Annotated in this window: 207 protein-coding genes, 4 tRNA genes and 15 pseudogenes (1 of these 226 cut by a window edge); 106 read left to right on the plus strand and 120 right to left on the minus strand. The window is 68.9% G+C overall.

Annotated features, from left to right (window positions below; genetic code table 11):
• The 6 genes and pseudogenes from NF20_RS27880 to NF20_RS21070 all read left to right on the plus strand — a co-directional run.
• A pseudogene (locus tag NF20_RS27880) lies at window positions 1–300 on the plus strand (hypothetical protein); the annotation flags it as partial.
• Between the two features lie 116 nt (window positions 301–416).
• Window positions 417–1970, plus strand: a complete 1554-nt coding sequence (istA, locus tag NF20_RS21050; protein ID WP_033711544.1) for an IS21 family transposase — start codon at window positions 417–419, stop codon at window positions 1968–1970.
• Entirely contained in the window at window positions 1967–2440 is a 474-nt protein-coding gene (locus NF20_RS21055; RefSeq protein WP_255343492.1) for an ATP-binding protein, read from the plus strand. The genes istA (NF20_RS21050) and NF20_RS21055 overlap by 4 nt, the downstream gene beginning before the upstream one ends.
• Before the next feature lie 130 nt (window positions 2441–2570).
• Window positions 2571–4076: pseudogene (gene istA, locus NF20_RS21060) on the plus strand (IS21 family transposase).
• The gene (gene istB, locus NF20_RS21065; protein ID WP_033711273.1) at window positions 4073–4864 is read left to right on the plus strand and encodes an IS21-like element helper ATPase IstB; all 792 of its coding nucleotides are present in this window, start codon (window positions 4073–4075) and stop codon (window positions 4862–4864) included. The pseudogene istA (NF20_RS21060) and the gene istB overlap by 4 nt, the downstream one beginning before the upstream one ends.
• 66 nt (window positions 4865–4930) lie before the next feature.
• Window positions 4931–5317, plus strand: a pseudogene (locus NF20_RS21070) (ATP-binding protein); the annotation flags it as partial.
• A 326-nt stretch (window positions 5318–5643) separates the two neighbouring features.
• Here the strand turns inward: NF20_RS21070 and NF20_RS21075 are convergent.
• The 6 genes and pseudogenes from NF20_RS21075 to NF20_RS21100 form a co-directional block, all read right to left on the minus strand.
• Window positions 5644–6870 (minus strand): hypothetical protein, encoded by a 1227-nt coding sequence (locus NF20_RS21075; RefSeq protein ID WP_019732224.1) that lies wholly within the window; start codon window positions 6868–6870, stop codon window positions 5644–5646.
• 259 nt (window positions 6871–7129) lie between these two features.
• Window positions 7130–7603, minus strand: coding sequence for a CAP domain-containing protein (locus NF20_RS21080; RefSeq protein WP_019732223.1), 474 nt, complete (start codon window positions 7601–7603; stop codon window positions 7130–7132).
• A gap of 92 nt (window positions 7604–7695) precedes the next feature.
• Window positions 7696–8685 (minus strand): glycoside hydrolase family 6 protein, encoded by a 990-nt coding sequence (locus NF20_RS21085; RefSeq protein ID WP_033712863.1) that lies wholly within the window; start codon window positions 8683–8685, stop codon window positions 7696–7698.
• Window positions 8686–8785: 100 nt separating this feature from the next.
• Window positions 8786–8875 (minus strand) — tRNA-Ser (locus tag NF20_RS21090).
• A 29-nt stretch (window positions 8876–8904) separates the two neighbouring features.
• Window positions 8905–9360, minus strand: a pseudogene (locus NF20_RS21095) (nucleoside deaminase).
• Window positions 9357–9878 carry a tRNA adenosine deaminase-associated protein gene (locus NF20_RS21100; RefSeq protein WP_003874138.1) on the minus strand — a complete coding sequence of 174 codons (522 nt, stop codon included), beginning with the start codon at window positions 9876–9878 and terminating at the stop codon, window positions 9357–9359. The pseudogene NF20_RS21095 and the gene NF20_RS21100 overlap by 4 nt, the downstream one beginning before the upstream one ends.
• 142 nt (window positions 9879–10020) lie before the next feature.
• Here NF20_RS21100 and NF20_RS21105 point away from each other — a divergent pair, with 142 nt between their 5' ends.
• Entirely contained in the window at window positions 10021–10965 is a 945-nt protein-coding gene (locus NF20_RS21105; RefSeq protein WP_003874137.1) for a prephenate dehydrogenase, read from the plus strand.
• Here NF20_RS21105 and NF20_RS21110 read toward each other — a convergent pair.
• Genes NF20_RS21110 through NF20_RS21130 form a run of 5 tightly spaced genes read right to left on the minus strand, consistent with a single transcriptional unit; the run spans window position 10928 to window position 14970 of the window.
• On the minus strand, window positions 10928–11527 hold the full coding sequence (locus NF20_RS21110) for a putative glycolipid-binding domain-containing protein (RefSeq protein WP_003876987.1): 600 nt from the start codon (window positions 11525–11527) through the stop codon (window positions 10928–10930). The two genes, NF20_RS21105 and NF20_RS21110, sit on opposite strands and share 38 nt — an antisense overlap.
• Complete coding sequence (locus NF20_RS21115) at window positions 11528–12244, minus strand: ABC transporter permease (protein WP_033712862.1); 717 nt, start codon at window positions 12242–12244, stop codon at window positions 11528–11530.
• On the minus strand, window positions 12241–12927 hold the full coding sequence (locus NF20_RS21120) for an ABC transporter permease (RefSeq protein ID WP_033712861.1): 687 nt from the start codon (window positions 12925–12927) through the stop codon (window positions 12241–12243). The genes NF20_RS21115 and NF20_RS21120 overlap by 4 nt, the downstream gene beginning before the upstream one ends.
• Complete coding sequence (locus tag NF20_RS21125) at window positions 12927–14021, minus strand: ABC transporter ATP-binding protein (protein WP_033712860.1); 1095 nt, start codon at window positions 14019–14021, stop codon at window positions 12927–12929. The genes NF20_RS21120 and NF20_RS21125 overlap by 1 nt, the downstream gene beginning before the upstream one ends.
• A 1-nt stretch (window position 14022) precedes the next feature.
• Entirely contained in the window at window positions 14023–14970 is a 948-nt protein-coding gene (locus NF20_RS21130) for an ABC transporter substrate-binding protein (protein WP_033712859.1), read from the minus strand.
• Between the two features lie 98 nt (window positions 14971–15068).
• Between NF20_RS21130 and NF20_RS21135 the strand changes: the two genes are divergently transcribed.
• Window positions 15069–15419 carry a LapA family protein gene (locus NF20_RS21135; protein ID WP_023866746.1) on the plus strand — a complete coding sequence of 117 codons (351 nt, stop codon included), beginning with the start codon at window positions 15069–15071 and terminating at the stop codon, window positions 15417–15419.
• Here the strand turns inward: NF20_RS21135 and NF20_RS21140 are convergent.
• Window positions 15416–16468 (minus strand): phosphotransferase family protein, encoded by a 1053-nt coding sequence (locus NF20_RS21140; protein WP_003876986.1) that lies wholly within the window; start codon window positions 16466–16468, stop codon window positions 15416–15418. The genes NF20_RS21135 and NF20_RS21140 overlap by 4 nt on opposite strands.
• A gap of 34 nt (window positions 16469–16502) precedes the next feature.
• Window positions 16503–17111, minus strand: coding sequence for a histidine phosphatase family protein (locus NF20_RS21145; protein WP_019732927.1), 609 nt, complete (start codon window positions 17109–17111; stop codon window positions 16503–16505).
• Window positions 17112–17187: 76 nt separating this feature from the next.
• On the opposite strand from NF20_RS21145, the gene NF20_RS21150 reads away from it, so the two are divergent.
• Genes NF20_RS21150 through NF20_RS21175 form a run of 6 tightly spaced genes read left to right on the plus strand, consistent with a single transcriptional unit; the run spans window position 17188 to window position 22627 of the window.
• Window positions 17188–17871: a class I SAM-dependent methyltransferase gene (locus NF20_RS21150; RefSeq protein ID WP_033712857.1), complete on the plus strand. Its 684-nt coding sequence runs from the start codon at window positions 17188–17190 to the stop codon at window positions 17869–17871.
• 54 nt (window positions 17872–17925) lie between these two features.
• A complete protein-coding gene (locus NF20_RS21155) occupies window positions 17926–18984 on the plus strand; it encodes a phosphotransferase family protein (protein ID WP_033712856.1) in 1059 nt (352 codons plus the stop codon).
• Between the two features lies 1 nt (window position 18985).
• On the plus strand, window positions 18986–19750 hold the full coding sequence (locus NF20_RS21160; RefSeq protein WP_033712855.1) for an SDR family NAD(P)-dependent oxidoreductase: 765 nt from the start codon (window positions 18986–18988) through the stop codon (window positions 19748–19750).
• A gap of 21 nt (window positions 19751–19771) precedes the next feature.
• The gene (locus NF20_RS21165; RefSeq protein ID WP_033712854.1) at window positions 19772–21055 is read left to right on the plus strand and encodes an acyl-CoA dehydrogenase family protein; all 1284 of its coding nucleotides are present in this window, start codon (window positions 19772–19774) and stop codon (window positions 21053–21055) included.
• Window positions 21036–21659: a TetR/AcrR family transcriptional regulator gene (locus NF20_RS21170; protein ID WP_010948797.1), complete on the plus strand. Its 624-nt coding sequence runs from the start codon at window positions 21036–21038 to the stop codon at window positions 21657–21659. Before NF20_RS21165 ends, NF20_RS21170 begins: the two co-directional genes overlap by 20 nt.
• The gene (locus tag NF20_RS21175) at window positions 21659–22627 is read left to right on the plus strand and encodes an NADPH:quinone oxidoreductase family protein (protein WP_033712853.1); all 969 of its coding nucleotides are present in this window, start codon (window positions 21659–21661) and stop codon (window positions 22625–22627) included. The genes NF20_RS21170 and NF20_RS21175 overlap by 1 nt, the downstream gene beginning before the upstream one ends.
• 9 nt (window positions 22628–22636) lie before the next feature.
• On the opposite strand, the pseudogene NF20_RS21180 reads toward NF20_RS21175, so the two are convergent.
• Window positions 22637–24510, minus strand: a pseudogene (locus NF20_RS21180) (alkyl/aryl-sulfatase).
• Window positions 24511–24651: 141 nt separating this feature from the next.
• On the opposite strand from NF20_RS21180, the gene NF20_RS21185 reads away from it, so the two are divergent.
• Entirely contained in the window at window positions 24652–25137 is a 486-nt protein-coding gene (locus NF20_RS21185) for a lipoprotein LpqH (protein ID WP_003873405.1), read from the plus strand.
• A 1-nt stretch (window position 25138) separates the two neighbouring features.
• Here NF20_RS21185 and NF20_RS21190 read toward each other — a convergent pair whose 3' ends face one another.
• The 5 genes from NF20_RS21190 to NF20_RS21205 form a co-directional block, all read right to left on the minus strand.
• The gene (locus NF20_RS21190) at window positions 25139–26629 is read right to left on the minus strand and encodes a sensor histidine kinase (protein ID WP_023900433.1); all 1491 of its coding nucleotides are present in this window, start codon (window positions 26627–26629) and stop codon (window positions 25139–25141) included.
• Window positions 26630–26783: 154 nt separating this feature from the next.
• Complete coding sequence (gene tcrX, locus NF20_RS21195; RefSeq protein WP_003876976.1) at window positions 26784–27488, minus strand: two-component system response regulator TcrX; 705 nt, start codon at window positions 27486–27488, stop codon at window positions 26784–26786.
• Window positions 27489–27598: 110 nt separating this feature from the next.
• Window positions 27599–27754 carry a DUF6131 family protein gene (locus NF20_RS27425; protein ID WP_003873402.1) on the minus strand — a complete coding sequence of 52 codons (156 nt, stop codon included), beginning with the start codon at window positions 27752–27754 and terminating at the stop codon, window positions 27599–27601.
• Between the two features lie 21 nt (window positions 27755–27775).
• A complete protein-coding gene (locus NF20_RS21200; protein WP_003876975.1) occupies window positions 27776–28015 on the minus strand; it encodes a hypothetical protein in 240 nt (79 codons plus the stop codon).
• Between the two features lie 156 nt (window positions 28016–28171).
• Window positions 28172–29116, minus strand: a complete 945-nt coding sequence (locus NF20_RS21205; protein WP_019733433.1) for a class I SAM-dependent methyltransferase — start codon at window positions 29114–29116, stop codon at window positions 28172–28174.
• A 90-nt stretch (window positions 29117–29206) separates the two neighbouring features.
• Between NF20_RS21205 and NF20_RS21210 the strand changes: the two genes are divergently transcribed.
• Both NF20_RS21210 and NF20_RS21215 read left to right on the plus strand, forming a co-directional pair.
• On the plus strand, window positions 29207–30271 hold the full coding sequence (locus NF20_RS21210) for a phosphotransferase family protein (RefSeq protein WP_019733432.1): 1065 nt from the start codon (window positions 29207–29209) through the stop codon (window positions 30269–30271).
• 19 nt (window positions 30272–30290) lie between these two features.
• A complete protein-coding gene (locus tag NF20_RS21215) occupies window positions 30291–30815 on the plus strand; it encodes a hypothetical protein (RefSeq protein WP_033712852.1) in 525 nt (174 codons plus the stop codon).
• Window positions 30816–30910: 95 nt separating this feature from the next.
• On the opposite strand, the pseudogene NF20_RS27430 reads toward NF20_RS21215, so the two are convergent.
• The 7 genes and pseudogenes from NF20_RS27430 to NF20_RS21250 form a co-directional block, all read right to left on the minus strand.
• Window positions 30911–31240: pseudogene (locus NF20_RS27430) on the minus strand (IS481 family transposase); the annotation flags it as partial.
• 113 nt (window positions 31241–31353) lie between these two features.
• The gene (locus NF20_RS21225) at window positions 31354–31905 is read right to left on the minus strand and encodes a DUF6262 family protein (protein ID WP_080711234.1); all 552 of its coding nucleotides are present in this window, start codon (window positions 31903–31905) and stop codon (window positions 31354–31356) included.
• A complete protein-coding gene (locus NF20_RS27435; RefSeq protein ID WP_141244865.1) occupies window positions 31902–34394 on the minus strand; it encodes a tyrosine-type recombinase/integrase in 2493 nt (830 codons plus the stop codon). The genes NF20_RS21225 and NF20_RS27435 overlap by 4 nt, the downstream gene beginning before the upstream one ends.
• On the minus strand, window positions 34391–35353 hold the full coding sequence (locus NF20_RS21235) for a site-specific integrase (RefSeq protein ID WP_308009810.1): 963 nt from the start codon (window positions 35351–35353) through the stop codon (window positions 34391–34393). The genes NF20_RS27435 and NF20_RS21235 overlap by 4 nt, the downstream gene beginning before the upstream one ends.
• A 331-nt stretch (window positions 35354–35684) precedes the next feature.
• Window positions 35685–36560 (minus strand): annotated as a pseudogene (locus NF20_RS21240) (IS481 family transposase); the annotation flags it as partial.
• 113 nt (window positions 36561–36673) lie between these two features.
• Window positions 36674–36746 (minus strand) — tRNA-Arg (locus NF20_RS21245).
• Between the two features lie 35 nt (window positions 36747–36781).
• Window positions 36782–36870, minus strand: a tRNA-Ser gene (locus tag NF20_RS21250).
• A gap of 83 nt (window positions 36871–36953) precedes the next feature.
• On the opposite strand from NF20_RS21250, the gene hisC reads away from it, so the two are divergent.
• Window positions 36954–38021 (plus strand): histidinol-phosphate transaminase, encoded by a 1068-nt coding sequence (gene hisC, locus NF20_RS21255; protein WP_019733429.1) that lies wholly within the window; start codon window positions 36954–36956, stop codon window positions 38019–38021.
• Window positions 38022–38031: 10 nt separating this feature from the next.
• Entirely contained in the window at window positions 38032–38493 is a 462-nt protein-coding gene (locus tag NF20_RS21260; protein ID WP_003872609.1) for a DUF4334 domain-containing protein, read from the plus strand.
• 80 nt (window positions 38494–38573) lie between these two features.
• On the opposite strand, the gene NF20_RS21265 is transcribed toward NF20_RS21260, so the two are convergent.
• The gene (locus NF20_RS21265) at window positions 38574–39170 is read right to left on the minus strand and encodes a TIGR03086 family metal-binding protein (protein ID WP_033710881.1); all 597 of its coding nucleotides are present in this window, start codon (window positions 39168–39170) and stop codon (window positions 38574–38576) included.
• A 14-nt stretch (window positions 39171–39184) separates the two neighbouring features.
• Here NF20_RS21265 and NF20_RS21270 point away from each other — a divergent pair, with 14 nt between their 5' ends.
• Genes NF20_RS21270 through NF20_RS21285 form a run of 4 tightly spaced genes read left to right on the plus strand, consistent with a single transcriptional unit; the run spans window position 39185 to window position 42652 of the window.
• Window positions 39185–40009, plus strand: coding sequence for a crotonase/enoyl-CoA hydratase family protein (locus NF20_RS21270; RefSeq protein WP_023862029.1), 825 nt, complete (start codon window positions 39185–39187; stop codon window positions 40007–40009).
• Window positions 40010–40028: 19 nt separating this feature from the next.
• Window positions 40029–41273, plus strand: a complete 1245-nt coding sequence (lipE, locus tag NF20_RS21275) for a lipase LipE (protein ID WP_033710883.1) — start codon at window positions 40029–40031, stop codon at window positions 41271–41273.
• A gap of 28 nt (window positions 41274–41301) precedes the next feature.
• Window positions 41302–41493 (plus strand): hypothetical protein, encoded by a 192-nt coding sequence (locus NF20_RS21280; RefSeq protein WP_003872605.1) that lies wholly within the window; start codon window positions 41302–41304, stop codon window positions 41491–41493.
• A 40-nt stretch (window positions 41494–41533) separates the two neighbouring features.
• On the plus strand, window positions 41534–42652 hold the full coding sequence (locus NF20_RS21285) for a hypothetical protein (protein WP_033710884.1): 1119 nt from the start codon (window positions 41534–41536) through the stop codon (window positions 42650–42652).
• An 8-nt stretch (window positions 42653–42660) separates the two neighbouring features.
• On the opposite strand, the gene NF20_RS21290 is transcribed toward NF20_RS21285, so the two are convergent.
• Window positions 42661–42747: transfer RNA gene (locus tag NF20_RS21290), tRNA-Ser, on the minus strand.
• Between the two features lie 37 nt (window positions 42748–42784).
• Here NF20_RS21290 and NF20_RS21295 point away from each other — a divergent pair.
• Window positions 42785–43756: an NAD(P)H-quinone oxidoreductase gene (locus NF20_RS21295; RefSeq protein ID WP_033710906.1), complete on the plus strand. Its 972-nt coding sequence runs from the start codon at window positions 42785–42787 to the stop codon at window positions 43754–43756.
• Window positions 43757–43760: 4 nt separating this feature from the next.
• On the opposite strand, the gene NF20_RS21300 is transcribed toward NF20_RS21295, so the two are convergent.
• A complete protein-coding gene (locus NF20_RS21300) occupies window positions 43761–44957 on the minus strand; it encodes a cysteine desulfurase-like protein (RefSeq protein ID WP_003872602.1) in 1197 nt (398 codons plus the stop codon).
• Window positions 44958–45075: 118 nt separating this feature from the next.
• On the opposite strand from NF20_RS21300, the gene NF20_RS21305 reads away from it, so the two are divergent.
• The 6 genes from NF20_RS21305 to NF20_RS21330 all read left to right on the plus strand — a co-directional run bounded on the left by NF20_RS21305 (window position 45076) and on the right by NF20_RS21330 (window position 51052).
• The gene (locus NF20_RS21305; RefSeq protein WP_033710886.1) at window positions 45076–47049 is read left to right on the plus strand and encodes a DUF6541 family protein; all 1974 of its coding nucleotides are present in this window, start codon (window positions 45076–45078) and stop codon (window positions 47047–47049) included.
• A 78-nt stretch (window positions 47050–47127) separates the two neighbouring features.
• A complete protein-coding gene (locus NF20_RS21310) occupies window positions 47128–47580 on the plus strand; it encodes a bacterial proteasome activator family protein (RefSeq protein WP_224110940.1) in 453 nt (150 codons plus the stop codon).
• A gap of 15 nt (window positions 47581–47595) precedes the next feature.
• Window positions 47596–48402 carry an ABC transporter ATP-binding protein gene (locus tag NF20_RS21315; RefSeq protein ID WP_023862039.1) on the plus strand — a complete coding sequence of 269 codons (807 nt, stop codon included), beginning with the start codon at window positions 47596–47598 and terminating at the stop codon, window positions 48400–48402.
• Window positions 48399–49313 (plus strand): glycosyltransferase, encoded by a 915-nt coding sequence (locus NF20_RS21320; protein WP_033710887.1) that lies wholly within the window; start codon window positions 48399–48401, stop codon window positions 49311–49313. Before NF20_RS21315 ends, NF20_RS21320 begins: the two co-directional genes overlap by 4 nt.
• On the plus strand, window positions 49310–50140 hold the full coding sequence (locus NF20_RS21325; protein WP_003872597.1) for an ABC transporter permease: 831 nt from the start codon (window positions 49310–49312) through the stop codon (window positions 50138–50140). The genes NF20_RS21320 and NF20_RS21325 overlap by 4 nt, the downstream gene beginning before the upstream one ends.
• Window positions 50141–50164: 24 nt before the next feature.
• Entirely contained in the window at window positions 50165–51052 is an 888-nt protein-coding gene (locus NF20_RS21330; protein ID WP_023866766.1) for a TauD/TfdA dioxygenase family protein, read from the plus strand.
• A gap of 106 nt (window positions 51053–51158) precedes the next feature.
• Here NF20_RS21330 and NF20_RS21335 read toward each other — a convergent pair whose 3' ends face one another.
• Window positions 51159–51617, minus strand: a complete 459-nt coding sequence (locus NF20_RS21335; protein WP_132160441.1) for a hypothetical protein — start codon at window positions 51615–51617, stop codon at window positions 51159–51161.
• Between the two features lie 493 nt (window positions 51618–52110).
• On the opposite strand from NF20_RS21335, the gene NF20_RS21340 reads away from it, so the two are divergent.
• From NF20_RS21340 to NF20_RS21370, 6 genes and pseudogenes are all read left to right on the plus strand, one after another.
• On the plus strand, window positions 52111–52587 hold the full coding sequence (locus tag NF20_RS21340) for a GreA/GreB family elongation factor (protein ID WP_019731984.1): 477 nt from the start codon (window positions 52111–52113) through the stop codon (window positions 52585–52587).
• A 49-nt stretch (window positions 52588–52636) separates the two neighbouring features.
• Window positions 52637–53002: a GtrA family protein gene (locus NF20_RS21345; RefSeq protein WP_024636663.1), complete on the plus strand. Its 366-nt coding sequence runs from the start codon at window positions 52637–52639 to the stop codon at window positions 53000–53002.
• 32 nt (window positions 53003–53034) lie between these two features.
• Complete coding sequence (locus tag NF20_RS21350) at window positions 53035–54435, plus strand: FAD-binding oxidoreductase (protein ID WP_019731985.1); 1401 nt, start codon at window positions 53035–53037, stop codon at window positions 54433–54435.
• Window positions 54436–55200 (plus strand): decaprenylphospho-beta-D-erythro-pentofuranosid-2-ulose 2-reductase, encoded by a 765-nt coding sequence (locus NF20_RS21355; protein WP_003876962.1) that lies wholly within the window; start codon window positions 54436–54438, stop codon window positions 55198–55200. It begins immediately after the preceding gene.
• A 2-nt stretch (window positions 55201–55202) separates the two neighbouring features.
• Window positions 55203–57349: pseudogene (locus NF20_RS26830) on the plus strand (galactan 5-O-arabinofuranosyltransferase).
• 6 nt (window positions 57350–57355) lie between these two features.
• Entirely contained in the window at window positions 57356–60631 is a 3276-nt protein-coding gene (locus NF20_RS21370; protein WP_033710891.1) for an arabinosyltransferase domain-containing protein, read from the plus strand.
• Between the two features lie 58 nt (window positions 60632–60689).
• Here NF20_RS21370 and NF20_RS21375 read toward each other — a convergent pair whose 3' ends face one another.
• Complete coding sequence (locus NF20_RS21375; protein ID WP_003872589.1) at window positions 60690–60902, minus strand: hypothetical protein; 213 nt, start codon at window positions 60900–60902, stop codon at window positions 60690–60692.
• Between the two features lie 182 nt (window positions 60903–61084).
• Here NF20_RS21375 and NF20_RS21380 point away from each other — a divergent pair, with 182 nt between their 5' ends.
• Complete coding sequence (locus NF20_RS21380) at window positions 61085–61708, plus strand: maleylpyruvate isomerase family mycothiol-dependent enzyme (protein ID WP_019733645.1); 624 nt, start codon at window positions 61085–61087, stop codon at window positions 61706–61708.
• Window positions 61709–61711: 3 nt separating this feature from the next.
• On the opposite strand, the gene NF20_RS21385 is transcribed toward NF20_RS21380, so the two are convergent.
• Window positions 61712–62863 carry a BTAD domain-containing putative transcriptional regulator gene (locus tag NF20_RS21385; RefSeq protein WP_019733646.1) on the minus strand — a complete coding sequence of 384 codons (1152 nt, stop codon included), beginning with the start codon at window positions 62861–62863 and terminating at the stop codon, window positions 61712–61714.
• A 177-nt stretch (window positions 62864–63040) separates the two neighbouring features.
• Here NF20_RS21385 and NF20_RS21390 point away from each other — a divergent pair, with 177 nt between their 5' ends.
• The 6 genes from NF20_RS21390 (at window position 63041) to NF20_RS21415 (ending at window position 73725) form a co-directional block, all read left to right on the plus strand.
• Window positions 63041–66367: an arabinosyltransferase domain-containing protein gene (locus NF20_RS21390; RefSeq protein WP_033710893.1), complete on the plus strand. Its 3327-nt coding sequence runs from the start codon at window positions 63041–63043 to the stop codon at window positions 66365–66367.
• Entirely contained in the window at window positions 66364–69561 is a 3198-nt protein-coding gene (embB, locus tag NF20_RS21395) for an arabinosyltransferase EmbB (protein WP_033717481.1), read from the plus strand. Before NF20_RS21390 ends, embB begins: the two co-directional genes overlap by 4 nt.
• Window positions 69562–69705: 144 nt before the next feature.
• Complete coding sequence (locus NF20_RS21400; protein WP_019732576.1) at window positions 69706–70221, plus strand: hypothetical protein; 516 nt, start codon at window positions 69706–69708, stop codon at window positions 70219–70221.
• Between the two features lie 10 nt (window positions 70222–70231).
• Window positions 70232–72001 carry an acyl-CoA dehydrogenase family protein gene (locus NF20_RS21405; protein WP_019732575.1) on the plus strand — a complete coding sequence of 590 codons (1770 nt, stop codon included), beginning with the start codon at window positions 70232–70234 and terminating at the stop codon, window positions 71999–72001.
• 8 nt (window positions 72002–72009) lie between these two features.
• Window positions 72010–72831, plus strand: a complete 822-nt coding sequence (locus NF20_RS21410; RefSeq protein WP_019732574.1) for a helix-turn-helix domain-containing protein — start codon at window positions 72010–72012, stop codon at window positions 72829–72831.
• Window positions 72832–73725, plus strand: coding sequence for a class I SAM-dependent methyltransferase (locus NF20_RS21415; protein ID WP_019732573.1), 894 nt, complete (start codon window positions 72832–72834; stop codon window positions 73723–73725).
• Here NF20_RS21415 and NF20_RS21420 read toward each other — a convergent pair.
• The 11 genes from NF20_RS21420 to glf form a co-directional block, all read right to left on the minus strand.
• The gene (locus NF20_RS21420) at window positions 73722–75287 is read right to left on the minus strand and encodes an acyl-CoA carboxylase subunit beta (protein WP_031344660.1); all 1566 of its coding nucleotides are present in this window, start codon (window positions 75285–75287) and stop codon (window positions 73722–73724) included. The genes NF20_RS21415 and NF20_RS21420 overlap by 4 nt on opposite strands.
• An 8-nt stretch (window positions 75288–75295) precedes the next feature.
• Window positions 75296–80671, minus strand: coding sequence for a polyketide synthase Pks13 (gene pks13, locus NF20_RS21425; protein ID WP_033710898.1), 5376 nt, complete (start codon window positions 80669–80671; stop codon window positions 75296–75298).
• 11 nt (window positions 80672–80682) lie between these two features.
• The gene (gene fadD32 / locus NF20_RS21430) at window positions 80683–82581 is read right to left on the minus strand and encodes a long-chain-fatty-acid--AMP ligase FadD32 (protein WP_009974458.1); all 1899 of its coding nucleotides are present in this window, start codon (window positions 82579–82581) and stop codon (window positions 80683–80685) included.
• A 270-nt stretch (window positions 82582–82851) separates the two neighbouring features.
• A complete protein-coding gene (locus NF20_RS21435; RefSeq protein ID WP_003872575.1) occupies window positions 82852–83862 on the minus strand; it encodes a cutinase family protein in 1011 nt (336 codons plus the stop codon).
• A 164-nt stretch (window positions 83863–84026) separates the two neighbouring features.
• Complete coding sequence (locus NF20_RS21440) at window positions 84027–84929, minus strand: esterase family protein (protein WP_033710907.1); 903 nt, start codon at window positions 84927–84929, stop codon at window positions 84027–84029.
• A 161-nt stretch (window positions 84930–85090) separates the two neighbouring features.
• On the minus strand, window positions 85091–86134 hold the full coding sequence (ag85A, locus tag NF20_RS21445; RefSeq protein WP_011723409.1) for a diacylglycerol acyltransferase/mycolyltransferase Ag85A: 1044 nt from the start codon (window positions 86132–86134) through the stop codon (window positions 85091–85093).
• Window positions 86135–86484: 350 nt separating this feature from the next.
• A complete protein-coding gene (aftB, locus tag NF20_RS21450; protein ID WP_033710901.1) occupies window positions 86485–88467 on the minus strand; it encodes a terminal beta-(1->2)-arabinofuranosyltransferase in 1983 nt (660 codons plus the stop codon).
• Window positions 88454–89371 carry a decaprenyl-phosphate phosphoribosyltransferase gene (locus NF20_RS21455; RefSeq protein WP_011723406.1) on the minus strand — a complete coding sequence of 306 codons (918 nt, stop codon included), beginning with the start codon at window positions 89369–89371 and terminating at the stop codon, window positions 88454–88456. Before NF20_RS21455 ends, aftB begins: the two co-directional genes overlap by 14 nt.
• On the minus strand, window positions 89368–89907 hold the full coding sequence (locus NF20_RS21460; protein WP_003872570.1) for a phosphatase PAP2 family protein: 540 nt from the start codon (window positions 89905–89907) through the stop codon (window positions 89368–89370). The genes NF20_RS21455 and NF20_RS21460 overlap by 4 nt, the downstream gene beginning before the upstream one ends.
• A complete protein-coding gene (locus tag NF20_RS21465) occupies window positions 89900–91786 on the minus strand; it encodes a glycosyltransferase (protein ID WP_009974449.1) in 1887 nt (628 codons plus the stop codon). The genes NF20_RS21460 and NF20_RS21465 overlap by 8 nt, the downstream gene beginning before the upstream one ends.
• Before the next feature lie 50 nt (window positions 91787–91836).
• Window positions 91837–93045, minus strand: a complete 1209-nt coding sequence (gene glf, locus NF20_RS21470) for a UDP-galactopyranose mutase (RefSeq protein WP_033710902.1) — start codon at window positions 93043–93045, stop codon at window positions 91837–91839.
• A gap of 254 nt (window positions 93046–93299) precedes the next feature.
• On the opposite strand from glf, the pseudogene NF20_RS27440 reads away from it, so the two are divergent.
• Together NF20_RS27440 and NF20_RS21480 are read left to right on the plus strand one after the other, a co-directional pair.
• Window positions 93300–94208 (plus strand): annotated as a pseudogene (locus NF20_RS27440) (PirG); the annotation flags it as partial.
• Between the two features lie 252 nt (window positions 94209–94460).
• Complete coding sequence (locus NF20_RS21480; protein ID WP_033711145.1) at window positions 94461–96089, plus strand: LGFP repeat-containing protein; 1629 nt, start codon at window positions 94461–94463, stop codon at window positions 96087–96089.
• Window positions 96090–96191: 102 nt separating this feature from the next.
• Here the strand turns inward: NF20_RS21480 and NF20_RS21485 are convergent, their stop codons facing one another.
• The 4 genes from NF20_RS21485 to NF20_RS21500 are packed head-to-tail and all read right to left on the minus strand — an operon-like array spanning window position 96192 to window position 99388.
• A complete protein-coding gene (locus NF20_RS21485; protein WP_033711144.1) occupies window positions 96192–97007 on the minus strand; it encodes a Cof-type HAD-IIB family hydrolase in 816 nt (271 codons plus the stop codon).
• 28 nt (window positions 97008–97035) lie between these two features.
• Complete coding sequence (locus tag NF20_RS21490) at window positions 97036–97821, minus strand: lysophospholipid acyltransferase family protein (protein WP_033711143.1); 786 nt, start codon at window positions 97819–97821, stop codon at window positions 97036–97038.
• Between the two features lie 13 nt (window positions 97822–97834).
• Window positions 97835–98614, minus strand: coding sequence for a lysophospholipid acyltransferase family protein (locus NF20_RS21495; protein ID WP_033711142.1), 780 nt, complete (start codon window positions 98612–98614; stop codon window positions 97835–97837).
• Window positions 98615–98620: 6 nt separating this feature from the next.
• On the minus strand, window positions 98621–99388 hold the full coding sequence (locus NF20_RS21500) for a lysophospholipid acyltransferase family protein (protein ID WP_003872315.1): 768 nt from the start codon (window positions 99386–99388) through the stop codon (window positions 98621–98623).
• Between the two features lie 230 nt (window positions 99389–99618).
• Between NF20_RS21500 and NF20_RS21505 the strand changes: the two genes are divergently transcribed.
• On the plus strand, window positions 99619–101157 hold the full coding sequence (locus tag NF20_RS21505; RefSeq protein WP_033711140.1) for an MBL fold metallo-hydrolase: 1539 nt from the start codon (window positions 99619–99621) through the stop codon (window positions 101155–101157).
• On the plus strand, window positions 101154–101489 hold the full coding sequence (locus tag NF20_RS21510) for a hypothetical protein (RefSeq protein WP_003872312.1): 336 nt from the start codon (window positions 101154–101156) through the stop codon (window positions 101487–101489). The genes NF20_RS21505 and NF20_RS21510 overlap by 4 nt, the downstream gene beginning before the upstream one ends.
• A gap of 1 nt (window position 101490) precedes the next feature.
• On the opposite strand, the gene NF20_RS21515 is transcribed toward NF20_RS21510, so the two are convergent.
• Window positions 101491–103065 carry a phytoene desaturase family protein gene (locus NF20_RS21515; RefSeq protein WP_033711139.1) on the minus strand — a complete coding sequence of 525 codons (1575 nt, stop codon included), beginning with the start codon at window positions 103063–103065 and terminating at the stop codon, window positions 101491–101493.
• A 48-nt stretch (window positions 103066–103113) separates the two neighbouring features.
• Window positions 103114–103752 (minus strand): TetR/AcrR family transcriptional regulator, encoded by a 639-nt coding sequence (locus NF20_RS21520; protein ID WP_019733415.1) that lies wholly within the window; start codon window positions 103750–103752, stop codon window positions 103114–103116.
• A 69-nt stretch (window positions 103753–103821) separates the two neighbouring features.
• On the opposite strand from NF20_RS21520, the gene NF20_RS21525 reads away from it, so the two are divergent.
• Window positions 103822–104307, plus strand: a complete 486-nt coding sequence (locus tag NF20_RS21525; protein WP_019733416.1) for a DUF2834 domain-containing protein — start codon at window positions 103822–103824, stop codon at window positions 104305–104307.
• On the opposite strand, the gene NF20_RS21530 is transcribed toward NF20_RS21525, so the two are convergent.
• The gene (locus NF20_RS21530; protein ID WP_033711149.1) at window positions 104304–104876 is read right to left on the minus strand and encodes a class I SAM-dependent methyltransferase; all 573 of its coding nucleotides are present in this window, start codon (window positions 104874–104876) and stop codon (window positions 104304–104306) included. The genes NF20_RS21525 and NF20_RS21530 overlap by 4 nt on opposite strands.
• 78 nt (window positions 104877–104954) lie before the next feature.
• Here NF20_RS21530 and NF20_RS21535 point away from each other — a divergent pair.
• Window positions 104955–105744, plus strand: a pseudogene (locus NF20_RS21535) (AraC family transcriptional regulator); the annotation flags it as partial.
• Here NF20_RS21535 and serS read toward each other — a convergent pair.
• Window positions 105701–106978, minus strand: a complete 1278-nt coding sequence (gene serS / locus NF20_RS21540) for a serine--tRNA ligase (RefSeq protein WP_033711137.1) — start codon at window positions 106976–106978, stop codon at window positions 105701–105703. The pseudogene NF20_RS21535 and the gene serS overlap by 44 nt on opposite strands.
• A gap of 109 nt (window positions 106979–107087) precedes the next feature.
• On the opposite strand from serS, the gene NF20_RS21545 reads away from it, so the two are divergent.
• Genes NF20_RS21545 through NF20_RS21555 form a run of 3 tightly spaced genes read left to right on the plus strand, consistent with a single transcriptional unit; the run spans window position 107088 to window position 109051 of the window.
• On the plus strand, window positions 107088–108449 hold the full coding sequence (locus NF20_RS21545) for a septum formation family protein (RefSeq protein ID WP_033711135.1): 1362 nt from the start codon (window positions 107088–107090) through the stop codon (window positions 108447–108449).
• 5 nt (window positions 108450–108454) lie between these two features.
• Entirely contained in the window at window positions 108455–108805 is a 351-nt protein-coding gene (locus NF20_RS21550) for a metallopeptidase family protein (protein WP_010948773.1), read from the plus strand.
• Window positions 108806–108859: 54 nt separating this feature from the next.
• Window positions 108860–109051, plus strand: a complete 192-nt coding sequence (locus NF20_RS21555) for a hypothetical protein (protein ID WP_003872302.1) — start codon at window positions 108860–108862, stop codon at window positions 109049–109051.
• A gap of 9 nt (window positions 109052–109060) precedes the next feature.
• Here NF20_RS21555 and NF20_RS21560 read toward each other — a convergent pair whose 3' ends face one another.
• Both NF20_RS21560 and pheA read right to left on the minus strand, forming a co-directional pair.
• On the minus strand, window positions 109061–109756 hold the full coding sequence (locus tag NF20_RS21560; protein ID WP_033717484.1) for a histidine phosphatase family protein: 696 nt from the start codon (window positions 109754–109756) through the stop codon (window positions 109061–109063).
• Window positions 109753–110700 (minus strand): prephenate dehydratase, encoded by a 948-nt coding sequence (pheA, locus tag NF20_RS21565; protein WP_003872300.1) that lies wholly within the window; start codon window positions 110698–110700, stop codon window positions 109753–109755. The genes NF20_RS21560 and pheA overlap by 4 nt, the downstream gene beginning before the upstream one ends.
• Before the next feature lie 90 nt (window positions 110701–110790).
• Between pheA and NF20_RS21570 the strand changes: the two genes are divergently transcribed.
• On the plus strand, window positions 110791–111585 hold the full coding sequence (locus tag NF20_RS21570) for a DUF2470 domain-containing protein (protein WP_033711133.1): 795 nt from the start codon (window positions 110791–110793) through the stop codon (window positions 111583–111585).
• Window positions 111586–111869: 284 nt separating this feature from the next.
• Window positions 111870–112823 (plus strand): LCP family protein, encoded by a 954-nt coding sequence (locus NF20_RS21575; RefSeq protein ID WP_062892458.1) that lies wholly within the window; start codon window positions 111870–111872, stop codon window positions 112821–112823.
• Here NF20_RS21575 and NF20_RS21580 read toward each other — a convergent pair.
• A complete protein-coding gene (locus NF20_RS21580) occupies window positions 112820–113638 on the minus strand; it encodes a glycerophosphodiester phosphodiesterase (RefSeq protein ID WP_003872297.1) in 819 nt (272 codons plus the stop codon). The two genes, NF20_RS21575 and NF20_RS21580, sit on opposite strands and share 4 nt — an antisense overlap.
• A 4-nt stretch (window positions 113639–113642) precedes the next feature.
• Window positions 113643–114650 (minus strand): DUF4328 domain-containing protein, encoded by a 1008-nt coding sequence (locus NF20_RS21585; RefSeq protein WP_075362175.1) that lies wholly within the window; start codon window positions 114648–114650, stop codon window positions 113643–113645.
• Between the two features lie 425 nt (window positions 114651–115075).
• Here NF20_RS21585 and NF20_RS27785 point away from each other — a divergent pair, with 425 nt between their 5' ends.
• From NF20_RS27785 to rraA, 9 genes and pseudogenes are all read left to right on the plus strand, one after another.
• Window positions 115076–115231 (plus strand): hypothetical protein, encoded by a 156-nt coding sequence (locus NF20_RS27785; RefSeq protein WP_003872295.1) that lies wholly within the window; start codon window positions 115076–115078, stop codon window positions 115229–115231.
• A 160-nt stretch (window positions 115232–115391) separates the two neighbouring features.
• Complete coding sequence (locus NF20_RS21590) at window positions 115392–116015, plus strand: superoxide dismutase (RefSeq protein WP_033711129.1); 624 nt, start codon at window positions 115392–115394, stop codon at window positions 116013–116015.
• A 157-nt stretch (window positions 116016–116172) separates the two neighbouring features.
• Complete coding sequence (locus NF20_RS21595) at window positions 116173–116706, plus strand: hypothetical protein (protein WP_003872293.1); 534 nt, start codon at window positions 116173–116175, stop codon at window positions 116704–116706.
• A gap of 423 nt (window positions 116707–117129) precedes the next feature.
• Window positions 117130–117528 (plus strand): helix-turn-helix transcriptional regulator, encoded by a 399-nt coding sequence (locus NF20_RS21600; protein WP_003872292.1) that lies wholly within the window; start codon window positions 117130–117132, stop codon window positions 117526–117528.
• Between the two features lie 146 nt (window positions 117529–117674).
• Window positions 117675–118331 carry a DUF6474 family protein gene (locus NF20_RS21605; protein ID WP_033711128.1) on the plus strand — a complete coding sequence of 219 codons (657 nt, stop codon included), beginning with the start codon at window positions 117675–117677 and terminating at the stop codon, window positions 118329–118331.
• A 5-nt stretch (window positions 118332–118336) separates the two neighbouring features.
• Window positions 118337–118968: pseudogene (locus NF20_RS21610) on the plus strand (YcnI family protein).
• Window positions 118965–119470, plus strand: a pseudogene (locus NF20_RS26845) (copper resistance CopC family protein). Before NF20_RS21610 ends, NF20_RS26845 begins: the two co-directional pseudogenes overlap by 4 nt.
• 96 nt (window positions 119471–119566) lie before the next feature.
• Complete coding sequence (locus NF20_RS21615; protein WP_033711125.1) at window positions 119567–119977, plus strand: hypothetical protein; 411 nt, start codon at window positions 119567–119569, stop codon at window positions 119975–119977.
• Between the two features lie 8 nt (window positions 119978–119985).
• On the plus strand, window positions 119986–120471 hold the full coding sequence (gene rraA / locus NF20_RS21620) for a ribonuclease E activity regulator RraA (RefSeq protein ID WP_011723386.1): 486 nt from the start codon (window positions 119986–119988) through the stop codon (window positions 120469–120471).
• Here the strand turns inward: rraA and NF20_RS21625 are convergent.
• Window positions 120468–121937 (minus strand): flavin-containing monooxygenase, encoded by a 1470-nt coding sequence (locus tag NF20_RS21625; RefSeq protein WP_033711146.1) that lies wholly within the window; start codon window positions 121935–121937, stop codon window positions 120468–120470. The two genes, rraA and NF20_RS21625, sit on opposite strands and share 4 nt — an antisense overlap.
• Before the next feature lie 77 nt (window positions 121938–122014).
• Between NF20_RS21625 and NF20_RS21630 the strand changes: the two genes are divergently transcribed.
• Together NF20_RS21630 and dinB are read left to right on the plus strand one after the other, a co-directional pair.
• The gene (locus tag NF20_RS21630) at window positions 122015–122656 is read left to right on the plus strand and encodes a TetR/AcrR family transcriptional regulator (RefSeq protein ID WP_023900469.1); all 642 of its coding nucleotides are present in this window, start codon (window positions 122015–122017) and stop codon (window positions 122654–122656) included.
• Between the two features lie 29 nt (window positions 122657–122685).
• Entirely contained in the window at window positions 122686–123888 is a 1203-nt protein-coding gene (gene dinB, locus NF20_RS21635; RefSeq protein ID WP_033711122.1) for a DNA polymerase IV, read from the plus strand.
• Between the two features lie 6 nt (window positions 123889–123894).
• Here dinB and NF20_RS21640 read toward each other — a convergent pair whose 3' ends face one another.
• A complete protein-coding gene (locus tag NF20_RS21640; protein ID WP_011723382.1) occupies window positions 123895–124899 on the minus strand; it encodes a PHP domain-containing protein in 1005 nt (334 codons plus the stop codon).
• 78 nt (window positions 124900–124977) lie between these two features.
• Window positions 124978–125418 (minus strand): hypothetical protein, encoded by a 441-nt coding sequence (locus NF20_RS21645; RefSeq protein ID WP_033711121.1) that lies wholly within the window; start codon window positions 125416–125418, stop codon window positions 124978–124980.
• Window positions 125419–125469: 51 nt separating this feature from the next.
• Here NF20_RS21645 and NF20_RS21650 point away from each other — a divergent pair, with 51 nt between their 5' ends.
• Window positions 125470–126321 (plus strand): LLM class F420-dependent oxidoreductase, encoded by an 852-nt coding sequence (locus NF20_RS21650; protein WP_033711119.1) that lies wholly within the window; start codon window positions 125470–125472, stop codon window positions 126319–126321.
• A 361-nt stretch (window positions 126322–126682) separates the two neighbouring features.
• Here the strand turns inward: NF20_RS21650 and NF20_RS21655 are convergent, their stop codons facing one another.
• Both NF20_RS21655 and gltB read right to left on the minus strand, forming a co-directional pair.
• Window positions 126683–128158, minus strand: a complete 1476-nt coding sequence (locus NF20_RS21655) for a glutamate synthase subunit beta (protein WP_033711118.1) — start codon at window positions 128156–128158, stop codon at window positions 126683–126685.
• On the minus strand, window positions 128151–132734 hold the full coding sequence (gltB, locus tag NF20_RS21660; RefSeq protein ID WP_009974399.1) for a glutamate synthase large subunit: 4584 nt from the start codon (window positions 132732–132734) through the stop codon (window positions 128151–128153). Before gltB ends, NF20_RS21655 begins: the two co-directional genes overlap by 8 nt.
• A 619-nt stretch (window positions 132735–133353) precedes the next feature.
• On the opposite strand from gltB, the gene NF20_RS21665 reads away from it, so the two are divergent.
• Window positions 133354–134493: a MinD/ParA family ATP-binding protein gene (locus NF20_RS21665; RefSeq protein ID WP_033717488.1), complete on the plus strand. Its 1140-nt coding sequence runs from the start codon at window positions 133354–133356 to the stop codon at window positions 134491–134493.
• Here the strand turns inward: NF20_RS21665 and sigI are convergent.
• A complete protein-coding gene (gene sigI / locus NF20_RS21670) occupies window positions 134490–135347 on the minus strand; it encodes an RNA polymerase sigma factor SigI (protein WP_023900475.1) in 858 nt (285 codons plus the stop codon). The genes NF20_RS21665 and sigI overlap by 4 nt on opposite strands.
• Window positions 135348–135459: 112 nt before the next feature.
• On the opposite strand from sigI, the gene NF20_RS21675 reads away from it, so the two are divergent.
• Complete coding sequence (locus tag NF20_RS21675; protein WP_023900476.1) at window positions 135460–136320, plus strand: NAD(P)H-binding protein; 861 nt, start codon at window positions 135460–135462, stop codon at window positions 136318–136320.
• A gap of 1 nt (window position 136321) precedes the next feature.
• Window positions 136322–136762, plus strand: coding sequence for a nitroreductase family deazaflavin-dependent oxidoreductase (locus NF20_RS21680; protein ID WP_011723374.1), 441 nt, complete (start codon window positions 136322–136324; stop codon window positions 136760–136762).
• Between the two features lie 13 nt (window positions 136763–136775).
• Here NF20_RS21680 and eccA2 read toward each other — a convergent pair whose 3' ends face one another.
• The 14 genes and pseudogenes from eccA2 to NF20_RS21750 all read right to left on the minus strand — a co-directional run bounded on the left by eccA2 (window position 136776) and on the right by NF20_RS21750 (window position 151240).
• Window positions 136776–138614, minus strand: a complete 1839-nt coding sequence (gene eccA2, locus NF20_RS21685) for a type VII secretion system ESX-2 AAA family ATPase EccA2 (RefSeq protein ID WP_050485424.1) — start codon at window positions 138612–138614, stop codon at window positions 136776–136778.
• A gap of 29 nt (window positions 138615–138643) precedes the next feature.
• A complete protein-coding gene (gene eccE, locus NF20_RS21690) occupies window positions 138644–140230 on the minus strand; it encodes a type VII secretion protein EccE (RefSeq protein ID WP_033717491.1) in 1587 nt (528 codons plus the stop codon).
• Window positions 140227–141880: pseudogene (gene mycP2 / locus NF20_RS21695) on the minus strand (type VII secretion system ESX-2 serine protease mycosin MycP2). Before mycP2 ends, eccE begins: the two are co-directional and overlap by 4 nt.
• Complete coding sequence (gene eccD, locus NF20_RS21700; RefSeq protein WP_080711143.1) at window positions 141865–143394, minus strand: type VII secretion integral membrane protein EccD; 1530 nt, start codon at window positions 143392–143394, stop codon at window positions 141865–141867. The pseudogene mycP2 and the gene eccD overlap by 16 nt, the downstream one beginning before the upstream one ends.
• On the minus strand, window positions 143391–144416 hold the full coding sequence (locus NF20_RS21705; RefSeq protein ID WP_003876911.1) for a MinD/ParA family ATP-binding protein: 1026 nt from the start codon (window positions 144414–144416) through the stop codon (window positions 143391–143393). The genes eccD and NF20_RS21705 overlap by 4 nt, the downstream gene beginning before the upstream one ends.
• A 127-nt stretch (window positions 144417–144543) precedes the next feature.
• Window positions 144544–145374 carry an ESX secretion-associated protein EspG gene (locus tag NF20_RS21710; RefSeq protein WP_003876588.1) on the minus strand — a complete coding sequence of 277 codons (831 nt, stop codon included), beginning with the start codon at window positions 145372–145374 and terminating at the stop codon, window positions 144544–144546.
• A 104-nt stretch (window positions 145375–145478) separates the two neighbouring features.
• Window positions 145479–145766, minus strand: a complete 288-nt coding sequence (locus tag NF20_RS21715) for a WXG100 family type VII secretion target (protein ID WP_003876587.1) — start codon at window positions 145764–145766, stop codon at window positions 145479–145481.
• Window positions 145767–145812: 46 nt separating this feature from the next.
• The gene (locus NF20_RS21720; RefSeq protein WP_011723369.1) at window positions 145813–146127 is read right to left on the minus strand and encodes a WXG100 family type VII secretion target; all 315 of its coding nucleotides are present in this window, start codon (window positions 146125–146127) and stop codon (window positions 145813–145815) included.
• Window positions 146128–146227: 100 nt separating this feature from the next.
• A complete protein-coding gene (locus NF20_RS21725) occupies window positions 146228–147418 on the minus strand; it encodes a PPE family protein (RefSeq protein WP_003876908.1) in 1191 nt (396 codons plus the stop codon).
• A 24-nt stretch (window positions 147419–147442) separates the two neighbouring features.
• Window positions 147443–147754, minus strand: a complete 312-nt coding sequence (locus NF20_RS21730) for a PE domain-containing protein (RefSeq protein ID WP_003876365.1) — start codon at window positions 147752–147754, stop codon at window positions 147443–147445.
• Between the two features lie 273 nt (window positions 147755–148027).
• Window positions 148028–148426 (minus strand): VOC family protein, encoded by a 399-nt coding sequence (locus NF20_RS21735; protein WP_023900485.1) that lies wholly within the window; start codon window positions 148424–148426, stop codon window positions 148028–148030.
• 16 nt (window positions 148427–148442) lie between these two features.
• Window positions 148443–149021, minus strand: a complete 579-nt coding sequence (locus tag NF20_RS21740; RefSeq protein ID WP_023900486.1) for a TetR/AcrR family transcriptional regulator — start codon at window positions 149019–149021, stop codon at window positions 148443–148445.
• On the minus strand, window positions 149021–149803 hold the full coding sequence (locus tag NF20_RS21745) for an enoyl-CoA hydratase/isomerase family protein (RefSeq protein ID WP_023900487.1): 783 nt from the start codon (window positions 149801–149803) through the stop codon (window positions 149021–149023). The genes NF20_RS21740 and NF20_RS21745 overlap by 1 nt, the downstream gene beginning before the upstream one ends.
• A 108-nt stretch (window positions 149804–149911) precedes the next feature.
• A complete protein-coding gene (locus tag NF20_RS21750; RefSeq protein WP_023866818.1) occupies window positions 149912–151240 on the minus strand; it encodes a sensor histidine kinase in 1329 nt (442 codons plus the stop codon).
• A 146-nt stretch (window positions 151241–151386) separates the two neighbouring features.
• Between NF20_RS21750 and NF20_RS21755 the strand changes: the two genes are divergently transcribed.
• From NF20_RS21755 to NF20_RS21770, 4 genes are read left to right on the plus strand one after another with little or no spacing between them, the layout of a single operon-like run.
• Window positions 151387–152034, plus strand: coding sequence for a TetR/AcrR family transcriptional regulator (locus NF20_RS21755; RefSeq protein ID WP_023900488.1), 648 nt, complete (start codon window positions 151387–151389; stop codon window positions 152032–152034).
• On the plus strand, window positions 152031–153242 hold the full coding sequence (locus NF20_RS21760) for an acyl-CoA dehydrogenase family protein (RefSeq protein ID WP_003876359.1): 1212 nt from the start codon (window positions 152031–152033) through the stop codon (window positions 153240–153242). Before NF20_RS21755 ends, NF20_RS21760 begins: the two co-directional genes overlap by 4 nt.
• A 56-nt stretch (window positions 153243–153298) precedes the next feature.
• Window positions 153299–154516: a GNAT family N-acetyltransferase gene (locus NF20_RS21765; RefSeq protein WP_033711833.1), complete on the plus strand. Its 1218-nt coding sequence runs from the start codon at window positions 153299–153301 to the stop codon at window positions 154514–154516.
• Window positions 154516–155469, plus strand: coding sequence for an NAD(P)/FAD-dependent oxidoreductase (locus NF20_RS21770; RefSeq protein WP_033711835.1), 954 nt, complete (start codon window positions 154516–154518; stop codon window positions 155467–155469). The genes NF20_RS21765 and NF20_RS21770 overlap by 1 nt, the downstream gene beginning before the upstream one ends.
• On the opposite strand, the gene NF20_RS21775 is transcribed toward NF20_RS21770, so the two are convergent.
• The 4 genes from NF20_RS21775 to NF20_RS21790 all read right to left on the minus strand — a co-directional run bounded on the left by NF20_RS21775 (window position 155466) and on the right by NF20_RS21790 (window position 158345).
• Window positions 155466–156167, minus strand: a complete 702-nt coding sequence (locus NF20_RS21775; protein WP_033711836.1) for an ABC transporter permease — start codon at window positions 156165–156167, stop codon at window positions 155466–155468. The genes NF20_RS21770 and NF20_RS21775 overlap by 4 nt on opposite strands.
• A gap of 62 nt (window positions 156168–156229) precedes the next feature.
• A complete protein-coding gene (locus tag NF20_RS21780; RefSeq protein WP_023866821.1) occupies window positions 156230–157195 on the minus strand; it encodes an aliphatic sulfonate ABC transporter substrate-binding protein in 966 nt (321 codons plus the stop codon).
• The gene (locus NF20_RS21785; RefSeq protein WP_080711142.1) at window positions 157192–157962 is read right to left on the minus strand and encodes an ABC transporter ATP-binding protein; all 771 of its coding nucleotides are present in this window, start codon (window positions 157960–157962) and stop codon (window positions 157192–157194) included. The genes NF20_RS21780 and NF20_RS21785 overlap by 4 nt, the downstream gene beginning before the upstream one ends.
• Window positions 157963–158063: 101 nt before the next feature.
• Window positions 158064–158345, minus strand: a complete 282-nt coding sequence (locus NF20_RS21790; RefSeq protein ID WP_003876352.1) for a hypothetical protein — start codon at window positions 158343–158345, stop codon at window positions 158064–158066.
• Between the two features lie 166 nt (window positions 158346–158511).
• Between NF20_RS21790 and NF20_RS21795 the strand changes: the two genes are divergently transcribed.
• The gene (locus tag NF20_RS21795; protein WP_033711837.1) at window positions 158512–159729 is read left to right on the plus strand and encodes an MFS transporter; all 1218 of its coding nucleotides are present in this window, start codon (window positions 158512–158514) and stop codon (window positions 159727–159729) included.
• A 33-nt stretch (window positions 159730–159762) separates the two neighbouring features.
• On the opposite strand, the gene NF20_RS21800 is transcribed toward NF20_RS21795, so the two are convergent.
• A complete protein-coding gene (locus tag NF20_RS21800; RefSeq protein ID WP_033711908.1) occupies window positions 159763–160800 on the minus strand; it encodes an LLM class F420-dependent oxidoreductase in 1038 nt (345 codons plus the stop codon).
• 11 nt (window positions 160801–160811) lie between these two features.
• Window positions 160812–161234 carry a nuclear transport factor 2 family protein gene (locus NF20_RS21805; protein ID WP_003876900.1) on the minus strand — a complete coding sequence of 141 codons (423 nt, stop codon included), beginning with the start codon at window positions 161232–161234 and terminating at the stop codon, window positions 160812–160814.
• Window positions 161235–161355: 121 nt separating this feature from the next.
• On the opposite strand from NF20_RS21805, the gene NF20_RS21810 reads away from it, so the two are divergent.
• The 3 genes from NF20_RS21810 to NF20_RS21820 are packed head-to-tail and all read left to right on the plus strand — an operon-like array spanning window position 161356 to window position 163135.
• The gene (locus NF20_RS21810) at window positions 161356–161970 is read left to right on the plus strand and encodes a PadR family transcriptional regulator (RefSeq protein WP_011723359.1); all 615 of its coding nucleotides are present in this window, start codon (window positions 161356–161358) and stop codon (window positions 161968–161970) included.
• A gap of 8 nt (window positions 161971–161978) precedes the next feature.
• On the plus strand, window positions 161979–162872 hold the full coding sequence (locus NF20_RS21815) for an SCO6745 family protein (protein ID WP_033717493.1): 894 nt from the start codon (window positions 161979–161981) through the stop codon (window positions 162870–162872).
• Window positions 162869–163135 (plus strand): YdeI/OmpD-associated family protein, encoded by a 267-nt coding sequence (locus NF20_RS21820; protein WP_003876897.1) that lies wholly within the window; start codon window positions 162869–162871, stop codon window positions 163133–163135. Before NF20_RS21815 ends, NF20_RS21820 begins: the two co-directional genes overlap by 4 nt.
• A 32-nt stretch (window positions 163136–163167) precedes the next feature.
• Here NF20_RS21820 and NF20_RS21825 read toward each other — a convergent pair whose 3' ends face one another.
• Both NF20_RS21825 and NF20_RS21830 read right to left on the minus strand, forming a co-directional pair.
• Window positions 163168–163521 (minus strand): VOC family protein, encoded by a 354-nt coding sequence (locus NF20_RS21825; RefSeq protein WP_003876345.1) that lies wholly within the window; start codon window positions 163519–163521, stop codon window positions 163168–163170.
• Window positions 163522–163723: 202 nt separating this feature from the next.
• Window positions 163724–164608: a cyclopropane mycolic acid synthase family methyltransferase gene (locus NF20_RS21830; RefSeq protein WP_009974331.1), complete on the minus strand. Its 885-nt coding sequence runs from the start codon at window positions 164606–164608 to the stop codon at window positions 163724–163726.
• A gap of 213 nt (window positions 164609–164821) precedes the next feature.
• Between NF20_RS21830 and NF20_RS21835 the strand changes: the two genes are divergently transcribed.
• The 4 genes from NF20_RS21835 (at window position 164822) to NF20_RS21850 (ending at window position 169195) form a co-directional block, all read left to right on the plus strand.
• Complete coding sequence (locus NF20_RS21835) at window positions 164822–165397, plus strand: hemerythrin domain-containing protein (protein ID WP_019733193.1); 576 nt, start codon at window positions 164822–164824, stop codon at window positions 165395–165397.
• Between the two features lie 297 nt (window positions 165398–165694).
• Window positions 165695–167026: an MFS transporter gene (locus tag NF20_RS21840; RefSeq protein WP_003876342.1), complete on the plus strand. Its 1332-nt coding sequence runs from the start codon at window positions 165695–165697 to the stop codon at window positions 167024–167026.
• Between the two features lie 57 nt (window positions 167027–167083).
• Window positions 167084–167719, plus strand: a complete 636-nt coding sequence (gene phoU, locus NF20_RS21845; protein ID WP_033711840.1) for a phosphate signaling complex protein PhoU — start codon at window positions 167084–167086, stop codon at window positions 167717–167719.
• Between the two features lie 120 nt (window positions 167720–167839).
• Window positions 167840–169195: a WS/DGAT/MGAT family O-acyltransferase gene (locus NF20_RS21850; RefSeq protein WP_033711841.1), complete on the plus strand. Its 1356-nt coding sequence runs from the start codon at window positions 167840–167842 to the stop codon at window positions 169193–169195.
• Between the two features lie 136 nt (window positions 169196–169331).
• Here NF20_RS21850 and NF20_RS21855 read toward each other — a convergent pair whose 3' ends face one another.
• Together NF20_RS21855 and NF20_RS21860 are read right to left on the minus strand one after the other, a co-directional pair.
• Window positions 169332–169757, minus strand: coding sequence for an ATP-binding protein (locus NF20_RS21855; protein WP_033711842.1), 426 nt, complete (start codon window positions 169755–169757; stop codon window positions 169332–169334).
• Window positions 169758–169854: 97 nt separating this feature from the next.
• Window positions 169855–170838, minus strand: a complete 984-nt coding sequence (locus NF20_RS21860; protein WP_033711843.1) for a 2-hydroxyacid dehydrogenase — start codon at window positions 170836–170838, stop codon at window positions 169855–169857.
• A gap of 64 nt (window positions 170839–170902) precedes the next feature.
• Here NF20_RS21860 and NF20_RS21865 point away from each other — a divergent pair, with 64 nt between their 5' ends.
• Entirely contained in the window at window positions 170903–171760 is an 858-nt protein-coding gene (locus NF20_RS21865) for an LLM class F420-dependent oxidoreductase (protein ID WP_033711845.1), read from the plus strand.
• Between the two features lie 33 nt (window positions 171761–171793).
• Here NF20_RS21865 and NF20_RS21870 read toward each other — a convergent pair whose 3' ends face one another.
• Both NF20_RS21870 and NF20_RS21875 read right to left on the minus strand, forming a co-directional pair.
• Window positions 171794–173335, minus strand: a complete 1542-nt coding sequence (locus NF20_RS21870; protein WP_050545762.1) for a SulP family inorganic anion transporter — start codon at window positions 173333–173335, stop codon at window positions 171794–171796.
• Window positions 173336–173558: 223 nt separating this feature from the next.
• Window positions 173559–173981: a nitroreductase family deazaflavin-dependent oxidoreductase gene (locus tag NF20_RS21875; protein WP_003876043.1), complete on the minus strand. Its 423-nt coding sequence runs from the start codon at window positions 173979–173981 to the stop codon at window positions 173559–173561.
• A 147-nt stretch (window positions 173982–174128) separates the two neighbouring features.
• Here NF20_RS21875 and NF20_RS21880 point away from each other — a divergent pair, with 147 nt between their 5' ends.
• Window positions 174129–174818 (plus strand): class I SAM-dependent methyltransferase, encoded by a 690-nt coding sequence (locus NF20_RS21880; protein ID WP_016706179.1) that lies wholly within the window; start codon window positions 174129–174131, stop codon window positions 174816–174818.
• Window positions 174819–174910: 92 nt separating this feature from the next.
• The gene (locus NF20_RS27790) at window positions 174911–175078 is read left to right on the plus strand and encodes a hypothetical protein (protein WP_019733190.1); all 168 of its coding nucleotides are present in this window, start codon (window positions 174911–174913) and stop codon (window positions 175076–175078) included.
• A gap of 17 nt (window positions 175079–175095) precedes the next feature.
• Here NF20_RS27790 and NF20_RS21885 read toward each other — a convergent pair whose 3' ends face one another.
• The 13 genes from NF20_RS21885 to NF20_RS21945 form a co-directional block, all read right to left on the minus strand.
• Entirely contained in the window at window positions 175096–175452 is a 357-nt protein-coding gene (locus NF20_RS21885; RefSeq protein ID WP_019733189.1) for a hypothetical protein, read from the minus strand.
• 11 nt (window positions 175453–175463) lie between these two features.
• Window positions 175464–175688, minus strand: coding sequence for a hypothetical protein (locus NF20_RS21890; protein WP_003876034.1), 225 nt, complete (start codon window positions 175686–175688; stop codon window positions 175464–175466).
• A gap of 207 nt (window positions 175689–175895) precedes the next feature.
• Window positions 175896–177128 (minus strand): TetR/AcrR family transcriptional regulator, encoded by a 1233-nt coding sequence (locus tag NF20_RS21895; protein WP_172975553.1) that lies wholly within the window; start codon window positions 177126–177128, stop codon window positions 175896–175898.
• Window positions 177129–177290: 162 nt separating this feature from the next.
• The gene (locus tag NF20_RS21900) at window positions 177291–178076 is read right to left on the minus strand and encodes a mannan-binding family protein (protein ID WP_003876032.1); all 786 of its coding nucleotides are present in this window, start codon (window positions 178074–178076) and stop codon (window positions 177291–177293) included.
• A 13-nt stretch (window positions 178077–178089) separates the two neighbouring features.
• Window positions 178090–178686 carry a hypothetical protein gene (locus NF20_RS21905; protein ID WP_033711849.1) on the minus strand — a complete coding sequence of 199 codons (597 nt, stop codon included), beginning with the start codon at window positions 178684–178686 and terminating at the stop codon, window positions 178090–178092.
• 31 nt (window positions 178687–178717) lie between these two features.
• On the minus strand, window positions 178718–179968 hold the full coding sequence (locus NF20_RS21910) for an MlaD family protein (protein ID WP_033711910.1): 1251 nt from the start codon (window positions 179966–179968) through the stop codon (window positions 178718–178720).
• Window positions 179965–181197 carry an MlaD family protein gene (locus NF20_RS21915; protein ID WP_003876029.1) on the minus strand — a complete coding sequence of 411 codons (1233 nt, stop codon included), beginning with the start codon at window positions 181195–181197 and terminating at the stop codon, window positions 179965–179967. The genes NF20_RS21910 and NF20_RS21915 overlap by 4 nt, the downstream gene beginning before the upstream one ends.
• A 2-nt stretch (window positions 181198–181199) precedes the next feature.
• On the minus strand, window positions 181200–182315 hold the full coding sequence (locus NF20_RS21920; protein ID WP_003876028.1) for an MCE family protein: 1116 nt from the start codon (window positions 182313–182315) through the stop codon (window positions 181200–181202).
• Window positions 182312–183358 (minus strand): MCE family protein, encoded by a 1047-nt coding sequence (locus NF20_RS21925; protein WP_023862064.1) that lies wholly within the window; start codon window positions 183356–183358, stop codon window positions 182312–182314. Before NF20_RS21925 ends, NF20_RS21920 begins: the two co-directional genes overlap by 4 nt.
• Window positions 183351–184430 carry an MCE family protein gene (locus NF20_RS21930; RefSeq protein ID WP_033711852.1) on the minus strand — a complete coding sequence of 360 codons (1080 nt, stop codon included), beginning with the start codon at window positions 184428–184430 and terminating at the stop codon, window positions 183351–183353. The genes NF20_RS21925 and NF20_RS21930 overlap by 8 nt, the downstream gene beginning before the upstream one ends.
• Window positions 184427–185974, minus strand: coding sequence for an MlaD family protein (locus NF20_RS21935; RefSeq protein ID WP_023862065.1), 1548 nt, complete (start codon window positions 185972–185974; stop codon window positions 184427–184429). The genes NF20_RS21930 and NF20_RS21935 overlap by 4 nt, the downstream gene beginning before the upstream one ends.
• Window positions 185975–186832: an ABC transporter permease gene (locus NF20_RS21940; RefSeq protein ID WP_009974294.1), complete on the minus strand. Its 858-nt coding sequence runs from the start codon at window positions 186830–186832 to the stop codon at window positions 185975–185977.
• A 1-nt stretch (window position 186833) separates the two neighbouring features.
• The gene (locus NF20_RS21945; protein WP_009974293.1) at window positions 186834–187703 is read right to left on the minus strand and encodes an MlaE family ABC transporter permease; all 870 of its coding nucleotides are present in this window, start codon (window positions 187701–187703) and stop codon (window positions 186834–186836) included.
• A 314-nt stretch (window positions 187704–188017) separates the two neighbouring features.
• On the opposite strand from NF20_RS21945, the gene NF20_RS21950 reads away from it, so the two are divergent.
• Together NF20_RS21950 and NF20_RS21955 are read left to right on the plus strand one after the other, a co-directional pair.
• Entirely contained in the window at window positions 188018–188641 is a 624-nt protein-coding gene (locus tag NF20_RS21950) for a hypothetical protein (RefSeq protein WP_050593708.1), read from the plus strand.
• Window positions 188632–189321, plus strand: a complete 690-nt coding sequence (locus NF20_RS21955) for an Mce associated membrane protein (protein ID WP_033711853.1) — start codon at window positions 188632–188634, stop codon at window positions 189319–189321. The genes NF20_RS21950 and NF20_RS21955 overlap by 10 nt, the downstream gene beginning before the upstream one ends.
• Window positions 189322–189346: 25 nt before the next feature.
• Here the strand turns inward: NF20_RS21955 and NF20_RS21960 are convergent, their stop codons facing one another.
• Both NF20_RS21960 and NF20_RS21965 read right to left on the minus strand, forming a co-directional pair.
• Window positions 189347–190066 (minus strand): esterase, encoded by a 720-nt coding sequence (locus tag NF20_RS21960; RefSeq protein WP_033711855.1) that lies wholly within the window; start codon window positions 190064–190066, stop codon window positions 189347–189349.
• Window positions 190067–190152: 86 nt separating this feature from the next.
• Window positions 190153–191085, minus strand: coding sequence for a DMT family transporter (locus NF20_RS21965; protein WP_023868832.1), 933 nt, complete (start codon window positions 191083–191085; stop codon window positions 190153–190155).
• Between the two features lie 118 nt (window positions 191086–191203).
• Here NF20_RS21965 and NF20_RS21970 point away from each other — a divergent pair, with 118 nt between their 5' ends.
• The 3 genes from NF20_RS21970 to NF20_RS21980 all read left to right on the plus strand — a co-directional run bounded on the left by NF20_RS21970 (window position 191204) and on the right by NF20_RS21980 (window position 193580).
• Entirely contained in the window at window positions 191204–192091 is an 888-nt protein-coding gene (locus tag NF20_RS21970) for a LysR family transcriptional regulator (RefSeq protein ID WP_019731905.1), read from the plus strand.
• A gap of 92 nt (window positions 192092–192183) precedes the next feature.
• A complete protein-coding gene (locus NF20_RS21975; protein WP_175417490.1) occupies window positions 192184–193116 on the plus strand; it encodes an alpha/beta fold hydrolase in 933 nt (310 codons plus the stop codon).
• Window positions 193117–193136: 20 nt separating this feature from the next.
• Window positions 193137–193580: a VOC family protein gene (locus tag NF20_RS21980; protein WP_003874715.1), complete on the plus strand. Its 444-nt coding sequence runs from the start codon at window positions 193137–193139 to the stop codon at window positions 193578–193580.
• Here NF20_RS21980 and NF20_RS21985 read toward each other — a convergent pair.
• Both NF20_RS21985 and NF20_RS21990 read right to left on the minus strand, forming a co-directional pair.
• The gene (locus NF20_RS21985) at window positions 193577–194254 is read right to left on the minus strand and encodes a Crp/Fnr family transcriptional regulator (protein ID WP_003874716.1); all 678 of its coding nucleotides are present in this window, start codon (window positions 194252–194254) and stop codon (window positions 193577–193579) included. The two genes, NF20_RS21980 and NF20_RS21985, sit on opposite strands and share 4 nt — an antisense overlap.
• 388 nt (window positions 194255–194642) lie before the next feature.
• Entirely contained in the window at window positions 194643–196079 is a 1437-nt protein-coding gene (locus NF20_RS21990; protein WP_033711861.1) for an FAD-dependent oxidoreductase, read from the minus strand.
• A 226-nt stretch (window positions 196080–196305) separates the two neighbouring features.
• On the opposite strand from NF20_RS21990, the gene NF20_RS21995 reads away from it, so the two are divergent.
• Entirely contained in the window at window positions 196306–196941 is a 636-nt protein-coding gene (locus NF20_RS21995; RefSeq protein ID WP_033711862.1) for a DUF5134 domain-containing protein, read from the plus strand.
• A gap of 28 nt (window positions 196942–196969) precedes the next feature.
• Here the strand turns inward: NF20_RS21995 and NF20_RS22000 are convergent, their stop codons facing one another.
• The 7 genes from NF20_RS22000 to NF20_RS22025 form a co-directional block, all read right to left on the minus strand.
• Entirely contained in the window at window positions 196970–197710 is a 741-nt protein-coding gene (locus tag NF20_RS22000) for an SDR family NAD(P)-dependent oxidoreductase (RefSeq protein WP_033711863.1), read from the minus strand.
• Between the two features lie 19 nt (window positions 197711–197729).
• Window positions 197730–198005, minus strand: coding sequence for a hypothetical protein (locus NF20_RS22005; protein WP_033711865.1), 276 nt, complete (start codon window positions 198003–198005; stop codon window positions 197730–197732).
• A gap of 82 nt (window positions 198006–198087) precedes the next feature.
• On the minus strand, window positions 198088–199152 hold the full coding sequence (locus NF20_RS22010; protein ID WP_033711867.1) for a hypothetical protein: 1065 nt from the start codon (window positions 199150–199152) through the stop codon (window positions 198088–198090).
• 258 nt (window positions 199153–199410) lie between these two features.
• Window positions 199411–202332, minus strand: coding sequence for an RND family transporter (locus tag NF20_RS22015; RefSeq protein WP_175417489.1), 2922 nt, complete (start codon window positions 202330–202332; stop codon window positions 199411–199413).
• An 8-nt stretch (window positions 202333–202340) separates the two neighbouring features.
• Window positions 202341–202763, minus strand: a complete 423-nt coding sequence (locus NF20_RS22020; RefSeq protein ID WP_016705921.1) for an MmpS family transport accessory protein — start codon at window positions 202761–202763, stop codon at window positions 202341–202343.
• Window positions 202764–203238: 475 nt separating this feature from the next.
• A complete protein-coding gene (locus NF20_RS27445) occupies window positions 203239–203472 on the minus strand; it encodes a hypothetical protein (protein WP_155947476.1) in 234 nt (77 codons plus the stop codon).
• Window positions 203473–204251: 779 nt separating this feature from the next.
• Complete coding sequence (locus tag NF20_RS22025; protein ID WP_009974253.1) at window positions 204252–204821, minus strand: TetR family transcriptional regulator; 570 nt, start codon at window positions 204819–204821, stop codon at window positions 204252–204254.
• A gap of 82 nt (window positions 204822–204903) precedes the next feature.
• On the opposite strand from NF20_RS22025, the gene NF20_RS22030 reads away from it, so the two are divergent.
• Both NF20_RS22030 and NF20_RS26855 read left to right on the plus strand, forming a co-directional pair.
• A complete protein-coding gene (locus tag NF20_RS22030) occupies window positions 204904–205713 on the plus strand; it encodes a class I SAM-dependent methyltransferase (RefSeq protein ID WP_033711870.1) in 810 nt (269 codons plus the stop codon).
• 85 nt (window positions 205714–205798) lie between these two features.
• Window positions 205799–206686 (plus strand): lysophospholipid acyltransferase family protein, encoded by an 888-nt coding sequence (locus tag NF20_RS26855; protein WP_081759556.1) that lies wholly within the window; start codon window positions 205799–205801, stop codon window positions 206684–206686.
• Window positions 206687–206826: 140 nt separating this feature from the next.
• On the opposite strand, the gene dnaB is transcribed toward NF20_RS26855, so the two are convergent.
• The 9 genes and pseudogenes from dnaB to NF20_RS22080 all read right to left on the minus strand — a co-directional run bounded on the left by dnaB (window position 206827) and on the right by NF20_RS22080 (window position 217152).
• The gene (gene dnaB, locus NF20_RS22040; RefSeq protein ID WP_033717496.1) at window positions 206827–209454 is read right to left on the minus strand and encodes a replicative DNA helicase; all 2628 of its coding nucleotides are present in this window, start codon (window positions 209452–209454) and stop codon (window positions 206827–206829) included.
• A gap of 531 nt (window positions 209455–209985) precedes the next feature.
• Window positions 209986–210444, minus strand: coding sequence for a 50S ribosomal protein L9 (gene rplI, locus NF20_RS22045; RefSeq protein ID WP_009974245.1), 459 nt, complete (start codon window positions 210442–210444; stop codon window positions 209986–209988).
• A gap of 30 nt (window positions 210445–210474) precedes the next feature.
• Window positions 210475–210729: a 30S ribosomal protein S18 gene (gene rpsR, locus NF20_RS22050; protein ID WP_003874730.1), complete on the minus strand. Its 255-nt coding sequence runs from the start codon at window positions 210727–210729 to the stop codon at window positions 210475–210477.
• Window positions 210730–210770: 41 nt separating this feature from the next.
• Window positions 210771–211277, minus strand: a complete 507-nt coding sequence (locus NF20_RS22055) for a single-stranded DNA-binding protein (protein WP_009974241.1) — start codon at window positions 211275–211277, stop codon at window positions 210771–210773.
• Between the two features lie 117 nt (window positions 211278–211394).
• Window positions 211395–211685, minus strand: coding sequence for a 30S ribosomal protein S6 (gene rpsF / locus NF20_RS22060; protein ID WP_003874732.1), 291 nt, complete (start codon window positions 211683–211685; stop codon window positions 211395–211397).
• A gap of 134 nt (window positions 211686–211819) precedes the next feature.
• Entirely contained in the window at window positions 211820–212461 is a 642-nt protein-coding gene (locus tag NF20_RS22065) for a DJ-1/PfpI family protein (RefSeq protein WP_009974240.1), read from the minus strand.
• Window positions 212458–214095: a glycosyltransferase family 87 protein gene (locus NF20_RS22070; RefSeq protein ID WP_009974238.1), complete on the minus strand. Its 1638-nt coding sequence runs from the start codon at window positions 214093–214095 to the stop codon at window positions 212458–212460. Before NF20_RS22070 ends, NF20_RS22065 begins: the two co-directional genes overlap by 4 nt.
• A pseudogene (locus tag NF20_RS22075) lies at window positions 214092–216718 on the minus strand (transglycosylase domain-containing protein). Before NF20_RS22075 ends, NF20_RS22070 begins: the two are co-directional and overlap by 4 nt.
• Window positions 216715–217152 (minus strand): DUF5318 family protein, encoded by a 438-nt coding sequence (locus NF20_RS22080; RefSeq protein ID WP_029244975.1) that lies wholly within the window; start codon window positions 217150–217152, stop codon window positions 216715–216717. Before NF20_RS22080 ends, NF20_RS22075 begins: the two are co-directional and overlap by 4 nt.
• Window positions 217153–217273: 121 nt before the next feature.
• Here NF20_RS22080 and NF20_RS22085 point away from each other — a divergent pair, with 121 nt between their 5' ends.
• The 14 genes and pseudogenes from NF20_RS22085 to NF20_RS22150 form a co-directional block, all read left to right on the plus strand.
• On the plus strand, window positions 217274–218158 hold the full coding sequence (locus NF20_RS22085) for a DUF1707 SHOCT-like domain-containing protein (RefSeq protein WP_009974233.1): 885 nt from the start codon (window positions 217274–217276) through the stop codon (window positions 218156–218158).
• 146 nt (window positions 218159–218304) lie between these two features.
• Window positions 218305–218847, plus strand: a complete 543-nt coding sequence (locus NF20_RS22090) for a PadR family transcriptional regulator (protein ID WP_003874738.1) — start codon at window positions 218305–218307, stop codon at window positions 218845–218847.
• 59 nt (window positions 218848–218906) lie between these two features.
• Window positions 218907–220013, plus strand: a complete 1107-nt coding sequence (locus NF20_RS22095; protein WP_011723324.1) for an inositol-3-phosphate synthase — start codon at window positions 218907–218909, stop codon at window positions 220011–220013.
• 131 nt (window positions 220014–220144) lie between these two features.
• Window positions 220145–221272 (plus strand): LLM class flavin-dependent oxidoreductase, encoded by a 1128-nt coding sequence (locus tag NF20_RS22100; RefSeq protein ID WP_033711873.1) that lies wholly within the window; start codon window positions 220145–220147, stop codon window positions 221270–221272.
• The gene (locus tag NF20_RS22105; protein WP_033711876.1) at window positions 221269–222438 is read left to right on the plus strand and encodes a sulfotransferase family protein; all 1170 of its coding nucleotides are present in this window, start codon (window positions 221269–221271) and stop codon (window positions 222436–222438) included. Before NF20_RS22100 ends, NF20_RS22105 begins: the two co-directional genes overlap by 4 nt.
• Window position 222439: 1 nt before the next feature.
• Window positions 222440–223243: a sugar phosphate isomerase/epimerase family protein gene (locus tag NF20_RS22110; protein WP_019732188.1), complete on the plus strand. Its 804-nt coding sequence runs from the start codon at window positions 222440–222442 to the stop codon at window positions 223241–223243.
• Window positions 223244–223245: 2 nt separating this feature from the next.
• A pseudogene (locus NF20_RS22115) lies at window positions 223246–224455 on the plus strand (DUF1214 domain-containing protein).
• A 23-nt stretch (window positions 224456–224478) separates the two neighbouring features.
• The gene (locus NF20_RS22120; RefSeq protein ID WP_019732189.1) at window positions 224479–225393 is read left to right on the plus strand and encodes an alpha/beta fold hydrolase; all 915 of its coding nucleotides are present in this window, start codon (window positions 224479–224481) and stop codon (window positions 225391–225393) included.
• Window positions 225394–225409: 16 nt separating this feature from the next.
• Window positions 225410–226189 carry an LLM class F420-dependent oxidoreductase gene (locus NF20_RS22125; protein WP_019732190.1) on the plus strand — a complete coding sequence of 260 codons (780 nt, stop codon included), beginning with the start codon at window positions 225410–225412 and terminating at the stop codon, window positions 226187–226189.
• Between the two features lie 118 nt (window positions 226190–226307).
• Window positions 226308–227048 carry a GntR family transcriptional regulator gene (locus NF20_RS22130; protein WP_019732191.1) on the plus strand — a complete coding sequence of 247 codons (741 nt, stop codon included), beginning with the start codon at window positions 226308–226310 and terminating at the stop codon, window positions 227046–227048.
• 50 nt (window positions 227049–227098) lie between these two features.
• A complete protein-coding gene (locus tag NF20_RS22135) occupies window positions 227099–228907 on the plus strand; it encodes an ABC transporter substrate-binding protein/permease (protein WP_033711878.1) in 1809 nt (602 codons plus the stop codon).
• Entirely contained in the window at window positions 228904–229650 is a 747-nt protein-coding gene (locus tag NF20_RS22140; protein ID WP_011723315.1) for an amino acid ABC transporter ATP-binding protein, read from the plus strand. Before NF20_RS22135 ends, NF20_RS22140 begins: the two co-directional genes overlap by 4 nt.
• A 66-nt stretch (window positions 229651–229716) precedes the next feature.
• Window positions 229717–230220, plus strand: coding sequence for a MarR family winged helix-turn-helix transcriptional regulator (locus tag NF20_RS22145; protein WP_009974218.1), 504 nt, complete (start codon window positions 229717–229719; stop codon window positions 230218–230220).
• A 58-nt stretch (window positions 230221–230278) separates the two neighbouring features.
• A protein-coding gene (locus NF20_RS22150) for an SDR family oxidoreductase (RefSeq protein WP_033711881.1) crosses the window boundary here: on the plus strand, window positions 230279–230686 show its 5' portion. 264 nt of this gene lie beyond the right edge of the window; 408 of the gene's 672 nt are visible here — the first part of the coding sequence; its start codon is at window positions 230279–230281; its stop codon lies beyond the right edge, outside the window.

Here is a 230686-nt window from a genome sequence, read left to right on the forward strand (position 1 = left end):
AGTTTTCCCGATCTGAGCGGATACACTCCCGCCAACGTCAAGGACTACGAAATCTCGGTGCCCAATCCTGGGCGTTCGCCTGACGCGACCGTCTATTTCCTCACACCTGATGGCATAGTCTGCAAATTCACCCTCGATCAAGCATCGTGCATTGGGAACAACTTGCCAGCGATCCCCCCTGCGGCATCAAACCCAGAAGCCGGGATGAATGGAGTCAATTGGATAGGAACCGCTAGCGGACTAAATCAGACTGTCGGCTGCCAGGTGAAAGGGACCACTTCAGAGCTGGTTTTGCCATGAGCATGGGACCACCTGTTTGCCATTGATGGGACCACCTGACTGGCTGTTTTGCCAGTTATGGGACCACCCCGGCGTGGCGTGGGTTCTTCCGGTTGTTGGGCCGCTGTATTGGCCTGATGAGCTACCGGGAGGTATCGGTGATCGAGATCGTGGAAATGCTGCGGCTGTGGCTGCAGGGGTTGGGGTTGCGGGAGGTGGCCCGGCTCTCGGGCACCGATCGTAAAACGGTGCGACGCTACGTCGACCGGGCACGGGCCTGCGGGCTCGACCGTGACGGCGGAGACAGTCAGCTCACCGATGAGCTGCTCGCGGCGGTGATCGCCGAGGTTCGCCCGCACCGGCCGACTGGCAAGAGCCTTGCCTGGGAGACGATCGCCGCTGAGCATGAGCAGATCAAGGCGTGGCTCAAAGACGGGTTGACGTTGACCAAGATCCACACGCTGCTTGGCCGCCGGGGTGTGGTGGTGTCGTATCGGACGTTGCACCGTTACGCCACAACTGAATTGGGATTCGGGCGGCGCCAAGCCACGGTGCCGGTGGCCGACTGCGAACCCGGTGCGGAGGTGCAGGTCGACTTCGGCCGCCTCGGTCTGCTCATCGATGCTGGTGATGGGCGGCGCCGGGTGGTGCACGGGTTGATCTTCACCGCGGTGTATTCGCGGCACATGTTCGTCTGGCCCACCTACCGCCAGACCCTTAACGATGTGATCGCCGGGTTCGAAGCGGCGTGGGTGTTCTTCGGCGGGGTGTTCGCGGTGGTGATCCCCGACAACATGAAAGCCATCGTCACCACCGCACACGCGACCGAACCCCGGCTCAATGACGCGTTCCGGGAGTATGCCCAGGCCCGCGGGTTCGCTGTTGACCCGACGCGGGTCCGCAGCCCCAAAGATAAGCCGCGGGTAGAACGCATGGTGCAGTACGTGCGGTCGAATTTCTATGCCGGAGAACACTTCCGGGATCTCGGGGATTGCCGGGAACGGGCGCGGCTGTGGTGTGCGCAGACCGCCGGGTTGCGGATTCATGGCACCACCCGGCTGCGCCCGGCCGAGGTGTTCGCCGCCGAGGAACTCCCTGCGCTGGGACCGGTGCCTGAGGATGTGTTCGACATCCCGGTCTGGACCCATCCCAAGGTCGCCTCAGACCGGCATGTGCAGATCGCCAAAGCGCTCTACAGCGTGCCCGGCGAGTTGGTCGGCAAGCGGATCGAGGCCCGCACGGATGCGCACGCGGTGAAGCTGTACTGGCGTGGTGAGTTGATCAAGGTCCACCCCGTCATGGCCCCGGGCCGGCGGCACACCGACCCCGCTGATCTGCCCGCGCACGTGTCGGTCTATGCGATGCGCGACATCAATGCGCTGCAGCGCAAGGCTGCTGCCCACGGCACCCACGTCGGCACCTACGCCGCCGCCGTGTTGGAACACCCGCTGCCGTGGACCAAGATGCGCCAGGTCTATCGGCTGCTGGGGCTGGTGCGCCGCCACAGCGCCGCCGCCGTGGAGGACGCCTGCCGGCGTGCCTTGGATGCCGAAGTCATCGACGTCGGACTGATCGAGCGGATCGTGACCCGCGGCGGCGGTGAACAGATGCCCCTGATACCGAAACCACCCGGGGCGGCGTCCAGGTTCGTGCGGGATGGCTCCGACTTCTCGGTCCGCAGGCCCTCATGAGCCCGGCCCGCCCCGATGCCGTGCCGGCGGTCAAACCGATCGAGGTCTCCGGCGAGCTCAAAGCGTTGATGCGCCGCCTCAAACTCGGTCAGCTGCTCGACACCCTCCCGGAGCGGCTGGCGCTGGCCCGCACCAACCGGCTGCCGCACCACGACTTTTTGGAGCTGTTGTTCGCTGATGAGGTCACCCGCCGCGACCGCGAGTCCGCGACGCGGCGGGCCAAGGCTGCCCACCTCGATCCTGCGATGCAACTCCAAGCCTGGGACGACTCCACCGCCGTGGCGTTCGATCAGCAATTGTGGGCCGAGCTGATCTCGCTGCGGTTCCTCGCCGATGCCTACAACGTGCTCGTCATGGGCCCGGTCGGCGTGGGAAAGACGTTCCTGGCCAACGCCTTAGGCCACATCGCGGTACGACGGCTTCACAGCGTTGTGAATGGCCATGAGAAAGTCCCCATCTGTGGCCAGTAGGAAGTCCCCACTGGTGGCCAAGTAGAAGTCCCCACTCCTTTGCGGGCTCGTCGTGTCTTTTCCGGGAGCTGAGGGCCTGGGCGGTGACGGTGATAGCGCCAACTGCCACCACACCGCCCAGGGAGCTCTATTGAAGTCTGCAAGGGAGCGTATGAACATCATTTCGGCGTATCACCAGGTCGGCACGTATCGTGGCGCGGCCGAGCTGTGCGGGACTACCCACAAAACGGTCAAACGGGTCATCGAACGGGCCGAGGGCGGTGGTCCGCCGCCGCGGGAGCGGCGGCCACGCAATCTCGACGCCTTCACCGATCTGGTCGCCGCGCGAGTGGACAAGTCGAACGGCAGGATCTCGGCGAAGCGGCTGTTGCTGGTGGCCCGCGCGGCCGGATATGGCGGCTCAGCACGGAACTTCCGTCGGCTGGTGGCGGAGCAGAAAGTGTTGTGGCGCAGACAGAACCGGCATCAGCGGCGTCCGGCGGTGTGGTCACCGGGTGACTATCTGGTGATGGACTGGGCTCAAGCCGCACCGGGGTTGTTGGTGTTCTGCGCGGTCCTGGCCTATTCACGGTGGCGGTTCGTGCGGTTTGCCGCCGACCAGAAGGCCTCCACCACGTTGGCGATGATCGCCGAGGCCCTCGAGGCCATCGGCGGGGTGCCGGCCAAGATCCTGGCCGATCGGATGGGCTGCCTCAAGGGTGGTGTGGTCGCCAATGTTGTTGTGCCGACTCCGGATTACGTGCGTTTCGCCTCTCACTACGGGTTCGTCCCGGATTTCTGTCACGGCGCGGATCCGCAATCGAAGGGCATCGTGGAGAACCTGTGCGGCTATGCCCAGGACGACCTGGCGGTGCCGCTGCTGACCGAAGCCGCCATCGCCGGCGAATCGGTCGATCTGCGAGCCCTCAACGCCCACGCCGCGGTGTGGTGCGCCGAGGTCAACGCTGCGGTGCATTCCGAGATCTGCGCGGTCCCTGATGAGCGGCTCGCTGAGGAGCGCACCGTGTTGAAGGCGTTGCCGTCGTTGCGGCTGGAGATCGGTGCTGGCTCGGTGCGTCGCAAGGTCGACAGCCTGTCGTGTATCCGCTATGGCTCGGCCCGCTACTCGGTGCCCCAACGGCTCGTCGGGGCCACGGTGGCGGTCGTGGTTGATCACGGTGCCTTGCTCATTCTGGAACCCGCGACCGGGGTGATCGTGGCTGAGCACGAGTTGGTTGGCCCGGGTGAGGTGTCGATCCTCGATGAGCATTACGACGGGCCCAGACCGGCACCGTCGCGCGGACCGCGACCGAAAACCCAAGCAGAGAAACAGTTCTGCGCCCTCGGCGTGGAAGCTGAGCAGTTCTTGGTTGGTGCTGCCGCCATCGGTAATACCCGGCTGAAATCTGAGATCGACATCCTGCTGGGGCTCGGAGCTGCTCACGGTGAGCAGGCGTTGGTCGACGCCCTGCGTCGGGCGGTGGCGTTTCGGCGGTTCCGCGCTGCCGACGTGCGCTCCATCCTCGATGCCGGCGCCGGCGCCCCACAACCCCGCCCGGCTGGGGACGCTCTGGTCCTCGATCTGCCCACCGCCGAGACCCGGTCCTTGGATGCTTACAAGATCGGCGGCACGTCCACTGATGGCACCGCGTCATGACCGCTGTCGAACCGGTGCCACCAGCCTCGGTGGCGCCGTTGCCTGCTGACCTCGATGCCGCGTTGCGTCGGTTGAAGTTGGCTACCGTGCGCCGCAATGCCGCCGAGGTGCTGCAGGTGGCCAAGACCCAACGCTGGACCCCGGAGGAGATTCTGCGGACGTTGGTCGAGGCCGAGATCGCCGCCCGCGATGCCTCCAACACCGCCAACCGCCTCAAGGCCGCGGCGTTCCCGGTCATCAAGTCTCTCGACGGTTTCGACGTCAAAGGCTCGTCGATCACCCAGGCGACGTTCGACTATCTGTCGAGTCTGGAATGGATTCGGGCGCAACAGAATCTGGCGGTTATCGGTCCGCCGGGTACAGGCAAAAGTCACTTGCTCATCGGCTGCGGGCACGCCGCCGTGCACGCCGGCTTCAAGGTCCGCTATTTCACCGCCGCAGACCTCATCGAGGTGCTCTACCGGGGCATAGCCGACAACACTGTCGGCAAGATCATCGACTCGCTACTGAGGGCCGACCTCCTGCTGGTCGATGAGATCGGCTTCGCCCCGCTCGACGACACCGGCACCCAGCTGCTGTTCCGTTTGGTGGCGGCGGGCTACGAACGCCGCTCCCTGGCCATCGCCTCGCACTGGCCCTTCGAACAATGGGGACGATTCCTGCCCGAGCACACCACCGCCGCCAGCATCCTCGACCGGCTGCTGCACCACGCCACCATCGTCATCACCTCCGGCGAGTCCTACCGGATGCGCCACGCCGACCACAAGAAGGGAGCCACCAAGAGTTAACCAATCACCCGCAACGGAGTGGGGACTTCACCTGGCCAAAAACGGGGACTTCCAGATGGCCATTGACACAGCGTGCACACCGAACGGGCCGACAAACTGTTCAAACGCCTGCGTGGAGCACGCCTGGACGGCAGCTACGAAGACGAGATGCGCAAACTGCACCGCGTCGAGCTATTGATCATCGACGATCTGGCACTGCACCGCCTGGAAGCCACCGAGACTACCGACTTCTACGAGATCATCGTCGAACGCCACCGCAAGGCTTCGACGATCATCACCAGCAACCGCGAACCGCCCGAGATCCTGACCATGATGGCCGATCCTCTGCTGGCTCAATCCGCGATGGACCGCCTGCAATCAGCGGCCTACGAACTCGTCGTCGAAGGCCAGTCCTACCGGCAACGCCAAAAGCCCCGACCGGAAAAGCCGGCCCCTCCGACTCCGTCGGATTGACCGGCAACCACCCCATCGGTCACCATCAACGCACGGCCTACAACCGGAACAACCCGGTCCCATGCTCATGGCAAACCAGAGGTCCCATCACCCTGGCAGGCGACAATCAGACCAGTGGAGGCGAACCGTCTCGTGTGATCAATGGGCAGACCATCAAAACACTTCCTCCGTCCCACTCGCTCACCGTGAATGGCTTCATCTGCGGCGTCGACAACTCAGGGACGACGGCATGCAAGGATCCGCAGGGCCGTGGTTTCGTGTTGTCGCCGCATGGCTCCGGATGGCTTCCGCACGTGTGATTGCCACCTAGCCAAACCGGATCGCCGTTATGCTGCCTTGATCCTTCGCACCGTCTCGGCGAGAAGCTCATCGAGAGTACTCAGCGGCAGTGCCGGCGTCTCCCCCTTGAACAACCATCCACCTTCGCTTGCGCTGCTTATCACGATCAGTCCACTTACCTGAGCAACTCTGATCGCCTCGACACCTTCGCCGCACACGCTATGGCCGCGCACGTCGACATCCCTCATCCACCGATGCGTGAGCCGCACTGTGTCCACTCCCTCTGCCACAGCCGAATCTGCTTGCAGGAGTTGGCGATTCTCCCGGTCCCCGCACATGGTCGATTTCTCGGTCAAATGCGCGGTGCAGCTCGCGATCTCACGTCGCAGATCGGTCAAAAAGTCATCACCAACGTGCGCCCGGCTGATCACGACTGTCGGGCGCGGTGGCTTTCCCTTCTGATCCCACTTCGACCGGTCAAAGTCCTGCCAGCTCGCAAGAGGATCGTAGCGCGGGACGGCCGCATGGTCGTTGGACGTGCAAAGCGCCCAGAACTGTCCGCCCGGCTCGTCGGCAGACGGCCGTTTGTCGCCGGAAGCGGTGTCGATGCCAACCTCCATCGCGATTGCAGGAAGCAGCGTCGAGATCTGCGCTTGGCTCCAGTCGGCGAGTTTGGGCGGCAGAGCAGAGCGTGGCCGTGGATGCCCAGACGCCCCGATCAACTGCGACAGCAACTGGTTCCGCGATGCGGCGGACGGGTCGTTGGTTGTATACCAGGCCTGGACGATCACCTTGTTGGGTAGCACTACCGCTGCCGTGTTCGAGACATAGGGCCACTGCGACGCGACATCGCCCGATTGGTACCGGCTCAGGTGCTCGCCGGACTCGGCGACGAGCCAGCCCTGGATCCCGCTGTCATTCATCGACTGGGCCACGGCCCACATCGGACATCGACGGGCCCACGCCGCCATCGCAGTCCCGATATCATCGCCGTCGCCGGCGACCGTGAACCGAAGTCGAACGTAATCGCCACCATTGGCCGGGAACCGGTTGCTTAAAGGCCTCCCGTTGGTGTCCCTCGCGGGCTGATACTCCACATCGAATTCGGGACCGGCCTGGGCGCCAAACCTTGGCAGGTGTTGGCACTCCTCGGGTGCAGCCTCCCGAGCGGCCGAGGGCGGCACCGAGGCGAAGCCTGGATCCGGCTGGTACGCAGCGACGCCGCCGAAGAGGTTCTCGTCGACGTCAGCCAGCCCGGGTACGCAGCGCGCCAACCGATCCGGCGCGCACGGCCCGAGTTGATCGGGCGCAGCCCTAAGGGTTGCTGGAGGCGCGGCAGGCTGCTGCTTATGCGTTGTGCACGCGCCACCGCTGAGAACAAGGGCTGCGGCAACGCAGAGTCCCGCCGGTGCACGACCGAAACCGCGCCGAGCAGTCACCAGCTGCTTCCCTCCACGTGGATCTTTCAAGTACACTATCCAACCGCCGACTCGGCAAGGGAGTGCCGCGGTAAACCGCCTGGCCCACTTGGGTTTACGAAGCCGCGAAGTCACCGACGGCGGTCATCTTGTTGCCGTCCCGGGCGGTGGCGAAGCCACCGGCATTGAATCCGCAATTCAGGATGATCGCGCGGTGCGGGGGACTCTGCATCCACATGTCGAGGGCTTCGCCGGGAGTCGCGGCGGAACCGGTTGCCCAGAAGACGATCTCACCCGAATACCTGCTGCGATAGCCCGCGGCAGCGATGCGCGCCTGCGGCGACGAGCCGTCGGAACCGATGTGTCCGCTCACCCCGTTGCGCAGCATGTCGTCGGCGTGCTGCTGCGCGGCTTCCGTCAAACGTGGGTCCTCGGCGATCGGTCCGCACGCCTGGCGAAGCTGGTTGATGCCGTTGTACAGCACCCCCGGGTCGTCCGCGCGGGCGGCGAAGCCGCCGAATGCGCCGGAAGTGGTCATGAAGGCAGTACAGATCGCGAAGACAGCGACGATCTCGGCTTTCCGTGTCATGGCGCCTCGTGCCCGCATGCTCGTTTATCTGTTTTAGATAACGAAATGTTACCCGTTCGCGACCATCAGGGGTCGAGATCGGCCGAGCCGTCCTAGTGGCCGACGTTGTGCACCAGATCGATGGCGTACTGATTCACGAAGTTGCCCGCCGGCGGATCGCCTTTGCCGCATGATCCGTCGGACTCGCCGGGACGCTTGATCCACAAGTAGGCGTCGGCGTGGGCACCGGCGGTGGCCGCGGTGGGCGGGGTGCCCAGGGCGCGACCGGTGGGGTTGCACCAGTTGAGGTCGGAGTCGGGTGCCGGTCCGGCCCCGTTGCGGGAGGTGTCGATCACGTAGTGCGAGCCATTGGTGAGTCCCGAAATCGCCTCGCCGTAACCGATTTCGTCCTCGGTGGTGTAAAAGTTCGCGGTGTTGACACTGAATCCTCGCGCGTGTGCGACGCCGGCCTGGTTGAGCCGGGCGGCCATGTCCTCGGGGCTGTGCCAACGCAGGTGCCCGGCGTCGACGTAGACGGCCGCGTTGGGGTTGCGGGTCAGTGTGTCGACGGCGTAGCGGACCAGGTCGTAGCGTTCCTGGCGCTGATCGCCCGACAGGCAGTCGGCCATCGCGAGCGCATCGGGTTCGACGACGATCGCCACCCTCGAGGCGCCCACGCCGGATGCGATGCCGTCGATCCACCCGCGGTAGTCGTCGGCCGACGCCATGCCGCCCGCGGCGAAGCTGCCGCAATCGCGGTGCGGGATTCCATAAATCGCCAAAACCGGGATGGCGCCGGCAGCGTTCGCGTCGCCGACGTACTTCCCGACCGTCGCCGCCGAGCCGCCCGGGACGATCCAGTACGCCTGCGGCGTGTTGGCGATGGTGGTCAACTCGGGACTCGGCGGATCGGCGCTCTGCGCGGCGCGCATGGCCGCCGAGTTCGGGTTGACGTAGAACGGCGCCCCGGCCAACGGATTGCCGTCGGCGGCCAACCGCACTGCCGGCGCCGGTTCGGCTACCGGGTCCATGCCGACCAGGGCCGCAACCGTGAACAGAGGGACGATCCACCGCGCGACCGCGCCGGCAGCTGAGAATGTCACCCCAGGAAAGTTAGTGGTTCGGAATGATGGAGCGCCAACCGGGGACGGCTACGGCCATCGGCTCACATCGAACCGCAACGCGCAGCTCGGCGGAAAAGTTTGGCGGTGGCGGAGGGATTTGAACCCTCGGACGGTGTTAGCCGTCACACGCTTTCGAGGCGTGCTCCTTAGGCCGCTCGGACACGCCACCGTCGAGCAGCTTACCGAACGTCATGCCGGTCACCCCAATCGCTGGCGGGCGAAGAAGCCCTCCAGCGGCGCGGCGCACTCTCGCTCCAGCACCCGCCGCGCACTTCCGGGCGGTGGTTGAGCCGCCGATCGCGCACCACATCCCACAGCGATCCGACCGCGCCGGTCTTGGACTCCCAGGCACCGAACACCAGCCGGGCGATGCGCGCGAGCACCAGCGCGCCCGCGCACATGGTGCACGGTTCGACGGTGACGGCCAGCGTGGCGCCTTCCAGCCGCCACCCGTCCCGAGCGCGGCGGCCGCAGCCCGCAGCGCCAGGATTTCGGCGTGCGCGGTCGGATCCCCAGCGCCTCGCGCGCGTTGACCGCCCGGGCCAGTTCGGTGCCGTCGGCGCCGACCACCACCGCGCCGATGGGCACGTCGCGGGGACCCGCCGTCGCGGCAACCGCCAGCGCGGAACGGATCAGGTCTTCGTCAGGAATCACCGACCGAGGCGGTCGATCACCGCCGACAGCTGATCGGCGAAGCCCATCTCGCGGGCAATGCGGCCCAGCTGCTCGTCGGCGTACAGATCGGTCTCGTCGAGGATGACGCCCAACACCGCCTCGGGCAGGCCGATGTCGGAGAGCAGCCCTAAGTCGCCCTCCTCGAAGGGATCTGAATCCTCGAGGTCCTCCGGGTCGATGTCGGCGTCCAGCTTGTCGAGCACCTCGGCGGCGATGTCGTAGTCCAGCGCGGCGGTGGCGTCCGAGAGCAGCAACCGCGTGCCCGACGGCGCCGGCCGCACGATGACGAAGAATTCGTCGTCCACGTCGAGCAGCCCGAACACCGCGCCGGAGCTGCGCAGTTCGCGCAGTTCGGTCTCGGCGGCCGACAGGCTCGTCAGCGACTTGGGGGCCATCGGGGCGCAGCGCCACTGCCCCTCCTCACGCACCACCGCGACACCGAAACCGTCCGGCGTGTCCGCGGACAGGCCCTGGGCAGAGGCCCGTTGTGCTCCCATGGCCGCTTACGGTAGTCCCTGACCAGGCCCCCTGACCAGATGGAGCACCGGCGCCCCGACATCTGTGCGCGGCGTCGCGCGCCGGATGTGCCAACCTGGGAATGTGGCACACCCTCGCTCCCACCCTCGTTCGAAGACACCGGTGTGCGTGCTCGGGCTGGGACTGGTCGGCGGCTCGATCATGCGCGCCGCCACCGCGGCCGGCCGCGAGGTGTTCGGCTACAACCGCTCGATCGAAGGGGCGCAGGCCGCCACCGCCGACGGCTTCGACGCCGACACGGACCTGACCGCCACCCTGTCTCGGGCCGCCGACTCCGACGCGTTGATCGTGCTGGCGGTGCCCATGCCGGCGCTGCCGAGCATGCTTGCCCACGTCAAGGAGACGGCCCCGCGGTGCCCGTTGACCGACGTCACCAGCGTCAAGAAGGCGGTGCTCGACGAGGTCGTCGCCGCCGGCCTGCGGGACCGCTTCGTCGGGGGCCACCCGATGGCGGGCACCGCGCACTCGGGGTGGACCGCCGGCCACGCGGGCCTGTTCACCGGGGCCCCCTGGGTGGTCAGCGTCGACGACCATGTCGACCCGGTGGTGTGGGCGATGGTGATGACGCTGGCGCTGGACTGCGGCGCGGTCGTGGTGCCGGCCCGATCCGATGAACACGACGCCGCCGCGGCCGCCATCTCGCATCTGCCCCACCTGCTCGCCGAGGCGCTGGCCGTGGTCGCCGGGGACGTTCCGTTGGCCTTCGCGTTGGCCGCGGGATCGTTCCGCGACGGCACCCGGGTGGCGGCCACCGCCCCCGACCTGGTGCGGGCGATGTGCGAGGGCAACTCCGACCAACTGGTCCCGACGGCCGACCACGTCATCGAGTTGCTCCGGCGCGCCCGCGATTCGCTGGCCCACCACAATTCGGTCGCCGACCTCATCGAGGCCGGCCACGCCGCTCGCACCCGCTACGACAGCTTCCCGCGCACCGACATCTTCCACGTGGTGATCGGCGCGGAGAACTGGCGTCAGGAACTGGCCGCCGCCGGCCGGGCGGGCGGGGTGATCAGATCCGCTCTGCCAACCCTGGATAGTCCACGATGAATCCCTGCTCGTCGACGCTGACCGTGGTGTCGGAGATCGGCGAGTGCACCTTGATCTCGTCGCGGCTGCCGGTGCTGCTGTAGCTCACGGTGTCGGCGGTGATGGACATCTCCGGCACGTTGACGTAGACGACGGGCAGGGTGACCGAGGCCGCCCGCTCCTGCAGGCCGAGCCGCCGGATCGGCAGCGCGTTGAAGAACGGGCTGAACTCGACGTCGACGTCGAGGGCGCCGTTGTAGGCCGCGCGGTGCTCGCCCTGGGGGTCGGTGACCAGCCACATGTTCTCCTCGTCACGGGCGAAGGAGAAGACACGCTCACGCTCGGCCAGGGTGACGGTCATGCCGAGCCGCTTGGTGGCGCCGGTTTCGTCGGTCTGCAGGTCGTAGTAGGCGCCGAACGCCGGATTGGCGTCGGTGGCGGCGGCGACGATGCGGCCGTTGGCCTTGATTCTGTTGCCGGACACCTGGAGTCGTACCGATTCCATTCGGGAGACGTCCTGTGCGCGCCAGGTGAGCATCGCCTGCCACACTCGGCGAGACGGGTCAGAAGGGGCTGCGTTCACTCATCTACCGTAAGACGTCCCCGCCAACCGGTGCGGAAGTGGCCGGTATGTGCGCCGCAGCCGGCCGGTACCCGGCACCGACGCCCACACCGCCATGGCCAGCAGACCGTCGAGCACCAGCGCCAACGCGGCCACCGTCAGCGCCCCGACCAGGGCCAGGTGGAACTCGCGCTCCTTGATCCCGTCGATCAGGTACCGGCCCAGCCCGCCGAGGCTGGCATAGGCGGCCACCGTGGCGGTCGCGACCACCTGCAGCGTCGCGCTGCGCAGTCCACCCAGGATCAACGGCAGCGCATTGGGCACCTCGACGCGCAGCAGCACCTGCGACTCGGTCATGCCCATCGCCCGGGCGGCATCGACCACGGTGGGTTCGACGTTGGCGATGCCGGCATAGGTTCCGGCCAGCAGCGCGGGCACGCCCAGCAGCATCAGCGCCACCAGCGAGGGTCCCAGGCCCAGCCCGAACAGCAGCGTGCCGAACAGCAGCACGCCCAGGGTGGGCAGCGCGCGCAGCCCGTTGACGGCGCCCACCACCAGCAGGGTGCCGCGGCCGGTGTGCCCGATGAGCAGGCCGACGGGCACGGCGATCAGCGCCGAGGAGCCCACCGCGATGCCGGTGTACTCGAGATGCTCGAGGATGCGGGCCGCCAGCCCGACGGGGCCGGTCCAGTTGTCGGCGGTCAGCAGATACGCGATGGCCCGCTGCGCGAAGTTCACCGGGCACCCCCCACCACCGGCGCGACGACCGAGCGGCGGCCGCCGCCGCGCACCGCGTGCGCCCACGGGGTGGCCAGCCGGCCGCCCAGCACGATGAGGCCGTCGACGGCGACCGCCAGCGCGAACAGCGCGATGATGCCGGCCAGGATCTGATCGCTCTTGCCGGTCTGGTAGCCCTGGGTGAACCAGCTGCCCAGTCCGCCGATCCCGATCACCGAGCCGACCGAGACCATGGCGATGTTGGTCACCACCACCACCCGAAGCCCGGCGATCAGGACCGGAACCGCAAGCGGCAGTTCGACTTTCATCATCCGGGTGAGCCGCGGGTAGCCGACCGCGGTGGCGGCGTCGGATATCTGGGCGGGGACCGCGTCCAGCGCCTCAAGCACCGCCCGCACCAGCAGCGCGGCGGTGTAGGCGGTCAGGGCGACCATCACGTTGGCCTCGTCGAGGATGCGGGTTCCGATGATCATCGGCAACACCACGAACAGCGCCAGCGACGGGATGGTGAACACCACGCTGGCGACCGCCGTCGTCAGGCGCCGGGCAAACTGCCTGCGCTGCACCAGCATTCCCAGCGGCAGCGCGATCGCCAACCCGATCAGCACCGGCACCAGCGACAGCCGCAGGTGCACGATGGTGAGCCGGGCCGCGTCGTCGAGATGGGTGAACAGATAGTGCATCAGCGGCTCTTTCGCTGCGATTCCACCGCGGCCAGCACGTCGGCGGCCAGCACACCGCCGATCACCCTGCCGTCGTCGTCGACGGCGACACCGATTCCCGACGGCGACGACAGCGCGGCGTCCAGCGCCTGGCTCAGGTTGCCCCGTGGCCGAAACAGCGATCCGACGCCGGTCATGCTGTCGGACAGCGCCAGGCCGTCGCGGTGTCGGCGCAGGCCCTCGGCGTCGATCCAGCCCAGCGGCGCCCCGGCCTCGTCGACCACGACGGCCCAACCATCGAAAACATCTGCACCCGACAGGTTTTCGGCGGACAGGCGGGGGACGTCGTGCACCGGCAGCCCGGCGGCGTCGATGAGTTGCAGCCATCGGTAGCCACGGCCCAGACCGATGAACCTCGACACGAAGTCGTTTGCCGGGCGGGACAGCAGCCGGGCGGGCTCGTCGCACTGCTGCAACACGCCACCCTTGAACACCGCGACCCGTTCGCCGAGCCGCAGCGCCTCGTCGATGTCGTGCGTGACGAAGACGATGGTTTTGTGCAATTCGTTTTGCAGCCGCAGTATTTCGTTTTGCAGGTCGTGACGCACCACCGGATCGACGGCGGAGAACGGCTCGTCCATCAGCAGGATCGGCGGGTCGGCGGCCAGCGCGCGGGCCACGCCGACCCGTTGTTGTTCCCCGCCGGAGAGCTGGGCGGGATAGCGCTGGGCCAACTTGACGTCCAGCCCGACGCGCTCGAGCACCTGGTAGGCCGCCTTGCGGGCGGCCCGCCGGCGCTGGCCGCGCAGCACGGGAACCGTTGCCACGTTGTCGATCACCCTCTGGTGCGGCATCAGCCCGGCATGCTGGATGACGTAGCCGATGCCCAGGCGCAGTTTGACCGGGTCGAGGGTGGACACGTCGACACCGTCGATGCTGATGGTGCCGGACGTCGGCTCGATCATCCGGTTGATCATGCGCAGCGCGGTGGTCTTGCCGCTGCCGGAGGATCCGACGAAGACGGTCAGCTTGCCGGTGGGCACGGTCAGGCTGAGCCGGTCCACGGCGGCGGTCCCGTCCGCGAACACCTTGCTGACGTTGTCGAAGACGATCACGTCAAGGTCCGATCGGGTGGTTGAATCCGTTGTCCCGCACCCAGTTTCGGGCAGCCTGGTCGGGGTCGACGCCCGAGTTCCCCGACACCGCGGCGTTGAGCCCGGCCACGCCGGGGGTGGTCAGCTTGGCCGACACCGCGTCCAGCACCAGCTTGAGCCGCTCCGAGCGCTTCTGTGAATTGACCAGCGGCACAACGTTTCCGGCCATGAAATTGTGCTCGGGATCGTCGAGTGCCACCAGGTGGTGCTGCGGTATGGCCGGCGATGTGGTGAAGATGTTGGCGGCGTTCACCCGTCCCTCCAGCAGCGCGCGCACGGTGACCGCGCCGCCGCCGTCGTCGATCGCGATGAAGTTGCCCGGTTTGATGTCCAGCCCGTATTTCTGCCGCAGCCCCGGCAGGCCGGCCGGCCGGGTGGCGAACGCCGAGGGCGCCCCGAATCGCACGTCGGCCGAGTGCGGGGCCAGATCGCCGATCGTCCTCAGGTTCCAGGAGTTCGCCGCTTGGCTGGTCACGCTGACGGTGTCGGTGTCGGTGGCCGGAGCCGGCGTCAGGATCGACAGGTCGGCGGGCAGGCGCCGGTGCAGCTCCTGCTCGACCGCATCCAGGGTGGTCGCGCTCGACGCGGGCTCGAAATACAGCAAGAGGTTGCCGATGTATTCGGGCACCAGATCGATGGAATGGTCTTTTATCGCAGGGATATACGTCTCCCGGCTGCCGATCCCCATCCGCTTTCCGACGTCGAAACCGTTGGCCTGCAAGGCTTGTGCGTAGATCTCGGCGATGATCTGCGATTCCGGGAAGTCCCCGGAGCCGACCACGATCGAGTCGGGGCTGCGCACCTGCGCTCCCAGCGGGTCGGAATTGCTGCACGCCGCAACGACGAACATCGTCGTCAGCAACACCGCCACCGGCCTGACCACGGCAGGCACGCGCAGCCGCATCGTCATACCGCCGACCTTAACTTCCCGACCCCCACCCGCCGGCCCGCGCGGACCCGTTACGGGAATCGGTTTCATTCTGCGCTGGATGGGGCAAAGATGGCAGCATGAGCAGCCACACCCCTGACTCGCCCGGCCAGCAGCCCCCGAAACCAACCCCTGCGGGCAAGGCCCCCGCACCCGCCAAGGAACCGGCGATCGGGTTCACCCGCGCCGGCGCACTGTGGTCGTCGCTGATCGCCGGCTTCGTGATCCTGATTCTGTTGCTGATCTTCATCACCCAGAACACGGCGCCGACGGCCTTCCGGTTCCTGGGCCTGCACTGGAGCCTGCCGCTGGGGGTGGCGATCCTGCTGGCCGCGGTGGTCGGCGGGCTGATCACGGTGGCGGTCGGCACTGCGCGGATCCTGCAGCTGCGCCGCGTGGCGAAAAAGCAGCACGCGGCCGGCGGGCGCTAGCCGGGCAGCTTGGCCAATTCGGCCAGGCCGCGCGAGATCAGCGGCGCCACCACCTCGGGCGTGTGCTCGGCGGCGTCGCCCAGGCCGCGGGCCTGATCCGACATCCGGCGACGGAAGTCGATGCCCGCGGCGATGATGGCGAGTTTGAAATACGCCAACGCCATGTAGAACTCCCAATGCGCCAGCGGTATCCCGGCCACCAGCGAATAGCGGTCGGCCAGTTCGTCGGCCGTCGGCAACAACGGCGACGTCCACGCGGCCTGCGCGTTGACGATCAGGTCCAGCGCGGGATCGCGGTACACACACATCAGGGCGGCATCCGAGAGCGGATCCCCCAGCGTGGACAGCTCCCAGTCGACGACGGCGCGCACCTTGGTCGGGTCGTCGGCGTCCAGGATCGTGTTGTCGATCCGGTAGTCGCCGTGCACGATCGAGGTGCGGCTCTGCTGCGGAATGGCCTGGCCCAGACCGGAATGCAGGCGCTCCACGTCGGCGTCGCGCCGGTCCTCGGGCAGCCGCACCAGCGCCCATTGCGACCCCCAGCGGCGCACCTGACGCTCGAGATAACCGCTGGGCTTGCCGAAGTCGGCCAGGCCCACGGCGTCCGGATCGACGCTGTGCAGATCGACCAGCACCCGGATCAGCGAGTCGACGCAGCCTTCGATCACGGTGTGGCTGAACGACTCGAGCTGGGCGCGGCGGCGCACCACCTGGCCGGCAACGAATTCGACGATCTGGAACGGCGCGCCCAGCACCGACTCGTCCTCGCACAACCCGATCGTGCGGGCCACCGGAACCGGTGTGTCCTGCAGCGCGGCCACCACCCGGTATTCGCGGGCCATGTCGTGCGCCGACGGCGTCAACCCGTGCAGCGGCGGGCGCCGCACCAACCAGCTGGTGGCGTCGTCGTACACCCGGAACGTCAGGTTGGAACGGCCGCCGGAGATGAACTCCGCGCGCAACTCGCCGTCGCGGCCGATGCCGAGCGAACGCAGGTAGGAATCCAGCGCCGCCAGGTCGAGCCCTTCGAGTTGGTCAGCTGAGGTCACCGAACTTGTCTACCATCGCCGGCCCGCACCCCGTTCACCACCTTTGATTTCGGGGCAGCAGGTCCCAGACGTGTTCGGTGGTGTTGACCGCGGCCACGGTCGCCTGGCCGGACCGCGAGAACAGCAGCCGGGTCACCGACGCGTAGTCGACGGGGAAGGACAACAGCCGGGCCGTGCCGAGGATCTCGTGCAGCAGCACGTTGATCACCCCGCCGTGGCTGAACACCGCGACGGTGTCCTCGGGGTCGGCCGCCGCGACGAGGTCGTCGACCGCGGCGCGCACCCGGGCGCGGAACGCGTCCTCGTCGACCGCGCTGGGCAGGTGCCCCTGCGCCAAACGCGCCCACTCCTCCGGCATTTCGTCGCGGATCTGTTCGACGGGGATGTACACCGGCAGGTCGCGGTCGTATTCGGCGAACCGGTCGTCGATCTCGACGCTTAGCCCGCGGTCGGCCGCCACCGGTGCCGCCGTCTGCACGGCGCGGCGCTGCGGACTGCTCACCACCCGCGAAATGGGAAAGCGCTCAAGCGCCTTGGGCAGCCGCTCGATTTGGGCCAACCCATCCGCGGACAGGTCCGGGTCGGAGCCTTGGCCGTGTTCGCTGCGCAGCGGCAGCGCGTGCCGGACCAGAAGCACTTGCATATTTCTTCCCGTCGTTCGATGGTGGGCAGCGCCAGTTTCTCATCGCGTCCGCTGACGCCGATTCCGAGGAGCACCCATGACGCAGCCGGACACGGATTGGGACGCCGCCTACCGCCAGGCGGCCCCACCCCCGTGGAGCATCGGGCGGCCCCAGCCGGAGCTGGAGCGGCTCATCGACGAGGGCAAGTTCCGCAGCGACGTGCTGGACTCCGGCTGCGGCCACGCCGCCCTCTCGCTGCGGCTGGCCGCGCTCGGCCACACCGTCGTCGGCCTGGACGCCAGCGCCACCGCGATCGCCGAGGCGACCGCCGCGGCCGCCGCACAGGGCCTGACCACCGCGACTTTCGCGCGCGCCGACGTCACCGACTTCGCCGACTATCCGCCCGGTTCGGAGGGCCGCTTCGCCACCATCGTGGACAGCGGGCTGTTCCACGCGCTGCCGCCGCAGCGGCGTCAGGACTATCTGCGGTCGATCTTCCGCGCGGCCGCTCCGGGGGCCGCGCTGTACATCCTGGCCTTCGCCGCCGGGGCGTTGGCGCCGGCCCACCCGGACCGGCCGGGCCCGCAGGGTTTCACCGAAACCGAGCTGCGCGAAGCGGTTTCGGTGCTCTGGCACATCGACGACCTGCGCGCGGCGCGGGTGTACGGCAACGACGACTCGGCCGGGGCGCCGGACAGCCCGCTGGCGCATCTGGAACGCGACGGCGAGGGCCACTTCATGGCGCCCGGATTTCTGGTGAGCGCGCACAAGCCGGATTGAGCCCCCTACGGCGGGAGAATGCTATTCTCCGTGAGGAGATTGGGGTGTGCAGCGATGGCCGGACAACGCGGTGGGGTCGAATCGGGGCTGGACGCGGGCGTTCTGGCCCGCTGGCTGGACGCGAACGACGCACCGGGCAGCGGCGAAGACGCCCGGCTGACCCCGTTGCAGGGCGGCTCCCAGAACACCCTCTACCTGATCGAGCGCGGCCCGGCGCGGATGGTGCTGCGCATGCCGGGTGCCCGGGCGGACGCCGCCCGCATCGACGGGCTACTGCGCGAGATCCGCTTGGTGCGCGCACTGTCCGGGACCGACGTCCCGCACGCGGCGCTCATCGCCGCCGACGACACCGGGACCGTGCTCGGAATGCCGTTCTACGTCATGGCGGCGATCGACGGGTGGAGCCCGATGGACGGCGGGTGGCCCGCGCCGTTCGACACCGACCCGCGGGCGCGGCGCGGGCTGGCGTTCCAACTGGTCGAGGGCGCCGCCAAGCTGGGCCGGGTGGATTGGCGCAAGCAAGGACTCGAGGGCTTCGGCCGCCCGGACGGATTCCACGAGCGGCAGGTCGATCGCTGGCTGGCGTTTCTCGACGCCTACCGGGTCCGCGAGCTGCCCGGCCTGGACGAGGCCTCCGACTGGCTGCGCCGCAACCGTCCGGCGCACTACCGGCCCGGCATCATGCACGGCGACTACCAGTTCGCCAATGTGATGTTCGCGCACGGCGAGCCGGCGCGCCTGGCCGCCATCGTGGACTGGGAGATGACGACCGTCGGGGATCCGCTGCTCGATTTGGCGTGGTGCCTGCTGGGCTACGACGGTGAAAACCCGCGGGAGGACGGGTTCTATCTCGACATGCGCGGGATGCCTTCGCGCAGCGAGCTGCTGGAGCACTACGAATCCGTCAGCGGCCTGTCCACCGAGAACATCGACTACTACCTGGTGCTGGCCAACTGGAAGCTGGGCATCGTGCTGGAGAAGACGTACGCGGCGGGGGTGCGCGGTGGCTCTCGACACCAAGGAGTCGACCCCAAGATCACCGAGGCGTTCGGGGCGATGATCCCGCAGCTGATCGCGACGGCGGCCGAGCTGGCCCGGCAGCTGGGAAACTGAAATGAGTTATGCCGAATGGCTTTTCGACCTCACGGATCGGGTGGTCCTGATCACCGGCGGCAGCCGCGGACTGGGACGCGAGATGGCCTTCGGCGCGGCCCGCTGCGGCGCGGACGTGGTGATCGCCAGCCGCAACCTGGACAACTGCGTCGCCACCGCGCAACAGATCGAGCACGAGACGGGCCGGCGCGCCATGGCGTATCAGGTGCACGTCGGGCGCTGGGACCAACTCGACGGGCTGGTCGAGGCCAGCTACGACCGGTTCGGCAAAATCGACACGCTGATCAACAACGCGGGCATGTCGCCGTTGTACGACAAGCTGACCGACGTCACCGAGAAGCTGTTCGACGCCGTGGTCAACCTCAACCTCAAGGGCCCGTTCCGGTTGTCGGCGTTGGTCGGTGAGCGCATGGTGGCGGCCGGCCGCGGCTCGATCATCAACGTGAGCACCGCCGGGTCGCTGCGGCCGACGCCGGACATCGTCCCCTACGCCGCGTCCAAGGCCGGGCTCAATGCCATGACCGAAGCGCTGGCCAAGGCGTTCGGACCGGCGGTGCGGGTCAACACCCTGATGGCCGGGCCGTTTCTGACCGACGTGAGCAAGGCCTGGAATCTGGAAGCGGCGCAAGAGAATCCGTTCCGCCACCTCGCGCTGCAGCGCGCCGGGGATCCGCGTGAAATCGTCGGCGCCGCACTGTTTTTGGCCTCCGATGCGTCCAGCTTCACCACCGGCTCGATCCTGCGGGCCGACGGTGGAATCCCCTGATCCCGATGAGGAGCGATTGAGATGTCCTGGGACTTTTCTACCGAGCCGGAGTTCGAGGAGAAGCTGGAGTGGATCCGCGGGTTCGTCCGCGACGAGGTGGAACCGCTCGAGGTGCTCTTTCCCGGCTGTGAATTCCTGCCGCTGAACGACGATCGGCGCCGGATCGTCGACCCGCTCAAACAGCAAGTGCGCGACAAGGGGTTGTGGGCACCGCATCTGGGTCCGGAACTGGGCGGGCAGGGCTTCGGCGCCGTCAAGCTGACGCTGATCAACGAGATCCTGGGCCGCAGCCCCTGGGCGCCGATCGTGTTCGGTACCCAGGCGCCCGACACCGGCAACGCCGAGATCATCGCCCGGTTCGGCACCCAGGCGCAAAAGGACCGCTACCTGGCGGGGCTGCTGTCCGGGGAGATCTTTTCCTGCTTCTCGATGACCGAACCGCAGGGCGGTGCCGACCCGCGGGTGTTCACCACCCGCGCCGTCCGCGACGGTGACGAGTGGGTGATCACCGGGCGAAAGTACTTCTCCTCCAACGCATCCGTCGCCTCGTTCTTCATCATCGTCGCGATCACCGATCCCGACGTGCCGGTGCACACCGGCGCCTCGACGTTTTTGATCCCGGCCGGCACCGCGGGGCTGGTGCTGGAGGCCAACCACCACCTGGTGGGCGCCGACCCGCACGAACCGGGGCATTCCCTGGTGCACTACAACGATGTGCGGGTGCCCGCCGACGCCCTGCTCGGCGAGCCCGGGCAGGGCTTCTTGATCCTGCAGACCCGGCTGGCCGGCGGGCGGCTGCATCACGCGATGCGCTCCATCGGGATGGCGCAACGCGCGGTCGAGATGATGTCACGGCGGGCGAAAAGCCGTTTCACCCAAGGCAGTTTGCTGGCCGACAAGCAAATGGTGCAGGAGTTCGTCGCGGACTCCTATACCGAGCTGATCCCGTTCCGGCTGACCGTGCTGCACGCGGCGTGGCTGATCGACAACGGCGACGAGCGCGCCGCCCGCGCCGAGATCGCCGCCTGCAAGATCCTGGCCTCGCAGGTGCTGAAATCGATTGCGCTGCGGGCCATTCAGGTGCACGGCGCGCTGGGGCTCACCGACCAACTGCCGCTGGTCAACGTGCTGCTCGGCGGGATCGCCCTGGGCCTGGTCGACGGGCCCACCGAGGCGCACAAGGTGAACCTGGCCCGGATGCTGCTCAAGGGGTATGAGGCCGACGACGGCGACTGGCCCAGCGAGATGCTCGACGTGCGGCGCGCGGCAGCCCGCGCCAAATATGGTGAGCTCGTTGATTTCTGACCGGGTGACCGCGGCGGTCGAACGCGCGCTCGACGACCGCCAGCGGGAGGCCACCGAGGAGGTGGAGCGCATCCTGGCCGCCGCGGTGCGCGTCATGGAACGCGTCGCACCCGAGCCGCCGCGGGTCAGCGACATCGTCGCCGAGGCCGGTTCGTCGAACAAGGCGTTCTACCGGTATTTCGCCGGCAAGGACGAGCTGATCCTGGCCGTGATGGAGCGCGGGGTGGCCATCGTGGTGTCCTATCTCGAGCACCAGATGGCCAAGGAGGCCACGCCGCGGGGCAAGATCGCCCGCTGGATCGAGGGCACGCTGGCGCAGGTCGCCGACCCGCACCTGATCAGCATGACCCGGGCGGCGGCCGGTCAGATGTCGGCGGGCACCAGTTGGCGCGCGGCCGACCAGGAGATGATGCGGCCCCTTCGCGAACTGCTCGTCGAACCCGTTGCGGCGCTGGGCAGTAGCGATGTCGACCGCGACGTCGAGGCGGTGTTCAGCTGCACGGCGGCGACCCTGCGCCGCTACGTGGGCTCGGCGCAGCAGCCCGCGCCGGACGACATCGCCCACGTGGTGCGGTTCTGTTTGCGTGGACTGGGGGTGCGCTGATGCGGGCGGTCGTCTGCCGTTCCTACGGCACACCGGAGGACCTGGTGCTCGACGAGGTGCCCGACCCGGTGCCCGGCCCCGGCCAGCTATTGGTTCGGGTCCGCGCGGCCGCGGTCAACTTCCCCGACGTGCTGTTCATCGCCGGCAAATATCAGGTGAAGATTCCGCCGCCGTTCATTCCCGGCAACGAGATCGCCGGCGAGGTCATCGCCGCCGGCGAAGGCGCCCGGTTCCTTCCGGGGCAGCGGGTGGCCGGAACCACGTTCGGGGCGTTCGCCGAGCAGGCGCTGCTGAATGCCGATCAGGCCGAGCCCATCCCCGACGACGCCGACTTCGCCTCCGCCGCGGCCTTCGGCGTCACCTACCGCACCGCCTATCACGCGCTGCGCTCGACCGCCGGTGTGACGGCGGGAGATTGGGTGGTGGTGCTCGGCGCCGCGGGCGGGGTCGGGCTGGCCGCCGTGGATCTGGCGGTCGCGATACAGGCCCGGGTGTTGGCCGCCGCGTCGAGCCCGGAGAAGCTCGAGCTGTGCCGGCGGCGCGGTGCGGAGGCGACGGTGGATTACGACCGCGAGGACCTCAAGACGCGGATCCGGGAGCTCACCGGCGACCGCGCCCGCGTGGTCCTGGACCCGGTCGGCGGGCCCTACTCGGAGCCGGCCCTGCGCGGCCTGGCCCGCGGCGGCACCTTCGTCACCCTGGGCTACGCGTCCGGCACCATCCCGGCCATTCCGCTCAATCTCGTTTTGCTCAAGGACATCTGCGTGCGCGGCATGGAGATCCGCACCTTCATGACCGACCGGCCCGACGACGCCGTGCGCGACCTGACGGAGTTGTCGCAGATGTTCGCCGCCGGCACCGTCCGGCCGTACATCGGAGCGCGGTTTCCGCTCGAGCGGACCGCCGCGGCGTTGCGGCACGTCGCCGACCGCAAGGTGCTGGGCAAGGTGGTGATCGACGTCGCGTGAGCGGCGGCGCTACGGCGTGACGATGTTGAAGTCCGGGTCCGGCGCGTCGAGCGCTCCCACCAACGCCTGCAGCGCACCCCGATCGCCGGTGAGCTCCAGACCCGGCGAGGCGAAGTCCCCCGCCGCCAACGCCAGCAGCCGAATCTTGTTGGCCAGTCGCACCGTAACGGTCGCGGTCGCGGGATCCGCCGGCACCTTGCGTTGCACCAGCACGCCGTTGCGCAGGGCGAGCCGATGGTTGACCGCCGTGTCGGCAAGGGTGACGTCGACGGTGATGTCGAGGCCCCAGCTGCGTGGCCCGTTGACCCGGATGGCCAGGCCGTCGAAGATCTGCTCCGGGGTCAGCTGGGCAAGCATGGTGGGCGAGGTGACCTGCCCGGCGGTGCCGAAATTGCCGTCGCGCAGCTCCGTTGCGCCGCTGAGGAAGAAGTTGCGCCAGGTCGCGTTCTCCGCGCCGTAGGCCAGCTGCTCGAGCGTGTCGGCGTAGAGCTCGCGGGCGCCGGCGTGCTCACCGTCGGTGAACATCGCGTGGTCCAAAAGGGTTGCCGCCCAACGGTAATCACCGGAGTCGAACGCCTGCTGGGCGAGGTCGACGACCCGGTCGATGCCGCCCATCGCAGCGACATAGCGGGGCCCCAGCGCCTCGGGGGGATGGGGCCACAGCCGGGCCGGGTTGCCGTCGAACCAGCCCATGTAGCGCTGGTAGATCGCCTTGACGTTGTGGCTGACCGACCCGTAGTACCCCCGCGCGTGCCAGGCCCGCTCGAGAGCCGGTGGTAGCCGGAACATTTCGGCGATCTCGACACCGGTGTGACCCTGGTTGAGCAGGCGCAGTGTCTGGTCGTGCAGATACGCGTACAGGTCGCGCTGCAGCGACAGGAATTCGACGATGCCGTCTCGCCCCCACGTCGGCCAGTGATGGGAGGCGAACACGACGTCGGCGCGGTCGGCGAAGGTGTCGATGGCCTCGGTGAGGTAGCCGGACCAGGCGCGCGGGTCGCGCACCAGCGCGCCGCGCAGGGTCAGCAGGTTGTGCAGGTTGTGGGTGGCGTTCTCGGCCATGCACAGGGCGCGGAATTGCGGGAAGTAGAAATGCATTTCGGCGGGCGCCTCGGTGCCGGGCGCCATCTGGAACTCGATCTCGACGCCGTCGATCGTGTGTGTCTCCCCCGTCTCGCGGATGTCGATGGTCGGCACGATGAGGGCCACCTCGCCCATGGAGGCGGCCTGCCCGAGCCCACAGCCCACATGGTCGCGGGGCCCGCGCGGCAGCAGCGTCCCGTACATGTAGGTGGCGCGGCGCAGCATCGCCGGGCCGGCGTAGACGTTCTCCTGCACCGCATGTTCGACGAAACCCTCCGGCGCCAGCACCGCCACCCGGCCGGCATCGACCTCGGCTTGGGTGGTGACGCCCAGGACGCCGCCGAAATGGTCGACGTGGCTGTGGGTGTAGATCACCGCGACCACGGGCCGGTCGCCGCCGCGATGCGTGCGGTACAGCGTCAGCGCCGCCGCGGCCACCTCGGTGGACACCAGCGGATCGATGACGATGATGCCGGTGTCGGTTTCCACCAACGTGACGTTGGAGATGTCAAGGCCGCGAACCTGATAGATGCCCGGAACCACTTCGTAGAGGCCATGTTTGGCGGCCAGCGTGGACTGCCGCCACAGGCTGGGATGCACCGACGTGGGCGCGGGCCCGTCCAGGAAGGCGTAGGCGTCGTTGTCGAACACCACGCGGCCGTCGGCGCCCCGCACCACGCACGGCGACAACGCGGCGATGAATCCACGATCGGCGTCGCGGAAATCCGCGTCGTCGGAAACGGCAGCACGCATGCGCGATGGGCCGCCTCGATGACCGGGCTGGGAGGTTTGTGGTCCATCACAACAACCTTGCCACCAACGCGGCCTTAACCGAATCGAAACAATTTCGCCGAACCTCTTTTGCGCAACCCGGCAAACCCGCATACTGCGCAGACGGCCCTCAATGCCGAGGACCGCAACTTTCGGGCAAAGGAGAACAGGTGAAGCGTCAACTGACGATCGCGGTCGCGGGCGCGGCAATTCTTGCCGCGGGTGTTTCCGGCTGTTCGAGTGGCAACAAGTCGGCTCCCAGCAGTTCCGCGAGCAGCTCGAGCACCAGTGCGTCGGCGAGCAGCGGCGGGGCGGCCGGGACCAAGGTCATCATCGACGGCAAGGACCAGAACGTCAGCGGTTCGGTCGTGTGCACGAATGCCGGTGGCACCGTCAATATCGCGATCGGTGGCGCGGCGACCGGCATCGCCGCCGTGCTCAGCGACGGCAACCCGCCCCAGGTGAAATCCGTTGGGCTGGGCAATGTCAACGGCGTGACGCTCGGATACACCTCGGGCACCGGCCAGGGCAACGCGTCGGCCGAGAAGAACGGCAACAGCTACAAGATCACCGGCACCGCGACCGGGGTCGACATGGCCAACCCGCTGCAGCCGGTCAACAAGCCGTTCGAGATCGATGTGACCTGCAACAGCTGACCTACGCCGACGCGTGCGGTTGCCATCCGTTGGGTGGCAACCGCACCGTGAACTCGGTGTGGGCCGGCGAGCTGTTCACCGAGATCGTCCCGTTGTGCGCCTTGACCACCGCCGAGACGATGGCCAGGCCCAGCCCGGTGCTGCCACCCTTGCGCGACCGCGAGGAGTCGCCGCGGGCGAACCGTTCGAACACCTCCGACTGCAGCTCCGCCGGAATGCCCGGCCCGTTGTCGATGACCTGCAGCACGGTGTGCGCCGGCTCGGTGCTCAGCCGGGTGGTCACCACGGTGCCCGCGCCGGTGTGCACCCGCGCGTTGGCGAGCAGGTTGGTCAGCACCTGGTGCAGCCGCGCCGCATCCCCGGTGACCACCACCGGTTCCTCGGGCAGGTCCAGTTCCCACTGATGGTCGGGACCGGCGACGTGGGCGTCGTTGACCGCGTCCACCGCCAGCCGGGACAGGTCGACCGGTTCGCGCTCCAGCGGGCGGCCGGAATCCAGCCGCGCCAGTAGCAGCAGGTCCTCGACCAGCCGGGTCATCCGCTCGGTCTCCGAGGCCACCCGGCTCATCGCCTGCGCCACCGCCTCGCGGTCGTCGCCCATGCGCTGGGTCAGCTCGGTGTAGCCGCGGATCGCGGCCAGCGGGGTGCGCAGTTCGTGGCTGGCGTCGGCGACGAACTGGCGTACCCGGGTCTCGCTGGCCTGGCGCGCCGACAGCGCGTCGGCGATGTGGTCGAGCATCCGGTTGAGCGCGGCGCCGAGCTGGCCCACCTCGGTGGACGGGTTGGCGTCCGATTCCCGTACCCGCACCGGCAATTCGACCTCGCCGCGGGCCAGCGGCAGGTCGGCCACCTCGCGCGCGGTTTGTGCCACCCGGCGCAACGGCGCCAGTGCCCGCCTGATGATCACCACCCCGGCGATGGTGGCGGCCGCCAGCGCGATCACGGTGACGATCCCGAAGATGACCAGCATCCGGATCAGGGTGGCGTCGATGTTGGCCATCGACAGGCCGGTGACGATGATGTCGCTGCCGTTGCGGCTGGGGGCGGCGACGACGCGGTAGCGGCCCAGACCGTCCAGGTTCACGGTGACCGGTGCGCGGCTGCCGGCGATCTGTTCGAGTTGGGTTTGGGCGGTCGACGTCAGCGCGTCCCGGGTGCCGCTGCTGGTCAGGTAGCCGGCGTCGACGGTCTTGCCGTGGCTGACCACCGCGGCGACCATGCCCGCCGGCTGCCCCGGGGCGTCCAGGAACCGCGGGCCGGGGCCCGGCCTCGGATACGGCGAGTGCTCGTGGCGCGGATGGTTGGGCTCGGGGTACATCAGCGCCGAACGGAACGAGGTTCCGGCGAGTTGGCCGTCGAGCTGCTTGACCAGGTGATGGTTCAGCGCCAGTTCGGTGACCGCGGTGATGCCCAGACACACCAGCGCCAGCACGACGATCTGTCCGACCAGCAGCCGCAGCCGTAGCGACCAGACCCGGCGCGTGTCAGCCAATGGTCGCGACCCGCTGCGCCCGGCTTCGCCGCGCTTGCGATCGCTCCTAGCCAATGGTCGCGACCCGCTGCGCCCGGCTTCGCCGCGCTTGCGATCGCTCCTAGCCAATGGTCGCGACCCGCTGCGCCCGGCTTCGCCGCGCTTGCGATCGCTCCTAGCGGGCGGGCTTGAGGACATAACCCGCGCCGCGCAGGGTGTGGATCATCGGCTCCCGACCGTTGTCGATCTTCTTACGCAGATAGGAAATGTAGAGCTCGACGATGTTGGATCGGCCGCCGAAGTCGTAGCTCCACACCCGGTCCAGGATCTGAGCCTTACTCAGCACCCGCTTGGAGTTGCGCATCATGAACCGCAACAGCTCGAACTCGGTGGACGTCAACGAGATCGGCTCACCGGCGCGGGTGACCTCGTGGCTGTCCTCGTCGAGCACCAGGTCGCCGACCACCAGCTGCGCGCCGCTGTCCACGGTCGTCACGCCGGTGCGCCGCAGCAGGGCCCGCAACCGAAGCACCACCTCTTCGATGCTGAACGGTTTGGTGACGTAGTCGTCGCCGCCGGCGGTCAGGCCCGCGATCCGGTCCTCCACCGCGTCCTTGGCGGTCAGCAATAGCACCGGCAGCTGGGGGTTCTCCTCCCGCAGCTTGTGCAGCACGTCCAGCCCGCTCATGTCGGGCAGCATCACGTCGAGGACCACCACGTCGGGTCGCTGGTTGCGGGCGGCGGCGATGGCCGAGGCGCCGTCGCTGGCGGTGGCGATGTTCCAGCCCTCGTAGCGCAGCGCCATCGACACCATTTCGGCCAGCACGGCTTCGTCGTCGACGACCAGGACATTGATCGGGTTGCCGTCGGCGCGGCACATGACGACCCGCTCGGCTGAGGCTCGCGGCTGGCTCACATGTCCCAGTATCCGCTGCGGGCTGAGCTGCGGCTATGCCCTACCTTTGCGTGGCCTGTGAAACGCCCGGGCGGTCAGTACCAGTAGCGCCGGCCGGCGACCGGGCGACCGATCGAGCCCAGGATCCACAGCACCGCGCCGATCACCAGCAGCACGATGCCCAGCGTGGACAGCACGGGCACGTGGAAGAAATACCCGAGCACCAGCAGCACAATTCCTAAGATGACCATTTCGATTCCTTCGGGTCGCGGTTAGATGTTGATCGATTGCATCGAACTTGGTTGCGGCAGATGGCAATCCGTAACTTTCGGGTTGACGCCGAAGTAATTCAACGGTCCGGCGATCACGGTCACCGCAACCGTGCCCGCCGACGCGCATGTCGTTTGGTCGTTTTTGAAGTAATCACGCTGCCACGCCGCGAAAACCCCGATCAGCAACCACACCAACGCGACCGTTCCGATGATCCCGCTGCCACGCATCGTGACCTCCAAGGTGGTCGAGAAGAAGATTTCTCGTGACAGCTGAAATTACCCGTTGGACCCATGTTTAAACATGCATTTGGTTATGCCCGGGACCGCCGCTGAATTCGGACGGCCCGCGCCGGGTCCGTGAAATTAACGGCGCCGCTTACGATGTCGGCGTTCGACTCAGCCCGCCCGCCGCTGCGCGGACACGTAGAGGGTGGGCGGCATCGAATCCTGGGCCCCCTGCGGAATGCTGCGGCCGTAGCGGGCCATCAACTCCGCAAACGTCGCCGTCGAGACGTCCCACCCGCGCTCGCGCAGCCAGCTGTCGACCGGCGTGCGCTCCTCGGGATACCACAGGTCGTCGAAGTCGGTGATCTCGGCGTCGACCAGTTTGGCCGCCGCGGCGCGCATCCGCCGCATGTCCTCGCGCTGGCGGGCCAGCCGGTCGGGATCGGTGAATCCCGAGTCGGGCACGTTGGACGCCAGCCGACTGCCCGGCACGCTCAGCGCATCGATCCGCTCGAACAGCAGGTCCTGGGCCTGCGCCGGCAGGTAACGAACCAGCCCTTCGGCCGACCACACCGCCGGCCGCGAAGCGTCAAATCCGGCCTCCTGCAACGCTTTTGGCCAGTCCTGACGCAGATCGATGGGCACGTTGACCAGTTCCGCCTTGGGCTGGGCGCCGTGCTCGCGCAACGTGGTCGACTTGAATTCCAGCACCTTGGGCTGGTCGAGCTCGTAGACGACGGTGCCGTCCGGCCACGGTAGCCGCCAGCTGCGCGCGTCCAGGCCGGCGGCCAGGATCACCACCTGCCGCACTCCGGCGTCGGCCGCGGCGAGGAAGAACTCGTCGAAGAACGCGGTCCGGGTGGCCATGAAGTCGATCATCAGCTGCAGCCGGCCGCGCAGGTCCGGCTCGAGGTCGTCCGCCTTGGTCAGCAGCGCCGGGTCGGCATAGATGCTCCACATCCCCTTGCCGGCGGCCTCGACGAAAATGCGCGCGAACGGGTCGCTGATGAGCGGGTTTTCGCTTTCAGTCTCCGCCGCGCGGGCGGCGGCCACACCCAGTGCGGTGGCGCCCACGCTTTGGGTGATGTCCCAGGAATCGTTGTCGGTCCGCGGCATACCGGCCATTGTTCCAGCCGCTGTCCTAGTCTTCTTCCCAGACGGTCGACGGCTTCTTCCCGGACGGTCGACAGGTTGCAAGGGAGTGCGATGACGCCCACCTCACCCGAGGGCATGACCGTGGACGCGGTGGACCTACCGGCGGTCGCCGACTGGATGTCGGCGCAGGGACTCGGCGAGGGCCCGCTGCATGACGTCGCCACCCTGACCGGCGGCACCCAGAACGTCATGCTGCGGTTCAGCCGGGCCGGCCGGTCCTACGTGTTGCGCCGCGGGCCGCGGCACCTGCGCCCGCGCAGCAACAACGTGATTTTGCGGGAGACGAAAGTCCTTGCCGCCCTGGCTGGTTCGGATGTGCCCCGCCCGCACCTGATTGCCGTGTGCGACGACCCCGGCGTGCTGGGCGACGCGGTGTTCTATCTGATGGAACCGGTGGACGGATTCAACGCCGGCGAGGGGCTGCCGCCGCTGCACGCCGGCAATCCGCAGGTGCGCCACCAGATGGGCCTGTCGATGGCCGACGCGCTGGCCAAGCTGGGCGCCGTCGACCACGTGGCCGTCGGCCTTGCCGACTTCGGCAAGCCGGAGGGCTTCCTGGAACGGCAGGTGCCGCGCTGGCTTTCGGAATTGGAGTCCTACAGCCAATACGACGGCTATCCCGGGCCGCAGATCCCCGGCATCGACCAGGTTTCGGCGTGGCTGGAGCAGCACCGGCCGGCGCACTGGACACCGGGCATCATGCACGGCGACTACCACGCGGCCAACGTGATGTTCTCCCGTACCGGGCCCGAGGTGGTCGCCATCGTCGACTGGGAGATGTGCACGATCGGCGATCCGCTGCTGGACCTGGGCTGGCTGCTGGCCACCTGGCGCCAGCCGGACGGTTCGGCCGTGTTCAGCCACGCCCTGGGCGGGCAGGAGGGATTGGCCAGCACCGACGAGCTGTTCCAGCGCTATGCCGCCAACACCAGCCGCGACTTGTCGCACATCGCCTGGTACACCGTGCTGGCCTGCTTCAAGCTGGGCATCGTGATCGAGGGGACGCTGGCCCGGGCCTGCGCGGGGCAGGCCGAGAAGGAGGTCGGCGACCAATTGCACGCTGCCACGGTGCATTTGTTCGAGCGGGCGCTGCGACTCATCGACGAGCAGGGCTGAGCGTCTAACATCTTCTTTCGTGCCGCCCTATCCCGAGGAACCGGACTACTATTCCGAGCCCACCCAGGCCGCCCGATACGGCGGCGGGTACAGCGAGTACGGCGGGTATGACGACCGCCCGCCGCCGGAGCCGCCGACGCCCTGGTATCGCCGCCCAGCGGCGCTGGTCGCCTTCGGTGCGCTCGGGGTGCTGCTGCTCGGCGCGGTCGTCTTCGCCGCGGTCAAGCTGGCGACGAGTTCCCCGGCGCACAGCCCGGCGACGACCACCACGACGACGACTCCGTCCACCACCACGCCGGTTACCACCACGACCCACGAACCCCGGCACCACGGCGGCGGTGGCGGTGGCGCCCCGGCGCCGACCCAGACGGTGACCGAGACCGTCCCGCCGTCGAGCACCGACACCCCCACCACGACCGAGCCGCCCAGCACGGTCACGGTGTCGCCGAGCACCGAGACGAGCACGGTCACCCAAACCGTGACCGAACCGCCGCGGCGGGGACCGTACGGCGGCCCATTCGGCGGGCCGTTCGGTGGGCGTTGACGCGAAGAAAGCTGACTGAAAAAGCGCGCCTGTTCAGAGTCGGTTGATGGGTGACATTTCTATGTCGGTTGATCGGTGACACTCTGGGTTGTGTTTTAGGCCGGTGCGTTGGTGCGCAGGGCCCGTTTGTTTCGTACCTCGCCGCGGCTGGTGCGCGCGGCGGTTTTGACCAGATTGTCGCCGACCCAAAACCGCAGCAGGTCCCCATCGACGTGGACATCGCAGCGGGCGCCGGCATAGTGGCGCCCGATACAGACCTGCTGCCAGGACACGCACACGATGCCGTTGGAGCACACCCGCCGACTCACCCAGTCATCGCCACTGCGGTCGACGTGTCGGGCACACGAGTTCGACGGTGGTGATGCCGGCGCACCGGAGTGAAACCGTTGAGCCGGTGTGATCATCTTTAGGGCTTGGTGCGGACGGTTCTCTTGGGCTCGCGGCCTGAGTCGCGGTAGTGTCCCGGTGTTTCCGCAGTTCGCGCGGCTGGCTGCTGAAGAATATGGTGCGCAACAGGTGTGGTGCAAGGACTCATTTGTCAGCCGGTCGGCTGGGAGAGGTTGAGCTGGGCCATAAGTTCGCGGTTGGCGGCGCGGGCGGCGGTGAGGTCTTGGTCGCGTTCTTCGAGTTGCAGCCGTAGCTCGACGATTTGTTGTTCGAGCGTGACGATGCGTTGCTGAAGTTGCTCGATGTCGGTTGGCGCGCCGAGTCCGCTTGCGCGCCATGCTTGTTCGCCGAGCAGTTCAGACAGACGGATCTCGAGTTGTTGGGTGCGTGCGGCCATGCGGGTGCAGCGGTGCTGGGCGGCGAGCAAGTCGGCCTGCAGTGAGGCACGGGTGACCTGGTGACCGATCTCGGATTTGTCTGGTGGCTGGGTTGCAGCGGCGTGGATGCGTTCGAGCAGGTCGCGGTGGCGGTATAGGAAGGTGCGGTCGACTCCGGCGCGTTGAGCGATGCTGGTGGCGCTGAGTTCTGCGCCGTCTTTGATGGCGACCTCGAGGGCGGAAAGGACGCGTTGGCGGCGTCTGGTGGAGTCGGCTCGTCGTCCGTCGATCATCGCGTCGAGGGCATGGGTGGTGTTGGTGGTCATGGGGTTCTCTCTGGGCGCAGGTCGGGCAGGATTTGGCGGGTGCGAGGCATGCCGAGCATGACGCTGCGGTGTCGGCGCACGACGGTGACGGCTTGTTGAAGTTGTTGTCGCTGTTCGGGTTCGAGTTCGCCGAGCCCGTTTCTGATCTGGTCGATCAGGCGGCGGATGCGGCGGATTTCCTCCTCGGAGGGCATCGCCTCGACGCGGGCCCAGTCATCGAGGTCGGTGGTGGCGAGCAGGCGTTCCCGGGTGCGCAGCAGGTCGTCGAGGTAGGCGCGCAGGTCGGGCAGATAGGAGACGTCGGTGCGGAAGTGGTCGCATCCAGCGCAGCGGAACCGGAACGGACAGGCACCGCCGCCGGCCTTGACGTTGGACGGTTCGGCGCAGACACCGAATGGAACCGCGACCTCGCCGACGGCGCGACGGGCGTGTTCGGAGTCCAACAATGCTTGGGCTTGCCGCCAGATGCGGTTGCCATGCCGGTCGAACTGCATCGCGGTGACGCGATCGACGGCTTCACGGCGGCGGGTTTCGCCGATGCGGTAGTAGCAGCTGGTGGTGTCGAGTTTGCGGTGCGACATCAGCTCACGCAACACCTCGATGGGGACGCCGGCGTCAGCGTGGCGTTGGGCGTAACTGTGCCGGTAGGCGTAGAGCACCACCTTGCTCTTGTCATATTCGACACCATCGGCGTTGCGCAGCACCGGCAGTCGGTCGACCCAGGTGCGGTGGGCGAACGCGAGAGAAAAGCCGGTGATCGCGCGGCGTCCGCCGGGGTTGCGCCGGTCGGTGGGCAGCAGCTTGAGCTCGCCGATCGGAGTGTTTGGGTAGCGGTTCCGGACTTGTTGCTGCTGGGCGAGTATTACGGCGGCGGTCTGCTCGCTGATCGGCAGGCGTCGTGCGAGCCGGTTGGCCTTATGGTTGTCGTAGATCAGCACGGGCTGTCCGTCGTCGTCTCGGGTCAGGCAGTCGAAGTCCAGCTCGCAGATCTCTTCGGGACGGCGGCCGGTGTCGATGGCCAACTCGACCGCGGTGCGCATCTCTGATGAGGTCAGTTCATCCAGGTGTTCGCATAACTGCTTCATGATTTCCGGCGGCAGGTCCCGGTTGGGTTCGCCCGGTTCGGGTTCGACAGGCACGTCCGCCTGCCCAATCACAAAGTCCTCGCCCAGCCCGGCGGCGATGCCGCCGGGCCGCGTCAGCCCCATCGCCCGGATGCGGGTGAGCACGGCACGAACCTCGCGGCAGGCCCGGATCCGGGCATCGCCACTGATCTGACCGACCGATTCAAGGTAGGCCAGCCGGTGCAGGAACGCCTCCATATCGGTGCGTCCCAACGCCGCTGGGTGTTCGCCGCGGTCCTCGCGCATGCGCAGCGACTCTGACAACCGCACCAGGCAGCCGATGTAGTGGCGCACGGCCAGGCCGGCGCTGGTGCGCCGCCCGGCTCGGACACGTCGTTTCGGCAGGTCATCGGCGGCCCACCGCTTGGCGGCCTCCCGCAGCCAGGACTGGCTGATGCCGGTAAACGACACCGTGCCGTGATGCCCAAACACCGCCAGGTCCCATTCGTCCTGGGCGACTTCGGTTTCCGGGCTCGACAAGGCGCGCCGAGCATGACCGATCAGGCAGTTGACCAGCCCGGTGAACTCCAGGCCCCGGCCGTCACCGATGACATAGTCGGCGATCGACCCCACCTGCTGGCCCAGCAAGTCGTTACAGAACGCGCGCAGCACGGCCTCGTCGGTCTTGACCGCGTTGATCCGGCAGCGCTGCTGCAAGCCCACCAGCAATTCAGCGACCACCAGCGGCGTCAGGCCCCGCAGACTAACCTCGCCGCCGCGACCGATCGCTGGTTCGGTTGCCCGCCAGACGATTTCATCTAAATGTGGGTCACGTGCGCGGACGGTGCGCAGCCGCTGCTGGTGCGCCTCACAGTACAGACCGTCGGGATGGCGCCGCTGGCGAGTGCAGGCGGCCACCGCGCACGGCGGACACGGCGGAAGCGGCCTGGTTTGCCGGTGAGCACGGAACTCGTCGACATCGGCAACCGGCAAGGCGCGCAGCTGTTCTGCGTGGGCGTGACACAGCCCGGAACTCGCCGATTCCCACTCGCGTCGACAACCGTCGACGACACAAGCATCCGGCCCGCGCCCCATTCGTTCGCGACCCCGCGGCGGAAGCGAGGCGATCTCGTCGTCACCGAGCCCGTGTTCGGCAAGCCGACGCCGGCACGAGGCGCAGATCCGCGTCGCTGCCGGCGCGGATGTCAAACAGCCCGACGCGCGGCAGACCGGGCGTCCCAGCAGCGGATGCTCCGGTGCGAACGACAGCACCTTTCGCGCCGCGTCCCAGCCGGCTTCGGCGAGGAACGCGGGATCGATCACCACGGTGATCGACGCAGCGTGCCGGTCGATTCCTGCTGGATCGGCGAACACGTGCACTCTGCCGGCGACGATCGCAGCCGTCGGCATCGTCACGGCGCTCACCCGTCCGTCCCGGCAAGCTCGCGGGGACTGCGGACCCGGTCGACGGCCTCACGCAACCGGGCCGGGTCGGGATGCAGATAGACCTGCGACGAACTCATCGCCGCATGCCCCAGCAGGGCGGCGATCTCGTCCAGACCGGCACCGGCGTCGGCAAGGTTACTGCCGAACGCATGCCGCAGCCGATGCGGCGTCATATGCTCGATTCTGGCCCGCCGCGCGCAGGCGGTGATCAATTCATTAATCGTATCCGGGCGCATCGGTGCGCCGATCGGCTCGCGAAACAGGTTGACCAACAACAAATCCGACTCAGCCGCCCGCGGCACCGCAAACCGCTCGAACTCGTAGACATCGAACAGCTGAACCGCCAGAAAATCCAGCGGCACCACGCGTTGGCGACGCGATTTGGCCCACGCGCCGTTCGGATTCTCCCGCCGCACCACATGCAGGTGCGCTCGCGGGATTTCACAGCCCAGCAGACGTGAGTCGGCCAACAGGTGAACGTCCGAGCGCCGTAGGCCACACAACTCGCCGCGCCGCAGCCCGGCCCTGGCCATCAACAGCACGATCAGCCTGTCCCGCGCCGACTGGCAGGCCCGCAGCAGCGCCACGATCTCGGCATCGCTGGCCCGGTCCACCATCGCCTCTGGCTCGTGCAACCGATGCCGCGCCCGCATCCGCCAGGCCATCCGATGTTCCTCACCGCGGGCCTGCGCGGGCAGGTCACGCTCGTCGGCCAGCTCATAGATCAACGGCATCAGCTCGCCAGGCGCCTGACCGGATGCCACCGCGTGAGCGACGAAGCCCCGCACCGCGGTCAGCACACCGTTGATCCGCCGCGCCCCACGCACCGGCTCAACGCCCGGACCAGCCAGCACCTGCCCACCCGCCACGACCTCGACACCGCTGGACTGCGGCCCCGCGTGACGCAGCCAGGTGATGAACAGCCCCAGCGCCGCCACCCCGTCATGCCAATGCCGGCCGGTGCGAACACACCAGCGCAGAAACAATGCGATGGCGCCCGCATATGACCTTGTGGTCAACTCCGAACCGTCACGGCCGAATCGGACATGCCGCAAGAACGCATCCGCTTCGGCCACCACCGCCAAATCCTCATCCAGCACCGTCCAGTACCTCGCCCCGGACGGCAACCTCACCAGAAACGCCCGCACCCTGATCTCCTCTCGCAGCAGGCAGCTTTACCACTACCAGCCACGAGCACCACACCCCGGGAGATCTGTTGCAGAACCGGGCCGTGTCGCCGGTTTACGCAACGTCACACAACAGGGCAGCTAACCCCAGAAAAGGCCGGGTGGTGTTGTAGTCCTCGACCCACTCATCGAGTGCCTGCTGAGCGACCTTGAGGTTGGTGAAAGGCTCACGGCCGCTAAGGAACTCAGCGCGCAGACTGCGGTGAAACCGCTCGATTTTGCCGGTCGTGGTCGGGCTGCGCGGCTGGGTCAACAGATGTTCGATGCCGTGCTCGCGGCAGATCGCATCAAAGAGCACCTCGACCGGTGGATGACAAAACCGCCCGGTGAACACCTTGCCGTTATCGGTCAAGATCTGCTCAGGCACCCCGTAAGCGGCCAGCGCCGCCCGTAATCCGTCGCAGACCGCGCGGGTGCGCTCACGGGCCATCAGCTTGGCGCACACACACATCCGGGAATGATCATCGATGCCGGTCAGGGCTTTGGCGCTGGTGCCATCGGCCAGCGGGAACCCGCCGACGATGTCGAGCTGCCACAGCTCCATCGGCGCCCCGCGCTCCCAGCGCTTCCATTTGCGCGACCGTCGATCTCGCATCGCGGGGTCGATCAGACCGGCCCGCACCAGCGCTCGATACACCGCTGACTCCGACGGCACCGGATGGACACCTCGCTTGGCCAACTCGAACACCAACCGCCGCGGCCCCCAATAGGGTCGCGAGCGGCGCAACTCGAGCATCTCGGCCTCCACCTGCCCGGGCATCTGATGTGGACACGACACCGGCCGATGCGACCGATCCACCAGTCCTTCCAAGCCCGCGGCTTCATACCGGGCCAGCCATCGGTGCAGCGTCTGGCGCGACACCCCGACCTTTTCAGCGACCTGCGAGATCGACAGGCCATCACCAACCACGGCCATCACGGCCTGATACCGCTGCTCAGCCACGCTCAACTCCCTCATCTAGGGAGTGTCACCGATCAACCGAAACAACTGTCAAGCATCAGCCGAAACACTGTCAGGCATCACCCGACATAGATCCGTCAAGCATCAGCCGAAGTCATACACTGAAAAAGCGCGCCCGAAGGGATTCGAACCCCTAACCTTCTGATCCGTAGTCAGATGCTCTATCCGTTGAGCTACGGGCGCCTGTCTTCAGTTGTGGTTCCGCTAGGGGGACCCAGCGGAGGCGAGAGGATTTGAACCTCCGGTCCCCTTGAAGGGGGACAACTCATTAGCAGTGAGCCCCATTCGGCCGCTCTGGCACGCCTCCCTTGGACTTTCCGAGGGTACCGACCCCTTTCCGGTCTCGCGGAACCGGCCATACTGTACACAGTGGGGACATAAACTGTCGAAGTGACCGCCCGCCTGCGCCCCGAACTGGCCGGACTGCCAGTGTATGTGCCCGGCAAGAACGTGCCGGGATCCATCAAACTGGCCAGCAACGAGACCGTGTACGGCCCGCTGCCCAGCGTGCACGCGGCGATAGAGCGTGCGGTAGCCGTCGTCAACCGCTACCCGGACAACGCGTGCGTGGACCTCAAGGCGGCGCTGGCGATGCACCTGGGTTCCGATGTCGCCCCCGAGCAGATCGCGGTCGGCAGCGGCTCGGTCACGTTGTGCCAGCAGCTGGTTCAGATCACCTCCGCGGCCGGTGACGAGGTGATGATGGGCTGGCGCAGCTTCGAGTGCTACCTGCCCATCGTCCAGGTGGCCGGCGCGATCGCCGTCAAGGTTCCGCTGCGCGAGCACACCTACGACCTGGACGCGATGCTCGCCGCGATCACCGACCGCACCCGGTTGATCTTCGTGTGCAACCCGAACAACCCGACCTCCACCGTCGTCGACCCGGACGCTCTGGTCCGCTTCGTGGACGCGGTGCCGGCGGACATCCTGATCGCCATCGACGAGGCCTACGTCGAATACATTCGCGACGGCCTGCTGCCCAACAGCCTGGAGCTGGCCCTGAGCCGCTCGAATGTCGTTGTGCTGCGGACCTTTTCGAAGGCGTACGGGCTGGCGGGGCTGCGGGTCGGCTACGCGATCGGGCATCCCGAACTGATCACCGCGCTGGACAAGGTGGTGATGCCGTTCGCCGTCACCAACGTCGCGCAGGCCGCCGCCATCGCGTCACTGGAGGCCTCCGGCGAGCTGATGGCCCGCACCGACGCGCTGGTCGCCGAGCGCACCCGGGTCAGCACCACCCTGCGCGACGCCGGATTCGAGCTACCGCCCTCGCAGGCGAACTTCCTCTGGCTGCCGCTCGGGTCGCGCACCGCGGATTTCGTGCAGGAGGCCGCGAACGCGCGCCTGGTGGTGCGTCCGTTCGCGTCCGAGGGCGTCCGTGTCACCATTGGGGCGCCGGCCGAAAACGACGCCCTGTTGCAATTCGCCTGCGATTGGATCGCCCGCACCGAACGCTGAGGAGTCACCCGTGGACCTCGCCCGCAAGAAGTTCACCGAGTTCAAAGAGCGCAGCGGCGACATCCCGGACAGTGAGCTCGACGACTTCTGGGCGGAACTCGCGCCCGCAACCATCGAGGAAATGCTGGGCGAGTGGAAGGGCGGCGAATTCCGCACCGGCCACAAGATGAACGGCCAGTTGGAAAAGGCCGGATGGTTCGGCAAGACCTTCAAATCCGCGCGCGATGTGCAGCCGCTGGTCTGCCTGGACGCCGACGGGAACAAGTTCTCCAACGTCGAGCTGGGCAAGGGGGAGGCCAGCCTGTGGCTGGAGGAGTTCCGCGGCGAGGTCACCGCGACCATGGTCTACGACGGGCAGCCGGTGCACGATCACTTCAAGAAGATCGACGACAACGCCGTGATGGGCATCATGAACGGCAAGGGCGTGCGCGACAACGGCAAGTACTACTACTTCTACCTAGAGCGGGTCTAGGGCCTCCGCCGAGCGTGCACTGGCCGCGAAAAAACGCGCCGGATTTCGCACTGAATGCACGTTCGGTGAAGGCCTCGCGCTTAGCGGGCCGGGTTGCGGCCGGTGAACGCGACCAGCTTGGTCAACGCATCGGCGTCGGCGGGCACCTCGACCGGGTCGTCGAACCCGGCCTGACCGCGCACCTCGGGACGGATGACCCGGTGCGCCAGCCCCAGCACGTATTCGGCCAACGGCTCGGGCACCCGGACGTCGCGGCCCACCGCCCGCGCGTAATCCCAAGCGTGGACCAGCAATTCGAGCGCCAGAATGGCGCAGGCATTCCTGGCCGCCATCTCACCGCCGCCGAACGACACGGTGCCGTCCAGACCCCGCTGCCGCCACGCGTCCAGGGCAGGGCGGGCCACCGCGATCACCCGGCGTTCCACCGAGTCCCCGCTGTCCGCATGGTCCGGGACATCGGCGCCGGCCATGCCGCCCAGCGCCTCGAGCGACTTGAGCAGATGATCCGTCAACCGCGCCACGTCGAACTGCGCGCACGGGGTCGGGCGAGACATGTCGTCGGCGGCGATGGGGTGCAGCACCTGCTGCATCACCCGCAGCGCCGCCTCGGCGCCGTCCAGCTCGTCGATCGGCGGGGAATCCGGTCCGGGTCGCAAATCAGGAGCCATGTTCGCCACGCTACGGTCTCGATATGGCGCAAGCATACGAATCGGTCACCGTGGAGAAGAAGGGCCACGTCGCCCAGGTGACGCTGATCGGCCCGGGCAAGGGTAACGCGATGGGTCCGGCCTTCTGGTCCGAGCTGCCCGAGCTGTTCGAAACGCTGGACGCCGACCCCGAGGTGCGGGCCATCGTGCTGACCGGTTCGGGCAAGAACTTCAGCTACGGCCTGGACGTGCCGGCGATGGGCGGATCGTTCACCCCGCTGCTGTCGGGCGACGCGCTGGCCGGGCCGCGCGCCGTCTTCCACCGCGAGGTCAAGCGGATGCAGGGCGCGATCACCGCCGTCGCCGACTGCCGCACCCCCACCATCGCGTCGGTGCACGGCTGGTGCATCGGCGGCGGCGTCGACCTCATCTCGGCGGTCGACATCCGCTACGCCAGCGCCGACGCCAAGTTCTCGGTGCGCGAGGTCAAGCTGGCCATCGTCGCCGACGTCGGCAGCCTGGCCCGGCTGCCGTACATCCTCAACGACGGCCACCTGCGCGAGCTGGCGCTGACCGGCAAGGACATCGACGCCGCCCGCGCCGAGAAGATCGGGCTGGTCAACGACGTGTACGCCGACGCCGACGCGTGTCTGGCCGCCGCGCATGCCACGGCCGCGGAGATCGCCGCCAACCCCCCGCTGACCGTGCACGGCATCAAGGACGTCCTCGACCAGCAGCGCGTTTCGGCCGTCGCCGAGAGCCTGCGCTACGTGGCCGCCTGGAACGCGGCCTTCCTGCCGTCCAAGGACCTCACCGAGGGCATCGCGGCGACGTTCGAGAAGCGGCCGGCGCAGTTCACCGGCGAGTAAGACACGTACCCTCGCTGAGGTGACGACCCCGACTCCCGACGGCAAGATCCGCCTGCCCGCCGACCTGGACGCGGTGACGACGATCGGCGACGAGGACCACTCCGAGATCGACGCCGCCGCCGTCGACCGGATCTGGTCGGCCGCCCGGCACTGGTATCAGGGCGGCTTCCATCCGGCCATCCAGTTGTGCATCCGCCGGCACGGACGTGTGGTGCTCAACCGCGCCATCGGGCACGGCTGGGGCAACGCGCCCACCGACCCGCCCGACGCCGAGAAGATCCCGGTCACACCGGACACACCGTTTTGCGTCTACTCGGCGGCCAAGGGGATCGCGGCCACCGTGGTGCACATGCTCGTCGAGCGCGGCGTCTTCTCCCTCGACGACCGGGTCTGCGACTACATCCCCACGTTCACCAGTCACGGCAAACACCGGATCACCATCCGGCACGTGATGACGCACAGCGCCGGGCTGCCCTTCCCCACCGGACCGCGCCCCGACGTCACCCGCGCCGACGACCACGAGTACGCGCAGCAGAAGCTGGGCGAGCTGCGGCCCCTCTACCGGCCCGGGCTGTTCCACATGTACCACGCGCTCACCTGGGGCCCGCTGGTGCGCGAGATCGTGTATGCGGCCACCGGCAAGGAGATTCGCGAGATCCTGGCCACCGAGATCCTCGACCCGCTGGGCTTCCGCTGGACCAACTTCGGTGTCGCCAAGCAGGACGTGCCGTTGGTCGCGCCGAGTCACGCCACCGGGCGCACCCTGCCCCCTGTGGTGGCGCAGATTTTCCGCAAGGCGATCGGCGGAACCGTGCACGAGATGATCCCCTACACCAACTCGCCGATGTTCTTGACGACCATCATTCCGTCGTCCAACACGGTGTCGACCGCACACGAGATGTCGCGGTTTGCCGAGATCTGGCGCCGCGGAGGCGAACTCGACGGCGTGCGGGTGATCAGCCCGGAGACCATGTACCACGCCGTAGCCGAATGCCGAAGGCTGCGACCGGATTTCGCGGTCGGGCTGCAGCCGGCGCGGTGGGGCACCGGGTTCATCCTGGGCACCAACCGGTGGGGGCCGTTCGGGCGCAACGCGCCGCACGCGTTCGGCAGCCTGGGGCTGACCAACATCGCGATCTGGGCCGATTCCGCGCGCGGCCTGGCGGCCGGCGTCATCAGCAGCGGCAAACCCGGACGCGACCCGGAAGCGCGCCGGTACACGGCGCTGATGGACACGATCACCGCCGCCATCCCCCGCGATTGACGCCCGCGGCAGTGGGAACACTGCCGCCATGGCTACCTATCGAGTTCTCAACCCGAAGGGCGACGTCGTCGCGACCAAAGACATCGAAAGCGCCGACAAAGCACACGCCTGGTTCGCCGACCAGAAGGTCGAAGGCAACGAGCTGGGTTGGCGCATGGAAGTCGAGCACGACGGGCAGTGGCACTTCTTCGACGACAGCGAGGGAGACCGGAGCTACTAGGGCGGGTTTGTGGCCCGGCAAGCCGGGCAACCACTAAAGCATGGACTCGCAACGCTTCCGCAAACTGCTGGACGCACCGGGGCCGTTCGTTTCGGTGTATTTCGACGACTCGCACGACACCCACGACGCCGAGGCTCAACTCGAGCTCAAGTGGCGCGCGATCAGAGAAGACCTGGAACGCCGCGGCGTCGGCGCGCCGATCGTCGCCGGCATCGAGGACGCGGTAATGAACCTGCGCCCGCCGATCGGGCGCAGCGGGCGGGCGGTGATCGCGGGCGCCGACGGCGTGCTGATCAACGAGCACCTTGCCCGCCCGGCGGCCACCACCATATTGCGGGTGTCCGAATTGCCTTATCTGGTACCGGTTTTGGAGCAGAGCTTTGACCACCCCGACTATGTGCTGGTGGTGGTGGACCACAGCGGCGCCGACATCACCACCCACATCGGCGGCACGCTGCGCAGCGAGACAGTCGACGGCACCGGCTACCCGGTGCACAAGGCGGCCGGCGCCGAGACCGCCGGATACGGCGACCCCCAGTTGCGCACCGAGGAGGCGGCCCGGAAGAACGTCCGCGCCGTCGCCGACCGCGTCGCCGAGCTGGCCGACGACAAGGCGATCGACGTGATCTTCGTGGTCGGCGAGGTGCGTTCGCGCTCGGACCTGCTGGCCGCGCTGCCGGAACGGCTGCACGACCGCGCCGTGACACTCGAGGTCGGGGCGCGGCACAGCGGCCACGACTTCACCGAGATCGAGCGGGCCATCGAGGCCGAGTTCGTCAAACGTCAGCTGCGCACCATCGACGATGCCGCACAGCGGTTTACCGCCGAGATCGGGCGGCAATCGGGGCTGGCGGCCCAGGGGCTCGACGCAGTTTGCTCGGCGCTGCGCCAGGGCGCGGTGGAAACGCTGATCATCGGTGACATCGGCGACGCCACCGTGGTCGCCGACGAGGGCCTGACCACCGTCGCGCCCAACGAGAACGTGCTGTCCGAGCAGGGCGCCGCCCCGGCCAGGACGCTGCGCGCCGACGAGGCGCTGCCGTTCTCGGCGATCAAGGTGGGCGCCAACCTGGTACGCACCGACGAGCGGATCGCCCCGGCCGACGGGGTGGGCGCGGTGCTGCGCTACGCACCGACGCTGCACCAAAGCGTCGAGTGAGCGCGCGGCGGTGGCGGAGGGATTTGAACCCCCGGACGGTGTTAGCCGTCTCTCGCTTTCAAGGCGAGTGCATTAGGCCGCTCTGCCACGCCACCGCTGCTAAGGGTAACGGGGCTCGGTAGCGTGGCCACCATGCGCGCCATCGTCGCCGAATCCGCCGATCAGCTTTCCTGGCAAGAAGTAGCCGACGTCTCCGCCGGGCCCGGCGAGGTCGTCGTCAAGGTGGCCGCCGCCGGCGTGAACCGCGCCGACGTGCTGCAGGCCGCCGGCAAGTACCCGCCGCCACCCGGCGCCAGCGAAACCATCGGCATGGAGGTGTCCGGCGTCATCGCCGAGGTCGGCGACGGTGTCACGGAATGGTCTGTGGGGCAAGAGGTTTGCGCGCTGCTGGCCGGCGGCGGGTACGCCGAGTACGTGGCGGTGCCGGCCGGCCAGCTGCTGCCGATCCCCTCCGGGGTGGACCTGGTGGATGCGGCCGGGCTGCCCGAGGTCGCCTGCACGGTGTGGTCCAACCTGGTGCTGATCGCGGGCCTGCGCAACGGCCAACTGCTGCTGGTGCACGGCGGGGCCAGCGGCATCGGTAGCCACGCCATCCAGGTCGCCCGGGCGCTGGGCGCCCGGGTGGCCGTCACCGCTGGGTCGGCCGAGAAGCTCGACTTCTGCCGCGAGCTCGGCGCCGACATCACCATCAACTACCGCGACGAAGACTTCGTCGCGCGGCTGGCGGACGAAACCGGCGGCGCCGACGTGATTCTCGACATCATGGGCGCGGCCTATCTGGACCGCAACATCGACGCGCTGGCCACCGACGGGCAGCTGGTCATCATCGGCATGCAGGGCGGCGTCAAGGCCGAACTCAACATCGGCAAGCTGCTCGCCAAACGCGCCCGGGTGATCGGCACCACGCTGCGCGGGCGCCCGGTGAGCGGGCCGAACAGCAAAACCGAGATCGTGCAGGCGGTCACCGCCTCGGTGTGGCCGATGATCGCCGACGGCCGGGTGCGCCCGATCATCGGCGCCCGGCTGCCCATCCAGCAGGCCGGCGACGCGCACCGACGGCTGGTCGCCTCGGAGGTCACCGGGAAGATCGTGCTGACCGTCTGACGGTTCAGCCCAGCGATGCCAGCGCGCGCACCAACTGGTCGACCTCGGCCGTCGTCGAGTAGTGCGCCAGCCCCACCGTGACCGCGCCGCCGACGTCGTTGACGCCCAGCACGTCCAGCGCGCGGGAACTCTCGTTGGTGACGGCCAGAATTCCGTTGTCCGCCAACCGTTGTACGACGCGTTCGGCGGGCACGCCGTGCAAGGCGAAGCTGACCACCGGGATGCGCACCTCCGGGCGCCCGATCACCATCACCAGCGGCAGCGAGCGCAGCGACACCATCAGGTAGTCATAGATCCGATTCAGATACGAGGTGGCCGACTGCATGGACACCGCCAGACGTTCGCGCCGGGTGCCGCGCGCGGATTCGTCCAGCGAGGCCAGGTACTCGATGCTGGCCACCACCCCGGCGAGCAGGCCGAACTGGTGTGCACCGATCTCCAGCCGGGCCGCGCCGGTCGCTTTGGGGTCGGCCGAGATGGAACTGAACGAATTCAGCAGCGCCGGGTCGCGGAACACCATCGCCCCGATCGGCGGGCCGCCCCACGCGGCGGCGTTCACCGCCACCACGTCGGCGTCGGTCTCCTTCACGTCGAGCAGCCGGTAGGGCGCCGCGGCGGAATGGTCGACCACCACCAGCCCGCCGACGTCGTGCACCAGCTTGGTCATCGCCCGCAGGTCGGTGACGGTGCCCAGCGTGGCCGACGCCGACGCGACGGCCACCAGCCGGGTGGACTTGCCGATCAGCCCCTCCCACTGCCAGGTCGGCAGCTCACCGGTCTCGATGTCGATCTCGGCCCACTTGACCTTGGCGCCGTACCGGTGCGCCGCCCGCAGCCAGGGCGCGATGTTGGCTTCGTCGTCGAGGCGGCTGACGATCACCTCGTAGCCCAGCCCAGCCCGCGACGACGAGGCCTCGGCCAGCGCCGACAACAGGATCGCCCGGTCGGCGCCGAGCACCACGCCCGCGGGTTCGGCGTTGAACAGGTCGGCCACCGCCGCCCGGGCCGCCTCCAAGATGGCGGCGCTGCGCTGCGCCGACGGGTGCGCCCCCACGGTGGTGGGCCCGGACCTGCGGAAAGCCGTCGACACCGTGGTCGCGACGGAGTCGGGGATCAGCATCCCGGCCGGGGCGTCGAAGTGCACCCACCCGTCACCCAGCGACGGATGCAGTCCGCGCACCCGGGCGACGTCGTATGCCATGCAGGCCACCTTAAAGCTTCCGCTTTTCCGCGAAACTGTGACGGTAGCGGGTGCCACACACGTTCCGGCCAGTCGGTGGCCTCCCGAGCCAGGGCACCCGGCCAGCCATACTAGTCGAGTGGGGCTCTGGTTCGGAACGCTCATTGCATTGTTTTTGCTGATAGCGCCCGGAGCGATCATCGCACGTATCAGTCAGTTGACGTGGCCGATCGCTGTCGCGGTGGGCCCGGCACTGACCTACGGCATGGTCGCGCTGGCCATTATTCCGTTCGGCGCCATCGGAATACCGTGGAACGGCTGGACCGCGCTGGCCGCGCTGGTGGTCGTGTGCCTGCTGATGACCGGTTTGCAGCTGCTGCTGGCCCGCTTCCGCGACCGCGACGCCGAAGCCCGGGCGGTGAGCCGCTGGCCGGCCGCCGCCGTGGCGGCCGGTGTGCTGCTGGGCGCGTTCCTGATCATGTGGGCGGCCTACCGCGGCCTGGCCGCCCACTGGCAGACCATCCCGAGCACCTGGGACGCGGTCTGGCACGCCAACGAGGTGCGGTTCATCCTGGACACCGGCCAGGCGTCGTCCACCCACATGGGCGAGCTGCGCAACGTGGAGACGCACCAGATGCTGTACTACCCGTCGGTGTTCCACGCCCTGATCGCGGTGTTCTGCCAACTCACCGGCGCGGCGCCCACCACCGGCTACACGTTGAGCTCGGTCGCGGCGTCGGTGTGGCTGTTCCCGACCAGCGCGGCGCTGCTCACCTGGCGGCTGCTGCGTCCGAGCTGGGGCGAATGGCGCACCGCGGGCGCCGCCGCGACGGCCGGCGCGCTGTCCGCGTCCTTCACCGCGGTGCCCTACGTCGAGTTCGGCGTCGCGGCGATGCCCAACCTGGCCGCCTACGGCGTCGCGATCCCGACGTTCGTGCTGATCACCTCGACCCTGCGGCACCGGGACCGCATCCCGGCGGCCGTGCTGGCGCTGGTGGGCGTGATGTCGGTGCACATCACCGGCGGCGTCATCGTGCTGCTGTTCCTGATCGCCTGGTGGCTGCTGGACGCGCTGTGGCATCCGGTGCGCGGCCGGCTGGCCGATGTCGCGGCCCTGGTCTGCGTGACGGCGATCTCGGGGTTGATCCTGTTGCCGCAGTTCATCAGCGTGCAGCAGCAGGAAGACATCATCGCCGGGCATTCCTTCCTGACCTACCTGAGCAAGAAGCGCGGACTGTTCGACGCCGTGTTCCAGCACTCCCGTCACCTCAACGACTTCCCGGTCCAGTACGGGCTGATCGCGCTGGCGGCCATCGGCGCAATCGTGCTGCTGGTCAAGAAGATCTGGTGGCCGCTGGCCGTGTGGCTGCTCCTGGTGGTGGTGAACGTCGACGCCGGGAACCCGCTGGGCGGCCCGATCGGCGCGCTGGCCGGCGCCTTCGGCGAGTTCTTCTATAAGGATCCGCGCCGCATCTCGGCCGCCATCACCCTGCTGCTCGAACCGATGGCCGGCATCGCGTTGTTTCTGGTCGTGACGGCCTGCGTGGCCGGCGCCAAACGGATCGGCGGCCGGTGGCGGCCGCTGCCCGCCCCGGTCTGGGTGTCGGCCACCGCGGTCCTGCTGGTGGCCACCACCATGCTGTCCGCCCGCCACTACCTGTACCGGCACCTGGTGTTGTTCGGGGACAAGTACGACTCGGTGATGATCGACCAACGCGACCTGATGGCCATGGCCTATCTGGCCAAGCTGCCCGGCGCGCACGAGACCCTGATCGGCAACGGCAACACCGACGGCACGGCGTGGATGTACGCGGTCGCCGACCTGCACCCGCTGTGGACCCACTACGACTACCCGCAGCAGATGGGCCCGGGTCCCAACCGATTCATCTTCTGGGCGTACGCGCGCCGCGGCGATTCCGATCCGCGCGTGGTCGCGGCGATTAAAGCCCTCAATATCAGGTACATACTCACCAGCACGCCGACTGTCCGAGGGTTCGCCGTACCCGAAGGACTAGTGTCACTGGATAAGTCGAAGTCGTGGGCGCTGATCTACGACAATGGCGGTGCCCGGATCTACGAATGGCGCGCAGAAGGCACGACGCCACACCCATAGTCCACAAAGGATGGTGAAGGATTGAGTACCCGCAACGATGATGACGGCGTCGAAGTCATCGGTGGTGTCGACCCGCGGATGATGGGGGTCGACGACGACGACGCCGACGAGCGCTCGCTGACCGACCTGGTCGAGCAGCCCGCCAAGGTGATGCGGATCGGGACCATGATCAAGCAGCTGCTCGAGGAGGTGCGGGCCGCACCGCTGGACGACGCCAGCCGCAACCGGCTGCGCGAGATCCACGCGACCAGCATCCGGGAGTTGGAAGAGGGTCTGGCGCCCGAGCTGCGCGAGGAGCTCGACCGCCTCACGCTGCCCTTCAACGAGGACGCAGCGCCGTCGGACGCCGAATTGCGCATCGCCCAAGCGCAGTTGGTCGGCTGGCTGGAGGGACTCTTCCACGGCATCCAGACCGCGCTGTTCGCCCAGCAGATGGCCGCCCGTGCGCAGCTGGAGAAGATGCGTCAAGGCGCGTTGCCCTCGGGCATCGGCAAGCCGGGCAGCGCGCCCGGGCACGGCCAGTACCTGTAAGCAGACGCGACACCGATGGCGCCGGGTTCTGGTCCTCATATCGAGACGCGCAACGCGTGGGTGGAGTTTCCCATCTTCGACGCCAAGTCGCGGTCGCTGAAGAAGGCCTTCCTGGGCAAGGCGGGCGGCACGATCGGGCGTAACAACTCCAACGTGGTGGTGGTGGAAGCGCTGCGCGATATCACCATGTCCCTCGAGCTGGGCGACCGCGTGGGCCTGGTCGGCCACAACGGGGCCGGGAAATCGACTCTGCTGCGCCTACTTTCGGGCATCTACGAACCCACCCGGGGCTGGGCCCAGGTCACCGGGCGGGTGGCGCCGATCTTCGATCTGGGCGTCGGGATGGACCCGGAGATCTCCGGCTACGAGAACATCATCATTCGCGGCCTGTTCTTGGGGCAGACCCGCAAACAGATGCTGGCCAAGGTCGACGAGATCGCCGAGTTCACCGAGCTGGGCGACTACCTGTCGATGCCGCTGCGCACCTACTCCACCGGCATGCGGGTTCGGCTGGCGATGGGCGTGGTCACCAGCATCGACCCCGAAATCCTGCTGCTCGACGAGGGATTGGGCGCGGTGGACGCCGACTTCATGAAGAAGGCCCAGTCGCGGCTGCAGGGCCTCGTCGAGCGGTCCGGAATCCTGGTGTTCGCCAGCCACTCCAACGAATTCCTGGCCCGGCTGTGCAAGACGGCGATGTGGATCGACCACGGCGAGATCCGCATGTCCGGCGGCATCGAGGACGTGGTGCGCGCGTACGAGGGCGAGGACGCCGCCCGGCACGTGCGCGAGGTGCTGGCCGAGACCGCCGAACAGCCATGAGCGACACTGTCTTCGCCGTCGTCGTCACCCACCGGCGCCCCGACGAGCTGGCCAAGTCCCTCGACGCGCTGAGCAGCCAGACCCGGCTGCCAGACCACCTCATCGTCATCGACAACGATGCGTGCGACGACGGCCGGGTCCGTGAACTGGTTGCGGCGCAACCTATTCCGACCACCTATCTGCAGTCTCGCCGAAACCTCGGCGGCGCAGGCGGTTTCGCGCTCGGCATGCTGCATGCGCTGGCCCAGGGCGCCGACTGGGTATGGCTGGCCGACGACGACGGCCGGCCGCAGGACGCGCGGGTGCTGGCCACGCTGCTGGCCTGCGCCGACAGACACGGCCTGGCCGAGGTGTCGCCGATGGTGTGCAACCTCGACGACCCGGAACGGTTGGCGTTTCCGTTGCGCCGCGGCCTGGTATGGCGTAGGCGGGCAAGCGAATTGCGCACCGAGGCGGGGCAGGACCTGCTGGCTGGGATTGCGTCGTTGTTCAACGGCGCGCTGTTCCGGGCGTCGGCGCTGGAGTCGATCGGCGTCCCGGATCTGCGGCTGTTCATCCGCGGCGACGAGGTGGAGATGCACCGGCGGCTGGTGCGCTCGGGGCTGCCGTTCGGCACCTGCCTGGACGCGGTCTACCTGCATCCGTGCGGATCCGACGAGTTCCGGCCGATCCTCGGTGGCCGGATGCACACCCAGTATCCCGACGACGCGACCAAGCGGTTCTTCACCTACCGCAACCGCGGCTACCTGCTGTCGCAGCCGGGGCTGCGCAAGCTGCTGGTGCAGGAGTGGGTCCGGTTCGGCTGGTTCTTCCTGGTGACGCGTCGCGACCCGAGGGGGCTGGCCGAATGGATCCGGTTGCGGCGCTTGGGACGTCGCGAGCTGTTCGGCAAGCCTGGAGGATCTCGATGACTTTCCTTGACGCGGCGGCCCAGTCGCGCACCCTGCGCCGAGCCCGCAGCGACCTGGTCGACGGCTTCCGCCGGCACGAGCTGTGGCTGCACCTGGGCTGGCAGGACATCAAGCAGCGCTACCGCCGTTCGGTGCTGGGCCCGTTCTGGATCACCATCGCGACGGGAACCACGGCGGTCGCGATGGGCGGGTTGTATTCCAAGCTGTTCCACCTGGAGCTGTCCGTGCACCTGCCGTACGTGACGCTGGGGCTGATCATCTGGAACCTGATCAACGCCGCGATCCTGGAGGGCGCCGACGTCTTCGTCGCCAACGAGGGGCTGATCAAGCAGTTGCCGACGCCGCTGAGCGTGCACGTCTACCGGCTGGTGTGGCGGCAGATGATCCTGTTCGCGCACAACATCGTCATCTACGTCGTCATCGCGATGATCTATCCCAAGCCGTGGTCGTGGGCGGACCTGTCGGTGATACCGGCGCTGGCGCTGATCGTGCTCAATTGCATATGGGTGTCACTGTGTTTCGGCATCCTGGCCACCCGCTACCGCGACATCGGCCCGCTGCTCTTCTCGGTCGTGCAGTTGCTGTTCTTCATGACGCCGATCATCTGGAACGACGACACCCTGCGGCAGCAGGGCGCCGGACGCTGGTCGAGCATCGTCGAGCTCAACCCGTTGTTGCACTACCTCGACATCGTGCGCGCGCCGCTGCTGGGGTCGCATCAGGAGCTGCGGCACTGGGCGGTGGTGTTGGTGTTGACGGCGGTGGGGTGGCTGCTGGCGGCCTTCGCCATGCGCCAGTACCGGGCGCGGGTGCCCTACTGGGTGTAATCGGCAACGGGACGGAGGTCGCCGATGGAGATCGTGGCGTCGGGACCGGGTTTTGCCGCGGAACTGCGCGGGGTGACGATCGCGGATGTCGCGGCTTCGCCGGACGTCTACGCGCAGGTGCGCGCGGCGTTCGAGGAGCATTCGGTGCTGGTCTTCCGGGACCAGCACGTCAGTGATGAAGCGCAGCTTGCCTTTTCGCGCAGGTTCGGCCCGCTGGAGGTGACCAAGGTGGGTGCGGTGGGCCACGGCAGCCACCTCGTGGTCCTCAAGACCCTCGACGACGACGGCAACGTGGTGCCAGCCGATCACCGGCTCGCCCTGGAAAACAAGGCGAATCAGCTGTGGCACACCGATAGTTCGTTCAAGCGGGTGCCGGCGCTGGCGTCGGTGCTGTCGTCACGCATCGTTCCGGGGCGCGGCGGCGAGACGGAGTACGTCTCCACCCGGATCGCGTTCGAACGGCTCGATCCCGGGTTGCGGGAACGGGTGGAGAATTCGTTCGCCTGGCACGAATACGCCTATTCGCGCGGCAAGATCGCGCCCGACCTGGCCCGCCCGGAGGAGCGGGCGGCCTTGCCGCCGCAATGCTGGCGCCTGGTGTGGCGCAACCCGGTCAACGGCCGCAAGGCGCTCTACCTCGCGTCGCACGCGTACGGGATCGAGGGCATGGAGCCGGCCGCGGCGCGGGAGTTGCTGGCGGCGCTGACCGAGGCCGCGACCGCTCCCGGTGCGAGCTACCTGCACTCGTGGCGGGCGGGCGACGTGGTGATGTGGGACAACCGGGCAACCATGCATCGCGGCCGGCCGTGGCCGGCGCACCAGCCGCGCTACATGGTGCGCAGCACCATCGCGGCGACCGCCGCCGACGGGCTGGAGGCCATGTATCCGCCGTGGCATGCCGTAGCCCGGTGAAACAGTTGGGCTGCGGCCGCCGACCTGCCGTTTCCGCCCGTCCCGACGCATCCGTCGAACCTCAAGCTGCTCTGCCGCCACCATGGGGGAATCAAGACCTTGCGGATTACTGCTCATCCTTTTTAAGAAGGTGTGCGTAGGGGTCGCTGTTCGAGTCGACGGTCTCGGGCATGGGATAGTAGGTTTTGATGAGCAGGTTTCCGTCATCGTCCCACGCGAATGTCTCAATGCTGTAAGCCATTTGGACGTTGGGCTCGGTACCGAAGTAGTTCTCACAGACCCAGGCCATCTCGTTGCCGTTCACCTGGACGGTGATCATCTTGATCTTGAGGATCGACTGGAACATGTCGAAGGCTTCGCTGGTGGCTGCCTCGAATCCGTGCTTCTCCTCGGTGCCCACCGGATCGAACATCCGGACACCCGCCGGGGCGATTGTGCGCCACGACGCCACCCACTCTTCCCGCTTCCCTGCGTTCCAGAGTTCGGCATGCTTTGCTGCATGCGCCAAGCGGGCTTGGCGACTTGGGACACCACTCATGTTGCTTTCTCCCTGCACCGTCTGCATTTCATGGCGTTGACAACAAAATCTGGACACCTGTCCATCAGATGATCAGGCTATCAACTCGGGGCATGAGTGTGTTCTCGTACCATGCCTGGCTGAGGGGAAACCCAGACAGTATTTGGATAATCGATCTCGACGGCACAGTGCGTCGGACGTTGCCGACCGGGCACGGCTACACCACCAAACCCCTTGGCGGACTTTACTTTCCAGCGTTGGCCGCCTGCCCTGAACGCCGACGTTGCCCACCTCGCTGCCCGCATCGCAGCGGGACCTCGGCGCGATGATGCCTGTCCGGCAACGAACCCGGGCCCAGGAGCACGCCGCCCCGGTGCGCGGCTCAATGAGTCGCGCATCAGCGCCGAGGCGCGGCGGTCGTTGCCCAACAACAACGATCCGCCGCCCTTGTCGTTTCGAGGGCTTTGACAGTGGCGGGCCGCCACGCCGTGGTGTCACACTGAAACGCCACCTGAGCAAGCGGGACGAAAGGTCCACCGACGTGACCAACAAACGCCAATCGCCGGCGGACGCGGCGCGCAAAAACCTGGAAGCCGAGCTGGACCGGCTGCGGCAGCGTCGCGACCGCCTCGAGGTCGAGGTCAAGAATGACCGCGGGATGGTGGGCGATCACGGCGATGCGGCCGAGGCGATCCAGCGGGCCGACGAGCTGGTGGTGCTGTCCGACCGGATCAACGAGCTGGACCGGCGGCTGCGGGCCGGGCCGCCGGACGCCGACGCCTCGGCGACGCTGCCCGGCGGCACCGAGGTGACCTTACGGTTCGCCGACGGCGAAGTGGTCACCATGCACGTGATCTCCATCGTCGAAGAGACACCGGTCGGCCGCGAGGGCGAGACGTTGACCGCCCGCAGCCCGCTGGCTCAGGCCCTTGCCGGACGCCAACCCGGCGACACGGTGACCTATCCGACGCCGCAGGGCGAGAAGCAGGTCGAGCTGATCGCGGTCAAGCTGCCCTAGACTCCCCTCGATGGTTGCCAGCCCGAACCTGAAACTGACCACCCAGGTCATGCGTTTCGTCGTCACCGGCGGCCTGGCCGGCATCGTCGACTTCGGCCTGTACGCGACGCTCTACAAGGTCGTGGGTGTGCAGGTCGACGTGGCCAAGGCGATCAGCTTCATCGTCGGCACCATCACCGCCTACCTGATCAACCGGCGGTGGACCTTCCAGGCGGCTCCCAGCACCGCCCGGTTCGTCGCGGTGATGGCGCTCTACGCCGTCACCTTCGCCGTGCAGGTCGGGCTCAACCATCTGTGCCTGGCGTTTCTGCACTACCGGGGCTGGGCGATCCCCGTCGCCTTCGTGATCGCGCAGGGCACCGCGACGGTGATCAACTTCGTCGTGCAGCGGGCCGTCATCTTCCGCATCCGCTGAGGCTTCTTGTGCAAGCGGTACCCTCTTTCACGATGTCGAGCACCGATCCCCTCATCACGCCCGCCCGGCTGACGGGCTTCGGGCGCACCGCCCCGTCGGTGGCCCAGGTGCTCAGAACCCGCGACCCCGAGGTGATCGCCAAGGCCGTCGCCCGGGTCGCCGATTCGGGTCATTCCAAGGGTCGCGGCGTGATCGCGCGCGGGCTGGGCCGCTCCTACGGCGACAACGCCCAAAACGGCGGCGGCCTGGTGATCGACATGACCGGGCTCAACCGCATCCACTCGATCAGCGCCGACACCCGGCTGGTCGACGTCGACGCCGGCGTCAGCCTGGACCAGCTGATGAAGGCGGCGCTGCCGTTCGGGCTGTGGGTCCCGGTGCTGCCGGGCACCCGCCAGGTCACCGTCGGCGGCGCGATCGCCTGCGACATCCACGGCAAGAACCACCACAGCGCCGGCAGCTTCGGCAACCACGTGCGCTCCATGGAGCTGCTGATGGCCGACGGCACCGTGCGCACCATCACCCCCGACGGCCCGGACGCTTCCGACGCCGAGCTGTTCTGGGCCACCGTCGGCGGCAACGGCCTGACCGGGATCGTGCTGCGCGCCACTATCGCCATGACCCCGACCGAGACGGCGTACTTCATCGCTGACGGGGTGGCCACCAAGGACCTCGACGAAACCGTCGCCGTGCACCTCGACGGCAGCGAAGCCGACTACACCTACTCCAGCGCCTGGTTCGACCTGATCAGCCCGCCGCCCAAGCTCGGCCGGGCCGCGGTGAGCCGGGGCAGCCTGGCCCGGCTGGACCAGCTGCCCAAGAAGCTGGCCAAGAACCCGCTGAAATTCGATGCGCCGCAGCTGTTGACGGTGCCCGACGTGTTCCCGGTCAGCGCGATGAACAAGCTGTCGTTCATGGCGATCGGTGAGGTGTACTACCGGCTGGGCGGCACCTACACCGGCAAGATCATGAACCTGTCGCAGTTCTATCACATGCTCGACCTGGTCAGCGGCTGGAACAATGCTTATGGCCCAAGCGGTTTCGCGCAACACCAGTTCCTGGTCCCGCCGGACGCGATGGACGAGTTCAAGGCCATCATCCGCTGGATCCAGACCCGCGGCCACTACTCGGCGCTCAACGTGTTCAAGCTTTTCGGCCCGGGCAACCGCGCGCCGCTGAGCTTCCCGATGGCCGGCTGGAACGTCGCGATGGACTTCCCCAACAAGCCCGGGGTCAACGAGTTCCTCAACGAGCTCGACAGGCGGGTCCTGCAATTCGGCGGGCGGGTGTACACCGCCAAGGACTCGCGCACCAACGCCGAAACCTTCCACGCCATGTACCCGCGCATCGACGAGTGGATCGCGGTGCGCCGCAAGGTGGATCCGACGGGGGTGTTCGCCTCCGACATGGCCCGACGTTTGGAGCTGCTCTAGATGGTGCTGGACGCCGTGGGAAATCCGCAGACCATCCTGCTGCTCGGTGGCACCTCCGAGATCGGGCTGGCCATCTGCGAGCGTTACCTGCAGAACGCGCACGCGCGAATCATCTTGGCCGCCATGCCCGGTGACCCGGGGCGGGACGCCGCGGTGGAGCAGATGAAGGCCGCCGGAGCGCGATCGGTGGAGGTGATCGACTTCGAAGCCACCGACACCGACACCCATCCCAAGATGATCGAGCAGGCGTTCGCGGGCGGTGACGTCGACGTGGCCATCGTCGCATTCGGCATCCTCGGCGACGCCGAAGAGCTGTGGCAGGACCAGCGTAAGGCGGTGCAGGCTGCCGAAATCAATTACACCGCAGCGGTTTCGGTGGGCGTCTTGCTCGCCGAGAAGATGCGCGGCCAGGGCTTCGGCCAGATCATCGCGATGAGCTCGGCCGCCGGCGAGCGGGTGCGGCGGTCCAACTTCGTCTACGGGTCCACCAAGGCCGGCTTGGACGGCTTCTACTTGGGCCTGGGAGAGGCGTTGCGCGAGTACGGCGTTCGCGTGCTGGTGATCCGACCCGGCCAGGTGCGGACCCGGATGAGCGCGCACGTCAAGGAAGCGCCGCTGACGGTGGACAAGGAGTACGTCGCCAACCTAGCGGTGACCGCGGCCGCAAAAGGTAAGGAATTGGTTTGGGCGCCAGCAGCATTCCGTTACGTGATGATGGTGTTGCGACACATCCCGCGCCCCATTTTCCGCAAACTGCCGATCTGATCATGCGTAGCGCGCTGGCCACCCTCGGCCAGATGGCCGTGGCCGTGCTGGTCGCCGTCGTCGTCGCGGTGGTGTCGCTGACCGCCATCGCCGGGGTGCAGTGGCCGGCCTTCCCGTCGTCGAATCAACTGCACGCGCTGACCACCGTCGGGCAGGTCGGCTGTCTGGCCGGTCTGGTCGCCGTCGGCTGGGTGTGGCACTCGTTCACCGGCCGAGTCCGGCGTCTCGCTCAACTGGGTGGGCTGGTGTTCGTGTCCGCGTTCACCGTGGTGACGCTCGGCATGCCGCTGGGCGCCACCAAGCTGTATTTGTTCGGCATCTCCGTCGACCAGCAGTTCCGCACCGAGTACCTGACGCGGCTGGCCGACAGTCCCGCCCTGCGCGACATGACCTATCTCGGGCTGCCGCCGTTCTACCCGCCGGGCTGGTTCTGGATCGGCGGGCGCGAGGCCGCGCTGTCCGGGACACCGGCGTGGGAGGTGTTCAAGCCGTGGGCCATCACCTCGATCACCGTCGCCGTCGCGGTGGCGCTGGTGCTGTGGTGGCGCATGGTCCGGTTCGAGTACGCGCTGATCGTCACCACCGCGACGGCGGCGGTGACGCTGGCCTACGGTTCACCCGAGCCGTACTCGGCGATGATCACCGTGCTGCTGCCGCCGGTGCTGGTGCTCACCTGGTCGGGCCTGCGCGCGGGTGAGTGCCGGGCTGGGGGGACGGCCGGGGGCGCGGCTGGCGGGGCACCCGAGACCACCGAGCGTGCGGCTGGCCAGGCGCCCGAGACCGCCGAGCGTGAAACTAACTTCACGGTCGGCGCCGAGCGTGAAACTAACTTCACGCTCGCGGCGGGCGAGACGCCGGGCGCGGCGGGCGAGACGCCGGGCGCGGCGGGCGAGACGCCGAGCGAGGCGTCGAGCGCGGCGGCGAGGCGTCGAGCGCCCCAGGCGAGACGCCGAGCACCCCAGGCGAGACGCCGCGGAGCGGCTGGGCCGCCGTCGTCGGAGCCGGGCTGTTCCTGGGCTTCACGGCCACCTGGTACACGCTGCTGTTCGGGTTCACCGCGTTCGCGGTGGGACTGATGGCGCTGTGGCTGGCGGGCCTGCGCTGGCGGCGGCACGGGGTCCGCGCGGCGCTCGACCCGCTGCGCCGGCTGGCCGTCATCGTCGGCATCGCGGTCGCGATCGGGTGCACCACCTGGCTGCCGTTCCTGGTTCGCGCGGCCCGCAATCCGGTCAGCAACACCGGCAGCGCCCAGCACTACCTGCCGGCCGACGGCGCCGAGCTGACCTTCCCGATGCTGCAGTTCACGCTGCTCGGCGTCGTCTGCATGGCGGGCACGCTTTGGCTGGTGCTGCGCGCCCGCGCGTCGGTGCGCGCGGGCGCCCTGGCCATCGGCGTGCTGGCCGTCTACCTGTGGTCGCTGCTGTCCATGCTCACCACGCTGGCCCGCACCACGCTGCTGTCCTTCCGGCTGCAGCCGACGCTGAGCGTGCTGTTGGTGGCGGCCGGGGCGTTCGGGCTCGTGGAGGCCGCGCTCGCGCTGCGGCGCCAAAGCCGCGCCGTCATCCCGGTGGCCGGCGCGATCGGGCTGGCCGCGGCCATCGCGTTCAGCCAGGACATCCCCGACGTGCTGCGGCCGGACCTGACCATCGCCTACACCGACACCGACGGCCACGGGCAGCGCGGCGACCGGCGGCCGCCCAGCGCGGAGAAGTTCTACGCCACCATCGACGACGTCATCACCCGCGAGACCGGCCGGCCCCGCGACCAGACCGTGGTGATGACCGCCGACTACAGCTTCCTGTCCTTCTACCCCTACTGGGGATTCCAGGGGCTGACCTCGCACTACGCCAACCCGCTCGCGCAGTTCGACCTGCGGGCCGCGCAGATCGACAAGTGGTCCAAGCTCAAGACCGCCGACGAGTTGCTGCACGCCCTGGACACCTGCCCCTGGCCGCCGCCGACGGTGTTTTTGATGCGCCACGGCGCGAACAACACCTACACCCTGCGGCTGGCCGAGGACGTCTACCCCAACCAGCCCAACGTGCGGCGCTACACCGTCGAGCTGCGCGCGGCCCTGTTCGACAGCCCGCGGTTCGCGGTCCACCGCGTCGGCCCCTTCGTGCTGGCCATCCGCAAGCCGGCGGCGTAACGACTGATGAGCACCGACACCGGGTCCCGCATCGCCGAAGAACTAGCATCTAGCTCCGTGCACGACACGGAGGCAAATCACCGGATCGCTCGGTGGGTTGCCTCTGTCGCGGGGCTGCTCGGGGTGCTGCTGGCGGTGGCCACCCCGCTGCTGCCGGTCGACCAGACCACCGCCCAGCTCAACTGGCCCCAGAACGGCAGCTTCGGCAGCGTGGAGGCGCCGCTGATCGGTTACGTGGCCACCGATTTGAACATCACCGTCCCGTGCCAGGCCGCCGCCGGGCTGGCCGGCCGGGGCAACCCCGGCAAGACGGTGTTGTTGTCGACGGTGCCCAAGCAGGCGCCCAAGGCGGTCGACCGCGGGCTGCTGATCGTGCGGGCCAACGACGACCTGGTGCTGGTGGTGCGCAACGTCCCGGTGGTGACGGCCCCGCTGAGCCAGGTGCTGGGCCCGGCCTGCCAGCGGTTGACCTTCACCGCGCACGCCGACAAGGTCACCGCCGAGTTCGTCGGGCTCACCCAGGGCCCCAACACCGAGCACCCCGGCGCGCCGCTGCGCGGCGAGAAGAGCGGCTATGACTTCCGGCCGCAGATCGTCGGCGTGTTCACCGACCTGAGCGGACCGGCGCCGCCGGGCCTGAGCTTCTCGGCGACCATCGACACCCGCTACAGCAGCAGCCCCACCCCGCTGAAGATGGCCGCGATGATCCTCGGCCTGGTGCTGACCGGCGCGGCGCTGGTCGCGCTGCACATCCTGGACACCGCCGACGGCACCCGGCACCGCCGCTTCCTGCCCGCCCGCTGGTGGTCGATCGGCGGGCTGGACGCGCTGGTCATCGCCGTGCTGACGTGGTGGCATTTCGTCGGCGCCAACACCTCCGACGACGGCTACATCCTGACCATGGCCCGGGTGTCCGAGCACGCCGGCTACATGGCCAACTACTACCGCTGGTTCGGCACGCCCGAAGCGCCGTTCGGCTGGTACTACGACCTGCTGGCGCTGTGGGCGCACGTCAGCACCACCAGCATCTGGATGCGGCTGCCCACCCTGGCGATGGCGTTGACCTGCTGGTGGGTGATCAGCCGCGAGGTGATGCCGCGGCTGGGTCACGCCGTCAAGCAGAACCGGGCGGCGGCCTGGACGGCGGCGGGCATGTTCCTGGCGGTGTGGCTGCCACTGGACAACGGCCTGCGGCCCGAGCCGATCATCGCCCTGGGCATCCTGCTCACCTGGTGCTCGGTGGAACGCGCGGTGGCCACCAGCCGGCTGCTGCCGGTCGCGGTCGCCTGCATCATCGGCGCGCTGACCCTGTTCTCCGGGCCGACGGGCATCGCCTCGATCGGCGCGCTGCTGGTCGCGATCGGGCCGCTGCGCACGATCCTGCATCGCCGGATCACGCGATTCGGCGCGCTCCCGCTGATCGCGCCCCTGCTGGCCGCGGCCACCGTCACCGCCATCCTGATCTTCCGCGACCAGACGCTGGCCGGGGAGGTTCAGGCCAGCATGCTCAAGCGCGCCGTCGGGCCCAGCCTGAGCTGGTTCGACGAACACATCCGCTACGAGCGGCTGTTCATGGCCAGCCCGGACGGGTCGGTCGCCCGCCGCTTCGCCGTGCTGGCGCTGGTGCTCGCGCTCGGAGTGACCGTCGCAATGTCGTTGCGCAAGGGTCGAATTCCCGGCACCGCCACCGGGCCGAGCCGGCGCATCGTCGGGATCACCATCATCTCGTTCGTCGCGATGATGTTCACCCCCACCAAATGGACGCACCACTTCGGGGTGTTCGCCGGGCTGGCCGGGCCGCTGGGTGCGCTGGCCGCGGTCGCGGTGACCGCGGCGGCGATGCGGTCCCGGCGCAACCGCACCGTCTATGCCGCCGTGGTGCTGTTTTTGGTGGCGCTGTCGTTCGCCAGCGTCAACGGCTGGTGGTACGTCTCGAATTTCGGTGTGCCGTGGTCGAATGCGTTCCCGGCGTGGCATTACGCGTTCGCCACCGCGCTGCTCGGACTGACCGTGCTGGTGCTGCTGCTGGCGGCCTGGTTCCATTTCGTGGCGCCCGACGACGGCCCGCCGAAAACCCGCTGGGGGGCGCGGCTGGCCGGAATCATCCAGTCCCCCTTGGCAATTGCGACCTGGGCGCTGGTGGTGTTCGAGGTGGCGTCGCTGACCTTGGCGATGACGGACCAGTATCCGGCGTGGTCGGTCGGCCGCTCCAACCTGCAGGCGTTGACCGGGAAGACGTGCGGCCTGGCCGAGGACGTGCTGGTGGAACAGGACCCCAGCGCCGGCCTGCTGTCGCCGGTCGGCGGCCCGGCCGGCCCGTCGGCAGCCGAGGCGCTGGGCGCGGGTTTGTCGGAAGCCTTCACCGCCAACGGGATTCCCGCCGACGTGCGCGCCGACCCGGTGATGGAACGCCCGGGTGACCGCAGCTTCGTCAACGACGAGGAGAAAACCGGCAGCAACCAGGCCGGCACCGAGGGCGGCACCACCCCGGCGCCGGGGATCAACGGGTCGTCGGCCCAGCTGCCGTTCAACCTCGACCCGGCGCGCACGCCGGTGCTGGGCAGCTGGCGCTCCGGCATCCAGGTGCCCGCCCACCTGCGGTCCGGCTGGTACCGGCTGCCCGCCCGCGACAAGGCGCGGCCGCTGCTGGTGGTCAGCGCGGCCGGGCGTTTCGACCCGCGCGAGGTCCAGGTGCAGTGGGCCACCGACGAGCAGGCGGCCAGCGGGCACCCGGGCGGCTCGTTCCAATTCGCCGACGTCGGCGCGTCACCGGCCTGGCGCAACCTGCGGTTGCCGCTGTCGGCGATCCCGGCCGCCGCCACCCAGGTCCGGTTGGTCGCCGACGACGAAGACCTGGCCCCGCAGCATTGGATTGCGCTGACGCCGCCGCGGATTCCCCAGCTGCGCACCCTGCAGGACGTGGTGGGGTCGAAGGACCCGGTGTTCCTGGACTGGCTGGTCGGGCTGGCCTTCCCCTGCCAGCGGCCGTTCGGCCATCAGAACGGCGTGGACGAGACGCCGAAATGGCGCATCCTGCCGGACCGATTCGGCGCCGAGGCCAACTCGCCGGTGATGGACAACAACGGCGGCGGCCCGCTGGGCGTCACCGAGCTGCTGGCCAAGGCCACCACCATGGCCACCTACTTGAAGGACGACTGGTCCCGCGACTGGGGCTCGCTGCAACGGCTGACCCCGTACTATCCCGACGCCCGGCCCGCCCAGCTGCTGCTGGGCACGGCGACGCGCAGCGGGCTGTGGAATCCCGCGCCGCTGCGGCACTGACGAACGCTGCCCCGCCTCCGGCGACAGCCAAAAACGGGGCAGCGTCAGCGATTTCAGATCACGGAACCGAGGCCCGCAGCGGGTGGGTGAGCGCCCAGCCCGGGTTCAAGAAGTTGGCGGCGTAGTGACGCACCGGGTGCAGCGGTCCGCTGTGCGGGACGTACGGGCTCGCCGAGGCGACGGCCGGCATCAGCGAACCGGCGATGGACAAGCCGATGGCGCCCAACCCGACACCCGCGGCGATGCGGAGCTTGGAGACCTTCTCCTTCATGGTGATTCCTATCTGCCGTATTTCTCTAGGGCCGGTCGCGCCGACCGGCAACACCAGGTTGCGACGGCCGGCTTGCCGGACGGTCGAGAGATTCTTGGGAAATCCTTGCGTCCCCGGTAGCGCCCTTGAGGCCGGGCGGCCGTCGGCCTAGGTTTGGCGTTTGTGAGCACCGGCCGACCGCGATGACATCCGAGCTGATGGCGATGGCCCGCGCCGAGCGGGCCGACCTCGCCGAATTCCTGGCCACCCTGGGGCCGCCAGATTGGGAGGCGCCCAGCCTGTGCAGCCGATGGAGCGTGAAAGACGTTGTCGCCCATGTGATCAGCTATGAAGAGCTGGGGGCTTTCGGATTGCTGAAACGCTTCGCCAAGGGCTGGGTGGTGCGGGCCAACCAGGTGGGCGTCGACGAGTTCGCGGACCTGACGCCGCAACAGCTGCTGGAGTTCCTGCGCGAGCACCTCGAACCGCGGGGATTGACAGCGGGTTTCGGCGGAATGATCGCACTGGTCGACGGGACGATTCATCACCAGGACATCCGCCGCGCGCTGGGCCGGCCGCGGGTGGTGCCGCCGGACCGGCTGCAGCGGGTGCTGTCGCTGGTGCCCGGCAATCCCAGGCTCGGTGCGGGGCGACGGATCCGGGGCCTGCGACTGCGCGCCACCGACATCGACTGGACGCACGGCGACGGGCCGCAGGTGAGCGGGCCCGGCGAGGCGCTGCTGATGGCGATGTCGGGGCGCCCGGCCGCGCTGGCAGATCTGGACGGGCCGGGGCGCGCGACGCTGGCCGCCCGGCTCGGCCAATAGCGTTCAGTCGGGCCGGATTTCGAAGACGAACTCGGAGTTGCCGATGCGGATGTGGTCGCCGTCGGCCAGGGTGGCGCTGCGCTGCACCCGCCGGCCCCGCACCTGGACGCCGTTGGTCGATTTCATGTCGGTGATCAGGAAATCCGTTCCGGTGTCGATGATGACGGCGTGGTGGCGGCTGACCTCGGTGTCGTCCAGCACGATCTCGTTGTCGTCGAGCCGGCCGATCCGGGTGGTCACCCCGTTGAGCTGATAGTGGCGCCCGGCCTTGTCCCGCAACCGGGCGACGACGGGATTGTCGACCACCGCCGCCGACTCGGACCGCACCGTGCTCTGCTTGTGGGTGCTCAGCATCGCCCGCCTGGCGGCCTTCCCGGGCTGCCCGGGCCCGAGCGGCTCCTGGCGCAGGATGCGCTGCTGCAGCGCCTTGACCGTGGGCCCCGGGTCGATGCCCAGCCCCTCGGCCAGCGCGGTTTTGAGCCGCCGGTAGGCGCCGAGCGCATCGGATTGGCGTTCGGTGACGTAGTAGGCGGTGATCAGTTGCGCCCACAGCGGTTCGCGGTAGGGATGCTGGGCGACCAGCGCCTCGAGCTCCCCGATCACGCCATCGGCGCGCCCGCAAGCGATCTCGGCCTCGGCGCGGGCGGTGTGCGCCGCGACGCGCTCCTCGAGCAGCAGATTGGCGAACGCGTCGACGAACGGGAAGTTGTGGAGGTCGTCGAGCACCGGTCCGCGCCATTCGCGCAGCGCCGCCGCCAGGTGGCCGCTGGCCTCCTCGAAGCGCCCCTGGCTGGCGGCCTGCACCCCCGCGGTCTTGTGCCCGCGGAAGCGTCCCAGGTCGCAGTCCGCGTCGGCGACGTTGAGCTGGTAGCCGGGCGGGACACTGGCCAGCACCCCGTTGGGGTTGGGCAACGCGCTGCGCAGCAGCCGGCGCAGGGTGGACACATAGGACTGGATGCTGGTGCGCGCCGCCGGCACCGGCGCCGCGCCCCACACCCCGTCGATCAACGCGTCGACGGACACCGGCCGGTTGCGGTGGATCAGCAGCATGGCCAGCACCGCCCGCTGTTTGGGCGCACCCAACGGCAGCTGGGCGCCGCCGGCGGTCACCGACAACGGACCCAGGACACCGAACCCCAGACCTGCGTTCGCCACGCGCTGTCAGCCTCCTCAGCAGTCCATTTTGACCGCACGCACGCGGCGAATGCTGAATTGGCGGGCGGATGTTCGCTGTGAATCACCCCCGGGTTCGCACCGGCGCGCGGCGGAGATCGCCCCCGCGCAGCCCCGCATCCCGGGCGGACAAAGCCGCGTCGCTTACGATCGAGCCTCGTGCCCCACGACGGTAAACAGCGATCGCAGCGGATCCCCCGGTCGGTGGCCGCCGTCGCGGGCATCGCCGGCCTGCTGCTGTGCCTGGCCGTCCCGCTGCTCCCGGTGCGCCAGACCACGGCCACGGTGCTGTGGCCGCAGGGCACGGTCGACGGACACGTCAGCCAGATCACCGCGCCCCTGGTGTCGGGGGCGCCCCGCGCGCTGGACATCTCCATCCCCTGCCCGGCCGTCGCCACCCTGCCCGCCGACGGCGGCCTGGTGGTCTCCACGCTGCCGCCCGGCGGCATGGACGCCGGCAAGAACGGGCTGTTCGTGCGGGCCAACAAGGACGTGGTCGTCGTCGCCTTCCGGGACACCGTCGCGGCGGTGGCGCAGCGCCCGGCCGTCGCCGCCGGGGCCTGCAGCGTGCTGCACGCCTGGGCCGACGCCGGCGCGGCCGGTGCCGAGTTCGTCGGCATCCCCGGCGCCGCGGCAACCCTGCCCGCCGAGAAGAAGCCCCAGGTCGGCGGGATCTTCACCGACCTCAAGGTGCCCGCCGGGCCGGGGCTTTCGGCCCGCGTCGACATCGACAACCGGTTCATCACCGCGCCGACGGTCCTCAAACAGATCGTGATGGTGCTGGGCACGCTGGCGGTGCTGACCGCCATCGTCGCGCTGGCGGTGCTGGATCGGCGCAGCCGCGGCGGCGGCACCCTGATCAACTGGCGCTCCCCGATCGCGTGGCTGTCCCGGTACCGCCCCGGCACCCATTTGGCCAACTGGCGCCGGGTCGGGCTCGCGACCTGGATCGCCGACGCCGCGGTGCTCGCCGCCCTGCTGCTGTGGCACGTCGTCGGGGCGACCTCGTCGGACGACGGCTACAACCTGACCATCGCCCGGGTTGCGCCGAAGGCCGGCTACCTCGTCGACTACTACCGCTACTTCGGCACCACCGACGCGCCCTTCGACTGGTATCTGGGCCTGCTGTCCCGGCTGGCCTCGGTGAGCACGGCCGGCGTGTGGATGCGGCTGCCCGCGACGCTGGCCGGGATCGGCTGCTGGCTGATCATCAGCCACTGGGTGCTGCGCCGGCTGGGCCCGGGCCGGGGCGGGCTGGCGGCCAACCGGGTGGCGGTCTTCACCGCGGGCGCGGTGTTCGTCGCGGCCTGGCTACCGTTCAACAACGGGCTGCGGCCCGAACCGCTGATCGCGCTGGGCGTGCTGGTTACCTGGATGCTGGTGGAACGGGCCATCGCGCTGCAGCGGCTGGCGCCGGCGGCGGTGGCCGTCGTGGTGGCGTTGCTGACCGCCACCCTGGCGCCGCAGGGCCTGATCGCGGTCGCCGCGCTGCTCACCGGCGCCCGGGCCGTCGCCCAGACCATCCGGCGGCGCCGGGCCAGCGACGGTCTGCTGGCGCCGCTGGCGGTGCTGGCGGCGGCGCTGTCGCTGATCCTGGTGGTGGTGTTCCGCAGCCAGACCGTGGCCACGGTGCTGGAGTCGGCCCGGATCAAATACAAGGTCGGCCCGACGATCGCCTGGTACCAGGATTGGTTGCGCTACTACTTCCTGACGGTCGAATCCAACCCCGACGGGTCGATGGCGCGGCGCTTCGCCGTGCTGGTGATGCTGCTGTGCCTGTTCGGCATGCTGGTCATCCTGCTGCGCCGCGGCCATGTCCCCGGGGTGGCCAGCGGCCCGGCCTGGCGGCTGATCGGCACCACCGCCGTCGGCCTGCTGCTGTTGACGTTCACGCCGACCAAGTGGGCGGTCCAGTTCGGCGCCTTCGCCGGGCTGGCCGGGGCGCTGGGCGCGCTGACCGCGTTCGCCTGCTCGCGGATCGGCCTGCACAACCGCCGCAATCTCACGCTGTACGTGACGGCGTTGCTGTTCGTGCTGGCCTGGGCCACCTCCGGGATCAACGGCTGGTTCTACGTCGGCAACTACGGGGTGCCGTGGTACGACATCCAGCCGGTCATCGCCAGCCACCCGGTGACGTCGATGTTCCTGACGCTGTCCATCATCACCGGGCTGCTGGCGGCCTGGCAGCACTTCCGGATGGACTACGCGGGCCACACCGAGGTCAAGGACAGCCGGCGCAACCGCGTGCTGGCGTCCACCCCGCTGCTGGTGGTCGCGACCATCATGGTGGTCGGCGAGGTCGCCTCGCTGACCAAGGGCGCGGTGTTCCGCTACCCGCTGTACACCACCGGCAAGGCCAACCTGGCCGCCATCGCGTCGGGGCTGTCGCCGACCAGCTGCGCGATGGCCGACGACGTGCTGGCCGAGCCGGACGCCAACGCCGGCATGCTGCAGCCGCTGCCGGGCCAGACGTTCGGGCCGGACGGGCCGCTCGGCGGGGTCAACCCGGTCGGCTTCAAACCCGACGGCGTGGGCGACGACCTGCAGTCCGACCCCGTGGTGACCAAGCCCGGGCTGGTCAACTCGGACGCCTCCCCCAACAAACCCAACGTCGCCTACAGCGACTCGGCGGGCACCGCCGGCGGCAAGGGGCCGGTGGGCGTCAACGGCTCGCACGCGGCGCTGCCGTTCGGCCTCGACCCGGCCCGCACCCCGGTGATGGGCAGCTACGGCGAGAACTCGCTGGCCGCCACGGCCACCTCGGCCTGGTACCAGCTGCCGCCCCGCACGCCGGACCGCCCGCTGGTGGTGGTGTCGGCGGCCGGCGCGATCTGGTCCTACAAGGAGGACGGCACGTTCACCTACGGCCAGTCGCTGAAACTGCAGTGGGGCGTTGCCCGCCCGGACGGCAGCACGGTGCCGCTGGCCGAGGTGCAGCCGATCGACATCGGCCCGCAGCCGGCGTGGCGCAATCTGCGCTTCCCGCTGGGCTGGGCGCCGCCGGAGGCCAACGTGGCGCGCATCGTCGCCTACGACCCGAACCTGAGTTCCGAGCAGTGGTTCGCGTTCACCCCGCCGCGGGTGCCGGTGACCGAAACCCTGCAGCAGCTGATCGGCTCGCAGACGCCGGTGATGATGGACATCGCGACCGCGGCGAACTTCCCGTGCCAGCGGCCCTTCTCCGAACACCTTGGCGTGGCTGAACTTCCGGCCTACCGCATCCTGCCGGACCGCAAGCAGACCGCGGCGTCGTCGAACCTGTGGCAGTCCAGCGAAGCCGGCGGGCCGTTCCTGTTCCTGCAGGCGCTGCTGCGCACCTCGACCATCCCGACCTATCTGCGCGGCGACTGGTATCGCGACTGGGGATCGGTGGAGCAGTACTTCCGGTTGGTGCCGGCCGATCAGGCGCCGGACGCCGCTATCGAACAGGGTGTGATGACAGTGCACGGCTGGAGCCGGCAGGGACCGATTCGGGCACTCCCATGAGCGTTTCGACCGTCGGCGGCGACGTGCGGGTGACGCGCTGGGTGGCGACCATCGCCGGGCTGATCGGGTTCGTGCTGTCGGTCGCCACCCCGCTGCTGCCCGTCGTGCAGACCACCGCGACGCTGAACTGGCCGCAGGGCGGTCAGTTGAACAGCGTTACCGCACCGCTGATTTCGCTCACCCCGGTGGACCTGACCGCGACGGTCTCCTGCTCGTTGGTGCGCGACCTGCCGCCCGAGGGCGGGGTGATCCTGTCCACCGGGCCCAAGAAGGGCAAGGACGCCGCGCTCAACGCGTTGTTCGTCGTCGCCCACGGCAAGCGCATCGACGTCACCGACCGCAACGTGGTGATCGCCAGCGCATCCCGGGATCAGGTGGCCGGAGCCGGGTGTTCCCGCATCGAGATCACCTCGACCCGCGCCGGCACCTTCGCCACCTTCGTCGGGCTCACCGACCCGGCGGGCAAACCACTCGGCGGCGGATTCCCCGACCCCAACCTGCGGCCCCAGATCGTCGGCGTGTTCACCGACCTGACCGGGCCCTCCCCGGCCGGCCTGAAGCTGTCGGCGACCATCGACACCCGATTCTCCACCACGCCAACCACTTTGAAGCTGGCGGCGATGGTGACGGCGATCCTGGCCACCATCGTCGCGCTGGTCGCGCTGTGGCGGCTCGACCAGCTGGACGGGCACCGGATGCGCCGGCTCATTCCGGCGAACTGGCGCACGTTCACCCTGGCCGACGTCGCGGTGATCTTCGGGTTCGTGCTCTGGCACGTAATCGGGGCGAACTCGTCGGACGACGGCTACATCCTGGGCATGGCCCGGGTGGCCGACCGCGCCGGCTACGTGTCGAACTACTTCCGCTGGTTCGGCAGCCCCGAGGACCCGTTCGGCTGGTACTACAACCTGCTGGCGCTGATGACGCATGTCAGCGACGCCAGCCTGTGGATGCGGTTGCCGGACCTGTTCGCCGGAATCGTGTGCTGGCTGTTGCTGTCCCGCGAGGTGCTGCCCCGGCTGGGACCGGCGGTGGCCGCCAGCAGGCCGGCCAACTGGGCGGCGGGCATGGTGTTGCTGACGGCGTGGATGCCGTTCGACAACGGGCTGCGCCCCGAGCCGATCATCGCGCTGGGATCGCTGGTCACCTATGTGCTGATCGAGCGTTCGATGCGCTACAGCCGGCTCACCCCGGCCGCGCTGGCCGTCATCACGGCCGCCTTCACGCTGGGCGTGCAGCCCACCGGGCTGATCGCGGTGGCCGCGTTGGTCGCCGGTGGTCGCCCGATCCTGCGCATCCTGGTCCGCCGGCACCGGGTGGTGGGCACCTGGCCGCTGGTGGCGCCCATGCTGGCCGCCGGCACGGTGATCCTGACGGTGGTGTTCGCCGACCAGACGCTGGCAACGGTGTTGGAAGCCACCAGGATTCGCACCGCGATCGGACCCAGCCAGGCCTGGTACACCGAGAACCTGCGCTACTACTACCTGATCCTGCCCACCGTCGACGGCTCGCTGTCCCGGCGGTTCGGCTTCCTGATCACCGCGCTGTGCCTGTTCACCGCGGTGTTCATCATGTTGCGGCGCAAGCGAATTCCCGGGGTGGCCCGCGGGCCGGCGTGGCGGCTGATGGGTGTCATCTTCGGCACCATGTTCTTTTTGATGTTCACCCCCACCAAGTGGGTGCACCATTTCGGCCTGTTCGCCGCGGTGGGCGCGGCGATGGCCGCGCTGACCACCGTGCTGGTGTCGCCGGCGGTGCTGCGCTGGTCGCGCAACCGGATGGCGTTCTTGGCCGCGCTGCTGTTCATGATGGCGCTGTGCTTCGCCACCACCAACGGCTGGTGGTATGTGTCCAGCTACGGGGTGCCGTTCAACAGCACCATGCCGAAGATCGGCGGAATCACGGTCAGCACAGTCTTTTTCGCGATGTTCGTCGCGGCCGCGCTGTACGCGATCTGGTTGCACTTCGCCTCCCGGGAGCACGGCGAGGGCCGGCTGGCCCGGGCGCTGACGGCGGCGCCGGTGCCCCTCGCGGCCGGCTTCATGGCGCTGGTGTTTATCGCGTCGATGGTGGCAGGCATCGTCCGCCAGTACCCCACCTACTCCAACGCCTGGGACAACCTGCGCGAGTTCAGCGGCGGCTGCGGGCTGGCCGACGACGTGCTCGTCGAACCGGACAGCAACGTCGGCTACATGACGCCGCTCGGCGGCGATTACGGGCCGCTGGGCCCGCTGGGCGGGCAGCACCCGGTGGGCTTCTCCCCGAACGGGGTGCCCGAACACACTGTCGCCGAAGCGATTCGGATCACCCCCAACCAGCCCGGCACCGACTACGACTGGGACGCGCCGACCAAGCTGAGCGCGCCGGGCATCAACGGCTCGACCGTGCCGCTGCCGTACGGCCTGGACGCCGCCCGGGTGCCGCTGGCCGGCAGCTACACCACCGGGGCGCAACAGCAGAGCCGGTTGACCTCGGCGTGGTACCGGCTGCCCGCACCCGATGACGGTCACCCGCTGGTGGTGGTGACCGCCGCCGGCAAGATCGCCGGCAACAGCGTGCTGCACCACCACACCGACGGGCAGACCGTGGTGCTCGAGTACGGCCGGCCCGGGCCCGGCGGTGACATCGTGCCCGCCGGCCGGCTGGTGCCCTACGACCTGTACGGCGAGCAGCCCAAGGCCTGGCGCAACCTGCGCTTCGCCCGCTCCGACATGCCCGCGGACACCGTGGCCGTGCGGGTGGTGGCCGAGGACCTGTCGCTGACGCCGGAGGACTGGATCGCGGTGACCCCGCCGCGGGTGCCCGAGATGCGCTCGCTGCAGGAGTACGTCGGCTCGACCCAGCCGGTGCTGATGGACTGGGCGGTCGGGCTGGCCTTCCCGTGCCAGCAGCCGATGCTGCACGTCAACGGGGTCACCGAGATCCCCAAGTTCCGCATCACCCCGGATTACACCGCCAAGAAGATGGACACCGACACCTGGGAGGACGGCACCAACGGGGGCCTGCTGGGGATCACCGACCTGCTGCTGCGGGCGCACGTGATGTCGACGTACCTGTCGCACGACTGGGGCCGGGACTGGGGATCGCTGCGCCGGTTCGAAACCATCGCCGACGCGCATCCCGCGCAACTCGATCTGGGCACCGCGACCCGCACCGGTTGGTGGTCGCCGGGCCCGATACGAATAAAACCATAAATGGTTTAGCCGTAATTATTCACCGGTCGAATAACGCGCCGAATTAACGATCGAGTAATTACCGATAATGGGTTTCGGCAATCCATTTCCGGGTCAATACTAATTCCGCCGTGATCCAGTTCACACCCGGAAAAGGATGGCCCGATGCACACGCTGATTCGCCTGGGAACCCACGCGGCCGCCGTCACGGCGCTGATCCTCCCGGCCGCGGTGTCATCCCCGGCCACCGCGGCCGCCGAGGGTGGCGGCACCACCGTCGTTTTCGACAACTACCTGCGCCGTTGCGATTTCAGCAAGGTGAGCATCGCGCCCAAGGTGCCCAGCCCGATGCTGGGCACCGGCTCGGCCGTCGTCCGCGTCAATGGGTCCACGGCCGTGGCCGAGGTGCATTTGGTGGACGCGCCCGAGCCGGGAATGCATTTCGACGTCGGCCTCATCGAAGAACCGCGGCCGTCGTCGGCCGGCTGCGGGCCCGGCGACCCGGGAACCGCTTTCACCGGTATGGACCTCGACGGCGCGGGCCGCGGCACGGCGACCGTTTCCGACACCGTCCGGCCCGGCACCACCGGGGTGTGGTTGATCATCGAGCGGCCGAATCCGAACTCGCAGAATCCGGCCGAGTTCTACACGTCGGAGTTCGTGGTGCCGGTGGGCGCGTAACGTCTCAACGATGAGCGACTACGCCGTCGAGGCGGTGGATCGGCTGCCCTTTTCCACCGCGGAGAAATCCCAGCGCTACGCGACCGAGAACTACTGCGGGGCCGTGGGTCTCAACTGGTATGACACCGATCCGACGCTGCAGTTCACCATGTCCTACTACCTGCGGCCCGACGAGCTGGCGCTGGCCGAGCGGCATCTGTCGCGCATCGGTGAGCTGATGGGCGGCCCGGTGGCGCGCTGGGCCGAGGAGACCGACCGCAACCCGCCCCGGCTGGAGCGCTACGACCGGTGGGGCCACGACATCAGCCGGGTGGTGATGCCGCCGTCCTTCGTCCAGTCCAAGCGGGCCGTGCTGGAGGCCCAGCAGGCGCTGCGCACCGAAGCGCGGGCGGCGAAGATGAGCTCGTCGCTGCCGCTGTTCGCGTCCAATTACCTGCTCAACCAAGCCGATATCGGGATGGGGTGCGCGTTGGGCACCGGCGGCGGCATGGTGCAGTCGCTGGTGGCCGCCTACGCGCCCGCCGATGTGCGCGAGCACGTGCTGGCCAAGTTCGCCTCCGGGGAGTGGGCCGGTGAAACCGCGCAACTGCTCACCGAGCGCACCGGCGGCTCCGACCTGGGCGCGTTGGAGACCACCGCGACGCGCCACGGCGACAGCTGGCTGCTCAACGGCTTCAAGTGGTTCGCCTCCAACTGCGCCGGGGAGGCGTTCGTCGTACTGGCCAAACCCGAAGGGGCACCTGACAATTCGCGTGGTGTGGCCAACTTCCTGGTGCTGCGCACCCGCCGCGACGGTTCCCGCAACGGGGTGCGGGTGCGCCGGCTGAAGGACAAGCTCGGCACCCGCTCGGTGGCCTCCGGCGAGGTCGAGTTCGTCGACGCCGAGGCGTTCCTGCTGTCCGGCGAGCCCACCGACGGCGCCGCGTCGGACGGCAAGGGGCTGGGCCGGATGATGGAGCTGACCAACGCCGCGCGGCTGGGCATCGCGTTGTTCGGGCTCGGCAACGCGCGCCGCGCCCTGGTCGAGTCGCTGTGTTACGCGCGGCAGCGCCGGGCGTTCGGCGGCGCGCTGATCGACAAGCCGCTGATGCGGCGCAAGCTCGCCGAGCTGATCGTCGACGTCGAGGCGGCGCAGGCGATGGTGTTCGACGGCACCGGCGCCACCAACCATCGCCAGCCGCGCGGCATGCGCCAGCGCATCGCGGTGCCGGTCACCAAGCTCCGGGTATGCCGGCTGGGCATCACCGCGGCCTCGGATGCGATCGAGATCCACGGCGGCAACGGCTACATCGAAAACTGGCCGGTGGCAAGGCTTTTGCGGGACGCCCAGGTCAACACCATCTGGGAGGGCCCGGACAACATCCTGTGCCTGGATGTGCGGCGCGGCATCGAGCAGACCCGGGCGCACGAGACGCTGCTGGCCCGGCTGCGCGATGCGGTGTCGGTGGCCGACGACGACGAAGCCACCCGCCTGGTGGCCGGCCGGATCGAGGACCTGGACGCGGCGATCACCGCCTGGGGCAAGCTCGACAAGCCGCTGGCCGAGGCGCGGCTGTTCGCGCTGGCCCAATTCATGGGCGACGTCTACGGCGGCGCGTTGCTGGTCGAGCAGGCCGCCTGGGAGCGGGCCACCCGCGGCAGTGACCGCAAGGCGCTGGTCGCGCGGCTCTACGCGCAGCGCTACCTCGCCGACCGGGGCGCGCTGCGCGGCATCGACGTCGACTCCGACGAGGCGTTGCAGCGCTTCGAGGAACTGGTCGACGGCGCGTTCCGTCCCTAGGCCGCACCATGACTGCTCCGCGGTTGTACCGGCCGAGCCCGCCGCTCGCCGAGCACATCGAGTATTTCGGTTACTGGCGCGGCGACGAGGCCTTGGGGGTGCATACCAGCCGGGCGCTGCCGCGCGGCGCGGTCACCGCGATCATCGACGTCGGCGGCCGCACCGACCTCGGCTTCTACGCCTCGGATGCCCGCACGCCGCTGACGGTTCCGCCCGCCTTCGCCGCCGGGGCGGGCGCGACGGCCTACGTCGTGCGGGTCGCCCCCGCCCACACCGTGATGACCATCCACTTCCGGCCCGCCGGGGCGCTGGCATTCCTGGGTTGCCCGCTGAGCGATCTGGAGGATGCGCTGGTTGGCCTCGAAGACCTCTGGGGCCGGGACGCGGCGCTGCTGCGCGAGCAACTCATCGACGCCGGCTCGCCACCGCGCCGCGTGGCGCTGCTGCAGGCGTTTCTGGTCCGCCGGATGCGCCGCGACGCCGCGTGGCCACCCGCGCGCCTGGCGCCGGTGTTGCGCGGCGGGGATCTCGACCCGTCCATGCGCGTCTCGAAAGCCCAAGAGCTGAGCGGTCTTTCGCGTAAGCGGTTCGCCGCGCTGTTCCGCTGCGAGGTCGGCCTGTCACCGAAGGCCTATCTTCGGGTGCGCCGGCTGCAGGCCGCGCTGCGCGCGCTCGACACCCCGGCGCGGGGCGCGACGATCGCGGCCGATCTCGGCTACTTCGATCAGGCCCACTTCGTGCGCGAGTTCCGCGCCTTCACCGGCGTCACCCCCACCCAGTACGCGCGGCGACGCTCGTCGATGCCCGGTCACGTCGAACTCGCCCGGTGAGTGCACGCGGCCAAAATATCCAAGCCGCGGCCGGCGCCCGGCGCCGATGATGGGGTGATGGAAGCAAACCTCGCCGCGGTCGCCGACACCGCGCTGCTGGTGGCCGCCATCCGCGCCCACGAAACCACCCGCGACGACCGGCTTTTCGCCGATCCGTTCGCGGCACGGCTGGCCGGCGATCGGGGGCGCGAGCTGCTCGCCGGGGCGCTGGCCGCGACCGACGAGAGCGCCACCGCGCAGATCGTCGTGCGCACCCGGTTCTGGGATGACGCCCTGCTGGAGGCGGCGCAGCAAATCAGCCAGCTCGTCATCCTGGCCGCCGGCATGGACGCCCGCGCCTACCGGCTGGCGTGGCCCGACGGCACGGTCGTCTACGAACTGGACCAACCGGAGGTGCTGTCGGCCAAGGACGGCGTGCTGGCCGGCGAACGGCCGGCGTGTCGACGTGTCGCGGTGGGGGTCGATCTGGCCCAGGACTGGCCGGCCGCCCTGCGCCGCGCCGGACTCGATCCGTCCGCGCCGGCGGTGTGGCTGATCGAGGGGCTGCTGCAGTACCTCGACGAGGCCGCGGTCACCGCGTTGTTCGACCGCGTCGACGCGCTCTCGGCGCGCGGCTCGGTCCTGCTCTACGACGTCGTCGGCAAGGCGCTGCTGGAGTCGGAGTTCATGGCGCCGGTGCTGGAGTCGATGGCCCGCAGCGGCGCCCCGTGGCGCTTCGGCACCGACGACCCGGGCGGGTTGTGCGAGCGCCTCGGCTGGTCGGCGACGGTCACCGATGTCGCGGAACCGGGCAACCGGTACCAGCGCTGGTATGCGCCCGCGGTCCCGATGGACGTCGCGGGGGCGCCGCGCGGTTATTTCGTGCAGGCGACCAAGCAGGCCGTGGGCGACTAGACCGGGATCAGCCCGTGCTTGCGGGCGACGCGGAACCACAACTGCTTGTCCCGCAACAATTTCAGCGACTTGCGCAGCAGCAGCCGCGTCTCGTGCGGGTCGATGACCGCGTCGATGAAGCCGCGTTCGGCCGCCGTCCACGGGATCGCCATGTTGAGGTTGTAGCCCTCGATGAAGTCCTTCTTGATCTGCTGCGCCTCGGGCGTGGTCGGGTCGGGGAACCGCTTCATCAGCAGCTGCGCCGCCCCCTCGGCGCCGATCACCGCGATCCGCGCGGTCGGCCAGGCGAAGTTGAAGTCGGCGGTCAGCTGCCGCGAGCCCATCACGGCGTAGGCGCCGCCGTAGGACTTGCGGACGGTGATGGTCACCTTCGGCACGTCGGCCTCCACCACCGAGTAGAGGAACCGGCCGCCGCGCTTGATAATGCCCCGCTTCTCCTCCTCGGCCCCGGGCAGAAAGCCGGGCGTGTCCACCACGAAGACCAGCGGGATGTTGAACGCGTCGCAGAACCGGATGAACCGCGCGGCCTTGTCCGAGGCCTCGTTGTCGATCGACCCGGACAGGTGCATGGGCTGGTTGGCGATCACGCCCACGGGGTGGCCGTCGACGCGGGCGTAGCCGGTGATGATGGCCGGGCCGTGCTGGGCGGCCACCTCGAGGAAGTCGCCGTCGTCGAAGATCCGCAGCAGGATCTCGTGCATGTCGTAGGACATGTTGTCCGAGTCCGGCACGATCGAGTCGAGCTCGAGGTCGGTCGGCGTGATCTCGGGCTCCAGCCCGGGGTTGACGATCGGCGGCTGGTCGAAGCAGTTGGACGGCAGGAAGGACAGGTACTCCCGCACGTACTGGAACGCCTCGGCCTCGGTGTTGACCACGTGGTGGATGTTGCCGTAGCGGGCCTGCGCGTCGGAGCCGCCGAGCTCGTCGAGGGTGACCTCCTCGCCGGTGACCTCCCGGATCACGTCCGGGCCGGTGACGAAGAAGTAGCCCTGATCGCGCACCGAGACCAGCAGGTCGTCCTGGATCGGCGAATACACCGCTCCCCCAGCGCATTTGCCGAAGATCAGCGAGATCTGCGGCACCAGCCCGCTCAATGCCTCGTGCCGGCGGCCCAGCTCGGCGTACCAGGCCAGCGAGGTGACCGCATCCTGGATGCGGGCGCCGCCGGAGTCTTGGATGCCGATGATCGGGCAGCCGACCATGGCGCACCACTCCATCAGCCGGGCCACCTTGCGGCCGAACATCTCGCCGACCGTGCCCTGGAACACCGTCTGGTCGTGGGAGAACACCCCGACCGGCCGGCCGTCGATCATGGCGTGGCCGGTGACGCAGCCGTCGCCGTAGAGGGCGTTGGGGTCGTTGGGTGTCTTGGCCAGCGCCCCGGTCTCCAGGAAGGTGCCCGGATCGACCAGCGCGTGGATGCGGGCCCGGGCGCTGGGGATGCCCTTCTTGTCCCGCTTGGCGGCGGCCTTCTCGCCACCGGGCTCCTTGGCCAACTCCAGCCGGCGGTACAGCTCGGCCAGCTTCTCGGCGGTGGTGTGCTGGATGGGGGCCGGCGCCATCTCCGTCACTACTTGCCTACCTCACTTGTCTGACTGGTTTGCGCCTCCACCTTATTCAGCACGTCGGTGAGGTGGGCGCCGACCTTGCCGATGATCGGTTCGTCGATGACCTGGATGTGCTCGCCGCCGATCGGAACCACTTCCAGGTCGGCCACATACTCGCCCCAGCCGCCGTCGGGCTGGCGGATGGCGTAGCGCGGCTCGAACTCGATGACGTCGTCGTGGTAGCGGTCGGCCATGTACAGCGTCACGTGCCCGTCGTACGGCTCGATCTGGACGGTCTCGAGCGCCCGGTTGTCCAGGTAGGACGTCCGCTGGTGCTCGACGATGCCGCCCGGGATCTGCACCCCGCTCTGCTGGACGATGTCCAGCACGAACTTGACCTGCCCTTCGTCGTCGAGCTCCTCGAGCTGCTCGTAGGGGATCGCCGGGATCTCGACGTTGAAGGTGCGCTCGGCGAACCGCGCGTAGCGGTCCCAGCGCTTGCGGGTCTCCTCCTTGGTCTGCGGGATCTCCTCGCCGGCGCGGACGGTGTCGATCAGCCCGACGAAACGGACGTCGGCGCCGGCCCGCTTCAGCCCGATCGCGCAGGCGTAGGCCAGCGCGCCGCCGAGCGACCAGCCCACGAGGACGAACGGGTTGTCCCCGTTGAGCTCCAGCAGCTTGGGCACGTACTGGGCGGCCCGCTCCTGCACGGACCCCTCCACGCGCTCGAAGCCGTACATCGGGGTGTCCGGCGGCAACCGCTTGAGCAGCGGCTCGTACACCACGGTGGAACCGCCGGCCGGGTGGAACACGAACACCGGGATCTTGGTGCTGCCCTCCGGCCGGGCCCGCAGGGTGCGCACGAACCCGTCGATCTGGCCGGCCTCCAGGTAGGTGCGCACCCGCTCGGCGAGCGCCTCGATGGTCTCGGCGGCCTGCACGTCCTCGACGGTGATCGGCCCGTCGGCCCGCTCCGACAGCCGCTGCGCCATCTTGGCGGCGGTGTCGGCGTCCAGCTTGGGCAGCGGGTTGAAGATGCCGCCCGCCGACTTGCCGGTGACGATCGCCCAGGTGGCGAAGGTGACCCGCTCGGCGGCGTCGCGCGGGGGCACGTCGGAGTTCAGCGCCTTGGTCACCGCTTCGGAGCTGAGCGCCTCGGCCAGGCTCGGCTTGGGCTGCCCGCCGTTGGCGGAGGGACCCGACGGGTCCGTCGGCGGCGGCGGAATCGGGGTGTCCGACGGCGGCGGCGGGGCCGGCTGGGTCTCGGGCTCGGCCTGCGGGTCGGGGGCGGGCGCGGCCACCGAGGCCGGCGTCGCCCCGCTGAGCAGCTGGGCCTGTTCCTTGGCGATCTCCTCGGGCGTCAGCGTCTTCTGATGCTCGTGCAGCGCCTCGACCTCGTCGCGGTGCTCGATCGCGTACGTGATCAGCTGCTCGATGTTGTAGAGGTTGGCATCACGCACCGCCGTCAGCTGGATCGGCGGCAGGTCGAAGTCGTATTCGACCCGGTTCTTGATCCGCACCGCCATCAGCGAGTCCAGGCCCAGCTCGATCAGCGGCACCTCCCACGGCAGGTCCTCGGGCTCGTAACCCATTGCCGCCGAGACGATCAGGCCCAGCCGCTCGGCGACGGTCTCGCCCGAATCCGGTGACCACTTGCCGGTACCGGCGGGCAGGTAGCGGGCGGTCAGGCTGTCCGACAGCGTCTCGGCGTTGGTGTCCTCCTCGACGGGGGCCTCCGCCGGCTGCTCGGGCGCCGCGACGGTCGGGGCGGCGGCGATGGCCGCGCCGGCGCCGACCGCGGTCGGCAGCGCCGCCACGTTCTGGCCGGCCCGCGACACCAGCGCGTCGTAGACCAGGGTGAAGGACTCGTCGATGCGGGCATGCACCTGGACCGACGCCCCACCCGGATGACGGGTCATGGTCGTCACCAGCCGGGCTCCCGGGCCGGGCACCGCCCGCTGCTCGGAGGCCACCAGCTGCGCGTCCGGAAGCACTTGTGTGGCAGCCGATCTCACCAACGCCGCCAGGTCCGTCTCGCCGTTGCGCGGCGCGTATTCCCACACGTGCCGGCCGTCCGGCAGCGCAACGTGGGTGCCCGGCATGATCACCGAACCGTCGCCGGAGAAGTGCACGTCGAGCCAGTGCTCTTTGCGCTTGAACCGGGTCGGCGGGATGTTCGCGTAATCCTGCGGACCCTTCGCCCGGGTGAACAACGTGCGAATGTCCAGGTCGTGGCCGTAGACGTAGAGCTGGGCCATGGCCGAGATCATCGACTCGACGTCGTCCTGTTTTTTGGCGAGCGTCGGAATCAGTTGGGCGTCATGCAATCCCGCGGCGGCGGTGGTCAGGCCGATCTGCATCAGCGCCACCGGGTTGGGGGCGAGCTCCAGGAACGTGGTGTGGCCGCTGTCGACGGCGTTGCGGATACCGTGGGTGAAGTAGACGGAATGCCGCATCCCCTTGACCCAGTAGGCGACGTCGTGGACCGGCTCGCTGCCGGGCTTGATGTAGGTGCCCTCGTGCACCGTCGAGAAGATCCCGACGGTCGGGCTCATCGGCTTGATGCCCTGCAATTCCGCGGAGAACTCGCCGAGCAGCGGGTCCATCTGCGAGGTGTGCCCCGCGCCCTTGGTCTGCAGCTTGCGCGCGAAACGCCCCTCGGCCTCGGCGCGGGCGACGATCGCGTCGATCTGCTCCGGCGGCCCGCCGATGACGGTCTGGCTGGGCGCGGCGTAGACGCACACCTCCAGGCCGGGGAAGTCGGCGAACACCGTCTTGAGTTCGTCGGCGGAGTACTCGACAAGGGCCATGAACCGGATGTACTCGCCGAACAGCATCGCCTCGCCCTCGCCCATCAGGTGCGAGCGTGAGCAGATCACCCGGGCGGCGTCGGCCAGCGAGAGCCCGCCGGAGAAATACGCCGACGCCGGCTCGCCGAGCGATTGGCCAACCACCGCAGCGGGTTTGGCGCCGTGGTGGCGGAGCAGCTCACCCAGCGCGATCTGGATCGCGAAGATGACGACGTTGGAGGTCTCGATGCCGTACTCGTGCGAGTCGTCGAGGATCAGTTCGAGCACCGAGTAACCGCGCTCGTCCTGGATCAGCGCGTCGACCTTCTCGATCCACTCGGCGAAGACCTCGTTGCGCAGGTACAGGTTCTTGCCCATCTTGCGGTGCTGCGCACCGAAACCGGCCATCGCCCACACCGGGCCGTTGGTGACCGGGCCGTCGGTGCTGAACACGTTCGGCCGCTGCTTGCCCTCGGCGACCGCCCGCAGACCCTTGATGGCCTCCTCGTGGTCGTGGGCCAGCACTACCGCGCGGGAGCGGCCGTGGTTGCGCCGGGACAGGGCGCGGCCGATCGATTCCAGCGACGACGCTTGCCCCTCCGGGCTTTCCATCCAGTCCGCCAGCTCGGCGGCGGCCGCCTTTTTGCGTGACGTCAGAAACGCCGACACGGCCAGCGGGATCAGCGGCTTGGTGGGCTCGGACTCCTGTTGCGCCGCAAGCTCTTCCAGCGCGATCGCCTTGAGGCGCAGCGCCTCCTCGGTCAACCCGGGAAGCTCGTGCTCTTCCTCCTCGGGCGCTTCGGGGTCGGGGATGACGTTGCCGAAGTCGTCGAACCGCAGCGCGTGGGCCTGCGGCTCAGGCGATTCGGTGGGCTCGGCGGCGGCCTGCGGGGCGGGCGTTGGTTCCGGTTCGCGCTCGATGACGTCGCGGGGCAGCACCTCGCGCACCACCAGGTGCGCGTTGGCGCCACCGAACCCGAAACTGGACACCCCGGCCAGCGCGTAGCCGCCGTAGCGCGGCCAATCCGTCGGGCTGTCAATGACTTTCAGGCGCATGCCGTCGAAGTCGATGTAGGGGCTGGGCCCGGCGAAGTTGATCGACGGCGGCAGCTTGTCGTGCTGCAACGCCAGCACCACCTTGGCCAGGCTGGCCGCGCCGGCCGCCGACTCCAGGTGTCCCACATTGGTTTTCACCGCACCGAGCAGCGCCGGACGGTCGGCGGGCCGGCCGCGGCCGACCACCCGGCCCAGCGCCTCGGCCTCGATCGGGTCACCCAGCACCGTGCCGGTGCCGTGCGCCTCGATGTAGTCGACGGTGCGCGGATCGATGCCGGCGTCCTTGTAGGCCCGGCGCAGCACCTCGGCCTGGGCGTCCTGGTTGGGGGCGATCAGACCGTTGGACCGGCCGTCGTGGTTGACCGCGCTGCCGGCGATCACGGCCAGGATCTGGTCGCCGTTCCGGCGGGCGTCGTCGACCCGCTTGAGCACGAACATGCCCCCACCCTCGGAGCGGGTGTAGCCGTCGGCGTCGGCGGAGAACGACTTGATCCGGCCGTCGGGTGCCAGCACCTGGCCGATCTCGTCGAAACCGAGCGTCACCAGCGGGGTGAGCAGCGCGTTGACCCCACCGGCGATCGCCACGTCGCACTCGCCGTTGCGCAGCGCCTGCACGGCCTGATGCGTCGCCACCAGCGAGCTGGAGCAGGCGGTATCCACCGCCACCGAGGGGCCGCGGAAGTCGTAGAAGTAGGACACCCGGTTGGCGATGATCGAGCTGGCGGTGCCGGTGATCGCGTAGGGGTGCGCGACGGTCGGGTCGGACACGGCCAGGAACTGGTAGTCGTTGTTGGAGAAGCCGACGTACACGCCGACCGCCTCGCCGCGCAGGCTGGACGCCGGGATGCGGGCGTGCTCGAGCGCCTCCCAGGTCAGCTCCAGCGCCATCCGCTGCTGCGGGTCGATGTTGTCGGCCTCGGTCTTGGCGACCGCGAAGAACTCCGAGTCGAAGCCCTTGATGTCCTTCAGGTAGCCGCCGCGGGTGCGGGCGCCTGCCACCCGCGCCGCGATGCGCGGCTCCTCGAGGAATTCCGACCAGCGGCCCTCGGGCAGGTCGGTGATGGCGTCGCGGCCCTCCATCAGCGCTTGCCAGGTCTCATCGGGGCTGTTCATGTCGCCGGGCAGCCGGGTGGACAGCCCCACGATCGCGATGTCGACCCGCTCGGCCGGCCCGCTGCGCGACCAGTCCATGTCGTCGCCGGCGTCGACGGCCTCCGGCTCGCCCTCGATGATGCGGGTGGCCAGCGACTCGATGGTCGGATGCTGGAAGGCCACCGCCACCGACAGGGTGACGCCGGTCATGTCCTCGATGTCGGCGGCCATCGCCACCGCGTCCCGCGACGACAGGCCCAGCTCGACCATCGGCACCGTCTCGTCGATCTCGTCGGGTGACTTCCCGACGGCCCGGCCCACCCAGTTGCGCAGCCACTCGCGCATCTCGGGCACGGTTGTCGGGCGCCGCTCCTCAGCATCGCTTCGCTCTGCCTCGTCGCCGGCGCGCATATCGCTCTTCTTGGCGGGCGTGTTCTCCTGAGGTTCGTCTATGTCAGCCATGGTCCTGATGCTCAGTCGGTTGAGTTGGCGAAGGCCGTCGGGGAGCCGACACCGCTTCGCAGGCTGCCGTCGAGGTAGGCGGCGCGGCAGGCGCGGTGCCCGATCTTGCCGCTGGAGGTCCGCGGAATCGTCCCCGCCTGCACCAGCAGCAGATCGCGGACCGTGACGCCGTGGCGCACCGCGATGGCGGCCCGGATGTCGTCGGCGATCGGCTGGTAGTCCAGCTTGTGGGTGCCGGGCGCGCGCTCGGCGACGATCACCAGCTGCTCGGAGGTGTCGTCCGGGTCGTACTTCAGCCCGGTGTGCGGGTTGTCGAACACCTCTTTGGGCAGCTGGTTGGCCGGCACCGAGAAGGCGGCCACATACCCGGTGCGCAGCGCCTTGCTGGCCTCCTGCGCCGAGTACTCCAGGTCCTGCGGGTAGTGGTTGCGGCCGTCGATGATGACCAGGTCCTTGATCCGGCCGGCGATGTAGAGGTGGCCCTTGTAATAGGTGCCGTAGTCGCCTGTCTTGACCCACATCGCGTCGTCCGGGGCGCCCTCGGCGTGCGACTGGCTGATCCGCGACTTGAGGATGTTGCGGAAGACCTCGTTGGTCTCCTCTTCCTTGCCCCAGTATCCGATGCCCATGTTGTTGCCGTGCAACCAGATCTCGCCGATGTGCCCGTCCGGCAGCTCGCTGGCGGTCTCCGGGTCGACGATGACCGCCCACTCGTCGACGCCGATGACGCCGGCGGACACCTGGGCCACCGCGTTGGGGGCATCGGCGGGCACCTCGACGAAGCGCTGCTTGTTCAGCTCGGCGCGGTCGACGTGGATGACGGTGGGCGCCTGGTCCATCGGGGTGGTGGAGACGAACAGCGTCGCCTCGGCCAGGCCGTAGGACGGCTTGATCGCGGTCTCGCGCAGGCCGTACGGCTTGAAGGCCTCGTAGAACTTGCGCATCGAGGACGGGGACACCGGCTCGCTGCCGTTCAGGATTCCCTTGACGTTGCTCAGGTCCAGCGGCGGCTCGCCCTCCTTCGGCACCCCGCGCACTGCGGCGTGCTCGAACGCGAAGTTGGGCGCGACGGTGAACACCTCGCAGTCGGGGGCGTCGTCGGGCTTGCGGGCCATCTCCCGGATCCACCGGCCGGGACGGCGCACGAACGCGGCGGGGGTCATGAAGGTGAAGTTGTGGCCGAGCACCGGCGACAGCATCGCGGTGATCAACCCCATGTCGTGGAAGAACGGCAGCCAGGACAGGCCGCGGTCGCCCTCCTTGCCCTCCAGCCCGTTGAGCACCTGCAGCACGTTGGTGGGCAGGTTCAGGTGGGTGATCTCCACGCCGGTCGGGGTGCGGGTGGAGCCGGAGGTGTACTGCAGGTAGGCGATGGTGTTCTCGTCGGCCTCCGGCGGCACCCAGGTGGAATTGACCTCGTTGGGCACCGCGTCGACGGCGATGACGCGCGGGCGCTCCTTGGCCGAGCGGGCGCGGATGAACTTGCGGACGCCCTCGGCGGCCTCGGTGGTGGTCAGGATGGTCGACGGGGTGCAGTCGTCGAGCACGGCGTGCAGCCGGCCGACGTGACCGGGCTCGCTGGGGTCGAACAGCGGCACCGCGATCCGGCCGGCGTACAGGGCGCCGAACAGCGCGATCAGGTAGTCCAGGTTCTGCGGGCACAGCACCGCGATGCGGTCGCCGGGCTCGGTGACCTGCTGCAGCCGGGCGCCCACCGCGCGGTTGCGGGCGCTGAACTCCGACCAGGAGATGTCGCAGGCGACGCCGTCGCGCTCGGTGGAGAAGTCCAGGAATCGGTAGGCGAGCTTGTCGCCACGAACCCTCGCCCATTTCTCAACGTGCTTGACCAAGTTCGTGTTCTCGGGGAACTTGATCTTTCCATTCACGATGAACGGGTTGTGGTACGCCATTCCGCTCTCCTGTCACACCTGTGTTCGGTCGGCCAGGCCGACGTTGTTGTCCGGTCGGCGCGCGCCGACGGCTACATGTCTACGCAATGTCCACGCACGGGCAGCCCCCGCAGCCCCAGCCGGCATCGACCCCGACCGGGCCCGCGACAAAGTCTGGCAGCTCTTAAATTCCTCTTAATGTTACGGGGCCGCCCACGGCAGACCAAATCACAAGGTACCGCCGATGGCCACCGGCAACGGCCACCTGACGGCTGTGTCCGGCCGCCCCGATCATCCGTGTTTGGGTTGTGGCGCATTCGCGATCAATCCGTGAGCCCAGTTCAACGTCCAGTCGGTGGCCGGCACCCCGTCCAGGCTCCAGCACTGGGTGGTGGCGTACAGCGCGTGGACCGGTTGGCCGGCACCGCCGGCCAGGGTGTTCAGCGTGGCGGGCAGGTTGGCCACGCTGAAGGCCTCCTCGGGCGCGGCGCAGATCAGGTCGCCCGGCGCGCAGATCTCGTTGGTCTTGGCGTTGAGGTCGCCGAACCCGCCGGGCCGCGCGCCGGTCATGGTCAGGCCCAGCCCGGACAGGATGGGCACCTCGTGCAGGGTCACCTCGGCGCCCTGGCCGGGCGGGTTGGGCCCGATGTCGTTGCCCACCCCCTGCTGGCGGCGGCCGTCGGCGATCAACGTCACACCCAGCACCAGGTCGTCGTCCACCGGCCCGCGGCCGTTGCCGATGTCGCTGGCGATGTCGCCGGCGATCACCGCGCCCTGCGAGAAGCCCATCAGCACGTAGCTGGTCAGCGGGCACTTGTTGTTCATGTCGGTCATCGCCGCGACGGTGGCCCGGGTGCCCTCGGCCCTGCTGGCGTTGTAGGTCATCTGCGTGTCACCGCTCAACGGGTTGTGGAACTGCGCGGTGTAGGGAGTGGTGTAGGCCTGCAACCGCGACGGCGGGAACTGCTCGGTGAGGCTCGCGGTCACCTTGTGCAGCAACGCGTTCGGGAACTGCAGCGGGTTCCCCGGGTCGTCCTGCGGGGCCGATTCCCAGGTGCCGGGCACGTTGACCAGCAGCACGTCCGGGCAGGAGGCGTCCTGCGACGCCGGCCGCGGCTTGTGCGGATGGCCGGTCGTCGAGGTGGGCGGCAGCACGCCGGGCGGCACCGCGCTGGGCGGCGCCTCGCGGCCGCGCAGCACCACGACCGCGGCCACGATGACCAACAACACGACGCCGGCCACCGACAGGGCGGCGATCCAGGCCAGGGTGCGACGGCGCTTGCGCCGGGCGTTGGTAGGCATGTTCTCCTGCTGGCAGAGCGGGTGGACGCAGCGGCGCGACGCCCGCGCTCTGCTGCACGCTCTACACGGTACCGGCTCGCCCTAGGTGGTCAGCCCGGCCGCGAGCGGCTAGCCATGTGGCGGCGACCCGCGGCGCCCGGCTGCGCCGCGCTGGCGATCGCCGTCTAGCGAATGGCGCCGACGATGTCGCCCGACATCGCGCCCAACTGGCCGGCCCACGAGCCCCAGCCGTTGTCGCCGCCGCCGGGGAAGTCGAAGTGCCCGTTGTGCCCGCCGTTGCTGCGGTACTGCTGGTAGAACTCCCGCGAGCTACCCATCGCCGCGCCCGCCTGGCCGATCATCGCGGCGTCGTCGCCGCCCATGTTGGTCGGGCTCCACACCCACACCCGGGTGTTGTTCTGGGCCAGCAGCGACGCGTGCACGTACGGGTCGTGCCACTTCCACCGGCCCAGCTGCGGCGCCCCCCACATGCCGTTGCCGTCCACGCCGCCGTACTGCTGCAGGCCGGCCAGGATGGCGCCGTTGTAGTTGGTGCTGGACGGGTAGAGAAACCCGGACAGCGAGCCGGCGAAGCCGAAGCGGTCGGGGTGGAAGGCGGCCAGCGCCATCGCGCCATAGCCGCCCTGCGAGGCGCCGACGGCGGCGTGCCCGCCCGGGGCCAGCCCCTTGTTGGCGGCCAGCCAGTCGGGCAGCTCGCTGGACAGGAAGGTGTCCCACTGCTTGCTGCCGTCCTGCTCCCAGTTGGTGTACATGCTCCACGCGCCGCCGGCCGGGGCCACCACCGAGATGCCCTTGCCGCCGAGGGTGTTCATCGCGTTGCCTGCGGTCACCCAGTTGCTCACGTCGGGCGCCGCGTTGAAGGCGTCCAGCAGGTAGACCGCATGCGGGCCGCCGGCCAGGAAGGCCACCGGGATGTCGCGGCCCATCGCCGCCGACGGCACCATCAGGCTCTCGTAGCCCGCGGCCCGGGCCACGCCGGTGACCGCGGCGGGCTGCAACGCCACGCCCAGCCCCGCCGCCAGCACGGCGATGCAGAACACCCGAAGAAGCGCCGACACACCCCGCACGACCGTCATGTCCACCCTCCATCGTCTAGTCGCTGAGAGCACATTAGCCAGGGCCGTAGTTCCCCCGCGCGCCGGGTAGTGAAACTCGTCACACCGTCGCGAAACGACCGGCGGCGGGAGCCCCGAAGGGTTCCCGCCGCCGGCGTCATGCTCGGTATTGGTTAGGTGCCCTGGCCGTTCCCGGCGTTGGTGGCCGCGGCCGTGGCCGGACCGGCACCCGGGGTGGCGCCCAGCACCGACTGCAGGTCAGGCTTCATCGCCTGCAGCTGCGCGCCCCAGTAGGGCCAGTCGTGGGTGCCGTTGGCGTCGAAGTTCCACACCGCGTTGTGGCCGCCGGCGCCGTTGTAGGCGTCCTGGAACTTCAGGTTGGACGTCCGCACGAAGCCCTCCAGGAACTTGGCGGGCAGGTTGTCGCCACCGAGGTCGGACGGCTTGCCGTTGCCGCAGTACACCCAGATCCGGGTGTTGTTCGCGACCAGCTTGCCGACCTGCAGCGACGGGTCGTTGCGGGCCCAGGCCGGGTCCTCCTTCGGACCCCACATGTCGGCGGCCTTGTAGCCACCGGCGTCACCCATGGCCAGCCCGATCAGCGACGGGCCCATGCCCTGCGACGGGTCCAGCAGCGCCGACAGCGAGCCGGCGTAGACGAACTGGTCGGGGTGGTAGGCGGCCAAGATCAGCGCCGAGGAGCCGGCCATCGACAGGCCGACGACACCGCTGCCGGTCGGCTTGACCTGCTTCTGCGCCGACAGGTACTGCGGCAGCTCGCTGGTCAGGAAGGTCTCCCACTTGTAGGTGGTGCAGCCGGCCTTGCCGCAGGCGGGCTTGTACCAGTCGGAGTAGAAGCTGGACTGGCCGCCGACCGGCATGGCGACCGAGATGCCCGACTGGTTGTACCACTCGAACGCCGGGGTGTTGATGTCCCAGCCGTTGAAGTCGTCTTGCGCGCGCATCCCGTCGAGCAGGTACAACGCGGGCGAGTTGGCCCCACCGCTTTGGAACTGGACCTTGATGTCCCGTCCCATGGCGGCGGAGGGAACCTGCAGGTACTCCACCGGCAGACCGGGGCGCGAGAAGGCCCCGGCGGTCGCCGAGCCCCCGACGGCGCCAATCAGGCCCGAGAGCAGCGCCGCACCAGCGGCCCCCACCACGAGCCGGCGCGGCATCCCCGCCACGGCGCCGCGCAATCTGTCGACAAGCGTCATCCTTGCTTCCTCATCCTTCTTGCGGCGTTCCGGCGCGTTCGTCCGCTCGGCCGCTTTCTTGATTGGTTCGAACCGCCTGCGCCTACCGATGGCATGAAGCGCAGGAGTGCTCGTGTAGTCAACCACACCGGTGGCCGTTCGGTCGCATCGAGGCGAGCCCGCCAGCGGCCGAGCGGCCCTGGAACCCAGCGGTTTTCACATCCAACACGTGTACAAAAGTCGACGTCGGCGCATGTGCTTGACCGCCGTGGCGAGCTGGTCGGGGGTCAGATGTGATGTTGCTGCCAATTTGTCGCGGACGCCGCGGCCCGGCCGGTGACGGATCGGCCGAAAATTCTTCTGCGCGGCGCTCACTCGCGCGGCGGCGGTGGCGCTTCCTCTGGCACCGGCAGCCCGCAGCGGGCGAGCTCGTAGCGCGGCACCCGGTCGATCCGGTAGCCGGTGAACTGGAAGGAGTGCAGCACGTTGGACAGGAACCGGTGCGGGGTCATCGGGGCCCGCACCGAGGCCAGCACCGCCCGGGTGTCCGGGCATTGCAGCGCCGAGACGGCCTCGGCGACCCACTGCGCGTCCAGGTAGCCCGGGATCCCGGGATACACCTTCACCCAGGGCCCGTCGGCGATCACCCAGTCCGGGAACAGGTTCTTGTCGTGCCCGATCCGGCCGTGCTTGAGGCGTTCGGTGTGCTGCGCCAGCGGATTCGCCAGACCAATCTGGTCGATCACCCGGACGTCGAGCCCGACGTTCATCCCCACCATGCCCAGGTTGGTGAAAAACACGGTGTGCTGCGGCTTTTGCGGAAACTTGTCGGGGGTGGTGCCGGGCGGCGGCTGGGCCATCGGCACCAGGTCCCACTGGGTGTAGTTGCCCGACGGCAGCAGCAGCGCACCCTCGGGGGTGTTGTTCAGCGCGGTCAGGATGGCGGCCATCCGCGGATAACCCAGGTAGTCGGCGGCGGTCAGCGGGTGCGCGTGGCCGGTAGCCTGGGCGTAGAAGCGGCGTTCGTCGACGATCCCGGAGTAGGTGACGTGCGTGGCGTCGTCGCCCATGCCGGGCGAGTTGGCCGCCCACAGCGCCCATCCGGCGATCCCCAGCCACAGCGCGCAGGCCGCGCCGGCCACCCAGTTGCCGGTCTCGCGGGAGTAGTCCTGGCCGTCGGGCACCATCACCGGGACGACGGCCACCGGGGCCAGCAGGCAGAACAGCGGCGCCAGCAGCACCCGGGCGTGCATGAAGTCCCCGCCCTGGCGAATCCAGTACAGGGCCTGCAGCAAACCGCTGACCAGCACCCAGGCCACCACCGCCGGCGGGCTGTGCACCGCCCGGGCCACCCGGCCGTAGTTGGGCGCCAGCGGGGGCCGCAGGAACGACGGCCGCCGCCGGGCGGCCGCCAGCAGCACCCCGAGCAGCACCAGCAGCACCGCGGGAACCCACACCAGGTACGGCGCGTCGAAGTTGGACAGGTAGGTCATGCCCTGCGACCACTTGTCCCCGGCGGCGTCCTTGGCCAGGGCGGTGCCCGGCACCAGCAGGCCGTAGTAGCCCATCCGGAAGATCTCGTAGGCCACCGGCAGCGCACCCCCGGCGGCGACGATCAGCGCCCGGCGCCGCCAGGTGCGGGCCGCGACCAGCATCATGATCAGCGCCAGCCCACCCATCAGGGCCAGCTCCGGACGCACCAGGACGCTGAACCCGGCGACGAACGCCAGCGCACCGGCGAACTCCCGGCGGTCCGGCCGGTTGCGCACCGGCTGCGCCCAGCACACCATCATCCACCACAGCAACCCCAGGTAGGCCAGGGCCAAACCGCTTTCCAGGCCGGAGGTGGCGAAGTCCCGCGACGGCGGCAGCGCGATGTAGACCAGCGCCCCGGCGGGCAGCATGATCGCCCGGCGGCCGCGCAGGCTGGGCGCGTACAGCCGCGCCGCGCCCAGCATCAGCAGCGCCACCCCGAGCACCGAAAGCGCCAGCGCCAGCGCCAGCGCCACGTACTCCATCCGCAGCGGGCCGCCCACCCAGCTGCCGGCGTACATCAGATACGTCCACGCCGTCGAGGTGTTGGCCTCCACCCGCTCGCCCTGGTTGAACACCGGCCCGTTGCCGGCCAGCAGGTTGCGCACGGTGCGCAGCACGATCAGCCCGTCGTCGGCGATCCAGCGCCGCTGCCAGCCGCCCCAGGCGAACAGCACGGCAACCACCGCCACGCCGATCCACAGGCTCGAGCGCACCATCGTCGTGTACGGGAACACCGGCCAGCCGGGCCGCCTCATCACCGGCCGGCTGCCCATGATGCGCGCCTTGAGCGCCTGCAGTTCGGGGCTAACCGAAGGCAACGGCGGCTCCGACCGTCACCATCCACGCCAGCGCCAGGAGCTGGAACACCCGGTCACGCAGCACGATGTCCTCGGGCTCCCCGGCCAGCCCGCCGTCCACGTCGACCGCGTAGCGCAGGATCGCGATGGTGAACGGGACCATGGACACCACGAACCAGCGCGCCTCGCCGTGCTCGCGGTCGAAGGCCCACAGCCCGTAGCAGACCACCAGCGCGGTGGCCGACAACGTCCAGACGAACCGCAGGTAGGTGCTGGTGTAGCTCTCCAGCGCCTTGCGGATCTTCGCCCCGGTCCGCTCGGCCAGTTGCAGCTCGGCGTAGCGCTTGCCGGCCGCCATGAACAGCGACCCGAACGCCATCATCAGCAGGAACCATTGGGTCAGCCGGATGTTGGTGGCCGCGCCGCCGGCGATGGCGCGCAGCAGGAACCCCGACGACACGATGCAGATGTCCATCACCGCTTGGTGTTTGAGGCCGAAGCAGTAGGCCAGCTGGATGGCGATGTAGACGGCCATCACCGCCGCCAGGTTCGGGGTCAGCCACCAGCCGATGCCCAGCGACGCCGCCGCCAGCAGCACGGCCAGGGTGTAGGCCAGCCATTCGGGCACTACGCCGGCCGCGATCGGCCGGAACCGCTTGGTGGGGTGCTCGCGGTCGGCCTCGACGTCGCGCGCGTCGTTGACCAGGTAGATCGACGAGGCGGCCAGGGAGAACACCACGAACGCCACCGACACCTGGCCCAGCACGTCGGTGTAGTCGTACTGGACCGGGCCGCCCAGCGCCGCCACCGGCGCCAGCAGCACCAGCACGTTCTTCACCCATTGCCGGGGGCGGATCGCCTTGATCACCCCGGAGACCACGTTGGCCGGCGGTCCGGCCACCGCTTCCTGCGTTTCCTCGGTCATTGGTCACCTCTTGCCAGCTGCGGTGCGCGGCGCGCGACGGCGGCGACGCCGGCCCCCAGGGCGATGCCGCAGGCCACGTCGCTGGGATAGTGCACCCCCAACACCATCCGGGACAACGCCATCGGCGGCACCAGGACCGCGGGCAGCGGCAGGCCGGTGATCCGGCCCAGCAGGATCGCTGCGGCGGTGGTGGAGGTGGCATGCGCGGACGGGAAACTGAGCCGGCTGGGGGTGCCGACGTTGACCACGACGGCGGGATGATGCGGCCGTTCGCGCCGCACGATGCGCTTGACGACGACGGCGGCGGCGTGCGCGACGAACGCCCCGGCCCCGGCCGCGAGCCAATCGGCGCGGCGCCGCGGTGAGCACAGCGCGCCGAGCGCGGCCGCCGCCACCCAGCCGATGCTGTGCTCGCCGAAGTGGGACAGCGCGCGCGCCACGGTCAGCACCCCGGGGCGCTTGCTCAGTGCCGCCTGGACGGCGACGAGCGCGGCCACCTCACCGCGCGGGGCCTGCGCAGCAGGGGACTCAGGCATGTTCGGCAGCTGGCAGCAACGCCGTCTCCCACTTCTGCTTGCTGGACAACACGGGCAGCGCACCGCGATACACCCTGCGCATCTCGTCGAACCGGGTCAGCAACTTGCGCTGACGGCGCAGCGATGCGAACAACAGCGAGAACATCTTTCGCCGGTCCCGCTGCCGGTACACCACGCCGCAGCCGTCGGCCGTCGTCACCGTGACGCCGTCGACGGTGCACAGCCGGAACCACCGCGCATCCTGGGTGGGCACGTTGTACTGCGGGCGCCGGTGCGCCTCGGGGTCGGCCTTGGTCGCGTTGTGGGCGATCCCGCGGGCCAGCCGGTAGCCGATCGACAGCGGGTTCACCGGCGGCTTCATCGCCTTGCTCTGGTAGCGCGGCGGCGGCAGCTCGCTGGCCGCCGGCAGCACCACCGCGTCCGGGTACTCCTTGCGCAGCCGGTGCACCTCGGGCAGCGCGGATTCCAGGATGGAGAAGATGTGCTCGGGCCCGGCCAGGAAGTCGTCGATGGCCCGGTTCTGGATGGCCACCGTCGAATATTCAAGGCAGGCAAGGTGTTTCAGGGTGGCCTTCAGGTGGCTGCGGACCAGCCCGGTGATGTCGCCGTCCCAGTGCAGCGCGGCGACCACCAGCCGGTTGCGCAGATGGAAGTAGGCCTGCCAGTCGATGGCGTCGTCCTTGTCGCTCCAGGCCATGTGCCAGATCGCCGCGCCGGGAAGGGTGACGGTGGGGTAGCCGTGCTCGCCGGCGCGCAGGCCGTATTCGGCGTCGTCCCACTTGATGAACAGCGGCAGCGGCTGGCCCAGCTCCTCGGCGACCTGCCGCGGGATCATGCACGTCCACCACCCGTTGAAGTCGACGTCGATGCGCCGGTGCAGCAGCGCGCTGCGAGGGTTCTTGTCGTTCAACGGGAATTGCGCGAAGTCGTGGTCGTACTCGGCGTGCGGCGCCGCGGTCCACATGAAGTTCGACTGGTCGACGACCTCGCCCATGATGTGCAGGTGCGAGGGCTCCTGCAGGTTGAGCATCTGGCCGCCGATCAGCATCGGCGTCTTGGCGAACCGGTGCAACGCCAACACCCGCAGGATCGAGTCGGGCTCGATGCGGATGTCGTCATCCATGAACAGAATCTGTTGGCAGTCAGTGTTTTTCAGCGCCTCGTACATCACCCGGCTGTATCCGCCGGAGCCGCCGAGGTTGGGCTGGTCGTGAATGGACAGCCGGTTGCCCAGACCCGCGGCCGCCGCCGGGAAGTCCGGGTGGTCGCGCACCTTGCGGGTGCCCTGGTCGGGCACGATCACCGCACCGATCACCTTGTCCACCAACGGATCCGCGGTGAGGTCGGCCAGCGCGTTGACGCAGTCGGCGGGCCGGTTGAAGGTGGGGATGCCGACGGCGATGTTGGCCGTCCCCGGTGCCGGTTCGGTGGCATACCAGCCGCCGCTGATCAGGTTGACCTCGGTGTCGGTGGTGATGTCGAACCAGATCCAGCCGCCGTCCTCGAACGGCTTCAACGGCACCTCGATCTCGACGACGGCCGGCTGGTCGTCGGTGCCGACGAACTGGCGGCCCTGCACCGAGATCCGCACCCCGGTGGCCTTGGTGCGGTAGACGTCGACGCGACCGGTTCCGGTCAGCTCGACCTTGAGCACCACCGATTCGCAGATCGACCAGCGCCGCCAGTAGCTGGCCGGGAACGCGTTGAAGTAGGTGGCGAACGACACCTCGGACTCTTTGCCGATCTCCAGCGACGTGCGGCTGGTGGCGTGCGCGCGCCGGGCGTTGGTCGTCGACTCCTCCAGGTACAGCTTGCGCACGTCGAGGGGCTCGCCGGGACGCGGCAGGATGATCCGGGACAGCAGGCTCACGGCACTCATTCAGGCGCCACTCCTTCTCATCGCTCCGCTCTGCATCGTCGTGGCGCGCATCAGGCGCCGCTCTCCTGTTTGCTCTGGGCCTCTGTCAGGGATGCGCCGTCGCGCAGGTGCGGCGCGAGGACGTTGTCATACATGTTCAGCGCGCTGGCGATGGCCATGTGCATGTCCAGGTACTGGTAGGTGCCCAGCCGGCCGCCGAACAGGACCTTCGCCGACGCGGTCTCGGCCTTGGCCCGAGCCCGGTAGGCGGCCAGCAAGGCGCGGTCGGCCTCGGTGTTGATCGGATAGTAGGGCTCGTCGTCGTCCTCGGCGAACCGCGAGTACTCCCGCATGATCACCGTGTTGTCGGTCGGGTAGTCCCGTTCGGTGTGGAAGTGCCGGAACTCGTGGATGCGGGTGTAGGGCACGTCGAGGTCGTTGTAGTTCATCACCGGGGTGCCCTGGAAGTCCCCGATGGGCAGCACCTCGACCTCGAAATCCAGTGTGCGCCAACCCAAACGGCCCTCGGCGTAGTCGAAGTAGCGATCCAGCGGGCCGGTGTAGACCACCGGCGCCTCGGGGCTGCCCGCGCGCAGCCCGTCGCGCACGTCGAACCAGTCGGTGTTCAGCCGGACCTCGATGTTCTCGTGGGCGGCCATGTTCTGCAGCCAGGCCGTGTAGCCGTCGACCGGAAGCCCCTCGTAGGTGTCGGAGAAGTAGCGGTTGTCGAAGGTGTAGCGCACCGGCAGCCGGGTGATGTTGGACGCCGGCAGTTCCTTGGGGTCGGTCTGCCACTGCTTGGCGGTGTAGCCCTTGACGAAGGCCTCGTAGAGCGGCCGGCCGATCAGCGAGATCGCCTTCTCCTCGAGGTTCTGCGCGTCGGCGGTGTCGATCTCGGCGGCCTGCTCGGCGATGAGCTTGCGGGCCTCCTCGGGGCTGAAGTACTTGCCGAAGAACTGCGACACCAGGCCCAGGCCCATCGGGAACTGGTAGGCCTGGCCGTTGTGCATGGCGAAGACCCGGTGCCGGTAGTCGGTGAAGTCGGTGAACTGCCGCACGTAGTCCCAGACCCTTTTATTAGAGGTGTGGAACAGGTGGGCGCCGTACTTGTGCACCTCGATGCCGGTGTGCGGCTCGGGTTCCGAGTAGGCGTTGCCGCCGATGTGCGGGCGGCGTTCCACCACGAGCACGCGCTTCCCGAGCTGGGTAGCGACGCGCTCGGCAATGGTCAGTCCGAAGAATCCAGAGCCGACGACGAAAAGATCGAAACGAGCGGTCATCGGTTGCTTAGGGTATCCGACGGCGTGGCCCGAACCCATTTGGCGAGGCCAGCAACCAGGGCCCGGCTGATTCGGGGCGGCCGGCGGAGCGTGCCTGCCCGGCGATCACAGTCCTGGTCGCAATTGCCTCACGATTCAATATCACCACTCTAGTAACAGGATTCCCACTCGTACCATCGACTGTGTGTGATTCCTGCCAGACAGCATCGGCGGGGCGCGCCGACACAACACATAGTCAGATAGAGGAGACTTCCGTGCCGAACCGACGCCGACGCAAGCTTTCGACAGCCATGAGCGCGGTCGCCGCCCTGGCAGTGGCGAGTCCTTGCGCATACTTCCTTGTCTACGAATCGACGGCCGGCAACAAGGCGCCCGAGCACCACGAGTTCAAGCAGGCCGCGGTGATGAGCGATCTGCCGGGCGAGCTGATGGGTGCGCTGTCGCAGGGCCTGTCGCAGTTCGGGATCAACCTGCCCCCGGTGCCCGCCCTGAGCGGCGGCGCCACCAGCACTCCCGGTCTGGCCAGCCCCGGCCTGGGTAGCCCCGGCCTGGGCACGCCCGGCCTGGGAACGCCGGGCCTGACCAATCCCGGTCTGACGAGCCCCGGTGCGACCAGTCCCGGCCTGACCAGTCCCGGCCTGACCAGTCCTGGTTTGACCAGCCCCGGTCTGACCAGCCCGGGTGCCGCGCCGACGACGCCCGGGCTCACCACGCCCGGCGCGCTGCCGACCACGCCGGGCGCCGGGGTCGCCACCCCCGGCGCCGGGCTCAACCCCGCGCTGTCCAACCCCGGGCTGACCAGCCCGGCCGGGACGGCGCCGGGGCTGGGCAGCCCGACCGTGGCGCCGAGTGAGGTGCCGATCGACTCCGGGGCCGGCCTGGACCCGGGCGCCGGTGGCACGTACCCGATCCTGGGCGACCCGTCGACCTTCGGTAACGCCTCGCCGATCGGCGGCGGTGGCACCGGTCTGGGCGGCGGCTCGAGCTCGGGTAGCAGCGGGGGCCTGGTCAACGACGTGATGCAAGCCGCCAACCAGCTCGGCGCGGGTCAGGCGATCGACCTGCTCAAGGGCCTGGTGATGCCGGCGATCACGCAGGGCATGCACGGCGGCGCGGCCGCGGGTGCTTTGCCCGGCGCGGCCGGTGCTCTGCCCGGCGCGGCCGGCGCCTGCCGGTGCGGCGGGTGCGCTGCCGGTGCGGCGGGTGCGCTGCCGGCCGCGGCGGCGCCGCGGGTGCGTTGCCGGCGGCCGCCGGCGCCGCGCCGGCACTGCCCCGGTCTAGACCTTTTCCAAACCATCCACCAGACGGCACCGCAGAGGGTTCTGCGGTGCCGTCGATTTTTGCCGCGGATTTCGGCATCGCTCAACGTCGTGTCGTCTCATAGATAACATCAGAATCACACGTAACATCGGCTGGTGTCCCGCAGTCGCGCGCCAACGACGCTGCTCACCGCCATCGCGGCGACGGTCGTCCTCGTCTCGTGGGTGGGCGACGCCACCCGGGACCGCGGCGCCGCCGGCGCGCCACCGGCCCGCGGCACCCAGCTCACCGAGCAGCCGCTGATCGGGCTGGGGGCCGGCGTCACGGTTCGCGAGATCAGCCAGCAGACGCCGTTTTCCCTGGTCGCCCTGACCGGTGACCTGGCCGGCACGTCGACGAGGGTGCGCGCCCGGCGTCGCGACGGTTCCTGGGGGCCCTGGTATCAGACCGAGTACGAAACCGCCGCGCCCGACCCCGGCCACGCCGGCGGGGCAACCGAGGGGCCGCGCGGGACGGACCCGGTCTTCGTCGGCACCACCACCACCGTGCAGATCGCGGTCACCCGCCCGCTCGACGCGCCGGCGACCCAGCCGCCCCCGCGCCCGGCCGACGACCTGGGCTACAGGCCGGCCTCGCGGGAGCAACCGTTCGGGCAGAACATCTCGGCCGTGCTCATCTCGCCGCCGCAAGCGCCGTCCGAAACGCATTGGACGCCCCCGTCCGGGGTGGTGATGCCCGGGCAGGCGCCACCGATCATCAGCCGGGCCGAGTGGGGCGCCGACGAATCGCTGCGCTGCGGAAGTCCGCAGTACGACAACGGGATTCGCGCCGCAGTCGTGCACCACACCGCGGGCAGCAACGACTACTCGCCGCTGGAATCGGCCGGCATCGTCAAGGCCATCTACACCTACCACAGCAAGACGCTGGGCTGGTGCGACATCGCCTACAACGCGCTGGTCGACAAGTACGGCCAGGTGTTCGAGGGCAGCGCCGGGGGCCTCACCAAGGCGGTCGAGGCGTTCCACACCGGCGGGTTCAACCGCAACACCTGGGGCGTGGCGATGATCGGCAACTTCGACGACGTGCCGCCGACGCCGGTGCAGTTGCGCGCCGTGGGCCGGCTGCTCGGCTGGCGCCTGGGCATGGACGGCGTCGACCCCAAGGGCACCGTGCAACTGGAGTCCGCCGGCAGCCACTACACCACCTACGCGGCCGGCACCGTCGCCACGCTGCCGACCATCTTCACCCACCGCGACGTGGGCAACACCGACTGCCCGGGCAACGCGGCCTACGCGCTGATGGACGAGATACGGGATATCGCAGCGCATGTCAACGATCCGCCGGAAGAGCTGATCAAGGCGCTGCAGGGTGGGGCGATCTACGCGCACTGGCAGGAGATCGGCGGGATGAACAGCGTGCTGGGGGCGCCGACCGCACCGGAGGACAGCGCGGCGGACGACGCCCGCTTCGTCACCTTCGTCCGGGGCGCGATGTACTGGTCGCCGCAGACCGGCGCCCAGCCGGTCACCGGCGCGATCTACGACGCCTGGGGCTCACAGAGCTACGAGCGCGGCCCGCTCGGCCTGCCCACCAGCGCGGAAATCCAAGAGCCGCTGCAGATTACCCAGAACTTCCAGCACGGCACGCTGAACTACGAGCGGCTGACCGGTAACGTGACCGAGGTGCTGGACGGGATCACCACCCCGCTGGCCACCCAATTGCCAAGCGGCCCAACGGTTCCGGCCGAACACTTCTCGCTGCCGACCCACCCGGCGGCGACGTAGCGAGGCGCTAAGGCCGCTGCCCCGCGCTAAAGCCGACCGCCCCGCTAAAGCCGACTACCCCGCTCCTCCTCGCGCCGCCACGCGGCGCGCATCGTCGCGGCGCTAAAGCCACCAGCGTTCCAGCACCCGGCCCACGCCGTCGTCGTTGTTGGCGGCGGTGATCTCGTCGGCGGCGGCCTGCACCTCGGGATGGGCATTGCCCATCGCCACGCCGTGGCCCGCCCAGCGCAGCATCGGCAGATCGTTGGGCATGTCGCCGAACGCCACCACCTCCTCGCGGGCGATCTCCAGCGGCCGGGCGATCTCTTCGATGCCGGTGGCCTTGCTGATCCCCAGCGGCACGATCTCGACCAGGCCGTTGTCCGTCGAGTAGGTGATGTCACCCTCGAGGCCGACGTGCTTGGCCAGCTCGGCGGCCATGTCGGAGCTGCGCGCCCCGGCCCGGCGAATCAGCAGCTTGATCGCCGGGGCGCTGAGCAGGTCCTCGATCGACACCTCGGTGTTGTCCGGATTCAGCCAGGCGTGCTCGTAACCCGGCGAGCTGATGAACTGCGGCGTCGCCGTGTCGTGGGCGCGTTCCCCGATCCGCTCGACGGCCAGCCCCGCCCCCGGGATGACCCGCGTGGCCAGCTCGGCCAGCTTGGCCAGGGTGTCGACGTCCAGCGTGCGGGCGGACAGCACCCGGTCGTTCGCCGGGTCGTAGATCACCGCGCCGTTGGCGCACACCGCGATCGGCGCGAAGCCCAGCGCGTCGACCACCGGGCGGATCCACCGCGGCGGGCGGCCGGTGGCCACCACGAACCGCGCGCCGCCGGCCACCGCGGCGCGGACCGCGGCCCGGGTGCGCGGGGTGATCCGCTCGTCGTCGTCGAACAGGGTGCCGTCGACGTCGCAGGCGATGAGCCGCGGCAGCGTCATCGAAACCGCCCGCCTCGCCGGCCGGCGCTCAATGCAGTCCGCTCTGGCGCTGTCCCGGCCGGGTGACGCCGTCGGTGCCGTACTTGCGCATCCGCTCCTGCAGCTCGGAGAGCCGCAGCGCCCGGGAGTCCTCCTGGGTGGGCGCGCCGCCGCCCAGCCGCCGCGGCACCCAGAACTCGTCCTTGGGGTGCGGATACTCCTCCTGCACCCGGTACAGCAGGGCGTTCATCGCCTCCCGCAGCGCCGCGTTGAGCTGCTCGCGGGTGCCCCGCGGCGGCAGCGGCCGCCCGGCCGCCACGGTGATCGGAACCTTGTTGCGGAACACCTTCTTCGGGTGGTCCTTCGGCCAGATCCGGTGGGCACCCCAGACGATGATCGGGACGATGGGCACCTGCGCGGCCAGCGCCATGCGCGCCGCGCCGGTCTTGAACTCGCGCAGTTCGAAGCTGCGGCTGATGGTGGCCTCGGGATGCATGCCGATCAGCTCACCCTCGCGCATGCGCTGCACGGCCACGTCGAACGCGTCGTGTCCCGACCTGCGGTCCACCGGGATCAGCCGGGCGTGCTTGATGACGTAATTGACCGCCTTCACGTCGGCCATCTCGGCCTTGATCATGAAGTAGGCGCGGCGGTGCCGCTCCCGCACCGCCATCAGCGTCGGCAGCCAGTCCAGGTAGCTGGTGTGGTTCTGGGCGAGAAGGGCGCCGCCGTGGGCGGGAATGTTCTCCAAACCCTGGTAGGTGAACTTGGTTCCCTGCATCGCGACCAGCGGCGGAACAACCCACTCCCCCAGCCGGTAGAACCCCTCGGCCATCTCTTCTCCTTCGCTACCGGCCCGGACGCCCGGCCCGGTTCGCGGCCTTCTTCGCCGCTGCCGCGGCCGCTCGGGCCGCCGCCTCGTCTGCCTCCATCCGGGCCGCCTCCGCCGGCGTCGGCGCCGTGCCGCCCAGCCGGCGCGGCACCCAGTACGCCCCGGGCTGCATCGGGTAATGCTGCTGCGCCTGGTGCAGCAGCGTGGTCATCGCGTCGCGCAGCGCGGCGTCGGTCTGCGCGATGTCCTCGCGCGCCCGCAACGGCGCGCCTACCTGCACGGTGATCGGTATCTTGGCCCGGCCCAGTGTACGTGGATGGTCCTTGGTCCAGATCCGGTGCGCGCCCCAGACGATCAGCGGGATGATCGGCACGCCGGCGTCGATGGCCATCCGGGCCGCGCCGGTCTTGAACTCCTTGAGCTCGAAGCTGCGGCTGATGGTGGCCTCCGGGTAGACGCCCACCAACTCGCCCTCGCGCAGCCGCTGCACGGCCACCGCGTAGGCGCCGGCGCCGGCGCCGCGGTCCACCGGGATGGTGCGGGTGTGCTTGATCAGGAAGTTGACCACCTTCACCTGCTGCATCTCGGCCTTGATCATGAACCGCAGGCGTCGCCCCCGGCGATGCACGGCCAGCCCGGCGGGCAGGAAGTCGACGTAGCTGGTGTGGTTGATCGCCACCACGGCGCCGCCGCGCTCGGGGATGTTCTCCTCACCGAGGTAGGTGATCTCGGTGCCGGTGGCCTTCACCGCCAGCACAGCCAGGAGCTCGAGGGCGCGGAAGGTCGGCTCCACCATCGATCACTACTCCGGCGCCCCTGCGGACTGTCCCCGGCGCGCCGCCCGCGCGGCCGCCTCCTCGGCGTCCAACCGGGCCGCTTCGGCCAGCGACGGGGCGCCGCCGCCCAGCCGGTGCGGCACCCAGAACTCCCCGGCCGGGTGGGGGCCGTACATCTCCTGCGCGCGTTCCAGCAGGTGCTGCATCCGCGAGTGCAGCAGCCCCTTGAGCTCCTCGACGCCCAGGGTCGGCTGGATGGGCTCGCCGACCAGCACGATGATCGGCACCTTGGGGCGCCACAGCTTCTTGGGGTGGTCCTTGGTCCAGATGCGCTGGGCACCCCAGACGATGTGCGGGACGATCGGCACCCCGGCCTCGACGGCCATCCGGGCCGCACCGGACTTGAACTCCTTGATCTCGAAGCTGCGGCTGATGGTGGCCTCGGGGTAAACCCCGACCAGCTCGCCGTCTTTGAGGTTGCGCACCGCCGCCTCGTAGGAGGCGGCCCCGTCCTGGCGGTTCACCGAGATGTGGCGCAGGCTGCGCATGATGGGCCCGGTGATCTTGTGGTCGAAGACCTCCTGCTTGGCCATGAACCGCACCTTGCGGCCCAGGCCCTGCTTGTAGGCGGGCAGACCCGCGAAGGTGAAGTCCAGGTAGCCGGTGTGGTTGATGGCGATGACGGCACCGCCGCTCTTCGGCAGGTTCTCCACGCCCGTGATCGTGATCTTCAGGCCCTGGACGCGCCAGATCAGGCGGGCAAGCTGTATGACAGTCCCGTACACCGGTTCCACAGCCGTCCAGCCTAGTGCGCCGGACCGTGAGCCGCCTCAAGCGCCGGAAAGAGCCGACCGCTGACTTGCCGTCCGTGCGGGTCGATCAGCTGGGCGCCGTCGAGCCCGACGGCTACTACCGGCGGTTGTGGCAGGCCGACGACGAGGACCGGGACGTCGCCGCGCGCTAGGCTCGGGGGCGCAGACGCCGTACACCCCTCGGCAGGCCCGACGTCCCCCGGAAGGTATTTGTGCAGGTCACCAGCGTAGGCCACGCCGGATTTCTGATCCGGACCCAGGCGGGCAGCATCCTGTGCGACCCCTGGGTCAATCCCGCCTACTTCGCGTCCTGGTTCCCGTTCCCGGACAACAGCACCCTGGACTGGGACCAGCTGGGCGATTGCGACTACCTCTACGTGTCGCACCTGCACAAGGACCACTTCGACGCCAAGAACCTGGCCGAGCACGTCAACAAGGACGCGGTGGTGCTGCTGCCGGAGTTTCCGGTGCCGGATCTGCGAAACGCGTTGCAGGAGCTGGGTTTTCATCGGTTCTTCGAGACGGCCGACTCGGTCAAGCACCGGGTCGGCGGACTCGACGTGATGATCATCGCCCTGCGCGCCCCCGCCGACGGCCCGATCGGCGATTCGGCGCTGGTCGTATCCGACGGCAGCACAACGCTTTTCAACATGAACGACGCCCGGCCGGTGGAACTCGACATGCTGGCGTCCGAATTCGGGCACATCGACGTGCACCTGCTGCAATACTCCGGGGCCATCTGGTATCCGATGGTCTACGACATGCCGGCCCGCGCCAAGGAGTCGTTCGGCATCCAGAAGCGGCAGCGCCAGATGGACCGCGCCCGCCAGTACCTCGCCCAGGTGGGGGCGACGTGGGTGGTGCCCTCGGCCGGGCCGCCGTGCTTCTTGGATCCGGAGTTGCGCCACCTCAACGACGACCACGGCGACCCGGCCAACATCTTCCCCGACCAGATGGTGTTTTTGGAGCAGATGCGCGCCCACGGGCAAGGCGGCGGCCTGCTGATGATCCCCGGCTCGACCGCCGACTTCAGCGGATCCACCCTGAACTCGCTGCATCATCCGCTGCCCACCGCCGAGGTGGAGGCCATCTTCACCACCGGCAAGGCCGACTACATCGCCGCCTACGCCGAGCGGATGGCGCCGGTGATCGCCGCGGAGCGGGCCGGCTGGGCGCCGGCCACCGGCGAGCCGCTGCTGGAGCCGCTGCGCGCCCTGTTCGAACCGATCATGTCGCAAAGCGACGAGATCTGCGACGGCATCGGCTACCCGGTGGAGCTGGTGCTCGGGCCCGAGCGCGTGATCCTGGATTTCCCGAAACGCACGGTACGAGAACCGATTCCGGACGAGAAGGTTCGCTACGGCTTTGCCATAGCACCGGAGCTGGTGCGCACCGTGCTGCGCGATCGGGAGCCGGACTGGGTCAACACCATCTTCCTGTCCACCCGGTTCAAGGCCTGGCGCGTCGGCGGCTACAACGAATACCTGTACACCTTCTTCAAATGCTTGACCGACGAACGAATCGCCTACGCCGACGGCTGGTTCGCCGAAACCCACGACAACTCGGCGTCGATCACGCTGGACGGCTGGCAGATTCAGCGCCGCTGCCCCCACCTGAAGGCCGATCTTTCGAAATTCGGTGTGGTAGAGGGCAACACGTTGACGTGCAACCTGCACGGGTGGCAGTGGCGGCTGGACGACGGGCGCTGCCTGACCGCGAAGGGGCACCAGCTGCGGAGTTCGCGGGCGTGAACGAGACCTACGACGACGGCCTGGTCCAGTTGGACCGGGCGGCGATCACGTTGCGCCGCTACCACTTTCCGTCGGGCACGTCCAAGGTGATCGCGCTGGACGCGATCCGCGGGTACAAAGCCGAGCCGCTGGGCATCTTCATGCACCGGTTCCGGGTCTGGGGCAGCTCCGATCTGCGCCGCTGGCTTCCGCTGGACATCGGCCGGCCGTTCAAGTCGACGTTGATCACGCTGGACGTGCCGGGCACCCGGCCCGCCCCGGCCTTCACGCCGGCGCGTCCCGACGAGTTCACCGCCCTGCTGGACGAATTGCTCGCCCGGCGCGGCTCCTGACTCAGCCGCTGCGGTCGGTCAGTGCCTGCCGGGCCGCGTTGTAGCCGGGGATGAAGGTGATGCCCGGACCGCCGTGGCAGCCCGCGCTGCCCAGATACAGGCCCTCGATCGGGATCGGCTGGCCGAGGAAGCCGCGCGGACCGGGCCGGTTGGGCCCGACCTGGTTCGCGTTCAGCAGGCCATGGCAGTAGTCACCGCCGGGGGCGCCGAACATGACGCCCATGTGCCGGGGCGTGAAGGTGGTGTGCCGGATGATGCTGTCCTCGAAATTCGGTGCCAGCCGGGTGATCTTGTCGATCACCCGTTGCCCCATCTCGATTTTCGCCTGGCCGTAGTCCACCTCGCCCTCGATCGGGAACCACAACGCGAACGCCGAGGCGGCATGCTTGCCCTCCGGCGCCAGGCCCGGATCGTTCTGCGAGGGGATCTGCAGCACGACGGTCGGGTCGGCCGGAACGACGCCGCGCCGGGCCTGCTCCCACTGCTGCTGCACCTCCTCGGGCGTGCAGAACAGGCCGATCGAGGCCTGCATGGCCGGCTCGTTGAGCACCTGGTACGGCGCGGCGAACACCGGCGCCTCCTGCAGCGCGAAATGCATCTGCAGGTAGCTGCCGCGGTGGTCGATGCGCGCATAGCGAGCCCGCAGGTCGGCGGGCAGCGCGGCCGGATCGAGCAGCTCGTTGAGCGTGACGTCCGGCGCGATGCCGGAGACGACGATCGGGGCGCTCAGCGTCTCGCCCGACTCGGTGCGCACCCCGGTCACCCGTCCCCCGGACCCGGCGTGCTCGACCAGGATCTCGGTCACCTTGGTGCGCAACCGAAGTTCGCCGCCGTGGCGCTCCAGCACGTCGCACAGGTGCGAGGTAAGCGCGCCGATGCCGCCGCGCAGCTTCTTCATCTGCATGGTGTCGCCGTCCGGCACGCCGAGGCCGAACGCCAGCGCCGCGGCGCTGCCCGGGGTGGCCGGGCCGCGATAGAGCGTGTTGACGGCCAGCACGGTCATCGAGCCGCGCAGGGCGCCGTGCTTCTCGCGGTCGGGCAGGTAGCGGTCCAGGATGTCGGTGACCGACCCGAACAGCATGTCGTCGATCGCCGAGCGCTCGAATTCGTTTGTGGCGCAGGCATACATCTCGTCGAGACTCTTGGGCGGCGTACCGGCCTCGAACCGGCCCAGCGCGCGGGTCGGGGCTTGGGCCCACGCCATCAGGCCGGCCATCCCGTTGACGGCGTCGGCCCCGTGCACCTCGTTGAGGTGGGTGAACAGCTTGACCGGGTCGCTGTATTGGACCAGCGGATCGTCCCCGACACCGCGCACCGCCACCGACATCACGTCCAAATCAATCGTCGGGATGGTGTCCAGGCCCAGCTCGTCGACCACCGCCTGCGAGGTCGGGAACTGCACCGACCCGGCGATCTCGAACCGGTAGCCGTCGAAAAGCTCGACGGTGGAGGCCATCCCGCCGGCGTAGAGCTTGGCGTCCAGGCACAGGGTGCGCAGCCCGGCCTTGGCCAGCAGCACCGCGGCGGTCAGCCCGTTGTGGCCCGCGCCGATGACGATCGCGTCGTAGTCATTCATGTCCCGACCTCCGCAAGGAGGCTCGCACGACGCCCCAAGTTTTGTCAATTATGACGAAACTTGGGGCGCGGTGGCGGTGCTCCAGGAGTCGGTGATCCCCGCGCGCAGCGACTCCAGCGCCGCGTGACACAGCCGCGCGAGTTCGCCGAGCGATCGTTCGTCGCCGACCATCCACACCTCCATCGCGCCGAACACCGCGGCCGCGATGCAGCGCGCGGTCACCGCGGCGCGCACCCGCTGGTCGGCCGTCGGCGCGCCGGCGCCGCCGCCGCGCCGTTGTAGTTGCGCCGCAATGGCTTCGGCGAAGTCGGCCTGCACGTCGCGGATGTGGCGGACGATGCGGCCCGGGTCGAGCTCCTCGTGGCGCAGCGCGGCGATCTTGGTCACCGCATCCACGTCGTAGGGGAAGGAGAAGATGGCGGCCTGCACCGAGTCGATGATGGGCTCGTCGGCCGGGCGGGCGTCCAGCGCGGCCCGAAACCAGTGCAGCCCGGTGTAATCGGCGAACAGCAGATCGTGCTTGGAGCGGAAGTGGCGGTAGAACGTGCGCAGCGACACCCCGGCGTCGGCGGCGATCTGTTCGGCCGAGGTGTCCTCCACGCCCTGGGCCAAAAATCGCACCAGCGCGGCCTGGCGCAACGCCTCCCGGGTGCGCTCGCTGCGCGCCGTCTGCGCCGGCCTGACCATGGCAGTAAGGTACCAAGAAACCTTTTGACAATATTGACAAAACTTTACGGCCGGGGTCAGACTGCGCGCATGGTCTCGCTTCTCGTGCACGCAGTTCTCGGGTTCTCCGTCATCGCCTGGATCGTCGCCTCGAACGCGAAGGTGTTCGCCCGCCCGGCCGGCGGTCCGCTGTTCTCGCCGATGGAGGTCGTGTACTACCTCGTCGGCATCGCCTCGGTCGTGCTCGGCTGGTACTTCAACATCACCTTCGTGCAGCAGTATTCGCACGGATCGACCAACCCGCTGTGGGGCGAGCACGGCAGCTGGGCCGAATACATCCGGCTGATGTTCACCAACCCGGCCGCCAGCTCGGCCAGCCAGGACTACACGATCGCGAACGTGGTGCTGCTGCCGCTGTTCACCATCGTGGACGGCTACCGCCGCGGGTTGCGCCGGCCCTGGCTGTACTTCGTGTCCAGCCTGTTCACCAGCTTCGCGTTCGCGTTCGCCTTCTACTTCGCGACGATGGAACGCCAGCGCCGGCACGAGCAGGCCCGCGAGACAGTGCCCGCCTAGTCGATCGGTTTGACGGCCCGCCAGCGCTGCCGGCCGCCCCGGGCGTCGGCGTGGATGTCGGCGAAGCCCGCGGCCGCCAGCCGGCCCGGCAGGTCCTTCGGCGCGACCGGGTTGTAGGTGTCGGCGACGTGCAGCAGGCGAAACGCCCACGACGGCACGCCGTCGCTGCCGGCGAACGTCCCACCGGGTTGCAGCACCCGCAACGCCTCGGCGAACAGCTGGTCCTGCAGCTGCGGGCTGGGCACGTGGTGCAGCATGGTGAAGCACACCACCGAGGTGAAATGGTTTGCGGGCAAACCTGTTTCGGTGCCGCTGGCCTGGATGACGCGGGCCCGGTCGCCGTAGCGGCGCTGCAGCCGATCGGCCATCACCGGGTCGAGTTCGACCGCGGTCAGCGAGGCGGTGCGATCCAGCAGGGCGCTCAGCGTCGCACCGTAGCCGGGGCCGATTTCCAAAGTGCGGGAACCCAATTCGACACCGTCCAGCGCCCAGGGCAGCAGCTCGTCGGCCACCTCCTTCGCCCAGCCGGCCGAGCTGCACCGGTGCCGGTGCAAGAGATTCATCGCCATCGCGATCACGCCTTTCTGTCGGTCGATCTCGACGTTAGGCGGACGCAATGCTGCGGGCTTCCGATATCCTGCCTCGATATGTCGGAAATCGGCCAGCACGGGCTGGCGACCTCGGCGCAGACGCTGCCGCCGGGAGCGCGGATCGCACGGCACCGGCATCCGCTGCACCAGATCGTCTATCCGTCCACGGGCGCGGTGTCGGTGACCACGCCGGCGGGCACCTGGATCACCCCGGCCAACCGCGCCATCTGGATCCCGGCGGGCTGCTGGCACGAGCACAAGTTCCACGGCCACACCAACTTTCACGGCGTCGCGCTGGACCCCGCCCGCTACCGCCGCGGCCCGGCCGCCCCCGCGGTGCTGGCGGTCACTCCGCTGATGCGCGAGCTGATCATCGCGTGTTCGCGGGCGCGGGACACCGACGCCGGCGCGCACCACCGGATGCTGGCGGTGCTGCACGACCAGTTGCAGGCCACCAGCGTCGCCGAACCGCTGTGGATTCCCACCGCCGTGGACGGCCGGCTGCGCGCCGCCTGCGCACTGATCGCCGACAACCTGCGCGAGCCGTTGACGCTGCGCCAGATCGGCGAGCGCATCGGGGTCGGCCAGCGCACCCTGAGCCGGCTGTTCCGCGACGAGCTGGCCATGACGTTCCCGCAGTGGCGCACCCAGGTCCGGCTGCAACACGCCCTGGTGCTGCTGGCCGAGCGGCGCGACGTCACCTCGGTGGCGGCCGAATGCGGTTGGGCCACACCGAGTGCGTTCATCGACACCTACCGGCGCGCGTTCGGGCACACCCCGGGCCGGCTCGCCCCCCGCCCGTCCTAACCGCGCGGGCCGACGGGCTCGAGCAGCTCGGTGCCGACGAACGGCACCAGCGCCTCGGGAACCCGCACGCTGCCGTCGGGCCGTTGGTGGTTTTCCAGGATCGCCACCAGCCAGCGGGTGGTGCCCAGCGTGCCGTTCAGGGTGGCCGCGATCTGCGGCTTGCCCTTGGCGTCCCCGCCGTCGCGGTAGCGGGTGGACAGCCGGCGCGCCTGGAAGGTGGTGCAGTTCGACGTCGACGTCAGCTCGCGGTAGGTCTGCTGGGTGGGCACCCACGCCTCGCAGTCGAACTTGCGGGCCGCCGACGAGCCGAGATCGCCCGCGGCCACGTCGATCACCCGGTAGGGCACCTCGATGCGGGCCAGCATCTCGCGCTGCCAGCCCAGCAGCCGCTGGTGTTCGGCCTCGGCGTCGGCGGGCGTGCAATAGACGAAGCCCTCGACCTTGTCGAACTGGTGCACCCGGATGACGCCGCGGGTGTCCTTGCCGTAGCTGCCGGCCTCGCGGCGAAAGCACGACGACCAGCCCGCGTAGCGCAGCGGGCCGGCGGACAGGTCCAGGATCTCGTCGGCGTGGTAGCCGGCCAGCGGCACCTCGGAGGTGCCCACCAGATAGAGGTCGTCGGCCTCGATCCGGTAGACCTCCTCGGCGTGCGCGCCCAGGAATCCGGTGCCGGCCATCACCTCCGGGCGCACCAGCACCGGCGGGATCATCGGCACGAAGCCGTTCTCGACGGCCAGCCGCAGCGCCAGCTGCAGCAGGCCGAGCTGCAGCAGCGCGCCCTTGCCGGTCAGGAAGTAGAACCGCGAACCGGACACCTTGGCCCCGCGGGCCATGTCGATCAGGCCCAGCGACTCGCCCAGTTCCAGGTGGTCGCGGGGGTTTTGCAGCGCCGTTGGCTCCCCGACGACGTCCAGCACGGCGAAGTCGTCCTCGCCGCCGGCGGGGACGCCGTCGATGACGACGTTCGAGATGGCCAGGTGCGCGGCGGTGAACGCCGCCTCGGCCTCGGCCTGGGCGGTTTCGGCGGCCTTGACCTGCTCGGCCAGCTCCTTGGCGCGGGCCAGCAGGGTCGGGCGCTGCTCGGGCGAGGCGGCGCCGACGCTCTTGCTGGCCGACTTCTGTTCGGCGCGCAGCGTGTCGGCGGTCGAGATGGCGGCCCGGCGGGCGGCGTCGGCGGCCAGCAGGGCGTCCACCAGCGACGGGTCTTCGCCGCGGCTTTGTTGGGAGCGGCGCACGGCGTCGGGGTCTTCCCGGAGCAGCTTCAGGTCGATCACGGCCCGAAGCCTACTTTCACCCGGCCCGGCCGACCGGCGCAGCACCCCGCCCGAGCCTCAGGACTCACATCAGTAACTTTTGTAACGGCGCTGCGGCGCTGCTGTCAGAATGGAGCCGATGTCGCAAGCGCCCGAGAAGGACCTTCCGGAAGCCGGGGAAGCCCCCGCGGTCGAGACGACCGCCGCCTCGGCCTTCCTGTGGCCGCGCAGCCTGCAGGCCCGCGCGACCCGGCGCGCGCTGCTGCTGACCGCGCTCGGCGGCCTGCTGATCGCCGGGCTGGTCACCGCGATCCCGGTCGGCGGAACCGGGTCCGGCCGGCTGCTGGACGCCAGCCCGGTGCGCAGCACCGGCGCCAAGAGCGACGCCGCCTTCAACCGGGCCGCCAGCGGGGAATGCCTGATGTGGCCCGACACCACCCCGGAGTCGGCGAAGATCGTCAACTGCGGCGACGACCACAAGTTCGAGGTCGCCGAATCCATCGACATGCGCACCTTCCCCGGCTCGGAGTACGGGCCCAACGCCGCGCCGCCGACCCCGGCCCGCATCCAGCAGATCACCCAGGAGCAGTGCGAGGCCGCCGTCCGCAACTACCTGGGCCCCAAGTTCGACCCGAACAGCAAGTTCACCGTCAGCCTGCTGTGGCCCGGCGACCGGGCCTGGCGCCAGGGTGGGGATCGCCGCATGCTGTGCGGCCTGCAACTGCCCGGCGCGAACAACCAGCAGCAGGTGTTCAAGGGCAAGGTCGCCGACGTCGACCAGTCCAAGATCTGGCCGGCCGGCACCTGCCTGGGCATCGACTCGGCGACCAACCAGCCCACCGATGTGCCGGTGGACTGCGCGGCCCCGCACGCGATGGAGGTGACCGGCACGGTCAACCTGGCCGAGAAGTTCCCCGACGCGCTGCCCGCCGAGCCGGACCAGGACGCCTTCATCAAGGACTCTTGCACCAAGATGACCGACGCGTACCTGGCGCCGGTCAAGCTGCGCACCACCACGCTGACGCTGATCTACCCCACCGTGCCGCTGGCCAGCTGGACGGCCGGCAGCCGCGAGGTGGCCTGCAGCATCGGCGCGACGCTGGGCAACGGCGGCTGGGCCACGCTGCTGAACAGCGCCAAGGGGCAGCTGCTGATCAACGGCCAGCCCCCGGTGCCGCCGCCCGACATTCCCGAGGAGCGGCTGTCGATGCCGCCCATCCCGTTGCAGGCTCCGGCGCAGTCGCCGTCGACCCAGTCCGGCTCCGCCGCCGCCCCGGAGATGCCGCCGAACAACCAGCACCTGCCCGGCCAGCAGCCGGTGGTGACCCAGCCCCCGCAGGCCCCGCCGCCGCCGGTCGACAACGGCGCCCCGCCCCCGGCCAACCCGGCACCCGAGGCCCCGCCCGCGCCGGCTCCGCCGCCCGCGGCGCCCCCTCCGCCTCCCCCGCCCGCGCCGGAGGCCCCGCCGGGCGGGCCCCCGCCGGCAGGCTAGCCGCCGTGCCCGTGCGGATGGATCCGCAGCGGTTCGACGAACTGGTCTCCGACGCCCTCGACCTGATCCCGCCCGAGCTGGCCGCGGCCATGGACAACGTCGTCGTCCTGGTCGACGACCGCCACCCCGAGGAGCCCGACCTGCTCGGGCTGTACGAGGGCGTGGCGCTGACCGAACGCGACTCCGACTACTCCGGCGCGCTGCCGGACGCCATCACCATCTACCGGGCGGCGCTGCTGGACGTGTGCGAATCCGAGCAGCAGGTGATCGAGGAAGTCGCGGTCACGGTGATCCACGAGATCGCCCACCACTTCGGCATCGACGACGAGCGGCTGCATCAGTTGGGTTGGGCCTGACACCCCGGGCGCGGCATCCCGGATTTGTCGGCCCGCGGTGCTATGAACTCACCTATGAGCACAGACTGCCGCGACTGCCGGGCAGGCTTGGATCACTGTCACGGCACCATCATTCGCCATGCGTTGCACCGGTCCGAATGCACCGAGCCGGACTGCTTCACGCCCGAATTGATGCCGCACGCCTTCGTCATCGACTGCGACGCAGTCGGCTGCGCCTGCACCGAAGTCATCGCGCTCGCTGTGTGATCGGCGGGCTCAGCCCATCGGGTCGGTGGTGGAGCGCACCGCGTCGGCCACCGGGGTGGCGGGGATCTCGGCGGCCTCGGGGTAGAACGGCGGCGTCAGCGTGCCCCAGCGCACGCAGCTCCACCGCCCGTCGGTGATCGGAGTCAGCGCCACCGACTGGGCGTTGTCGAGGTGATGGGCCAGCGCGAAGTCGGCCTCGACGCCGGCCAGCACGGCGGCCGCCAGCCGGATCGCCGCGCCGTGGCTGACGACCACGATGTCGCCGTGGAAATCGTGGTCGTCCAGGTAGCGCAGCCGCAGCTCGGTGAGCACCGGCAGGTAGCGGTCCAGCACCTCGCGGCCGGTTTCGCCGCCGGGCAGCGGCACCTCGAGCTCGCCGCGGTGCCAGCGCTCGTAGATGGCGTTGAACTCCGCGACCGCCTCGTCGTCGTTGCGGTTTTCCAGCCGCCCGACCTGCACCTCGTGGATGCCGCCCAGCTCGACGGGCGGCAGCGCCAGCTGCCCGCCGATCACCGCCGCGGTCTGCGAGGCCCGGGTGGCCACCGAGTGCGCGAGCATGGCCGGCCGGCCCGACCGGCGGGCGAACTCGCGGGCCTGGTCGCGGCCCAGCGGCGTGAGCTCGGCGCCGGGCGGCCGGGTGTCGAGGCGGCGCTCGACGTTTCCGTACGACTGGCCGTGCCGCACCAGGATCAGCCGGCCGCTCACCGCCGCGACTCCCCGGGGGGTTCGGGTTTGCCGTCCCGCACCGCCGCCAGCCAGCGCACCGCTTCCTCCGTCGACGGCGGCAGCGCCCCCGCGGGGGTGCCGGTGGGCCACGAACCCAGGTAGCGCACGTCGGCACAGCGGCGGTGCAGCGCCTTGAGCGCCTCGGCGACGGGTTCGTCGTCGATGTGGCCCACGCAATCGGCGAAGAACCGGTAGATGCCCAAACCCGTTCTGGTGGGCCGGGATTCGATGCGGGTCAAGTCGATGCCGCGGATGCCGAACTCGGCGAGCGCGGCCAGCAGGGCGCCCGGCGCGTTGTCGATGCGCAGCACCACCGAGGTCCGGTCGGCGCCGGTGCGGGCCGGCGGCGGCGCGGGCGGCCCGACCAGGACGAAGCGGGTGCGGGCGTTGGGTTCGTCGACGACGCCGTCGGCCAGGGTGTCCAACCCCCAGCGGGCGGCGGCCAGCGGGGAGGTCACCGCGGCGTCGGCGCGCCCCTCGGCCACCTGCTGGGCCGCGTCGGCGTTGGAATAGGCCGGGCGCAGCTGCGCGCCGGCCAGGTTGGCGGCCACCCACTGGCGCACCTGGGCGGCGGCCACCCCGATGGCCGCCAGGGTCCGCACGTCGGCGGCGGACAGTCCCGGCTTGACCACGATGCTGAACGCCACGTCCAGCGTCGTCTCCGCGAACACCTGCAGCGGCGAGCCGATCGCGAGGCTGTCCAGGGTGGGCGTCACCGAGCCGTCGATGGAGTTCTCGATCGGCACGCACGCGTAGTCGGCGGCGCCGTCGCGCACCGCGTCCAGCGCCGCGGGCGTGCCGTCGACCGGCGTGGGCCGCACACCGTCCGCCCCCTGTCCGGGGACCAGACCGGCGGCGGTGATCTGCCGCAGCGCCGCCTCGGTGAAGGTCCCTTCCGGACCGAGGTAAGCGATGCGGGCCACGGACCCAACCCTAGCGGCGGGCCGGCGGGAAGACTCTTGCCACGCCACACGCGGTAAGTTAACTTAGGCTTACCTAAGCAAAGGAGAATCGTGTTACCGCAGACCTGCCCCGCCCCGACCACTGCCGAACGGATCCGCAGCGCGTGCGTCCGCGCCGGCGGCGCGCTGCTGGCGATCGAACACGACGACCCGGTTCCCACTCCCGTCCATCACCTCATCGGCGCCGGCCCGTTTGCCGGCTCCTTCGCCCTGGCGCTGCCGGTCGAGCGGGAACACCGGCTGCGGCCCGTCGTGGGGGCGCCGGCGCTGCTCGAGCTGACCGACTACGCGCCGCTGCCGCTGCGCGAGCCGGTCCGGTCGCTGGTCTGGGTGCGCGGGCGGCTGCACGAGGTCGACCCGGCGCAGATCCTCGAAACGCTCGACGTCATCGCCGCCGAATGCCCCCACCCCGCCCTGCTGGGCGTCGACACCCCGCGCCGCGCGGACGGGACGGAGCCGCGGTATGTGTTGCGGCGGCTGGAGATCGCGTCCGTGGTGGTCACCGACGCGACCGGCGCCGAGCCGGTCGACGTGGCGGACCTGCTCGCGGCCCGGCCCGACCCGTTCTGCGCGCTCGAGTCCGACCTGCTGTGGCATCTGGACACCGCCCACGGCGACGTGGTGTCCCGGCTGGTGTCCCGGCTGCCCGCGCCGTTGCGGCGCGGACAGGTGCGACCGCTCGGGCTGGACCGTTACGGGGTGCGGTTCCGGGTCGAGGGCAACGACCGCGACCACGACGTGCGACTGCCCTTCCACAAACCGGTGGACGACATGACCGGGCTGAGCCAGGCCATCCGGGTACTGATGGGCTGCCCGTTCATCAACGGGTTGCGGGCCCGCGGCTGACCCGGACGGCGTCGTCCGCGCGCGGGGCGGCCCCGGCCACGTAGGTTGGCCGGGTGAACGGCGACTTCCCCCCGCGGGGCCGGCGGCCGGGCCGTCAGGGCCCGCCGCGTCAACCCGGCCCCGAGCCGTCGCCGGTGATCCCCGGCCGGCGGTCCGGCGCCTCGCCGCACGCGCCCACCCAGCCGCTGCACCGGCCCCCGCCCGCCCCACCCGCACGGCCCGCGCCGACCGCATCAGCCATAGGCCCGGCACGCCCCCGGCGCAAGCGCCGCTGGGTCCGGGCGGTGGCCTCGGCCCTGCTGGTGGTGCTGCTGCTGGCCGGCGTCGGCCTGGGTGCCGGGGTGGCCTGGTTCGACACCAAGCTGCACCGCGAGCCGGTGCTCGCCGACTACCCGGGCCGGCCCGAGCCGGGCCGCGGCAGCAACTGGCTGATCGTCGGCTCGGACAGCCGCCAGGGTCTGAGCGCCGAGCAGCAACAGCAGCTGGCCACCGGCGGTGACATCGGCGACGGCCGCACCGACACCATCCTGCTGGTCCACCTTCCCGGGGTGGGGTCCGGCGTGGCGCCGACGATGGTGTCGATACCGCGCGACTCCTACGTGCCGATCCCCGAGCACGGCAAGGACAAGATCAACGCCGCGTTCGCCATGGGCGGGGCGACTCTGCTGGTCCGCACGGTGGAGCAGGCCACCGGGCTGCGCATCGCGCACTACGCCGAGATCGGGTTCGGCGGGTTCGCCGCCCTGGTGGATGCGCTGGGCGGGGTGAGGGTGTGCCCGCAGGCGCCGATGCACGACCCGCTGGCCGGCCTCGACCTGCCGGCCGGCTGCCAGACGCTGGACGGCCGCAACGCGCTGGGCTACGTGCGCAGCCGCGACACCCCGCGCGCCGATCTGGACCGGATGGTCAATCAACGGCAGTTCGTCGCGGCGCTGCTGCACCGTGCGGCCAGCCCCGCGGTCTGGCTCAACCCGTGGCGCTGGTACGCGGCGCCGCGCGCGGTCGCCGACGCGCTGACCGTGGACCGCGCCGACCACGCCTGGGACCTGGCCCGGCTCGGCTGGGCGCTGCACGGCTCCCCCGCCACGGTGACGGTCCCGATCGGCGAGTTCACCAGCGGCGACGCCGGCTCGGTGGTGGTGTGGGACCACGCGCGGGCGGCCCGGCTGTTCGACGCGTTGTCCTCCGACGGGCAGCTGCCGGCCGGCAGCACGGACGAACAGCAGCCGTCGAGCTAGCCGCTGCCGTCGCGGTGGCCCTGCAGCCACGCCTTGGTGCGGCCCGGGTGGTGTGTGGCCAGCCAGGCCACGCCGACGTCGCGGCAGAAGTCGATGTCCTGGTAGTCGTCGACGTTCCAGCAGTAGACCGCCCGGCCCTGCGCGATGGCGCGGTCCGCGAGCTGCGGATACTCCCTCAGCGTCGGCAGCGACGGCCCCACCGCGGTCGCCCCGACCGCCGTCGGCGCCCCGCTGATCAGATAGCGGGCGGTCTTGCCGAGCAGCACGGTGGGCAGCAGCGGCGCGGCCCGCCGGATCCGCCACACCGCCGACGCCGAAAACGACATCACCACCGCGCGGGACCGGTCGGCGGAGGCGGGCGCGGCGATGCCGAACCGGTGCAGCAGCGCCAGCAGCTTGGTCTCCACCAGCGAGCCGTACCGGACCGGGTGCTTGGTCTCGATGAACAGCTTCACCGGCCGGCGCCAATCCAGCACCAGCGACACCAGCGCGTCCAGCGTCAGCAAACTGGTGTCGCCGTGCGCGCCGTCCTCGCGCCAACTGTCGTGCCAGGCCCCGTACTCGAGCTCACGCAGCTGCGCCAGCGTCATCGTGCTGACCAACCCGGCCCCCGTCGAGGTCCGGTCCAGCCGGCGGTCGTGCACGCACACCAGGTGGCCGTCGCGGGTCAGCCGCACGTCGCATTCCACGCCGTCGGCGCCCTCCTTGAGGGCGAGGTCGTAGGCGGCCAGGGTGTGTTCGGGCCGGGCGGCCGACGCGCCGCGGTGGGCAACGACAAAGGGATGCCCGGCGAGCACCTCGTCGGCCCACGTCATACCCCTATGCTGCCGGTTCCTGGCCCTTGAACTCAACCGGGGCGCCCGGCGCCGGCGGGGGCGGACCGTCGTCGGGAACCATCACCCAGCGGTGCGCGGGCCGCGCCACGGGTTTGCGCTGGAATCCCTCGAAAATGCGGGTGGCCGCGGCCAGGGTGGCGGCGGCGAACAGATACCCGAACACCATCAGGATGGTGTTGTTGGCGATGCCCTGGGCGTCGGTGACGAAGCTGGTCGCGATGGCCGAGACGGACACCGCGTAGCTGCACACCCAGGTGATCCACCACTGCAGAATGGGCCCCTTGAGCCGGTGGTAGTGCTCCTCCAGCAGGGCCAGCTCGATCACGAACACCGGCGCCCACAGCAGGTTGGCCAGCGGCACCACGCAGCCGGCCCACAACGCCCGCGCCGAGCGCGGGTCGGGCAGGCCGTGGTGGGCGAACACCGCGGCGCGCCGCGCGATCATCCAGCGGATCAGCGCCACGCCGGAGGCGATCACCGCCCCCACCGCGCCCACACTGGCCAGCACGCCGAGCCAGTCGGCGCCGATCGCCACCCACGAGTACAGCAAAGTGTCGCGGTTGATCACCAGCAGCAGGTAGCGCACGACGTAGACCAGGGCGGCGATGCCGAGCACCAGCACGCCGACGAAGGACGTGGTGCGGACCAGCTGCGCCGGCGGTCCCGGGTGCGCGGACGCGGCGGCGACGGCGGGCGGCGGCTCGACGCGGTCGGCCAGCCCCCAGCGCGGAATCACCGCGTAGCGGGGGGTGGGCCCGAGGGGACGACGGCCGCGCCGCGGCGGCGGCGCCGCGCCGGGACGCACCGCTATCCACCGGTAGCCGGGCGGCAGCCGCGGCGGCGTGCGCTGCCACCCCGCAGCCCGCGCGGGACCGGCCGGCGGGGCGTCGGGCAGGGGCGCCATCAGAGCACCCCGACAGCGCGGGCACCACTCGCGCTGCCGGTCGCGCACATTCCAGCGGGTGCCGCATTGAGAGCACACCTGGATCACCGGACCAGACTAGCGCCGCCGACGATCGCCGCCCGGCCGGGCAACGCCGCCGACCGCCGCACACTATCCACAGTTTCCACAGGTTTATCCACACCCCCCCAGGGGGTATGGATAGGCATCGCTACTGCCTCTGGCGGCTAACCGCGGTGTCACTGTGGATAACACCCGGTTTCTTATGCACGCCGTCGCGTTGCCGCAAGCCTGCCACCGAGCGAAATGGATTGGCCGGCTAACCACCGCCGACGCCACCTCCGGTCCGGCGCCGCACCTTCGGCCCGGGCCCGCCCGCGCACCTGCCGTTATCGGGCAACTCGCAGGTCAGGGGCTTATTTCGCAACCTCGTGACAAAGCGCTATGATCGCGTTCTCGAAAGGTGTTTGTGACTCACCTCACTTGGCGAGGTGACCGGGGGTGAAAGGCGTTTGATGGCCACGCATTCGTTCGGTCCGGGATCACCGGCCCCGTCGAAGTCGTATGGCGGCTCGCCCGCGTGGAACCACAGCTACAGCGTCGCGGCACTGCGCGCCGGATTGATCGCACTGGCGCTGCTGGCGGTATTGGCCCTCATCGTCTTGTCTTGAAGTCCTGTCTTGAAACACCGCTGAGCGGGTATCCGCCTTCCGGCTCAGCGGGGTCGTTCTTGCGGTGCGCGCGGTCATGGAGCAGGGTTGATAACGCCCGGCCGCCGCGAGGTGGCCCGCGCGACTGAGCGTCAAGACGACAATCGAAGAAAGGAATGCCGTGGCTGAATACACCCTGCCCGACCTGGACTGGGACTATGCAGCGTTGGAACCGCACATCTCGGGGCAGATCAACGAGATCCACCACACCAAGCACCACGCCACCTACGTCAGAGGCGTGAACGACGCTCTTGCCAAGCTCGAAGAGGCCCGCGCCAACGAGGACCACGCTGCGATCTTCCTGAACGAAAAGAACCTCGCCTTCCACCTGGGCGGCCACGTCAACCACTCGATCTGGTGGAAGAACCTGTCGCCGGACGGCGGTGACAAGCCCACCGGCGAGCTGGCCGCCGCGATCGACGACGCGTTCGGCTCCTTCGACAAGTTCCGTGCGCAATTCAGCGCCGCCGCCAACGGACTGCAGGGCTCCGGCTGGGCGGTGCTGGGTTATGACACCCTGGGCAGCCGGTTGCTGACCTTCCAGCTCTACGACCAGCAGGCCAACGTCCCGCTGGGCATCATCCCGCTGCTGCAGGTCGACATGTGGGAGCACGCGTTCTACCTGCAGTACAAGAACGTCAAGGCGGATTACGTCAAGGCGTTCTGGAACGTGGTCAACTGGGCGGACGTGCAGAAGCGGTACGCCGCCGCCACTTCCAAGGCCCAAGGCCTGATCTTCGGCTGACTTTCCTCTCGATCGGCGGGGGCGTCGCGCGCTGCGCGGCGCCCTCGTCGTTTCGCGGCCGTGTCGTGTTGCCAGCCGCCGAAACCGCAGGCATGCTTGATTATTCGAGCTGCCAGTGTGGTCATTTCCATAGCGGAGGCGTCGCGCGGAGGTCGAAATGGAAACAGGGTCGGATCGGCCTATCGGGGTGTCCCCCTTCCATTCTCGTGGTGCCCTGAAAGGGTTCGTGATCTCCGGACGCTGGCCGGATTCCACCAAGGAGTGGGCGCAGCTGCTCATGGTCGCGGTCCGGGTCGCGTCGTTGCCCGGATTGCTCTCCACCACAACGGTGTTCGGCGCCCGCGAGGAACTGCCCGACGAACCCGAGCCCGGCACGGTCGGCCTGGTGCTGGCCGAGGGCACCGTTTTCGGTGAATCAGCAATCCCGCCAGGCCATTTCGCCGACCACCAACCCCCCGCCCTGCTGATGCTGCATCCGCCGTCGGAGACCATGCCGTCGCTGCCCGAATGCACGGGCGCGGCGTCGGGATGCGTGTTGCTGCCCGGCCTGCCCTACCTCGGGCTCGAACACCGGGCCGCCTGGGTGGAAGCCGAGGCCGACGGCACCATCACCTCGATGGTGAGCCGGGTGGGCGTCGACCCGATCAGCCACCCGGACACCGCGATCCTGGCGATGCTGCTCGCCGCCTAACGACTGCGCCGTTCCCCCTTTTCGATGCCTGCCGGCCCGTGCGGCGCCGCGCGACGGGGCTGACCGGCCCCGTGGTTACGTTCGGCAGCAAAGGGTCCGCGGGTTCGTCCCCGCTCCGCGGCTCGTTGCGGCGCAATTGCCCAGCACCGGCGCGGTAATCAGCACGACCGTCAACGGGCCACATGCCCGCCACTTCGGGACGGGTGTCCAATTCTGCGGATAACCTGTGAGTTTCACCGATTTAGTGGACACCCCAGCGAATCAGTTAGACGCTCGTTGAGTGGGGAGTTGGTGGGCGTCAGCTATGCGGCTCGGGAATCGCCATGGGTTTGCACCTGGTTACCGTTACCAAGCCTCGCTACCATGATCAGCAAATACACCTAGGTAACAGTTAACTTCTACAGCCCCGTGGAGGTCATATCCATGAGCACGACATTCGCTGCTCGCCTGAACCGCCTGTTCGACACGGTGTATCCGCCCGGACGGGGTCCGCACACCTCCGCGGAAGTGATCGCGGCGCTCAAGGCGGAGGGCATCACGATGTCGGCTCCCTACCTGTCCCAGCTGCGTTCGGGCAACCGCACCAACCCGTCGTCGGCCACCATGGCCGCGCTGGCCAACTTCTTCCGCATCAAGCCGGCCTACTTCACCGACGACGAGTACTACGAAAAGCTCGACGCGGAACTGTCCTGGCTGGCCATGTCGCGCGATGACAACGTGCGCCGCATCGCGATGCGCACCGCCGAGCTCTCGCCCGAGGCCCAGCGCGAGGTCATGGATCGGGTCAACGAGCTGCGTCGCGCGGAGCACCTGGACGCCTGACGCCCACCCCGGCCCGGCAGCGCCCGTCCCGGCCTGCCCTGGCGGGCTGCCGCCCGCCCATTCCCATTAGGGTTGGCTCACGGATCGCGCAACGCGAGAGCGTCAGAGAACGATTGCCAGCGAAATTACCGGGGAGCGGTGAGGGAATGGGCCTGTTCCGCAAGCGAAAGAGCCGCGCGACGCGTCGCGCCGAAGCCCGCGCGATCAAGGCCCGCGCCAAGCTGGAGGCCAAGCTGGCCGCCAAGAACGAGGCCCGCCGCGCCAAATCCGCGCTGCGCGCCCAGGACAAGGCGCTCAAGGCGCAGATCAAGGCGCAGCGCGACAGCGACCGCAACGCGCTCAAAGTCGCCGAGGCCGAACTCAAGGCCGCGCGGGAGGGCAAGATCTTGTCGCCCACCCGAATCCGGCGGATCCTCACGGTGTCCCGGCTGCTCGCCCCGATCCTCACCCCGCTCGTCTACCGCGCCGCCGTCTCGGCGCGCGCGCTGATCGACCAGCGCCGCGCCGATCGGCTGGGCATCCCGTTGGCCCAGATCGGCCAGTTCTCCGGCCACGGCGCCCAGCTGTCGGCCCGCATCGCCGGGGCGGAGAAGTCGTTGCGGATGGTGCAGGAACGCAAACCCAAGGACGGCGAGACCAAGCAGTTCGTCGCCGCCATCTCCGAGCGGCTCACCGACCTGGCGGCCGCGGTGACCGCCGCGGAGAACATGCCCGCCGCCCGGCGCCGGGCGGCACACGCCGCCATCTCCTCGCAGCTCGACGGCATCGAGGCGGACCTGATGGCCCGCCTCGGGTTGAGCTGACCCGCATGCCGCCGCGCAAGCGCCGGGCCCCGCGCCTGCTGGTCGCCGTCGCCGCCCTGTGCCTCGGATCGGTGGCCTGGTCCCCGATGGCGTCGGCGCACGTGCACGCCGGCAGCGACAACCCGGTGCGCGGCGCCATGGCCGTCGTCACCTTCCAGGTGCCCAATGAATCGAACACCGGGGCCGCCACCACCGCGCTGACCGTCGCGCTGCCCAACGTGGCCGCGGCGCACACCGAGACCATGCCGGGCTGGACGGCCCGGCTGGACCGGGACGCGGCATCCGGCACCGTCCGCTCGGTCACCTGGACCGCCGCCGCGGGCGGCGGCATCGGGCCCGACCAGTTCGCCCTGTTCCGGCTGTCGGTGAAGCTGCCCGACGCCGACACCGTCAGCTTTCCGGCCACCCAGACCTACGCCGACGGCACCGTGGTCAAGTGGGATCAGCCGCCGCTGCCCGACGGCGGCGAGCCCGAGCACCCGGCCCCGACGCTCGCCCTGGCCGCCGGGCCGGCGGCCGGCCACCAGCACCCCGGCGGGCCCGCCGCGGCCGACAACGCCGCGCGGTGGCTGGCGGCGCCGCGCTGGTGCTGGCCGCGCTGGGCATCGCGATCGCCCTGGTCCGCCGACGGGCATGAGGCGCTGGGCGGTTGGCGCGTGCGTCGGCGCCCTGGTCCTGATCGCCGGGCTGACCGCGCCCGCGGCGTGGGCGCACGCCGCCCGGGTGGCCACCGACCCCGCCGCCGACGCGGCGCTGACGACCGGGCCGCACCGGGTCAGCGCGACCTTCAACGAACAGCTGCAAACCACCTTCGCCGCGATGACGGTGGTCGGGCCGGACGGCAACGTGTGGTCCACCGGAGAGCCCACCGTGCAGGGCGCGGTGGTCAGCGTGGCGGTGCGCCCGCTGGGGCCGGCCGGGACGTACACGGCCAACTACCGGGTGACCTCCGCGGACGGCCACGTGGTGTCGGGATCCTGGTCGTTCCGGCTGACCGTGCCCGGCACCGGCACGCCGGGGCCCGCCGCGGCCGGGCACGCCGGCGGGGGTGGCGGCGCGGTGCCGGTCTGGCCGTTCGTGGCGGCCGCGGCGGCGCTGATCGCCGGGGCGCCTGGTGGGCGGCCCGGCGCGGGCGGTGACCGGCGGCCCGGCCGGCGGGAGGCGTCCTGGCATGATGGGTCGAAGACCCCGGTGAGCCAGGGAACGACGACAGAGGAAGGTCGAGGAGCGGCCGCATGGCAGACCCGCAGGACCCCACCAACAGCGCAGCCGACGGCGCCGGCGACCCGCCGGAGGAGCAACCGCCCGCCAAGGCGGCCAAGAAGACCGCGAAAGCGCCGGCCAAGAAGGCACCTGCGAAGAAGGCGCCCGCCAAGAAAGCACCCGCCAAGAAGGCCCCCGCGAAGAAGGCGCCGGCCAAGAACACCCCCACCGGCGGCGGGCAGCGGGCCGACACCAACGGGGACCTGACCGCCGCCGCCAAAGATGCTGCCGCACAAGCGAAGTCGACCGTCGAAGCCGCGGACAACCCGGTGGCTCCCGCGGTCGTGGGGCCGGCGGCGGGTCAGTCGCCGGTGCCGCTGATCGTCGCCGTCGCCGTCAGCCTGCTGGCCATCCTGCTCATCCGCCAGCTGCGCCGCCGCTGAGCGCCGACGTGACCGTTTCCTTTCGGCCCACCGCCGACCTGGTCGACGACATCGGGCCCGACGTGCGCAGCTGCGACCTGCAATTCCGTCAGCTCGGCGGGCGCACCGAATTCGCCGGGCCGATCAGCACGGTGCGCTGCTTCCAGGACAACGCGCTGCTCAAATCGGTGCTCTCCGAGCCGGGTGGCGGCGGAGTCCTGGTGGTCGACGGCGGCGGCTCGCTGCACACGGCGCTGGTCGGCGACGTCATCGCCGAGCTGGCCCGCGCCAACGGCTGGGCCGGGCTGATCGTCAACGGTGCGGTGCGCGACAGCGCCGCCCTGCGCGGCATGGACATCGGCGTCAAGGCGCTGGGCACCAATCCGCGCAAGAGCACCAAGACCGGCGCCGGCGAGCGCGACGTCGACATCACCCTCGGCGGTGTGACGTTCACGCCCGGCGACATCGCCTACAGCGACGACGACGGGATCGTCGTCGTCGCTGCGGGAGACTAAACCGCTACCGGCGCACGCTTTTTCGCGAACTTCAGGCCCTCGTCGTCGACCCTACCGCGCCGGATGGTCCGCATGTCGAAGAAGTAGTTCTGCTTGAGCCGCCACGGGGCCCGCGACCCAGACTTGGGCAGCAGGTGCATCGACCGGCGGAAGTAGCCCGGAGTGAAGTCCATGAACGGCAGCTCGTCGACGTCCTCGCCCGGGTGTTGCGGCTCCACGAAGTCAAACCCCTTGGCGTCCATGTAGTTCAGCAGCCGGCAGACGAATTCGGAGACCAGGTCGGCCTTCAGCGTCCACGATGCGTTGGTGTAGCCGAACGTGATTGCGAAGTTCGGCATCCCGGAGAACATCAGCCCCTTGTAGGTCATCAGCGACGTCAGGTCGACCGGCTCGCCGTTGCGGGTCGGCGTCACCCCACCGAGCAGCTGCATGTTCAATCCCGTTGCGGTGACGATGATGTCGGCCGGCAGTTCCTCGCCGGAGTTCAGCCTGATGCCGGTCTTGGTGAACCGGTCGATGGTGTCGGTGACGACGTCGGCCTTGCCGTGCCGGATGGTGCGGAAGAAGTCGCCGTCGGGGGCCAGGCACAGCCGCTCGTCCCACACGTTGTAGCGCGGCCCGAAGTGCTTTTCCACGTCGTAGCCCTCGGGCAGGCGGCGCTTGGCCATCGTCATCAGCGTCTTGCGCATGTAGGCCGGGGCCTTGCGGGACAGCTGGTACTGAAAGGTGCTGAACGCGATGGCTTTCCAGCGGTTGGCCATGTGCGCCAGCCGGTCGGGCAGCAGCCGGTTGGCCCGCTCGGCGAACGGGTCGACCCCGGGCAGCGAGCCGATGTAGGTCGGCGAGCGCTGCAGCATCGTCACATGCCCGGCGCCGGAGTTCACCAGGGCCGGGATCAAGGTGATCGCGGTGGCGCCGGAGCCGATGACCACGATGCGCTTGCCCGCATAGTCGAGGTCCTCGGGCCAGTGCTGCGGGTGGACGATGGTGCCGCCGAAATCCTCGGCCCCGGGGAAGGTGGGCGAGTAGCCCTCGTCGTAGTTGTAGTAGCCGGTGCAGGCGAACAGGAACGAGCAGGTGATCTCGCTGTGCTGGCCGTCGTGTTCCACGGTCACCGTCCAGCGGTTGTCGGCATCGGACCAGTCGGCGGCCACCACCCGGTGCCGGTAGCGGATGTGCGGCTCGATCCGGTTCTCGACCGCGGCCTCCTTGATGTAGGCCTTGATCGACGCGCCGTCGGCGATCGACTTCGCCGACCGCCACGGCTTGAACCGGAAGCCGAGCGTGAACATGTCGGAGTCGGACCGGATGCCCGGGTACTTGAACAGGTCCCAGGTGCCGCCCAGGTCGGCGCGGCGTTCCAGGATGGCGTAGCTCTTGGTGGGGCAGCGGTTCTGCAGGTGCCAGGCGGCACTCACGCCGGAGATTCCGGCGCCCACGATGAGGACGTCAAGGTGTTCAGTCATGAAAACCACGCTATCAACACCGTGTCGAATCGGTCAACACCCTGTCGAAATTATCGACGGCGTGTAAAGTAGCGGCCGTGACTACCGCCGGCCAGACGCGCGCCCTGCGGGGCCGTCGCGCCATCCGCCCCAGCGGCGACGAGCGCGAGCAGGCCATCCTCGCCACCGCCGAGCGACTGCTGGAGACCCGGCCGTTCGCCGGCATCTCGGTCGACGACCTGGCCAAGGGCGCCGGGCTGTCCCGGCCCACGTTCTACTTCTATTTCAAGTCCAAAGAGGCGGTGGTGCTCTCGCTGCTCGAGCCGGTGATCGCACGGGCCGACGCCGAGTTCGACGGTGCCGTGCAGCGGCTGCCGACGGACCCGCGGCGGGTGTGGCGCAACGGCATCAAGGCGTTCTTCACCGCGTTCAGCTCGCATCGCGCGCTGGCCCGCGCGGCCACCGAGGCGCTGGCCACCAGCTCCGAGCTGCGCTCGGTGTGGTCGGGATTCATGCAGAAGTGGATCGACCAGACCGCGGCCATGATCACCGCCGAACGCGAGCGCGGCGCGGCGCCGGACACCATTCCCGCCGCCGACCTGGCCACGTCGTTGAACCAGATGAACGAGCGCACCATGATGGCCGCCCTGTCCGCCGAGACCCCGGCCGTCGCCGAGGACCGGGTGGTCGACACCCTCACCCACATCTGGGTCAGCAGCATCTACGGCGAATCCGGCTAGCGCCGCCTGTCGGCACCGCATGCGAACATATGTTCGTGCGGTGTGATGCGTCCATCCTGCACGCCGACCTGGACTCCTTCTACGCGTCGGTCGAGCAGCGCGACGACCCGACGCTGCGCGGCCGGCCGGTGATCGTCGGCGGCGGCGTGGTGCTGGCGGCCAGCTACGAGGCCAAGGCTTACGGCGTGCGGACCGCGATGGGCGGGGCGCAGGCCCGCCGGCTCTGCCCGCACGCCGTGGTGGTGCCGCCGCGGATGCACGCCTACAGCCGGGCCAGCGACGCCGTTTTCCGGGTGTTCCGCGAGTGCACCCCGCTGGTGGAGCCGCTGTCGGTCGACGAGGCGTTCCTCGATGTGGGCGGGCTGCGCCGGGTGTCCGGCACGCCGGTGGACATCGCGCAGCGGCTGCGCGCCGACGTGCGCGACCGGGTCGGGCTGCCGATCACCGTCGGGATCGCCCGGACCAAGTTCCTGGCCAAGGTGGCCAGCCAGCAGGCCAAGCCGGACGGGCTGTTGCTGGTGCCGCCCGATCAGGAGCTGGCCTTCCTGCGCCCGCTGCCGGTGCGCCGGCTGTGGGGCGTAGGGGCGGTGACGGCCGAGAAGCTGCGCGCGCACGGCATCGCCACCGTGGCCGACGTGGCCGAGCTCAGCGAGTCGACGCTGGGCTCGATGGTGGGCGCCGCGATGGGCCGGCAGCTCTACGCGCTGTCCCGCAACATCGACCGCAGGCGGGTGAGCACCGGTGTGCGGCGCCGGTCGGTCGGCGCCCAGCGGGCGCTGGGCCGGGCCGGAAACACCATGTCGGACAGCGAGATCGACGCCGTGGTGGTCAACCTGATCGACCGCATCACCGGCCGCATGCGCGCCGCCGGGCGCACCGGTCGCACCGTGGTGCTGCGGCTGCGCTTCGACGACTTCACCCGGGTGACCCGCTCGCACACCCTGCCGTGGGCCACGTCGTCCACCGCGCCGATCCTGGCCGCCGCCCGGCGGCTGGTGGCGGGCGCGGCGCCGATGATCGCGCGGCGCGGGCTGACGCTGGTCGGCTTCGCCGTGTCGGGCATCGACCGCGACGGCGCCCAGCAGTTGATGCTGCCGTTCCAGGGTCGGCCGCCAGATGCCATCGACGCCGCGATCGACCGGGTGCGGCGCCGCTACGGCAAGGCGGCGCTGACGCCGGCGGTGTTGCTGGGCCGCGACCCGGGACTCGAGATGCCGCACCTGCCGGACTGATCGGACCTAGCCGGCCGTCCACTCCAGCAGCCGTTCGGCCGGCCAGGTGTTGACGATCCGGTCGACGGGCACCCCGGCGTCCAGGGCGCGCTGGGCGCCGTAGCCGAGGAATTCCAGCTGGCCCGGCGCGTGCGCATCGGTGTCGATGCTGAACACGCAGCCCATCTCCAGCGCCAGGTTCAGCAGCCGGGTCGGCGGGTCGCGGCGTTCCGGCCGGGAGTTGATCTCCACCGCGGTGCCGTGCTCGCGGCAGGCGGTGAACACCGCCTCGGCGTCGAACTTGGACTCCGGCCGGATGCCGCGGTTGCCGGACACCAACCGGCCGGTGCAGTGGCCGAGCACGTCGGCGTGCGGATTTTGCACGGCGCGCAGCATCCGGCGGGTCATCGCGGCGGAATCCATCGACAGCTTGGAGTGCACGCTGGCCACCACGACGTCGAGCCGCTCCAGCAGTTCGGGTTCCTGGTCCAGCCCGCCGTCCTCGAGGATGTCCACCTCGATCCCGGTCAGGATGCGCATCGGCGCGACGGTGTCCTGCAGCCGGTCGATCACGTCGAGCTGCTTGCGCAGCCGCTCCGGCGACAGGCCGTTGGCGATGGTCAGCCGCGGCGAATGGTCGGTCAGCGCGCAGTATTCGTGCCCGAGCGCCGCCGCGGCGGCCATCATCTCCTCGATCGGCGCCGAACCGTCCGACCAGTTCGAGTGCACATGCAGATCGCCGCGCAGCGCCGAACGGATATCGCCGCCACCGAGATCCTCTGCGGCAGAACGCAATTCGACCAGCATGTCGGGTTCGCGACCGGACCAGGCCTGCGCGATCACCTTGGCGGTCTTGGGTCCGATGCCGGGCAGCGACTGCCAGCTGTTGGCCTGCCCGTGGCGCTCCCGCGTCGCCTCGTCGAGGCCCTCGATGACATCGGCCGCGTTGCGGTAGGCCATCACCCGCCTGGGGTCGTGGCGGCTGCGGTCCTTGTAGTACGCGATCTGCCGCAGCGCAACTACCGGGTCCATGACTCCAGTGTGCCCGCGCGGTGACCGCCAGCGCGGAGAAGCCGGGCGCCGCAGATCACCGCCGAACCCCCGCGCGCATCACCACAGCTGTCCGGCGACGAACCCGGCGAACAGCACGCCGAACCCGCCGATCTCCCCGACGATCAGCGCGGCCATCGACCACCGCAGTCCGGCGGTGGGGCGCTCGAACTGGTTGACAGTGTCGCGCCGCGCGCCGTGGCCGATGTAGGCCAGGATGGCCGCCAGGAAGAAGAAGACCAGCACCCCGGCCGCGGCCAGGTTCACCGACACCGGCCAGGCGCTCAGTTGCACGAACACCGCGATCAGCAGCGTGGCGAACGAGTACAGCAGCGCCGCCCGGTGCGCGATATCGACGTAGGGATGCGCAAGGTGGTTCTCCGAGGTCATCATCTCGCGGTACTTCCACACGCCCAGGATCAGCGCGAGCAAAAAGATCAGCCCCGCGGCCAGCAGGGTGATCTTGGTGTCGAGTCCCAGGGAGCCACAACCGAACGTCATCAGAACGTCGAGTTTAGTTGTCCTTCATAAAGACCGACTAACGTCGGCGTCATGCGATTCGCCTTCAAGACCTCCCCGCAGAACACCACCTGGGCCCAGATGCTGGCCGTCTGGCAAGCGGCCGACGACATCGACGTCTACGAATCCGGCTGGACGTTCGACCACTTCTACCCGATCTTCTCCGACAGCAGCGGCCCCTGCCTGGAGGGCTGGACGACGCTGACCGCGCTGGCGCAGGCCACCAAGCGGCTGCGGCTGGGCACCCTGGTCACCGGGATCCACTACCGCCACCCCGCGGTGCTGGCCAACATGGCCGCCGCGGTCGACATCATCTCCGGCGGCCGGCTCGAGCTGGGTATCGGCGCCGGCTGGAACGAGGAGGAGTCCGGCGCCTACGGCATCGAACTGGGCAGCATCCGGGAACGCTTCGACCGCTTCGAGGAGGCGTGCGCGGTGCTGACCAGCCTGCTCAGCCAGGAGGCCACCGACTTCGACGGCAAGTTCTACCAGCTCAAGGGGGCCCGCAACGAGCCGAAGGGACCGCAGCGGCCGCACCCGCCGATCTGCATCGGCGGCAGCGGGGAGAAGCGCACCCTGCGGATCACCGCCCGCTACGCCCAGCACTGGAACTTCGTCGGCGGCCCGCCGGACGTCTTCGCCCACAAGCGCGACGTGCTGGCCTCGCACTGCGCGGACATCGGGCGCGATCCCAAGGAGATCCTGCTCTCGGCGCACCTGCGGCTGGAGCCGGACCTGGACTACGGCAAGGTCATCGACGACGCGGCCGCGCTGGCCGCCGAGGGATTGGATCTCGGCATCGTCTACCTGCCGCCGCCGCACGACCCCGCGGTGCTGGAGCCGCTCGCCGAGGCGATCCGCGACTCGGGTTTATTGCGTTCCTGAGGCACCCGCCCGCCGGGCCCGCCGCGAGCAAACACACCGGGGGTCGGGCGCCACGTCGGCCCGGCGATCACACACCGAACAGCAGAAGGTCCTGCGCGGTGACCAGACGCTCGTGCTTGGCGGGGAACTCGCGGCTCTTCACCGGATGACGCAGCCATGACCAGGCGATTCGCCCCATCCGCGACCGAGGTACTGGATTGATATGCACAACGAACACTCCTGCGGTCGGTCCTTCAACCGGGAAACCGGTGTGACCCCCCTGTGAGCGGGCTCACAACGGGTTATTAGACACCAACGCCCTGGCAAACTGTGGAAGACGCGCCGAGCGAAACCGGTCGTGTTTCTGGTGTGACTGGTGTTACTACTGCAGCGGTACCGCGGTGGGTTTGACCGGCGCCGGCAGCGCGGTGGCGCCCATCAGGAACCGATCCGCCGCCGCCGCGGCCGCCCGGCCCTCAGCTATCGCCCAGACGATCAACGACTGGCCGCGACCCATGTCCCCGGCCACGAACACGCCCGGAATCGAGGTGTCGAAATCGGCGCCGCGCGCGACGTTGCCACGCTCGGTGAACTTCACCCCGAGGTCGGTGAGCAGGCCCTCCTTCTCGGGGCCGACGAATCCCATCGCCAGCAGCACCAGGTCGGCCTCGAGTTCGAACTCCGAGCCCTCGACCTTGACGAACATGCCGTCCTCCATGGTCACCTCGTGCGCCTTGAGCGCCGTGACGCGACCGTTCTCGCCGACGAACTCCTCGGTGTTGACCGAGAACACCCGCTCGCCGCCCTCCTCGTGCGCCGAGGACACCCGGTACATCAGCGGGTAGGTCGGCCACGGGGTGGACGGGGCACGGGTGTCCGGCGGACGCGGCATGATCTCGAACTGGTGCACCTCGGTGGCGCCCTGCCGGTGCACGGTGCCCAGGCAGTCGGCGCCGGTGTCGCCGCCGCCGATGATGATGACCTTCTTGCCCTTGGCGGTGATCGGCGGCTGCCCGTCGGCGTCCATGTCGGCCTCGTCCAGGTCGCCCGAGGCTTGCCGGTTGCCCCACGGCAAGAACTCCATCGCCTGGTGGATGCCGTCCAGCTCCCGGCCGGGAATGGGCAGATCCCGCCAGGCGGTGGCGCCGCCGGCCAGCACGACGGCGTCGAAATCGGCGCGCAGCTGGTCCGCGGTGATGTCGACACCGACGTTGACGCCGGCGCGGAATTCGGTTCCCTCGGCGCGCATCTGGTCCAGCCGGCGGTCCAGGACCCGCTTTTCCATCTTGAATTCCGGGATGCCGTAGCGCAGCAGCCCGCCGATCTTGTCGGACCGCTCGAAGACGGTGACGCTGTGCCCGGCCCGGGTCAGCTGCTGGGCGGCGGCCAGACCCGCCGGGCCGGAGCCGACCACGGCGACCTTCTTGCCGGTCAGCTTGTCCGGCGGCAGCGGCTGCACCCAGCCCTCGTCGAAGGCGTTGTCGATGATCTCCAGCTCGATCTGCTTGATCGTCACCGGGTCCTGGTTGATGCCGAGCACGCAGGCCGGCTCGCACGGAGCCGGGCACAGCCGCCCGGTGAAGTCCGGGAAGTTGTTGGTGGCGTGCAGCCGCTCGATGGCGTCGCGCCACCGCCCGGTGCGCACCAGGTCATTCCACTCCGGGATCAGGTTGCCCAGCGGACAACCGTTGTGGCAGAACGGAATACCGCAGTCCATGCATCGAGTGGCCTGCTCGCGCAGGGTCCCGTGGTCGAATTCCTCGTAGACCTCTCGCCAGTCGCGCAACCGCAGCGGGACAGGCCGGCGCTTCGGCAGTTCCCGATGCGTGTATTTCAGGAAGCCGCTCGGATCAGCCATGCGCGGCCGCCATGATCGCCTTGTCGACATCGCCGCCGTCACGTTCGGCTTCGGCGATGGCCTGCAGCACCCGCTTGTAGTCGCGCGGCATCACCTTGACGAAGTGCCGCTGCTGTTGCGCCCAGTCGCCCAGAATCCGCTGGCCCACAGCGGAATCCGTGGCGTCGACGTGTGCCTGAATCATGCCGTGCAGCCACTCGATGTCATCGTCGTCCAAGCTCTCGAGCTCGACCATCTCCGCGTTGAGATGTTGCGGGAATTCGCCGGGCGGGTCGTAGATGTAGGCCACACCGCCGGACATTCCGGCCGCGAAGTTGCGGCCGGTGCGGCCGAGCACGACGACCTTGCCGCCCGTCATGTATTCGCAGCCGTGGTCGCCGACGCCCTCGACGACGGCGTGCGCCCCGGAGTTGCGGACCGCGAACCGCTCGCCGACGACACCGCGCAGGTACGCCTCCCCGCTGGTGGCGCCGAACAGGATCACGTTGCCGCCGATGATGTTGTCCTCGGCGACGTAGTCGGCCGGCGCGTTGTCCGACGGCCGGACCACGATCCGGCCACCGGACAGGCCCTTGCCCACGTAGTCGTTGGCGTCGCCGTAGACCCGCAGGGTGATGCCGCGCGGCACGAACGCGCCGAAGCTGTTGCCCGCCGACCCGTCGAAGGTGATGTCGATGGTGCCGTCCGGCAACCCTTGGCCGCCATAGGCTTTGGTCACCTCGTGGCCGAGCATGGTGCCCACCGTGCGGTTGACGTTGCTGATCGTGGTGGAGAACCGCACCGGCTTGCCGGAGTCCAGCGCCTCGCGGCTCATCACGATCAACTGCTGGTCGAGCGCCTTGTCCAGGCCGTGGTCCTGGCGTGAGCTGCAGTACAGGTCCTGGTTCATGAACGCCGATTCCGGCTCGTGCAGCACCGGGCCCAGGTCCAGCCGGTGCGCCTTCCAATGCGCCCGCGCCAGCGTGGTGTCCAGCGACTTCACCTGGCCGACGGCCTCGTTGAGGGTGCGGAATCCCAACTGCGCCATGTATTCCCGGACTTCTTCGGCGATGAACATGAAGAAGTTCTCCACGAACTCGGGCTTGCCGGTGAACCGTTCCCGCAGCACCGGGTTCTGGGTGGCCACGCCGACGGGACAGGTGTCCAGGTGGCAGACCCGCATCATGATGCAGCCGGACACCACCAGCGGCGCGGTGGCGAAGCCGAATTCCTCGGCGCCCAGCAGCGCCGCGATCATTACGTCGCGTCCGGTCTTGAGCTGGCCGTCGACCTGGACGACGATCCGGTCGCGTAATCCGTTCAGCAGCAACGTCTGCTGCGTCTCGGCCAGCCCCAGCTCCCAGGGCGCGCCGGCATGCTTCATCGAGGTGAGCGGGGTGGCGCCGGTGCCGCCGTCGTGACCGGAGATCAGCACCACGTCGGCGTGCGCCTTGGACACGCCCGCGGCCACCGTGCCGACGCCGTTCTCCGAGACCAGCTTGACGTGCACCCGGGCGGCCGGGTTGGCGTTCTTCAGGTCGTGGATCAGCTGGGCCAGGTCCTCGATGGAGTAGATGTCGTGGTGCGGCGGCGGCGAGATCAGGCCGACACCGGGGGTGGAGTGCCGCACCTCGGCCACCCACGGGTACACCTTGTGCCCCGGAAGTTGGCCGCCCTCACCGGGTTTCGCACCCTGGGCCATCTTGATCTGAATGTCGGTGCAGTTCGTCAGGTAGTGCGAGGTGACACCGAACCGGCCCGAGGCGACCTGCTTGATGGCGCTGCGCCGCCAGCTGCCGTCGGGGTCGCGGTCGAAGCGCTTGACGTCCTCGCCGCCCTCGCCGCTGTTGGATCGTCCGCCCAGCCGGTTCATGGCGATGGCCAGCGTCTCGTGCGCCTCGGCGGAGATCGAGCCGTAGCTCATCGCCCCGGTCGAGAAGCGCTTGACGATCTCGCTCGCCGGCTCGACCTCTTCCAGCGGAACCGGCGGCCGCACCCCGGCGCGGAACTTGAGCAGGCCGCGCAGCGACGCCATCCGCTCGCTCTGGTCGTCGACCAGCCGGGTGTAGTCCTTGAAGATCTTGTACTGGCCGGTGCGGGTGGCGTGCTGCAGCTTGAACACGGTCTCCGGGTTGAACAGGTGGTACTCGCCCTCGCGGCGCCACTGGTATTCCCCGCCCACCTCGAGCTCGCGGTGCGCGCGTTCGTTGGGGCGGTCCAGGTAGGCCAGCGCGTGCCGGGCGGCGACGTCGGCGGCGATGTCGTCCAGGGTGATGCCGCCGATGGGGCAGCTCAGCCCGGTGAAGTACTCGTCGAGCACGTCCTCGGAAATGCCGACCGCCTGGAACAACTGCGCGCCGGTGTAGGAGGCCAGCGTCGAAATGCCCATCTTGGACATCACTTTCAGCACACCCTTGCCGGCGGCCTTGACGTAGTTGTTCAGCGCGGTGTTGCGGTCGATGCCCTCGATGACGCCGCGGTCGAGCATGTCCTCGATCGACTCGAACACCATGTAGGGGTTGATCGCCGCGGCGCCGAAGCCGACCAGGGCGGCCATGTGGTGCACCTCGCGGGCGTCGCCGCTTTCCACCACCAGGCCGACGTGCGTGCGGGTCCGGTCGCGCACCAGGTGGTGGTGCACCCCGGCCACCGCCAGCAGCGACGGGATGGGCGCCATCTTCTCGTCGGATTCGCGGTCGGACAGGATGATCACCCGCGCGCCGTCGGCGATCGCCGCCGAGGCCTGCGCGCGCACGTCCTCCAGGGCGGCGGCCAGCCCGGCGCCGCCCTCGGCCACCGGGTACAGGCAGCGAATCACCTTGGAACGCATGCCATGTGGGCGCCCGTTGACCTCGTCGTCGGGGTTCAGGTTGACCAGCTTCGCCAGCTCACGGTTACGCAGGATCGGCTGGGACAGCACGATCTGGTGACACGACAGCTCGGTCGGGGTGAGCAGGTCGCGCTCGCCGCCGGTGGTGCCCTGCAGGCTGGTCACCACCTCCTCGCGGATGGCGTCCAGCGGCGGGTTGGTCACCTGCGCGAAGAGTTGCTGGAAGTAGTCGTAGAGCATCCGCGGCCGCTGCGAGAGCACCGCGACCGGGGTGTCGGTGCCCATCGACCCGATCGGCTCGGCGCCGGTACGCACCATCGGCGCCACCAACAGGTTCAGTTCCTCGTAGGTGTAGCCAAAGGTCTGCTGCCGCTTGACCAGTCGGTCGTGCGGCATCCGCTTGTAGTCGCCCTGCGGCAGGTCGTCGAGCGGGACCAGGTTGCGGTCCAGCCACTCCTGGTAGGGGTGCTCGGCGGCCAGCTCCGCCTTGATCTCCTCGTCGGAGACGATCCGGCCCTGGGCGGTGTCCACCAGGAACATCCGGCCGGGCTGCAACCGCATCCGGCGCACCACCGTGGCCGGGTCCAGATCCAACACACCGGCCTCCGACGCCATCACCACCAAGCCGTCCTCGGTGACCCAGATCCGCGAGGGGCGCAAGCCGTTTCGGTCGAGCACCGCGCCGATGACGGTGCCGTCGGTGAAGGTCATCGACGCCGGGCCGTCCCAGGGCTCCATCAACGAGGCGTGGTACTGGTAGAACGCCCGCCGGGCGGGGTCCATCGACTCGTGCCGTTCCCAGGCCTCGGGGATCATCATCAACACCGCGTGGGCCAGGCTGCGCCCACCGAGGTGGAGCAGCTCGAGCACCTCGTCGAAACGCGCGGTGTCCGAGGCGCCCGGGGTGCAGATCGGGAACAGCTTCTCGACGTCGGCCTCGGTGCCGAACACGTCGGTCTTGATCAGCGCCTCGCGCGCCCGCATCCAGTTCTCGTTGCCGGTGACGGTGTTGATCTCACCGTTGTGCGCGATGCGCCGGAACGGGTGCGCCAGCGGCCACGACGGAAAAGTGTTGGTGGAGAAGCGGGAGTGCACGATGCCCAGCGCGCTGGTCAACCGGTCGTCTTGCAGGTCGAGGTAGAACGCCTTGAGCTGCGGGGTGGTCAGCATGCCTTTGTACACGAAGGTCTGACCGGAAAGGCTTGGGAAGTAAACGGTTTCGCGTCCGGGACCGTCTTGGCCCGGGCCCTTGGTGCCGAGCTCGTGCTCGGCGCGCTTGCGCACCAGGTAGGCGCGGCGCTCCAGCGTCATCCCCGAGGCGCCGGCCATGAACACCTGCCGGAAGGTGGGCATGGCGTCGCGCGACAGCGCGCCCAGCGACGAGTCGTCGGTGGGGACGTTGCGCCAGCCCAACACCGTCAGGCCCTCGGCCTCGGCGATCTTTTCCACTGCGGCACAAGCGGTCGCGGCGTCCTTGGACGACTGCGGCAAAAACGCGATACCGGTGGCGTAGCTGCCCTCGGGCGGCAGCTCGAAGTCCACCACCTCGCGCAAGAAGGCGTCGGGAACCTGGATCAGGATGCCGGCGCCGTCACCGCTGCGCGGCTCGGCGCCCTGGGCACCCCGGTGTTCGAGGTTGAGCAACGCGGTGATCGCCTTGTCGACGATGTCGCGGCTGCGTCGGCCGTGCATGTCGACGACCATGGCTACCCCGCACGCGTCGTGCTCGAACGCGGGGTTGTACAACCCGGCGCGCTTGGGCGTCATATGCACCTGACCCTTCACCTGAACGTTCTGCGCGGCCGTTGGCAGCGGCCCCGACGAGGTCACACCGGAGGTTGCGGTAGAACCCCGTCGGCCTTGTCTCGATGGGCTGTGCGCCAGGCGGAGATGATCCTGTTGGGGACGTCCGTGCAGCTTTGAACGGTGGCCTGGAACCGGTCTCGACAAGTCGTAAAACGATATGACAATACCCGCCTGACATGCCAACTTCGACAAGTCTAACCGCCGGTGGGCGGCGCCGAAAAATTTCGCTGCCGCCACCCGACGCCGCGGCGGCCGGGCCGCCGACCGGGGCCGGGAATTCTCGGCGCAACAGCGCCGATCCCGGGTGAGGCGCGGCGGGCGGCTCCCGCCGACGCGAGTTTGCTGGTGAGCGGCGTGTGGGCGCCGGCGGCGGCTTTGGCACGCGGGTATCGGCCCGGCCCGTGTCCCGGCGGGGTTTGCAGGTGCCGACCCGGTAGGGCGCGCGGGCCGGTGAGGCGATACTGGACGGGTATCGGTCACATCCGGCGTCGCACGGTGGACCGTGGCGCTCATCACGTGACGAGCCCGCCGCGGCCGGGCCACCGCCGCGACGATCGACGGCCTGGCATCCGAGGAGCCCATGAACGAGCGCGACGAATTCCTGCGGGACCGTCTGCAGCCCGAGCGGCCGAGCGCCCGGCCGCGGCCGAGGCGCCGCCGCCCCGGTCGCCTCGCGCCCCGCGCCGCCGCGGCCCCGACGCCGCCCAACGCCCCGACCCGGCCGCCGGCACCGCCACGTTTCGCCCGCACCCGCCCGCCGCGGCCGGCTCCCGCGGCGCCCACGCCGCGGCCGCAGCCTTCCGCCGCGCCGCAACTGCCCGACCGCGGTTGGCGACGCGCCCTGCGGCTCGCCACGTTCGGCCTGATCGACCTGGGCCCATCCCCCGCCCAACGCCGCGAGGCGCAATTCGTGCAGGCCATCCAGGCCCGCCTGTACGGCAACTACAAGGTCGGCGTGCTCGGCAAGGGCGGGGTGGGAAAGACGTCGGTGGCCGCCAGCGTCGGCTCGCTGTTCGCCGAGCTGCGCCGGCAGGACCACGTCGTGGCGATCGACGCCGACACCGCGTTCGGGCGGCTGGGCAGCCGCATCGATCCGGCGTCGACGGGCTCGTTCTGGGAGCTCACCGCCGACCAGAACCTGCGGTCGTTCGACGACGTGGTGGCCCGGCTGGGCCGCAACGCCGCGGGCCTGCACGTGCTCGGCGGCGAGCCGGCGTCGGGTCCCCGCCGGGTGCTCGATCCGGCGATCTACCGGGAGGCTACGCGGCGGCTGGACCGGCACTTCACCATCTCGGTGATCGACTGCGGCTCGACCATGGACGCGCCGCTCACCCAGGAGGTGCTGCGCGACCTCGACGCGCTGATCGTGGTGTCCTCCCCGTGGGCCGACGGCGCGTCGGCCGCCGCGAGAACCCTGGAGTGGCTGGCCGATCACGGCCTGACGACGCTGCTGACCAACAGCCTCGTGGTGCTCAACGATTCGGACGGCCACGCCGACAAGCGCACCCGGGCGCTGCTCGCCCGCGAGTTCGTCGACCACGGCCGCCCGGTGATCGAGGTGCCGTTCGATCCCCATCTGCGCCCCGGTGGCGTGATCGACGTGAACGGTGAGATGGCCCCGGCCACCCGGCGCAAGTTCCTCGAGGTGACGGCGACGATCGCCGGCTACTTCGCCCGCCGCCCCGACCGTTCCGCCGACCGGCGCCCGCCGGAACACTAGCCGGCGCTGCGGGCCGCCGGGTCGGCGATCGCCTCGATCTTGACCACCCGCGCGTCGCGGATGCTGAGCACGATGACGGCGAACAGCCGGCGTTGGCTGAACGCCAGCAGCACCGGCGCCCCGGCCGGCCCGCCGACCAGGGTGACGTCCGGCCACAGGTAGCGAAGCAGGTTGGTGGCCACCGCATCCGGGCCGTGGTTGACCTGCGGCGGCGGGGCCGGGTCGGCGAGGACGGTGCCCACACCCCAGACCGTCGGATCCAGCACGGCGGCCAACCCGGCCAGGTCCCCGTTGGCGCATGCGGTGATGAACTTCTCGGTGACCCGCTGATGCTCGGCCGCGCCCACGGTGTTCAGCTTCGGTTGCGCGGCAACGAATTTCGCCCGGGCGCGCCGGGCCAGCTGGCGGCAGGTGCCAACCGGGCGACCCACGGTGTGCGCGATGGCCTCGAAGGGCACCCCGAACACGTCGTGCAGCACGAAGCTGACCCGCTCCCCCGGGCTGAGCCTGCGCAGCACCTCCAGCAGCGCGGTGCGGACCTCGTCGTCGAGGGTGATCCGGTCGGCCGGGTCGAACCGCGGCGGGGCCGGCTGCTCGCCGACATCGCCCGGACGTTCGTGTCGCGCGCGGGCCGAGCGCAGCTGGTCCAGGCAGAGCCGGCTGGCCACCACGGTCAGCCAGCCCCGCATGTCGTCGATGTCGCCCGCGGCGGACAGCCGCAGGAATGCCTCCTGCGCAACGTCTTCCGCGTCGCCGATGTCGCCCAGCATCTGGTAGGCGAGGTTGACCAGGTAGGGGCGGTGACGACGCCAGGCCTCGGCGACCTGGTCGTCGGCTGACGGCGACCGGTTCATGACTCTTCGACGATCTGCTGCCGCAAAAAGTTACCCGTTCTTCCGGTGTAACTTTCCCACCTTTGGCCCCGTCCTTGCAGCAGTGGACGAAACACCTGGAAGGAACACGCACATGACAATCGTCGTCACCGGGGCCACCGGCAACGTGGGGCGCCCGCTGGTCACCGCGCTGCTCGCCGCCGGCGCACCGGTCCGGGCGGTCACCCGCCGATCCGGACCGGCCGGATTCCCGGCACAGGTCGAGCTCTTCGATACCGCCGCCGACGCGCTACCGGGCGCCTCCGCGGTCTTCCTGAATTCCCGGGCGTTGGGCGGGCAGCTCGAGGACGTCGTGGCCCGGTGCGCGCGCGGCGGGGTCACGAAGCTGGTTGCGCTGTCGGCGATCAACGCCGACGACGACTTCTCCCGCCAGCCGTCCCGATCTCGCGGCGACCGCAACAGGGAGGTAGAACAGCTCGCCGTTGGCTCCGGTCTGGCGTGGGTGAGCCTGCGGCCCACCGTGTTCGCGACGAACTTCGCCGGCATGTGGTCGGCGCAGCTGCGCGAAGGCGACGTGGTCGCCGGGCCGTATGCGGCGGCGTCCTCGGCGCCGATCGTCGAGACCGACATCGCCGACGTCGCAGCGGACGCCCTGCTCACCGATGACCTTGTCGGACAACGGATCCCGCTGACCGGGCCGCAGGCGTTGAGCAACGCCCAGTTGGTCGAGGTGATCGGGACCGTGCTGGGCCGGTCGCTGCGGTACCGGGAGATCCCCGCCGCAGCGGTGCGGCAGCGGTTCGTCGGGTTGGGCCTGGGCGCCGGTTTCGCCGACGCCTACCTCGCCATGCTCGCCGAAACCCTGGACAAACCCGCCCTGGTCACCCACGACGTCGAGAAAATCCTTGGGCGCCCGGCACTTCCGTTCGCCCACTGGGTCGCCACGCACCGCGACCTGTTCGACCGCCGCAATGAACGCAAGGAAGGAGTCTGACATGACCGCACTACGTCCCCCGCGTTACCTCAAACCGATGAACAAGGTGATGATGGCCGTGCAGCGGCTGGGCATCCCGACCGGGCCGGCCATGGTGCTCACCGTGCCCGGGCGCAAGTCGGGTCAGCCGCGCAGCACGCCGATGACGCCGTTCGAGTTCCGGGGCGGCCTGTACGTGGTGGCCGGCTATCCCGGCGCCGACTGGGCGGCCAACGCCCGCGCCGCGGGCACCGGCACGCTGCGCCGGGGCCGGCGGTCCCGGCGCGTCCGCATCGTCGAACTGTCCGCCGACGAAGCCCGGCCGGTGCTGCGCGAGTTCCCCGCCAAGGTCCCGGTCGGGGTGGGGTTCGCGAAACGGTCGGGGCTGGTGCGCGACGGCACGGCCGACGAATTCGAGGCGCTGGCAGGGCAACTCGCCGTCTTCCGCTTCGACCCGGCGTGACGGCGGGCGCCGCTCACCAGACGATGGCGGCCATGTCGCGGTTGTCCGAACACACGCTGCGCACCGCCGCCTCGATGTCGGCGGCGGTGATGATCTTGAGGTCGTCCACCGTGACCGGTTGGCCGGCACGCTTCTGCGCGACCACCCGGGTGTCGCGGAAGCCCTCGGCGCGTTCGACGACGTTGCGGGCGAACCGGCCGTTCTGCATCGCGTCGATGCCGTGCCGGCCGCCGGGAGTGGTGTAGTTGCGGATGGTGGTCGCCGCGTCCAGCAGCGTCTCGCGCGCGGCCTCGTCGAGCAGGCTGGCGCGCGGGGTGGCGTAGCGGTGCGCGATCTCGACGATCTCGGCCGGCGAGTAGGACTCGAACCGCAGCTTGCGGTTGAACCGGCCCGCCAAACCCGGGTTGACGGTGAGGAATTGGTCCACCTGGTCTTCGTAGCCGGCGCCGATGAAGCAGAAGTCGAAGCGGTGCGCCTCCAGGGCGACCAGCAGCTGGTTGACCGCCTCCATGCCGATCATGTCGGGCGTACCGTCCTGATGCCGCTCGATCAGCGAGTAGAACTCGTCCATGAAAATGATTCGGCCCAAGGACTTTTCGATCAACTCGTTGGTCTTGGGGCCCGACTCGCCGATGAAGTGCCCGCAGAAGTCCGATCGGCGCACCTCGCGGATCTCGGGGTGGCGCACGATTCCCATGCCGGCGTAGATCTTGCCCAGCGCCTCGGCGGTGGTCGTCTTACCGGTGCCCGGCGGGCCGACCAGCAGCATGTGGTTGGTCTGGCCCTCCACCGGCAGGCCGTGCTCGAGGCGCATCATCCGCACTTCGAGTTGGTCCTCCAGCGCGGCGACCGCCTGTTTGACCGCGGCCAGCCCCACCTGTTTGGCCAGCAGCCGGCGGCCCTCGGCCAGCAGCTCGGCGCGCCGCTCGGCGGCGGCGTCGTCATCGAGCTCGTCGCGGCTCTTGGCCGACGAGGCGTCCCACCGGTCGGTGCGGCTGTCGATGGTTTGTTCGTCGGTGATCACCAGGTGCAGGTTCGGGTCGGCCAGTGCCTCCTTGGCGGGCTCGGTGAGGACGCCGTTGATGGTGGCCTTGGACAGCCAGATCTGGGCCTTGTCCTCCTCGCCCAGCTGGCGGTGCACCATCCCACGCACGTAGGCCAGATCGGCGACCAGCAGCGGGATGTCGGCCGGGCCGATGGACGCGGTCAGCACATCGGCGTCGAAGCGCGACGACGCCTGGGTCTGCCCGATGACGTCGACCCGGTCCAGCCAGTCCAGCGCCACCCGCCCCTGGCCCAGGTGGGCGGCGGCGTGCGCGGCCAGCGCGCAGATCGAGGCCGTCACCGCCGACATGATGATGGCCTGCGGCGGCAACTCCTCCGCGGCCGTCAACAACACATCCGGCCAGCGCTGCGTCCGGTACATCAAGAAGGTGCGGGCCAGCTGGTGCCACTGGTAGTTGGTCCACGAGTCCAGCAGGTCGCGGTTGGCCAGCAGCTTGTCGGCCTCGGCGTACTCCCCGGCGATGGTCAGCGCGGACGACAGCGCCAGCCCGACCTGCGAGGCGTCGGTGACGGTGATGCCGATGTAGGGGCCCAGCTGGATCTCGGCGGCCAGGGTCTGCCCGATCCGGGTGGTCTCGCGGTGCAGCCATTCGCTGGTGGCGTAGAGCTTGCGCAGCGACGCCAGGTCGCTGTCGCCGCACGCGATGCGCCCCAGCCACGCGTCGGCCATCGACGGGTCGGCGTCGGTGGCGGCGACGAACTCCGGCAACGCGGCCGCCCGCCCCTGGCGGCTCATGATCGCCATGGCGCGGTCGAAATGCCTTCGGGCAGCTTGCAAATCACCCATCACATTCCCCCATCAGAGCACCGGCGTCGCTACATGCCGACGGACATGCTGACCGGCTCCAGGCTGACGTAGCGGTGCTCGGCGCGGAACATGTCCATCTCGACAAGCCAATTCTTCCCCGCCGCACTGACGTTCACCACCGCGGGGCTGACTTGTTCGATGATCACCTCGAAGCCGTGCCGCTGCGCCTCGGACAGGGTGGTGCCGGCGGGGGCGACGGTGATCACGGTCGCCGGCCGCGGGGTGGGCGAGATCGCGGCCTCGACGCCCTCGCCACGGCGCGGGGCGTACTCCACCACGCTGACGGTGGTCCGCGGGGCCGGGCGGGAGCTGTTGACGACGCTGATCTCCGGCATCCGCACGCTGACCCAGCGCGACATGTCGCGGGTGTGCACGCAGACCCGTTCGCCGGCGCCGGCCGTGCGGATCACGATGCGCTTGGCGATCGGGTCGTCGGCGGCGACGAAGACGCGCGACAGCTCGCCGGCGTCGGTGACCGGCATCAGCAGCCGATCGCCGTTGGGCAGCTTGCCGATCAGCACGCCCGACGGGCCGATCTCGGTGATCAGCTCGGCGGGCAGCCGGCTGCGCCGCAGCCCGCGCAGGTGTGGTCGGGGGCCGCACATGTTGGCGGCCGCCGCGGCGGCCTGTTCGCCGTTGAGCCGGCGCAGGATCACGCTGGGCGGCGTGGGGGCGGGGGTCGGGGTGCGCACCGTGATCGTCGCGCTGCAGTGCCCGTCGGGATAGACGGTCACGTTCTGGATCACCTCGTCGGCACGCAGCGTCCACGCCTGGGACAGGTTGCGTGAGGTGATCGCCTGCGGCGGATAGGCGTAGGTGGTCATCCAGCCGGCTTCCCCGCGGATGGCCTTCCAGCGCTGCACGGTGCCGGACACCGCATCCCAGCCGAGCCGTCGGTCCAGCTCGGCCAGGTCGGTGGCGTTGGCCACCTTCGCCCGCAGCCCCTGGCAGCGCAGCAGCCCGGCGATCCGCTGGGCAACCGAAATCGCCGCCGCGCCAATGGTTGTGCGCCAGCGCAGGGCCTGCGCGTTGTCGATCACTGCCAACCGCATGATCAGCCAGGTCTCGCGCCGGCCGGCGTACGGCGGGGTGCCGATCTCCGAGTCGTACACCCGCGGGTAATCGCCCACGTTGCCGTGCCGGGACCCGACGGTGACGACGCTGATCGAATCGAGCTGCAAACCCAGCGCCTGGTGCAGCATCGGCGCCAATTCGACGACGTCGAGCACGTTTTCGGTCTCGACGGTCACCGAGCCGGTCACCAGGGTGGCCCGGTGCGCCCGGCCCAGCAGTTGGACCGCGACCACCGCGACGCCGTCCTGCACCCGCACGCCGCCGCCGGATCGGTTGTTGGCCACCGTGATCGGGGCCGACCAGTCGATGGGACGCTGGCCGCGCCGCCACAACACCGCCCACGACCAGGCCGGCTGACCCCACCAGCGCACGAACACCAGCGCGACGCCCACCAGCACGGCCACCGCGGCGGCGATGTAGCCGCCCAGCAGCCAGCTCGCCAGCGCGAGCACGAACACCACCCACACCCCGACCACCCGGCGGTTGCTGCCGCGGCTGAACCCGGTGAGGTTGGGTCTCATCGGGCCCTCCGCAATCGCGCCGCGATCGCGAGCACCAGCACCCCGGCCGCGACGGTCCCCAGGAATCCGATGGCGATGTTGCGGGCCCGGTGATCGGGCGGCGGGGGCGGCGGGGCCGGAGTGATGATCCGGCTTTGGGAGCCCGGCGCCATCCGGTCACCCGGTGGGATGTTGAAGGTCAGCGCGGCGACCGGGTCCACCAGCCCGTAGCCGACCTTGTTGTCGACCCCGGCCGGCGGATTGTGCGCGGACTGCACGATCCGGTTGATCACCTGATGCGCGGACAGGTCGGGGAACTTCGCGCGCACCAACGCCGCGACGCCGCTGACGTAGGCCGCCGAGAAACTCGTTCCCCAGAACGGCATGTTCTTCTCGCCCGGCCGTGACGGCGGGTAGGCGTTGACCGGCCCGCCGCCCTGCGGCGAGAGCCCCATGATGTGGGTGCCGGGCGCGGCCACCCCGACCCACGGGCCGGACATGCTCTTGTCCAGCGCGGCGCCGCTGGCGTCGACGGCGCCCACCGACAGCACGTAGTCGGAGAACCAGGACGGCGCCGAGACCACCTTGACCTGATGCCAGTCCCGCGGGTCGGACGGGTCCAGCGGGTCGAACATCGGGTTGTTGTTGCAGCCGGCTTCGCCGTCGTTGCCGGCGGCGGCCACGACCACCGCGTCCTTGACGGTGGCCGCGTACCACAGCGCCGCGCCCAGCGCGCGTTGATCGGCGGGAGCGGCCGCGGGCAGGCACGCGGTGACCGAGATGTTGATCACCTTGGCGCCCATGTTCGCCGCGTGCACCACTGCGCGCGCCACCGAATTCAGCGTGCCGGCCTTGACCTTCTCGTCGGAGTTGGGGTCGCCCGGCGGCGGGTTGACCGGTTCGAAGGCCCGCGAGGATTGCCGTATCGAGATGATGGTCGCGTGCGGGGCCACGCCCACCACCCCGTCGGGCGCGCCCGGCGGAAGCGGCGGCACCGCGGGTTCGTCCTCGGTCTGCGGATCGGGCGGCCCGTTGGATGCGGCGGTGGCGCCGCCGCCTCCGGCGGCGGGGCGGCGGTGGCGGGGCGGCGGAAGAACCTGGGTGATGGTCACCGGCGGCGGCGGGGCGGGGCGCCACCGGGGCGGCACCTCGACCGGCGGGGTGGCGCGCCACGGCCGGCGGCGGCCCGGCCGGCGGCGGGAACGCCGGGGTGGCCGGCATCGGCCGCGGCATCGGCAGGATCCCTTGCGGCGCAGCGCCGATGATGGAACTGACGATGGTGCCGTGGGCGTCGCAGTCCGACAGGCCGTCCTCGCCCATGATGTAGTCGCCGCCGGGCACCACCGGCAGCCGCGGGTTCGGCGACACCCCGGTGTCGATGACCGCGACCGGCACCCCGTTGCCGGTGCTGTACTGCCAGGCCTTGGCGATGTTGAGCAGGTTGAACCCGGGCGCCAACTGCGCCACGTCCGGGTTTCGCACGGTGATCGGCGCCGAACAGCTGTTGGCGCGCCGCATCGGCTGGTCGGGCCGCGGCGGCCCGTCCGGTGGCACCATGCCCGGATCCACCGAGGGGGGTGTAATCGCTTGTGCGGCAGGAACATTGGCTGATAGTGCGACCAGGGTCAGGGCGGCGGCCAGCGCCGCCGCCCGTCTCAGTGGCGAATCCACGTGAAGAGCCCTCCCAGGGCCGCCGCCGCCGGCAGCAGGACGATGAACGCGAGCACTTCCACCCATTCCACGGTCAACCGGATGAACGGCCGGAACCGCATCGCCGGCACCAAAAGCGCTGCGGCCAAACCGAATGCGGCGAAGGTGGCCACCGCCACCACCGGCCACAGCAGCCCGGTCATCGCATCGTGCGGCGCGGCGAGCGCGTATTTGACCACTCCCGTGCACACCGCGGCCGACGCCCCGCACACCAGGGCGACGGCCTGGTACTTGGCGGCGAAGCCGCGGCCCTGGGTGATGAAGATGCCCACCACCAGCCCGGCGACCACCAGCGCCAGCCACGCCCACGGGCGTCCGGGCGTCAAAACGCCCCACACCGCGGCGGGCAGCACGATCGACACCCCGACGCATAGCCCCACCTGGACCGCGTTGACCAACCGCGCCGAGGCGGCGATCGCGGCGCCGCGCGCGGTGATGTCGGTCAATTCGTTGTCCTGCTCCTCGGATTCGTCCTCGCTGACCGGGGCCACGGTGTCGACCGGCATGCCCTCGCGCCGGGCGAACAGGTCGCGGCCGGTGATCGAGCCGAAGTGCGGCGGCCGGACCCGGGCCACCCACAGCGCGATCAGCGGCGTCATCCGAACCAGCACAAGCAATCCCACCAGCACACAGATCGCCAGCACCTGCACCGAGGCGGGACGGAACATCCGGACCGCGGCCACCGCGGCCAGCACCCCGCACACCGTCACCACCGCGGTGACCACCGCGGTCTGCCACCGGTTGCGTGCCGTCACCCCGATCGCGATGGCCCCCAGGATCACCACCACGACCCCGATCAGCGCGTGCGCGGCGCCCAGCACGCCGGGCGGGGCGCAGGCGCCGGCCACGGCCAGCGCCACCACCGCCAGCCAGGCGAACCCGCTGAACAGGTCGCGGCGCTCGCGCCACCCGCTGCGCACCACCAGCGTCGCGATCAGCAGCAGCGCACCGATGCCGCCGGCCACCGCCGCGGGGATCGGGCCGTCGGTGAAGGTCCGCGCCCGCAGGCACAGCCCCACCACCACCGCCACCGCCATCGCGATCACCGCGACCGCGGTGTGCGCGGCGGTCAGCGGCGTCACCGGAGCGAACATCCGGTCACCGCCCTCGCGGCCCAGCCACTTGCCCATGGCGGCCAACCCGCTGGACAGCGACTCGTACTGCGGTTCGAACGACTCGCCGTCCACCCGCGGCACCAGCACCAGGGTGTCGCCGTCCTGGACGCCAAGCTCGTCCAGGCTCTTATTGATATCGAGCCGAACCCCATTGATCTTGTGCAGTTCGTAGCTGCCGGCCGGCAAAGCAATGCCGTCGAAACCTTTGCGCTTCAGGTCGGCGTCGAACAGCTCGACCATTCCCTCGAAGAATCCCTCCACCGGAATTCCGGCCGGAAAAACTTGGGAACACAGGTGCTTCTCGTAAGAAATGTTGACCGCACAACGCGCCGGAAAGGCGACCTTATGCGGCGATGTCACGGCACCGCCCGCTCGGCATCAGGAATGTATTTGTCGGCCAGCCCGGCGGTGATCTCGAAAAGCCGCAGCCGCGTCTTTTTCTTCAGCTCGTGGACGGTGTCGATGATGCCGCCCTTGGCCAGGTGCGGGTCGAACGGCAACGCCTCGACCGTCGCGCCGACCTTGGTGAACCGCTCGGTCAGGTACGCCAGCGCGTCCTTGTCGGTGATCTGGTCGGTGTGGTTGACGATCACGGTGCTGCGCGAGACCAGCTCGTGGTAGCCCTGCGAGCGCAGGTAATCCACCGCCCGCAGCACCGGACGCGAGCGGTCCGCGGTGATGCCGGAGACGAATACCAGGGTGTCGGTGTTCTCCAAGACCGGCTTCATCACTTCGTGTTCGAGGTCGGGCGAGGTGTCGACGATCATCACGGTATGGGTGCGCCGCAGCCGCGACAGCACCCCGGAGAACATCGCGGGCACCAACGGCCGCGGCTGATCCGAGGTCCGGTTCCCGGCCAGCACGTCCAGCCCAACTGCGTTCTGCCCCAAGTGTTCTCGAATGTCGGCGTAGCCCTGCACGTCGGTGTCATTGATGATGGCGGTGTAGTCGCCCGGCGGGGACTCGTCGATGCGGTCGGCCAGCGTGCCGAAACCCGGGACCGCGTCGATGGCAATCACGTTCTGCGGGCGGCATTCCCGGAACACACCGCCGATGCAGGCGACCAGCGTGGTGACCCCCACGCCGCCCTTGCCGGAGACGACGGTGATGACGTATTGCCGTCGAATATGGCGCCGGATGCGATTTTGCAGGTCGCGGTAGTGCCGTTCGCGGGGAGATTCACCGGGATTTATTTTGTGAAATGAGATGGTGTAAATGAATTTCCGCCAGCCGGACCCCGGTGGAATTTTTCGCGGCGCGGCCAGATCGGTAATACGCATCGTGTCCGATACCGAATCCGGGAAGTTGCTGCCCCCTGACGGATCCCCCCGTCTGAGCGCTCCTTCGTCCGACATATTCGGGTCATTCCAAGGGCTCGTCACGACGCGATGCTAACACGGTTTGCGATACCGCGTTTACCCGATCACAAACCTTTCAAGTACGACAGGCGTTGCTATTCCAAGACTTTGGTTGACCAAGTTAGTTTGACGCGATAACGGGGCCGCACCGTCACACCACCCGCCGATACGAGTACCACTCGTCGCCGGCGGGCAGCCGTCGGATCAGCCGTTGCACCGCTCCGCCGATGTCGCTGCGCGAGCCGGGCGACAGGATCTGGTAGCGGCGCTGCCCGGATACCACGCTTTCGATACAGACCCGGCCGCCGGGGGTGTCCACGATGGACACCGACGAATCGCCGACGGCGACGCGGGCCAGCTCGTCGGGCCCGACGCCGGCCTGCAGCGCGACGATGTTGGCGTGCGCCGAGCGGGCCGAGTCGGCGGCGGTGAGCACCGTCTGCAGCTGGTCGGCGTCGAGGCGCTGCTCGAGCAGGAACGCCCGCAGGCTGGCGGTGTCGTGCACCGAGGCCAGCAGTTGCTCGGTGTCCAGGGTGATGGGCCGCAGCGGCGCCGCCTCGGCCACGCCGCACAACCGCTCGATCTGGCCGACCACGATCTCGCTGGCGGCGGCCTCGCTGCTGGCGGTGCCGGCCGGGTAGAGGCGCACCAGCTGATCGTGGCGTTCCAACACCACCCACCAGGTGGCGAAGCGGCAGATCGACGCCCGGCTCGGCTCGCGGCCCGGGACGGCGATCATCACCAGCAGGCCCAGGTCCCGGCGCAACAACACGGTGAGCCACTCGCGAATCATCGGGTCGACGTTGCCGGCCTCGTCGAGCGCGCCGGCGGCCACCAGCTCGGCGGCCGCCGGGTGCCGCAGCGCCCGCTCGGGGGTGTCCAGCCGCGGCAGCAGCGGCCGCAGCCCCAGCTCAGGGCAGGTTTGTTCGATCCCGGTGACCGCTTGCAACACCCAGAGGCCGTCGACCGTCGTGGTCAGCATGTCGCCCTGCCCTCACCGCGCGGGATCCCCAGCCGGGGAAGAAAGACGAACGGTGGGGCACACGCTCGGCGCATCTGCCCCACCCTCGTTCCGGTCGTGCCGGCTCAGAACAGGCCGGCGATGTGCTGGTCCGTGCTGATCGCGCTGTCCAGCACGTGCGAGGTGGTCTGCCCGTGCTGACGGATCGTGTCGATGAGCCCCTGCAGCCCGGACAGCATCTGGGCCTGCGCCTCGAAAAAGCCCGACGCGCCGTGCCCGGCGAAGAATTCCTGCAGGGCGTGCGTGCGGTTGGAGGTGTCGTCGAAAATGGACTGCAACTGGCCGGCGCGGGAGGCGACGTCGGTGGCGAAGTCGGCCACCGCGCCCGGGTTGTAAGTGATCGGGTCGGACATGATCAATTTCCTTTCAAAAGCCTGTTATGGGAATGGATTTGGTGGGTCAGGAGCCGTGGCCGCCGAATAGGGCGCTGAATGCGTGCGAGGAATCCGCCTCGTGGCCTTCCATCAGGGCGGCCGCCTTGGTGAGGCCCTCGGCCAGCCGGGTGCCACCGGTGAGCACCTTGTTCAAATCGTTTTGCACCTCGATGGCCGTCGCGTGCGACGCGGCCACCGCGTCACCGGACCAGGTGGCCGGGTTCATCACATTTTCCTGATTTGCGACGTAACCCTGACCGATGCCGATGGCATGTTCCATATTCGCCTGAATCGCGTTGGAAGTATCGCGAAGCATTTGCGGGGTCACCTTGATTGTCACGGAATTCTCCTTCTGGGTTGGCCGCCCCCCGTAAGGGCATGAAGCGAAGTGTATGGCGGCTGTGTGTACCTGTCGATTCACCCTTCACCAGGGGGTCTGCTCACACTCGGTCGTCGACGACCCGCACGGTCGCGGGCTCTTCGGCCTTGTCACGGGATCCGCGTTGGCCTCCCGCCCCGTGCCCGACGGGCATACCGCCCATCGGGGCTCCACTCATCGTCGTGGTCTGCGGTCGCAGAGCCTCGGCGCCTAACGCCCCGGCCGGCCGCAGCCCCACCGGCCGGCCACTGGTGGCGGGCTCGAAGGCGCTGACCGGACGGGTGAAACTGGTTGCGGGCACGCCCGCGCTGCCCAGGGATCCGGCGCCACCGGCACCGGCTTCCGCGGCGGAGAGCCCGGTGGTGGCGGAGACGGCCGAGACTCCCGGCGCCGCCCCACCCATGCCCATGGCGCCGGGGTTGGCGAACATACCCATCATCGACTGCAGCGGCTGCATCATCTGCATCGGGGCCTGCATCATCTGCATGGGGGCCTGCATCGCCTGCGGCACCGCTCCCATCAGCTCCTGCACCGGTTGCATCAGGCTGCTCATCTGGCCGCCCAGGTCCTGCCCGCTCGAGGCGGCCTGCCCCGCGCCCTGGGTGCCGGTCTGCACGCCCTGGTAGGCGGCGCGCATGCCGTCGCCGGCGGCGACGTTGGCCGCGGACTCGCCGATCGCCGAGACCGCCTCGGCCGGCGCGGCCGGTGAGGCGCCCATGGACGCGATCGGCGGCGCGATCGCCAGGCTTTCGGCCAGCGCGGTCAGCACCGCCCCGTAGCTGGCGCCGACGGCCGAGTTGTTGGGCCACATGGAGCCGTAGTACTCGAGTTCCAGCGACGCGATCCGCGGCGTCAGCGCGCCGAGGACCAGCGGGTTGATGCCGTAGTCGGTCGCGGTCTCGGTCCGGTTGGCGATGCATTCGGGCGCCGGGCGCATCGAGCCGTAGGCCATCTGGTAGGCCGAGATGGCGGTGGCCACCACCGCCGGCTTGACGTCGACCCAGCCGGCCAGGCCGTGCAGCGACGCGTTGAGCATGGTGACGTTGGCCGCCGAGGCCGCCGACCCGGCGCCCAGCCAGCTCGCCGAGGTCGCGGCGGTGTTGATCGCCGATGCGACGCCCGAGGCATGATGGGTGGCGGCCAAGGTCGTCCAGGCGGTCTGGTTGGCCACGTGAGTGCCCACCCCGACGCCTGCCTTGAGCAGCATGTCGTTGTCCTCGGGCGTACGCGCAGCCCATCCGGGATCGGCCATGCGTACTTCCCCCTTTGACCAGGTTTAGAGGACGCTGCTGATTCCCATGGCCAGCGAGCGCATCGCCTCGGTGGTGGTGTACACCCCGGACGCCATCCCCTGCGCGCCGGCGAACAGGCCGCGCTGGGCGGCGTGCTCCGAGACGACCCCCAGGTAGCTGGCCCCGCAGGCGTTCAGCGCCGCCGCGAACATGGCCGAGTCGGGGTCACCGCCCATCGGCATCACGCCCAGCAGTGCGGGCGACGCCGCCGAGGCGGCCGCCTCGGTCTCGGCGCTGATCGCCGACTCGGCGCCAGCCGACGCCAGAACCATCTCTGACTGCACCGACACAACCATGGTTTCCCTCCGAATGCTCAACGCCAACCGACGTGCTTGGGGCCATAGTGTAGTGCGCTTTCGCTGATCTTGTATCCGGTACGGATCCTGCCGGGCACCCGGCCCGGAATTTCGATGCTCAACTCTGCTCTCAACCGGCTTCCACACGCCTTCCAAACGGCTCCCAAACGTGAAATTCCTGAGTTCCCATAAGGAGTCGGCGATAAACCTCAACGACCACTCCGGACTCGGCTGTCACAAAAATCCCGCAAGCCGCGCGGTCGGCGCCGTCGGCTAATCCCGGTCGTGGTGGCAGACGGCCTCGAGTTTGATGCCGAAGGGGTCGTACCAGAAGGTGGCGTAATAGTGGCCGGGATATTGCGGGAAATGGCGCGGCGGGTAAATGACGGTGCCGCCAATTCGAATTACATGGGTGTGCACCTCGTGCACCGCCGAGCGTCCTCGCACCATGAATGCCAGGTGCTGAAGGCCGGTGCGTTGTGCCGAGTACTCGTGCGGTTCGGCCGCGGGGTAGAAGAACAGGTAGGTGCCCGGCTTGTTGCCGGCCGGTCGATAGGAGAATTCGTCGTCGGCGGCAAAGAACGGCTCGAATCCGACCAGCGGCATCAGCGCGTCGTAATACCGCTTGGCGACGGACAGGTCGGGCACGTTGATGCCGAGGTGGCCGAGCATGAGTCGAGTCGCCCGGTCAGCCGCGGTCGGTGGCCGCGCGCAGGGTGTCGGCGACGACGCGGCCGGTGTCGCGCAGCGGCCGGGTGCTGCGGTGCGCCCGGGCGAGTAGGATCGCCCCCTCCAGGCTGGCCACCGCGAACGTCGCAAGCCGGCGGGCCTGCGCGGTCGGGACGCCCGCGCCGATCAGTTCGGCGGCCACCCGGGACTGCCAGGACGCGAACACCGCCTGGGTGGCTTGCCGCAGCGCCTCGTTGCTGCTGGCGACCTCGCACGCCACCGTGCCGATCGGGCAGCCGTCGGCGTAGTCGGTTTCCTGCAGGGCGCGGGTGGCCCAGTTGAACCACGTGACGGTTGCCTGCCCGATGTCGGTGGACCTGGCGAACACCCGGTCGAGCAGTTCCCGGTAGCGCTCGGCGGTGTGGGCGATCGCCTGCACGGCCAGGTCTTGCTTGCCGCCGGGGAAGAAGTGATACAACGAGCCCAGCGGGGCCCGGCTCTCGGCGACGATCTGTTTGAGGCCGGTGCCCGAATAGCCTTGGCGCCGAAAGAGTCCGGTGGCCGCGGTCAGGAACCGTTCGCGGGTCGCCGTGGCCATCAGTGGCCCCGCATCCCGACCGCGGCGATGATCTCGCGGGCGCTGTGCCGATCGATGGAGTAGGCGCTCATCGCCTCCCGCTCGAGTTGCTCGTCCAGCGGTCGCCCGACCACGTCGAGCACCGTGTCCTTGGCCGAGCGCACCGCGGCCTGGTGATAACCGGCAATGCGCTCGGCCAGGGCGTGGGCCGCCGTCATCAAGTCGTCGTGGGCCACCACCCGGGTGACCAGGTTGACCTGCAGCGCGCGTTGGGCGTCGATGGGTTCGCCGCTCAATTCCAGATCCAGCGCGACGGCCAGCCCGCAGGTATCGACCAGCCGTGAGATGCCGCCGTCGCCGTGATGAAAACCCAGGCCCACCAACGGCGCACCGAACATCGCCCGCTCGGAGGCGATCCGGATGTCACAGGCCAGCGCCAGCTCCAGGCCGGCGCCCAGCGCCCAGCCGTTGACCGCCCCGATCACCGGCTTGGTGATGCGGTGCAGTCCGCGGGTGATGCCGCCGAAGCCAACGCCTTTGGCGTTGCGGCGCACCACCGCCGCGTCGGCATCGAGCCATTGGTGAAACCAGCTGTTGCGGTCGGCGCCGGCGCAGAACGCCTCACCCGCCCCGGTCAGGATCGCGACGTCGACGCCGTCGTCGTCGCGGAATTCGGCCCAGATGTCGCGCAGCCGCCGGTCCATCGCCGGATCGATCGCGTTGCGCGAGGCCGGCCGGTCCAGGGTGATGGTGGCGATCCGGCCCCGCTTCTCATACCGGACGTGTTCGGCGCTGGCGTTCATCGATGTGCCTTTCGGATCCGCTGCCCCCGGGCATCAGATTATATAGAGCGCTCTACTAACACAAGGGCGTGTGGCTTGACGTCGAGTGCCTTGTCTTCGATCGGCCCGCTACGCCGGTCCGCGCCCGTCCCCGGCGAGCCGCAGCAGCAGCCGGGTACCGCCCAGCGGGCTGTTCTGCAATTCGGCTGTGCCGCCGTGTAATTCGGCCTGCTGGGCCACCAGCGCCAGGCCCAGCCCGGATCCCGAGCGCGCCGCCGTCGACCCGCGGGCGAAACGTTCGAACACGGTGGCGCGCTCGGCCTCCGGAATCCCGCTGCCGTCGTCGTCGATGGCGATCTCCACGCCCTCGCCGGAGCTGCTGACGGTGAGCTGGATCTTGCTGGCGTTGCCGTGCTTGACGGCGTTGGCGATGGCGTTGTCGATCACCAGCCGCAGCCCGGTGGGCAGCCCGATCATCAGCACCGTCGGCGAGGGCACCAGCGACACCTCCACGTCGGGGTAGACGCGCAGGGCGTCGTGGGCGGCGCGGTCCAGCAGCTCGGTGATGTCGAACGGGACGAAATCGTCGACGGTGGTCAGCTCGCCCTGGGCCAGCCGCTCCAGCGCGGTCAGCGTGGCCTCGATGCGGCTCTGGGTGCGGATGACGTCGCCGATCACCTCCTGGCGCTGCTCGTGCGGCAGGTCCAGGGTGGACAGCACCTCCAGGTTGGTGCGCATGGCGGTCAGCGGCGTGCGCAGCTCGTGGGAGGCGACGGCCGCGAAGTCGCGGGCCGACTCGAGCGCGGCCTTGGTGCGCTGCTGTTCCTTGCCGATGCGGGCCAGCATGCCCTCGACCGCCTCGGCGATCTCGACGGCCTCGCGCACCCCGCGCACCTGGACCTCGTCCGGGCTGGACTGGGCGTTGATGGCGCGCGCCTGCTGGGCCAGCAGCAGGAACGGATTGACCATGATCAACGAGATCACCCAGCCCACCACCACCGTGCCGCCGATCACGCTGGCGCAGATCAACAACACCCGCAGGTGCAGTTCGTTGATCCGGTGCTGGGCTTCGGCCAGCGGCGCGGCGAGCGCGATCGAGGCGGGGCCCGCGGTGAAGGTGCGGACCCGGTACTGCACCCCGTTGATCGTGGTGTTGGCGTAACCGTCGGGAAGTTGCGGCAACACGATGTTGCTCGGCACCGACACGGTCACGCCGCCGATGCGCGCGGTGCGCACCAGGTTGCCGTCCGGGGTAGCGCGGTCCGGGCTGTTGTGCTGCGGGTTGGTGAGCAGGCTGCTGATGTCGCCCAGGCTGCTGACCGAATCGAGCCGGCGGTCCAGCTGGTTGTACTGGTCGTTGGTGACGCCCACCCACACCCAGGTGCCCAGCAGGACGACCAGGGTCATCACCGAGATCGCGGCCACGATGACGATGGTGCGCAGCGACAGCACCCGCATCGGCAGCTGTATGCGCGGTAAGACGCGAATGTCAGGCTCCTTCAGTTCGGCAAGAATCTAACGCTAACCGCATCGCCTTCTCCCCCTCGCGCGCCGAGCGCGGGCACCATTTTGCCCCGTGGATGGTGAGTGAGTACTCTCTCACTATGCTCAGCTCGGGACGGGACCGGCTGCTGTCCGCGGCGCTGCGGCTGTTCGCCGCGAAGGGATACGCCGCGACGTCGGTGGCCGACATCCAGCGCGAGTCGGGCCTGGCGCCGGGGTCCGGGGCGCTCTACAAACACTTCGGCTCCAAGCGCGAGCTGCTCGAGGCCGCGGTCGCGCACCGGATCGAGAGCATCGTGACCGCGCGAGAGCAGTACGACGCGGGGCAGCCGGGCAGCGTCGAGCAGGCGGTGCGCACCGCCGGGCAGCTGATCTGGAACAACCTCAAACAGAGCGAGGATCTGCTCAAGGTCATGTTGCGCGAGCCCGACGAGCTCGGCGATCTCGACGAGAAGACCTGGCAGGTGATCACCGACAACGCCTACCAACGCTTCGCCGACGAATTGGCCGCATCCAATCGTGCCGGGCGGACCAGCATCCCCGATCCCGAAGCGGCCGCCGCCGTGGCGATCGGGTCGCTGTCCTATGCCGCCACCCTGCAAGCGCTCACCGGCCGGCTGCCCGGCACCACCGACGAGGACCGCTACTTCGAGGCCTGGGTCAACCAAACGGTCAGCGTCCTCGCCCAGTACACGAACCGGCGAAAACCTTTGAACGACAACGACAATGATTCAGGAGCACAGACGTGACGTTTTCCCTGCAGCTGTCCGATGACGTGATCGAGGTGCGCGACTGGGTGCACCAGTTCGCGGCCGACGTCGTCCGCCCCGCCGCCGCGGAATGGGACGAGCGTGAGGAGACCCCCTGGCCGGTGATCCAGGAGGCCGCCAAGGTGGGGCTGTACTCGCCCGACCTGTTCGCCCAGCAGGCGGCCGAGCCGACCGGCCTGGGCATGTTGACGGTGTTCGAGGAGCTGTTCTGGGGGGACGCCGGAATCGCGCTGTCCATCATGGGCACCGGGCTGGCCGCGGCGGCGCTGGCCGGCAACGGCACGCCCGAACAGCTGGGCCGCTGGTTGCCCGAGATGTTCGGCACAGCCGACGAACCCAAGCTGGGCGCGTTCTGTTCGTCGGAACCCGATGCGGGCTCCGACGTCGGCGCCATCCGCACCCGCGCCCGCTACGACGAAGCCACCGGCGAGTGGGTGCTCAACGGCACCAAGACCTGGGCCACCAACGGCGGGATCGCCAACGTGCACATCGTGGTGGCGTCGGTCTATCCGGAGCTGGGCGCCCGCGGGCAGGCCACCTTCGTCGTCCCGGCCGGGGTGAAGGGGCTGGCGCAGGGGCAGAAGTTCAAGAAGCACGGGATCCGCGCGTCGCACACGGCCGAGGTGGTGCTCGACGACGTCCGGCTGCCGGCAGACCACATCCTGGGCGGCCGGGAGAAGTTCGAGGAGCGGATCGCCCGGGTCAAGTCCGGCGCCTCGGCCCGCGGGCAGGCCGCGCTGAAGACCTTCGAGCGCACCCGGCCCACGGTCGGCGCGATGGCCGTCGGGGTGGCGCGGGCCGCATACGAGTATGCGCTCGAATACGCTTGCCAGCGCGAGCAATTCGGCCGCAAGATCGGCGAGTTCCAGGCGGTGGCGTTCAAGCTGGCCGACATGAAGTGCCGTATCGACGCCGCCCGGATGCTGGTGTGGCGGGCCGGCTGGATGGCCCGCAACAACCAGGCCTTCGACGCCGCGGAGGGCTCGATGGCCAAGCTGGTGGCCAGCGAAACCGCGGTGTACGTCACCGACGAGGCGATCCAGATCCTGGGCGGCAACGGCTACACCCGCGACTACCCGGTGGAGCGGATGCACCGCGACGCCAAGATCTTCACCATCTTCGAGGGCACCAGCGAGATCCAGCGGCTGGTCATCTCCCGGGCACTGACCGGCCTGCCCATCCGGTGACCGGGTAGCGACCTCCCGCGGGCGGCGTCACCGGCCGCGCGCGACATGATGGCGGCATGGCTATCGAGATCCGGGTTCTCGAGGACGAAGACGACCTGATCGCCGCCGCCAACGTGTTCCGCACCGCCATGGTCGGGTTCGCGCCGCTGGCGGGGCTGGCACCCGGCCAGATCGGCACGCTGCTCGAGCCGGGCCGCACCATCGGGGCCTACGCCGGCGGGCAACTCGTCGGCACCGCCGACGCGGTGACCAGCCGGTTGACGCTGCCCGGCGGGGCGCTGGTGGGTCACGCGGCCGTGACCCACATCGGGGTGCTGCCGTCGTTCACCCGGCAGGGCATCGCCACCGCCCTGGTGCGCCATCAGCTGCGCGACTTCGCGGCACGCAACGAGGTGGTGGCGACGCTGCGGGCCTCGGAGGCGACGATCTACGGCCGCTACGGCTACGGCGTCGCGAGCTCGTCGCAATCGGTGACGGTGCACACCGCGCGCGCGGCGCTGCGCCGCGACGTCGGGCCGGGCGGCCCGGTGCGATTACTGGACACCGCGCAGGCGTGGGAGGTGCTGCCCCGGATCTACGCCGAGCATCGCCCGGTGCGCCCGGGCACCATCGACCGTCCGCGGGTGTGGTGGCAGGGTGTGCGGTTGCGCACCGAATCCGCCCCGGGCCCAACGTATGTCGCGGTGCACGGCGCGCCGGGGTCCGAAACCGGTTTCGTCCGTTACCGCCCGATCGACACCGAGCGGTGGTTCGTCAGCGACGAGCGCACCATCGTGGTCGAGGACTTCTTCGCGCCCACCGCCGAGGCCTACCTCGGGTTGCTGCGGTTCCTGCTCGGCCTGGATCTGGTTGACCGCGTGCAATTTTGGATGCTGCCACTGGACGATCCGCTGCCCTGGCTGCTGGCCGACCGGCGGGCGGTGCGGGTCACCGCGGTACACGACGAGACGTGGCTCCGCGTGGTCGACGCGCGGGCGGCGCTGGCCGCCCGCGGCTACTGCGGCGACGAGACGCTCACCGTCGCGGTCAACGACCCGCTGCTGCAGGACAATTCGGTGTACCTGCGCATCGCGGGTGGCGGTGTCGCGGTGACCGACGGGCCGGCCGACGTCGATGTCGACGTCGAGGGGCTGGCCGCCGTGCTGCTCGGCGGCACCACGTGGCGGGACCTCGCCGTGGCCGGGCTGGCCCGGGCCCGCGATCCGGGGGCGCTGGCGGTCGCCGATCGGCTGTTCGCGGTGCCCGAGGCGCCGCACGCCGGGTTCTTCTTCTGATGATCGTGGTCATCGGTGCGGGGGTGTGCGGCCTCGCGGCCGCCCACGAACTCTCGCGCCGCGGACACGACGACGTGGTTGTGCTGGAAAAAGGGCAGCCGTTCGGCGAGCAGTCCGCCGGGCTGGCCCGGATCTTCCGGATCGCCCACCGGCGAGAGTCGTTGTGCCGGTTGGCTTTTGACGCCCGGGCGGCCTGGCAGCGGTGGGAGGCCGAGTTCGGGGTGGGGCGGCTGCTGGGTTCGGAGGGCTTCATCGCCGCCGGCGCCGCGGCGGACGGGGTCGCGCAGGCCATGGAGCGGGCGGGCGCCGCGTTCTCCCGGCTGGATCGGGATGGCATCGCCGAGCGGATCCCGTTCGCCGACGTGCCCTGGGAGACCGGAATTTTCGATCCACTGGGCGGCAGCCTGCGGATCCGCCGCGCGCTGACCGCGTTGGCACGCCGCGTCGTCATCCGGTGCGGCGAGGTGGTGTCGGTGGCCGACGACGGCCGCACGGTGCTCGCCGACGGCACCGTGCTGCGCGCCGATCGGGTGCTGATCTGCGCGGGGGTGGCGACGCCGAAGCTGTTCGGCCCGCTCGGCGTCGACTTCGTGCCGCACACCCGGTTCACCTACCGGGGCGCGGATGCGACCGGAGCGGCGTGCCTGTCGGCGCCCGAGGGCTACGGGTTGCCGCTCGGGGGCACCGGGCGGTGGGCGTTCGGGCAGGAGGTCGCCGACCCCGCGACGGTGCGCGCCCTGTTCCCGTCGCTGGTCGCGGTGGACCGGGTGGACTGCGTCAGTGTCCGTGCGCCGTGGCTGGATTCGGGTGGCGACGGCTGGACCGTGGCACGGCGGGGCCGGGTGCTGGCGTTCGTCGGCGCCAACCTGATGAAGTTCGGTCCGCTGCTCGGCGAACTGCTGGCGCGGGCCGTGCTGTCCGACGACATACCCGCGGAGCTGCTGCTCGATTAGCCGCGCCGCCGGGCGATCCGGGTCTCGACGGCGCCCAGCGCGGCGTCGCTGAGTTTGCCCAGCCCGGCCAGCAGCACGATCGCCAGCAGCATCACGTCGGTGCGCCCGCTGTTCTGACTGTCGATCAGCAGGAAACCGAGTCCCTTCGAGGAGTCGATCAGCTCGGCCGCCACCACGAACAGCCACGCATTGGCCAGGCCTAATCGCAACCCGTTCACCAGTTCCGGCGCCGCGGCGGGCAGCAGCACCGCGGTCAACAGCGACACCCGGTGCCGACCGTAGGCTCGCCCCACCTCGACCAGGTGGGCGTCGATGTGGGACAGCGCCGAGGCCGTCGTCGTGTAGACCGGAAAGAACGCGCCGACGGCCACCATCAGGATCTTGGGTGTCTCGTCGATACCGAACCACAAGAGCAGCAACGGAACCCAGGCCAACGAGGGCACGGTGCGAAACGCGGCCACGGTCGGGGCCAGCAGCCTGCACGCGGTGGCCGACAGCCCGACGAGGGAACCCAGCGCCAGCCCCGCAGCCGCCCCGGACGCATATCCGGCCAGCACCCGCCACCCGCTGGCCCTCAGGTGCGTCCACAGTTCGCCGTGCCGCGCCAAGTCACTCAACGCGGCCACCACGTCGCCGGGAGGCGGAAGTTGGCTGGCCGCAAAGAATCCGGTGACGGCGGTGGCGAGCTGCCACGCCACCAGCAGCAGCGCCGGGACGATCAGGCCGATCGAGAGCCCGCCCAGCCGCCGGGACCGCGGCGTCAGCGGGCTTGCCGAGCGTACTTCGGCTCGATCAGAGTGTTCAGTGCGCTGCGTCCGGCGTCGTCGGATTTGATGTCGCCGTCGGCCACCGCCAGCGGCTCGATCCGGGTCAGCACGGCGCGCAGCCAATCCCCCGGCACCGGGTCGATGTCCAAAGCCGTTCGACCCAGCTCCTCCTGGGCCACGCTCTGGCTCACCTTCGCCTGCGAGGCCAGCAATGCCGCCAGCTCGGCCGGGTGCGTCTTCGCCCACTTGCGGGCCTCCTCATAGGTGTCGACCACCAACTGGACGGAATCCGGGTGGGCGGTGATGAAATCCTCGCGAGCGTTCAGCACACCACCGGAGTTGAAATCCGGGTTGCGGTAGATGATGCGGGAGCCCTGCTGCTGGATCGTCTCGGCCATGAACGGGTCCAATCCGGACCATGCGTCGACGTCGCCGCGCTCGAGCGCGGTCTTGCCGTCGGCGTGCTGCAGGTTGACGATCTCGATATCCGCGGGCGAAAGCCCCGCTGTGGCAAGCGATTGCAACAGGAAAAAGTACGGGTCGGTGCCCTTGGTGACCGCGACCTTCTTGCCCTTCAGGTCGGCCACTGCGTTGATGGGCGAGTTCTTGGCGACCACCAGCGCGGTCCACTCGCCCCGGGCGTAGACGTCGACCGTCTTGATCGGGGTGCCGTTGGCCCGCGCCAGCAGTGCGGGGGAACCGCCGGTGGAGCCGAAGTCCAGGGCCTTGGACCGCAGTCCCTCGTTGGCCTTGTTGCTGCCCTGGGAGAGCACCCAGGTGACGTGGTAGCCCTTCTTCTCCAGCAGCTGCTGGTCGCGGATCACCAGGCTCAGCGGGTTGTAGTACGCGTAGTCGAGGTGCAGGTCCTTGGTCGTCGTGGTGCCGCTGCTCGAACCGCAGCCGGACACCGCGGTGACCGCGGCGACCACCGCCAATGCCGTCAGATGCCTTGGCCTCACGACGTTTTCGCCTCCTGTTCGATGGCGTATCCGCGTCGCGGCACACCGACTTCCTCCAACAACTGTTCGCGCAGCGCGGCGATGCGCGGATCACCGCGGTCGCGCGGCTTGGGGATCGCCACGTCGTGCGTCGCCGCGACGGTCGCCGCGCCGCCCTCCTCGCCGCGCAGGATCAGCACCCGATCGGCCAGCAGCACGGCCTCCTCCACGTCGTGCGTCACCAAAATCGTTGTGGTCCCGGCCCGTTGCTGCACCGCGTCGAGCAGGTCTTGCATCCGCAACCGGGTCAGCGCGTCCAGCGCGGCCAGCGGTTCGTCGAGCAACAGGACGCTGGGCTGCCGCGCCAGGGCACGCGCCAGGCCGGCGCGTTGGGCCATGCCGCCGGAGACCTGACGCGGGTAGTGGCCAGCGAATTCGCGCAGGCCGACGACGTCGAGCCAACGCTGCACGGCCGCAAGTCTTTCCGACCGCTCGGTGCCGCGCGGCAGTCCGAAGGCGACGTTGGCCGCCAACGACCGCCACGGCAGCAGCCGCGGTTCCTGAAACACCACGGCGCAGCGCGGGTCGATCCCGCGAACCGCCTTGCCGTCGATTTCGATCCGGCCCCCGCTGGGCCGGTCCAGCCCGGCAACCAGCCGCAGCAGCGTCGATTTGCCGCTACCGGACGCTCCGAGCAGCGCGACCACCGCACCCGGTTCGATCTGGACGTCGACGTCGCGCAGCACGGTGTGCGTTCCGAACGTCCGATCGACGTGGCGAAGCGTCACACGTGCCGGCGCCGGGTTGGTCGAGACCACCCGGGCAGCCTAGGAACCCGCGGCAGCGCCCACCAGATTTGCGGTGATCGTGATTCGAAGATCGGCCGCCGTCAGCCGTGCGGCGCCTCGGAGATCTTGGTGTCCGGTTTCCCGACCGTCTGGCAGTACGTCATCGCCGACAGCCGCGTCGCGGAGATCTCGACGTTGCTCGGATCGGTGCCGCTCTTGTCCTTGAGCATCTTGCTGACTTCGTCGTTCTGCTTCTTTTCGTCCTGTGTGGTGAAGTCCTTGCACTTGGTGTCGCCGCCGGTGTTGATGACCTGTGAGGCCGAACACGCGCTGGACAGCAGGACGGAGAGCGCGATCGCGGCTGCCGCAATGTACTTCATCATTTGCCTTCCTCGGGACGAGTAGTGGTATCTGTACACCGAATTGCCTGATTTCAAACCCCGCGGTGCGGTGCGCACCGACCGAAGCCATGTTTGCACGCCGGCCCGCGGCGGGACGGTCGGCCGGCGCGGGAATAGCCGGCCCGGTGACCGTGTGTTACTACCGTCAGTGATGTCGTCGAACGTGCGCGCCGCCCGCAACCGCCCCGTCCGAACGGACCCCCAGCCACCCACCGGTGCACCGCTGTTCGTCGGCGTGCTGGGCCTGCTGCTGGCCACGGGCTGGGTCGCCAATCACTTCGTCGGGCTGATGCCGGCGATCAGCGACCGCGACCACCTCGCCACCACCACGCTCGACGGGATCTTCGGGATCTACGCGCTGGGCCTGCTGCCCGGGCTGCTGGTCGGCGGCCGAACCTCGGACGCGCTCGGGCGCCGGCCGGTGGCGCTGACCGGTTCGGCGGCCGCGCTGGTGGGGACGGTGGCGATGCTGCTGTCCCAGCACAGCCCCGCGTTGTTCGCGGGACGCCTGATCGTCGGGCTCGGTGTGGGCCTGGCCATCAGCGCGGGCACCGCCTGGGCGTCCGATCTGAGAGGTCCCGCCGGCGCCGCGACCGCCGGAGCGGTGCTCACCGCCGGTTTCGCCGTGGGGCCGTTCGCCGGGGGCGTGCTCGCCTGGGCCGGACCCTCGGGCGTCCGGGCGTCGTTCGCGCTCGCCGCCGCAATCCTCGCGCTGGCGGCGTTCGCCGTCGTCGCCGCGCCGCAGCCGTCCCCGGTGACGGCGCCGGCGGATCCTGACGGCGAGGAGACGGCGGATGCTGCGCCGCAGGGTATTTCGCGGGCGTTGAGTTGGGCGATGCCACTGGCGCCGTGGGTGTTCGCCTCGGCCACATTGGGTTTCGTCACCATTCCCGGCCGGCTGCACACCGCGTTGGCCGCTCCGGTGGCCGCCGGCACCGCCACCCTGATCGTCAACGGGGTCAGTGGCGCGGTCCAGGTGCTGGCCCGGGCGCTGCGCTGGGGGCCTCAGGCGGGCACCGCCGGCGCGGTGCTGGCCGCCCTCGGTTACGCGGTGGCCGCCGCGGCGCCGCCCACCCTGACCCCGGCGCTGGGCGTACCGCTGTTCGTGGTCCTGGGGTGCGCGTCCGGATTGTGTCTGCGCGAAGGGCTGATCGATCTGGAGGCCGCCGCGCCGCAACGCCTGCGCGGCGGCCTGACCGGGCTGTTCTACGTGGTCACCTACATCGGCTTCGGGCTGCCGCTGATACTGGCCAGCGTTCGCCCCGGGGTCGCGACGGCGATCCTGTCCGGCATGGCGGTGCTGGCCGTGACTGCGGCGGTCGGCAGAGCGGCCCGGCTGCGACGAGATGACCACCGGCAGAACTGATTTCGTCGAGCCGACGCGCCTGCCCGGTACGCGTCACACCAGTTGGCGCAGGGCCTCGATCAGCTTGACCCGCTCGGCGGGGGTGGACGCCATCGGCGCCACGTTCAGGGTGGTCACCCCGGCCTCCCGGAACGCCGCCACCCGCTCCTTGACGAACTCCCGGCTGCCGATCAGGTTCACGTCGCGCACCAGATCATCCGGCACCACCTTGGCGGCCCCGTCCTTGTCGCCGGCCAGGTAGAGCTCCTGGATCCGGTCGGCTTGCGGGCCGTATCCGTACTTGGTGGCCAGCGCATGGTAGAAGTTCTTGCCCTTGGCGCCCATCCCACCGATGTAGAGGGCCAGGTGCGGCTTGACGAATTCCCTTAGCGGCTCGGCGTTTTCGCCGATGGCCAACACCGGGCCGGCGTAGATCTCCAGCTCACCCAACTCGGCGGCGCGCTTGGCCCGGCCGGCGGCCAGCGACTCGCCCCACACGTCGCGCGCCTTCTCGGGCAGATAGAAGATCGGCTGCCAGCCCTCGGCGATCTCGGCCGCCATCTCGACGTTCTTGGGCCCCAGCGCGGCCACTAGAATCGGAATCCGTTCGCGGACAGGCGAATTGATGAGCTTGAGCGGTTTACCCAGCCCCGTTCCCCGGTCGGCGGGCAGCGGGATCGTGTAGTGCTTGCCCCGGTGCTGCACCGGCTCGCGCCGCCACACCTGGCGGCAGATCTCGATCACTTCGCGGGTACGCCCGATCGGGGCGTCGTAGGGCACGCCGTGGAAGCCCTCGATCACCTGCGGACCCGACGCTCCCAGGCCGAGGGTGAACCGTCCGTCGGAGACGTAGTCCAGGCCGGCCGCGGTCATCGCGGTCAGGGTGGGCGTCCGGGTGTAGAGCTGCAGGATGCCCGACGCGAGCTCGACTCGCTGGGTGCTCGCCGCCAGGTAGCCCAGCGCGCTCACCGCGTCGAACGAGTACGCCTCGGGCACGAAAACGATGTCCAGCCCGGCGTTTTCCAGGTCGGCCACCTCGGCGGCCACGTCCTTGAAACCGCCCGCATAGTTGATGCTCAATCCGATCCGCATGGTCACTACTTCTACGCGGTGCCGAATCGATTGGCCAATTCGACCGCCTCCTGCTGGATGCGCGCGAACTGGGCGCCCATCGCCTCGGACAACGCCGTCGCACCCGACAGCGGCCGCACCATCACCATGAAGTCGTCGATCAGACCGTCGTCGTCGCAGTGCAGGAAGTCGCAGCCGGTGATCCTGATCCCGGGTGCCCCGGCGATGCCGGTCTCGAACACCAGGGCGTGGTCGCGGCCGCCCGGGTCGCCGATCTCGCGGAGGTACCGGAAGTCCTCGAAGATCCGCATGACCCCGCGCAGGATGGCCGCGGTGATCGGCTTGCCGACGTAGGGCTTGAACGCCACCGGGCTGGTGAACACCACAGTGTCGGCCAGCAGCGCCTGGATGGCCTGCTCGTCGCGCTCTTCGACGGCCCGGCGGAACGGATGCATCGGCGACCTCGCATAGTCAACTTATTGAGTAGGTGGGGTTGACGCTAGGCCGATCGGCCGCATATGTCCAGCGTGCGCTTAGTCACTTTGTTGATTATTCATGTGGTTGTATGATCGTCCGGTGTCGCTGCGTGACGCGGTGTTGGCCGCCCTGCTGGAGGGCGAATCGTCGGGATACGACCTGGCCAAGGACTTCGACGCCTCGGTCGCGAACTTCTGGCCGGCCACCCCTCAGCAGCTGTATCGGGAGCTCGACCGGCTGGCCGGGCAGGGGTTGATCCGGGCGCGGGTGGTGCACCAGCAGCGCCGGCCCAACAAGCGCATGTTCTCGCTGACCGCGGCCGGGCGCGCGGCGATCCGGCGGTTCACCGCGACGGCGCCGCGGCCGTCGGTGATCCGCGACGAACTGCTGATCAAGGTCCAGGCCGCCGACGCCGGCGACATGCGGGCGGTCCGCGACGCCATCCGCGAGCGACGGGACTGGGCCACCGCGAAATTGGCGCGCTACCAACGACTGCGGGCCCGCCTGCTGGACGGCCGCAGCGAAGAGGACTACCTGGCCCGCGCCGAACGGATCGGCCCGTACCTCACGCTGATCCGCGGAATCTCCTTCGAGGAAGACAACATTCGCTGGGCCGAGCACGCGCTGGCCGTCATCGCACGACGGCTCCCGACCACCGACGCCGACTCCGACGCCGGGGATTCGCGCTTGGTGGGTCCGGCAACCAATGGTTAACTGCCAGCATGCGACGACAACCGCTGCTGGCCCGACGCTTCTTCGATCGCTACGAGCCGGTGCACGCGGTGACGTACTTCGCGCCGGAGGCGCGGGCCGCGCTGGACGCCCTGGGCTACCGCGGATTCTGGATGGGCTATTTCGCGGCCCGCTCGGCGCCGCTGGGTGCGGTGCCGCGCGAGGTGGTGGCCGCGATCTTCTACAACTTCGCCCCCGAACGGGTGGCCAAGGCGCTGCCGGCGGCCTGGGAGATCGCGGGCCCGCAGGCCGCGCTTCGGGCGCGGCAGGAGTCCGCGGTCGCCGCGCTGCGCCGCTACGGCCTGCGCCCGGATGAAAACGTCGCCGTGGCAGCCGAACCCGCGGCCAAGGCGGCCCGGGGAGCACCGCTGGACGGGCGCCCGCTGTTCGCCGCCAATCTGGCGCTGCCCTGGCCGGAGGATCCGCTGGCCGCGCTGTGGCACGCGACGACGCTGTTGCGCGAGCAGCGCGGTGACGCGCACGTGGCGGTGCTGGCCGCCGCCGGCATCTCCGGTCGCGAGTCCAACGTCCTGCACGCCGCGGCGGGCAACGTGTCGCGCGACTACATCGCCCGCACCCGCGATTACGACGAGGCATCCTGGCGCCGGCACGAACAGCGCCTCGCCGAGCGCGGCCTGCTCGACGGCGACGGCGCGCTGACCGCCGCCGGCCGACAGTGCAAGGACCACATCGAAGCGACCACCGACGCGCTGGCCCTGTCGGCGCTCGACGCGCTGACCGACGACGAGGTGGAGACGCTGTTCGAGGCGCTCACCCCGATCACCCGCGCGGTGATCGCCGGCGGCGACATCCCCGCCGCCACCCCGATGACGTTGCGCCGCGACGAATTACACGACGACAGCGCGCATTTGGTGGCCCGATGAGCGGCCGGCCACTGCCCGGCGGGGTGGTGCACAAGCTACCCGCCGACCTGCGCGAATCGTTGATCGGCAACGCCACCGCGCTCGCCGCGTGGAACGACATCACGCCGCTGGCCCGAAACGAGTTCATCTGCTGGGTCGAGGACGCCAAGCAGCAGGCGACCCGGGAGCGCCGCATCCGCCGCACCGTCGAGGAGTTGGAGGAAGGCAAGCGGCGGCCCTGCTGCTGGCCGGGGTGCAAACACCGCGAGCGCACCGGAAAGTAGTCGCGCGCCGGCACTCTCGCGCGCGAGCGCCGCTACCGGCCCAACGGTTTGTAGAAGACCAGGCCGTTGCCCTTGTTGTCGTAGACCACGGCGCGTCGTTCGTGAGCATCGTCGTAGGGGCCCTTGACGATGCCGCCGCCGCTGGCCTCGACGGCCCTGGCCGCGCCGTCGACGTCGGCGGTCTTGATGCCCACCACCACCTGGCCGGGGATCGGGTGGTCCACCGCGGTCGCCAGCGCCAGGGTGACCGGGCCCGCGTCGAGCGCGGCGAAGTGCGCCCCGTCGCGGAACTTCAGCGGCATACCCAGGGTCTCGCTGTAGAACCGGATCGACTCGTCCAGGTCGTCGGTCGACAAGATGATCATCTTCGCTTCGTGCTCGCTCATGGCGCCTCCCGTGGCCGGATCGGCTATCAGGGTAATGGAAACACCCGTCGCGCATGAAGATTCGGCCAATCGCGGTCAGGCCGCGACCGCGACCACCCGGTCGTTGACCGTGAAATACGCTGCGCAAAGCGGGGATTGGGGTATTGCCGTGGAGTTACCTACCGGAATGCGCCGGTAAACCGCGCCGGGCGCAGGCCCGACGTCAGCCCTTGGTCAGGGTGAATTGCGCGACGTCGGTGTAGCCCTCACGGAACAGGTCCGCGCAACCCGTCAGGTACTTCATGTAGCGGTCGTAGACCTCTTCGGACTGGATCGCAATGGCCTCGTCGCGGCGCGCCCGCAGCGCGGCGGCCCAGGTGTCCAGGGTGCGCGCGTAATGCGGGCGCAGCGCCTGCACCCGCTGCACACCGAAGCCGGCCCGCTGCGCGTGCTCGATGACGCCCTTGGCCTGGGGCAGGTCCCCGCCCGGGAAGATCTCGTCCATGATGAATTTCATGAAGCGCAGCTTGGTCATGGTGATGGGCAGGCCGCGCTCGGCGAACTCCTCGTCGCTGGGCTTGATGATGGTGTGCAGCATCATCACGCCGTCGTCCGGGAGCGCCGCGTAGGCCATCTTGAAGAAGTCGTCGTAGCGGTCGCGGCCGAAATGCTCGAAGGCACCGATCGACACGATGCGGTCGACCTTCTCGTCGAACTGCTCCCAGCCCTGCAGCAGCACCCGCTTGCTGCGCGGGGACGGATGGTTGTCCAGCCGGCGCTGCACGTGCGCCTGCTGGTTGCGGCTCAGCGTGAGGCCGACGACGTTGACGTCGTAGCGCTCCAGCGCGCGCACGATCGTGGTGCCCCAGCCGCAGCCGATGTCGAGCAAGGTCATGCCCGGCTGCAATCCCAGCTTGCCCAGCGACAGGTCGACCTTGGCGATCTGCGCCTCTTCCAGCGTCATGTCGTCCCGCTCGAAATACGCGCAGCTGTAGGTCCGGGTCGGGTCCAGGAACAGCGCGAAGAACTCGTCGGACAGGTCGTAGTGCGCTTGGACGTCGTCGAAATGCGGTTGCAAGTTGACGGCATCGCCGGTGTTCTCGGACAAGGCACAACCTCTGACTTATTCTGATCGGGTTTGACGGGCGCGACCGTGGCTGGTCGCCTCGCGGCTGCCTCAGTGTATCCGCCGCGTCGGCGGCCCCCGGCCGGCAGATCGCTTACCTGGGCGTCAATTGGGTTGATCCTCGGGGCGCGGTGTTAGCCGGGCCGGGAAGGCGGGTAGGCCAGCCCAGATCGACCGGCGGAAGGCAGGACGCGGATGGCCGACATCACCATGCTGATCCTCGCCGACCACGACTGGTTCCGCGAGCAGTTCGCCCGGCTCGACTACCTGCAGGCCCAGGCCGCCGACGACCGGGACGCGCTGCAGCGGGTGTGGCGGCCGCTCGCCGACAAGCTCGACGTGCACGCCTACATCGAGGAGAAGATCTTCTATCCCCAGCTGCTCAAGCGCGGCAGTGCGGACGCCGAGGGCGAGACCCTCGACGCGATCGGCGATCACAACGACATCCGCGACGGGGTGCGTGCGGCGAACGCGGCCCAGCCGGGCACCGAGCAGTGGTGGGCCGCGGTGGGACGCACCCGCGAGGCCAACGACGACCACATGGCCGAGGAGGAACGCGAAGGGCTGTCGGATTTCCGGCGCACCGCACCGATCGGCCTGCGCGAAGCGCTCGGGCGCCAGTACGCCGAGTTCATGGCCGAGCATCCCACCACCGAGGGCTTGCCGATCATCGATCGCGACCCGGCCGGTTACGTCGAGCAGGTCCAGAACGCCCAGCCGCCCAAACCGGCCGACTTCTCGCTGCGCATCGGCAGCCTCAAGGGCCAATGACCGGCCCGATCGAGCCAAACGTGACGCGAATAACCGGACGCCGCCGCACACCGCGCGCGACACCGTCGCCGCCGAACCGCAGTACCCCGCCCTAGCTGGCCTTTGACGCCCCCGCGGCGCGTGTCGCCCGAGGTGGCCGAGCGGCTGCGACCGGGCCCGGTCGCAGCGCGGTCACCGCTGTTAGCCCACCCCCGCTGGTTCGTGCCCGGAAAGTTTCGGGTAAGCCATCAGTCAATGGGTATTCGCCGCCGCCGGAGGAAATGGGCACGTAAAGAAATCAGGGTCGCCGATCCAGCGATGCGTCAAACCATCATGGGCACCGCGATCGGAAACTTCATGGAGTGGTACGACTTCGGTGTCTACGGGTACATCGCGACCACGCTCGCCGAGGTGTTCTATCCGGGTAAGAGCGTCAGCGGCCTGCACCTGATCGCGACCTTCAGCACGCTGGCCGCGGCGTTCGTCGTCCGTCCGCTCGGCGGGTTCATCTTCGGCCCGCTGGGCGACCGCATCGGCCGCCACCGGGTGCTGGTCGTCACCATCCTGATGATGACCGTCAGCACCACCACGACCGGCCTGCTGCCCACCTACAGCAGCATCGGCATCTGGGCGCCGATCCTGCTCGTCATCGCCCGGATATTCCAGGGTCTGTCCACCGGCGGCGAGTACGTCGGCGCGATGACCTACCTGGTGGAGCAGGCCCCCGACCACAAGCGCGGCATGATGGTCGGCTTCCTGCCGATGGGAAATCTGGTGGGGTTCGTGCTGGCCGGCATGCTGGTCACCGGGCTGCAGACCTGGCTGCCCGACCAGGACATGCTGAGCTACGGCTGGCGAATTCCGCTGCTGCTGGGGTTGCCGTTCGGTCTGGTCGCGCTGTACCTGCGGCTGCGGCTGGAAGAGTCCTCGGCCTACCAGAGCGCCAACGACAGCCCGCACACGCCGGGCGGCCAAGGCCGCCAACAGATCCGGCGCACGGTGGCGCAGCAGTGGCGGCCGATGCTGATCTGCGCGGCGCTGGTGCTGACCTCCCAGGTCGCCGACTTCATGCTCACCGGCTATCTGCCCACCTATCTCCGGCTGTTCGTGCGGGTCGGACACACGGCCGGGCTGGTGATGATCGTGACCACGCTGGCCATCCTGATGGCCACGGTGGTGGCCGTCGCCAGCCTGTCCGACCGCATCGGTGTCAAACCCATCATGTGGACCGGGTGCGCGCTGCTGATCGGCGCCTCGGTGCCGGCGTTCCTGCTGATCCGATTCGGCGGCGTGTATCCGGTGATCTTCATCGGCGTGCTGCTGATCGGGCTGATGGAACTGTGCTTCGACAGCACCGGGCCGGCCATGCTGCCGGCGCTGTTTCCCACCAACGTGCGCTACGGGGCGCTGGCCATCTCCTACAACATCTCGATATCGCTGGTCGGCGGCGTCACTCCGCTGATCGCCCAGGCGCTGGTGTCGGCCACCGGCAACGTGATGGTGCCGGCCTACATGCTGATCTTCGGTGGCGCGGTGGGGGCCGTCACGCTGCTGTTCACCCCCGAGGTCGCCGGCAAACCGTTGCCGGGCTCGGGGCCCGCGGTGGAAACCGAACGGGAGGCCCGCGCGCTGGCCGACGACGTCCGCTAGCCCGGGAACGTTTATCGCGCACACGTTTATTTGGCGGTGACGGGTTATCCGTCACGGATGAGGTCCGGTTTCCACCGGCGGCTGTGTCTGCTCAACGCGCGGCTCGCCGAGATGTGCGCAATGGCCGCCGACGCGATCGCGCAGGCCACCCACGCGCTGCTGGACGTTGACCTGTTGACGGCCGAGGGTGTCATCACCCGCCAGCACAGCATCGCCGCCCTGGGCCTGCAGGCCGAGGAGACCGCGTTCGCGTTGTTGGCGTTGCAGGCGCCGGTGGCCACGGATCTGCGCGCGGTGGTCAGCGCGCTGCGGATCGCCGCCGACGCCCAGCGGATGGTCGAGCTGGCGGTGCACGTCGCCGAGATCGCCCGCCGGCGCCACCCCGACAGCGCCGTGCCGGCGGAGGTGCGGCCGATCATCGCGGCCATGGGTGAGGCGGCCGAGGCGCTGGCCGCCGGTGCGCGCGAGGTGCTGCTGTCCCAGGACCCGCGCCGGGCGGCGCAGATCCGCCGCGACGACGACACGATGGACGAGTTGCATCGCCGGCTGTTGTCGGTGCTGATGGACCCGGCGTGGACGCCGGGCGTCGCCGCCGCGGTGGACGCCACGCTGCTGGGCCGCTTCTACGAACGCTTCGCCGACCACGCCGTCGAGATCGCGCGGCGCGTCATCTTCCAGGCCACCGGGCGTTAGACACCGGCACATTCGGGTGTGGCCGACGCGCGCTCGGGCTATTAGGAGGTAGGCCGTCCAGACCGCGGGCGGCGATCACGGCGCCACAGGCGACAGAGGCGACAGGCGGGTGCGACAACCATGGAACCGATTTCACCGACGGATGCGTTGTTCCTCATCGGCGAGTCACGCGAGCATCCGATGCACGTGGGCTCGCTGCAGCTGTTCGAGCCGCCGCCGGACGCCGGCCCGCATTTCGTGCGCGAGAGCTATCAGGCGATGCTCGAGTGCACCGACGTGCAGCCCACCTTCCGCAAGCACCCGGCGTTCTTCGGCGGCGTCACCAACCTGGCCTGGTCGGTCGACAAGGAGGTCGAGCTCGACTACCACCTGCGCCGCTCGGCGCTGCCCGAACCCGGACGGGTGCGCGACCTGCTGGAGCTGGCGTCCCGGCTGCACGGCAGCCTGCTCGACCGGCACCGCCCGCTGTGGGAGGCGCATCTGGTCGAAGGCCTCCAGGACGGCCGGTACGCCGTCTACACCAAGTACCACCACTCCCTGATGGACGGGGTGTCCGCGCTGCGGCTGGTGCAGCGGGCCTTCACCCCCGATCCGGACGACGACGAGGTCCGGGTGCCCTGGAGCCTGGCGCCGCGCCAGCGCGGACCACGCCGACGCCCGTCGCTGCTCGAGCGGGCCGGCCGCACCGCCGGGTCGGCGCTCGCCCTGGCGCCGTCCACGCTGAAGCTCGCCCGGGCCGCGTTGCTCGAACAGCAACTCACCCTGCCGTTTCAGGCGCCGCGCTCGATGTTCAACGTCCGCATCGGCGGCGCTCGGCGGGTGGCCGCGCAGTCGTGGCCGCTGGAGCGCATCAACGCGGTCAAGGCGGCCACCGGCGCCACGGTCAACGACGTCATCCTCGCGATGTCGTCGGGCGCGCTGCGGGCCTACTTGCTCGACCAGAACGCCCTGCCGGACGCCCCGCTCACCGCGATGGTTCCGGTCAACCTGCGCAAGCCCGACGACGACCGCGGCGGCAACCTGGTCGGCACCTTCCTGTGCAACCTCGCCACCGACCTGGACGACCCCGCCAAGCGGCTGGAGATCATCAGCGCGTCGATCCGCGACACCAAGGAGGTGTTCTGGCAGCTGCCGCCGGCGCAGCAGTTGGCGCTGTCCGCCTTCAACATCGGCGGGCTGTTCTTCGGGCTGATCCCCGGCTACCTGTCGACGGCCTCGCCGCCGTTCAACATCGTCATCTCGAACGTGTCGACCGGCCGCTCGGAGCGGTTGTACTGGCGCGGCGCCCGGCTGGACGGCAACTACCCGCTGTCCATCCCGCTGGACGGTCAGGCGGTCAACATCACCGTGACCAACAACGCCGACAACCTCGACTTCGGCCTCGTCGGCTGCCGGCGCAGCGTGCCGCATCTGCAGCGGATGCTCGGCCATCTGGAGGCGTCCTTGAAAGAATTGGAGCTGGCCGCCGGCGTCTGAGAAGCGCTGCGCCGCTTACCCGTTGCGGCCCGGCCGGTTTCCGGTGCAGCACTGTCTGCCCGACATGGCGCTGGCCTGCGACGACCCGTTGCCGGTGAAGTTCACCCCGTCGGCACCCTTAGGCAGCTAATCGCCTTCAAACCCGTTGAGCGCCACCGGGATTCGGGTCAAGAGCGTAATCCAGGTAGACGCTGGTGCCGTCCGGGCGGGCGTGGATGGTGCAGTGCTCGGCCAGGTTGTGCATCAGCATGATGCCGCGGGACGCGCGTGGGTCGCTCGACAGCCGGCACGACGGGCTCTGCCACCGGCCGCGGTCGCTCACGCACACCCGGATCGACTCGGCGCCCGGGTCGTAGCTGGCCTGCAGCTTCATCGCGCCGGTTCCGCGGTGCGAGCGGTAGGCGTGCTCGACGCAATTGGCCAGCGCCTCGTTGACTCCCAGCACCACGTCGTCACGCACATCGTCGGGCGCCCGCACCTCGTGCTGCAGCCACCGGTGCAGGGCGCGGCGCCACGCCGTCACGGTGTCGGGGCGGGCGCTGCCGGCCAGCGTCAACCGCACCGGCGTGGCAGTCTGCGACGGTAGTGGGCTCATGAGTGCCGCATACCCCGTTGCGGGGGCGGCGATAACCTTTTCCGGGTATCGCTTCGACCACGGATCAGTTGCGGTCCGGAATCCGGCGGCGCGGCCGCAGCACCGGCGTCACCAGTTGACCCGTGGCCAGGTAGCTGTCGAGATTGCGCAGCGCCAACGAAGCCATCGCCCGCCGGGTCCGGGCGGTGGCGCTGCCGACGTGCGGCAGCAGCACCACGTTGTCCAGGCCGACCAACTCGGCGGGCACGTGCGGCTCGTCGGCGAACACGTCCAGCCCCGCGCCGGCCAGTTCACCGCCGGCCAGCATCTCCACCAGCGCCTCCTGGTCGACGACGCTGCCCCGGGCGATGTTGATCAGGTAACCCTCGGGGCCCAGGGCGCGCAGCACGGCGCGGTCGACGAGTTTGTGGGCCTGGTGGTCGCCGGTGGTGGCGACCACCAGCACGTCGACCGATTCGGCGAGCTCGACGGCGGAGGCGGCATAGCGATACGGGGAGCCGTCGATGCGGCGACGGTTGTGATAGGCGATGGCGCAGTCGAATCCGCGCAGCCTGGTCGCGATCGCCGAGCCGATGCGCCCCAGGCCCAGGATGCCGACCTGGAGCCCGCTGACGTCCCGGCCGTACGGGAACGGCCCCTCGCGCGCCCACCGCCCGGCCCGCACATACCGATCGGCGGCGCCCAACCGGCGCAGCGTCATCAGGATCAGGCCCAGCGCGGTGTCGGCGACGGTATCGGAGAGCACGTCCGGAGTGTTGCTGACGCCGATTCCGCGGCGGTCGGCGGCCGCGGTTTCGATCAGGTCCACGCCGGCGCCGTTGTTGACGATGACCTCCAGGTTGGGCAACGCCGCGATCAGGGCGGCGTCCACCCCGGGCCGTCCCCAGGTCAGCAGCGCCCGCACCTCGGCGGCGTGCTCGGCCAGGAACCGGTCGCGCGCGGCGCCGTCGGGCAGTCTCGGGACGTCGTAGCGCGCGGCCAGCTCTTCTGCGAACGCCGGCTCCAATTCGCCGACCCGGAACACGCCGCTGAGCTTTGTCACCGCCACGCCTCCATCATCGCCGACGCGGCGATGCGGGAAGGAATCGCGTCGGGACGCGGTTGAACCGCGAATGCGCATCGGAGTCGTCTTCCCCCAGACCGAGATCGGATCGGACCCCGCGGTGCTGCGCAGCTACGCGCAGCGGGTCGAGGAGCTCGGGTTCACCCACATCCTGGCCTACGACCACGTCGTCGGCGCCGACCCGCGGGTGCATTACGGGTGGCGGGGCCCCTACGACATCGACTCGACCTTTCACGAGCCGTTCGTGTTGTTCGGCTACCTGGCGGCGATCACCTCGCTGGAACTGGTCACCGGCGTCATCATCTTGCCGCAGCGCCAGTCGGTGCTGGTGGCCAAGCAGGCCGCCGAGGTCGACCTGCTCACTGGTGGCCGCTTCCGGCTCGGCATCGGATTGGGTTGGAACGCCGTCGAATACGAAGCGCTCGGTGAGACGTTCACCAATCGCGGCAAGCGCTCCGAGGAGCAGGTCGAGCTGATGCGCAGGCTGTGGACCGAACGCTCGGTCACCTTCGACGGCAAATACCACACCGTGACCGCGGCGGGACTGGCCCCGCTGCCCGTCCAGCGGCCGATCCCGGTGTGGTTCGGCGCCGCCTCCGATCGCGCCTTCGAACGCGCCGGGCGCCTCGGCGACGGCTGGTTCCCGATGACCGAACCGGGACCCGGCCTGGACCACGCACTCGAGCAGGTGACCCGCGCGGCCGAGGCGGCCGGCCGCGACGCCACGAGCCTCGGGATGGAAGGCCGGGTCAGCTGGACCGACGACCGCGACAAGCTGGCCGGCGACATCGCCGCGTGGAAAGCCGCTGGGGCCACGCATCTTTCGGTGAACACCATGAAGGCCGGGTTCGCCGGCGTCGACGAGCACCTCGCCGCGCTGGAGCGGGTGGCCGCCGACCTGAGGTAGCGCGCGCAGGTCACGCGCCCCCGGGCGCGGAGGTCACACACCCCCGGGCGAAGAGACCTGTTCGACCAGGCTCAGGTGCGAGTTGCGGCGCCGCGCCGCCGGCTCGGCCGTGTCGCGGACCTCGACCGTTCCACCGGTGGCGCAGTGCCGTCGTTGCCAGTCGCCGATCGCCTGATGCGCGGCGTGATCGAGATAGTTGGTGAGCAGGTGCACGGTCACCGAGGTGCGCTCGGGGATGGAGGCCAGCACGCCGGTCAGCCGTGGCAACGCCAGGAAGGTGCATGCCCCCTCGATGACGACGTGCCATCCGTCGCCCACCGGTTCGGCCTCGATCCTGGCCCGCACCACCCGCCACCCGGTCACCACCACGGCGAGCAGCAGACCGATCAGCACGCCGTGCAGCAGGTTGAGGAAGATGACGCTGGTGACCGTGACCAGATAGATGGCGAGATCGCCGTTGCGCAAAGCGGTTTCGATGTGCGCCGGCTTCAGCAACTCGATCCCGATGACGATCAGCAGGCCGGCAAGCGCGGCGGTGGGGATCTTTTCGACCAGCCCGGCAAAAGGCACCGCGAACACCAGCACCCAGAAACCGTGCATGATGGTCGAAGCGCGGGTTTTCGCACCGGCGTTGACGTTCGCCGAGCTGCGCACGATGACCCCGGCGATGGGCAGCCCACCCAGCGCGCCGGACGCGATGTTCGCGGCGCCCTGGCCGATCAGCTCGCGGTTGAAATCGGTTCGGGGGCCGGTGTGCATGCGGTCGATCGACACCGCGGTGAGCAGGCTCTGCACGCTGGTGATCAGGGTGACGGTGATCACGGCGATCGCGACGGCCCCCCAATTCCCGTGCGGCAGGGATGGCAACCGCACCGCGTCCAGCACCGAGCCGTCCAGCTCGATCCGGGATACCTTGAACGGCAGCACCATTGAGATGATCGTGACCACCACGATGGCGACCAGCGGACCGGGGACGATGGCCAGCCGGGCCGGGACCCAGCGCCAGGCCACCAGGATCGCGATCACCAGCAGGCCCAACACCAGTCCCGGGCGGTGCGCACCGAGAATCTGCGCGGGCAGGCCGGTGACATTGCTCCAGGCCGAACTCTTGGATGACCCGCCCAACAGCACGTGCACCTGCTGCAGGGCGATCGTGATGCCGATACCGGCCAGCATGGCGTGCACCACGACTGGCGAGATGGCCAGGGCGGCGCGGGCGATCCTGCTGAACCCCAACAAGACCTGCAGGATTCCCGCGACGACGGTGATGAAACAGGTGACACCCCAGCCGAATTCGGCCACCACGTCGGCCACCACGACGGTGAGCCCGGCGGCGGGCCCGCTGACCTGTAGCGGCGATCCCCCGAGCCATCCGCCGACGATGCCCCCGACGATCGCGGCGATCAGGCCGGCGAGAACCGGGGCGTCCGAAGCGATCGCGATCCCCAGCGACAGCGGAAGTGCCACCAGGAAAACCACCAACGAGGCGGGCAGATCGTAGCGGAGCACCTCGCGGAGCCGTTCGCTTCGCGACGTCGACACACCTTGCCGCTCTGGTGATCCGGCTCGTTGCATGGGGCCCTCCCCTGAATTCGTCAATGGCGGTGGGCTTTTGGATATCCACCCGGTAACGACACGCCGAAGGTTCGAATATCCGTACAGCGCAGGCGATTACAGATACCAGGAACGTCGTTGTCCAGCTGGCCAGACCTCGGCCGCTGGGTACGAAGGTAGGTGGACGCCCGACAACGGGTCAACCGGACCGGCCGGGCGCATACCGAATCCAAATGTTTTTGGATTACTCCAAAACAAAGACCGGGATCTGCCTGGCCGTCTTCGTCTGGTACTCGGCGTAGGGAGGATAGGCCTGGACCGCGCGTCGCCACCACTGCTCGCGTTCGGCTCCGGCCAGCTCCCGCGCCCGCAGAGTGACAACCTTGTCGCCGTCCTGCAGCGTCACCTCCGGGTGGGCCTTGAGATTGAAGTACCACGCGGGATGTTCCGGCGCGCCACCCTTGGACGCGACGACGGCGTACCGGCCGTCGTGTTCCACCCGCATCAACGGCACGTAGCGCCTCTTGCCCGACTTCGCCCCGGTCATGGTCACCAGCACGACGGGCCGGTCGAAGACCTCGACCCCGTCGGTCGTGCCCTGCCGCAGAATCCGTTCGGTCTGTTCGCGCACCCAGTCGGTGGGGCTCAGTTCGATGTCGTCGGCCATACCAGCATTGTCACGGGCGCGTGCAGTGAAAGCCAATCGCTTATATCAGCTAACTGGTTGCCGTTTCGGTCACGACTCGGGCGCAACAGCCTTGCACCATATATCAGGTGCGTTGACATATATCAGGCTGCTTGATATAAAGTGAGCATGTCTCAACCAACGCACGAGATGTTCGAAGCGGCCTACCGGGGCGAGTCACCCGAGATGGGCGAGGGCGCCCGGCCGCCGTGGAGCATCGGCGAACCGCAGCCCGAGATCGCGGCCCTCATCGAGGCCGGCAAGTTCCACGGCGACGTGCTGGACGCCGGGTGTGGCGAGGCCGCGGTCTCGCTGTACCTGGCGGAGCGCGGGTTCACCACGGTGGGCCTGGACCAATCGCCCACCGCGATCAAGCTGGCGCGTGAGAAGGCCGCCCGTCGCGGCCTGACCAGCGCCAGCTTCGAGGTCGCCGACATCAGCGACTTCACCGGCTACGACGGTCGTTTCGGCACCATCGTGGACAGCACCCTGTTCCATTCGATGCCCGTCGAGCTGCGCGAGGGCTATCAGCGATCGATCGTGCGGGCCGCCGCGCCGGGGGCGTCGTACTTCGTCCTGGTCTTCGACCGCAACGCGATGCCGGCCGAGGGCCCGGTCAACGCGGTCACCGAGGACGAGCTGCGCGAGGTGGTCGGCAAGTACTGGGTGATCGACGAGATCCGGCCGGCGCGCATTCACGCCAACGTGCCGGAGAACTTCCTAGCCGGCTTCGAGGCATTCGCCGGCGCCGACATTCGCGACGAGGACAACGGACGTAAGTCCGTGGGCGCCTGGTTGCTGTCGGCGCACCTCGGCTAGCGGCACGGCAAAACTTGGGCCCGCCGGGTTTCGGCGGCGGTGATTCGGGAGACCCTCATCCGAGAGACTGCAGACGTTCAGAGGAGATCCCGGTGGATCAGCACGCCGACACCGAACCGGCCGCCCGGCCGTCGGACGCCCGCAAGCCAACCGAGGAACAGCGCAGGCGACAGCAACAGCTCGAGCACCAGGACGAAGACCTGGACGCGCCCGGCCTGCACCAGTCCCGCCACGACGTTCCCGACGAGAGCACCCGCTGATCGCTAGCGAAACACGCTCAGCCCGAACATGTTTCGGTCCTGACCGAACGCCGGCGGTCGTGGGCGAGCGCTGCCCCCGCCGCGGCGGTCAGCGTGACGCCGCCCAGGACCGTCGTCGGGATGGCCCACGCCCGCCGCATCAGCAACGCGTCGTTGCACTGGCTGACGTAGTCGTTGCCGGTGTTCGACGGCTGACCCCGCGGCTTTCTCGGCACGCTCGCCGCCTGGGTCAGCTCCGTCGTGAAGCCGCTGCCGCATTTGACCTGCAGGCCGAACTGATCGTAGGCATCGATGAAGACCGGGAACCGCAGCGCCAGCAGGCCGCCGGCCAGGCACACCACGGCCGCGAAGACGATCAGCGGACCGCGGTGCATCACGCCACCCCCTAGGTCATGCACACGTTGGCGAACAGCAGCACCGGCCAGGACACGATCGAACCCAGGAACGACACCACCAGATCGACCCCGTGCATGTCGTGCAGATGCGCCGTGTGGGTGCTCGACCAGATGACGCCGACGATCAGGTACGGCGTCCCCAGCAGGATGCCCAGGCCCAGCAGTTCGGCGATGGTCAACTGATAGTCCAGGACTTTGCGAATCGTGCTGAGCATGGGCCTGCCTTCCCGCGGGCGCTGCGGACTGGACGGCAATTATGTTAATAGCCATTCGGACGGTCCGGTAGTACCCCGGGGATACTTGTCACCCGTGCCATCGGCCCAGTGCAACCGAAGATGCGGGGCCGCATGGGCGATCCAGGGACAGGCGTTGCCGCCGCGCGCCTGAGCCGGCCGAAAAGTGGAGCGTGGTTCGCCAACCCGTCAGCGGCGTTGCCGGCCGGCGCCGCGAACTCCGTCGCGCGATGCGGCCGCGGGTCGTCCCAGCACCGTGACCTCCATCAGCCGCCGAACCGTGGTGCTGGCGGGCGCGCCGCTGTTGGGGTAAACCAGCCGGCCGATGTCCACCGCCAGGGCAAACGCGGCGTGCACGGCATAGCGGGCGCGGCCCAGGGTCAGTTCCGGTCTGGCCGCCACGGCGAGCCGGGCCCAGGATTCGACGGTGGAGCGCTGAATGTTGTAGAGCAGCACCGCGTCTGTCTCCGGCAGGTTGTGCCGCTCGGTGTAGTACACGCACGCCAGCTCGGGGTTGGCGAAGGACCGCGTGACGTAGGCCTCGATGAGGCGCGCCAGCGCCTGCTCCGGGTCGCTGCTGGTGGCCAGGATGCTGGACAGGTCGGCGGAGAGCTGGTCGGCGGCGCGCCGGTAGTAGACCGCCAGGATCGCGGCCTTCCCCGGAAAGTATTGGTAGATGCTGGCAACCGGGATGCCGACCGCCGCGGCAATGTCTTCCATCCCGGTTTCCCGGTAGCCGCGCTCGTTGAACAGCCGCATCGATTCGTGCAGCAGCAGTTCGTAGCTGCCGGCGGCGCTGGTCAGCGTCGGCGCCCGCGCCGGTTCGGCGCCGCGGCCCCGCTGTGTCGGCAGCTCGGCCTTCAGCACGGCGGCGGCGATGTCGCTCAGCGTCGCGCGGATCTCGGCGTTGCCGAGCCGGGACCGGTGGTCGGTGATGCTGCCGATGACGCTCAGGGTGGCCGCCGACAGGATCCATCGTTGCCGCGACGTGAGTTTCGGCCGGAGCTTGATCAGCGGACGCTGCAGCCGCCGGTTGATCACCTTGATCTGCTCGGCCAGCTTGCGCTGGTCGTCGCCGCGCAGATAGCGACCCTCCCAGCGATAGAGCCCGCCGGCGGTGCGGTTGACGATGGTGGTGTCGATCAGCGCGGTGGTGAGCGCGCTCAGGGTTTCCCCCGGATCGGCGTCGGCGGGCAGGTCGTCGGCGAACGCCGTGGCGTCCACCAGTTGCTGGCCCAGCGCCAGGAAGACCTCACGGAACAAGTCGTATTTGCCCTGGGAATGCCGGTACAGGGCGGCGGCCGAGATGCCCACCCGCGCCGCGATGTTCTCCATGCTGACCGCGTGGTAACCGAGCTCGCTGAACGCGTCGGTGGCGGCCCGGGCGATCTGGACCTTGCGGTCCTTCGGGCGCCGCTTCACCGGATCCGCGGACGCTCGGCTGGCCGATGGCATACAGATCACCGTAGCCGCAGAAGCCGCTGACCGGGCGATTGGTGGACGGCCGGCCGGGCGCAGCCGGTGAACCGAGCGCACCCGGTTGGGCGCAGCGTGATATCCGAGCTCACTGGCCGGCCGACCCCGTTACGCCCCGCCGAATTCCGGCCGCAGCACCGGGGCAAGCACGCCGAGTGGGATGTGCGGCTGGGCGGTGCCTCCGTCCATCGACCACTGCTCGGATTGCCCGTACTGGATCGGGGAGTCGTGGCCGACCGGGTAATCCGGCAGGTACAGGATCAGCTCGTCGGGCGTCAGCGCCCACGCCTTGTAGCCGCCCGAGAACACCTTGTCCGGTGTCCAACGATCGACGGTGAACGGATACGTTCCCGGCGAGTGCTGCCATGCGGCGCGGTCGAGGGCCTCCTGGATGAACGGTTCGGCCAACGGCGGGATGGCGGCCAACGGGTCCACACCGGGTTTGGTGATGTCGGCCAGCTGTAGCTGCCTGCCGTTGGCCATGTCGAAGGTGAAGGTGCGGTAGGCGTTGTTGAAGGCCGGACCGTCGGCGTGGTAGTCCTCGTGGAACACCACGCTTTGGGCCGGGCCGTGTCCGAAGACCTGAAAGTTCTCCTCGCCCCAGCTGTCCTGGACCATCGAGGCGCCCTTGCTGCGCCAGTTGGTCATCAGGGTGCGCAGATATTGGCGAATCGGCGGGCCGCTGGTCGGGTTGTCGATCAAATCGCCGGGCATCGCCATCTTGATGTCGCGGACGGCTTTTCGTTCCGACAGCACCGAAGTGTGGCAGTACTGCCCGTCCCAATCGCCGCCGAGATCGCCGCAGAACGACTGCGCCGACGCCGACGCCACGGGTGCGGTGAGCGCCGCCATCGTCACCGCCGCCGCGCCGGCCGAGAACTGGAAGATGCGCATCGCCCGAAACGCCCTACGGCAGCTCGACTTTGCTGGCCAGCCAGCGGCCGCCGACATTTTCCATGGTGATCTTCATCCGGCTGCGGTCGACGCGGCCGTCGGGTCGCACCGTATTGCTGACCGTCTGGTCCACCATCAGCAACACCACCACCCTGTTCCTGCTCTGCGATTGGATCGCCGAGTCCACCACCGTACCGTGCGCCGTGGCCTTGTTGTCGATGAGCAATTGCCGAAGCTGCACACTGGCTTTGGTGTAGGTGTCTTTGAACTCGCCGGTGGCTCCGCCGAGCACGGCCGCGAAGTTCTGGTCCACCTGGTTGGCGTCGATGCTCGTCAGCACCTGGGCATAGTCGACCGCGGTGCGCTGCGCCGCCTGCCCGGCCTGGGCCACCGCACGCTGGTCCCACAGTTTCCAGCCCAGCCCCCCGGCCAGGCCGAACGCGCCCGCGTAGACGGCGACGACGAGCGCGGCGCGACCGTACCGTTTCCATTGCCGCGCCGCGGTTTTCGTCTGAGATTCGGTACGGTCCGCCGTGGCTTTTCGGTCATCGTCGGGCGGCTGCTCGACATCGTCGCCGGTGGCGCGTTCCTGGTCGGCGGTGACGGTCACGCTGGTGTCTCCTTGCGGTCTTGAGGTGGATTCAGTGCGGCGGCTCGATGGGCAGCACCGGCCCGCCGTAGGGCGTCGGAATGGTGAAGCGGCCCTTGGGTGTTGGGTCGGTGGTTTGACCGAGATCCGCGCCGGGGGGCGGCCCCGCGGTGTCGTCGCCGCCCGGGCGAGGCGCATTCTTGGCCCCGCGGACCAGCACCTGTGGGTCGTCGTCTCGGCAGTAGGTGTACAAGAACGGTTCGGGGTAGTCCGCCGATGACGACGGGCGCCGGGGGGTGCCGTAGTCGCAGGTGTAGCGAGGGTAGATGTCGGCGGTGGCCCACAGCCCATGTTCGTGCATGGTGGTCATCAACGCCTCGAGCGTGGACCCGCGGTAGTTGGGGAAGACCGCGTTGAGCGCCGGGACCCGCAGGTAGACGACCCGCGCGGTGGTGACCAGGTTGGCCAGCAGCCCGACCATGGTGTCGGAATTGTCGTCGAACAGGTTGTCCACCGTGGACAACGCATGCGGGGTCTGGTCGACGAGGCGGCGGTAGCCGCGGTCCATCTTGTTCACACCGGCCATCAGGTCGCCGACGTTGCGGGCGGCGACCGAGAGGCCGGCGTTCTTGTCGGAGAGGGTGGTCAGCACGACGCGGCTGGTCTTGAGCATGCTGACCGTCTGCGGCAGCACCGGGTCCATGGTGGAGAGCAGGAAGGTGGATCCGTCGATGATGTCGGTGAGTTTTTGCGGACCCTGGTTGCTCAAACTCAGTTCCCGCTTGACGATTTCGAGTTTCTTCGGGTCGGTCTGGGCAAGCAGCCCGTCGGCGTCGGCCAGCACCTGCGAGAGCGGGATGGGCGTGGTGGTGTGTTGCGGGCCGATCACGCTGCCGTTCGATAGGAACGGGCCGGTGTTGGAGGTGGGCTCGAAGTCGATGTACTGCTCGCCCGCGGGGGACAACCCGGACACCCGCACCGGGCTGGATGCGGGAATCCTGGTGTGCGCGTCGATGTTGGCGACGACCTCGACACCGCTGGGGATCGGTCGCAGCGATGTGATCCGCCCGACCCGGATGCCGCGGACCGACACGTCCTGGTTGGCCAGCAGCCCGCCGGATTCGGGCAGCCGGATGGTGACCTGGTAGGTCGACTCCAGCGGGTTGACCCGCAGGGCGCCGAGCGCCAGGTAGGCCGCGCCGACCACGAGCGTGACCAGCAGGGCGAGCCCGGACAGCCAGGTCCGTTGGCGGTGGCCGGCTTTCACCACGCCGACGACGAGACGGCCGAGGGTGTCGATCACCGCGGTGGCTCCGGGACCATGGGATCCGGGGGCGCCTGCCCGGCGGGGGCCGGCGGCAGCGGCGGACCGGACGGCGTCCACGGGCTCTGGCCCATCGGGGTTTGCGGCCCGCGGCCCACCACCCGTTCCTGTAGCCGCCACAACACGTACTTGATCGAGCCGATCAGGTAGTTCCAGTCGCGGCGCATCGGCCCGTGGAAGGCCGGATCACCCTTGAATCCCCCGGTCTCGGCGCCGGTGCCGGGGCGGGACCCGAGTACCAGCCGGTCGAAACTGCCGCGGACCGAGATGGCTTGGCTGGGCGTGGCTTTCACGAACGGCGGGATCAGCCGGTTCAGGCCGGCCAGGCTGGTGTCGGGGCTCAACACGACGTCGTTCCAGGCGGCGGCGATGGCGTTGGCGTCCTTGATGACGCTGCGGCCGGTCTTGTCGGTGCCGGCAATCGACGGGAATTTGGAGAGCTGGCGGGTGGTGGCCCCGAGTTCGTCGACCACGTCGGCGATCTCGTCGGCGTTGCCGGACAGCACGTCGGTGGCGGGGCCGACGGCCCGCAGCACGTCGGTGATCGCCTGGTTCTTGGCGTCCAACCGGTCGGCCAGCGCCGCGGTTTCGGTGACTGCGGCGTCGATTTGGTCGGAGCGGGCATTGAGCTTGGTCAGCAGCGAATTGGTCCGGTTGATCAGGTCGCCGAAGGCGCGGCCCTGGTCGCCTGTTGCCTTGCCGGCTCCGTTGACGATGTTGGTGAAGTTGCGGACCGCGCCGCCGTTGACGAGCAGGGCCGCCGAGCTGAGCACGCTTTCCACGGTGGCGGCGGCGCGGGTGGCCGGCAGCCCGATGGTGTCGCCGGCCTTGAGCAGCGGGGCGCTGGGATCGGCCGGGACGGGTGGCTTGATCGCGACGAACACGTCCCCGAGCGGGGTGGCAGAACGCAGTTCCGCGGTGCTGCCGACGGGGACCCGGACACCGTCCATGATGCGCAGCGTGGTCACCGCGGTGTAGTTGCGCGCGACCATCGATTCGAGCTGCCCCACATCGGCGCCGGCGAGTTTGACCTTCGCGTGGGCGGGCAGGTTCAGCGCGTTGGAGAAGACGGCGTTGAGCAGGTATCCGCCCGAGCCGATCCCCGGTGCCGGCAGCGGCAGGCTGGCCAGTCCGTTGGTGGCGCAACCCGAGCTGGCCATGACCGCGCTGCACGCCACCGCCAATGCCTTGCGCTTGCCTGCCTTCATCGCTACTGCCCCATCGCCGAAAGACCGTCGAGTATGTAGGTCAGCCCGAAGTCGGGGCCGTAGTCCTGCAACGTGCCGGTGCTGCAACCTAATTGGCGCAGATGCATCAGATTGCACAGCTCCTTGGCGGACTGGCTGTCGGTGAGCGCCTTGTCGAGCAGGCCGTGCACCCGGATCGCGCCGTTGTTCTGGTCGACGGTGTTGTAGAGGTTTTCCAGGGTCAGCGGCAGCACGTCGAGCAGCTCGGCCACGCCGCGCTGATCGTCGACGAGTGTCTTGGCGGCGGTGTCGCCGTTGCGGACGGCCTGTTTGAGGTTGTCCCGGTTGTTCTCCATCAGCGTGGTGACCTCTTCCAGGATGCGGTTGATGGTGCGACCGGTGGCGCCGGTGCCGAACTTCTCGTCGGCCAGGATCTGGCTGAGCTGGCGTGTGGTGGAACCGAATTCGCGCACCTTGGCGTCGTTGCGCGCGGCGGCCTCGGTGATCGAGCTGAGGTCGGTGATGATGGTGGTCAGCTGCTCGCGGGTGGTGACGCCCCGCTCGGAGCTGAGGCGCAGCGCCTTGGAAAGCTCATCGAGGGCGGCCAGGATCTTCTTGCCGTTCCCGTCGGTGATGGCCACCGCCGCGTCGCTCACGTCGGCGATCGGCCCGCCGCCTTTGCCGTCGCCCTTGAGCGATTTGGACACCTTGTCGAGCATGTCGAGCACCCGGTCGAAGGCGACCGGCGTCTTGGTCCGGGTGAGCCCGATGGTGTCGTGGTTCTTCAGCACCGGCCCGCCGCGATACGGCGGCGTCAGTTCCACCTGGCGGTCGGTGAGGATCGAGGTGCTGATGGTGACGGCGCGGACCGCCGCAGGAATCTTCACCTTCTTGTCCACCGTCAGCTCGGCCTCCACATAACTGCCCTTGGACGTGACCTTGCTGACCTTGCCCACCGGCATGCCGAGCACCGCCACGACATTGCCCTCGTACAGGCCTGCGGCGCTGTCGAATTGGGCCGTCACTGTCATGGTGTCGAGGCGGGCCTTGACGTAGTGGCCAACCACCCCGATGGCGACGGCGGCCAGCGCCGCGGCGGCGGCAGCCAGGGCGATGAGTTTGCGTCGCCGGGACGTCATTTGCAGTCCTTGAAGTACTGGATCATGTTGAATTCCTTGGCCCGGCCGCTGATTGCGCACATCCAGGAGTCGATGGCCAGCCCATTGGGCAGGTTGAACTCGACGACCGGGCCGTAGCCGGTGGCGTTGGTCAGGCCCCGCAGCGTCACCGGGGCGACCTGCAGGATGTTGCGCACCAGGTCGTCGTGCTGGCCGACCATGTTGGTCAGCTGGTGCAGGTTCGCGAACAACTCGTCGAGCATCGGCCGGTTGTTGACGACGATCTTGTCGAGTTGGTCCACGAGTTCGGTCAGCGCCGCGAACATGGCGTGGAAGGTGGCCTGTCGCGCCACCAGGTGGCCGAGCAGATCCTGACCCTGATCCATCAGATGCCCGATGTTGCTCTGCTGATTGCGAAGCGTATTGACCACGCGCTGAGTGCTTTTCAGCAGCGCACCCAGCTGGCCGCGCCGGTCCGCGGTGATCGTCGACAACGTCTGCAGGTTTGCGACGGCCTGAGGTACCAGCGGCGGCACCCCGCCGAGTTGTTTGCCCAGCACGGCCAGTGACTGCGCGAACTGGTCGGAGTCGACCTGCTCGAAGGTGGTGGTGGCGTCCTCCAGCAGCGACTGCAGGTCGTAGGGCACCTCGGTGTGGGCGAGCGGGATCGTGTTGGCTGGTAGGGAACCCGGGCCGTCGGGCACCAACTCCAGATAACGCGACCCGAGGATGGTCATGACCTTGATCACCGCTCGGGTGTCCTTGCCCAGCGGCACGTTGTCGCGCACGCTCAGACCGGCCTCGACGTGATCGCCGGCGAGTTTCATGCTGGTGACGTGCCCGACCTCGATGCCGGCGACGGTGATGGGGTTGCCGGGCCGCAGCGTTGCGGCTTGCAGGAATTCGGCGGTGTAGTGGCTGTATCCGACGCCGAGCAACTTGATTCCCAGCGACACCGCGACCAGGACGGCGACCACCACCAGCCCGGCCAGCCCGAGCCATGTCCGGTTGTAGGACTCCAGCGGGCGCCGTCGCAGCCACCGCAGTTTGCGTGTGTCAGCCATTGGCCATGTTCCTGCATCGCGGGGTTTGCCACCCCAGGTTTTTCGTGGTGATCGGATACGCGTTGCCGGGCGTGGCCGCGTTGACGATGAAGGTGGTGATGTCGTTGAGTCCTGGGAAGAATCCGGTGGCGTTCAGGTCGCACGCGTAGGCGTTGCCGTAGGAGCCCTCACTGACGGCGCGGGCAAATCCCTTGAGCAGCAACGGCAGGTTGTCTCCGGTGAACGCCAGCTGGGGCTCGATCCCGACCAGGTGCTTGCTGAATCCCGGCTCCCGGGTTATCAGTTCGTTCAGCGACGGGTCGACGTCGTCGGCGATCGCCGACAGCCGCCGGGTCACCCGGGCGATCGAGCCCACGTCGTCCTGCAGTGCCGCGCGGCGGTCGTCGAAATTGGCCACCGCGTCCCGTGTTTGGTTCAGGGCCTGGTCGAGGTCGTCGTTCTGCCGGGCGACGGTGTCGGTGACTCTGGTCAGGCTGCTGATCAGATCGCCCAGCGACTGGTCGCGCGCCGACAAGGTCTTGGTGATCGTCGACGTCTGTTCCACCAGCAACGGAATGGAGGCCTGGTCGCCTTGTAAGGATTGCAGGACACCCTTGGTCAGGTCGTCGGCGTCTTTGGGGTTGAGCAAGGTGAACAGCGGCTCGAAGCCGTTGAGCAGCTTGCCGACGTCGAAGGAGGGATCGGTCTGCTGCACCGGTATCACACTGCCCGCGGACAGCGTTGTCCTGCTTCCGCTTTCGCCGAGCGACAGCCCCAGATACCGCTGCCCGATGATGTTCTGGTAGGTCACCGAGGCTACGGTATTGCCGTACAAACGCTGGTCGTTTTCGACGATGAACGACACCTTCGCCAATTTCCCGGCCAGTTCCACCTTTTCGACTCGGCCGACACGCACGCCGGCCATCCGGACGTCGTCGCCCACCCGTAGCCCGTACACGTCGGTGAACATCGCCGCGTACGGCGTGGTGGGGCCGGCCACATCGCGCCGCAGGGTGGCATACACCATCCAGGTCACGGCGATGGCAATCGCCATGAACAGCGATAGGCCGATCAGCGGTCCGCGCACCCTCATGTCGGTCCACCCGTCGCCGGCCGTAGCTGCAGGGAGACCGCGCTGCCGCGCGCCACCGGCCCCAGGAGCAGCTGCGTCGCCACGGACGCCGGCCGGCCCTGGCCGGTGATCAGACCCAGCTGGTCGCGTTCGCGTTGGCTACCAACGGGACCGACGTTGCCGCCGTACGCCGCTGGTGCGACCGGACCCGGCGGGGCCGGGCTCGGCGGGGGCGCCGGCGGCGGCGCGTCGTCGGGGTCGGCGGTGCCCGGCACCCGGGGCGCGGGACCGATCTGCCACGGCCACCACGGCAAGGGCGGGTTGGGGTCGGCCAGGCTGGGATTCGGGTTGTACAGCGGAGGGCCGGTCGCCACCAGGTTGCCGTCGGGTCCGATCTGGGTGCCCGGCGGCGGCGCCAGATCCGTGGGTGGGTGGTAGTTCTGCGGTAGCAGCACCTCGGGCAGGTCCGGCCGCACCGCGATCGTCGGCGCGGTGAAACAACTGGGCCCCTGCAGCTGGCCATATCGCGGGCAGTCGGCCCGGGTGTAGGTGTAGGTGGGTGTCAACGCCAGATTGACGCGCATGTTCCCGGTGTCGAGCTCGGGATCCCATACCTCTTGAAAGAACTTGTCGGACAGACGATTCAGCCTGGTGAAGATGGGCACGAATTTGTCGCTGTTCATCGCGAAGACGCCGAGGACCGGGGTGAGATTCTGCGTCATCTCGATCAGCTGGTCGGTGTGGTTGTCGAAGGCCTGCCGGTTGACGCTGAAGGTGTGGTAGGAGCCGGTGACCAGCGACCGGAACTGCTCGCGCTTCTCGACCAGGGTCTGCATCGGTCTGACCGCGTCGTGCAGGACGTCGACCAGGTCCGGCGCGGTGGACTGCAACCCGCGGGTAGCGTCCAGCAGCGCCGAGACCGTGGACGGCCCGGGGTCGGTGGCGACGATGGCGTTGAGCTCGTCGAGCACCCGGGTCAACTGTGCACCGGCGGTGAGCAGCGGGCCGCGCCGGTTGTTCGTGGCCGCGGCGACGGCGGCCAGGATGCCGACGCTGTGGTCTTCGCGGCCCCGCCCGGTGGCGGCCAGGATGTCACGCAGCTTGCTGATGGTGGTCTGGAAGATCACCGTCGACAGCTGCAGGTCTTCGGGGATGCGCGCACCGTTGCGGATGCTGGGGCCCGGCGCGCCGTCGACGAGTTGCACCGACGACACCGCGAACACGTTGCTGGGAACCACCCGCGCCGTCACCGCGCTCGGAATATCCTGGGCGTATTCGGGTTTCAGGTTGATGTGCACGTAGTTGGGCTTGCCGTAGGCCGCGGGAATGACGTTGTCGACCGCGCCGACGAGCAGCCCGTGATACTTGACGTCGGACCGGGCCGGCAGCCCGTCACCCACGTTGGTCAGCTCGGCGACCACGCGGATGTAGTCGTTGAGCCGCCCGGTGGACTTCAGCAGCAGGCCGCCGGTGATCAGCCCGGCGATCAGCAGCACCGTCGCCCCCAGGGCCAGCAGCTGGTGGTCGGTGGGGCCGCGGCCGTCGAAGTCTAACGAATTCGCCATTCAGCCACCGAATCTCGCGCCCGCGTCGATGCTCCACAACGCCATGGTGAGCAACATGTTGACCATGATCACGACGGTGATGCTGGCCCGCATCGCATGCCCGGCGGCTACTCCCACACCCTCGGGGCCGCCGGCGGCGTAGAACCCGTAGTAGCACTGCACGGTGGAGGAGAGCCAGACGAATACCACGCATTTGAGCACCGAGTAGGCGATGTCCTTGGCGCTCAGCATCATCGTGAAGTAGTGCAGGTACGGGCCGATGGATCCGCCGCTGATGATGTTGGCCACCACCTGGCAGGTCAGGTAGGTGACCGCCAGGCAGGCGATGTAGAGCGGAATGACGGCGATCACCGATGCCATCAGCCGCGTCGTGACCAGGAAGGGGATGGGGCGGATGGCCAATGATTCCAGCGCGTCGATCTCTTCGGCGATGCGCATGGCGCCGAGTTGCGCGGTGAACCGGCAGCCGGCCTGCATCGCGAAGGCCAGCGAGGCCATGATCGGCGCCAGTTCGCGGGTGTTGACCAGTGACGAGATGATGCCGGTCGCGGGGCCCAACCCGAGCAGGTTCAGGAAGTTGTACCCCTCGACGGCCACCAACGCGCCGGCGGTGAAGCCGAGCACCACCGCAACGCCCGCGGTACCGCCACCGACCACGATCGAGCCGTTGCCCCACGCGATGTTGGACAGCAACCGCAGGAATTCGGTCCGGTATTGCCGCAGCACGGTGGGCACCGCGAGCACCGCCCGGACGAAGAAGACCAGCATGTGTCCCAGCCGCATGGTAGGCGCGGCGGCGACCCGATAGGCACCGACGAACGGTCGCGCCAGTCCGGGGATGTAGGTCGAGGCCGTCATGTCACAACCCGGTCCTGGGGAACAGCGTGTTGTACAACTCGCTGATGCCGACGTTGACGATCATCAGCACCAGGATCGACTCCACCACGGCCGCGTTCACCGAGTTGGCCACGCCCGCCGGTCCGCCCTTGGTGAAAAGGCCTTTCTGGCAGGCGATTACCGCGACGATCGCGCCGTAGATCACGGCCTTGAGCAGCGCGACGATCATGTCCTCGGTGGTGGCGAAGGACGAGAAGGTCGCCACGAAACTGCCCGGCGCGCCGCGCTGGAAATACACGTTGAACAGATAGCTGGCCAAAAAGCCGACGAAGCAGGTGATTCCGGTCAGGGCGACACCGACCATGATCGCCGCGGCGAAGCGCGGCACCACCAGTCGGCGGATCACCGAGACGCCCATCACCTCCATCGCGTCGGTCTCTTCACGCATGGTCCGCGAGCCGAGGTCGGCGGTGATCGCGGAGCCGACGGCCGACGCCATCAGCACCGCGGCCACCAGCGAGGCGGCCTGGCGGATCACGGCGAGCCCACTGGCTGCGCCGGCGAGCGACGTCGCACCGACCTGGTTGGCCAGCAGGGCGAACTGGATTGACAGCGTCACGCCGATCGGCAGCGCCACCAGCACGGTGGGCAATACCGCGGTGGCCGCCATGAATGCGCCCTGGCGCACGAACTCCGCCCATTGGAAGCGCCCGGTGAACAGATCGACCACGCAGTACTCGACGGTGCGTACCGCGAGAATGTATTGCTCGCCAAGGGTATTGAGTGAGGCAAGCGGGTGCCGCACGACATATCCGGCCGACCACTCCTGGATGGTGGCCACGCTGTCGGGTGCTCGGTCCTCGTCGAGCGCGCGCTCGTCCTGGGCGGTCATCGCCGGATGCGCCCCGGGGCAGCCACTCGCGGCTGCCGGTGTTCGTCACTGAGCGTTCGCTGTGCCCCCACGGGCGGATATGTTAACGGCTACTCAGCTTCGGCGGAAGATCTTCGTTGTCGGTCTCAGCAGCTGCGCTGCGGGGACGCGTGCGCTGAATTGGTGATGACCCCCGGTCATCTCCGTTACAGACCTGGTGGCGGTGCCTTGACGTGGCGATCACTTCGGGGGAAGATCGCCTTCCACGCGGCCGATGTTAATGATGATTTGTCGCAAATGTAGATGCCTTCGATATTCGGTGGCCGGACGATATCGTGTTCCTGGGGGAAGGCGGGATGTTTCTGACGAGGTTGCGACGGGCGGGCAGCGGCCTGGCGGGCGCCGCGCTCGCCGCCGCTGTCGTGCTGTCGGGTCACGCCCACGCCGATCCGGGGCAGCCTCCCCCGCCGCTGCCGGTGTTCACGCCGGCGCCGAGCGATTGGTCGCCGAACTTCGACATCTGGCCCTACAACACCTTCACCTCTCGGGTGACGCCCGAGATGATCTCCGGCATGTCGGACTCCTGCCAGTGGTTCAAGAGCCAATTCGACCCGCTGATGGGCCAGATCAACGACTTCAATACCTATCTCGGTGACCAGCACGACGATTATGCGGCCGGTGCGGTGCAGCGGAATGCGGACGCCGTCGTCGGCAACATCGACCGGTCGACGGCCTTTCTGGCCCCGCGGGTCAAACCGTTGATCATCACCAACCAACCCGACAACTTCGGGCCGTATTCGCCGGTATACGGCGGTGAATCCATGACCCACTTGGCTTTTCAGCTGTCGCGGATCAGCGACAGCATCAAGAGAAAGGATCCGTCGGGCGTCACCCACGCGAACATCGTCTCGGCCACCGGCTGGGCGAACGCACTTCGTGACTCCGGCGCATGCAACTGATGAACGACCGCAAACCACTGCAGACCGTCGGCAACCGGGGAACCTGGTTGGTGCGCCGCTTCCGCGTCGCGGCGGAAGGCATCGCCGACGACGAGGTCGCGCCGGCCGACGAACCCGACGTGGCCGAGGCCTCGCCTGACCAGAGCGAACAGACCGACAAAGCCGCCGAGGGCGAGGGTGGACCGCTGCGGCCGCGAAAAAGACGGCGCATCAAGCTCGTTCGTGCGATTGCCGCCGGCATCCTGGCGGCGGTGCTCGCCACCGCCGGATACGAGGGCTGGCTGCTGTTCGAGCAGCATCAGAAGGACGTCGCCGCGGCGCAAGCCCTCGATGCGGCGAAGAAATACATCCTCGCGCTGACAAGCGTGGACACCACCGCGATCGACAAGAACTTCGCCGAGGTTCTCGACGGGTCCACCGGTGAGTTCAAAGACATGTACACCAAATCAAGTGCCCAGCTGCGCCAGACGCTGATCGACAACAAGGCGGCGGCGCACGGGAATGTGGTCGACGCCGCGGTGCGCTCCGCCACCGAGGACAAGGTGGAGGTTGTGCTGTTCGTCGATCAGTCGGTGAGCAACGGCGCCGCGCCGGCGCCTCAACTCGATCGCAGCCGGGTCAAGATGACCATGGAGAAGGTGGACGGCCGGTGGCTGGCCAGCAAGGTGGAGCTGCCGTGACGCCCGACCCTGTCCGTCGGCGCCACTATGCGATGCCGGGGCTGATCAACGGCGCGATCGCGCTGCGCGGGACGGAGACCCGGGTAGCTTCCATGGCCGGCTGCAGCGCGTTCTGGTCGAAGAAGAACACGATGGCGTCGTCGGTGATGGCGAAGCTCTGGTAGTTCGCCGGGTCGAGCCCGGTGGCGGGCGGAATCGAGACGGTGGCACGGTACCGGTCGGCCAGCGTCTTCTGCACGATCGGCAAGATCTCCTGCAGCGGTTGTGTTCCCGGCCGGAACAACGCGTCGAACGTGACGGGCTGCTGGCTGGCCAGGTTGTAGTTGAACGACTTGTACCAAACCATCGGGTGCGCCGCGCCCAGGTTCTGATAGATCTCGGTCACCACCGACTGGGTGCCCGCCGCCTGCGAGCCCGAGCTGTACCGGGTGCCGGTAACCTTCAGCGCCGTCGGCGACGTCGACGTCTGACCCGCTGAGCGGGCATTGCGAAAGTCGTTGTCGACCTTGGTCAAATAGCCGATCATCGTCTGCTCGTCGGGATAGTTGGCGGGAAACACCATCCGGACATCCGGTGACGGGGTCTCGTAGTGGCACATCTGAGTGGAATCGACGCTCGACGGGTCGCACAATTGGGTGTCCGCGTGGGCCGGCGCCGGGCAACACAGTACGGCTCCCGCAGCAAGGACCGCCCACAGCGCCGTGATTGGCCGCCATCCCGCCCGGCCGCCGTCCGAATGCACCACCGCATTCTCACAGATCGGCGACGGCGCGCAACCGGATGGTGCGCAAGCCTATTGACGATCCCCACCGGCCAGGACAGTTCCAGCGCTCACCGCGATACCGACTGCAATTCGGCCGGAGCAGCAGCCGGGACGCCATCGCGTTGCGTGCGCGGCCGACTCGCCGCCCTGGTGTTGATCCAGCAGGCGAGCCCGCCCAGCACCAATCCCGCCGCCACCCCCTGGTCGGGCCGTTGACCGAGGATGATCCATGACAGCACGGCCGCCACTGCGGGGATGACGGCGAACAGCATCGCCACTGCCGCCGCGCCGTGGGCGTTGATGGCGCGCACATACAGGCTCACCGCCAGCGTGGCGTTCAGCAGCACCATGGCGGCCACCGCAACCAGCGCCTTGCGGCCGTCGTGCACCCCGAAAGGGGTCAGCATCGCGAGCCCGGCCGCCGGTAGCAGGGCGACCCCGTTTTGCAGGGCGCTCATCGCACGGAAATCGACACCGCCGCAGAATCGCTGCTGGTAAACACCTCCGGCCGAAAGGCCGAGCAGCGCAACGAAAAGCAGCACGATGACCGGGTCGACCCCATGCGTGCTCATCAACCGCTGTGAGCAGGCGGCGAGCACCGCGAGCACGCCCAGCACCAGCGCCACCGTCCGCTGCACGCCGAGCGGTTCGCGAAGGAACGTCGCCGCCAGGATCGCGGTGGCCACGGGATTCATCGCGATCATCACCGCGCAGAGCACCGCCGGTGCGCCCAGCTGCACGGCCTCGTAGAGGCAGCAGAACTGCACGCCCTGGATCAACAGCCCGGCGACGATGACGTGGCCGAGCCGGGCGCCACGCGGCCAGCCCGCCTTGGCGATCGCGGTCCACACCGCCAAAACCATTGCGGCCAAACCGAACCGCAGCACCAGGGCGGCCATCGGCGTCATGGCGACCACCGCCAGCGTTCCGATCGGGTAACCGAGCGCGTAAAAGAACGTCACCGCCGAGGCGGTGGTCAGGGGCATGCGCGGCCGAGTCATGCACCCATGCTCGCGTGATCGAGCGGAGCCGTCCAACGATTATTTGGGATCGCCACCGATCATGCTTACTTATCAGCGCTGCGCCCAACAGCTGTGATTCGACGCACAATACAGCGAATTGATCGAGCGATCGAATCGGATTAAGCTGCTGGCCGTGGGCCAGGTGCTGGACATCGCGCCGTTGCGCAGCCTCGTCGCCGTCGCCGACTGCGGCGGCTTCCACCGAGCTGCCGCCGCCCTGCACCTGAGCCAATCCGCGGTCAGCCAACATCTACGCCGAATCGAGGCCGTCGTCGGCGAACCGATCGTTCAACGTTCCGGCCGCGGCGTGGTTTTCACCGAAGTCGGGCAGAAGGCGCTGCGGCATGCCCGGACCATCCTGGCCGCGCATGACACCGCGCTCGACGACCTCGGCGCCACCGAGAACAAGGTCCTGACCATCGGCGCCACCGAGCACGGCGCCGACGTCATGCTGGCCGGCCTGTCGGGCGCGCTGCGTGATCGCCTTCCCGACCTCCGGGTGCGTTTCCGGCTCGACCGCAACGTGTCGCTGGCCGACTCCATCGACCGCGGATTGGTCGACGTGGCAATCATGCTCGACGGCGCCGGCCTGGACCGGGCCAACGCGTCGGGACTGGTTCGCCTGCAATGGGTTTCGGCGCGCACGCTGACCATCGCGCCGAAAGACCCGCTGCCGCTGGTGATCTTCTCCGAGCCGTGCACACTGCGTGAGCCCGCCTTCGCGATCTTGGACAGCCACCGCATCGACTACGAGATCGCCGCCGAGTGCGGGGATCTGTCCGGCCTCTACGCAGCGGTGCGCTCCGGGCTGGGGGTGGCGCTGCTGCCCATGATCGGGAAGTTCCCGGACGGCCTCGGCCCGGCCGAGGGGCTGCCGCCAGCCAACAACGCGTCCATCCTGGTCCGCGGGCGCACCGGCATCGATCCGGCGCTGCTGAGCACCGTCGACACCGCGGTGCGCGACTTGCTGGCCACCGCAACCTGAATCCGCCCTTCGCTCCCCCAAAAACCTGGGCGCCCGCAGGATGGGGCGTTCTTCCGAAAACGTTCCGCTGCAGCTAAAGTGGTACGTCGGGCGTGCTGTCCTGCATGGCGAACAGGGAGGGTCAAGAACTGTTTTCCCGTTCGCGCCAGATGCCGGCTACGCCATCGTGGTTCACCGCCGCGCTCGATCAAAAGCCCGAACGCTGTGACGTCGAAGTCGACGGTTGCCGCATCCGGATGCGGGTATGGGGAGCCGCGGATCAACCTCCGGTGGTGCTCGTGCACGGCGGCGGAGCGCACTCCGGGTGGTGGGACCACATCGCGCCCTTCTTTTCGCACACCCACCGGGTGATTGCGCCGGATCTGTCCGGGCACGGCGACAGCGACCCACGCGACAGCTACGACCTGCGCATCTGGGCCGGCGAAGTGATGGCGGCAGCGGCCGCCGCCGGACCCGCGGGGCGACCGACCATCGTCGGCCACAGCATGGGCGGCTGGGTGGTGTCCACGGCCGCAATGCATTACAGCTCGAAGATCAACAGCATGCTGGTGATCGACTCACCGCTGTGGGAGCGCGCACCCGAGGAGGGCCGGCTGCGCCGCCGCAAGCACACCGAATACCGGACTCGGAACGAGATCCTGGCCCGCTTCACGGCCGTTCCCTCGCAAGAGCTCATCCTGCCCTATGTTCGGGAGCACATCGCGGCCGAGTCGATACGCAAGACCAGCGCGGGATGGGTGTGGAAGTTCGATCCGACCATTTTCGGCGGTGAGTTCCTGCAGCCGACGCCCGCCGACGAAGAGTCGCTGGAGAGCATGCTGACCGCAATGCGTTGCCGCGTAGGCTATTTGCGCTGCGAGGCGGGCCTGGTGCCGCCCGCCATGGCAGAACGGATCCGCTCCCTGCTCCAGTTGCGAGGACCCTTCGTGGAGTTGGCCCAAGCGGGGCACCACCCTATGCTGGACCAACCACTGCCGTTGGTCGCGACCCTGCGCACGCTGCTGGAATTCTGGTCGATCACCTGAGGGGCGGGAAGGGAGTCCACATGGTTGAGCCGAGCACCGGCGCCTGGCCGGCGCAACTTCCCGCGGTGCAAGTGCGGTTCGCCCGACCCACCGCCCAGCTCGACCGGATCGTCGAATTCTACCGGGACGTACTGCATTTGCCCCAGCTGCACTCTGCGGGCGACGACGAATGGTCGGTGGTCATGTTCGGCCTGCCCGGCGATCAATACCACCTTGAATTCGTGGCCCACCGCGACGGGATCGACGGCACGGCGCCCACCCGGGAAAACCTGCTGGTGTTCTACTTCGAGTCGGCGGCCCAACAGCAATCCGTGGCCGCCCGCTGCCGAGAGGCCGGAGCCGAGGAAGTCGTGCTCGACAACCCGTGGTGGCGTCGCAACGGAGCGGACGCCTTCTTGGACCCGGACGGGTGGACGATCGTGCTCATGCCGAGACCGGTGCCGTTACCGGCGCCGACAGCTTAGGCTCGAGCGCGCCGAGCCAACTTCGCGGGCTGGTCGATGATCAGGGCCTTGCCCTGCTGGCGGATCCACCCCCGCTGGGCGAAGTCCGCCAGCGCCTTGTTGACCGTTTCCCGCGAGGAGCCGACCAGCTGAGCGAGCTCCTTTTGGGTGAGGTGATGCTCGACGCGCACCGGGCCGCCGCTGTCGGTGCCGAATCGCATTGCCAGGTCCAGGATTTGCTTCGCAACCCGGGCAGGAACGTCGGTGAAGATCAAGTCGCACAAGGTGTTGTTCGTGTGCCGGAGCCGGCGCGCGAGCACCCGCAGCAGTTGCTCGGCGATTTCGGGCCGTTCGATGATCCACGTCCGCAGGGCATTGCGGTCCATCCGGAGGGCTTCCACCTCGGTCAGGGTGATCACCGTCGAGGTTCGAGGGCCCGGGTCGAAGAGCGCGAGCTCACCGAACACGTCGCCGGGGCCTAACACCGCGAAGACCGTCTCGCGGCCGTCCGCCGTCTGATGGCGAATCTTCACCGCGCCCGACACGATGACGTAGAGGTCGTCGCCCGGCTCGCCTTCGACGAAGACGGTGCGTCGGCGCGGGAAGGACACGTGTTGCAGGTGCCGCGACAACGCGGCGACCGCCTCCGGGTCGATTCCCTGGAAGATGGTGGCCTGGGCCAAAATGTCGTCCACGCCGCCCCTTTCAACGCGTTCCGCACGGCGTTTGCGCGCACTAGGCGCTGCTCCGAAGGGGGCGTCTTGGCTCGCAGTCCTCGACTTTACACGAGTAGCAACTTCCGTAATGCGGCAGGTGCGACGGCCGGCGCGGACCGGGCTACGCGGCCGGCGTCGTGGCGGTCACCTCGGAGTAATGGTTGCCGCACTCATCGCAACTAACCTGATATTCGAGCTTGCTGTCGTCGCGTTCCAGAAACCGGTACTGCGCCCATGCCATGCATCGCGGGCACCGTGCACGACCGTGCTCCACTGCCATTCGCCAACCCTTCGTCCGCACAGATGCAGAGGAAGTACCCCGTACCAAGGCGGGCTAATCATCGATTGGCGACGGCGGCGCCGGCGCCTAGTAATTGAGCCCGGAGAACATGACCCGGCCGGGATCGTACTTCTGGCGCACCGCGCTCAGCCGGGACAGGTTGGGGCCGAAGTAGCGCGCCGGTGACTGGTTGGCCTCCAGATAGTTCACATAGCCGCCGACCGAATACTGTTGCACCGCTTGGTGTGCCGAGGCGAGCCAGTTGGTTGCGGGCGCGGGGTCACCGGAGGTTTCGACGTACCACTGCACCAGCGCCGACTGCCGTCGCCACGGAAACGCCGTCGCGGCGGGCGCCACGGTGGCCAGCGCGCCGTCCAGCGCGTGCATGATGGCCAGCATCCGGCCCGCGTTGCGGGGAAACGCGTTGACCGCCGCGGCGATGCCCTGCGCCACCGCCGCATTGACGGTGGGGAACACGTCGGACCCGCCGACGTATCCGAGGGGCTGCGGGTTGAGGTTGCCCACGGCCAGGTAGTTCACCAGGTCCATGTAGTTGAAGGTGTGGGTCTCCACCCCGGAGGGTTGTATTCCCACCGCCTGCGTGATGGCCGCCGCGGCGCTGTTGCCGGACCCGGCCGGGCAGGTCGCCAGGATGCGGCAGTGCACGCCCATCGCGTCGACGGTGGCGTCCGCCAACGCCCAGCTGTTCGGGTCCGCAGTGCGCAACCAGTTCTGCCAGCCCACCAGCACCTGCGCGAACGACTGCGGTGGGAAGTTGAGGTTGACGGCATCGACGTCCTTGGTGGGGAACGTGGCGAAGGTCAGCGAGGTGGTCACACCGAAGTTTCCCCCACCGCCGCCGCGTAACGCCCAGAACAGGTCGGGGTTGCTGGCGGCGGACGCGGTGACCGCCTGGCCACTGGGCAGCACCACCGACGCCGACGTCAACTGATCGCAGAGCAGGCCCGCATGCCGCGACTGAGCACCCATCCCCCCGCCCAGCGCGTGACCTGCGGCGCCGACCGACGGGCAGGTCCCGGTCGGGACGCCACGGCCGACGGCCGCCAGCGTCCGGTGCATGGTGTAGAGGCTGGTGGCCGGTGTCACGGTGACCTGTCCCGTGGCGGCGTCGTAGTTGGCGTCGCCGGGCAGTTGACGCAGGTCGAGCACCATGGTCCCGTTCGCGGTGGACGCGCCGGTATAGGAGTGCCCGCCGCTGCGCGGAGCGACCTTGAGGTTGTGGGCGGCGGCGAACGCCATCGCCTTCTGCACGTCCGCCGCCGACGTCGGCGTGACGACCGCAGCGGGCGTGGAGCCGTTGTAGTTGGTGTTGAAAACTTGCTTGGCCCCGGCGAATTGGGGGCTGTCCGGGAGCAGCACCTTCCCGCCGAGGGCGGTCGACAGACCCTCCCAGCCCGAGGGTCGCGGATCGGCTCCAACCCGGGGTGCGCCGAGCACCGCGCCGGCCGCCAACGCTCCCACTGCTCCGCGCAGAAACGTCTGCCGTGAGATTTCACGCGCCATCGTCGGACTTCCGCGATTGCGTCATGCCCCGAATTGTCAATCACGCCAAACGCGGTGCGACGCGACGTGTCGAGGGTTGGCCGAAACGTGCTGCAACCGTTATCCAATCCGGCCCGTTCGCCGATACCCGATCCCCCGTTGGTTTCGATACCCCGCAGGGGTACTGTGGCGCCATGGACGCAGCGCAGCCGCGGGCGGTCTTCGCCAGGTCACGATGTCGCCTGCCATGATCGGCGAGCTCACGGTGCGCTGGGCCGTCACCGCGCTGTTCGGTGCGAGCCTTGCGGCGTACGCCTATCTTGCTGTGTCGCAACGCGATCGGTGGAGCTGCGCGGTCAATCACCTGCTGCACCTGGCGATGTCGGCGGCGATGATCCTGATGGTGTGGCGTGTCGGCCTGGGCCTTCCCGCGGTTGCGCCGACGCTCTTTTTCCTGCTGGCGGGGGCTTGGTTCGTGTTCTTGGCCGTGCGGGCATCGGCGGAATCCCGAGAGCGACTCAAAACCTGCTATTACGCGGCGATGATGGCGGCGATGGCGTGGATGTATGCGTTGATGAGCAGCGGCACGACGGGTGCGCACGCGCATGGGCACTCGACGTCGGATTCGGTGGGCGCGAACATGCCCGGCATGCGGCTACCCGAGCATCCGGCGTCCCCGGGCGCCGGCGGATTCTCCTGGGTGGCTGCGGCAAACTGGTTGGGGGCGCTGGGATTTGCCGCCCTGGCGGTCTATTGGCTCTATCGCTTCGTCGGCCAGCGCCGGCTGGCACGCGTACCCGCGCGGCTCGCCCGCATGGAGCCGCTGTATCAGGCGTTCACCGCCGCCGGCACGGCGCTGATGTTCGACACGCTGCTCTGGTAGCGCAGGCACGATGCCGGCGTCGGGCCCGTCAGCCGGCGCCCTTGCCGTTGTCCACCCGATAGACGGCGCCGTGCACGGCAGCGGCCGCGTCGCTGGCGAGGAACGCGATCACATTCGCGACGTCGAGCGGTCGCATCATGCCGCGCGGTGCGGCGGTGCGCAGGATCAGGTCGTAGTTCGGATCGTCCGGCGCGCTGAACCGTTCGATCTGCGGGGTGAGCATGCCACCAGGGCATACCGCATTGACGCGCAGCCGGTCCGCGGTGTATTCCACTGCCAGCGCGCGGGTTAGACCGATCAATCCATGCTTGGCCGCGCAGTAGCCGGCCGAATACGCCTGTCCCTCGACGCCGGCGATGGAGCTGACGTTGACGATGTTGCCGCCGCGTTCCAGCAGCTCCGGCAGCGCCGCCCTGCACAGGAAGAACGGCCCGTTCAGGTTTACCGCGAGGTCGTGCTCCCAGTCCTCGTCGGTCATCGATTCCGTCCGGCGCATCCGGTGTATCCCGGCGACGTTGACGAGCACGTCCAGTCCGCCGAAATCACGCACGCACTGCGCGACCGCCTCGGTGCAGGCCTGCGGTGAGGCGATGTCCACCGACGCGAATCCGCCGCGTTCGATGCCGGCGAACACCTCGGCCAGGCGGGCGGTGTCGCGGCCGATGCCGAAAACCGTTGCGCCCCGGCTCGAGAACAGTTTGGCGGTTTCGGCGCCCAGTCCCGACGACGCCCCGGTCACCAACGCCACCTTGTCGTGCAGTGCAGCCATCTCGTTGTGTTCCTCTTATCTAGTAGCACCGGATCCGCGTTACGCCCGCACGCAAAATACCGAGCGGTGCAACCAGTCTCGATGCGTGGGTCGCGGCGCGCCCGCGCTCGGCCCGGAGGCGCTGCTGGATCCGACGCGCCGCGATCATCGCGATCAGGGTGATCGCCAGCCTGCCCAACGCGGGCCTGCTGGTGCGCTTCGCCCAGGTCTGCCGCGGCGAGCCCGCGCGGCGGCCGACGTGGTAGCCGAGGAAGGCCGCCGTCGCGAGCGCGCCGATGGCCGTAATTACCGTCACCTGATGAGCGTCCTTGGCCGCCGTCGCGAGAAGGTCACGAGCGGGCTACGCCTCGGCCACCAACTGACCGCCGGGTGCCGTCCTAGGCGGTGTCCGCCAGGCGGGCGGCCAGGCCGAGCTTTTCGACGAGGCTTTGCCAGTCGGCCGCCGAGACCGCATAGGTCGGGGGCTCGTGGGTGGTGGGAACGTCCGGCGACCACGAGCAACGCTGCTTGAGCCCGTCGAACGCGCGACAGCCGACGGTCAGGGGTGCCATGCCGGCAATGTCGATCCGTAGCGCCGGCATGGTCGAAAAGTACTGGCCCACAGCGTCGCTCGCGATATGCTGGGCGGACGGGACGGCATGTCCGGCCGGGAGCCGGTAGGTGGCCGGGGTGGCCGTCACCCGTGCCACCCAGGTCATCGCCATGACGGCGTCGTTGTTCGGGTCGATGACCCGGATACTGTCGGCGTCCAGGTCGATGAGCAGTTGCGGTTGCGAGAGCGACCGGATGAGGCGTTGCTTCTTCCGCAGCGCGAACGAACCCATCCGTTGGGTCTCCAACGGGTTGGGGAACAGCAGACACCGAATCGGTTCCCCGGTGGCGGGCCCGCGTGCCGCCGACCAGCCGCCCAGGGCAAGCAATTCGTCGAAGTCGGCCGCGCCGAGCGATGCGTCGACGAGTGGGACCGGCGGCGCGGCAAGCGGTGTCCCCGGCCCGATGCGACGGTCTCGACCGCCCAACACGAAGCGGCGTCGCCCGGAGTGCAGATGAAGGGCGACGCCGTTGTCCACCCACAGGCCCAGCTGCGCGTCAGCCAGTGGATAGACCTCGGGGCGCCGCCGGCCGATGGTGAGCCTGTCGCCGGCGACGGTGAGGAGGTAGGTGCGGCGCGACCGCCACCACAGGTAGCCACCGATCGCCGCGCCCACCACAACCAGCCCGATCGGCAGGGCGTAGATGGCCGCGGCGCCGATGTGCGGCGTGCGGAGATTGACGATCTTCAAGGTGCCCAACATCTTCACCGCGATGAACACGACGAAGGCGATGAAGACCGCGGTGTAGCCGACCTGCCAGTAGCGAATTCCCTTGGTCCACTTGGAGGAGAAGGCGGCAGCGGAGGCGACGAACTGGCGCGACGCCGTCGATTCGTTGTCGATGCTCATATCGATAGCGTCCTTTCGCCGGCCCCCTACCGATCGCAACAATGTAGTCCCCCGGGGCCGCTGCCGGAGGTGTTATGCGAGTAACCGGCAAACCCGGCGGCGGCGTCAGCGGACAGCAGCTACCCGTAAGCGGCCGCACATCACGGTAATCGTGCTGCGGCATAAGGGTTGTCGCGCGCGCTGGCCTACCTGTTGCCAAAAGCGTCAAGGTCGTCGACGGCGGCCTGCGCGGTCGGCCGCGCTGACCCCCGGCCGGGGCTATGTCGTCGGTGGGGGCGGGACCGCGTGGCGCGGCTGGTGCAGCAGAGCGCGAACCAGCGGCCGCGGCCCCACGGAGCGAAGCATCTGGCTGGCCGGACGCACCCGTACCCGCTTCGGCCACCAGAACCAGCGACCCATCGCCGTCATGATCGAGGGCGTGATGAGGGATCGGACGACGAAGGTGTCGAACAACAGGCCGATGCCGATCGTGGTGCCGAATTGGCCGATCGCCCGCAGGTCGCTGGTGATCATCGCGCCCATGGTCACGGCGAACACCACGCCCGCGGCGGTCACCACCGGGCCGGTGACTCCCATGCCGCGGATGAGTCCGGTTTTCAGGCCGGCGCCGATCTCCTCCTCGATCCGCGACACCAGCATCAGGTTGTAGTCCGACCCCACCGCCAGGAGCACAATCAACGCGAATTCGGTTGCCACCCAGTGCAACTGGAAATCGGCGAGGTGCTGCCAGATCAGCGTCGAGAACCCGAAGGCGGCGCCCAGCGACAGCACGATTGTGCCGACGATGACGCCCGCGGCGACCAACGCGCGGGTGACGATCACCATGATGATGAAGATGAGCACGATCGAGGCCACCGCCGCGATCATCAGGTCGTACTTGGCGCCGTTGGCGATGTCGTAAAACGTTGCGGCCGTGCCGCCGAGATAGATGTCGGCGTTCTCCAGCGAGGTCAGCTTCAGCGCCTCCTTGGCCGCTTGCCGCTCCTGATCGACGGACGCGATGCCCTTGACCGTCGCCGGATCCGTCGCGTGGGTGATGATGAAGCGGGCGGCCTTGCCGTCCGGTGACACCATCAAGCTCAGGCCCAGCTGGAAGTCGGGGTTCTGGAAGATCTCGGGCGGCAGGTAGAAAAGGCTCTCCACTTGAGAGTCGTTGAACGACTTGCCCATCACGGCGTTGGTGTCGGTCAGCCGGTCGAACTGGGCGATCAGGCTGTCGAACGAGCTGTAGATGGTCAGCGTCGTATCCCGGATCGACTTCGACACGGCGATGTTCTCCGGAATGATCGCCAGCAGTTCGCGCGTGGCCTTGGCCGTGTCGGTCAGGTCGCTGGTGAGGGCGTGGAACTTTTCGGCCAGCTGATCGAACCCGTCCAGGGCGTCGAACAGGCTGCGCAGCGACCAGCAGATCGGGATGTCATAGCAGTGCTTCTCCCAGTAGAAGTAGCTGCGAATCGGTCTCCAGAAGTCGTCGAAATCCGCGATGTGGTCCCGGATCTGGTCGGTGATGGCCGCCGTCTCCCCGGTGGTTTTCGAGCTGTCGTCCGCGGCGTTCGCGAGCTTCTGGGTCACCGCGTACTGGCGCTCCAACAGGGCAATCTGGGTGTCGAGGAACCCGGTGATCTTCTTGATGTCGCCGACCCGGGCCTTCAGATAATCGAGGTTGCTGCGGATCGGCGCGCTTTGCACGCTGAGCTGAAACGGGACCGATCCGTCTTGAATCGGCGGCCCCAACGGCCGGGTGATGCTTTGCACCCGTTCGATTCCGGGCACCCGGAAGATGGCACCGGCAACCTTGTCCAGCACCAGCATGTCCCGGGGATTGCGCAGATCGTGGTCCGATTCGATCATCAGCAGGTCCGGATTCAACCGGGCCTGGGTGAAGTGCCGATCGGCCGCGTTGTACGCCTGCACCGACGCCGCGCTCTGCGGTAGGTAGTAGAGGTCGTTGTAGCGCGGGGTGAAGCCCATCAAACCGATGGCGCCGACGATGGCCAGGATGACCGAGGTGGCCAGAATGGGTGCGGGCCACCGCACGATGGCCGTCGCCAAGCGGCGCCACCGCGTGTAGTTGAACTTGCGCTTCGGGTCGAACAGGCCGAAGCCGCTTGCCAGCGCGATCAGCGCGGGCGTCAGCGTCACCCCGGCGGCCACCACCACGAGCAGACCGACCGCGCACGGAAACGCCAGCGAGCTGAAGTAGGGCAGCCGGGTGAACTTCAGACACGCGAGCGCCCCGACGATCGTCAGGCCGGAGCCCAGCACCACCTTGGTGACGCCGGCGAAGGTGTCGTAGTAGGCGGCTTCCCGGTCCAGCCCGCGTTCGCGGCCCTCCTGATAGCGGCCGACCATGAAGATCGCGTAGTCGGTGCCCGCCGCGATGGCCAACGCCGTCAACAGGTTTACGGCGAACGTCGAGAGCCCCATGATGCCGGTTTCGCCCAGCAGCGCCACCACGCCTCGCCCGGTCGCCAGCCCGACGAACAGGATGACCATCGTCAGCAACACCGTGCCGATGGACCGGTACACGAACATCAGCATGATCGCGATGATGATGATGGTGATGATCGTCATCTTGGCCAGGCTCGCGTCGCCGACGACGATCGTGTCGGCGGTCAGGGCGCCCTGACCGGCCACATAGGCCTTCACCCCCGCCGGCGGCTTGGAATCCGCGACGATTTTGCGGATCGCGGCCACCGACTTGTCACCGACGGCACCGCCCTGATCACCGCGCAGGTTGACCTGGACGTAAGCGGACTTGTGGTCGTAGCTCTCCACGCCCGAGGACGTGAAGCGCTGCCCCCAGAAGTTCAGCGCGTGCTCGACGTGCGGGTCCCGCTTGAGCTTTTCGACCAAGCCGTCGTAGAAGCGATGCGCGTCCTCGCCGAGGGGTTTGTCCCCGACCAGGGTCACCAGCACGAGGTTGTCGGAGTCGTACTCCTTGAACTTCTCCCCGATGTGCTTCATCCCGGTCACCGACGGCGCGTCCGACGGCGACAGCGGCACCGAGACCTCCTCGGCCACCTTCTCCAACTGCGGGACAAAGACATTGACCCCGACCGCGAGCACCAACCAGCCCAGCACGATCGGCAGCGCCAGCACCCGAATCGTGCGTGCCAGACGAGGTTTGTGTTCGACGTGGGTGCGGTGCGCGACGGGGATTTCGTCCGTGTCGCTCATGTCGTCGCTCACGCGGACTTGTCCAAGCAGGAAACCTGCGCGTCCCGGTTGTGGGACTCCTGCTGATCGACCAGCCTGCCGTCAACGGTGATCCGGCAGCCGATGAACGGGCCATCGCCCTGGGCCACGACATAGGCGAAGATGCCGGGCATCTCCGCCACGATCGTCTTCGACCACGGCAACGTGGTGAAACTGGCCCGCTGCGGCAGTGACTCCGCGTCCATCCAGTTGACGACGCCTGTCGTCCCGGGCGGTCCCAGGATTTCGTAGATGGCCGTCTTGGAGGCATACGGCGGGGTCGCATCCCGCGGATCGGGCTTGGGCAGACCGGGCCCGGGGAACACGCCGTTGAGTCGGACCACCGCAACCCCGCCGACGATCAACGCCACGACCACCACCAACAGAACCCATCCCCGCTTGAGAAACGTCACGACCGCCCCTCCCGATTACCAAAGCTCGACAGGCCGACATCAAGGCATGTAATCGTGTGCGCCACCGCAAGCGCAACGCGATTACTGCCGCGTTAATTCCTGCGGTGTCCTACCAAGTTGCCGCCGATCGCCCGCCCGCACCCCTTGTCGCACTGCAGCGACCAGTTTGCTAGAGCCGGAGGTGGCGCCAGGACGGACTGGTCGCGTGCTGCCGGCACACAGCGACGGCTCGACATCGTAGGCAGTGACGCCGGTGCAGCGCTAATTCAGTGGGCAGGCGTCCGTTGGAGTTGCAGACATGGATGCGTTGTGCTACACGGGTTTTCGCTGTTGAGATCAACCGCAAGTCGGGGTTCACTGAGCACCAACCGCGCTCCGAGTACCGGGCTGCAGCGATACCGACGCACCGCCCATAAGTGAGTTAGTTTTGCAAAGCAATTCGCTGGCGTAGCGGCGCCTTTTAAATTCGATACCGTTAATTTCCCGCGACGGCGATTGCCGCCGTCGCGCCGAAAAACAGCGCCGATTTGGCGGTGTCGCGCGTACCCTGACCGATATGGCTACCAAGGTCAGGACCTGCGCACATTGCGGCCACGTGTTCGATCCGAATGACCGAGGGCGTGACCTGTCCGATCCGGATTGGCTCCCGGTCGCGTCGATTTTTTGTTCGCATGAGTGCAGTGACCGATTCCATTGCGATCTCGGGCATTGCTGCTCCTCCCATGCGAAAAAGAAGGCGCATCACGAGCCCGCCAAAGCGGGGCGATGAATCGAAATTCGATGAGGTGAATGGCGCCGCCATTTCACCCGAAATCTAGGCGCACCAACCGGGCCCGGAGGGACACGCGGCCAGTCGGCCCGGATTTCGTCACCGGTGACCTCGATAAGGTGGTTCGATTCCGATCACGACCAGCGGCAGGGTCAGGCGAGCCCTGCCTGTAGAGCAATCGCGACAGAAGCCGCTCGCCCCAGTTGACAGGTACGGACGACACGGGAAATGAGCAGGGCCGACCGTTTACCGGTACGTTGAGCTCGACTCGGGCGACCAACTGGATGTTCTATGACGACAAGCCCGTCGAGGTGCGGTATGCGCCGCGCAATCCGCGGCGAAACACGTTGACGTCGATCTGAGTGGCTCTGCGAGGGCAGCAAAGACGTCGCGCAACAAGGACTATCCGCCGCATTACCGGCGACCCACTGCCCGTCGATGCCGGCTAAGCGTGACGCCTGTTCTCGGCGGCTCATACTCGAGCGTCACAGTGGCGCCGGTTTCAGGACTTATATGCGACTAAGTACGGAAGATTCTCTAAAATGTTGCGCGCCAGCCCAATTCAAATCGCGCTTGGTCGTCCGACAAGGTGCGCGATCGTGTACTAGACTGCTGGCCGTCGCGCGTCAACGTCGCGGCACCGATTGAGTCGTGTTCTCTACCTGCGGGCTGAAGCCGAGAAGCGCTGGGTGGCAATGGGTTCCAGACGCCACAGCCGGCTACTTCGATGGGGCGATGATACGGCGGGCAGCTTCGACGGCGGCGGCGCGGCGGCGCGCGTTAGCGTCGGGGTCATTGGTCGCGGCGTCGGGGTGCGGTGAGTTGGCCCATGCCAGTGCGATGCCGAAGAGCACAATCAGCAGGTCGTCAGGCTGCCAGGCGCCGTCGACGTGGCCGTCGGCCTGGGCGGCTTCGATGGCCGCGACATGCTGAGCGAAGGCAGGTTGGCCCTCGGCGTGGGGTTCGTCGAGTGCGATGCCCTCCAGCTGGGCCCAGCTGATCATGCGGTGGTGTTCCGGGTGCTCGCGCGCCAGATCGTAGATGCCGCCGACGAAGTCGGGAACAGCGTCGGGGCGCAACGTGACCGCGCTGAAGAACTCGCGGTTGCCGGCGGCCACCACCTCGCGGAACAGAGTTTCCTTGTCGCGGAAGTGGGCGTAGAGGCGTTCCTTGCTGGCCTGGGCGACGCGCGCGATGCGGTCGATGCGCGCGCCGGCCAATCCGTACTGGGCGAACTCTGCCCCGGCAGCCTGCAAGATCTCGCCGCGCAGCTCGGTGGCGGTTCTCACATAAACAACATACCAAACGAACTAGTTCGTCTGCTACCGTCGTGGCTATCAGATTACCTCGGCTAAATATGGAGAGGGTGCGATGAGCGAGGCACTAACAGTGGATGCGGCGATCGCGTCGATGCCCAGGGGTGGTCCGGATGCGTCCTGGCTCGATCGGCGGTTGCAGACCGAGAAGTTGGAGTACACCGACCGTTACGACATCCCCGACGAGGTCAAGCAGACCGTGGTCGCAGCGCTGGATCGGATGGGCACCCGTGCGGGGTATCACGAAAGGAATGCCCGCACGGCCCTGGACATCGTTGCCGACATCGCCAACCCGCGCATTCTGGAGCTGGGCGCCGGGCACGGCAAGCTCTCCGCCGAGATCCTCACGTCCCATCCCACCGCGACGGTCACCGTCAGCGACCTGGACCCGACCTCGGTGGCCAACATTGCTGCCGGTCCCCTGGGTGCTGATCCCCGGGCGCGAACCCAGGTCATCGACGCCACCGCCATCGACGCGCCCGACGACAGCTACGACTTGGTGGTATTCGCTCAGGCATTCCACCATTTGCCGCCAACGACTGCGGTGCGCGCGATCGCCGAAGCCACCCGCGTCGGCAAGCGCTTCCTAGTGATCGACCTGCCCCGGCCGCGGTCGGTGCAGCTCTTGCTCACACCGCTGATCTTGGCGCCGTTCGCGGCCGCACTCGCGCTGGTGCGGCCGTCATTGAAACGCGTCATGCACGATGCGTACATCAGCGCGCTGCGCGCCTACAGCCGCTCGGCGTTCATCGCCCTCGGCAAAGCCGCCGATCCGCGCATGGGCGTCGAATTCCTGCCCTTGTCCGCTTGTCGGCTGCGACCGGGACACGTCGGCATAGTGTTCACTCGACCGCGGGCCAGCTGATGTGGACAGACGCCTCGATCACCCTCTCCCCCAACGGCTTTCACAAAGGACGCAACGATGAACCCCCGTATTTAGGGATGAAGAGATGAATTCACCAGCAAGACAACTACTCTCGGCAACGGCTGATGACCAGCGCGCGCGCCGACAAGCCGCGATCGAACGTGCCATCTTCGGATTGGCACGCCAATGGGATCGGGTACGCCCCGTCTACAAGCCCTATGTTGACGGGTTGGAGAACCTGCCTTCAGACGGCAGATTCCTGTTGGTGGCCAATCACAGCTATACGCCATCGAGTGAAATCCTGCTGCTGCTTTATGAGGTTCAGCGGCACCTGGGCCGGCGAGTACGTGCGTTGATGGATCGTCGGTTCGGCCGGTTCGCAGGCTTGGCGGCCGATGTGCTGGCCGCCGGTGGAGGCATCGTCGGCACCCGCGAAGGCACCGCCGAACTCATGCGCGCTAACGAGCCCATCCTGGTATTTCCCGGTGGTGCACGAGAAATCGGTAAGGGAAAAGACCAACTCAACACACTGCAGTGGGGTGACCGGGCAGGGTTCGCACGCCTCGCCATCGAGCACAACTACCCGATCGTCACGGCTGCCGTTGTCGGTGGCGACGACATGTACAAGATTCTCACCACCAGCGATGGCACGTGGGCGCAGCTCAACAAGAAAGTCAGCAGATGGCTGGGCAGTGACGCTGATCTGCTGCTGCCCCTGTCACGCGGTATAGGCCCGACGCTGCTGCCCCGCCCTCAACGCCTCTATGCGCGCTTCTCGCGTCCCATCGACACGACAAGGCCGAAGGGCACCCCTCACGACGAGTGGCTGACAAAAGTCAGAGAGACCGCGAAGACGGATCTAGAATCCAATCTTGCCGCTCTGCTTGCGATTCGCGCAACCGACCCCTTTCGGAATCTGGCGCCCTGGGCGTGGCGGAAGGCCGTGATGCCACATCCCGCACAAGATAGATAAGGCCGCCAGACGTGTTGTCACACAATTGGCGCGGCTGCTGCGGCAGCAGCAGCTCTGGGGTCGTCTCATTCAGGATGTCCAATTGGACATCGGGTGGACATTTCATATGAGATTTGGACATCGGAAATGAGAATCTACACTCAGCGCGCCATGTTGGCGAAGCGTGATAGATGCAGCTGATGCGCGACGGTCACTGTCTTGGTCGGGCCGTTACGGTGTTTGGCCAGAATGAAATCCGCCTCTCCCCCGCGCGGATCATCCCGCTCGAACGCGTCGGGCCGATTCAACAGGATCACCATGTCCGCATCCTGCTCCAGCGATCCCGACTCGCGAAGGTCGGACAGCATCGGCTTCTTGTCGGTGCGCTGCTCGGGACCGCGGTTCAGCTGGCTGATCGCCACGACGGGCACCTCGAGTTCCTTGGCCAAAAGCTTGAGCTGACGGGAGAATTCGGAGACCTCGAGCTGGCGTGACTCCACTTTCTTTCCCGACGACATCAGCTGCAGGTAGTCGACCACCACCAGCCGCAGGTCGGCCTTCTGCCGAAGCCGGCGCGCCTTGGCGCGGATCTCCATCATCGTCAAGTTCGGCGAATCGTCGATATACAGTGGCGCCTCGCTGATTTCGCTCATCCGCCGCGCCAACCGCGTCCAGTCCTCGTCGCTCATGCGACCGGAACGCATGTCCGAGAGTTTGATTTTCGCCTCCGCCGACAACAGCCGCATCACGATCTCGGACTTGCTCATCTCCAGCGAGAAAATAACGCTGGCCATCCGGTGCTTGATCGAACACGACCGCAAAAAGTCGAGACCGAGGGTGGAGTTATGCGTGGGCACCATCGCCCTGCTCGCCAGATACATATGGCTGTCGTTGTCCACCTCGACGCAGCGCACGGCCACCGACTCGATCGGGCGGACGTCCACGATAAAGCGCGACCCACAGCGTGAGGTGCCCGTTATGGCCCGGCGCTCCTTGTGCGCTATGGCCTTTCGCTCCAACGCGAACACTCTGTCTTCGGTGGAAAAGGTCAGGGTGTAGGCGATGCTCGACGTTTCGGAGCGGCCCTGGACACGTTTGGTCGAGGTTTGGCAGCGATAGCCGAGGCTCACAATAAGTTCGTTGACATCACGCACCAACCGTTGGTTGGTAACCGAAAATTGGACGGCGCCGCCGGCCGTCACGGTTCCGTCGGTGTCGAGTAAGCCGGCGAGCAAGGCACGCCGCTGCGCCTCGGACCCCCGCAGATATTCCGTCGGGATGTGCTTGTTGCCGAGCACGCCGATGGTGCGCAGCCGCGCCTGCAACGTCCCCACGGTGGAGTGGCACTTCTGGCACAACCGCATTCCTGCCGACGGTCCGCCACAGCGAACGCAGGTCGGGCTCGGCACCGGGTCGGACATGAAGCGCGCGCGACCGCCGCACGAATGCCCACAGGTCCGCACCTGGCTGGTTTGGGGGATAAACGACTTGCCACACACCACGCACCGTGGCAGTGCTTGCTCAGCACCGGGAGGTAAACGCAATTGGTAACGGGACGGGGCGGACCCCGACGGGACCGCGACGACGCCGTCCGCTTCGATCCGCATGATGATTTCGGGATCGGCAGCGGTGATCTGCGCGGCGGCGCTGGTGCCATCTCCGAGCCAGGCACCGAGTGTGTAAGTGGGCACCAGGAATTCGCGGTCCGGGAGGTCGAGCGCGCGCGCATTGACCACACTGTGGTTCAGCCGCCGGTCTTGGGTGGGGCAGCGCAGGGTTTCGGCGATCTCGGCCGTCGTTCGTACCGCCGCAAAGGTGCGCTGATTCTTGTACCGGTTGTAGCCAACGGCCGCTACCTGCGCCGACTTTCGGGATGCGCGTGTTTCGGTCAGCCACTGATGGGCAGCGTCGGCGACGATCACGGTCCCATCAGAGAACTCGACCTCGTAGCATGGCCGTCCCAGCATCACGTCGGTGGCCGCTACCACCCGCGTCGGCCGCCCGTCGTCGCCGAGCAACTCGTCGCCGACCGCGACATCGCCCATCGTCGTCCAGCCGGTCGGCGTGGGTAGCGGCGTGTCCAACGCGAGCGCCTTGCCCACGCCAGGCCTGGCCGCCACGATGATCATCTGACCGGCGTGCAGGCCGTTGGTCACCTCGTCGAGTTCGGTGAAACCGGTCGGCACGCCGCGCGCCACACCACCGTTGGAGGCGATGGCGTCGATCTCGTCCATCGTCGGCTGCAGCAGATCCTCGAGCGGAACGAAATCCTCCGTCGTCCGGCGCTCGGCCACCTCGTAGATCTCGGCCTGTGCGCGATCGACCACCTCGGCCACATCGGCGCCCTCGGCGCCCGCGTAGCCGTACTGCACCACCCGGGTGCCGGCCTCCACCAGGCGGCGCAACAGCGCCTTCTCGGCCACGATCGTCGCGTAGTAGCCCGCGTTCGCCGCGGTCGGCACCGTCGAGATCAGCGTGTGCAGATACGGCGCACCGCCGATGCGGCGCAGCAGATTACGGCGGTCCAGCTCCGCGGCGACGGTCACGGCGTCGGCCGGCTCACCCCGCCCGTACAGGTCCAGGATCGCGTCGTAGACGTTCTGGTGCGCGGGACGGTAGAAGTCGCCGGGCCGCAGCCGTTCCAGCACGTCGGCGATGGCGTCCTTGCTCAGCAGCATGCCGCCCAGCACGGCCTGCTCGGCCGCCAGGTCCTGCGGTGGCTGTCGCCCGAAATCCTCACTGGGCGACGACGAATCCATGCCCGACGTCAAGTCATCGACGACCGCCACGGATTCCCTCCTCCCCTGATCCACGCAATCCGAACATACATTCGACAGTTGACATTGAGCGTAGGTCAAGGTGCTGACATCTTGGCCGTATCGCACCCGCTCGCCCGGCGCCGGGACGACGTTAGACGTTGCTGGCTAGTGGGTGAAGGGGGTGCTGTTCATGAAGCTGTGCATGGTGTGTGCATATCCGTCGACACCTGTGTTGAGCGGGGTGTGGAAAACCTGTGGATTAATGCAAAGGGCAAGGACATCGGCGCAGATACCGGCCATACAACGCCACGAAATCCGTGTGGACAAGAATCTCTACGGCGTGTCGGGCCAGGTTACCGTCCCGGGCGTGTTGGCTTTCCGCCATATTTTCGCTGCGTTACGGCCCGGTAACACGGGCCCGTCCGGAGGGCCCCCCAAATAGTTCGCCAGAAGCCGTGTCCGCGACCGCCCCGGACGGCCCTCGAGCGCAAGCCCGCAGCGCAACGAAACCCGGCGGCGGCCCATCATGGCCACCGCCGGGAATGAGCAAATGCCTGCCGCTTAGCTCTGCGGGACGACCTCGAGCGCGACCTCGACGTCGACCTCGGGGTGCAGGTGCACGGCCACCGGGTGGGTACCAAGAGCCTTGATGTGCGCCTTGGGCAGCCGCACGATCCGTTTGTCCAGGTTGGGGCCGCCGGCCTTCTTGATCGCCGCGACGACGTCGCCGGCGGTCACCGAGCCGAACAGCTTCCCGGAATCCCCGGCCGTCTTCACCGGCAGCGTCACCGGCCCCAGCGCCTCGATCGCGGTCTTGAGCTCGTTGGCGTGGTCGAGGTCGCGCACCGCCTTCGTCTCGCGGGCCCGGCGAATGTCGTCGGCCTGCTTCTGCGCGCCGCGCGAGGCCACGATCGCCAAGCCCCGCGGCAGCAGGAAGTTGCGGCCGTAGCCGTCCTTGACCTCGACAGTGTCGCCGACGGCGCCAAGATGGTCGACGTCAGCCGTCAGAATCAGCTTCATCGTTTCGTACTTTCGGTTGGCCTTCGGTGCTTAACGCGCCGAGGAGGTGAAGGGCAGCAGCGCCACCTCGCGGGCGTTCTTCACCGCGATGGCGATGTCGCGTTGGTGCTGCACGCAATTGCCGGTGACGCGACGCGCACGGATCTTGCCGCGCTCACTGATGTAAGTGCGCAGCAGCGCGGTGTCCTTGTAATCGATCGCTTGATCCTTCTTCGCGCAGAAGACACACTTCCGTGCCTTCACCGGCTTTTCCGGAGCCGGGCGCCGCTTGTTGGACTTGGCCATGTCTGTCTTTCTTTCCGTTTCCTACTGCTGAAAGTTTCTTCTTAGAACGGCGGTTCGTCATCGCCGCCACCGAACGAGCCCGACGCCGACGCACTGCCCCACGGGTCGTCGGCGGGTGCGCTGCTGGCCGGCGCGGACTGCTGGCGGGATCCCCCGCCGAAGCCGCCACCGCCGCCGCCGCTGCGGGAGGCCTTGTTGACCTTGGCGGTGGCATACCGCAACGACGGGCCGATCTCGTCGACCTCGACCTCGACCACGGTGCGCTTCTCGCCCTCCCGGGTCTCGAACGAACGCTGCTTGAGCCGGCCGGTGACAATGACGCGGGATCCCCGGGTGAGGCTCTCCGCGACGTTCTCGGCGGCCTCCCGCCAGATGTTGCACCGCAGGAACAGCGCCTCGCCGTCCTTCCACTCCCCGCTCTGGCGGTCGTAGATGCGCGGCGTCGACGCCACGGTGAAATTCGCGACGGCAGCACCCGACGGCGTGAACCGCAGCTCGGGGTCAGCGGTCAGGTTTCCGACAACGGTGATAGTGGTGTCACCAGCCACAGTTTCCTCCTCGTTCCGCCCTGCTCCGCGCCGCTCCGGTGGTGGATGTCATGAGCGTGTCCTCGCTGAGCCTACGCAGGTGCCTCCCCCGGTGGGCCCGCGGCGCGGCCACGACTGTTAGTGCTTGTCGGTGCGCATCACCTTGGTGCGCAGCACCGACTCGTTGAGGCTGAGCTGGCGGTCGAGCTCGGACACTGTCGCGGGCTCGGCCTTCAGGTCGATGACGACGTAGATGCCTTCGGCGTGCTTGGCGATCTCGTAGGCCAGCCGGCGCCGGCCCCAGATGTCGACCTTTTCGACGGATCCACCGTCCTTGCGGACGACGTTGAGGAACGTCTCCAAGGACGGGGCAACGGTGCGCTCGTCGAGCGTGGGGTCAAGAATGACCATGATTTCGTATGGACGCATGGAAACCTCACCACCTCCTCTGGTCTCAAGCGGCCACGGTCGATCCGTGGCAGGAGGGTCGCCTGCGTCGGCAACCGCCCCAGGCTACCGGATAGCGGGCTGACCAGAAAAATCCGCGCGGTCGGGCAATCGCCTCAGCGCCGGCCGGTCAGGTATTCCTCGGCCCGGGCCACCGTCGCCGCATCGGCCTTGCCGAGCGCACCCGAGTCGAAGGGCGGCTGCGGGTCGTATTCGATGAGCAGCTGGGCGGCCTGCGCGGCCTGGCGGTCGACGAGCAGCTCCACCAGCCGCAGGGCCATGTCGATGCCGCTGGACACCCCGGCCGCGGTGATGATGCGCTGCGGCAGGTGTTCGACGACTCGTTGCTCCACGTAGCGGGCGCCCAATCCCTTGAGCAGGTCGGCGGCCCGCCAGTGCGTGGTGGCGGTGAGTCCGTCGAGCAGACCGGCCGCGGCCAGCAGCAGCGCGCCGGTGCACACCGAGGTGGTGAACCTGGTGTGCGGGTGCACCGCTTGCAGCCAGGCCCGGACTGCCTCGTCGTGAATGAGCTGCCGGGTGCCGATGCCGCCGGGGAACACCACCACGTCCGGTGCGCTCACCTCGTCGAAGGTGGCGTCGCAGGCCAGGCCCAGCATCCCGTTCTCGGTGCGCACCTCGCCCCGGCGCTGCCCGATGAACACGACCTGGACAGACGGAATCCGTTGCAGCACTTCGTAAGGTCCCACCGCATCCAGTGCGGTGACCCGCGGGAACAGCGGGATGGCGATCAGCGTCATGTCGCCCCGGCCAGCGCGGGTTCGGGCTCCGCGGCCTGCCCGCGGCGCGATCCGGCCGGCCGCAGCCAGTCCGGCAGCCAGCCCGGTGGCGCGTCGGGTGCGCGGTTGAACGGTCCGCCCGCCGGGTCGTCCACCCGTCCGCCCCACCGCACCAGATCCTCGTCCGGCCGGTAGATTTGGCGAATCACCAACGCGCACAAGGTGATAACCGCGATGTCGCGCAGCAGGACCGTGGTGGTGAATACTTGCTCGGGCAGCGAACGGTTCGGGTTGCCGTACAGGTAGTACATCCGCGGCACCCACACCAGGGCGTCGACGGTCATCCACGCCAGCAGCACCCGCCGGTGCGGCAGCGCCAGCACGGCCAGCGGCACCAGCCACAGCGAGAACTGCGGGCTCCACACCTTGTTCGTCAGCAGGAACGCGGCGACCACCAAGAACACCAGCTGCGCCGCCCGCGGCCGTCGCGGGGCAGTCAGCGCGATGAATGCGATTGCCGCACAACAGGTCACGAACAGCACCGCGACGACCGTGTTCAGCACGGTGGGCGGCTGCCAGAAACCGAGCTTCGGATCGAATCCCCGCCAGCCGGTGAACGACTTGACGACGTTGTACAGCGAGTCCATGTCCTCGGCGCGCCGGGTGTTGAGCCGGAAGAACTCCGACCAGCCGCGCGGAAAGAACACCAGCACAGGCAGATTCACCAGCAGCCAGGTCGCCACGGCCACCACCGCAGTGCGCGCCCAGGCGCCCAGGCGTCCGGTCCGGATCCCCAGCACCAGCATGGGACCCAGGAACAGCAGCGGGTACAGCTTGGCCGCCGCGCCCAGCCCGATCAGGACACCGGCGAGCACCGGCCGCCGCCGCGCCCACGCGAGCAACCCGGCCATGGCGAATGCCGTTGCCAGCGCGTCGAAGTTGGTGAAGATCTGAAAGATCAGCAGCGGGGATCCTGCCACCAGGGCCGCGTCCCAGATCCGCCGGCCGGCCAGGCCCGCGCTCGCCCACACGGTGGCCAGCCAGGCCAGCGCCAGCCCGAACGCGGCGATGTTGAAGAACATCACCACCTCGGCGACCACCGGAAGCGGGGCCAGCTTGCTCAGCGCGGTGTAGGTCTTGGCCAACGCCATCGACACGTACTGATACATCCCGGTCAGCACCGGATATTCCATGTAGCGCACCGCGGGCTGACCGTCGTAGCGGATCTGCTGGGCGCCGGTGGAATCGGTCTCGATCCAGCTCGACTTGTACGGAAACTTGCCCTGGCTCAACAACTCCGCGCCGTAGAGCGGCACCGTGTCGGAATAGCACAACTCGTAGTAGGCGCGCTGGTTGTCCCAGTTGGCCACCCGCTGATCGCCGGTGCCGGTGCCGGTGCTTTGCAGACAGGCCGCTTTCGTCGACCAGCCGAGCGCCAGGAACACCAGCGCGATCAAGAACATCACCCGCAGCGGGGTCATGATCCGCGCCCGCCCGATCAGCGCGTGCCGGCCCACCGGCCCGCCGATCACCTCGGCGAACGCGGCACCCAGAAAGTCGTTGCGGCTCGGGCAGTCTCGATTGTCGGCGCTACGCCGATCCGCGGCCAACGGCCCCGGTGAAATGGTGGTGCTGGGCTCGGCAGCGCCGGTCACGGCGGCGGAGGCGGTGCTTGGGGACCACCCGGCGGAACACCGCCGCCCGGGCCCGGCGGAACACCGCCACCCGGCTCGGGTCCCCCCGGCGGGCCACCCGCGGGCGGGGCAGGCGCCAGCGTGACCGTCGTCGGCGGGCCGACCGGGATCGTGATGCCGGGCGCCACTTCGATGGTGGGCTGGATGACGGTCTCCGAGGGCGGCGCCTTCGGCGGGGGCGGCGGCGCGGGCACACCGGCGTAGCCGCCGACCTCGGCCGGCTTCGGGAACGATTCGTTGGGGGTGCCCTTCAGCGCCCCGTCCATGGTGGCCTTCCAGATATCCGAGGGCAGCCCGGACCCGTAAACCGGTCCGCCGGAAGCGGTTACCAGCGGCTGGTCGCCCTTGGCCGTGCCCAGCCACACCGCCGTCGACAGCGACGGCGTGTAGCCGACCATCCAGGCGTCCTTGTTGGAGGTGGTGTCACCGAGCTGCGTGGTGCCGGTCTTGGCCGCCGACGGCCGGCCGCCGGCCAACGCGTGACCCCGCGAGTAGCCGGCGATCGGTTCCATGGCCGCGGTGACGTTGTCCGCGACGGCCTTCGGGATCCGCTGCTCGCCGTTGTTGTCGGACTTGCCGGCGTCGAAGAGCACCTGGCCGTCCGAGTTGACCACCTTCTGCACGAAATGCGGCCGGTGGTAGACGCCCGAGGCGGCCAGCGTGGCATACGCCGAAGCCATGTCGATCACCCGGGTTTGGTACTGGCCCAACACAATTCCGTTGTTCGGCGGCCCGCCCTTGCCGTCCTCGGACAGCGTGTGGTCCACGCCGGGGAAACTCGTGGCCACCCCTGCCTGATGCGCGGCATCGGCGACGGCCTGCGGCCCGCCCTTGAGTTTGAGCATCAGCCGGTAATAGGAGGTGTTCAACGACATCTTGAGCGCCTGCGCGATGTTGCACGTCCCGCAGCTCTCGCCCTCGACGTTGGTGATCTTGATGCCGTCGACCGTCAGCGGCGAGCTGTCCACCTGGTAGCCCAGGCCGATGCCCTGCTCGAGCGCGGCGATCAGGCAGAACACCTTGAACGACGAGCCGGTCTGCAATCCCGCCTGGGCGAAGTCGAAACCGTTGGCGTCGCTACCGCCGTAGTAGGCGCGGATGGCGCCGTCGTGCGGATCCACCGACACCACCGCCGCGCGCATGTCGGGGTCTTGCCCGTCAAGGTATTTCGACACCGCCTTCTCGGCGGCCTGCTGGGCCTTGGGGTCGATGGTGGTGGTGACCTGCAGGCCCTGCGTGTTCAGCGTCCGCTCGTCGATGTTGAAGAGCTCCATCAGCTCCTTGGTCACCTGACGCTCGATCAGGCCGTTGGGCCCGGTCGTCTGGTTCTGCGCGCGCGCCTGGTCGGGCGGCACGGTCTGCGGGAAGACCTGCGCGGCACGGTCCTTGGCGGGCAGCGCCTTGGTCTCCACCATGCCGTCGAGCACCCAGTTCCAGCGCGCCAGCGCGCCCTTGGGATCGACGGCCGGGTCCAGGGTGGAGGGCCGGCGGATCAGCGCCGCCAGCAGCGCACCCTCGGACACGGTGAGCTGCTCGACGGGTTTGTCGAAATACGCCTTGGCGGCGGCCGAGATGCCGTAGGCGCCCCGGCCGAAATAGATGATGTTCAGATAAGACTGCAGCACTTCGTCTTTGGACCACTCGCCGGACATCTTGGTGGCGATGACCAATTCCTTGGCCTTGCGCATCAGGCCGCTGACCCCGTGCTGCGCCGAACCGACCAGTGCGTTCTTCACATACTGCTGGGTGATCGTCGACCCGCCCTGCAGATCCCCGTTGCCGAACAGGTTGTTGTTCACCGCGCGCGCGAAACCGCTGAAGTCGAAGCCCGGGTTGGAGTAGAAGTTGCGGTCTTCGGCCGCGATCACCGCCTGGCGGACGTGCACGGGCACCTGGTTGAGATTGACGTCGACCCGATTGCCTTCCGGCGGAATGATTTTCGCGATCTCCGAACCGTCGCTGGCCAGGATCGTCGAAACCTGGTTGGTGCGAAGGTCACCCGGCTTGGGGATGTCGACGATGAAGTAGGCCATCGCGAACGTGACGATCGGCAACAACACCAGCACCGCCGCGCACAGGTAGGCGGCGCGGCGCACCCACAGCCAGTTGATCTGCTGGGTCCAGCTCCAGTCGCGCCACGGTCCACTCCCCCGGCCGCCGGGCCGCCGGCCCACCGGACCAGCCGCGGCGCGGAGCGGCGGCGGGGCCCACGGCGGCGGCCGCCGAGGCCGGCGCGCTGCTGGCGACCCGACGCAGGGCCCCGGCTGTCCAGGGCGGCCTTGACCTCGTCGAGCGCGTCGCGGCGCAACGGCGTCGACGGCGGACCCGCCAGCGCGGCCTTGACCTCCTCGATCGGGTCGGAGCGCCGGGGCGCCCGGTCGTCGTCGACCGGCGGCAGGATCGTGGTCAGCCGATCGTCGGGCGGGGCCTGCCGGCGACGGCTGGACGTCGACGGGCCGTTGCGCCGCTGCGGGTCGGCGTCCGGACGCGCCGTCTCCCGGCGTTCGCCGGCACCCTGCTCGGCCGCGGGCCCACGTTGATCACCGGACGACTGGCTGTGGCGTCCTTCGTTATTCGAGCTCATTCAGTGGCCGTGCGGGCGCCGTTGCGCGCCGTCCGCGTAGTCGTCCGGGTGCCCCTGGGCGGAGGCGCCGGGCGCGCCGCACCGAGCACATATGACTTGACGAGGTGATTCCAGCTGCAGGTTCGGCAGACCTCCACCACGTGGACCGCGAACTCCTCGAAACGGGTTGCCAGCATCACCAGCTCCTCGGCGGTGCGCGCCGAGCCCGACACGGGGCCCAGGTGTTCGCCGAACACCCACGACACCAGCGTCAGCTGCTCCTTGCGGCAGATGGGGCACATGATCTGGCTGGGTTTCCCGTGAAACTTGGCGGCGCGCAGCAGATACGGGTTCGCGTCGCACACCTCGGACACCCCGGTGCGGCCGGAGTACACCTCGGCCAGCAGGGAGCGCCGCCGGAGCGCGTAATCCACCACCTGTCGCTGCAGTCGCACGCCCACCAGAGTACGTCGCCATCCCGACCGGGGATACGCAACCAAAACCGTGGCGGTCGCGCCCCGCTGCCCGACGGTGGTTCGCCCGCCGAACCGCGGCCGGACTTCTACGATCGTCCCCGTGGCGAAATGGCTCGGGACACCACCCGCCGGCACCGCGCCGCCGTCCGGCCGGGCGAGCACCCGCGCCAAGGACAGCGACCGGCAAAGCACCTGCACCATCCTCGACAACGCGCTCAACGACGGCGAGCTGTCCGCCGAGGAACATCGGGAACGCGTCAGCGCGGCCACCAGGGCGGTGACGCTGGGCGACCTGCAGACCCTGGTGTGCGATCTGCAAACCGGGCCGCAGCCGCCCGCCCTCGACCCGTCACCGCCGTCGGGGCGGGTGCGCGGCTGGGGGACGCTGGCCGCCGCCTTCGTGGTGTCGGTGCTGCTCGGCATCGGCATCGGCTGGGGGTTGTACGGCAACACCAGCTCGCCGCTGGACTTCACCAGCGACCCCGGCGCCAAACCCGACGGCGTCAACGCCGTGGTGCTCACGCCGCCGACCCAGCTGCACTCGGTCGGCGGGCTGACCGGGCTGCTCGAACAGATGCGCAAACGGTTCGGCAGCACCCTCGGCTACCGGCTGGTGATCTACCCGACCTACGCGGCGCTGGACCGTCCGGACCCGTCCGACGACCGCCGGGTGCTGGCCTACACCTACCGCGGCGGCTGGGGCGATCCGACCAGCTCGGCCAAGAGCTCCTCGGACGGTCCCGTCCTGGTGGACTTGAGCAAATTCGACGTCACCGCCGCGGTGGGCATCATGCGCGGCGCCCCCGAAACCCTGCGGATGAAACCGTCCGACGTCAAAACCAGCTACCTGATCGTCGAACCGGCGACGGACCCGACGACCCCCGGCGCGCTGTCGCTGTCGGTGTACGTCTCCAGCGACTACGGCGGCGGCTACATCGCCTTCACCGGTGACGGCACCGTCAAGCAGATGAATTTGCCCACGTAACGGCGGCTCCCGCGGCCCGACCGGTGTGACGAACTGCAAGCCAACAGCGAGTGGTGTTGTGGCTAATATATCGAGACGATACGATTGCGCGAGGCGTCGGACCGTCGTAACAAGCTACGCAAATCCTTTTCGAGGGGGTGATTCGATTGCTGGAGCTCGCCATCCTGGGTCTCCTGATCGAGTCGCCCATGCACGGCTACGAGTTACGCAAACGGCTGACCGGTTTACTCGGTGCGTTCCGGGCGTTTTCGTACGGTTCGCTCTACCCCGCCCTGCGGCGCATGCAGGCCGAAGGGTTGATCGCCGAGGACGCCGCGCCGGCCGGGACGCCTGTCCGGCGGGCCCGCCGCGTCTACCAGCTGACCGACGAGGGCCGTCGGCGCTTCGGTGAGCTGGTGGCCGACACCGGCCCCCACAACTACACCGACGACGGCTTCGGGGTACACCTGGCCTTCTTCAACCGGACTCCGGCAGAGGCGCGGATGCGCATTCTGGAAGGTCGCCGCCGCCAGGTCGAGGAAAGGCGGGAAGGTCTGCGCGAAGCAGTGGCGCGGGCCAGTAGCTCGTTCGACCGCTACACCCGCCAACTTCACCAATTGGGGCTCGAGTCCAGTGAGCGCGAAGTCAAGTGGCTCAACGAGCTCATTGCTGCGGAGCGGGCGATGCCCGGCCTCTCCGAGCAAACGTAAATCCCGGTACGAAAACCCAGCATCCCAGACAGAAGGTTAGAGGTTAGGAGAACGCCCGTATGAGTGATCACCAACCGCCGCAGGCGGAAGACGCGCAGTCGGAGGTACGAGTCGCCATCGTCGGCGTCGGTAACTGCGCATCTTCGCTCGTCCAGGGCGTGCAGTACTACTTCGACGCCGACGAGAACAGCACCGTGCCCGGCCTGATGCACGTGAAGTTCGGCCAGTACCACGTCCGCGACGTCAAGTTCGTCGCCGCGTTCGACGTGGACGCCAAGAAGGTCGGCTTCGACCTGTCCGAGGCGATCTTCGCGTCGGAGAACAACACCATCAAGATCGCCGACGTGCCGCCCACCAACGTCACGGTGCAGCGCGGCCCGACGCTGGACGGCATCGGCAAGTACTACGCCGACACCATCGAGGTGTCCGACGCCGAGCCGGTCGACGTGGTCCAGGTGCTCAAGGAGGCCAAGGTCGACGTGCTGGTGTCCTACCTGCCGGTGGGTTCGGAGGAGGCCGACAAGTTCTACGCCCAGTGCGCCATCGACGCCGGTGTGGCGTTCGTCAACGCGCTGCCGGTGTTCATCGCCTCGGACCCGGTGTGGGCCAAGAAGTTCACCGACGCCGGCGTGCCGATCGTCGGCGACGACATCAAGAGCCAGATCGGCGCGACCATCACCCACCGGGTGATGGCCAAGCTGTTCGAGGACCGCGGCGTGCAGCTGGACCGCACCATGCAGCTCAACGTCGGCGGCAACATGGACTTCCTCAACATGCTCGAGCGGGAGCGGCTGGAGTCCAAGAAGATCTCCAAGACCCAGGCCGTCACCAGCAACCTGCAGCGCGAGTTCAAGACCAAGGACGTGCACATCGGCCCGTCCGACCACGTCAGCTGGCTCGACGACCGCAAGTGGGCCTACGTCCGGCTGGAAGGCCGGGCCTTCGGCGACGTGCCGCTGAACCTGGAGTACAAGCTCGAGGTGTGGGACTCGCCGAACTCCGCGGGCGTCATCATCGACGCGGTGCGGGCGGCCAAGATCGCCAAGGACCGCGGCATCGGCGGCCCGGTGATCCCGGCGTCGGCGTACCTGATGAAGAGCCCGCCGCAGCAGCTGCCCGACGACGTCGCGCGCACCCAGCTCGAAGAGTTCATCATCGGCGGCTAGCAGCCTCGTCGATCCGCGGGCGTAACGCCACGGCGATTTTCCCGGCCGGATTTCGCCACGGCGTTACGCCCGCGGTCGCTGGAGCCGATTCATCGACAGAACGCTGTGCAGGTGCTTAGCATCATCTCTCGATGACCGTTCAGCCCGCGGCGTTCCTGCGCACCACGCTGCCCCTCGACCTGTCCCGGCTCGACGAGTTCGACAGCGGGCGCTGCCACTCCGTCTGGCTGCCCGACCACATGGTCAGCTTCTGGCCCGACTCGATCTGGGCGCCCGAGTTCACCGATCTGGCCACGGCCTCCTCCTCGCCGCACCGGCACCTGGACGGGCTCGCGGTCGCGGCCGCGGCCGCAGTGCTGACCGAGCGGGTGCCGCTGGTCAGCGCCGTGGTCGACACCGTGCGCCGCCATCCCGCCCTGCTCGCGCAGACCGCATTGACCCTCGACCACCTGTCCAAGGGTCGCTTCATTCTCGGCCTGGGCAGCGGCGAAAGCGAAAACACCGTGCCCTACGGCTTCGATTTCGCCCGTCCCGTCAGCCGCTTCGAGGAAGCCCTGCGGGTGATCCGGCTGCTCTGGGACACCGACGGCCCGGTCGACTTCGACGGCGAGTTCTACTCGCTGCACCAGGCCCGCCTGGACACCGAGCCCTACCACGACCGGCTGCCGCCGATCTGGATCGGCGCCAGCGGCCCCCGGATGCTCGACATCGCCGGCCGGTACGCCGACGGATGGTGGCCGGCCGGGGCGTGGACACCCGAGAACTATGCCGAGATGCTCGGCGCGGTAAGGGTTTCCGCCGAGCGTGCCGGGCGCGATCCGATGGCGATCACCCCGTGCTTCATCCAGGTGTGCCTGATCGGGGAGGACGACGACGCCCTCGCCGAGATCCTGCGCGCTCCCCTGGTCAAGGCGTTCCTGCTGCAGGTGTCGGCGAAGACCCTGGGCGAGTTCGGGTTTGACCACCCGATGGGCGATGGCTGGCGCGGATTCCAGGACATCGACCCGGCGGCACTGGGCAGGGACCGCATCGTGGAGTTCCTGCACCGGGTGCGACCCGAGATGGTGTTGGCGGTCGTCCCGCACGGCACACCGAAGCAGGTCGCCAAGATCGTCAAGAGCTACGTGGACGCCGGGTTGCGGGTACCCAAGATCCTCGACTACGGCGCCATGGCCGGCCTGGGCCACGCGCAGAGCTCGGCGGCCAACGTGCGGGCCACCGAGGATGAACTCATGCGGCTGTGCGGAGACGGGTCGTGACAACGCTTTTGGACGCCGCCGAGATGCTCGCGGCCGCCGAGGCGGAGACCGGGCTGCACGACTACGGCGATCCGACGTTGCCGCAACGCTTCACCGTCGCCGTCGAACACCTGAACGCCCTGGGGCTGGACGCCGACGGCCGCTTCGAAGCCGCGCAGGTGTGTCGCTGGCTGCTGACCTCCCGCCTGGAACTCATCGAGGACCGCAACCGCTACCCGATCGGGGCCGAGGTGGTCGAGGCGCCGATGTTCGTCACTGGTGAACCTCGTTCGGGCACAACGCTTATGCACGCGCTGATGTCGGTCGACCCGCACGCGCGGGCGTTGCGGTTCTGGGAGGTGATGTACCCGTCGCCGCCGCCGGGGCTGGCGGGGCCCGACGACGACCGCCGGGCGCGGGCGGACGCCGACTGGCGTGAGATCAACGCGAAGATGCCGAAGTGGCTGCACAGCCACCCCTACAACGACATGCTGGGCGACGGCCTGCCCGAAGACGAACGCACCTGGGCGTTCGACTTCCGGGTGATGACGCTCACCGCGTGGTGGCGGGTGCCGATGCAGTCGCTGGTCGCCGGCCTGCCCACCGACCCGGCCGCGCAGTACCGGCTGCACAAGGCGATGCTGCAACAGCTGCAATACAACAGGCCGCGAAAGTATTGGGTGCTGAAGGGCTTTCATGGGTTTCGGCTCAAGGAGCTGTTCGACACCTACCCCGATGCGCGGATGGTGTGGCTGCACCGCGACCCCGTCCAGGTCGCCGCGTCGCGCACCATGATGATGGCCGACATCGCCGAGGGCATGGTCGGGCCGGTCGACCTGCACGCAGAGGCGAAGAAGCACCTCAAGATGACCCGGGCCAGCATCGCCAACACGATGACCAATCCCCTGGTCGACGATCCGCGCATCCTGCACCTGCGCTACACCGACTTCATCGCCGATCATGTTGGGGCCGTGCGGCGTTATTACGCGTTCTGCGGGCGCGAGCTCACGGCCGAGGCCGAGTCGGCGATGCGGGCCTACCTGGCCGACAACCCCGGCGACCGGTACGGAAAATTCCGCTATTCCACGCAATTGCTGACCGACATCGGCGAGGACCTCGACGCGCTGCACGCCGAATTCCGGCCGTTCCGGCAGCGGTTCGGCGTCCCGATCGAAAACCGGGGCTGAGATGACGGGCGCACACAAACGGCTGTCCGTGCACAACGTCACGTTCTACGGCGCGCCGCTGGCCGAGCTGCAAGCACATTGGGCGGCGCTGGGGGTGTCCCGGCTGAGCATCCTGGACAACCAGCTGCTCGATCCGCAGTTGCCAATGCTGTTGGGGCGCAACGACTACACCGTCGAAGCGGTGTACCACCTGTTCGCCGGTGGCCGCCTGACCAGCGACCCCGGCGCCGCCCGGGAGGCGCTGATTGCGGTCATCGACGCCGCCGCGAGCGTAGGCGCGCACACCGTCTACCTGCTCACCGGGGGCCGTGCCGGGCTCACCTGGCCGCAGGCCGCCGAGCGGTTCGCCGCCATGGTCGCGCCCTGCGCCGTGCGGGCGAAGGCGGCGGGCGTGGTACTGGCGATCGAGAACGCGTCCAGCCTGTACGCCGACATCCACATCGCGCACACGTTGCGCGACACCGTCGCCCTGGCCGAGATGAGCGGCCTGGGAATCTGCATCGACCTGTTCCACTGTTGGGCCGAAGGGGATTTCGAGGCGCAGCTGCCGCGGGCGCTGCCGCGCACCGCGCTCATCCAGTTGAGCGACTACGTGCTCGGCGACCGCGCGCTGCCGGGCCGAGCCGTGCCCGGCGACGGCGCCATCCCGATCGAGGCGTTCGTCGCGCAGGCGCTCGCGGCGGGCTACGCCCACGGCTTCGACCTGGAACTCATCGGCCCCCGCATCGATCGGGAGGGCCGGCTCGAATCCGCCCGCCGCGCTTGCGATGTCGTCGGCGCGATGCTGGACCGGCTGGGTGGGTGAACATGGCCTTCGGTGACGGCCCGCACGACGCGGCGCTGCGGGCGGCGTGGACCGAATTCTGCGCCCGGCTGCAACGCGCGGGCGAGCGAGCCTTCAAAGACCACAACCCGGCCTCCGGACCGCATCGGGTCGACGCCTTCCGGTTCCTGACCCAAAACCTCGGGCAGGCCTTCGATCTGGCCCTGGAGACCCGCGACACCAATTATCCTGTGCTGCACAGTTTCTGTGGCCCCACCCGCAAGCTGGGCGGCGACTGCGCCGACTTCACCTACCAGCAGGCGTGGATCGACGGGCGGTCCACCTACCGGATCACCGGCACCCGCGGCACCTCGCGCTTCTTCAATGTCACCGTGCAGGGACGGCGCACGCCCGGAGAGGGTGTGCTGCATGAACCCTTCGGCGACGCACCGCAGGCCAACCTGTTCGGCCAGCAACTCCGCGTCGGCGCCGACGGCCGCTTCGAGCTGTACGTCGGCGGAGCCGAGCGCGGGCACAACTGGCTGCCCACCACGCCCGAATCCCGAAAACTGTTCATCCGCCAGGGTTTCGACCGCTGGGACGAAACCCCGGCGCAGCTGCGCATCGAACGCGTCGACATGGCCATCCCGAAACCGTTGCCCACACCCGGCGAAATGGTCGAGGCGATGCGGTGGGCGGGCGATTTCGTCACCGGGCTGATGTCGGACTGGCCGGAATACCCGTTCCGCCACGGCGGGGTCGACGCCGAGAGCCCGAACACCTTCCCCCGGGCCGCCGCGACCGACGCCGACGGCAACCGCGGCCGGGCCGCCGCCAACATGTACTGGGAACTGGCGCCCGACGAAGCGCTGATCGTCGAATTCGACGCCCACCCCGGATTGTGGATGTTCACCAACATGGGCGTCTTCTTCAAGAAGCATGGACTACCTGTACCGCCCGGTCAGCTACACACCGAGCCGCACCACCGTCGACGGCGACGGACGCATCCGGCTGGTCATGGCCCATCGCGATCCCGGCGTGCACAACTGGCTGGACACCCAGGGTTTCGAGCGCGGCAACCTGACCTACCGGCACATGCTGGAGGGCGAACCCGCCGTGCTGGACACCCGGGTGGTCGGGCACGACGAGCTGCTCGACGCCCTGCCGAAAGACACCGTGATGGTGACGCCGTCGCAGCGCGCCGACGCGATGTGGGAACGCTTCCGCGGCATTCGCCGCCGCTACGTGCTGTAGACACCGGGGCTAGGGTCGAGAACGTGACCGACGTATCTGAGGACGAACTGGCGGGCCTGTCCGAATTCGCGCTGTTGCACGAAAACGCCGAGCAGGCCGGGGTATCCGGTCACCTGCCCGAGGTCGCCCGGGTCGAATCGGGCAGCGGCGACGCCAAAGTCAGCGCGCTGCGCTGGGGCAGCACCGACCCCCGCATCGTGTTCGTGCACGGCGGCGGGCAAAACGCGCACACCTGGGACACGGTGATCGTCGGCGTCGGCGAGCCCGCGCTGGCGGTCGACCTTCCCGGACACGGACACTCCGCCTGGCGCGCGGACGGCGACTACTCGCCGCAGCTGAACGCCGACGCCCTACTGCCGATGCTGCGCGAGCACGCCGCCGGCGCCGACCTCGTCGTCGGCATGTCGCTGGGCGGGCTGACCGCGATCCGGCTGGGCGCCGTCGCACCCGATCTGGTCAAGGAACTGGTGCTGATCGACGTCACCCCCTCGGCGCTGCAACGGCATTCCGAGATGACCAAGGAGCAGCAGGGCACGGTGGCGCTGATGCACGGCGAACGCGAGTTCGACAGCTTCCAGGCCATGCTGGACCTGACGATCGCCGCGGCGCCGCACCGCGAGGTGAAGGCGCTGCGCCGCGGGGTGTTCCACAACTCGCGCAAGCTGGACAACGGCAAATGGACGTGGCGCTACGACGCCATCCGCAAATTCCCGGACTTCGACGGCCTGTGGGCGGACGTCGACGCCCTGTCCGCGCCGGTCACCCTGGTCCGCGGCGGTTCCTCGGGCTTCGTCAGCGACGAGGACGCGGCCGAGCTGAGCCGTCGCGCAAAGCATTTCCGCACCGCGCACGTGGTGGCGAACTCGGGGCACTCCGTGCAAAGCGACCAGCCGCGCGCGCTGATCGACATCCTGCGTGGGGTGCTCGACGCGCGCTGAGCCTACGGTGGACGTTATGACCCACCCCATCCGTATCGGTGTGCAGTTACAGCCCCAACACGCCCCGCAGTACAACCAGATCCGCGACGCGGTGCGCCGTTGCGAGGACATCGGCGTCGACATCGCCTTCAACTGGGACCACTTCTTCCCCCTCTACGGCGATCCGGACGGCGCGCATTTCGAGTGCTGGACGATGCTCGGCGCCTGGGCCGAACAGACCTCGCGCATCCAGATCGGCGCGCTGGTGACCTGCAACTCCTACCGCAACCCGGAGCTGCTGGCCGACATGGCGCGCACCGTCGACCACATCAGTGAGGGCCGGCTGATCCTGGGCATCGGCTCGGGCTGGAAGCAGAAGGACTACGACGAGTACGGCTACGAATTCGGCACCGCCGGCAGCCGGCTGGACGACCTGGCCGGCGCGCTGCCCCGGATCGAGGCGCGGCTGGCCAAGCTGAATCCGGCTCCCACCCGCGACATCCCGGTGCTGATCGGCGGCGGCGGGGAACGCAAGACGCTGCGGCTGGTCGCCCAGCACGCCGACATCTGGCACAGCTTCACCTCCGCCGAGGAATACCCGGCGAAGTCGGACGTGCTCGCCCGGCACTGCGCCGACGTCGGCCGCGACCCGGATCGCATCGAGCGTTCCGCGGCGGTCAAGGGCGGTGCCGAACTGCTCGCCAACGCCGAAGCACTGGTCGGCCTCGGCGTCACCCTGCTGACGGTGGGGTGCGACGGCCCGGATTACGACCTCCGCGACGCCGAGGCGCTGTGCAAATGGCGCGACGGCCGCTGACCCGGCCCGCCCGCGTCCGGTTCCGAGTTCGTCGGACAAACGCATGAACGCGTGCGTTAATTCGTGAGAAACTCTCAGCGCCAGAGCTGTTCGGTGTGAAAGAGACTGAAGCGAAAAGATGCCGAAGAAATACGGGGTCAAGGAAAAGGACCTGGTTGTTTCGCACATTCTGCACCTGTTGCTGACCGGGAAGCTGCGCACCGGGGACCGGGTGGACCGCAATGAAATTGCGGTGGGCCTGGGAGTCAGCCGGGTGCCGATTCAAGAGGCATTGGTGCAACTCGAGCACGACGGCATCGTGTCCACCCGCTACCACCGCGGCGCGTTCGTCGAGCGGTTCGACGAAGCCACCGTGCTCGAGCACCACGAACTGGACGGGCTGCTCAACGGGATCGCGTCGGCCCGCGCGGCGACCAGTCCCACCCCACGGATCCTCGGCGAGCTCGACACGCTGCTGCGCTCGCTGCGCACCGCCAAGGATTCGCGCGCGTTCACCGACCTCGCCGCCGAGTACCGGCGCACCGTCAACGACGAATACGCCGGACCGCGGCTGCACGCGACCATCCGCGCCTCGCAGAACCTGATTCCCCGCCTGTTCTGGACCACCTATCAGGGTGGTCGCGACGACCTGCTGCCGTTCTACGAGGACGAGACGTCGGCCATTCACCGGCGCGATCCCGAAGCGGCGCGCGCGGCGTGCGTCGAGCGCTCCTACCGGATGGCCCAGACGATGCTGGGCGAGCTGTTTCGCCGCCGGGTGTTCACGCCGCCCGACGATGCCGGCCGCGTCGTTGCCGGCCCGCTGCCGGTGCTGGCCGACGCGGACACCATCTGCGGCGGGGCGTCGCTGGCCCTGTAGCACCGGCTCTGGGCGGGCCGCGCCGCCGACCAGTCGATACGGTGGCAGTGATGAATTTGCCCGTGGGCCGGCGCGGCACGCGCCGGGGAAAGCTACTCGCACTGACCGCGACCGTGCTGATGGCGTGCGGGTCGTCGGCGCTGCTGGCCCCGCCGGCGGCGGCCGACCGGAACCAGTGCGCGCCGGCCGGCCCGAAAAGCGCGGCCGTGCTGCCCGAGAACCTGACCCGCGGCGGCTCCATGAGCCAGCCCGACCAGCACACGACGCCCACCGTCGAGCCGCTGAGTTCGGTGCGCATCGACACGTTGGGTCTGGGCACCCCGGGGGTGTTGACGGTGGGGACGCTGTCGGGCGCCCCGCCCAACGTGTGCATCACCCCCACCGGCCAGTACAGCGGCTTCGACAACCAGCTGCTGCGCGCGATCGCCGGCAAGCTCGGCCTCCAAGTCCGTTTCGTCGGCACGGATTTCGCCGGGCTGCTGGCCCAGGTGGCGTCGCGCCGCTTCGACGTCGGGTCGTCGTCGATCAAGGCCACCGACGAGCGGCGCCAAACCGTGGCCTTCACCAACGGCTACGACTTCGGCTACTACGCGCTGGTGGTGCCGCCAGGTTCCGCTATTAAGGAATTCACCGACCTGGCCGCCGGGCAGCGCATCGGGGTGGTGCAGGGCACCGTCGAGGAGTCCTACGTGGTCGACACGTTGCATCTGCAGCCGGTGAAGTATCCCGACTTCGCCACCGTGTACGCCAGCCTCAAGACCCGCCAGATCGACGCCTGGGTGGCGCCCGCCGGTCAGGCCGCGACCACCATCCAGCCGGGCGATCCGGCGGTGGTGGTGGCGAACACGATCAGCCCGGGCAATTTCGTGGCCTACGCGGTGGCCAAGGACAACAAGCCCTTGGTGGATGCGCTGAACTCCGCCCTCGATGCCGTCATCGCCGACGGCACCTGGTCGAACCTGTACTCGCAGTGGGTGCCCCGCACCCTGCCGCCGGGCTGGAAACCCGGCTCCCAGGCCGCGGCGCCCCCCAAACTGCCGGACTTCGCGGCGATCGCGGCGAGTCAGCATCACAAGGCGGTGGGACCGGCGGCGCCGAAATCGACGCTTGCGCAGCTGCGCGACTCCTTCTTCGACTGGGACATGTATCGGCAGGCCATCCCCACGTTGTTGCGCACCGGGTTGCCCAACACGCTGATCCTGACCTTCAGCGCCAGCGTGATCGGGCTGGTGCTGGGCATGGTGCTGGCCGTCGCCGGCATCTCGCATGCGCGGTGGCTGCGCTGGCCGGCCCGGGTGTACACCGATGTGTTCCGCGGGCTTCCGGAAGTGGTGATCATCCTGCTCATCGGGCTCGGGATCGGGCCGATCGTTGGCGGATTGACGAACAACAATCCCTACCCGCTCGGCATCGCCGCGCTGGGGATGATGGCGGCCGCCTACATCGGTGAGATCCTGCGCTCCGGGATCCAGAGCGTGGACCCCGGCCAGCTGGAAGCGTCGCGCGCGCTGGGGTTCAGCTATGCGACGGCGATGCGACTGGTGGTGGTGCCGCAGGGTGTCCGGCGGGTGCTGCCGGCACTGGTCAATCAATTCATCGCGCTGTTGAAGGCCTCCGCGCTGGTGTACTTCCTGGGTCTGGTCGCCGATCAGCGGGAGCTGTTCCAGGTGGGTCGCGACCTCAACGCCGAGACCGGTAACTTGTCGCCGCTGGTCGCCGCCGGCGCCTGCTACCTGATATTGACCGTGCCGCTGACGCATTTGGTGAACATGATCGACGCCCGGCTGCGCCGCGGCCGCGCCGCGGTCGACCCCGAGGAGCCTGCCGACATGCTGACCTTCGGGCAGGAGATCACGTGAGCAATCCCGCCTCCCGCGCGTCGGTTTCGTTGGCGTGCAAAGACATTCACCAAACCCTCAACGGCAACGCGGTGCTGCGCGGTGTCGATCTGGACACTCCCGCGGGCAGCACCGTGGCGGTGATCGGGCCGTCCGGCTCGGGCAAGTCGACCCTGTTGCGCACCCTGAACCGCTTGTACGAGCCGGACCGCGGCGACATCCTGCTGGACGGCCGGTCGGTTCTGCACGACGACCCCGACCAGCTGCGCCAGCGCATCGGCATGGTGTTCCAGCATTTCAATCTCTTCCCGCACCGCACCGTGCTGGACAACGTGGCGCTGGCGCCGCGGAAACTTCGGCGGCTGCCCGCCGAGGCGGCCCGCGAGCTGGCGCTGACCCAGCTGGACCGAGTTGGCCTGAAACACAAGGCCGGTGCCCGGCCGGCGACGCTGTCGGGGGGGCAGCAACAGCGGGTGGCGATCGCCCGCGCGTTGGCGATGTCGCCGCAGGTGATGTTTTTCGACGAAGCGACCTCGGCGCTGGATCCCGAAATGGTCAAAGGAATTCTGCAACTCATCGCCGACCTCGGCGCCGAGGGCATGACAATGGTTGTGGTGACCCACGAAATGGGGTTCGCCCGCTCGGCGTCCGACGCGGTGATATTCATGGATCACGGCAAGGTGGTGGAATCGGGCCCGCCCGAGCAGATATTCGAAGCCGCCGAGACCGAACGGCTGCAGCGATTCCTGTCCCAAGTGCTTTGATCCGAACCGACCATCGGGGCAATGGCTCCCTTGTACGCCTCTGATATCAGGTTAGACTCCCGATTTATGGCAGACAGCGAATCGAACGCGGCCGAGGTTGCCGAGCTCGCCGAAGGTTTGCACCGAGCGCTGTCCAAATTGTTTGCGATGCTGCGGCGGGGCGATCCCAGCGGGGCGGCGGCCGGGGATTTGACGTTGGCGCAACTGTCGATTCTGGTCACCCTGCTCGATCAGGGCCCGATCCGGATGACCGACCTGGCGGCGCACGAACGGGTGCGGACTCCCACCACCACCGTGGCGATCCGGCGACTGGAGAAGGTGGGGCTGGTCAAGCGTTCTCGCGACCCGTCCGACCTGCGCGCGGTGCTGGTCGACATCACGCCGCGCGGCCGCGCGGTTCACGGTGAGTCCCTGGCCAATCGGCGCGCGGCGCTGGCGGCGATGCTGAGCCAGCTCCCCGCGTCCGACCTCGACACGCTGATGAAGGCGCTGGCGCCGTTGGAGCGGCTGGCCTCCGGCGACCCGACGTCCGGGCCGGCCGGTGTGCCCCCGGCACGCAAGGAAGCCTGAAACGGGCTGCAGTTCAACCCTTTTCGATCGGCGACGCGGGATCGGTAGACTCCACCGCATGCCCAATGCACTCATCACCGGCGCCGGGGGCGGTATCGGTTCGGCGATCGCCACGGCGCTGGCTCCCACGCACACCCTGTTGTTGGCCGGCCGGCCGTCGGACCGGCTCGACGCGGTCGCCCGGCGGCTCGGTGCCACCACGTTCCCGCTGGACCTCACCGACGGCGGCGACATCGAGGCCGCCTGTGAAGTCGTGGACGAACTCGACGTGTTGGTGCACAACGCGGGACTGTCGATACCCGGCAACGTGGCCGACTCGAACGTCGGCGAGTGGCGTGCCACCTTCGCGGTCAACGTCTTTGGACCGGTTGAGCTCACGCTGGCGTTGTTGCCGGCGCTACGGCGGGCCCGCGGTCAGGTGGTTTTCATCAACTCCGGCGCGGGACGCAACGTCTCCCCCGGCATG

This window comes from Mycobacterium sp. MAC_080597_8934 (assembly GCF_000523975.1).
GTDB classification, from domain to species: Bacteria; Actinomycetota; Actinomycetes; order Mycobacteriales; family Mycobacteriaceae; genus Mycobacterium; species Mycobacterium avium.

Bases quoted from the DNA above. Each gene is read 5' to 3' on its own strand.
- istA (WP_033711544.1), top strand. From the start codon at position 417: ATGAGCTACCGGGAGGTATCGGTGATCGAGATCGTGGAAATGCTGCGG.
- NF20_RS21055 (WP_255343492.1), top strand. From the start codon at position 1,967: ATGAGCCCGGCCCGCCCCGATGCCGTGCCGGCGGTCAAACCGATCGAG.
- istB (WP_033711273.1), top strand. From the start codon at position 4,073: ATGACCGCTGTCGAACCGGTGCCACCAGCCTCGGTGGCGCCGTTGCCT.
- NF20_RS21080 (WP_019732223.1), bottom strand. From the start codon at position 7,603: ATGACACGGAAAGCCGAGATCGTCGCTGTCTTCGCGATCTGTACTGCC.
- NF20_RS21100 (WP_003874138.1), bottom strand. From the start codon at position 9,878: ATGGGAGCACAACGGGCCTCTGCCCAGGGCCTGTCCGCGGACACGCCG.
- NF20_RS21120 (WP_033712861.1), bottom strand. From the start codon at position 12,927: ATGCACTATCTGTTCACCCATCTCGACGACGCGGCCCGGCTCACCATC.
- NF20_RS21130 (WP_033712859.1), bottom strand. From the start codon at position 14,970: ATGACGATGCGGCTGCGCGTGCCTGCCGTGGTCAGGCCGGTGGCGGTG.
- NF20_RS21135 (WP_023866746.1), top strand. From the start codon at position 15,069: ATGAGCAGCCACACCCCTGACTCGCCCGGCCAGCAGCCCCCGAAACCA.
- NF20_RS21145 (WP_019732927.1), bottom strand. From the start codon at position 17,111: ATGCAAGTGCTTCTGGTCCGGCACGCGCTGCCGCTGCGCAGCGAACAC.
- NF20_RS21150 (WP_033712857.1), top strand. From the start codon at position 17,188: ATGACGCAGCCGGACACGGATTGGGACGCCGCCTACCGCCAGGCGGCC.
- NF20_RS21155 (WP_033712856.1), top strand. From the start codon at position 17,926: ATGGCCGGACAACGCGGTGGGGTCGAATCGGGGCTGGACGCGGGCGTT.
- NF20_RS21160 (WP_033712855.1), top strand. From the start codon at position 18,986: ATGAGTTATGCCGAATGGCTTTTCGACCTCACGGATCGGGTGGTCCTG.
- NF20_RS21165 (WP_033712854.1), top strand. From the start codon at position 19,772: ATGTCCTGGGACTTTTCTACCGAGCCGGAGTTCGAGGAGAAGCTGGAG.
- NF20_RS21175 (WP_033712853.1), top strand. From the start codon at position 21,659: ATGCGGGCGGTCGTCTGCCGTTCCTACGGCACACCGGAGGACCTGGTG.
- tcrX (WP_003876976.1), bottom strand. From the start codon at position 27,488: ATGTGCCGCGCCGACGGCAACCCGATCAATGTCCTGGTCGTCGACGAC.
- NF20_RS27425 (WP_003873402.1), bottom strand. From the start codon at position 27,754: ATGGTCATCTTAGGAATTGTGCTGCTGGTGCTCGGGTATTTCTTCCAC.
- NF20_RS21205 (WP_019733433.1), bottom strand. From the start codon at position 29,116: ATGCCGCGGACCGACAACGATTCCTGGGACATCACCCAAAGCGTGGGC.
- NF20_RS21210 (WP_019733432.1), top strand. From the start codon at position 29,207: ATGACGCCCACCTCACCCGAGGGCATGACCGTGGACGCGGTGGACCTA.
- NF20_RS21225 (WP_080711234.1), bottom strand. From the start codon at position 31,905: ATGACCACCAACACCACCCATGCCCTCGACGCGATGATCGACGGACGA.
- NF20_RS21270 (WP_023862029.1), top strand. From the start codon at position 39,185: ATGGCGCAAGCATACGAATCGGTCACCGTGGAGAAGAAGGGCCACGTC.
- NF20_RS21280 (WP_003872605.1), top strand. From the start codon at position 41,302: ATGGCTACCTATCGAGTTCTCAACCCGAAGGGCGACGTCGTCGCGACC.
- NF20_RS21285 (WP_033710884.1), top strand. From the start codon at position 41,534: ATGGACTCGCAACGCTTCCGCAAACTGCTGGACGCACCGGGGCCGTTC.
- NF20_RS21295 (WP_033710906.1), top strand. From the start codon at position 42,785: ATGCGCGCCATCGTCGCCGAATCCGCCGATCAGCTTTCCTGGCAAGAA.
- NF20_RS21300 (WP_003872602.1), bottom strand. From the start codon at position 44,957: ATGGCATACGACGTCGCCCGGGTGCGCGGACTGCATCCGTCGCTGGGT.
- NF20_RS21310 (WP_224110940.1), top strand. From the start codon at position 47,128: ATGATGGGGGTCGACGACGACGACGCCGACGAGCGCTCGCTGACCGAC.
- NF20_RS21315 (WP_023862039.1), top strand. From the start codon at position 47,596: ATGGCGCCGGGTTCTGGTCCTCATATCGAGACGCGCAACGCGTGGGTG.
- NF20_RS21320 (WP_033710887.1), top strand. From the start codon at position 48,399: ATGAGCGACACTGTCTTCGCCGTCGTCGTCACCCACCGGCGCCCCGAC.
- NF20_RS21325 (WP_003872597.1), top strand. From the start codon at position 49,310: ATGACTTTCCTTGACGCGGCGGCCCAGTCGCGCACCCTGCGCCGAGCC.
- NF20_RS21330 (WP_023866766.1), top strand. From the start codon at position 50,165: ATGGAGATCGTGGCGTCGGGACCGGGTTTTGCCGCGGAACTGCGCGGG.
- NF20_RS21335 (WP_132160441.1), bottom strand. From the start codon at position 51,617: ATGCAGACGGTGCAGGGAGAAAGCAACATGAGTGGTGTCCCAAGTCGC.
- NF20_RS21345 (WP_024636663.1), top strand. From the start codon at position 52,637: ATGCGTTTCGTCGTCACCGGCGGCCTGGCCGGCATCGTCGACTTCGGC.
- NF20_RS21350 (WP_019731985.1), top strand. From the start codon at position 53,035: ATGTCGAGCACCGATCCCCTCATCACGCCCGCCCGGCTGACGGGCTTC.
- NF20_RS21355 (WP_003876962.1), top strand. From the start codon at position 54,436: ATGGTGCTGGACGCCGTGGGAAATCCGCAGACCATCCTGCTGCTCGGT.
- NF20_RS21370 (WP_033710891.1), top strand. From the start codon at position 57,356: ATGAGCACCGACACCGGGTCCCGCATCGCCGAAGAACTAGCATCTAGC.
- NF20_RS21375 (WP_003872589.1), bottom strand. From the start codon at position 60,902: ATGAAGGAGAAGGTCTCCAAGCTCCGCATCGCCGCGGGTGTCGGGTTG.
- NF20_RS21380 (WP_019733645.1), top strand. From the start codon at position 61,085: ATGACATCCGAGCTGATGGCGATGGCCCGCGCCGAGCGGGCCGACCTC.
- embB (WP_033717481.1), top strand. From the start codon at position 66,364: ATGAGCGTTTCGACCGTCGGCGGCGACGTGCGGGTGACGCGCTGGGTG.
- NF20_RS21400 (WP_019732576.1), top strand. From the start codon at position 69,706: ATGCACACGCTGATTCGCCTGGGAACCCACGCGGCCGCCGTCACGGCG.
- NF20_RS21405 (WP_019732575.1), top strand. From the start codon at position 70,232: ATGAGCGACTACGCCGTCGAGGCGGTGGATCGGCTGCCCTTTTCCACC.
- NF20_RS21410 (WP_019732574.1), top strand. From the start codon at position 72,010: ATGACTGCTCCGCGGTTGTACCGGCCGAGCCCGCCGCTCGCCGAGCAC.
- NF20_RS21420 (WP_031344660.1), bottom strand. From the start codon at position 75,287: ATGGCGCCGGCCCCCATCCAGCACACCACCGCCGAGAAGCTGGCCGAG.
- pks13 (WP_033710898.1), bottom strand. From the start codon at position 80,671: ATGGCTGACATAGACGAACCTCAGGAGAACACGCCCGCCAAGAAGAGC.
- fadD32 (WP_009974458.1), bottom strand. From the start codon at position 82,581: ATGGCGTACCACAACCCGTTCATCGTGAATGGAAAGATCAAGTTCCCC.
- NF20_RS21435 (WP_003872575.1), bottom strand. From the start codon at position 83,862: ATGCCTACCAACGCCCGGCGCAAGCGCCGTCGCACCCTGGCCTGGATC.
- ag85A (WP_011723409.1), bottom strand. From the start codon at position 86,134: ATGACGCTTGTCGACAGATTGCGCGGCGCCGTGGCGGGGATGCCGCGC.
- NF20_RS21455 (WP_011723406.1), bottom strand. From the start codon at position 89,371: ATGACCGAGGAAACGCAGGAAGCGGTGGCCGGACCGCCGGCCAACGTG.
- NF20_RS21460 (WP_003872570.1), bottom strand. From the start codon at position 89,907: ATGCCTGAGTCCCCTGCTGCGCAGGCCCCGCGCGGTGAGGTGGCCGCG.
- NF20_RS21465 (WP_009974449.1), bottom strand. From the start codon at position 91,786: ATGAGTGCCGTGAGCCTGCTGTCCCGGATCATCCTGCCGCGTCCCGGC.
- glf (WP_033710902.1), bottom strand. From the start codon at position 93,045: ATGACCGCTCGTTTCGATCTTTTCGTCGTCGGCTCTGGATTCTTCGGA.
- NF20_RS21485 (WP_033711144.1), bottom strand. From the start codon at position 97,007: ATGACGCTGCCGCGGCTCATCGCCTGCGACGTCGACGGCACCCTGTTC.
- NF20_RS21490 (WP_033711143.1), bottom strand. From the start codon at position 97,821: ATGGCCGAGGGGTTCTACCGGCTGGGGGAGTGGGTTGTTCCGCCGCTG.
- NF20_RS21495 (WP_033711142.1), bottom strand. From the start codon at position 98,614: ATGGTGGAGCCGACCTTCCGCGCCCTCGAGCTCCTGGCTGTGCTGGCG.
- NF20_RS21515 (WP_033711139.1), bottom strand. From the start codon at position 103,065: ATGAATGACTACGACGCGATCGTCATCGGCGCGGGCCACAACGGGCTG.
- NF20_RS21520 (WP_019733415.1), bottom strand. From the start codon at position 103,752: ATGGTCAGGCCGGCGCAGACGGCGCGCAGCGAGCGCACCCGGGAGGCG.
- NF20_RS21525 (WP_019733416.1), top strand. From the start codon at position 103,822: ATGGTCTCGCTTCTCGTGCACGCAGTTCTCGGGTTCTCCGTCATCGCC.
- NF20_RS21530 (WP_033711149.1), bottom strand. From the start codon at position 104,876: ATGGCGATGAATCTCTTGCACCGGCACCGGTGCAGCTCGGCCGGCTGG.
- NF20_RS21545 (WP_033711135.1), top strand. From the start codon at position 107,088: ATGGAGCCGATGTCGCAAGCGCCCGAGAAGGACCTTCCGGAAGCCGGG.
- NF20_RS21555 (WP_003872302.1), top strand. From the start codon at position 108,860: ATGAGCACAGACTGCCGCGACTGCCGGGCAGGCTTGGATCACTGTCAC.
- NF20_RS21580 (WP_003872297.1), bottom strand. From the start codon at position 113,638: ATGACGTGGGCCGACGAGGTGCTCGCCGGGCATCCCTTTGTCGTTGCC.
- NF20_RS27785 (WP_003872295.1), top strand. From the start codon at position 115,076: ATGGCCACGCATTCGTTCGGTCCGGGATCACCGGCCCCGTCGAAGTCG.
- NF20_RS21595 (WP_003872293.1), top strand. From the start codon at position 116,173: ATGGAAACAGGGTCGGATCGGCCTATCGGGGTGTCCCCCTTCCATTCT.
- NF20_RS21600 (WP_003872292.1), top strand. From the start codon at position 117,130: ATGAGCACGACATTCGCTGCTCGCCTGAACCGCCTGTTCGACACGGTG.
- NF20_RS21605 (WP_033711128.1), top strand. From the start codon at position 117,675: ATGGGCCTGTTCCGCAAGCGAAAGAGCCGCGCGACGCGTCGCGCCGAA.
- NF20_RS21615 (WP_033711125.1), top strand. From the start codon at position 119,567: ATGGCAGACCCGCAGGACCCCACCAACAGCGCAGCCGACGGCGCCGGC.
- NF20_RS21625 (WP_033711146.1), bottom strand. From the start codon at position 121,937: ATGACTGAACACCTTGACGTCCTCATCGTGGGCGCCGGAATCTCCGGC.
- dinB (WP_033711122.1), top strand. From the start codon at position 122,686: ATGTTCGTGCGGTGTGATGCGTCCATCCTGCACGCCGACCTGGACTCC.
- NF20_RS21640 (WP_011723382.1), bottom strand. From the start codon at position 124,899: ATGGACCCGGTAGTTGCGCTGCGGCAGATCGCGTACTACAAGGACCGC.
- NF20_RS21645 (WP_033711121.1), bottom strand. From the start codon at position 125,418: ATGACGTTCGGTTGTGGCTCCCTGGGACTCGACACCAAGATCACCCTG.
- NF20_RS21650 (WP_033711119.1), top strand. From the start codon at position 125,470: ATGCGATTCGCCTTCAAGACCTCCCCGCAGAACACCACCTGGGCCCAG.
- NF20_RS21655 (WP_033711118.1), bottom strand. From the start codon at position 128,158: ATGGCTGATCCGAGCGGCTTCCTGAAATACACGCATCGGGAACTGCCG.
- gltB (WP_009974399.1), bottom strand. From the start codon at position 132,734: ATGACGCCCAAGCGCGCCGGGTTGTACAACCCCGCGTTCGAGCACGAC.
- NF20_RS21665 (WP_033717488.1), top strand. From the start codon at position 133,354: ATGAACGAGCGCGACGAATTCCTGCGGGACCGTCTGCAGCCCGAGCGG.
- sigI (WP_023900475.1), bottom strand. From the start codon at position 135,347: ATGAACCGGTCGCCGTCAGCCGACGACCAGGTCGCCGAGGCCTGGCGT.
- NF20_RS21675 (WP_023900476.1), top strand. From the start codon at position 135,460: ATGACAATCGTCGTCACCGGGGCCACCGGCAACGTGGGGCGCCCGCTG.
- NF20_RS21680 (WP_011723374.1), top strand. From the start codon at position 136,322: ATGACCGCACTACGTCCCCCGCGTTACCTCAAACCGATGAACAAGGTG.
- eccA2 (WP_050485424.1), bottom strand. From the start codon at position 138,614: ATGGGTGATTTGCAAGCTGCCCGAAGGCATTTCGACCGCGCCATGGCG.
- eccE (WP_033717491.1), bottom strand. From the start codon at position 140,230: ATGAGACCCAACCTCACCGGGTTCAGCCGCGGCAGCAACCGCCGGGTG.
- NF20_RS21710 (WP_003876588.1), bottom strand. From the start codon at position 145,374: ATGCTGACCACGACGGTCGACGGCCTCTGGGTGTTGCAAGCGGTCACC.
- NF20_RS21715 (WP_003876587.1), bottom strand. From the start codon at position 145,766: ATGTCCGACCCGATCACTTACAACCCGGGCGCGGTGGCCGACTTCGCC.
- NF20_RS21725 (WP_003876908.1), bottom strand. From the start codon at position 147,418: ATGGCCGATCCCGGATGGGCTGCGCGTACGCCCGAGGACAACGACATG.
- NF20_RS21730 (WP_003876365.1), bottom strand. From the start codon at position 147,754: ATGGTTGTGTCGGTGCAGTCAGAGATGGTTCTGGCGTCGGCTGGCGCC.
- NF20_RS21735 (WP_023900485.1), bottom strand. From the start codon at position 148,426: ATGCTCGGCCACCTCGGCATCAACGTGCCCGACCTGTCCGTCGCCAAG.
- NF20_RS21740 (WP_023900486.1), bottom strand. From the start codon at position 149,021: ATGGCCACGGCGACCCGCGAACGGTTCCTGACCGCGGCCACCGGACTC.
- NF20_RS21745 (WP_023900487.1), bottom strand. From the start codon at position 149,803: ATGAACGCCAGCGCCGAACACGTCCGGTATGAGAAGCGGGGCCGGATC.
- NF20_RS21750 (WP_023866818.1), bottom strand. From the start codon at position 151,240: ATGCGGGTGCTGTCGCTGCGCACCATCGTCATCGTGGCCGCGATCTCG.
- NF20_RS21755 (WP_023900488.1), top strand. From the start codon at position 151,387: ATGCTCAGCTCGGGACGGGACCGGCTGCTGTCCGCGGCGCTGCGGCTG.
- NF20_RS21765 (WP_033711833.1), top strand. From the start codon at position 153,299: ATGGCTATCGAGATCCGGGTTCTCGAGGACGAAGACGACCTGATCGCC.
- NF20_RS21770 (WP_033711835.1), top strand. From the start codon at position 154,516: ATGATCGTGGTCATCGGTGCGGGGGTGTGCGGCCTCGCGGCCGCCCAC.
- NF20_RS21790 (WP_003876352.1), bottom strand. From the start codon at position 158,345: ATGATGAAGTACATTGCGGCAGCCGCGATCGCGCTCTCCGTCCTGCTG.
- NF20_RS21800 (WP_033711908.1), bottom strand. From the start codon at position 160,800: ATGCGGATCGGATTGAGCATCAACTATGCGGGCGGTTTCAAGGACGTG.
- NF20_RS21805 (WP_003876900.1), bottom strand. From the start codon at position 161,234: ATGCATCCGTTCCGCCGGGCCGTCGAAGAGCGCGACGAGCAGGCCATC.
- NF20_RS21815 (WP_033717493.1), top strand. From the start codon at position 161,979: ATGCGACGACAACCGCTGCTGGCCCGACGCTTCTTCGATCGCTACGAG.
- NF20_RS21820 (WP_003876897.1), top strand. From the start codon at position 162,869: ATGAGCGGCCGGCCACTGCCCGGCGGGGTGGTGCACAAGCTACCCGCC.
- NF20_RS21825 (WP_003876345.1), bottom strand. From the start codon at position 163,521: ATGAGCGAGCACGAAGCGAAGATGATCATCTTGTCGACCGACGACCTG.
- NF20_RS21835 (WP_019733193.1), top strand. From the start codon at position 164,822: ATGGCCGACATCACCATGCTGATCCTCGCCGACCACGACTGGTTCCGC.
- NF20_RS21840 (WP_003876342.1), top strand. From the start codon at position 165,695: ATGCGTCAAACCATCATGGGCACCGCGATCGGAAACTTCATGGAGTGG.
- phoU (WP_033711840.1), top strand. From the start codon at position 167,084: ATGAGGTCCGGTTTCCACCGGCGGCTGTGTCTGCTCAACGCGCGGCTC.
- NF20_RS21850 (WP_033711841.1), top strand. From the start codon at position 167,840: ATGGAACCGATTTCACCGACGGATGCGTTGTTCCTCATCGGCGAGTCA.
- NF20_RS21865 (WP_033711845.1), top strand. From the start codon at position 170,903: ATGCGCATCGGAGTCGTCTTCCCCCAGACCGAGATCGGATCGGACCCC.
- NF20_RS21870 (WP_050545762.1), bottom strand. From the start codon at position 173,335: ATGCAACGAGCCGGATCACCAGAGCGGCAAGGTGTGTCGACGTCGCGA.
- NF20_RS21875 (WP_003876043.1), bottom strand. From the start codon at position 173,981: ATGGCCGACGACATCGAACTGAGCCCCACCGACTGGGTGCGCGAACAG.
- NF20_RS21880 (WP_016706179.1), top strand. From the start codon at position 174,129: ATGTCTCAACCAACGCACGAGATGTTCGAAGCGGCCTACCGGGGCGAG.
- NF20_RS21885 (WP_019733189.1), bottom strand. From the start codon at position 175,452: ATGCACCGCGGTCCGCTGATCGTCTTCGCGGCCGTGGTGTGCCTGGCC.
- NF20_RS21890 (WP_003876034.1), bottom strand. From the start codon at position 175,688: ATGCTCAGCACGATTCGCAAAGTCCTGGACTATCAGTTGACCATCGCC.
- NF20_RS21900 (WP_003876032.1), bottom strand. From the start codon at position 178,076: ATGCGCATCTTCCAGTTCTCGGCCGGCGCGGCGGCGGTGACGATGGCG.
- NF20_RS21915 (WP_003876029.1), bottom strand. From the start codon at position 181,197: ATGAAGGCAGGCAAGCGCAAGGCATTGGCGGTGGCGTGCAGCGCGGTC.
- NF20_RS21920 (WP_003876028.1), bottom strand. From the start codon at position 182,315: ATGACGTCCCGGCGACGCAAACTCATCGCCCTGGCTGCCGCCGCCGCG.
- NF20_RS21925 (WP_023862064.1), bottom strand. From the start codon at position 183,358: ATGGCTGACACACGCAAACTGCGGTGGCTGCGACGGCGCCCGCTGGAG.
- NF20_RS21930 (WP_033711852.1), bottom strand. From the start codon at position 184,430: ATGAGGGTGCGCGGACCGCTGATCGGCCTATCGCTGTTCATGGCGATT.
- NF20_RS21935 (WP_023862065.1), bottom strand. From the start codon at position 185,974: ATGGCGAATTCGTTAGACTTCGACGGCCGCGGCCCCACCGACCACCAG.
- NF20_RS21940 (WP_009974294.1), bottom strand. From the start codon at position 186,832: ATGACGGCCTCGACCTACATCCCCGGACTGGCGCGACCGTTCGTCGGT.
- NF20_RS21945 (WP_009974293.1), bottom strand. From the start codon at position 187,703: ATGACCGCCCAGGACGAGCGCGCGCTCGACGAGGACCGAGCACCCGAC.
- NF20_RS21955 (WP_033711853.1), top strand. From the start codon at position 188,632: ATGCAACTGATGAACGACCGCAAACCACTGCAGACCGTCGGCAACCGG.
- NF20_RS21965 (WP_023868832.1), bottom strand. From the start codon at position 191,085: ATGACTCGGCCGCGCATGCCCCTGACCACCGCCTCGGCGGTGACGTTC.
- NF20_RS21980 (WP_003874715.1), top strand. From the start codon at position 193,137: ATGGTTGAGCCGAGCACCGGCGCCTGGCCGGCGCAACTTCCCGCGGTG.
- NF20_RS21990 (WP_033711861.1), bottom strand. From the start codon at position 196,079: ATGGCGCGTGAAATCTCACGGCAGACGTTTCTGCGCGGAGCAGTGGGA.
- NF20_RS21995 (WP_033711862.1), top strand. From the start codon at position 196,306: ATGATCGGCGAGCTCACGGTGCGCTGGGCCGTCACCGCGCTGTTCGGT.
- NF20_RS22000 (WP_033711863.1), bottom strand. From the start codon at position 197,710: ATGGCTGCACTGCACGACAAGGTGGCGTTGGTGACCGGGGCGTCGTCG.
- NF20_RS22010 (WP_033711867.1), bottom strand. From the start codon at position 199,152: ATGAGCATCGACAACGAATCGACGGCGTCGCGCCAGTTCGTCGCCTCC.
- NF20_RS22015 (WP_175417489.1), bottom strand. From the start codon at position 202,332: ATGAGCGACACGGACGAAATCCCCGTCGCGCACCGCACCCACGTCGAA.
- NF20_RS27445 (WP_155947476.1), bottom strand. From the start codon at position 203,472: ATGCCCGAGATCGCAATGGAATCGGTCACTGCACTCATGCGAACAAAA.
- NF20_RS22030 (WP_033711870.1), top strand. From the start codon at position 204,904: ATGAGCGAGGCACTAACAGTGGATGCGGCGATCGCGTCGATGCCCAGG.
- NF20_RS26855 (WP_081759556.1), top strand. From the start codon at position 205,799: ATGAATTCACCAGCAAGACAACTACTCTCGGCAACGGCTGATGACCAG.
- rplI (WP_009974245.1), bottom strand. From the start codon at position 210,444: ATGAAGCTGATTCTGACGGCTGACGTCGACCATCTTGGCGCCGTCGGC.
- rpsR (WP_003874730.1), bottom strand. From the start codon at position 210,729: ATGGCCAAGTCCAACAAGCGGCGCCCGGCTCCGGAAAAGCCGGTGAAG.
- rpsF (WP_003874732.1), bottom strand. From the start codon at position 211,685: ATGCGTCCATACGAAATCATGGTCATTCTTGACCCCACGCTCGACGAG.
- NF20_RS22065 (WP_009974240.1), bottom strand. From the start codon at position 212,461: ATGACGCTGATCGCCATCCCGCTGTTCCCGCGGGTCACCGCACTGGAT.
- NF20_RS22095 (WP_011723324.1), top strand. From the start codon at position 218,907: ATGAGTGATCACCAACCGCCGCAGGCGGAAGACGCGCAGTCGGAGGTA.
- NF20_RS22100 (WP_033711873.1), top strand. From the start codon at position 220,145: ATGACCGTTCAGCCCGCGGCGTTCCTGCGCACCACGCTGCCCCTCGAC.
- NF20_RS22110 (WP_019732188.1), top strand. From the start codon at position 222,440: ATGACGGGCGCACACAAACGGCTGTCCGTGCACAACGTCACGTTCTAC.
- NF20_RS22125 (WP_019732190.1), top strand. From the start codon at position 225,410: ATGACCCACCCCATCCGTATCGGTGTGCAGTTACAGCCCCAACACGCC.
- NF20_RS22130 (WP_019732191.1), top strand. From the start codon at position 226,308: ATGCCGAAGAAATACGGGGTCAAGGAAAAGGACCTGGTTGTTTCGCAC.
- NF20_RS22135 (WP_033711878.1), top strand. From the start codon at position 227,099: ATGAATTTGCCCGTGGGCCGGCGCGGCACGCGCCGGGGAAAGCTACTC.
- NF20_RS22145 (WP_009974218.1), top strand. From the start codon at position 229,717: ATGGCAGACAGCGAATCGAACGCGGCCGAGGTTGCCGAGCTCGCCGAA.